Source organism: Streptomyces achromogenes, from assembly GCF_030816715.1.
GTDB lineage: Bacteria > Actinomycetota > Actinomycetes > Streptomycetales > Streptomycetaceae > Streptomyces > Streptomyces achromogenes_A.
In genome coordinates this window covers 2,459,353-2,687,960 of record NZ_JAUSYH010000001.1, presented here as the reverse complement: position 1 = coordinate 2,687,960, position 228,608 = coordinate 2,459,353, and the positions used below count along the sequence as shown (strand labels likewise).

General features: G+C 72.1%; 199 protein-coding genes, 6 pseudogenes and 2 riboswitches (2 of these 207 only partly in view). Of the genes and pseudogenes, 108 read left to right on the top strand and 97 right to left on the bottom strand.

The window, feature by feature from the left end; genetic code table 11:
- The 3 genes from QF032_RS12140 to QF032_RS12130 form a co-directional block, all read right to left on the bottom strand.
- On the bottom strand, positions 1–754 hold the 5' end (the start) of the coding sequence (locus QF032_RS12140) for an ABC transporter substrate-binding protein (protein WP_307055980.1). The gene continues 1,388 nt to the left of window position 1, outside the view; 754 of the gene's 2,142 nt are visible here — the first part of the coding sequence; it begins with the start codon at positions 752–754; the stop codon falls past the left edge of the window.
- 47 nt (positions 755–801) lie between these two features.
- A complete protein-coding gene (locus QF032_RS12135; protein ID WP_307060224.1) occupies positions 802–1,173 on the bottom strand; it encodes a MazG-like family protein in 372 nt (123 codons plus the stop codon).
- A 297-nt stretch (positions 1,174–1,470) separates the two neighbouring features.
- Complete coding sequence (locus QF032_RS12130) at positions 1,471–2,016, bottom strand: DoxX family membrane protein (RefSeq protein ID WP_306952879.1); 546 nt, start codon at positions 2,014–2,016, stop codon at positions 1,471–1,473.
- A 140-nt stretch (positions 2,017–2,156) separates the two neighbouring features.
- On the opposite strand from QF032_RS12130, the gene QF032_RS12125 reads away from it, so the two are divergent.
- Together QF032_RS12125 and QF032_RS12120 are read left to right on the top strand one after the other, a co-directional pair.
- Positions 2,157–2,483: a nuclear transport factor 2 family protein gene (locus QF032_RS12125; protein WP_306952880.1), complete on the top strand. Its 327-nt coding sequence runs from the start codon at positions 2,157–2,159 to the stop codon at positions 2,481–2,483.
- 87 nt (positions 2,484–2,570) lie between these two features.
- Positions 2,571–3,815 carry a D-alanyl-D-alanine carboxypeptidase family protein gene (locus QF032_RS12120; protein ID WP_373430324.1) on the top strand — a complete coding sequence of 415 codons (1,245 nt, stop codon included), beginning with the start codon at positions 2,571–2,573 and terminating at the stop codon, positions 3,813–3,815.
- Positions 3,816–4,096: 281 nt separating this feature from the next.
- Here the strand turns inward: QF032_RS12120 and QF032_RS12115 are convergent, their stop codons facing one another.
- From QF032_RS12115 to QF032_RS12100, 4 genes are all read right to left on the bottom strand, one after another.
- Positions 4,097–4,855, bottom strand: a complete 759-nt coding sequence (locus QF032_RS12115) for an SDR family oxidoreductase (RefSeq protein WP_307042248.1) — start codon at positions 4,853–4,855, stop codon at positions 4,097–4,099.
- Between the two features lie 101 nt (positions 4,856–4,956).
- A complete protein-coding gene (locus QF032_RS12110) occupies positions 4,957–5,946 on the bottom strand; it encodes a small ribosomal subunit Rsm22 family protein (protein ID WP_307055979.1) in 990 nt (329 codons plus the stop codon).
- A gap of 129 nt (positions 5,947–6,075) precedes the next feature.
- On the bottom strand, positions 6,076–7,242 hold the full coding sequence (locus QF032_RS12105) for a serine hydrolase domain-containing protein (protein ID WP_373430468.1): 1,167 nt from the start codon (positions 7,240–7,242) through the stop codon (positions 6,076–6,078).
- Entirely contained in the window at positions 7,197–8,486 is a 1,290-nt protein-coding gene (locus QF032_RS12100; protein WP_307055978.1) for a multidrug effflux MFS transporter, read from the bottom strand. Before QF032_RS12100 ends, QF032_RS12105 begins: the two co-directional genes overlap by 46 nt.
- Positions 8,487–8,573: 87 nt before the next feature.
- Here QF032_RS12100 and QF032_RS12095 point away from each other — a divergent pair, with 87 nt between their 5' ends.
- The 3 genes from QF032_RS12095 (at position 8,574) to QF032_RS12085 (ending at position 11,210) form a co-directional block, all read left to right on the top strand.
- The gene (locus QF032_RS12095; RefSeq protein WP_307042240.1) at positions 8,574–9,575 is read left to right on the top strand and encodes a Gfo/Idh/MocA family protein; all 1,002 of its coding nucleotides are present in this window, start codon (positions 8,574–8,576) and stop codon (positions 9,573–9,575) included.
- Positions 9,576–9,709: 134 nt separating this feature from the next.
- Positions 9,710–10,342 (top strand): TetR/AcrR family transcriptional regulator, encoded by a 633-nt coding sequence (locus QF032_RS12090; protein ID WP_307055977.1) that lies wholly within the window; start codon positions 9,710–9,712, stop codon positions 10,340–10,342.
- A 130-nt stretch (positions 10,343–10,472) separates the two neighbouring features.
- Positions 10,473–11,210 carry a bifunctional DNA primase/polymerase gene (locus QF032_RS12085; RefSeq protein WP_307042237.1) on the top strand — a complete coding sequence of 246 codons (738 nt, stop codon included), beginning with the start codon at positions 10,473–10,475 and terminating at the stop codon, positions 11,208–11,210.
- A 72-nt stretch (positions 11,211–11,282) separates the two neighbouring features.
- Here the strand turns inward: QF032_RS12085 and QF032_RS12080 are convergent, their stop codons facing one another.
- The 4 genes from QF032_RS12080 to efeO are packed head-to-tail and all read right to left on the bottom strand — an operon-like array spanning position 11,283 to position 15,560.
- Entirely contained in the window at positions 11,283–12,305 is a 1,023-nt protein-coding gene (locus QF032_RS12080; protein ID WP_306952888.1) for a hypothetical protein, read from the bottom strand.
- Entirely contained in the window at positions 12,244–13,137 is an 894-nt protein-coding gene (efeU, locus tag QF032_RS12075) for an iron uptake transporter permease EfeU (RefSeq protein WP_307042235.1), read from the bottom strand. The genes QF032_RS12080 and efeU overlap by 62 nt, the downstream gene beginning before the upstream one ends.
- Before the next feature lie 3 nt (positions 13,138–13,140).
- Positions 13,141–14,394 (bottom strand): iron uptake transporter deferrochelatase/peroxidase subunit, encoded by a 1,254-nt coding sequence (efeB, locus tag QF032_RS12070; RefSeq protein ID WP_306952890.1) that lies wholly within the window; start codon positions 14,392–14,394, stop codon positions 13,141–13,143.
- A gap of 26 nt (positions 14,395–14,420) precedes the next feature.
- The gene (efeO, locus tag QF032_RS12065) at positions 14,421–15,560 is read right to left on the bottom strand and encodes an iron uptake system protein EfeO (RefSeq protein WP_307042233.1); all 1,140 of its coding nucleotides are present in this window, start codon (positions 15,558–15,560) and stop codon (positions 14,421–14,423) included.
- A 258-nt stretch (positions 15,561–15,818) separates the two neighbouring features.
- Here efeO and QF032_RS12060 point away from each other — a divergent pair, with 258 nt between their 5' ends.
- Together QF032_RS12060 and QF032_RS12055 are read left to right on the top strand one after the other, a co-directional pair.
- The gene (locus QF032_RS12060; protein ID WP_306952892.1) at positions 15,819–16,463 is read left to right on the top strand and encodes a PhzF family phenazine biosynthesis protein; all 645 of its coding nucleotides are present in this window, start codon (positions 15,819–15,821) and stop codon (positions 16,461–16,463) included.
- 105 nt (positions 16,464–16,568) lie between these two features.
- The gene (locus QF032_RS12055) at positions 16,569–16,775 is read left to right on the top strand and encodes a hypothetical protein (protein ID WP_307042231.1); all 207 of its coding nucleotides are present in this window, start codon (positions 16,569–16,571) and stop codon (positions 16,773–16,775) included.
- 130 nt (positions 16,776–16,905) lie between these two features.
- Here the strand turns inward: QF032_RS12055 and map are convergent, their stop codons facing one another.
- Complete coding sequence (gene map / locus QF032_RS12050) at positions 16,906–17,763, bottom strand: type I methionyl aminopeptidase (RefSeq protein WP_307055976.1); 858 nt, start codon at positions 17,761–17,763, stop codon at positions 16,906–16,908.
- Positions 17,764–17,820: 57 nt separating this feature from the next.
- On the opposite strand from map, the gene QF032_RS12045 reads away from it, so the two are divergent.
- Positions 17,821–18,054 (top strand): hypothetical protein, encoded by a 234-nt coding sequence (locus QF032_RS12045; protein WP_306952897.1) that lies wholly within the window; start codon positions 17,821–17,823, stop codon positions 18,052–18,054.
- Here QF032_RS12045 and QF032_RS12040 read toward each other — a convergent pair whose 3' ends face one another.
- A complete protein-coding gene (locus QF032_RS12040) occupies positions 18,055–19,389 on the bottom strand; it encodes an MFS transporter (RefSeq protein ID WP_307055975.1) in 1,335 nt (444 codons plus the stop codon).
- 60 nt (positions 19,390–19,449) lie between these two features.
- Positions 19,450–20,052: a hypothetical protein gene (locus QF032_RS12035; protein ID WP_307055974.1), complete on the bottom strand. Its 603-nt coding sequence runs from the start codon at positions 20,050–20,052 to the stop codon at positions 19,450–19,452.
- 102 nt (positions 20,053–20,154) lie between these two features.
- Here QF032_RS12035 and npdG point away from each other — a divergent pair, with 102 nt between their 5' ends.
- Positions 20,155–20,883, top strand: a complete 729-nt coding sequence (gene npdG / locus QF032_RS12030; protein WP_306952900.1) for an NADPH-dependent F420 reductase — start codon at positions 20,155–20,157, stop codon at positions 20,881–20,883.
- Positions 20,884–20,946: 63 nt separating this feature from the next.
- Positions 20,947–21,165, top strand: coding sequence for a hypothetical protein (locus QF032_RS12025; protein ID WP_306952901.1), 219 nt, complete (start codon positions 20,947–20,949; stop codon positions 21,163–21,165).
- On the opposite strand, the gene QF032_RS12020 is transcribed toward QF032_RS12025, so the two are convergent.
- Positions 21,155–21,955, bottom strand: coding sequence for a site-2 protease family protein (locus QF032_RS12020; RefSeq protein ID WP_307042222.1), 801 nt, complete (start codon positions 21,953–21,955; stop codon positions 21,155–21,157). The two genes, QF032_RS12025 and QF032_RS12020, sit on opposite strands and share 11 nt — an antisense overlap.
- Positions 21,956–22,142: 187 nt before the next feature.
- Here QF032_RS12020 and QF032_RS12015 point away from each other — a divergent pair, with 187 nt between their 5' ends.
- The gene (locus QF032_RS12015; RefSeq protein ID WP_307055973.1) at positions 22,143–26,042 is read left to right on the top strand and encodes an AfsR/SARP family transcriptional regulator; all 3,900 of its coding nucleotides are present in this window, start codon (positions 22,143–22,145) and stop codon (positions 26,040–26,042) included.
- A gap of 83 nt (positions 26,043–26,125) precedes the next feature.
- Here QF032_RS12015 and QF032_RS12010 read toward each other — a convergent pair whose 3' ends face one another.
- From QF032_RS12010 to panB, 3 genes are all read right to left on the bottom strand, one after another.
- On the bottom strand, positions 26,126–26,944 hold the full coding sequence (locus QF032_RS12010) for an ABC transporter permease (RefSeq protein ID WP_307042216.1): 819 nt from the start codon (positions 26,942–26,944) through the stop codon (positions 26,126–26,128).
- Positions 26,941–27,969, bottom strand: a complete 1,029-nt coding sequence (locus QF032_RS12005; protein ID WP_307042214.1) for an ATP-binding cassette domain-containing protein — start codon at positions 27,967–27,969, stop codon at positions 26,941–26,943. Before QF032_RS12005 ends, QF032_RS12010 begins: the two co-directional genes overlap by 4 nt.
- Before the next feature lie 185 nt (positions 27,970–28,154).
- Positions 28,155–29,030: a 3-methyl-2-oxobutanoate hydroxymethyltransferase gene (panB, locus tag QF032_RS12000; protein WP_307055972.1), complete on the bottom strand. Its 876-nt coding sequence runs from the start codon at positions 29,028–29,030 to the stop codon at positions 28,155–28,157.
- A 181-nt stretch (positions 29,031–29,211) separates the two neighbouring features.
- On the opposite strand from panB, the gene QF032_RS11995 reads away from it, so the two are divergent.
- From QF032_RS11995 to QF032_RS11975, 5 genes are all read left to right on the top strand, one after another.
- Positions 29,212–30,804, top strand: a complete 1,593-nt coding sequence (locus QF032_RS11995) for an MFS transporter (RefSeq protein WP_307055971.1) — start codon at positions 29,212–29,214, stop codon at positions 30,802–30,804.
- Between the two features lie 88 nt (positions 30,805–30,892).
- On the top strand, positions 30,893–31,525 hold the full coding sequence (locus QF032_RS11990) for a TetR/AcrR family transcriptional regulator (protein ID WP_306952913.1): 633 nt from the start codon (positions 30,893–30,895) through the stop codon (positions 31,523–31,525).
- Positions 31,526–31,699: 174 nt separating this feature from the next.
- Positions 31,700–32,761, top strand: coding sequence for an endonuclease/exonuclease/phosphatase family protein (locus QF032_RS11985; protein ID WP_306952915.1), 1,062 nt, complete (start codon positions 31,700–31,702; stop codon positions 32,759–32,761).
- Between the two features lie 107 nt (positions 32,762–32,868).
- A complete protein-coding gene (locus QF032_RS11980; RefSeq protein ID WP_307042208.1) occupies positions 32,869–34,092 on the top strand; it encodes an MFS transporter in 1,224 nt (407 codons plus the stop codon).
- A gap of 187 nt (positions 34,093–34,279) precedes the next feature.
- A complete protein-coding gene (locus tag QF032_RS11975) occupies positions 34,280–34,888 on the top strand; it encodes a DJ-1/PfpI family protein (RefSeq protein ID WP_307055970.1) in 609 nt (202 codons plus the stop codon).
- A gap of 68 nt (positions 34,889–34,956) precedes the next feature.
- Here the strand turns inward: QF032_RS11975 and QF032_RS11970 are convergent, their stop codons facing one another.
- The 4 genes from QF032_RS11970 to QF032_RS11955 form a co-directional block, all read right to left on the bottom strand.
- Complete coding sequence (locus tag QF032_RS11970) at positions 34,957–36,711, bottom strand: NAD+ synthase (protein WP_307055969.1); 1,755 nt, start codon at positions 36,709–36,711, stop codon at positions 34,957–34,959.
- Between the two features lie 105 nt (positions 36,712–36,816).
- On the bottom strand, positions 36,817–38,760 hold the full coding sequence (locus QF032_RS11965) for a S53 family peptidase (protein WP_307042202.1): 1,944 nt from the start codon (positions 38,758–38,760) through the stop codon (positions 36,817–36,819).
- A 322-nt stretch (positions 38,761–39,082) separates the two neighbouring features.
- Positions 39,083–39,682, bottom strand: coding sequence for a DUF305 domain-containing protein (locus QF032_RS11960; protein WP_307055968.1), 600 nt, complete (start codon positions 39,680–39,682; stop codon positions 39,083–39,085).
- 11 nt (positions 39,683–39,693) lie between these two features.
- A complete protein-coding gene (locus tag QF032_RS11955) occupies positions 39,694–40,356 on the bottom strand; it encodes a DUF3105 domain-containing protein (RefSeq protein WP_306952925.1) in 663 nt (220 codons plus the stop codon).
- A gap of 142 nt (positions 40,357–40,498) precedes the next feature.
- On the opposite strand from QF032_RS11955, the gene QF032_RS11950 reads away from it, so the two are divergent.
- Positions 40,499–40,945, top strand: coding sequence for an RrF2 family transcriptional regulator (locus QF032_RS11950; protein ID WP_307055967.1), 447 nt, complete (start codon positions 40,499–40,501; stop codon positions 40,943–40,945).
- Between the two features lie 78 nt (positions 40,946–41,023).
- On the opposite strand, the pseudogene QF032_RS11945 reads toward QF032_RS11950, so the two are convergent.
- Positions 41,024–41,240: pseudogene (locus tag QF032_RS11945) on the bottom strand (hemin transporter); the annotation flags it as partial.
- A 329-nt stretch (positions 41,241–41,569) separates the two neighbouring features.
- On the opposite strand from QF032_RS11945, the gene QF032_RS11940 reads away from it, so the two are divergent.
- Entirely contained in the window at positions 41,570–42,931 is a 1,362-nt protein-coding gene (locus tag QF032_RS11940) for a glutamine synthetase family protein (RefSeq protein WP_057583457.1), read from the top strand.
- Positions 42,932–44,101: 1,170 nt separating this feature from the next.
- Here the strand turns inward: QF032_RS11940 and QF032_RS11935 are convergent.
- Both QF032_RS11935 and QF032_RS11930 read right to left on the bottom strand, forming a co-directional pair.
- Positions 44,102–46,117, bottom strand: coding sequence for a hypothetical protein (locus QF032_RS11935; RefSeq protein ID WP_307055966.1), 2,016 nt, complete (start codon positions 46,115–46,117; stop codon positions 44,102–44,104).
- A gap of 64 nt (positions 46,118–46,181) precedes the next feature.
- Entirely contained in the window at positions 46,182–46,616 is a 435-nt protein-coding gene (locus QF032_RS11930) for a VOC family protein (RefSeq protein ID WP_306952931.1), read from the bottom strand.
- A 148-nt stretch (positions 46,617–46,764) separates the two neighbouring features.
- On the opposite strand from QF032_RS11930, the gene QF032_RS11925 reads away from it, so the two are divergent.
- Positions 46,765–49,761 carry a bifunctional [glutamine synthetase] adenylyltransferase/[glutamine synthetase]-adenylyl-L-tyrosine phosphorylase gene (locus QF032_RS11925; RefSeq protein ID WP_307055965.1) on the top strand — a complete coding sequence of 999 codons (2,997 nt, stop codon included), beginning with the start codon at positions 46,765–46,767 and terminating at the stop codon, positions 49,759–49,761.
- Between the two features lie 615 nt (positions 49,762–50,376).
- On the opposite strand, the pseudogene QF032_RS11920 reads toward QF032_RS11925, so the two are convergent.
- Both QF032_RS11920 and QF032_RS11915 read right to left on the bottom strand, forming a co-directional pair.
- A pseudogene (locus QF032_RS11920) lies at positions 50,377–51,192 on the bottom strand (phosphatase PAP2 family protein); the annotation flags it as partial.
- 358 nt (positions 51,193–51,550) lie between these two features.
- On the bottom strand, positions 51,551–52,585 hold the full coding sequence (locus QF032_RS11915; protein WP_307042189.1) for a LacI family DNA-binding transcriptional regulator: 1,035 nt from the start codon (positions 52,583–52,585) through the stop codon (positions 51,551–51,553).
- Between the two features lie 401 nt (positions 52,586–52,986).
- Between QF032_RS11915 and QF032_RS11910 the strand changes: the two genes are divergently transcribed.
- The 7 genes from QF032_RS11910 to QF032_RS11880 all read left to right on the top strand — a co-directional run bounded on the left by QF032_RS11910 (position 52,987) and on the right by QF032_RS11880 (position 65,876).
- A complete protein-coding gene (locus QF032_RS11910) occupies positions 52,987–54,264 on the top strand; it encodes an extracellular solute-binding protein (protein ID WP_307055963.1) in 1,278 nt (425 codons plus the stop codon).
- Between the two features lie 123 nt (positions 54,265–54,387).
- The gene (locus tag QF032_RS11905; protein ID WP_307042185.1) at positions 54,388–55,392 is read left to right on the top strand and encodes a carbohydrate ABC transporter permease; all 1,005 of its coding nucleotides are present in this window, start codon (positions 54,388–54,390) and stop codon (positions 55,390–55,392) included.
- 13 nt (positions 55,393–55,405) lie between these two features.
- Positions 55,406–56,314 (top strand): sugar ABC transporter permease, encoded by a 909-nt coding sequence (locus tag QF032_RS11900; RefSeq protein WP_307042183.1) that lies wholly within the window; start codon positions 55,406–55,408, stop codon positions 56,312–56,314.
- Between the two features lie 184 nt (positions 56,315–56,498).
- On the top strand, positions 56,499–58,184 hold the full coding sequence (locus QF032_RS11895; RefSeq protein ID WP_307042181.1) for a glycoside hydrolase family 13 protein: 1,686 nt from the start codon (positions 56,499–56,501) through the stop codon (positions 58,182–58,184).
- Between the two features lie 193 nt (positions 58,185–58,377).
- On the top strand, positions 58,378–59,763 hold the full coding sequence (locus QF032_RS11890; RefSeq protein ID WP_307042178.1) for an alpha-amylase: 1,386 nt from the start codon (positions 58,378–58,380) through the stop codon (positions 59,761–59,763).
- A gap of 165 nt (positions 59,764–59,928) precedes the next feature.
- Entirely contained in the window at positions 59,929–65,343 is a 5,415-nt protein-coding gene (gene pulA / locus QF032_RS11885) for a pullulanase-type alpha-1,6-glucosidase (RefSeq protein ID WP_307055962.1), read from the top strand.
- A gap of 170 nt (positions 65,344–65,513) precedes the next feature.
- Positions 65,514–65,876, top strand: a complete 363-nt coding sequence (locus tag QF032_RS11880; protein ID WP_306952943.1) for a 5-carboxymethyl-2-hydroxymuconate Delta-isomerase — start codon at positions 65,514–65,516, stop codon at positions 65,874–65,876.
- A gap of 84 nt (positions 65,877–65,960) precedes the next feature.
- Here QF032_RS11880 and QF032_RS11875 read toward each other — a convergent pair whose 3' ends face one another.
- Together QF032_RS11875 and QF032_RS11870 are read right to left on the bottom strand one after the other, a co-directional pair.
- A complete protein-coding gene (locus QF032_RS11875; protein ID WP_307042175.1) occupies positions 65,961–66,650 on the bottom strand; it encodes a TetR/AcrR family transcriptional regulator in 690 nt (229 codons plus the stop codon).
- Between the two features lie 99 nt (positions 66,651–66,749).
- Positions 66,750–68,681, bottom strand: coding sequence for a hypothetical protein (locus QF032_RS11870; RefSeq protein WP_307055961.1), 1,932 nt, complete (start codon positions 68,679–68,681; stop codon positions 66,750–66,752).
- A gap of 133 nt (positions 68,682–68,814) precedes the next feature.
- Between QF032_RS11870 and QF032_RS11865 the strand changes: the two genes are divergently transcribed.
- Positions 68,815–69,243 (top strand): hypothetical protein, encoded by a 429-nt coding sequence (locus QF032_RS11865; protein WP_307042171.1) that lies wholly within the window; start codon positions 68,815–68,817, stop codon positions 69,241–69,243.
- A gap of 136 nt (positions 69,244–69,379) precedes the next feature.
- Here QF032_RS11865 and QF032_RS11860 read toward each other — a convergent pair whose 3' ends face one another.
- The 7 genes from QF032_RS11860 to glnII form a co-directional block, all read right to left on the bottom strand.
- Positions 69,380–70,966, bottom strand: a complete 1,587-nt coding sequence (locus QF032_RS11860) for a DUF1996 domain-containing protein (RefSeq protein WP_307055960.1) — start codon at positions 70,964–70,966, stop codon at positions 69,380–69,382.
- 176 nt (positions 70,967–71,142) lie between these two features.
- Positions 71,143–71,799 carry a LuxR C-terminal-related transcriptional regulator gene (locus QF032_RS11855; protein WP_306952951.1) on the bottom strand — a complete coding sequence of 219 codons (657 nt, stop codon included), beginning with the start codon at positions 71,797–71,799 and terminating at the stop codon, positions 71,143–71,145.
- Positions 71,784–73,070 (bottom strand): sensor histidine kinase, encoded by a 1,287-nt coding sequence (locus QF032_RS11850; RefSeq protein WP_307055959.1) that lies wholly within the window; start codon positions 73,068–73,070, stop codon positions 71,784–71,786. The genes QF032_RS11855 and QF032_RS11850 overlap by 16 nt, the downstream gene beginning before the upstream one ends.
- Before the next feature lie 51 nt (positions 73,071–73,121).
- Positions 73,122–74,159, bottom strand: coding sequence for an NAD-dependent epimerase/dehydratase family protein (locus tag QF032_RS11845; protein ID WP_306952954.1), 1,038 nt, complete (start codon positions 74,157–74,159; stop codon positions 73,122–73,124).
- 66 nt (positions 74,160–74,225) lie between these two features.
- Positions 74,226–74,816 carry a winged helix-turn-helix domain-containing protein gene (locus tag QF032_RS11840; protein WP_307042166.1) on the bottom strand — a complete coding sequence of 197 codons (591 nt, stop codon included), beginning with the start codon at positions 74,814–74,816 and terminating at the stop codon, positions 74,226–74,228.
- Between the two features lie 82 nt (positions 74,817–74,898).
- On the bottom strand, positions 74,899–75,021 hold the full coding sequence (locus QF032_RS11835; protein WP_266728206.1) for a hypothetical protein: 123 nt from the start codon (positions 75,019–75,021) through the stop codon (positions 74,899–74,901).
- Between the two features lie 198 nt (positions 75,022–75,219).
- Complete coding sequence (gene glnII / locus QF032_RS11830) at positions 75,220–76,251, bottom strand: glutamine synthetase (protein ID WP_107444356.1); 1,032 nt, start codon at positions 76,249–76,251, stop codon at positions 75,220–75,222.
- A 424-nt stretch (positions 76,252–76,675) separates the two neighbouring features.
- Here glnII and QF032_RS11825 point away from each other — a divergent pair, with 424 nt between their 5' ends.
- On the top strand, positions 76,676–77,521 hold the full coding sequence (locus tag QF032_RS11825) for an alpha/beta fold hydrolase (RefSeq protein WP_307055958.1): 846 nt from the start codon (positions 76,676–76,678) through the stop codon (positions 77,519–77,521).
- Between the two features lie 3 nt (positions 77,522–77,524).
- Here the strand turns inward: QF032_RS11825 and QF032_RS11820 are convergent, their stop codons facing one another.
- On the bottom strand, positions 77,525–78,265 hold the full coding sequence (locus QF032_RS11820; RefSeq protein ID WP_307055957.1) for a hypothetical protein: 741 nt from the start codon (positions 78,263–78,265) through the stop codon (positions 77,525–77,527).
- A 113-nt stretch (positions 78,266–78,378) separates the two neighbouring features.
- Entirely contained in the window at positions 78,379–78,738 is a 360-nt protein-coding gene (locus QF032_RS11815) for an arsenate reductase family protein (RefSeq protein ID WP_307042158.1), read from the bottom strand.
- A gap of 283 nt (positions 78,739–79,021) precedes the next feature.
- Between QF032_RS11815 and QF032_RS11810 the strand changes: the two genes are divergently transcribed.
- Entirely contained in the window at positions 79,022–79,336 is a 315-nt protein-coding gene (locus tag QF032_RS11810) for a hypothetical protein (protein WP_107444359.1), read from the top strand.
- A 170-nt stretch (positions 79,337–79,506) separates the two neighbouring features.
- On the opposite strand, the gene QF032_RS11805 is transcribed toward QF032_RS11810, so the two are convergent.
- Positions 79,507–80,691, bottom strand: a complete 1,185-nt coding sequence (locus QF032_RS11805; protein ID WP_307042156.1) for a winged helix DNA-binding domain-containing protein — start codon at positions 80,689–80,691, stop codon at positions 79,507–79,509.
- 309 nt (positions 80,692–81,000) lie between these two features.
- On the opposite strand from QF032_RS11805, the gene QF032_RS11800 reads away from it, so the two are divergent.
- Positions 81,001–81,279, top strand: a complete 279-nt coding sequence (locus QF032_RS11800; protein ID WP_307042154.1) for a hypothetical protein — start codon at positions 81,001–81,003, stop codon at positions 81,277–81,279.
- Positions 81,280–81,312: 33 nt separating this feature from the next.
- Here QF032_RS11800 and pspAB read toward each other — a convergent pair whose 3' ends face one another.
- The 4 genes from pspAB to QF032_RS11780 form a co-directional block, all read right to left on the bottom strand.
- The gene (pspAB, locus tag QF032_RS11795) at positions 81,313–81,927 is read right to left on the bottom strand and encodes a PspA-associated protein PspAB (RefSeq protein WP_307042152.1); all 615 of its coding nucleotides are present in this window, start codon (positions 81,925–81,927) and stop codon (positions 81,313–81,315) included.
- A 5-nt stretch (positions 81,928–81,932) separates the two neighbouring features.
- Positions 81,933–82,853, bottom strand: coding sequence for a zinc metalloprotease HtpX (gene htpX / locus QF032_RS11790; protein ID WP_307055956.1), 921 nt, complete (start codon positions 82,851–82,853; stop codon positions 81,933–81,935).
- A gap of 110 nt (positions 82,854–82,963) precedes the next feature.
- Entirely contained in the window at positions 82,964–83,092 is a 129-nt protein-coding gene (locus QF032_RS11785; protein WP_307042150.1) for a hypothetical protein, read from the bottom strand.
- Positions 83,093–83,243: 151 nt separating this feature from the next.
- Entirely contained in the window at positions 83,244–83,501 is a 258-nt protein-coding gene (locus QF032_RS11780) for an SCO2583/SCO2584 N-terminal domain-containing protein (RefSeq protein ID WP_307055955.1), read from the bottom strand.
- A 333-nt stretch (positions 83,502–83,834) separates the two neighbouring features.
- On the opposite strand from QF032_RS11780, the gene QF032_RS11775 reads away from it, so the two are divergent.
- A complete protein-coding gene (locus tag QF032_RS11775) occupies positions 83,835–84,353 on the top strand; it encodes a lactococcin 972 family bacteriocin (RefSeq protein WP_307042146.1) in 519 nt (172 codons plus the stop codon).
- A 261-nt stretch (positions 84,354–84,614) separates the two neighbouring features.
- Here the strand turns inward: QF032_RS11775 and glnA are convergent, their stop codons facing one another.
- Positions 84,615–86,024, bottom strand: coding sequence for a type I glutamate--ammonia ligase (glnA, locus tag QF032_RS11770; RefSeq protein WP_057583343.1), 1,410 nt, complete (start codon positions 86,022–86,024; stop codon positions 84,615–84,617).
- A gap of 197 nt (positions 86,025–86,221) precedes the next feature.
- Here glnA and QF032_RS11765 point away from each other — a divergent pair, with 197 nt between their 5' ends.
- Positions 86,222–86,689, top strand: coding sequence for an RDD family protein (locus QF032_RS11765; RefSeq protein WP_306952970.1), 468 nt, complete (start codon positions 86,222–86,224; stop codon positions 86,687–86,689).
- Between the two features lie 263 nt (positions 86,690–86,952).
- Here the strand turns inward: QF032_RS11765 and QF032_RS11760 are convergent, their stop codons facing one another.
- From QF032_RS11760 to lipB, 4 genes are all read right to left on the bottom strand, one after another.
- Positions 86,953–87,657: a DUF4191 domain-containing protein gene (locus tag QF032_RS11760; protein WP_306952972.1), complete on the bottom strand. Its 705-nt coding sequence runs from the start codon at positions 87,655–87,657 to the stop codon at positions 86,953–86,955.
- A gap of 78 nt (positions 87,658–87,735) precedes the next feature.
- Positions 87,736–87,936, bottom strand: a complete 201-nt coding sequence (locus QF032_RS11755) for an SCO2195 family GlnR-regulated protein (RefSeq protein WP_307042142.1) — start codon at positions 87,934–87,936, stop codon at positions 87,736–87,738.
- A gap of 285 nt (positions 87,937–88,221) precedes the next feature.
- The gene (gene lipA / locus QF032_RS11750) at positions 88,222–89,187 is read right to left on the bottom strand and encodes a lipoyl synthase (RefSeq protein WP_306952975.1); all 966 of its coding nucleotides are present in this window, start codon (positions 89,185–89,187) and stop codon (positions 88,222–88,224) included.
- A gap of 92 nt (positions 89,188–89,279) precedes the next feature.
- Positions 89,280–90,077, bottom strand: a complete 798-nt coding sequence (lipB, locus tag QF032_RS11745) for a lipoyl(octanoyl) transferase LipB (RefSeq protein ID WP_307042140.1) — start codon at positions 90,075–90,077, stop codon at positions 89,280–89,282.
- 245 nt (positions 90,078–90,322) lie between these two features.
- Between lipB and QF032_RS11740 the strand changes: the two genes are divergently transcribed.
- Entirely contained in the window at positions 90,323–91,894 is a 1,572-nt protein-coding gene (locus QF032_RS11740) for a regulator (protein ID WP_307042139.1), read from the top strand.
- 177 nt (positions 91,895–92,071) lie between these two features.
- On the opposite strand, the gene QF032_RS11735 is transcribed toward QF032_RS11740, so the two are convergent.
- On the bottom strand, positions 92,072–93,490 hold the full coding sequence (locus QF032_RS11735; protein WP_307055954.1) for an NAD(P)/FAD-dependent oxidoreductase: 1,419 nt from the start codon (positions 93,488–93,490) through the stop codon (positions 92,072–92,074).
- Positions 93,491–93,651: 161 nt separating this feature from the next.
- On the bottom strand, positions 93,652–94,545 hold the full coding sequence (locus QF032_RS11730; RefSeq protein ID WP_307042135.1) for a TIGR01777 family oxidoreductase: 894 nt from the start codon (positions 94,543–94,545) through the stop codon (positions 93,652–93,654).
- A 71-nt stretch (positions 94,546–94,616) separates the two neighbouring features.
- On the opposite strand from QF032_RS11730, the gene QF032_RS11725 reads away from it, so the two are divergent.
- Entirely contained in the window at positions 94,617–95,114 is a 498-nt protein-coding gene (locus QF032_RS11725; protein WP_307055953.1) for a GNAT family N-acetyltransferase, read from the top strand.
- A 68-nt stretch (positions 95,115–95,182) separates the two neighbouring features.
- Here the strand turns inward: QF032_RS11725 and QF032_RS11720 are convergent, their stop codons facing one another.
- On the bottom strand, positions 95,183–96,367 hold the full coding sequence (locus QF032_RS11720; RefSeq protein ID WP_307042131.1) for a MarP family serine protease: 1,185 nt from the start codon (positions 96,365–96,367) through the stop codon (positions 95,183–95,185).
- Between the two features lie 207 nt (positions 96,368–96,574).
- On the opposite strand from QF032_RS11720, the gene QF032_RS11715 reads away from it, so the two are divergent.
- Positions 96,575–97,426, top strand: a complete 852-nt coding sequence (locus QF032_RS11715) for a peptidoglycan recognition protein family protein (protein ID WP_373430323.1) — start codon at positions 96,575–96,577, stop codon at positions 97,424–97,426.
- A gap of 75 nt (positions 97,427–97,501) precedes the next feature.
- Positions 97,502–97,738, top strand: coding sequence for a hypothetical protein (locus QF032_RS11710; protein WP_307055952.1), 237 nt, complete (start codon positions 97,502–97,504; stop codon positions 97,736–97,738).
- A 67-nt stretch (positions 97,739–97,805) separates the two neighbouring features.
- Here the strand turns inward: QF032_RS11710 and QF032_RS11705 are convergent, their stop codons facing one another.
- From QF032_RS11705 to QF032_RS11665, 9 genes are all read right to left on the bottom strand, one after another.
- Positions 97,806–98,327 (bottom strand): DUF4240 domain-containing protein, encoded by a 522-nt coding sequence (locus tag QF032_RS11705; RefSeq protein ID WP_306956138.1) that lies wholly within the window; start codon positions 98,325–98,327, stop codon positions 97,806–97,808.
- 77 nt (positions 98,328–98,404) lie between these two features.
- The gene (locus tag QF032_RS11700; RefSeq protein WP_307055951.1) at positions 98,405–99,388 is read right to left on the bottom strand and encodes a helix-turn-helix transcriptional regulator; all 984 of its coding nucleotides are present in this window, start codon (positions 99,386–99,388) and stop codon (positions 98,405–98,407) included.
- Between the two features lie 107 nt (positions 99,389–99,495).
- Positions 99,496–102,201: a pyruvate dehydrogenase (acetyl-transferring), homodimeric type gene (aceE, locus tag QF032_RS11695; protein ID WP_307042127.1), complete on the bottom strand. Its 2,706-nt coding sequence runs from the start codon at positions 102,199–102,201 to the stop codon at positions 99,496–99,498.
- 382 nt (positions 102,202–102,583) lie between these two features.
- Positions 102,584–103,207, bottom strand: coding sequence for a GntR family transcriptional regulator (locus QF032_RS11690; protein ID WP_107444379.1), 624 nt, complete (start codon positions 103,205–103,207; stop codon positions 102,584–102,586).
- A gap of 168 nt (positions 103,208–103,375) precedes the next feature.
- Positions 103,376–103,549: a hypothetical protein gene (locus QF032_RS11685; RefSeq protein ID WP_307055950.1), complete on the bottom strand. Its 174-nt coding sequence runs from the start codon at positions 103,547–103,549 to the stop codon at positions 103,376–103,378.
- Between the two features lie 92 nt (positions 103,550–103,641).
- Positions 103,642–105,423: a 2-oxoglutarate dehydrogenase, E2 component, dihydrolipoamide succinyltransferase gene (gene sucB, locus QF032_RS11680; RefSeq protein WP_307055949.1), complete on the bottom strand. Its 1,782-nt coding sequence runs from the start codon at positions 105,421–105,423 to the stop codon at positions 103,642–103,644.
- A gap of 66 nt (positions 105,424–105,489) precedes the next feature.
- Complete coding sequence (lpdA, locus tag QF032_RS11675) at positions 105,490–106,878, bottom strand: dihydrolipoyl dehydrogenase (RefSeq protein WP_306952995.1); 1,389 nt, start codon at positions 106,876–106,878, stop codon at positions 105,490–105,492.
- Positions 106,879–107,191: 313 nt separating this feature from the next.
- Positions 107,192–108,727, bottom strand: a complete 1,536-nt coding sequence (locus QF032_RS11670) for a leucyl aminopeptidase (protein ID WP_307042122.1) — start codon at positions 108,725–108,727, stop codon at positions 107,192–107,194.
- 308 nt (positions 108,728–109,035) lie between these two features.
- Complete coding sequence (locus QF032_RS11665) at positions 109,036–109,833, bottom strand: adenosylcobinamide-GDP ribazoletransferase (RefSeq protein WP_307042119.1); 798 nt, start codon at positions 109,831–109,833, stop codon at positions 109,036–109,038.
- Positions 109,834–109,993: 160 nt separating this feature from the next.
- Here QF032_RS11665 and QF032_RS11660 point away from each other — a divergent pair, with 160 nt between their 5' ends.
- Complete coding sequence (locus QF032_RS11660) at positions 109,994–110,758, top strand: hypothetical protein (RefSeq protein ID WP_306953003.1); 765 nt, start codon at positions 109,994–109,996, stop codon at positions 110,756–110,758.
- A 197-nt stretch (positions 110,759–110,955) separates the two neighbouring features.
- On the opposite strand, the pseudogene QF032_RS11655 reads toward QF032_RS11660, so the two are convergent.
- From QF032_RS11655 to cobT, 3 genes and pseudogenes are all read right to left on the bottom strand, one after another.
- Positions 110,956–111,630 (bottom strand): annotated as a pseudogene (locus tag QF032_RS11655) (hypothetical protein); the annotation flags it as partial.
- Positions 111,627–113,354: a phosphatidylglycerol lysyltransferase domain-containing protein gene (locus QF032_RS11650; protein ID WP_307042117.1), complete on the bottom strand. Its 1,728-nt coding sequence runs from the start codon at positions 113,352–113,354 to the stop codon at positions 111,627–111,629. The pseudogene QF032_RS11655 and the gene QF032_RS11650, both read right to left, overlap by 4 nt.
- A gap of 67 nt (positions 113,355–113,421) precedes the next feature.
- Positions 113,422–114,615, bottom strand: coding sequence for a nicotinate-nucleotide--dimethylbenzimidazole phosphoribosyltransferase (cobT, locus tag QF032_RS11645; protein WP_307042115.1), 1,194 nt, complete (start codon positions 114,613–114,615; stop codon positions 113,422–113,424).
- 148 nt (positions 114,616–114,763) lie between these two features.
- Between cobT and QF032_RS11640 the strand changes: the two genes are divergently transcribed.
- The gene (locus tag QF032_RS11640) at positions 114,764–115,666 is read left to right on the top strand and encodes a class I SAM-dependent methyltransferase (protein WP_306953009.1); all 903 of its coding nucleotides are present in this window, start codon (positions 114,764–114,766) and stop codon (positions 115,664–115,666) included.
- A 195-nt stretch (positions 115,667–115,861) separates the two neighbouring features.
- Here QF032_RS11640 and QF032_RS11635 read toward each other — a convergent pair whose 3' ends face one another.
- A complete protein-coding gene (locus QF032_RS11635) occupies positions 115,862–117,070 on the bottom strand; it encodes a bifunctional adenosylcobinamide kinase/adenosylcobinamide-phosphate guanylyltransferase (RefSeq protein WP_307042113.1) in 1,209 nt (402 codons plus the stop codon).
- Positions 117,071–117,243: 173 nt separating this feature from the next.
- On the opposite strand from QF032_RS11635, the gene QF032_RS11630 reads away from it, so the two are divergent.
- A complete protein-coding gene (locus tag QF032_RS11630) occupies positions 117,244–117,456 on the top strand; it encodes a hypothetical protein (protein WP_306953011.1) in 213 nt (70 codons plus the stop codon).
- A 163-nt stretch (positions 117,457–117,619) separates the two neighbouring features.
- Here QF032_RS11630 and QF032_RS11625 read toward each other — a convergent pair whose 3' ends face one another.
- Positions 117,620–118,321, bottom strand: coding sequence for a class I SAM-dependent methyltransferase (locus QF032_RS11625; protein ID WP_307055948.1), 702 nt, complete (start codon positions 118,319–118,321; stop codon positions 117,620–117,622).
- 83 nt (positions 118,322–118,404) lie between these two features.
- Positions 118,405–118,998, bottom strand: coding sequence for a DUF3043 domain-containing protein (locus QF032_RS11620; RefSeq protein ID WP_306953013.1), 594 nt, complete (start codon positions 118,996–118,998; stop codon positions 118,405–118,407).
- Between the two features lie 299 nt (positions 118,999–119,297).
- On the opposite strand from QF032_RS11620, the gene QF032_RS11615 reads away from it, so the two are divergent.
- The 5 genes from QF032_RS11615 to QF032_RS11595 all read left to right on the top strand — a co-directional run bounded on the left by QF032_RS11615 (position 119,298) and on the right by QF032_RS11595 (position 124,916).
- The gene (locus QF032_RS11615) at positions 119,298–120,095 is read left to right on the top strand and encodes a PspA/IM30 family protein (RefSeq protein ID WP_306953014.1); all 798 of its coding nucleotides are present in this window, start codon (positions 119,298–119,300) and stop codon (positions 120,093–120,095) included.
- Between the two features lie 34 nt (positions 120,096–120,129).
- A complete protein-coding gene (gene pspAA / locus QF032_RS11610) occupies positions 120,130–120,408 on the top strand; it encodes a PspA-associated protein PspAA (RefSeq protein WP_307055947.1) in 279 nt (92 codons plus the stop codon).
- Between the two features lie 135 nt (positions 120,409–120,543).
- A complete protein-coding gene (locus tag QF032_RS11605) occupies positions 120,544–121,896 on the top strand; it encodes a sensor histidine kinase (protein ID WP_307055946.1) in 1,353 nt (450 codons plus the stop codon).
- Entirely contained in the window at positions 121,893–122,573 is a 681-nt protein-coding gene (locus QF032_RS11600) for a response regulator (protein ID WP_307042107.1), read from the top strand. Before QF032_RS11605 ends, QF032_RS11600 begins: the two co-directional genes overlap by 4 nt.
- Before the next feature lie 111 nt (positions 122,574–122,684).
- Entirely contained in the window at positions 122,685–124,916 is a 2,232-nt protein-coding gene (locus QF032_RS11595; protein ID WP_307055945.1) for a protein kinase domain-containing protein, read from the top strand.
- A 53-nt stretch (positions 124,917–124,969) separates the two neighbouring features.
- Here QF032_RS11595 and nadA read toward each other — a convergent pair whose 3' ends face one another.
- Positions 124,970–126,154 carry a quinolinate synthase NadA gene (gene nadA / locus QF032_RS11590; RefSeq protein ID WP_307042103.1) on the bottom strand — a complete coding sequence of 395 codons (1,185 nt, stop codon included), beginning with the start codon at positions 126,152–126,154 and terminating at the stop codon, positions 124,970–124,972.
- A 323-nt stretch (positions 126,155–126,477) separates the two neighbouring features.
- Here nadA and QF032_RS11585 point away from each other — a divergent pair, with 323 nt between their 5' ends.
- Positions 126,478–126,834 carry a HesB/IscA family protein gene (locus QF032_RS11585; protein ID WP_018848827.1) on the top strand — a complete coding sequence of 119 codons (357 nt, stop codon included), beginning with the start codon at positions 126,478–126,480 and terminating at the stop codon, positions 126,832–126,834.
- 218 nt (positions 126,835–127,052) lie between these two features.
- On the opposite strand, the gene QF032_RS11580 is transcribed toward QF032_RS11585, so the two are convergent.
- Positions 127,053–129,239 (bottom strand): hypothetical protein, encoded by a 2,187-nt coding sequence (locus QF032_RS11580; protein ID WP_373430322.1) that lies wholly within the window; start codon positions 129,237–129,239, stop codon positions 127,053–127,055.
- 165 nt (positions 129,240–129,404) lie between these two features.
- The gene (locus QF032_RS11575) at positions 129,405–129,614 is read right to left on the bottom strand and encodes a hypothetical protein (RefSeq protein WP_306953026.1); all 210 of its coding nucleotides are present in this window, start codon (positions 129,612–129,614) and stop codon (positions 129,405–129,407) included.
- 130 nt (positions 129,615–129,744) lie between these two features.
- Here QF032_RS11575 and QF032_RS11570 point away from each other — a divergent pair, with 130 nt between their 5' ends.
- Positions 129,745–130,719 carry a carbohydrate kinase family protein gene (locus tag QF032_RS11570; RefSeq protein ID WP_307055944.1) on the top strand — a complete coding sequence of 325 codons (975 nt, stop codon included), beginning with the start codon at positions 129,745–129,747 and terminating at the stop codon, positions 130,717–130,719.
- A gap of 130 nt (positions 130,720–130,849) precedes the next feature.
- Here QF032_RS11570 and QF032_RS11565 read toward each other — a convergent pair whose 3' ends face one another.
- Positions 130,850–132,259: a cysteine desulfurase/sulfurtransferase TusA family protein gene (locus QF032_RS11565; protein ID WP_307042098.1), complete on the bottom strand. Its 1,410-nt coding sequence runs from the start codon at positions 132,257–132,259 to the stop codon at positions 130,850–130,852.
- A gap of 337 nt (positions 132,260–132,596) precedes the next feature.
- Between QF032_RS11565 and ctaC the strand changes: the two genes are divergently transcribed.
- The 4 genes from ctaC to QF032_RS11545 all read left to right on the top strand — a co-directional run bounded on the left by ctaC (position 132,597) and on the right by QF032_RS11545 (position 137,066).
- Positions 132,597–133,556: an aa3-type cytochrome oxidase subunit II gene (ctaC, locus tag QF032_RS11560; RefSeq protein WP_306953030.1), complete on the top strand. Its 960-nt coding sequence runs from the start codon at positions 132,597–132,599 to the stop codon at positions 133,554–133,556.
- Entirely contained in the window at positions 133,553–135,289 is a 1,737-nt protein-coding gene (gene ctaD / locus QF032_RS11555) for an aa3-type cytochrome oxidase subunit I (protein ID WP_306953031.1), read from the top strand. The genes ctaC and ctaD overlap by 4 nt, the downstream gene beginning before the upstream one ends.
- The gene (locus QF032_RS11550; RefSeq protein WP_306953033.1) at positions 135,286–135,684 is read left to right on the top strand and encodes a cytochrome c oxidase subunit 4; all 399 of its coding nucleotides are present in this window, start codon (positions 135,286–135,288) and stop codon (positions 135,682–135,684) included. Before ctaD ends, QF032_RS11550 begins: the two co-directional genes overlap by 4 nt.
- A gap of 131 nt (positions 135,685–135,815) precedes the next feature.
- Entirely contained in the window at positions 135,816–137,066 is a 1,251-nt protein-coding gene (locus QF032_RS11545) for a L,D-transpeptidase (protein WP_307055943.1), read from the top strand.
- Positions 137,067–137,118: 52 nt separating this feature from the next.
- On the opposite strand, the gene QF032_RS11540 is transcribed toward QF032_RS11545, so the two are convergent.
- Positions 137,119–137,523, bottom strand: a complete 405-nt coding sequence (locus tag QF032_RS11540) for a hypothetical protein (protein WP_307042094.1) — start codon at positions 137,521–137,523, stop codon at positions 137,119–137,121.
- Positions 137,524–137,701: 178 nt separating this feature from the next.
- On the opposite strand from QF032_RS11540, the gene ctaE reads away from it, so the two are divergent.
- The 6 genes from ctaE to QF032_RS11510 all read left to right on the top strand — a co-directional run bounded on the left by ctaE (position 137,702) and on the right by QF032_RS11510 (position 144,844).
- Positions 137,702–138,322 carry an aa3-type cytochrome oxidase subunit III gene (gene ctaE / locus QF032_RS11535; protein ID WP_057579930.1) on the top strand — a complete coding sequence of 207 codons (621 nt, stop codon included), beginning with the start codon at positions 137,702–137,704 and terminating at the stop codon, positions 138,320–138,322.
- A 62-nt stretch (positions 138,323–138,384) separates the two neighbouring features.
- Positions 138,385–139,197 carry a cytochrome bc1 complex diheme cytochrome c subunit gene (gene qcrC / locus QF032_RS11530; RefSeq protein ID WP_306953037.1) on the top strand — a complete coding sequence of 271 codons (813 nt, stop codon included), beginning with the start codon at positions 138,385–138,387 and terminating at the stop codon, positions 139,195–139,197.
- Positions 139,194–140,252 carry a cytochrome bc1 complex Rieske iron-sulfur subunit gene (gene qcrA / locus QF032_RS11525; protein ID WP_307042089.1) on the top strand — a complete coding sequence of 353 codons (1,059 nt, stop codon included), beginning with the start codon at positions 139,194–139,196 and terminating at the stop codon, positions 140,250–140,252. The genes qcrC and qcrA overlap by 4 nt, the downstream gene beginning before the upstream one ends.
- Positions 140,249–141,895 carry a cytochrome bc1 complex cytochrome b subunit gene (gene qcrB, locus QF032_RS11520; protein WP_306953040.1) on the top strand — a complete coding sequence of 549 codons (1,647 nt, stop codon included), beginning with the start codon at positions 140,249–140,251 and terminating at the stop codon, positions 141,893–141,895. The genes qcrA and qcrB overlap by 4 nt, the downstream gene beginning before the upstream one ends.
- A 146-nt stretch (positions 141,896–142,041) precedes the next feature.
- A complete protein-coding gene (trpD, locus tag QF032_RS11515) occupies positions 142,042–143,106 on the top strand; it encodes an anthranilate phosphoribosyltransferase (protein WP_307042087.1) in 1,065 nt (354 codons plus the stop codon).
- A gap of 75 nt (positions 143,107–143,181) precedes the next feature.
- Positions 143,182–143,298, top strand: a riboswitch (SAM riboswitch).
- Positions 143,299–143,479: 181 nt separating this feature from the next.
- The gene (locus QF032_RS11510) at positions 143,480–144,844 is read left to right on the top strand and encodes an aminotransferase class V-fold PLP-dependent enzyme (RefSeq protein ID WP_307042085.1); all 1,365 of its coding nucleotides are present in this window, start codon (positions 143,480–143,482) and stop codon (positions 144,842–144,844) included.
- 116 nt (positions 144,845–144,960) lie between these two features.
- Here QF032_RS11510 and QF032_RS11505 read toward each other — a convergent pair whose 3' ends face one another.
- Both QF032_RS11505 and QF032_RS11500 read right to left on the bottom strand, forming a co-directional pair.
- On the bottom strand, positions 144,961–145,242 hold the full coding sequence (locus QF032_RS11505) for an Lrp/AsnC family transcriptional regulator (protein ID WP_057579946.1): 282 nt from the start codon (positions 145,240–145,242) through the stop codon (positions 144,961–144,963).
- Positions 145,239–146,066, bottom strand: a complete 828-nt coding sequence (locus QF032_RS11500) for a rhomboid family intramembrane serine protease (RefSeq protein ID WP_307055942.1) — start codon at positions 146,064–146,066, stop codon at positions 145,239–145,241. The genes QF032_RS11505 and QF032_RS11500 overlap by 4 nt, the downstream gene beginning before the upstream one ends.
- A 182-nt stretch (positions 146,067–146,248) precedes the next feature.
- Between QF032_RS11500 and QF032_RS11495 the strand changes: the two genes are divergently transcribed.
- From QF032_RS11495 to QF032_RS11475, 5 genes are all read left to right on the top strand, one after another.
- Positions 146,249–146,488 (top strand): hypothetical protein, encoded by a 240-nt coding sequence (locus QF032_RS11495; RefSeq protein WP_020129990.1) that lies wholly within the window; start codon positions 146,249–146,251, stop codon positions 146,486–146,488.
- A 67-nt stretch (positions 146,489–146,555) separates the two neighbouring features.
- Entirely contained in the window at positions 146,556–147,899 is a 1,344-nt protein-coding gene (locus QF032_RS11490) for an NYN domain-containing protein (protein WP_307042081.1), read from the top strand.
- A 213-nt stretch (positions 147,900–148,112) separates the two neighbouring features.
- Entirely contained in the window at positions 148,113–149,147 is a 1,035-nt protein-coding gene (locus QF032_RS11485) for a C40 family peptidase (RefSeq protein WP_306953051.1), read from the top strand.
- A gap of 222 nt (positions 149,148–149,369) precedes the next feature.
- Complete coding sequence (locus tag QF032_RS11480; RefSeq protein ID WP_307055941.1) at positions 149,370–150,392, top strand: C40 family peptidase; 1,023 nt, start codon at positions 149,370–149,372, stop codon at positions 150,390–150,392.
- A gap of 39 nt (positions 150,393–150,431) precedes the next feature.
- Positions 150,432–151,634, top strand: coding sequence for a hypothetical protein (locus QF032_RS11475; protein WP_307055940.1), 1,203 nt, complete (start codon positions 150,432–150,434; stop codon positions 151,632–151,634).
- A gap of 186 nt (positions 151,635–151,820) precedes the next feature.
- Here the strand turns inward: QF032_RS11475 and QF032_RS11470 are convergent, their stop codons facing one another.
- Positions 151,821–153,059: a glycosyltransferase family 87 protein gene (locus QF032_RS11470; protein WP_307055939.1), complete on the bottom strand. Its 1,239-nt coding sequence runs from the start codon at positions 153,057–153,059 to the stop codon at positions 151,821–151,823.
- A gap of 116 nt (positions 153,060–153,175) precedes the next feature.
- Between QF032_RS11470 and QF032_RS11465 the strand changes: the two genes are divergently transcribed.
- Together QF032_RS11465 and QF032_RS11460 are read left to right on the top strand one after the other, a co-directional pair.
- Entirely contained in the window at positions 153,176–154,330 is a 1,155-nt protein-coding gene (locus QF032_RS11465; RefSeq protein ID WP_307055938.1) for a glycosyltransferase family 4 protein, read from the top strand.
- Positions 154,331–154,562: 232 nt separating this feature from the next.
- Positions 154,563–156,149 carry a GMC oxidoreductase gene (locus QF032_RS11460; RefSeq protein ID WP_307060220.1) on the top strand — a complete coding sequence of 529 codons (1,587 nt, stop codon included), beginning with the start codon at positions 154,563–154,565 and terminating at the stop codon, positions 156,147–156,149.
- A 28-nt stretch (positions 156,150–156,177) separates the two neighbouring features.
- Here the strand turns inward: QF032_RS11460 and QF032_RS11455 are convergent, their stop codons facing one another.
- The gene (locus QF032_RS11455; RefSeq protein ID WP_307042071.1) at positions 156,178–157,974 is read right to left on the bottom strand and encodes an AMP-dependent synthetase/ligase; all 1,797 of its coding nucleotides are present in this window, start codon (positions 157,972–157,974) and stop codon (positions 156,178–156,180) included.
- A 364-nt stretch (positions 157,975–158,338) separates the two neighbouring features.
- On the opposite strand from QF032_RS11455, the gene QF032_RS11450 reads away from it, so the two are divergent.
- The 6 genes from QF032_RS11450 to QF032_RS11425 all read left to right on the top strand — a co-directional run bounded on the left by QF032_RS11450 (position 158,339) and on the right by QF032_RS11425 (position 163,373).
- A complete protein-coding gene (locus QF032_RS11450) occupies positions 158,339–159,094 on the top strand; it encodes a metallophosphoesterase family protein (protein ID WP_307060218.1) in 756 nt (251 codons plus the stop codon).
- 80 nt (positions 159,095–159,174) lie between these two features.
- Entirely contained in the window at positions 159,175–159,618 is a 444-nt protein-coding gene (locus QF032_RS11445; RefSeq protein ID WP_306953061.1) for an SRPBCC family protein, read from the top strand.
- 125 nt (positions 159,619–159,743) lie between these two features.
- Positions 159,744–160,907, top strand: coding sequence for an ArsA family ATPase (locus QF032_RS11440; RefSeq protein WP_307055937.1), 1,164 nt, complete (start codon positions 159,744–159,746; stop codon positions 160,905–160,907).
- Positions 160,908–160,988: 81 nt separating this feature from the next.
- On the top strand, positions 160,989–161,504 hold the full coding sequence (locus QF032_RS11435; protein WP_307042067.1) for a DUF5304 domain-containing protein: 516 nt from the start codon (positions 160,989–160,991) through the stop codon (positions 161,502–161,504).
- 67 nt (positions 161,505–161,571) lie between these two features.
- Positions 161,572–162,525 carry an ROK family glucokinase gene (locus QF032_RS11430; RefSeq protein WP_266727344.1) on the top strand — a complete coding sequence of 318 codons (954 nt, stop codon included), beginning with the start codon at positions 161,572–161,574 and terminating at the stop codon, positions 162,523–162,525.
- A 92-nt stretch (positions 162,526–162,617) separates the two neighbouring features.
- Positions 162,618–163,373, top strand: a complete 756-nt coding sequence (locus QF032_RS11425) for an endonuclease/exonuclease/phosphatase family protein (protein ID WP_307042065.1) — start codon at positions 162,618–162,620, stop codon at positions 163,371–163,373.
- Positions 163,374–163,587: 214 nt separating this feature from the next.
- On the opposite strand, the gene QF032_RS11420 is transcribed toward QF032_RS11425, so the two are convergent.
- Positions 163,588–164,226 (bottom strand): hypothetical protein, encoded by a 639-nt coding sequence (locus QF032_RS11420; RefSeq protein ID WP_307055936.1) that lies wholly within the window; start codon positions 164,224–164,226, stop codon positions 163,588–163,590.
- On the bottom strand, positions 164,219–164,998 hold the full coding sequence (locus QF032_RS11415; protein WP_306953072.1) for an alpha/beta hydrolase: 780 nt from the start codon (positions 164,996–164,998) through the stop codon (positions 164,219–164,221). Before QF032_RS11415 ends, QF032_RS11420 begins: the two co-directional genes overlap by 8 nt.
- 159 nt (positions 164,999–165,157) lie before the next feature.
- Between QF032_RS11415 and QF032_RS11410 the strand changes: the two genes are divergently transcribed.
- From QF032_RS11410 to QF032_RS11395, 4 genes and pseudogenes are all read left to right on the top strand, one after another.
- Complete coding sequence (locus tag QF032_RS11410) at positions 165,158–166,036, top strand: lysophospholipid acyltransferase family protein (RefSeq protein ID WP_307055935.1); 879 nt, start codon at positions 165,158–165,160, stop codon at positions 166,034–166,036.
- A 40-nt stretch (positions 166,037–166,076) separates the two neighbouring features.
- A complete protein-coding gene (gene macS, locus QF032_RS11405) occupies positions 166,077–167,303 on the top strand; it encodes a MacS family sensor histidine kinase (RefSeq protein WP_307055934.1) in 1,227 nt (408 codons plus the stop codon).
- Positions 167,300–167,995 carry a response regulator gene (locus tag QF032_RS11400; RefSeq protein WP_306953078.1) on the top strand — a complete coding sequence of 232 codons (696 nt, stop codon included), beginning with the start codon at positions 167,300–167,302 and terminating at the stop codon, positions 167,993–167,995. Before macS ends, QF032_RS11400 begins: the two co-directional genes overlap by 4 nt.
- 32 nt (positions 167,996–168,027) lie before the next feature.
- A pseudogene (locus QF032_RS11395) lies at positions 168,028–168,268 on the top strand (6-phosphofructokinase); the annotation flags it as partial.
- Between the two features lie 177 nt (positions 168,269–168,445).
- Here QF032_RS11395 and QF032_RS11390 read toward each other — a convergent pair.
- Together QF032_RS11390 and QF032_RS40585 are read right to left on the bottom strand one after the other, a co-directional pair.
- Positions 168,446–170,308 (bottom strand): anthranilate synthase family protein, encoded by a 1,863-nt coding sequence (locus tag QF032_RS11390; protein WP_307055933.1) that lies wholly within the window; start codon positions 170,306–170,308, stop codon positions 168,446–168,448.
- Positions 170,309–170,417: 109 nt separating this feature from the next.
- A complete protein-coding gene (locus QF032_RS40585) occupies positions 170,418–170,474 on the bottom strand; it encodes a trp operon leader peptide (RefSeq protein ID WP_115913573.1) in 57 nt (18 codons plus the stop codon).
- 119 nt (positions 170,475–170,593) lie between these two features.
- Between QF032_RS40585 and QF032_RS11385 the strand changes: the two genes are divergently transcribed.
- Both QF032_RS11385 and QF032_RS11380 read left to right on the top strand, forming a co-directional pair.
- A complete protein-coding gene (locus tag QF032_RS11385; protein ID WP_307042056.1) occupies positions 170,594–171,946 on the top strand; it encodes a class II 3-deoxy-7-phosphoheptulonate synthase in 1,353 nt (450 codons plus the stop codon).
- Between the two features lie 160 nt (positions 171,947–172,106).
- Positions 172,107–172,340, top strand: coding sequence for a (2Fe-2S)-binding protein (locus QF032_RS11380; protein ID WP_373430321.1), 234 nt, complete (start codon positions 172,107–172,109; stop codon positions 172,338–172,340).
- Between the two features lie 59 nt (positions 172,341–172,399).
- Here QF032_RS11380 and bfr read toward each other — a convergent pair whose 3' ends face one another.
- Positions 172,400–172,879, bottom strand: a complete 480-nt coding sequence (gene bfr, locus QF032_RS11375) for a bacterioferritin (RefSeq protein ID WP_107444433.1) — start codon at positions 172,877–172,879, stop codon at positions 172,400–172,402.
- 185 nt (positions 172,880–173,064) lie between these two features.
- On the opposite strand from bfr, the gene QF032_RS11370 reads away from it, so the two are divergent.
- Positions 173,065–173,697 (top strand): sulfite oxidase-like oxidoreductase, encoded by a 633-nt coding sequence (locus QF032_RS11370; RefSeq protein WP_306953083.1) that lies wholly within the window; start codon positions 173,065–173,067, stop codon positions 173,695–173,697.
- Positions 173,698–173,740: 43 nt separating this feature from the next.
- On the opposite strand, the gene QF032_RS11365 is transcribed toward QF032_RS11370, so the two are convergent.
- The 5 genes from QF032_RS11365 to thiO form a co-directional block, all read right to left on the bottom strand.
- Positions 173,741–174,619 carry a deoxyribonuclease IV gene (locus QF032_RS11365; RefSeq protein ID WP_306953085.1) on the bottom strand — a complete coding sequence of 293 codons (879 nt, stop codon included), beginning with the start codon at positions 174,617–174,619 and terminating at the stop codon, positions 173,741–173,743.
- A gap of 34 nt (positions 174,620–174,653) precedes the next feature.
- Entirely contained in the window at positions 174,654–176,591 is a 1,938-nt protein-coding gene (gene pknB / locus QF032_RS11360; RefSeq protein WP_307055932.1) for a Stk1 family PASTA domain-containing Ser/Thr kinase, read from the bottom strand.
- A 172-nt stretch (positions 176,592–176,763) separates the two neighbouring features.
- Positions 176,764–177,573: a thiazole synthase gene (locus QF032_RS11355; RefSeq protein WP_306953087.1), complete on the bottom strand. Its 810-nt coding sequence runs from the start codon at positions 177,571–177,573 to the stop codon at positions 176,764–176,766.
- 3 nt (positions 177,574–177,576) lie between these two features.
- On the bottom strand, positions 177,577–177,777 hold the full coding sequence (gene thiS / locus QF032_RS11350) for a sulfur carrier protein ThiS (protein WP_306956140.1): 201 nt from the start codon (positions 177,775–177,777) through the stop codon (positions 177,577–177,579).
- A 14-nt stretch (positions 177,778–177,791) separates the two neighbouring features.
- Positions 177,792–178,958: a glycine oxidase ThiO gene (gene thiO, locus QF032_RS11345; RefSeq protein ID WP_307042046.1), complete on the bottom strand. Its 1,167-nt coding sequence runs from the start codon at positions 178,956–178,958 to the stop codon at positions 177,792–177,794.
- A riboswitch (TPP riboswitch) is annotated at positions 178,956–179,067 on the bottom strand. It overlaps the preceding gene by 3 nt.
- 53 nt (positions 179,068–179,120) lie before the next feature.
- Here thiO and QF032_RS11340 point away from each other — a divergent pair.
- The 6 genes and pseudogenes from QF032_RS11340 to QF032_RS11315 form a co-directional block, all read left to right on the top strand.
- A pseudogene (locus QF032_RS11340) lies at positions 179,121–179,468 on the top strand (hypothetical protein); the annotation flags it as partial.
- 179 nt (positions 179,469–179,647) lie between these two features.
- The gene (locus tag QF032_RS11335) at positions 179,648–180,889 is read left to right on the top strand and encodes an NAD(P)/FAD-dependent oxidoreductase (protein WP_307055931.1); all 1,242 of its coding nucleotides are present in this window, start codon (positions 179,648–179,650) and stop codon (positions 180,887–180,889) included.
- A 66-nt stretch (positions 180,890–180,955) separates the two neighbouring features.
- Entirely contained in the window at positions 180,956–181,321 is a 366-nt protein-coding gene (locus tag QF032_RS11330) for an Rv2175c family DNA-binding protein (protein ID WP_057580009.1), read from the top strand.
- 76 nt (positions 181,322–181,397) lie between these two features.
- Complete coding sequence (gene thiE / locus QF032_RS11325) at positions 181,398–182,045, top strand: thiamine phosphate synthase (protein WP_307042041.1); 648 nt, start codon at positions 181,398–181,400, stop codon at positions 182,043–182,045.
- 158 nt (positions 182,046–182,203) lie between these two features.
- Positions 182,204–183,127 carry a methylenetetrahydrofolate reductase [NAD(P)H] gene (gene metF, locus QF032_RS11320; RefSeq protein WP_307055930.1) on the top strand — a complete coding sequence of 308 codons (924 nt, stop codon included), beginning with the start codon at positions 182,204–182,206 and terminating at the stop codon, positions 183,125–183,127.
- Between the two features lie 56 nt (positions 183,128–183,183).
- A complete protein-coding gene (locus QF032_RS11315) occupies positions 183,184–184,200 on the top strand; it encodes an SCO2102 family sporulation regulator (protein WP_307055929.1) in 1,017 nt (338 codons plus the stop codon).
- A gap of 33 nt (positions 184,201–184,233) precedes the next feature.
- Here the strand turns inward: QF032_RS11315 and QF032_RS11310 are convergent, their stop codons facing one another.
- The 5 genes from QF032_RS11310 to QF032_RS11290 form a co-directional block, all read right to left on the bottom strand.
- The gene (locus tag QF032_RS11310) at positions 184,234–185,718 is read right to left on the bottom strand and encodes a phytoene desaturase family protein (protein WP_307042034.1); all 1,485 of its coding nucleotides are present in this window, start codon (positions 185,716–185,718) and stop codon (positions 184,234–184,236) included.
- Between the two features lie 37 nt (positions 185,719–185,755).
- The gene (locus QF032_RS11305; protein WP_307055928.1) at positions 185,756–186,370 is read right to left on the bottom strand and encodes a DUF4126 domain-containing protein; all 615 of its coding nucleotides are present in this window, start codon (positions 186,368–186,370) and stop codon (positions 185,756–185,758) included.
- Between the two features lie 449 nt (positions 186,371–186,819).
- Complete coding sequence (locus QF032_RS11300) at positions 186,820–187,446, bottom strand: TetR/AcrR family transcriptional regulator (protein WP_307042030.1); 627 nt, start codon at positions 187,444–187,446, stop codon at positions 186,820–186,822.
- Positions 187,447–187,490: 44 nt separating this feature from the next.
- On the bottom strand, positions 187,491–189,575 hold the full coding sequence (locus QF032_RS11295; protein ID WP_307042027.1) for a YhgE/Pip family protein: 2,085 nt from the start codon (positions 189,573–189,575) through the stop codon (positions 187,491–187,493).
- A complete protein-coding gene (locus QF032_RS11290; protein ID WP_307055927.1) occupies positions 189,547–190,461 on the bottom strand; it encodes an ATP-binding cassette domain-containing protein in 915 nt (304 codons plus the stop codon). The genes QF032_RS11295 and QF032_RS11290 overlap by 29 nt, the downstream gene beginning before the upstream one ends.
- 170 nt (positions 190,462–190,631) lie before the next feature.
- On the opposite strand from QF032_RS11290, the gene QF032_RS11285 reads away from it, so the two are divergent.
- The 3 genes from QF032_RS11285 to QF032_RS11275 all read left to right on the top strand — a co-directional run bounded on the left by QF032_RS11285 (position 190,632) and on the right by QF032_RS11275 (position 192,958).
- Positions 190,632–191,198 carry an SAV_6107 family HEPN domain-containing protein gene (locus tag QF032_RS11285; protein ID WP_306953101.1) on the top strand — a complete coding sequence of 189 codons (567 nt, stop codon included), beginning with the start codon at positions 190,632–190,634 and terminating at the stop codon, positions 191,196–191,198.
- 287 nt (positions 191,199–191,485) lie between these two features.
- Positions 191,486–192,277: a methyltransferase gene (locus tag QF032_RS11280; protein ID WP_307042023.1), complete on the top strand. Its 792-nt coding sequence runs from the start codon at positions 191,486–191,488 to the stop codon at positions 192,275–192,277.
- Positions 192,278–192,553: 276 nt separating this feature from the next.
- The gene (locus QF032_RS11275) at positions 192,554–192,958 is read left to right on the top strand and encodes a DUF3040 domain-containing protein (RefSeq protein WP_306953104.1); all 405 of its coding nucleotides are present in this window, start codon (positions 192,554–192,556) and stop codon (positions 192,956–192,958) included.
- Positions 192,959–193,042: 84 nt separating this feature from the next.
- On the opposite strand, the gene QF032_RS11270 is transcribed toward QF032_RS11275, so the two are convergent.
- The 4 genes from QF032_RS11270 to QF032_RS11255 form a co-directional block, all read right to left on the bottom strand.
- Positions 193,043–195,544: a transglutaminase TgpA family protein gene (locus QF032_RS11270; protein ID WP_307055926.1), complete on the bottom strand. Its 2,502-nt coding sequence runs from the start codon at positions 195,542–195,544 to the stop codon at positions 193,043–193,045.
- The gene (locus tag QF032_RS11265; protein WP_307042020.1) at positions 195,541–196,914 is read right to left on the bottom strand and encodes a DUF58 domain-containing protein; all 1,374 of its coding nucleotides are present in this window, start codon (positions 196,912–196,914) and stop codon (positions 195,541–195,543) included. Before QF032_RS11265 ends, QF032_RS11270 begins: the two co-directional genes overlap by 4 nt.
- Positions 196,914–197,951 carry an AAA family ATPase gene (locus tag QF032_RS11260; RefSeq protein WP_306953108.1) on the bottom strand — a complete coding sequence of 346 codons (1,038 nt, stop codon included), beginning with the start codon at positions 197,949–197,951 and terminating at the stop codon, positions 196,914–196,916. Before QF032_RS11260 ends, QF032_RS11265 begins: the two co-directional genes overlap by 1 nt.
- Before the next feature lie 251 nt (positions 197,952–198,202).
- Positions 198,203–198,811 (bottom strand): beta-class carbonic anhydrase, encoded by a 609-nt coding sequence (locus tag QF032_RS11255; RefSeq protein WP_373430320.1) that lies wholly within the window; start codon positions 198,809–198,811, stop codon positions 198,203–198,205.
- A 260-nt stretch (positions 198,812–199,071) separates the two neighbouring features.
- Here QF032_RS11255 and rsmH point away from each other — a divergent pair, with 260 nt between their 5' ends.
- The 16 genes from rsmH (at position 199,072) to QF032_RS11175 (ending at position 216,983) form a co-directional block, all read left to right on the top strand.
- The gene (gene rsmH, locus QF032_RS11250) at positions 199,072–200,028 is read left to right on the top strand and encodes a 16S rRNA (cytosine(1402)-N(4))-methyltransferase RsmH (protein WP_306953109.1); all 957 of its coding nucleotides are present in this window, start codon (positions 199,072–199,074) and stop codon (positions 200,026–200,028) included.
- A gap of 45 nt (positions 200,029–200,073) precedes the next feature.
- A complete protein-coding gene (locus QF032_RS11245) occupies positions 200,074–200,574 on the top strand; it encodes a septum formation initiator family protein (RefSeq protein ID WP_307055925.1) in 501 nt (166 codons plus the stop codon).
- A 5-nt stretch (positions 200,575–200,579) separates the two neighbouring features.
- Entirely contained in the window at positions 200,580–202,547 is a 1,968-nt protein-coding gene (locus QF032_RS11240) for a peptidoglycan D,D-transpeptidase FtsI family protein (RefSeq protein WP_307042016.1), read from the top strand.
- 93 nt (positions 202,548–202,640) lie between these two features.
- Positions 202,641–204,341, top strand: a complete 1,701-nt coding sequence (locus tag QF032_RS11235; protein WP_373430319.1) for a UDP-N-acetylmuramoyl-L-alanyl-D-glutamate--2,6-diaminopimelate ligase — start codon at positions 202,641–202,643, stop codon at positions 204,339–204,341.
- A 4-nt stretch (positions 204,342–204,345) separates the two neighbouring features.
- Positions 204,346–205,776, top strand: a complete 1,431-nt coding sequence (locus QF032_RS11230; RefSeq protein WP_306953113.1) for a UDP-N-acetylmuramoyl-tripeptide--D-alanyl-D-alanine ligase — start codon at positions 204,346–204,348, stop codon at positions 205,774–205,776.
- On the top strand, positions 205,773–206,846 hold the full coding sequence (mraY, locus tag QF032_RS11225) for a phospho-N-acetylmuramoyl-pentapeptide-transferase (RefSeq protein WP_306953115.1): 1,074 nt from the start codon (positions 205,773–205,775) through the stop codon (positions 206,844–206,846). Before QF032_RS11230 ends, mraY begins: the two co-directional genes overlap by 4 nt.
- A complete protein-coding gene (murD, locus tag QF032_RS11220) occupies positions 206,828–208,246 on the top strand; it encodes a UDP-N-acetylmuramoyl-L-alanine--D-glutamate ligase (protein WP_307042012.1) in 1,419 nt (472 codons plus the stop codon). Before mraY ends, murD begins: the two co-directional genes overlap by 19 nt.
- 108 nt (positions 208,247–208,354) lie before the next feature.
- Positions 208,355–209,719: a putative lipid II flippase FtsW gene (ftsW, locus tag QF032_RS11215; protein WP_306953117.1), complete on the top strand. Its 1,365-nt coding sequence runs from the start codon at positions 208,355–208,357 to the stop codon at positions 209,717–209,719.
- 6 nt (positions 209,720–209,725) lie between these two features.
- Positions 209,726–210,823, top strand: a complete 1,098-nt coding sequence (gene murG / locus QF032_RS11210; protein WP_306953119.1) for an undecaprenyldiphospho-muramoylpentapeptide beta-N-acetylglucosaminyltransferase — start codon at positions 209,726–209,728, stop codon at positions 210,821–210,823.
- A gap of 27 nt (positions 210,824–210,850) precedes the next feature.
- A complete protein-coding gene (locus QF032_RS11205; protein WP_307042010.1) occupies positions 210,851–211,645 on the top strand; it encodes a cell division protein FtsQ/DivIB in 795 nt (264 codons plus the stop codon).
- A 277-nt stretch (positions 211,646–211,922) separates the two neighbouring features.
- Positions 211,923–213,113 carry a cell division protein FtsZ gene (gene ftsZ, locus QF032_RS11200; RefSeq protein WP_266727418.1) on the top strand — a complete coding sequence of 397 codons (1,191 nt, stop codon included), beginning with the start codon at positions 211,923–211,925 and terminating at the stop codon, positions 213,111–213,113.
- Positions 213,110–213,838: a peptidoglycan editing factor PgeF gene (gene pgeF, locus QF032_RS11195; RefSeq protein WP_306953122.1), complete on the top strand. Its 729-nt coding sequence runs from the start codon at positions 213,110–213,112 to the stop codon at positions 213,836–213,838. Before ftsZ ends, pgeF begins: the two co-directional genes overlap by 4 nt.
- Positions 213,839–213,844: 6 nt before the next feature.
- Complete coding sequence (locus QF032_RS11190; RefSeq protein ID WP_307055924.1) at positions 213,845–214,564, top strand: YggS family pyridoxal phosphate-dependent enzyme; 720 nt, start codon at positions 213,845–213,847, stop codon at positions 214,562–214,564.
- Positions 214,565–214,692: 128 nt separating this feature from the next.
- Positions 214,693–215,334: a cell division protein SepF gene (locus QF032_RS11185; RefSeq protein WP_307042005.1), complete on the top strand. Its 642-nt coding sequence runs from the start codon at positions 214,693–214,695 to the stop codon at positions 215,332–215,334.
- 73 nt (positions 215,335–215,407) lie between these two features.
- Positions 215,408–215,692, top strand: a complete 285-nt coding sequence (locus QF032_RS11180; protein ID WP_306953126.1) for a YggT family protein — start codon at positions 215,408–215,410, stop codon at positions 215,690–215,692.
- Between the two features lie 52 nt (positions 215,693–215,744).
- Entirely contained in the window at positions 215,745–216,983 is a 1,239-nt protein-coding gene (locus tag QF032_RS11175) for a DivIVA domain-containing protein (protein WP_306953128.1), read from the top strand.
- A gap of 352 nt (positions 216,984–217,335) precedes the next feature.
- On the opposite strand, the gene ileS is transcribed toward QF032_RS11175, so the two are convergent.
- Entirely contained in the window at positions 217,336–220,473 is a 3,138-nt protein-coding gene (gene ileS, locus QF032_RS11170; RefSeq protein WP_307042000.1) for an isoleucine--tRNA ligase, read from the bottom strand.
- A gap of 606 nt (positions 220,474–221,079) precedes the next feature.
- On the opposite strand from ileS, the gene QF032_RS11165 reads away from it, so the two are divergent.
- The 6 genes and pseudogenes from QF032_RS11165 (at position 221,080) to QF032_RS11140 (ending at position 226,673) form a co-directional block, all read left to right on the top strand.
- Positions 221,080–222,036 (top strand): TraR/DksA family transcriptional regulator, encoded by a 957-nt coding sequence (locus QF032_RS11165; RefSeq protein WP_307055923.1) that lies wholly within the window; start codon positions 221,080–221,082, stop codon positions 222,034–222,036.
- Between the two features lie 67 nt (positions 222,037–222,103).
- Positions 222,104–222,700 carry a signal peptidase II gene (gene lspA, locus QF032_RS11160; RefSeq protein WP_306953133.1) on the top strand — a complete coding sequence of 199 codons (597 nt, stop codon included), beginning with the start codon at positions 222,104–222,106 and terminating at the stop codon, positions 222,698–222,700.
- Positions 222,701–222,775: 75 nt separating this feature from the next.
- A complete protein-coding gene (locus tag QF032_RS11155) occupies positions 222,776–223,720 on the top strand; it encodes an RluA family pseudouridine synthase (protein WP_107444471.1) in 945 nt (314 codons plus the stop codon).
- Positions 223,717–224,190: a GNAT family N-acetyltransferase gene (locus tag QF032_RS11150; protein ID WP_306953136.1), complete on the top strand. Its 474-nt coding sequence runs from the start codon at positions 223,717–223,719 to the stop codon at positions 224,188–224,190. Before QF032_RS11155 ends, QF032_RS11150 begins: the two co-directional genes overlap by 4 nt.
- A gap of 65 nt (positions 224,191–224,255) precedes the next feature.
- A pseudogene (locus tag QF032_RS11145) lies at positions 224,256–225,843 on the top strand (Na+/H+ antiporter).
- 89 nt (positions 225,844–225,932) lie between these two features.
- Positions 225,933–226,673: an SDR family NAD(P)-dependent oxidoreductase gene (locus QF032_RS11140; RefSeq protein WP_307055922.1), complete on the top strand. Its 741-nt coding sequence runs from the start codon at positions 225,933–225,935 to the stop codon at positions 226,671–226,673.
- 3 nt (positions 226,674–226,676) lie between these two features.
- Here QF032_RS11140 and QF032_RS11135 read toward each other — a convergent pair whose 3' ends face one another.
- Positions 226,677–227,789, bottom strand: coding sequence for a mechanosensitive ion channel family protein (locus tag QF032_RS11135; RefSeq protein WP_307041986.1), 1,113 nt, complete (start codon positions 227,787–227,789; stop codon positions 226,677–226,679).
- A 98-nt stretch (positions 227,790–227,887) separates the two neighbouring features.
- Here QF032_RS11135 and QF032_RS11130 point away from each other — a divergent pair, with 98 nt between their 5' ends.
- Complete coding sequence (locus tag QF032_RS11130; RefSeq protein WP_307041984.1) at positions 227,888–228,457, top strand: dienelactone hydrolase family protein; 570 nt, start codon at positions 227,888–227,890, stop codon at positions 228,455–228,457.
- A gap of 108 nt (positions 228,458–228,565) precedes the next feature.
- Here QF032_RS11130 and QF032_RS11125 read toward each other — a convergent pair whose 3' ends face one another.
- On the bottom strand, positions 228,566–228,608 hold the 3' portion of the coding sequence (locus QF032_RS11125; RefSeq protein WP_307041982.1) for an alkaline phosphatase D family protein. Its footprint extends 1,640 nt past the window's final position; the window shows 43 of its 1,683 coding nt (coding positions 1,641–1,683); its start codon lies off the right edge, out of view; it ends in the stop codon at positions 228,566–228,568.

The following is a 228,608-nucleotide window of genomic DNA, read 5'->3' as shown; positions in this document are numbered from 1 at the left end:
GCAGGGCGAGCGCGGCGGCCGACCGCTCGGCGATCAGCCGGGTGACCGGCTCGGGCAGCCATCCGGACGCCCGCTCGTCCTGCGGCTCGTCTTGCGGCTCGACCTTCTGCTCTTCCTGGGGTGCCCTCTGCAGTGCGATCCGCGGGTCACCCTGGGGTCCGTCCTGTGGGTCGCTGTCGGATTCGTCCCGCGGCCCGCTCTGCGGCCCGCCCTCGGCCGTCAACCGCCGCACCAGCTCCGCGGCGTCCGGACGCCTGGCCGGGTCCTTCTCCAGGCAGGCTTCCACCACTTCGCGCAGCGCCGCCGGGATCCCGTCCAGGTCCGCCGGATCGTGCGCCGCCCGGTACAGCAGGGCGTCCACCGCTCCGCTGCCGAACGGCGCACGGCCGGTCGCCGCGAACGCCAGGACGCAGCCGAGGGAGAACACGTCGCTCGCCGGCCCGATGGCATCGCCACCGGGTCCCGTGGCCTGCTCGGGCGAGAGATAGCCGGGGGTGCCGACCACCAGGCCGGTCGCGGTGAGCGCCGTGTCCTCCGGGGCGCGGGCGATGCCGAAGTCGATGAGACGGGGCCCGTCGTGGGCGATCAGCACATTGCCCGGCTTCAGGTCCCGGTGCACCAGTCCCGCCCGGTGCACCTCGCCCAGCGCCTCGGCCAGCCGCGCGCCGAGCAGCCGTACCCCGGCCTCCGACAGCGGACCGTACCCGGACACCGCCTCACCCCCGCGGCCGCCGACGCCGTGGCTCTCAGCCAAGTCGACCTGCGTCTGCCTGTGTTGTCGTCCATGCCCGCCCCTCCGCCTCAGCGCCCCCGCTTCGCGTGCGGTGATCGTACAGAGGTACGCGATACGAGGGCGGACGGTTCCGTGAACGGAGTTCGGCCTTCGTCCCGGGGCTCGCCCGCGCCGCCGAGGGACCGTTCCGCCACCCGCGCCAGATGTGCCGCGAACACCTCCTGCGCGTCCGGCGTCAGGGTGCGCAGGGCGACCAGCGCCGTGATGATCACGTCGCACAGCTCACTCCGGACGTCGTCCCAGGTGTGGGTGACGCCCTTGCGCGGGTTCTGCCCGGTCGCGCCGATGACCGCCTGGGCGACCTCACCGACCTCCTCCGACAGCTTCAGTACGCGCAGCAGCAGTCCGTCGAGGCCGTCGTGCACGCGCCCGGCGTCCAGCCAGGCACGGAGGGCGTCGACGGTGGCCCAGAGTTCGGCCGGGTCGCCGGTCCGCGGGGTCGAGGACCCGGGGTCGGGCGGGGAGGCGGGGTCGGGCGGAGGCGAGGACCCGGGGTCGGGCGGGGAGGCGGGGTCGGGCGTAGGCGAAGAGCCGGGGTCGGGCGGGGAGGCGGGGTGGGGCGGAGGCGAAGAGCCGGGGTCGGGCGGGGTCGAGGACCCGGGCTGGGGCCGGGGCAGCGGGTCGGTGTTCATGGGCGCAGCCTCTCAAGCCGCGGCCGGCGCCCGTGCCGAGGCGTCCTAGTCCTCGAACAGGGCCTCCTGCTCGCCCTCCTCCCGCTTGCGCAGCCGCTGGTTGCGCAGGCCCACGACCACCGCCGTGACCGCCGCCGTCACGCCGAGCGCGGTCGGGACCATCCAGCTGCGGTCGACGGTGTGCCCGAGGGCGTGGTCGAGGGAGAGCCGGCCGGGGCCGGTGACGGCGAGGCCCGCGGCGGCCAGGCCCAGGGAGGCGGCGTGCTCGTAGCCGCCGCTCGCCGCGAAGAAGCCGTTGGGCGTGTGGACGGCGGACGCGCCCGCCATAGCGCCCGCGGCCGCGGCGCCGGCCGCCGGGGTGGCGAGGCCCAGCGCCAGCAGCGTGCCGCCGCCGGCCTCCGCCAGGCCCGCCGCGGTGGCGCTCGCCTTGCCCGGGGCGTAGCCGACGGACTCCATGAACTGGCCGGTCCCCTCCAGGCCGTGTCCGCCGAACCAGCCGAACAGCTTCTGCGCGCCGTGGGCCGCCAGCACTCCGCCGGTGCCCAGCCGGAGCAGCAGCAGGCCGAGATCACGTCGGTCGTAACAGGTCACGGTGACTCCCTGAAAGGCAGCGGGAACAACGACAGGAACACCCCCACGCGTTTCCACCGTCGCACCTCTCACACCCGTCCGGCCCGTCCTGCACGCCGTTCGGGTGGCGGGGCGCGGACCGCGGTGTGAGGGTGGCCCACATGGCGATTCAGATCGACAGACTCAGCGACCCGGCGGTCCGGGCCTTCGTCGCCGCGGTCAACGCCCACGACGAGGAGGCCTTCCGCCGCCTCCTCACGCCCGACGCGACCATGTCGGACGACGGCTCCGACCGCGACCTCGGTGAGTGGGCCGACCGGGAGATCTTCTCCTCCCACGGGCACCTGGACGTCACCAGGGAGTCGGACGGCGGCCGGGCCCTCGTGGCCGACTACCGCAACGACACCTGGGGCGAGATGCGGACCCGGTGGAGCTTCGTCGTCGCGGACGACGGCCGCATCTCCCGGTTCGAGACGGGTCAGGCGTAGGACGCGGGAGTTCTCGCGTCACCCTGGGCGAAGGATCCGAAGGATCCGAAGGACGAATACGACTGAGAATGCGTGTACGGTCCCGCAGTGCACGCATTCTCGGGCCCCTCCCCGCACCAGCCTCCGCAGCACCAGCCCGCGCAGCAGTCCCCGCACCAGCCGTCAGCCTCGCCGTCGGCCGCGACCCTCTCCCGGCGTTCCCTGCTGGCGGCAGCGGCCGCCGCGCCCCTCGCCGCCGCGCCGCTCCTTGCCGCGCCGGCCGCCGCGGCGGCGCACGGTGTGGTCGGCGGGGCCCGGCTGGCCGCCGGCGGCATCCAGGCCGGCGCGGGCGCCGCCGCACTGCCGAGGAAGCTGACCGCCCGCGCCTGGCTGGTCGCCGACCACGACAGCGGCGAGGTGCTCGCCGCGTACCGCGCGCACCTGCGCCTCGCGCCCGCGTCCACGCTGAAGATGCTGTTCGCGGACACCCTGCTGGACAGGTTCGCGCGCACCGAGCGGCGCACCGTGACCGACGCGGACCTGGCCGGCGTGCCGTCCGGCTCCAGCCTCGTCGGTGTCCGGGCCGGCGTCACGTACACCGTCGAACAGCTGTGGCTGGGCGTCTTCCTGCGCTCGGGCAACGACGCCGTGCAGGTGCTCGCCCGCATGAACGGCGGGGTCGCGAAGACGGTCGCCGAGATGCAGGCGAGGGCGGCCGACCTCCAGGCGCTGGACACCCGCGTCGTCAGCCCCGACGGGTACGACCAGCCGGGTCAGTTGTCCTCCGCCTACGACCTCGCCCTGTTCGCCCGGCACGGCCTGCGCGACGCCGGCTTCCGCGCCTACTGCGCCACCAGGACCGCCCGCTTCCCGGACGAAGGCGGGCGGACCCGCGTGATCGAGAACACCGACCGGCTGCTGTCGGGCTCCTCCGGGGTGACGCCGTACCCGGGTCTGATCGGCGTGAAGAACGGCTTCACCAGCAACGCGGGCAACACCTTCGCCGGCGCCGCGACCCGGGCCGGCCGCACGCTGATCGTCACCGTGCTGCATCCCGAGAGCGGCCACAACGCCGTCTACGAGGAGACGGCCGCACTGCTCGACTGGGGCTTCGCGCAGGGGAGTTCGGCACGGCCCGTGGGGACGCTGGTCGAGGCGTTGAGCGAGGGCGGGAAGAAGGCGACGGCCGCGGCGGCACCGCCGTATCCAGGGGTGCGGCAGGCTTCGTCGGCGGACGGCGGGCCGAACGGCTGGGGGATGCTCGGCGGGGCCGGGGGGGCGGTGGCGATCGCGGCGGGCGGGGCGTACGCGCTGCGCAGACGGCGCACCCGGCAGGCCCCGCCGGACAGTTGACGGTGTGGCAGCCGTCCCACGGCGCCGGTGCGTACCTCGCGGTCCCGGCGAGGTCCACCCCCACCCGGTGCCATGGGACGGCTGCCCTCCCCCCTCGGGATGGCTCTTCGGTCCTTCGATCGTTCGGTCCTTCGGCGCGGAACTCTCGTGCGCCAAGTGTGAAGTTTCCGTGCAGAAGATTTGAGCATAGGTCTGCCACCGGCCGCAATGGTGCGGACCGAGGAATTCCGATTGTGCAGGTTGAGGAGTTGACGATCCGTGGGACGGCGTCAGGGCGCCGTTCAGCCCCGCCCCACGTAGGGCATCGCCGTCGCGAGCACCGTCGCGAACTGCACGTTGGCCTCCAGCGGCAGCTCCGCCATGTGCCGCACCGTGCGGGCCACGTCGGCGACGTCCATCACCGGCTCGGGCGCGATCTCGCCGTTCGCCTGCAACGCGCCCGTCTGCATCCGCGCCGTCATCTCCGTCGCCGCGTTGCCGATGTCGATCTGCCCGACGGCGATGCCGTAGGCCCGGCCGTCCAGCGAGAGGGACTTGGTCAGGCCGGTGAGGGCGTGCTTGGTCGCCGTGTACGGCGCGGACAGCGGACGCGGCGTGTGCGCCGAGACCGAGCCGTTGTTGATGATCCGGCCGCCCTGCGGACGCTGCTCCTTCATCTGCCGGTACGCCGCCTGCGCGCACAGGAACGCCCCGTTGAGGTTGGTGTCCACGACGTGCCGCCAGGCCTCGTACGGCAGGTCCTCGAACGGCACACCGCCCGGACCGAACGTGCCCGCGTTGTTGAACAGCAGGTCCAGCCGCCCGAACCGCTCGCGCACGGCGGCGAAGAGGGCCGTCACGTCCTGCGGGCGCGAGACGTCCGTCCGTACGGTGAGACCCGTGCCCCGCGGCGTCAGCGCGGCCGTCTCCTCCAGGGCTTCGGCGCGCCGTCCCGCCAACGCCACCGACCAGCCCGCACGCAGCAGTTCGCCGGCCACCGCCCGCCCGACGCCGGAGCCCGCGCCGGTCACCACCGCGATCCTCGTGTTCTTCGCGTCCATGGCCCCGCAGCGTACGGGAGACGCCCGCGGCGGCACCGCGACACCTGGAGCCGGCGCGGACACCCGACGCCGGGGCGCTCCGGACGCCGGCCGCCCCGCACTCACTCGCCGGCCGGCGGCCAGACGTCCCCCCAGTCCGCGTCCCGGGCGGCCCGGTAGAGGTCCCCATGCCTCTTCGTCACCGTCGTGCGGCTCAGCCGCTCCTCGGTCTCGCACAGGTCGAGGAGTACCTGGCCCTTGCGGATCTGAGGGCGGCGGACGACGCGGGAAGGGGCCGGGGAGACGGGGAAGCGGGCGGCCGCCACATAGCTGAACTTCTCGTCCTCGTACGGCAGTGAGCCGCCCTTGACCTGTCGGTGCAGGGAGGAGCGGCTGACCCGCGCCGAGAAGTGGCACCAGTCCGTGCCGGGGACGATCGGGCAGGCCGCGCTGTGCGGGCAGGGCGCGGCCACCCGGAAACCGGCGCCGATCAGCCGGTCACGGGCCTCGATCACGCGGGCGTAGCCGTCGGGGGTGCCCGGTTCGACGATCACCACGGCCTGCGCGGCCGACGCGGCGGCGTCGACGAGGGCGGCGCGGTCCGCGGCGGGCAGTTCGTTGAGGACGTAGGAGACGGTGACCAGGTCCGCCGGGTCCAGGGCGAGCGTCGAGCCGATCCGGCCGCGCTGCCAACGGGCGTCCGCCAGCGCCGGGTTGGCGGCGGCGATCTCACGGCCGAGGGCCAGCGCGGGCTCTGCCCAGTCGAGGACGGTCACCGGGCGCGTGCCCTCCCAGACCGCGCTCACCGCCCAGGTCGCGGCGCCGGTGCCGCCGCCGACGTCCACATGGCTGCCCGGCCTCCACCGCGGGACCGCGTCCGCGAACGCCTCCAGCGCCGAGCACACCGCCTCGAAGGTCGCCGGCATCCGGTACGCCGCGTAGGCCGCCACGTCCGCGCGGTCGCGCAGGATGGGCGCGTCGGTGGGGGTGGCGCCCCGGTAGCTGGCGATGAGCCGCTCGACGGCCTGCGCGGCCTGTCGGGGAGGCAGCCCGTCGAGGAGTTCTCCGAGGGCGGTGCGGAGGGTTTCGGCGGCGGGTACGGAGACGTTCACCCGGCGATTATGGGGCACCGGTGCTGGTGCCGCCCTCTTCGGGGGCTGCCCCCCGGACCCCCGCTTCGGCCCTGAAGGGGCCTCGTCCTCAAACGCCGGACGGGCTGAAAACGCACGCCTGAGGCACCCCTACCGCACCGCCGTCGCCATCCGCGTCCCCGCCAGCGCCCGCGGTGAGCTGTCCGGTGTCCGGCGTACCGGGTGCACCGTGTTGGCCAGCAGCACCACGAACGTGTCCGTCGCCGGGTCCAGCACCAGGGACGTTCCCGTGAACCCGGTGTGGCCGGCCGCGCCCTCGCCCGCCAGCTCGCCCATGAACCACGGCTGGTCCACCGCGAACCCCAGCCCCGGCGCCGTCAGCAGCAACTCCACGAAGTCGGGGCCGAGGATGCGGGCGGTCCCGTACGAGCCGCCGGCCAGCAGCGTCCGGCAGAACACCGCCAGATCGTCACCGGTCGAGAACAGCCCCGCGTGACCGGCCACCCCGCCCAGCGCCCACGCGTTCTCGTCGTGCACGACACCCCGCAGCATCCCGCGGTCCGCCCGGGCCCACGGCCGCCGCTGGTCCTCGGTGGCCGCCGCGCCGGGGCACGGGCCGAACCCGGTCGCGGTCATCCCCAGCGGACGGGTGATCCCCTCGTGCACGAGGACGTCGAGCGTGCGGCCGGTCAGCCGCTCGAGGAGCTGCTGGAGCAGCAGCATGTTCAGGTCGGAGTACAGGTACTCGCCCGGCTCCCCGGACGGCGCCTCCGCGCGCAGCAGCGCCATCCGTTCCGCGTCGCCGGCGCAGTCGTACAGGGGCAGCTCGGGGCGGAGCCCCGAGGTGTGGGTGAGCAGTCGGCGGACGGTGACGCCGTGCTCGGCGGCCCCGCGGAAGTCCGGCAGATAGGCGCCGACGAGCGCGTCGATGCCGAGGGTGCCGCGCTCGATCTGCTGCACCGCCGCGACCGACGTGAACAGCTTGGTGAGGGACGCCAGGTCGAAGGGTGTGCCGACGGTCATCGGCACCCGCTCCCCGGCGGGCAGTTCCACGCCCGCGTCGGCCGCCGGATCGTAGCCCGAGTACCGCACCGCCCAGCCCGCGGCCTCGCGCACCGCGATCACCGGGCCGCGCCCGGCGACCACCACGGCGCCCGCCGCCCACGGGGGGTCACCGACGGTGAGGTCCACGACGTCGCGGACGAGCAGCCGGGTCTCCTCGGGGTCGAGCCCGGCCCGTTCCGGTGTGTCGACGCGCAGTCTCGGGGTGCTCAGCTCTCTTCTCCCGCTCTCGAATCTTCCGCTCTCGAACGCCAGGGGCGGCACATCACCAGGAAACAGGCCGCCGCCGCCAGTACGGCCGTCAGCTGGACGACGGCCATCGGGACGGCGGTGTGCTCGCCGGCGACGCCGACGAGCGGGGACGCGATCGCGCCGACGAGGAAGGACGACGTGCCCAGCAGCGCCGAGGCGGAACCGGCGGAGTGCCGCACGCGCAGCAGCGCGAGCGTCTGGGCGTTGGGCAGGGTGACGCCCATCGCGGACATCAGCACGAACAGCGCGACGGCCACCGGGGCCAGCCCGGCCTCGCCGAACACACCGGTCGTCAGGAGCAGCAGGGCGGCCGCGGCCACCGTCACCGTCGCCAGCCCGACGGCCAGCACCCGGTCCAGCCGCACCCGCCCCACCAGCACCTTGCCGTTGACCTGGCCGACCAGCACCAGCCCGACCGAGTTCGCGCCGAACAGCAGACCGAACGTCTGCGGGGAGGCGCCGTAGATCTCCTGGACCACGAACGGCGAGGCGGAGATGTACGCGAACAGGGCGGCGAAGGCGAAGGCGCCCGTGAGCAGGTAGCCCGTGAAGGGCGGGTCGGACAGGAGCCGGCGCATGGAGCGCAGCGCGTCGCCGACCCCGCCCCCGTGCCGCTCGGCGGCGGGCAGCGTCTCCGGCAGCCTGGTCCACACGACCACGGCCAGCAGCAGCCCCACCGCCGCGAGCAGCACGAACACCCCCCGCCAGTCCGTGCCCCGCAGGATCTGCGCGCCGATCAGCGGCGCCACCACCGGGGCGACCCCGGAAATCAGCATCAGGGTGGAGAAGAAGCGGGCCATCGTCACGCCGTCGTACAGATCACGCACCACGGCCCGCGCGATCACGATTCCGGCCGCGCCCGCGAGCCCCTGCACCAGCCGGAACCCGACCAGCGCCTCCACGGTCGGCGCCAGCGCGCACAGCACGGTCGCCACGACGTACACCGCGAGTCCGGCGAGCAGCGGACGCCGGCGCCCCCACCGGTCGCTCATCGGCCCCACCACCAGCTGCCCCAGAGCCATGCCGGCCAGGCACGCCGTCAGCGTGAGCTGCACGGTCGCGGCGGACGCGTGCAACTGGCGGGTGACCCCCGGCAGTGCCGGGAGGTACATGTCCATGGACAGCGGGGGAGTGGCCGTCAGACCGCCCAGGACGAGAGTGACGAGCAGTCCGGTCCGGCGTCGCTCCCGCACCGACGGCGCCACGGCTGTGTCCGGCACCCGGTGCACGGCCCCACCCTCCGGCATACGGTCGCCCCTCCCTCTCCGACGTCTCGGCCACCTATGCTCTCAGCTCGAACACACTGCTGGGACGGCACGAGGGCGGGGCGCGGTATGACGACGGACACGGTGCGGTGGGGAATCCTGGCGACCGGCGGGATCGCCGCCGCGTTCACCGCGGACCTGATCGACCTGCCCGACGCCGAGGTCGTGGCCGTCGCCTCACGCACCGAGGCGTCCGCGAAGGCGTTCGCCGACCGGTTCGGCATACCCCGCGCGTACGGCGACTGGGCCGCTCTCGCCGCCGACGAGGACATCGACGTCGTCTACGTGGCCACCCCGCACGCCGCCCACCGCGTCGCCGCCGGACTCTGCCTGGAGGCCGGGCGGAACGTGCTGTGCGAGAAGGCGTTCACGCTGAACGTGCGCGAGGCCGAGGAACTCGTGGGGCTGGCCAGGTCGGGCGGCCGCTTCCTCATGGAGGCCATGTGGATGTACTGCAACCCGGTCATCCGCCGTCTCAAGGCCCTCGTGGACGACGGTGCGATCGGCGACGTCCGCACCGTGCAGGCCGACTTCGGCCTCGAGGGGCCCTTCCCGCCCTCGCACCGGCTGCGCGACCCCGCCCAGGGCGGCGGCGCGCTCCTCGACCTCGGCGTCTACCCGGTCTCCTTCGCCCACCTGCTGCTCGGCGAGCCGTCGGGCATCGCCGCCCGGGCGGTCCTGTCCGCCGAGGGCGTCGACCTCCAGACGGCGCTGGCCCTGTCCTGGGACTCCGGTGCGCTCGCCGCACTGCACTGCTCCGTCTCCGGCGGCACCGGCACCACCGCCTCGGTGACCGGCTCGCGCGGCCGCATCGACGTCCCGGCCGGCTTCTTCCACCCCGACCGGATCGTCCTGCACCGCGCCGGGCACGACCCCGAGGAGTTCGCCGCCGACCCGGCCGACGGACCGCGCACCACGTTCCGGCACGAGGCCCGCGAGGTCATGCGCGCCCTGCGGGCCGGCGAGACCGAGTCCCCGCTCGTCCCCCTCGACGGCAGCCTCGCCGTCATGCGGACCCTGGACGCCGTCCGGGAGCAGATCGGGGTGCGCTACCCCGGCGAGGACGCCTGACCACGCGACGGGCAGCCGGACCACCCGCCGAGCAACCGCGACCACGCGCCGAGCCGCCTGAACACCCACGGGGGCGCCTTCGCCCGACACGGTTACCGAGACGGGCCGTCTCACCCGCTTGGTACCGTCGGAGCATGGTCACCCAGCCCGCAAAGCCGGCCCCCGACACCGCCCGCCGCAGCGAACGGTCACGGCTCGCGATCTACGACGCCGCCCTCGCCCTCGTCGTGGAGGTCGGCTATCCGAAGACCACCATCGAGGGCATCGCCGCCCGGGCCGGCGTCGGCAAGCAGACCATCTACCGCTGGTGGGGTTCGAAGGCCGACGTCCTGCTGGAGGCCTTCCTCGACCTCGGCGAACAGGCGGCGCGGGACGCGGGGGCGGCGGAGCACGAGCCGTACGCCATCCCCGACACCGGCGATCTCGCCGCCGACCTCAAGGCCGTGCTGCGGGCCACCGTCGACCAGCTCTTGGACCCCAGGTTCGAGGCGCCCTCCCGCGCCCTGGCCGCCGAGGGCGTGGTCGACGAACAGGTCGGCCGCGCGTTCACGGCGAAGCTCCTGGAGCCGTCCCTCCAGCTCTACGCGGACCGGCTGCGCGCCGCTCAGGAGGCCGGTCAGGTCCGTGCCGACGTCGACCCGCGCATCGCTCTCGAGTTCTTCGTCTCGCCGCTCGCCCAGCGCTGGCTGCAGTACACCGGCCCGATCTCCTACGAGTACACCGACACCCTCGTCGACTACGCCCTGCACGGCCTCGCCCCACGGTGAGCCGACACCACATGGGTCACTCTGGCCCCACCCGTCCCACCTGCCCCGATTCATGGCTCCGGCCCCCCGATGCGCAGGATGGTGGGACCATGAGGCATGCTGTCCGCACCACAGCGAGGCGAGGGGACAGATGAGCGCGGAGTTCGGCGGCCGGACCGGCCTGTGGGGCAAACTCTCGGAGTGGCTGCGCACGAGCGGCCCGACGGAAGCCGCGGGCGAAGGCGGCCGTGAAGCCCTGCTGCTGGCCGCCGCCGGAGCGGGTCTCCCGCTCGCGCCCGCCGCGCATCCGGCCCCCGGCTACGGCTGCTCCTGCGACCGCGTCGGCTGTCCGACCCCGGCCAGGCACCCGGTGTCGTTCGCCTGGCAGACGCAGTCCACCACCGACCGCGCCCAGATCGAGCGCTGGGCCCGCCATCAGCCGCAGGCCAACTTCATCACCGCCACCGGCATGACGCACGACGTCCTCGACGTGCCCGTGGAAGCCGGCCGGGCGGCCCTCGAGCGGCTGCTGGTCGCCGGCGTCGAGGTCGGCCCGGTCGCCGTCAGCGACGACGGACGGCTGCTCTTCTTCACCCTCACCCGCGGCACCCCCGAGGACGAGGACGAGTGGTGGCCCTGTGAGCTGGACTGCCACCCCGAGACCATGGACGAGCACCCCGGCCTGCGCTGGCACTGCCGGGGCTCCTACGTCCTCGTGCCGCCCGCCCGGCTCCCCGGCGACGACGACCAGAGCGTGCACTGGCTGCGCGGTCCCGAGCACCCGCTGCCCGACCCGCTCACGCTCCTGGAGATCCTCACCGACGCGTGCGCCCGCCACGCCGGCGAGAGCCCGGACCACAGCGCCGGCGCCTGGCCCCTGCACCGCTGAGCGCCCGGGCCCCGGACCCGTCGCCGGGCCCGTCCCTGTCCCGCCTCCTCGTCCGCGCCGTGCGGCGGGGCGTCACTCGCCCTTCGCCGTGGTCAGCCCCTCGAGTCGGCTGAGCAGCGACACCTTCCCCCCGGCGGAACCCTTCGCGGGGGCCAGCGCGACCTCGTTGGCGACGAACTCCATCGTCAGCGACTGCTTGATCTCACCCGTCGTCAGCGCCCGCACGTTCTGGTTCGGGGTGGGCACGGCGGCGCCCGTCGCGGCCGTCTGCTTCACGTAGTGGTGCGTGGTGAAGAACACCAGCGCCCCGCCGTCCGCGGTGCGCAGCGCCAGCGGCGCGTAGTCGCCCTCGGTGAGCTGCTCGTCGATGTACTGCGTCGCGAGCCCCGGCCGGCTGGCGTTCTTCGCGCGCGTGGCGCGCAGCGCGCTGGTGTACGCGCCGTCCGCGAACGCGCCCCCGCCGGTCCGCAGGTACTCGGTGTAGTCCTGGCTCAGGTCCTCGGGCGCGAGCGCCAGCCGGGAGGTGTCGGCCGGCACCGCCTGCGCCCAACCGTCCTCGTCCTTCTCGAACTTCGGCAGCGAGCCCGGCGCCACCAGCGTCAGGTACGTCGCCCGCCACGGCTGCGACAGCGCGTCGCGGGTGAACACCAGCAGCCAGCGCGCGTCACCGCCCTTGTTGCCCTTGGCGTCGGCGACGAACCAGCGCGGCCAGCCCGCCTTCTCGGGGATCGTGTACGACACGTCCGACAGCACCAGCGGCTTGTGCTCGGGGTTGCCGTCCGGATGGTTGGCGCGTCCCGCCTTCAGGCGCGCCGCGTCGATGGCCCGGAGGGCGCCGGTGGTGTACTCCGCGTCCAGGGAGGCGTCGTACGCCGCGTCCGCCTCGTTGTACGCGGACGTGAACCGGTCGACCGCCCGCGCGGCCTCCTTCGCCGTGGCGCCCGGGAGCACCTCGCGCTCCCCGTGGACCACCACGCAGCCGCTCGCCAGGAGCGAGACGGCGGTGAGCGAGGCCGCGGTCAGCGCGTACCGGTCACGCCTTCGGGGCCTGCGCCTGCTCGGAGCTTCGGTCCTCAGGCTGCGTTCCCTGCTCATCAGGTGACTTCACCCTCCCCTTCCCGGAGGCGAACCCTACCGGGGCGAGGAACAGCGCGAGCGTCGGGATCAGGTAGAGCAGCCACACCGTGACCTGGACGACCGTCGGATCGGGCTGGAAGTTGAACACGCCCTTCAGCAGCGTCCCGTACCAGCTGTCGGGCGGGATCGTGTCGCTGACGTCGAAGGCTTTCTCCGTCAGGCCCGGAACCCAGTCGGCCTCCTGGAGGTCGTGGACGCCGTACGCGAGGACGCCGGCGGCCACCACGACGAGCATGCCGCCCGTCCAGGTGAAGAACTTCGCCAGGTTGATCCGCAGCGCCCCGCGGTAGAACAGCCAGCCGAGCAGGACGGCCGTCGCGAGGCCCAGCGCCGCGCCGATCAGCGGGCGCGGGGTGCCGTCGCCGGCCGCGTGCACGGACGTCCACACGAACAGGGCCGTCTCCAGGCCCTCCCGGCCGACCGCGAGGAACGCGGTGGCGACCAGCGCGCCGGTGCCCATGGCGAGGGCCGCGTCCAGCTTGCCGTGCAGCTCCGCCTTCAGGTGCCGGGCGGTGCGCCGCATCCAGAACACCATCCACGTCACCAGCGCGACCGCGACGATCGACAGGGAGCCGCCGAGCGCCTCCTGCGCCTTGAACGTCAGCTCCTGCGAGCCGAATTCGAGGACGAAGCCGAAGCCCATCGCGATGAGCACCGCGACGGCGACGCCGGCCCACACCGGCTTCAGCGCGTCGCGCCGCCCGGTCTTCACCAGGTAGGCGATGAGGATGCAGACGACGAGGCTGGCCTCCAGGCCCTCGCGCAGTCCGATCAGGTAGTTGGAGAACACGCGCTACGCCTCCTTGGAGAACAGCGTCCGGCCCCACCAGTCGTCCTTGTCGCGGACGCCCGGCGGGACGGCGAAGACGGCCGAACCCACATGCTGGATGTACTCGTTGAGCGCGTCGGTCGCCAGGTGGCGCTGGATGCGGACGAATCCGTTGCTCACGTCGCGCATGTAGGCGAGGAAGAACAGCCCCGCCTCCAGCCGGCCCAGACCGTCGGTGCCGTCGGTGAAGGAGTAGCCGCGGCGCAGGATCGTCGACCCCTGGTTGGAGTCGGGGTGCGCGAGCCGGACGTGCGCGTCGGGCTTCATCGCCTTCAGGAACGGCTCGTCGTGTTCCTTCGCCTTGCCCACCGGAGCGCCTTCGCCCTTGTCGCGGCCGAAGATGTCCTCCTGCTCCTGCAGCGAGGTGCGGTCCCAGGTCTCGATGTGCATGCGGATGCGCCGGGCGACGAGGTAGGAGCCGCCCGTCATCCAGTCGGGACCGTCCTTCTCGCCGACCCACACGAACTTCTTCAGCCGGTCGGTCTCGGTGCCCGCGATGTTGCGGGTGCCGTCCTTGAAGCCCATCAGGTTGCGCGGGGTCTGCGCGTCCGGTGTGGTGGAGGAGGTCTTGCCGAAGCCGAGCTGCGACCAGCGGATGACGACCTTGCCCATGCCGATGCGGGCCAGGTTGCGGATCGCGTGCACGGCGACCTGCGGATCGTCCGCGCAGGCCTGGACGCACAGGTCGCCGTTGCTGCGGGCCGCGTCGAGCGCGTCCCCGGCGAAGGCGGGCAGGTCGACGAGGGCGTCCGGCCGCCGGGCGGCGAGGTCGAACTTCGTGAACAGGGAGGGGCCGAAGCCGACCGTCAGCGTCAGCCGGGACGGCTTGAGGCCCAGCGCCTCGCCGGTGTCGTCCGGCGGCGCCTCGGGAAGGCCGCCGAACGCGCCCTCGCCGACCGCCTTCCCGGCCGTCATCCGGCGGGCGGCCTCGGTCCAGTCCTTCAGCAGCCGCACGAACTCGGCGCGGTCCGTGGTCGTCACGTCGAACGCGGCGAAGTGCAGCCGGTCCTGTACGGGCGTGGCGATGCCCGCCTGGTACGCGCCGTGGAAGTCGACCGCGGCGCCCGCGTCGGCGGCCACCGGGTCGACGTCGTTGCCGGTGCGGGTCATCGCGACCGCGCCGCCCGCCGCGGCGGCGCCGAGCGCGAGCCCGGCCCCGCCCCAGCCGATCAGCGACCGTCGCGACGGGCTGGCGCCCTGGTTGTCCGACTCCGTCATGTCCTGGCCCCTCGGATGCTGTTCGGTTACTTGGCGACGGCGGCGGCGAGCTTGGACAGGGGCTCCGCGAGTGCGTTGACCCCGTCCGACAGCTTCTTGCGGTCGGCGGCGCCGACCTTGTCGTACGCGGTGAACTCGTAGGACGTGGCGTTCGGCCGGTAGGCGTCCAGCAGCGCGTTCAGCGCGGCGAACTGCTTGTCCAGCTCGGTGACCAGGGCCGGGTCGTTCTCCTTGGCGACCGGCTTCAGCAGCTCGTACGACTGCTGCGCGCCCTCGACGTTGGCCTTGAAGTCGACGAGGTCGGTGTGCGAGTAGCGCTCCTCCTCGCCGGTGACCTTGCCGGTGGCGACCTCGTCGAGGAGTTCCTTGGCGCCGTTGGCCATGGAGGTCGGGGTGATCTCGGCCTTGCCGACCCGCTTCTGCCAGTCGGTCAGGTCGGTGACCAGCTGGTCGGCGAGGGTCTTCTCCTCGGCGCCGATCTTCTTGTCCTGCCAGAGGGCCTTCTCCAGCCGGTGCCAGCCGGTCCACTTCTGGCCGGCCTCCAGGCCGTCGGCGCGGACGTCGACCTTCGGGTCGATGTCGCCGAAGGACTCCGCGACCGGCTCGGTGCGCTCCCAGCCGATGCGGGAGGGCGCGTAGGCCTTCTTCGCGGCCTCGAGGTCGCCGGCCTTGACCGCCGCGACGAAGGTCGCGACCTTGGGCAGCGTCTCGTCGGCCTGGGCCTGCGCGTAGGAGCGGTAGGCGGCCACCGCCTTGTCCAGCCGGGGATCGCGCTTGGCCGCGGAGCCGCCGGTGACCTTGAGGTCCTGGCGGATGCCGTCGCCCTTCATGCCCGGCTTGCACGCGATCTCGTAGGTACCGGCCTTCACCTCGGCGGTGACCCGCTGCTTGGTGCCGGGGCCGATGTTCTCGCGCTCGCTGACGACCCGGTCGTCCGGGAAGAGGATGTAGACCTCGGTGACCTTGGAGCCCTTGTTCTCGATGGCGAGCTCGACGTGGCCGGCGGAGATCTCCTTCTTGGAGGTCTCGCACTTGGAGTCGGTGGCGGTGACCGCGATGACCCGCTCGCCGTCCTCGTCCCCGCTTTTCGAGGTGCAGGCCGTGACGGCGGTCAGGGCCGTCGCCATGGCGACGGCGGTGACGACGGAGTGTCGGGCGGCTCGCATTCGGGCTCCCAGCGGTGGCTGAAAAATCACGTGACAGGGCTCACACGGATTGGTGAGGCTCGCCTAACTTATCCAAGGCTTACCTGCGTAATACCCGTCCGGGCCGTGATTCAGCTCTCATAGACGCTGTAAGAGCACGAGCGGATCACGAACTCCCAAAACAGACGTCAAGGGAAAGTCAAAGGAGATTCAAAGATTCCGTTTTCCCGGCCGCCGGGACCGCACGTTCGCCGCTGCCGGCAGTGCTTCAATTCCCCGGTGACTGATTACGACGTGCTCCGCGTCTTCTGCGCGCCGAACGGCGGCTACGGCAACGAACTGGGCGTGGTGCGTGAAGGCTCGGTGCTGCCCGAACGCGAGGACCGTCAGGAGCTCGCGGCCAAACTCGGCTTCAGCGAGACCGTGTTCGTCGACGACCCCGAGCGCGGCGTCATCGACATCTACACCCCCACCATGCGGCTGCCGTTCGCGGGCCACCCGTGCGTGGGCGCCGGCTGGCTGCTCGACGTCCCCGAGCTCGTCACCCCCGCCGGGGTCGTCGGCGCCCGCCAGGACGGGGAGTTCACCTGGATCGAGGCCCGCGCCGAGTGGGCCCCGCCGCGCACCCTGCGCCAGTACGCCACCGCCGCCGAGGTCGACGACCTGCCGGTGCCGCCGAAGGGCGAGTGGATCTACGCGTGGGCCTGGGAGGACGAGCCCGCGGGCCGGATCCGCGCCCGCGGCTTCCCCGGCCGGGACGACGGCATCGAGGAGGACGAGGCGACGGGCGCCGCGGCGCTGCTGCTCACCGAGCGCCTCGGCCGAGCCCTGAACATCACCCAGGGCGCGGGCTCCCAGATCCTCACGGCCCCCCAGCCGTACGGCTGGGTGGAGATCGGCGGGCGGGTGTTCCTCGAGCGTTGAGCCCTCGGGCGGTGCGTCGGCGTCCGTACGGGTGGTGTGGCGTGTGCGCGCGGAGGCGAACGGGGACCACTGGGCGAGACCGCTCAGCCCCGTGAGAGGAACACCATGCGCATCCGTTCAGCCCTCGCCGCCACCGTCCTGGGCATCGCCCTCGCCGCCGCCGGCGCGACGACCGCCACCGCCGACGAGGGTCCCCGCGAGCACCACCACCACTTCGGCGGGGACAAGGGCGTCTGCAGCCCCTACATCGGCGCGGTGGACACGGTCTCGGCCGACATCTTCTGGGCCGGCAAGCACTGCGACCGCTTCTGACCCGACCCGACCTGACACGCCCCGAGCCGACGGACACGCCGAACGGGCCCCCTCGCGGAACAGCGAGGGGGCCCGTTCGGCGTACCGGCTTCCGGCGCCCGGCATCCCGCGCCCCGCGCCCGGCGTCCGACTACGGCAGCGTCAGGATCTCCGCGCCGGTGTCCGTCACGACGAGCGTGTGCTCGAACTGGGCCGTCCGCCTGCGGTCCTTGGTCACCACGGTCCAGCCGTCGTCCCACATGTCGTACTCGTGGGTGCCGAGCGTCAGCATCGGCTCGATCGTGAACGTCATCCCGGGCTGGATGACCGTCGTCGCGTGCGGACTGTCGTAGTGCGGGACGATCAGCCCGGAGTGGAACGACGAGTTGATCCCGTGGCCGGTGAAGTCCCGCACCACCCCGTACCCGAACCGCTTCGCGTACGACTCGATGACCCGCCCGATGATGTTGATCTGCCGGCCGGGCCTGACCGCCTTGATCGCCCGCTCCAGGGACTCCCGGGTCCGGTCCACCAGCAGCCGCGACTCCTCGTCCACGTCCCCGACCAGGTACGTGGCGTTGTTGTCGCCGTGCACCCCGCCGATGTACGCCGTCACGTCCAGGTTGACGATGTCGCCGTCCCGCAGCACCGTCGAGTCCGGGATGCCGTGGCAGATCACCTCGTTCACGCTCGTGCACAGGGACTTCGGGAAGCCGCGGTAACCGAGGGTCGACGGGTAGGCGCCGTGATCGCACATGTACTCGTGCGCGACCCTGTCCAGCTCGTCGGTGGTGACGCCCGGTGAGATCAGCTTCGCCGCCTCCGCCATCGCCTGCGCGGCGATCCGGCCGGCCCGGCGCATCGCCTCGATCGTCTCCGGCGTCTGCACCTCCGGCCCGGTGTACGGCGTCGGCGCGGGCTTGCCGACGTACTCGGGCCGGCGGATGTTTCCGGGCACCGAACGGATGGGGGACAGCTCGCCTGGGACGAGCAGTGACTGGCCAGACATGCCAGTGAGTCTAACGAGCGGGCATGGGGGAACATGACGATGGCGAGAGGAGCCGTCATGCCCCTGTTCAAGAAGCGGACCGCCGGCAAGCCGGGCGAGTGGTACTACTGCCTGGAGCACAAGAAGGTCGAAGAGGGTCCCGACTGCCCGGGCAAGGACCGCTTCGGTCCCTACGCCACCCGTGGGGAGGCCGAGCACGCGATGGAGACCGCCCGCGAGCGCAACCTCGAGTGGGAGAACGACCCCAAGTGGCACGACGCCCCCAAGGGCGGCGCGCCGGACGGCGGCTGATCAGCCGCCGTCCGGCGCCGACGAGGGCGCGGTGGCGGCGCGCCGCGCGCGCAGCCGCACCGCGTGCTCGTTCGTCCGGGCGTCGTACGTCATCAGCCCCGGCAGGCACACCGCCAGCAGCCCCACCGCGCCCACACACAGCAGACCGCCCGACCAGACCGAGGTCCGCACCCCCAGCCAGGCCGCGACGCCGCCGCCGCGCAGCTGGCCGACCGTCGGCCCCACCGAGTAGGACAGCAGCTCGATCCCGGCGAGCCGCCCGCGCAGCTCGTCCGGGATCGTCTGGTTCCACATGGCCCCCCGGAAGATGCCGCTGACCATGTCGAAGCCGCCCGCGAACGTCAGGCACAGCAGCACCAGCCACACGTTGCCGACGAGCCCCGCGAGGGCGATCGCCCCGCCCCACAACGCGGCCGACAGCGCCACCACCCGGCCGTGCCGGTGCACCCGTGACGTCCAGCCGCTGGTCAGGCTCACCAGCAGCGCCCCCGCCGGGACGGACGCGTACATCAGGCCCAGCGACCACTCGGCGTGCAGCTCGTCCGCGAGGAACGGCAGCACGGCGAGCGGCATCGCGAGGGTCATCGCGGCGAGATCGACCGCGTACGTGCCGAGCAGCTCCTTGCGGCCCCAGGCGTACCGGGCGCCCTCCGCGATGGCCCTCAGCGAGGGACGGGCCGCCTCGTGGGAGGCCGGGGACGCGGCGATGCCCACCATGAGGGCGACCGACACCACGAAGGTCAGCAGGTCGACGGCGTAGGCCCAGCCGAGCCCGGCGTACGCGACGACGACGCCGGCGAGGGCCGGTCCGGCCACCCCGCCCACGGTCCACCGCAGCGCGTTCAGCGAGGCGGCCGCCGTCAGATGCTCATGGGCGACGATCCGCGGCCACAACGAGTCCAGCGCGGGCCGCTGGACGGAGACGAGAGCCGAGGAGAGAGCCGCGACGACATACAGCGGCCAGAGCGCCGGGCCCGGCAGTACCGCGTTGACCAGCAGCACCGCGCTGAGCAGCCCCTGCCCCGCCTCGGTCCACACGATGAGCCGCCGCTTGTCCCAGGCGTCCGCGAGCGCGCCCCCGTACAGCCCGAACACCACGAGCGGCACCAGCTCCACGGCCCCGATCGCGCCGACCGCGGCGGCCGACCCGGTCAGCTCCTTCACCTGCACCGGCAGAGCCACGAAGGTGAGGAAGGTCCCGAACCCGGAGATCGTCCCCGACACCCACAGCCGCCGGAAGTCCGTGGACGCCCGCCAGGGGGCGAGGTCGGGAAGCAGCGCACGCAGACCGGAGGGCGGGGGAGGGGCAGCGGTCAGGGCTTCGTCGTCGGTCACGAGGGGCCATGCTCGGCCGTCGCCGGAGAGAGCGGCAACCGCATTTCTCCGGCGGGGCGGTCACCAGGCGGGAGGGGGCGGCGCCGTCAGGCGGTCGGCGAGGTGGGAGAGCCGGTCGCGCAGCCGTCGGCGCCCGCGGGCCGGCGGCAGCGTCTCGCCGGCCGCCGCGCTCACCAGGTGCTGCACCGTGTCCAGGTCCAGCGCGGAGCCGTCCGGGACGGCCAGCGTCTCGTGCGCCAGGGCCGTCAGCTCCGCCTCGCCGACGCCGACGCCGAGCGCCAGGATCGTCACCCCGGCCCGCCGGGCGTCCGACACCCGCTCCAGCAACGGCGCGTCCCCCGCCGGCGTCGCCACCAGCAGCGTCTCACCGCGCCGCGCCGCCTCGATCCGGCCCAGGCCGACCGCCAGATGCGCCGGGTCCGACGGGCGGGGGTGGTGGCGCACCAGCGTCGGCGCCAGCTCCGGAGTGCCCGACCACGCCGCCTCGTCCACCAGATGCGCCGTCAGATGCCAGGGCTCGTAGCGGGCCGAGCCGACCAGCAGCAGCCCGCCCCCGTGCGACACCACCGACCCCCGCAGCACCGCGGCGAACCGCCGGGTGGCCCCCAGCCACTCGGTCCCGGCGAGCACCTCACGCAGCAGTGCGACCCGTACGGCGTCCATGCCGCCGCATGCTGTCGTAGTACGGCCACCGCCGGCCGGCGATCGCCCCGCGTTCACCCGACCTGGGGAAGACCGCCGCGCACCCCCACGTAAAGTCGGCCCATGACCTCTACCGACAGTGCACGAAACGCCTCCGCGGGCGCGCCGGCGAAGGCGCCCGCGAAGGACCCGTGGGACCTCCCCGACGTCTCCGGACTGGTCGTCGGCGTGCTCGGCGGCACCGGGCCGCAGGGCAAGGGCCTCGCCTACCGGCTCGCCAAGGCCGGCCAGAAGGTGATCATCGGCTCGCGCGCCGCCGACCGCGCCCTGGCCGCGGCCGAGGAGCTCGGCCACGGCGTCGAGGGCGCCGACAACGCCGAGACCGCGCGGCGCAGCGACATCGTCATCGTCGCCGTCCCGTGGGACGGCCACGGCAAGACGCTGGAGTCCCTGCGCGAGGAACTCGCCGGCAAGCTCGTCGTCGACTGCGTCAACCCGCTCGGCTTCGACAAGAAGGGCGCCTACGCGCTCAAGCCGGAGGAGGGCAGCGCCGCCGAGCAGGCCGCCGCCCTGCTGCCGGACTCCCGGGTCGCCGCCGCGTTCCACCACCTGTCGGCGGTCCTTCTCCAGGACCCGGAGATCGACGAGATCGACACCGACGTGATGGTGCTGGGCGAGGAGCGGGCGGACGTCGAGATCGTGCAGGCGCTGGCCGGCCGCATCCCCGGCATGCGCGGCGTCTTCGCGGGCCGGCTGCGAGGCGCCCACCAGGTGGAGTCCCTGGTCGCCAACCTGATCTCGGTCAACCGCCGCTACAAGGCCCACGCCGGGCTGCGCGTCACGGACGTATGAGCGCATGGGGGACACTGGTCGGAGCCACCCCGGCAGTGTCCCCCCGACAGGAGAACCGCCCCCATGTCCCCCCTTCCCCCGCCCCGCCCGGCCCGGCGGCTCGCCCTCTACAGCCTCGTCGTCTGCGTGCTCGCCGTGGCCGCGGCGGTCGTCTCCTTCGTCCAGGGCAGCTTCCTGGGCATCGTCTGGGTGCTGCTCGCGGGCCTGTCGTCCAACATGACCTGGTACTACCTGAAGCGCGGCAAGGTCCGCCGGCCGGCCGACGCCGACGTCACGGGCTGACCGCGCAGTATTCGTTCGTGCCCTCCCAGAAGCGGTACAGCGACTGACCGCAGTACGTGTCGAAGTCGCTGATCCCGAGAGCGCGCAGTACCGCGTCGACCATGTCGAAGAACACGCCGTTCACCGCCGGCACCCACAGCAGTGCGAACACGAACAGCAGCCCGAACGGCGCGAACGGCTCCACCTGCCGCTTCACGTTGTACGACAGCCAGGGCTCGATCACCCCGTAGCCGTCCAGCCCGGGCACCGGCAGGAAGTTCAGGATCGCCGCCGTGACCTGGAGCAGGGCGAGGAAACCGAGCGCGTACCGGAAGTCGGCCGGCACCCCGTCCAGCGCGTCCAGCCAGAACGGCGCCGTGCACACCACCGCGAACAGCACGTTGGTCAGCGGCCCCGCCGCCGAGATCAGGCTGTGCCGCCACCGCCCGCGGATCCGCCCGCGCTCGATGAAGACGGCGCCGCCCGGCAGTCCGATCCCGCCCATGATCACGAAGATGACCGGCAGCACGATGCTGAGCAGGGCGTGCGTGTACTTCAGCGGGTTGAGCGTCAGGTACCCCTTCGCGCCGACCGAGATGTCCCCGCTGTGCAGAGCGGTGCGGGCGTGCGCGTACTCGTGCAGACACAGCGACACGATCCACGCCGCCGTCACGAACAGGAACACCGCCACACCCGGCCGCTCGGCGAACCCGGACCAGGTGGCCCAGCCGGTGACCGCGGTGACGGCCAGGATCCCCAGGAAGACGGGACTGACCCGCCGTTCGCTGCGGCGGGAGGTGGCGGTGGTCATGGAGCCCCCTGGATCGGTTCGCGCGTCCGGCACGCGCAGGTGGAACTGCCCGACCGTACCCGGACGTGGCATACAGGAGAAACGTCCCGTCCACGCCCTCGGTTCCGGCGCGGCCGGCCTCCCGCGCGGCGGCCGCCCGCGCCACCCCGGCAGAACCCCGTGACCGACCACGATCCCACCGGAGAGAATGAACCCCGTGCGCTATCGCATCCTCGGCACCACCCAGGCACTCCGTCCGGACGGAAGCTCCGTCGCCGTCGGCGGAGCGCGGCTGCGCGCGCTGCTCACCGTGCTGGCCCTGCGGGCCGGCCGGAGCGTTCCGGCGGGGCTGCTGGTGGAGGAGGTCTGGACGGGTGACCCGCCCGCCGACGCACAGGGCGCGCTGCAGGCGCTGGTCGGGCGGCTGCGCCGGGCCCTCGGGGCGGACGCGATCGACTCCGCCGAGGGCGGCTACCGGCTGGCCGCCGCCCCCGACGACGTCGACCTGCACCGTTTCGAGCGGCTGACCGGCGACGGCGTCCGCGCCCTCGCCGACGGCGACCCGGCGAAGGCGGCCGTCCTCCTGGACGACGCGCTCGCCCTCTGGCACGGACCGGCCCTCGCCGACCTGCCCGACCGGACCGCCGAGGCCGGCCGCTGGGATGCCCGCCGGCTCGACGCGCTGCGTGCCCGCCACACCGCCGCGATCGCCCAGGGCCAGGCCGGGCAGGCGCTGCCCGAGCTCACCGCCCTGTGTGACGCCCACCCCCTGGACGAGCCCCTCCAGGCCCTGCGCCTGCGCGCCCTGCGCGACGCGGGCCGCACCGCGCAGGCGCTGGTCGCCTACGACGAGGTACGCAGACTGCTGGCCGACCGCCTCGGCGCCGACCCGGGCCCCGAACTGCGCACCCTCCACACGGAGTTGCTCAACCCCGGGGACATGGACGCCACCGACGTCCCGAACGCCTCCGGCGGCCCATGGCTCACGCGCGACGCCGGAGCCGGAAAGGGGGCGGCAGGCGTCCCGGGCGGTCCGGGGAGCTCTCGTGACGCCGAGGTTCCCCATGGCTCGGGTGCCGCGGGTGGTCGCGGGCGTTCCGGTGTCCCGGGCGACCCGGGATCTTCCCGCGTCCCGGGGGACGCTGAGGGCTCCCTCGACTGCGGTGTGCCGGGCGGTCCGGGGGGCTCTCGCGACCCCGGGCTCTCCCGCGGCTCTGGCGTCTCCCCCGACGTCCGCGGGGTCGACCGTCCCGACGGGTCGGACCGTTCCGACGGCTTCGGCGGCACGGGCGGCCTTGACGGCACCGGTGGCACGGGCGGCACCGGTGGTTTCCGCGGGCCCGGCGGGCCGGAGCGGCACGCCTTCTCCGGTGTTCCTGGGCGCCGTACGGCGGCCGAGAGCGCCGAGCGAGCGGGGAGGCCGGAGAGTGTGGCCCCCGGCGACGTGGCCTCCGCCCTCCCGCGGCCGGCCGCCTCGGGTCCCGTCGGCCCGGGTCCCGTCGGCCCGGGTGCCGGGACCTCGGGACCGCAGGCCGCCGGCAACCTCCGCGCCCGGCTCACCTCCTTCGTCGGCCGGGAGGACGACATCGCGGCCATCCGGGAGGACCTGGCCGGCGCGCGGCTCGTCACCCTGCTCGGGCCCGGCGGGGCCGGCAAGACACGGCTGTCGCAGGAGGCCGCCGAGACCGTACGGCACATCGCGAGCGACGGCGTGTGGCTGGCCGAGCTCGCGCCCGTCGCCGCCCCGGATGCCGTGCCGCAGGCCGTCCTCACCGCCGTGGGAGCCCGCGAGACCGTGCTGTACGGCGCCGGCGCGGAGGAGCTGCGGGCCGCCGCCGAACGCCACGGCGACCCCGTGGAGCGCCTGGTCGAGCACTGCGCCCGGCGCCGCATGCTGATCATTCTCGACAACTGCGAGCACGTGGTGGAGGCGGCCGCCCGGCTCGTCGAGGAACTGCTGGCGCGCTGCCCGCGGGTGACGGTGCTGGCCACCAGCCGCGAGCCGCTCGGCGTGCCCGGTGAGCGGCTGCGCCCGCTCGATCCGCTGCCCGAGCCCACCGCCCTGCGGCTGCTCGCCGACCGCGGTGCGGCCGCCCGGCCGGGCTTTCGCACCGAGGACGACCCCGAGGCCTGCGCCGAGATCTGCCGGCGTCTGGACGGTCTGCCCCTCGCCCTCGAACTGGCCGCCGCGCGCCTGCGCATGCTGACGCCACGCCAGATCGCCGACCGCCTCGACGACCGCTTCAGGCTCCTCACCTCCGGCAGCCGCACGGTGCTGCCGCGCCAGCAGACCCTGCGGGCCGTCGTCGACTGGTCCTGGGACCTGCTCGACGCGGACGAACGCGATGTCCTCGCCCGGTTGTCGGTCTTCGCGCGCGGCTGCGACCTCGCCGCCGTGGAAGCCGTGTGCGGCGCAGCCCCGAACCGAGGCGGGGACGGCGGCGGGGACGGCCGCGGTGACGTGCGGGACGCCCGCGCGGGCCGGCCGCCCCGCGAACTCCTCGACACCCTCGCCTCGTTGGTCGACAAGTCCCTCGTCGTCGCTGCCCCGGCGCCCGGCGGGGACATGCGCTACCGGCTGCTGGAGACGGTCGCCGAGTACGCGGCCGAGCGGCTGGACGAGTCGGGCGGACGGGCCGCCGCCGAGCGCGCACACCTGACGTACTACCGCGAGTTCGCCCGCACCACCGAGCCGTTGCTGCGCGGTCCCGGTCAGCGCGAGGCCGCCGAAAGCATCCAGCTGGAGTACGAGAACCTGCGCACCGCGCTGCGCCGCGCGGTCGCCGCCCGCGACGAGCAGGAGGCGCTCAGCCTGACGCTGTCCCTCATCTGGTACTGGCAGATGCGGGACCTGCGCCTCGAGGCGGGAGCCTGGTGCGCCGAGGTCATGGCCCTCGGCCCCGACCCCTTCGCCGAGCCGCTGCGCCGGGCGGCCCCGGTGTGGAAGCCCTGCACCGACTCCCCGCCGCCGCTCACCGGCGAGACCCTGCTGGAGGCCCGCCGTGGCGTCCATCTGGCCCATCTGGCCTGCCTGGAGAACCAGTTGGACGACTGGCAGACCCCGGCGGCGCAGCGCAAACTGACCCTGATCGCGAAGGCCTACGAGCCCGGTCTCCCGCAGACCTGCCGGGCGCCCGGCCTGCTCTGGTTCTTCGCCGTGATGCTGACCGGCGACACGGACCGCATGCGCGTCATCGTCGACGCCAACGTGGACACCTGCCGCCGCACGCCCGGTTTCGAGTGGGAGCTCGCCTCCTGCCTGCAGATGCGCGCGAACATCCTCGCCAACCGGGCCGACTGGGCCGGCAACGCCTTCCGCGACGCGGACGAGGCCCTGGAGATCTACCGCCGTCTCGGCGACGTGTGGGGCATCGTGGAAGCCCTGTCCGCGCGCGCCGAAGCGCATGAGCGGCTGGGCGACTACCGCCGCGCCGCCGCCGACTACGTGGTCGCGAGGACGCACGCCGAGCAGATCGGCGCCCGCGCCCAGTCGGCGGTCCTCGGAGCCCGGCTGGGCAGCGTGCTGCTGGAGGCGGGCGACGCGGAGCAGGGCGAGCGCCTGCTGCGCGAGGTGATCGACGGGCCGGCGCACGGCGGCAACGAGGCCGTCCCCGCGGCCCGTCTCTTCCTGGCCGGCTGGCTCGGCTCGACCGGGCGCATCGCCGAGGCGCGCGAACAGCTCCGGCTGCTGCGCGAGTGCTTCAGCTTCGGCAACTTCGCGGTCTTCGACGCGTTCATCCTGGGCGCGGAGGCCTGGCTGGAGGTGGTAGACGGCCGGTACGAGCAGGCCCTGCCCGGGATCCGCGCCGCCCTCGGCCGGGCGACCGACCCGGTGTCCCGGGCCGTCGCCCCGCACCTGTGCTCCTTCTACCTCGCCATCGCCGCCACCGCCCTCATCGGCCTGAACGACGGCGCGGACGCGGCCGCCCGCTGTCTCGGAGCCGCCGCCGCCCTGCTGCCGCCGCGCCACGTCTTCCCCCGTCTGGAGCGCGAGGCCCGTGAACTCGCCCTGAGCCGCACGCGCGCGGCGCTCGGCGACGAACGCTTCGAGCGGGCGTACGCCGAGGGCGGCGGCCTCTCCTACGAGGAGGCCACCGCCCTGGTGTGACGTGTCCGGAGGGGCCCGCCCGCGTCGTCCCGGCCCGCATCGTGCAGGCCCGCATCGTGCCGGCCCGGCGCACTGTCCGCGGCTCAGGTCTTCGTGCGGAACGTGTGGATCGCGATCGGCGCCATCACCGCGGTGAGCCCCGCCGACCAGGCGAGGGTCACCCACAGGCCGTGCGCGACCGGACCGCCCACCATGAGTCCGCGCGCCGCGTCGGCGAGCGCGGACAGCGGGTTGTACGCGGTGAAGTTCTGCAGCCAGCCGGGCATCGACCGGGTCGGCGCGAAGATCGACGAGCCGAACTGCAGCGGCATCAGCACCAGGAAGCCCATCGCCTGCACGGACTGCGCGCTCTTCATCACCACGCCGAGGGTGAGGAACACCCACATCAGGGCCGAGCCGAACACCGTGGCCAGTCCCACGGCGGCGAAGAGACCGGGCCAGTGGGTGATGTCGAAGCCCACCAGGACGGCCACCACCATGAGGATCGCGCACGCGACCAGCATGCGCATCAGCTCCACGGCGATCTTGGCGAAGAGCACCGAGCCCCGTCCGATGGGCAGCGACCGGAAGCGGTCCATGACCCCGGAGTTGAAGTCCGTGTTGAAGCCGGTGCCCACGCCCTGCGCCATGTTCATCCCCATCATGGCCAGCAGGCCGGGAATGACGTACTGCACGTACGCCTCCTGACCGCCGCCCAGCGACTGCCCGATGGAGCCGCCGAAGACGTACACGAAGAGCAGGGTGAAGATCACCGGGAAGAGGACCGCGTCGAACATCGACTCCGGGTCCTGTCTGATCCACAGCAGGTTGCGGCGGATCAGCGCGCCGGTGTGCCGCAGGTGGCTGCGCAGCGGGATGCGCGCGTCGGCTGCCGTGCTGATGTCGATCGTGGCCGCGCTCATACGGCGACCTCCTCGCGGGTCTCGGTGGGCCTGGCGTCGTTCGGGGTGGAGCCTGCGAGGTGGCCGGTGAGGGAGAGGAACACCTCGTCCAGGCTGGGCAGTTCGGTGGTGAGGGAGGTCAGGGTGACGCCGCGGGCGCTGACCGCGCCGATGACGGCCGTCAGTTGCTCGTCGCTGAGTACGGGCACCAGGACCGAGCCGCGTTCGGCGTCCACGGCGGTGGCGGCGAGCCCGGTGATGCCGAGCTCGTCGAGCCAGCCGGCCAGCGGTCGCAGTTGCAGCGGGTCGGCTGGCCGGATCCGCAGGGTGCGGCCGCCGACCCGGGCCTTCAGCTCCTCGATGCCGCCGCCCGCGATGACCTTGCCCCGGTCGACGACGGTCAGCTCGGAGGCGAGCTGCTCGGCCTCCTCCATGTACTGGGTGGTCAGCAGCACGGTGACGCCGTCCCCGACCATGGACTTGACCTCCGTCCACACCTCGTTGCGGGTGCGGGGGTCGAGCCCGGTGGTGGGTTCGTCGAGGAACAGCACGTTCGGCCGTCCGATCATCGACGCGGCGAGGTCCAGCCGTCGCCGCATGCCACCGGAGTAGGTGGCCACGGGCCGCCTGGCGGCCTCGGTGAGCGAGAACCGCTCCAGCAGCTCGTCGGCACGCGTCCGCGCTTCCTTGCGCGGCAGGTCGAGCAGCCGCCCGATGAGGTACAGGTTCTCCCATCCGGGGAGCTTCTCGTCGACGGAGGCGTACTGACCGGTGAGGCCGATCACCCGGCGCAGCTGCCGGGGCTGCGCCGCGACGTCGTAGCCGGCGACGGTCGCCCGGCCGCCGTCGGCGGCCAGCAGGGTGGACAGGATCCGCACGAGGGTGGTCTTCCCGGCGCCGTTCGGCCCGAGGACCCCCATCACGGTGCCTTCGCGGACATCGAGGTCGACCCCGTCCAGTGCCTTGGTCTCGCCGTAGTGCTTGACCAGCCCCCGGACGGTCACGGCGCTGCCCGCGCCGCTGGGGTTGTGGTGGATTCGCGTCATGCCGCAACAGTGGCGACCCCCGCCGACAGACCTCCGACAGCCCGCCGACACCTGGCCGCCGGCGCCTGCGGGAGCCGACAGACCGCCTACAGACCGCCTACAGCGCGCCGACCGGGTGGACGCGGCCGGGGGAGACTCCGGTCCCGGAGCAGAGGCCCGGCGTCCACCCGGTCGGCGCGGGAGGCTCAGTGCACGCTGTGCTCGTCCAGCGGGAACGTGCCGCCGACGACGTCCTCTGCGAACGCCTTCGCCGCGTCGCCCATGACCTGCCGCAGGTTCGCGTACTGCTTGACGAACTTCGGCACCCGGCCCCCGGTCAGCCCGAGCATGTCGGTCCACACCAGTACCTGGGCGTCCGTCTCCGGACCGGCGCCGATGCCGACGGTCGGGATGTGCAGCACCCGCGTGACCTCGGCCGCCAGCTCCGCCGGGACCAGCTCCAGCACCACCGCGAACGCGCCCGCGTCCTGTACGGCCTTGGCGTCCCGCAGGAGCTGCTGGGCCGCCTCCTCGCCGCGCCCCTGCACGCGGTAACCCATCGCGTTCACGGACTGCGGGGTCAGGCCGATGTGCGCCATCACCGGAATGCCGGACTCGACGAGGAGCTCGATCTGCCGGTGCGAGCGCTCGCCGCCCTCCAGCTTCACGGCCCCGACCCCGGCCTCCTTCACCAGGCGCGTCGCCGAGCGCAGCGCCTGCACCGGACCCTCCTGGTAGGAGCCGAACGGCAGGTCGCCGACGATCAGCGCACGGGAGGTGCCCCGTACGACCGCCGCGGACAGCATGGTCATCTCGTCGAGGGTGACGGGCACAGTCGTCTCGTAGCCGAGGTGGCAGTTGCCCGCCGAGTCGCCCACGAGCATCACGGGGATCCCGGCCTCGTCGAAGACGGAGGCGGTCATCGCGTCGTAGGCGGTGAGCATGGGCCACTTCTCGCCGCGTTCCTTGGCGAGGGCGATGTCGCGGACGGTGATACGGCGGGTGCCCTTGCCCCCGTACAGCGCGTTGCTGCCGTCGGTGGGTTTCTGCGGGACATTCCGGGCAGCCGAGAGCTGCGTCATGGCAACGGCTCCTAACGTCATCTCGAGGCGCCCTCACGGCGTCCCCGGACCACTGCCCATGGTGGCACTTCGCCCGGGCGAGAGCCAGAGCGCCCCCTGTGGGTAAAACCTCAGTAAGAAACGCGCTCCCGCTTTCCGATACGAGACGGGTCCGTATCGGAAACGTCCTAAGCTCGGCGCCATGACTACTCCTGCCGTCCCCACCGCTCCGCGGATACCGGAAGCGGTGCACCGGCGTCGTTGGGCGATCCTCGGCGTCCTGATGCTGAGCCTGCTGATCGTGGTGCTCGACAACTCGATCCTGAACGTCGCGATCAAGACGATCTCGACGCCCGCCCCGACCGGCCTCGGCGCCACCCAGAGCGAGCTGGAGTGGGCGATCAACGCCTACACGCTCGTCTTCGCGGGACTGCTGTTCTCCGCAGGGCTCCTCGGCGACCGGATCGGCCGCAAGAAGGTCCTGCTCGGCGGGCTCGCCGTGTTCGGCATCGGCTCCGCGCTCGCGGCCGAGTCCGGCTCGCCCGCCCAGCTCATCGCCTTCCGCGCGCTGATGGCCCTCGGCGCCGCCTTCGTGATGCCCGCGACCCTCGCCGTCCTGATGAACGTCTTCGAGCGCGAGGAGCAGCCCAAGGCGATCGGCATCTGGGCGGGCGGCGTCGGGCTCGCCATCGCGATCGGGCCCATCACCGGAGGTCTGCTCCTCGCGCACTTCTGGTGGGGCTCGGTGTTCCTCATCAACGTGCCCATCGTGCTGCTCGCGTTCGGGCTGATGATGTGGCTGGTGCCCGAGTCCCGCGACCCGAACCCCGGCCGCCTCGACCCCGTCGGCGTCGCCCTGTCGGTCGTCGGCCTCGTGCTGCTCGTCTACGGCATCATCAAGGGCGGCGAGCTGGCCGACTTCACCGACCCGACCGTGCTCGTGACCATCGGGGCCGGACTGGCGGTCCTCGCCGCGTTCGTGGTGTTCGAGAAGCGCAGCGACCATCCGTCGGTCGACGTCGGGTACTTCCGGAACAAGGTGTTCTCGGCCGCGATCTCCGTCATAGCGCTCGTCTTCTTCGCGCTCATGGGCGTGACCTTCTTCTCGGTCTTCTACACCCAGAGCGTGCGCGGCTACTCGCCGCTGCAGACCGGCCTGTTGCTGCTGCCGCTGGCCGCCGCCCAGCTGATCTTCGCGCCGCGCGCCCGGCTCGTCGTGGACCGCATAGGGGTCAGGGCCACGACCACGGCGGCGATGCTCCTCCTCACCGCGACGCTGGCGGCGTTCGCCCTGCTGGAGGCGGACACCCCGATCTGGCTGCTGGAGGTCGTCTTCTTCTGCATGGGCGCCGGCATGGCCCACATCATGACCCCGACCAGCGTGGTCATCATGCAGGCCCTGCCCCGGGAGAAGGCCGGCTCGGCCTCCGCGCTGAGCAACACCTTCCGCCAGGTCGGCGGCGCGCTCGGCATCGCCGTCCTCGGCTCGGTGCTGTCCACGTCGTACCGCGACGGCATCGAGGGCAGCCTCGGCACGCTGCCGGAGGGCCTGCGCCACACGGCCGGCGAGTCGATCGAGGCGACGCTGGGGGTCGCCGCGAGCCTCGGCGACCGGGGCAGGGCGCTGGTCGGCCCCGCCAACGACGCCTTCCTGCACGCCATGCACGTCACCGCCCTGTGCGGGGCCGGGGTGGCGCTCGTGGGCGCGGCCGTGGTCGCCGCGTTCCTGCCGGGCCGCCCGAAGCCCGTGCCCGCCGACGCGGAGGAGGAGCAGCCGGCCCGGACCACGTCGTAGTGGCCGGTGGGCGGGTGCGGCAGGGAGTCGCCGCATCCGCCCGCCCCGTGGGCGACAATTCCCCAGTGCGACGAAAGGATCAGTGGACGTGAGCCCCGCCGACAGCGCAGCCGTCGAGCAGCCCGTCCGGGGGCGGCCCCGGAACGAGGCCCTGGAACGGGCCATCATCGAGGTCACGATGAAGCTGCTGGAGGACGGCGTCTCGCTCGCCGAGATGTCCATCGAGCGCATCGCCCGCACCGCCGGCGTCGGCAAGGCCACCATCTACCGGCGCTGGAGCGGCAAGGAGGCGCTGTTCGTGGACGTGCTGCGGGCCGCCGAGCCCGACGACCCCGAACTCCCCGGCACGTCCATGCGCGACGACCTGGTCGTGCTGCTGGAGGCGCTGCGCCGGCGCGGACTCGCCAGCCGCTCCTCGGCGATCCTGCACAACGTCCACGCCCAGATGAAGAGCAGCCCGCAGATCTGGACGGCGTACCACAACACGGTGATAGCGCCCCGGCGCAGGCTGGGCGTCGAAGTCCTGCGCCGGGGACAGGAGAACGGCGAACTCCGCGCCGACCTCGACCTCGAACTGATCAACGACATCTTCGTCGGCCCCATGCTCGTGCGTGCCGTCCTGCGCCCTGACGCCGACCTGCCCGAAGACCTCCCGGAGCGCATCGTCGACTCGCTGCTCGCCGGACTACGCCCCGTCAGCCCGCCGGACGCGCACCCCTGATGTGAGCGTTCCGTCACAGACCGGGCCGTGCCCGCCGGCGCCGGAACCCGTGGGACCGCACCCCTCGTCATCGTTGCCGTACGGCCGTCACGAGACGGCGAGATCCAAGCCGATCATCCCCTAGGGTCGTACCCGGGGGGACGGACGGTGCACGGCAGGCAGTGAGGCGACGGTATGGCGCAGCAGGCGTACATGACGGAGACGGACGGCAACGGAGACTCGGGACACGAGCCTCGGGGAGTCCGGCTCCGGCGCCTGATCGGACGTCTCCTCGGCCGGCTGACCACGGGCTGGCGGGGGGACCCGCACATCTGGCGGCGCGGTCTGGTCGTCGCGGGTGTGGCCCTGGCGCTCTCCCTGGTGATGCTGCTGCACTCGCGCATCCCCAACCGGTTCGGCAACCTCGGCAGCCTCACGGAGACGTTCCTGCCGTGGATCGGCGTGTTCCTGCCGGTGCTGCTGGTGCTCGCGGTGGTGCGCAGGTCGGCGACCGCGCTGATCGCCGTCGTCCTGCCGGTCGTGGTGTGGACGAACCTCTTCGGCGGGCTGCTCGTCGACCGCACCGGCGCCGGCGGTGACCTCACCGTGGCCACCCACAACGTCAACGCCGACAACCCCGACCCGGCGGGCACCGCCCGGGACGTCGCCGCCTCCGAGGCGGACGTGCTGGCCCTGGAGGAGCTGACCGCCTCGGCCGTCCCGGTGTACGAGAAGGCGCTGGCGGCGACGTACCCGTACCACTCGGTGCAGGGCACGGTCGGGCTGTGGAGCAAGTACCCGCTGAGCGGTGTGCGGGCCGTCGACATCGAGTTGGGCTGGACGCGCGCCATGCGGGCGGCCGTCGCCACGCCGCAGGGTGAGGTGGCCGTCTACGTGGCCCATCTGCCGTCGGTGCGGGTCAAGCTGCAGGCCGGGTTCACCGCCCGGCAGCGCGACAAGAGCGCGGACGCGCTGGGCGAGGCGATCGCCGACGAACGGCTGACCCGGGTGGTCCTGCTCGGCGACCTCAACGGCACCATGAACGACCGCTCGTTGAACGCCGTGACCTCCCAGATGCGCTCCACGCAGGGCGCGGCGGGCAGCGGGTTCGGGTTCAGCTGGCCCGCGTCGTTCCCGATGGCGCGGATCGACCAGATCATGGTGAAGGGCGTGCAGCCGGTCACCTCGTGGACGCTGCCGCGGACGGGCAGCGACCATCTGCCGGTGGCGGCTCGTGTGAAGGTCACCACACCGTAACCGGGGCGTCGCCCGCCGGAATACCGGCCGGGGAGACTTTGTTCCGTAGTTGAACATACGAACCGTATGATGAACGGAACCCGCTCTCCCTGAAAGGCAAGTTCTTCATGCCTCTGGCCCTGCTCGCCCTGGCCGTGGGTGCCTTCGGCATCGGCACCACCGAGTTCGTGATGATGGGCCTGCTGCCCGACGTCGCGGGCGACCTGCACATCTCCATCCCGGCGGCCGGACACCTGGTCTCCGCGTACGCGCTCGGCGTCGTCATCGGCGCGCCGCTGCTCGCCGCGGCGACCGCGCGGATGTCCCGCCGCACGGTCCTGATCTCCCTGATGGTGCTGTTCGTCGCGGGCAACGCGCTCTCCGCTCTGGCCCCGGACAACGGCTGGCTGCTGGCCGCCCGCTTCCTCAGCGGTCTGCCGCACGGCGCCTTCTTCGGTGTCGGCGCGGTGGTGGCCACCACGCTGGTCGCGCCCGAGCGCAAGGCCCGTTCGGTGTCGCTGATGTTCCTCGGTCTGACCGTCGCCAACATCGCGGGCGTCCCCGCCGCCACCCTCGTGGGCCAGCACCTCGGCTGGCGGGCGGCCTTCCTCGGCGTCAGCGTGATCGGCCTGGCGGCGATCGCCGCCCTGGCCCTGCTGATCCCGCACGACCACACCCAGGCCCCCGCCGTCGGCCTGCGCCGCGAGCTGTCCGCCCTGCGCTCACTTCCGGTGTGGCTGGCGCTCGGCACGACGGTCGCCGGTTTCGGCGCCCTGTTCGCCGCCTACAGCTACATCACGCCCATGCTGACGGACTCCGCCGGGTACGCCGGCTCCAGCGTGACGCTGCTGCTGGCGCTGTTCGGCGTCGGCGCCACCGTCGGCAACCTGCTCGGCGGCCGGCTCGCCGACCACGCGATGCGCCCCACGCTGTTCGCCGGACTCACCTCGCTGGCGCTGGTCCTGGCCCTGTTCCCGCTGCTGATGACGACGGCCTGGGGCGGCGCGCTGGCCGTGGTCCTGCTGGGCGTCGCCGCGTTCGTGACGGGCTCCCCGCTCAACCTGATGGTGATGGAGCGCGCGACCGCGGGACCCTCGCTGGCCTCCTCCGCCAACCAGGCCGCGTTCAACATGGCCAACGCCGGCGGTGCCTGGATCGGCGGCCTGACCCTCGCGGCCGGCTACGGCGTCACCTCCCCGGCGATCGCGGGAGCGGCACTGGCGGTGCTGGGCCTGGGGGTGGCCGGCGTCGCGTACGTCGTCGACGCCCGCCGCGCCCCGCGACGCCCCGTCCGCGACCGCGTCGTCGCGACCCACGTACCGCGCCCGGCGAAGGCGACGGCCCGGCACTGACGCGGCCTCCGGCCCGCCCGGCCCGCCCCCCGCGGCGGGCCGGGTCTGCGGCGTTCCTCGGGGCCGGTGAGCGCCGGGTGGCACGTCCCCGAGGCGTGTCACCCGCCGACGAACGCCCTCGACCCGGACTCCGGCGCCCCGGAGACTGGTGGTCCGTCGCCTTGCCCGCCGTACCCGAGGAGTTGCGATGCAGGTAGCCGTGATCACCTTCGACGGATTCAACGAGCTGGACAGCTTCATCGCCTCCGCGCTGATCAACCGGTGCCGCAAGGACGGCTTGGAGGCGTTCATCACGACGCCGGCGCCGGCGGTCACGTCGATGAACGGCGTCGAGGTGGGCGGGCAGCGCCCGATGGAGTTCGTGGCCGAAGCCGACGTCGTGTTGATCGGCAGCGGGGTGCGCACACGCGATGTCGTCGCCGACGAACGGCTGATCTCCAGGCTGCGACTCGAACCCTCGCGGCAGCTCATCGGCGCGCAGTGCTCCGGGGCGCTGGTGCTCGCCCGGCTCGGCCTGCTGGGCTCCATGCCGGCCTGCACGGACGTCAAGAGCCGGCCCTTCGTCGAGGCCTGCGGCGTCACCGTGCTGGACGAGCCGTTCCACGCCGAGGGGAACATCGCCACGGCGGGCGGCTGTCTGGCGTCGCAGTACCTCGCCACCTGGGTGATCACCCGGGTGCTCGGGGAGGACGCCGCGCGCGACGTCCTCGACCACGTGGCTCCCGTCGGCGAGAACCGGGAGACCGCGCAGCGCGCCCTGCGGGCCGTCGGCGCGGGCCGGGCCGCCCTGCGCTGACCCGCCCCGCCCCGCCACCCCGGCCGGGTTCCGCGCGGAGCCCGGCCGGGGTGGACCCCCGATCCCGGCTAAAGAGACTCGCGCCAGCCGTTCGTGATGGGCAGGCGGCGGTCCTTGCCGAAGCCCTTCGCGGAGATCTTCGCGCCCGGAGGGTACTGGCGGCGCTTGTACTCGGCCGTGTCGACCATGCGCAGGGTCTTGGCGACCAGCGCGGGGTCGTACCCGGCGGCGACGATCGCGTCCGCGCCCTGGTCCCGGTCCACGTACATCTCCAGGATCGCGTCCAGGACGGGGTAGTCCGGGAGCGAGTCCGTGTCCACCTGGCCGGGGCGCAGCTCGGCGCTCGGCGGCTTGGTGATCGAGTTCTCCGGGATCGGCGGGGTCTGGCCCCGCTCGGCCGCGGCGCGGTTGCGCCACTCGGCGAGCCGGAAGACCCATGTTTTGTAGACGTCCTTGATGGGGCCGTACGCGCCGACCGAGTCGCCGTACAGGGTGGAGTAGCCGACCGCCAGCTCCGACTTGTTGCCGGGGGCGAGGACGATGTGGCCCTCCTGGTTGGAGACGGCCATCAGCAGGGTTCCGCGCAGCCGCGACTGGAGGTTCTCCTCGGCCAGGCCCGTCAGTCCCAGCGAGCCCATGTACGCGTCGAACATCGGCTCGATCGGCACCGTGCGGAAGTTCAGCCCGGTGCGCCGGGCCAGCTCCGCCGCGTCGCCCTTGGAGTGGTCGGAGGAGTACTTGGACGGCATCGACACGCCGTACACGTTCTGCGCGCCCACCGCGTCACAGGCGAGGGCCGCGACGAGCGCCGAGTCGATCCCGCCCGACAGCCCGATGAGCACCGACCGGAAGCCGTTCTTCGCGACGTACGCCCGCAGGCCCACGACGAGCGCCGAGTAGACCTCCTCGGCGTCGTCCAGCCGCTCCGCGTACCCGCCGCTCAGCTCGGGCGCGTAACGCGGCAGCGGCTCCTCGGACAGCACCACGCGGTCGATGCGCAGACCGTCGTCCACGACGCCGGTCGGCGCGTCGGGGGAGGCCGCGGGCAGGTCGAGGTCCAGGACCACGCAGCCCTCGGAGAACTGCGGGGCCCGCGCGACGACCTCGCCGTCCTTGTCGACGACGATCGAGTCGCCGTCGAAGACGAGCTCGTCCTGACCGCCGATCATCGCGAGGTAGGCGGTGGTGCACCCGGCCTCCTGCGCCCGCTTGCGGACCAGCTCCAGGCGGGTGTCGTCCTTGTCCCGCTCGTAGGGGGAGGCGTTGACGGAGAGCAGCAGACCGGCCCCGGCGGAGCGCGCCGCGGGGACGCGGCCGCCGTCCTGCCAGAGGTCCTCGCAGATCGCGAGGGCCACGTCGACGCCGTGCACGCGCAGCACCGGCATGGTGTCGCCCGGCACGAAGTAGCGGAACTCGTCGAAGACGCCGTAGTTGGGCAGGTGGTGCTTGGCGAAGGACAGCACCACCTCGCCGCCGTGCAGTACCGCCGCGGCGTTGCGCGGAGAGCCGGCCGGCCGGCCGAACCGCGGCTGGTCGTTCTCCGACCGGTCGAGGTAGCCGACGACGACCGGCAGCCCGCCGAAGCCCTCGTCGGCGAGGCGCGCGGCGAGCTGCCGCAGCGCGGTGCGGGAGGCTTCGACGAAGGAGGAGCGCAGCGCGAGGTCCTCGACGGGATACCCGGTCAGCGCCATCTCGGGGAACGCCACGAGGTGGGCTCCCTGCTCGGCGGAGTGCCGGGTCCAGCGGAGGATCGTTTCGGTGTTGCCGGCGAGGTCGCCGACACGCGAGTCGATCTGGTTCAGGGCGAGACGAAGTTGAGGCACGGGAACAGTGTAATCGTCAGAGCGACGCGATGGGGGGCGCGGGGTGTCGATCGCCCCACGCCCCCCTTCACGTCACCAAGGACTCAGCCCGACGTCACGCACTGCTCAGCGACGGCGGTACGAGTCGACGTAACCGTTCGCGGGCGTGCCCACGCCGGTGACGTCGTCGTAGCCCTTCACCGCGGACAGCGAGCTGTCCTTGCCGAGGCTGCGGACCGAGGTCAGCAGGCCGCCGGTGGCGTCGACGCTGTTGGCGAAGTCGACGCGCGCCACGGCGAGTCCGGACCCCGTGGGGTTGTCGGTCACGTCGTGGTAGACCTTCGTGCCGTACTTGGAGTAGATCGACGGGTTGGCGAAACCGATCGCCTTGCCGCCGCGCGCCTCCTGGGCCAGTGCCTGCACGGCCGCGATGACCGGCGCGGCCAGCGAGGTGCCGCCGATGCGGTACTCGCTGTACTGCTCGGACCCGTCCGGGAAGGTCTGGGTCTGGCCGACCCTGAAGCCGGTGTTCGGGTCGGCGATCGCCGCGATGTCCGGGACGACGCGGTTGCCGGCGGCGTTGTTGGCCGTGGCGAGCGCGTTCGGGACGACGCCCTTCTGGTAGTACGGCTCGGCGACCGTCTTGCTGGTGCCGCCGCCCGCGCCCGAGGTGTACGCGCCGGGGAAGCCCGTCCAGCTCTTGCCGTCCGCGGACAGCGAGGCCTTCTCGGTGCCCCAGCCGGTCTCCCACAGGTACTTGTCGCCCTTGCCGACCGCCAGCGAGGTGCCGCCGACCGCCGTCACCCACGCCGAGTTGGCCGGGGTGTCGACCTGCTTGGTGCCGGTGTTGGCGACCTCGTCGCCGTTGTCGCCGGAGGAGAAGTAGAAGCCGATCCCCTCGACCGCGCCGAACTGGAAGACCTGGTCGTAGGCGGCCGCCAGGTCCGGCGTCTGGTTGGCCTCGATGTCGCCCCAGGAGTTGGAGACGATGTCGGCCAGGTGGTTGTCGACGATCTTGCTGAGCGAGTCGAGCAGATCGTCGTCCATGCAGGACGCGGCGCCCACGTACGTGACGTTCGCGGCCGGCGCGACCGCGTGCACGGCCTCGACGTCGAGGGTCTCCTCGCCGTACCAGCCCGAGGCGTCGCACTCGTCGGCGCCGGTGTGGGTGTAGTTCTTCGGCAGCACCTGGCTCAGCTGGCCGGTCTTCCAGGCGGCGTCGCCGTGCTTCTTCGCGTACGTGGCCGCGTCGTAGGCGATCGTCGGCGAGGCGAAGGCGTCGGTGATCGCGACGCGCACGCCCTTGCCGGTGTACGAGCCCGCTCCGTAGGCGGCACGCAGCTGCTTGCCGGTATAACCCTGGACGGCGTAGGGGATCGGCTTGCCGTACGCCTTCGGCAGCGTGGTCGCGATGTTCGAACCGTAGTACGAGGAGAACGGTCCGGCGTTCTTGAACACGGCGCCGGGACCCGGCAGCTGGTCGCTGTGGGTCGCCTTGTGCGGGGCGTTGTCCAGGCCGGTGACGGTCAGGACGGCGCCGTCGAGGCTGTCCGGGACGGTGGCCGCCTTGGCCGGCGCCCGGTAGGTCTTCGAGCCCTTGGCGTAGTTGTGCAGCTGGGTGCCGAACGCCTTCTCGGCGGCGGCCACGTCACCGCTGACGGAGACGTAGTGCTCGGTCGTGCCGGTCACCTTCAGACCGGCCGCCGCCAGCCACGACTTGACGGCGGCCACCTGGGCCGCGGTCGCGCCGTAGCGGGCCTTCGCCTGCGCGGCGGAGAGGTACTTGCCGTAGGCGGCGGAGCTCGGGTCGGAGACCGCCTGCGCGTACCGGCCGAGGCCGGCCGCGTCACGTCCCGCGAGGTAGACCCGGGCGGAGACCTGCGCGCTGTCCGGGGTCGAGCCCTTGTCCGCCTTGGCCGTGGCCCACGCGGGCTTGGTCCCGGTCAGCGTGTCGCGGGCCGGGGCGTCCGCGGCGTGCGCCGCGGGTATGCCGAGCGCCAGCGCGCCGACGATCATGGGCAGAGTCGCTGCCATGCTCGCGGCGCGCAGCGTGGCGCGATTGGATCTCATAGGACCCCCTGTATGTGGTTCGACGCGAGTGGATCACTCGACGTGCGGGCCACTCTTGCGACGAACTCCTCATGCCAGGGGAATGCGAACACCAAGAAGCGCCCAAGTGGCTGCTTTCTGGCATGGTTTGACGGGTTCGTCCGCGAAGTCGAGGGAAAACCCTATGAGTTGGTCCGACGGTCGGTCCGAGAGGGCGTAGAGGGTCGGGACGGCCACGCAAAGTCCGGCCCGGCCGACGGCCGCGCGAGGCCGGGCCGGCGGCCCGGCGGCGGCCGGCACGCGGCGCCCGCCGCGGCCGGGCCGCCGGGCGGTCACCGATCTGTCACGGCTTGGCCCCGCGCGCCTTCAGCATGCCCGCCATGAGACCGATCTCCGACTGCTGCGCCTCGACCATGCCCTGCGCCAGCCGCTTCTCCACGCCGACCGCGCACTTGGCGACGCAGCTCTCGGCCATGTGGACGCCGCCCTTGTGATGGGCGGTCATGAGCTGGAGGTAGAGGATCTCGGCCTGCTTGCCGTTGAGCGTGCCGAGCCGCTTCATCTCGGCGTCGGTGGCCATGCCGACCATGAGCGCGCCGTCCTCGCCGCCGCTCATCCCCCGCATGCCCGTCCAGGTCATGGGCGGGTCGGACGACACCTTCGGCAGCCCCCACAGGTCCAGCCAGCCGAGCAGCATGCCGCGCTGGTTGGCCTGGGTCTGCGCGATGTCGTAGGCGAGCCGCCGCACCTCCTCGCCGGTCGTCCGGTCGCGCACGATGTACGACATCTCCACGGCCTGCTGGTGGTGCACCGCCATGTCCCGGGCGAACCCGGCGTCGGCGGAGTCGGCGACCGGGGCGTCGGCCGCCGTCCCGCCGTTCTCGGCCACCGAGTAGGTGACGGCTCCCGCGGCGACGAGCACCCCGGCCACGGCGACGGCCACTCCCGCGTACCTCACTGCGGCAGACCGCCCGTGCACGCTGCGCCCGGTTCGGGCGTCTGCTGACCCTGCACGAACTTCGCGAAGAACGTGTCCACGTTCGGGTCGCCCGCACCCGTCACCGTGCGCTGGTTGCCCCACGCGGTGAGCATGATCGGGTCGGGCTGGGCGTCGTCCGGGCTCATCAGGGTGTAGGGCGTCTTCTTGACCTTCGCGGCGAGGGCGTCGACGTCGGCCTTGCTCGCCTTGCTGTTGTACGTCACCCAGACCGCGCCGTGCTCCAGCGAGTGCACGGCGTTCATGTTGTTCAGCGCCTTCGTGTACACGTCGCCGTTACAGTTCATCCAGACCTGGTTGTGGTCACCGCCGACGGGGGGCTCGGTCGGGTACTTCACGGTCCTGGTGACGTGCGTGCGCCCCAGCTTCCCCTTCCACGTCCTGACCCCGTCCTTGCCGGTGACGAAGTTGCCCGAGGCCTTGGAGTCGGCGGCGGGGGCGTCGTCGCCGGACTGCGACCTCACGACGAACACGCCGCCGGCGACGAGCGCGACGACGGCGACGACGCTGCCCCCGATCACGAGGACACGTCCTCGCCGCTCACGAGCCTGTTCGGCCCGCCGCATCTCCTCTATGCGCGCCTTGCGCGCCGCACTGCCGGTGGTGTTGGCGGAACCCATGAGGCCTGTCCTTCTGGGAAAAGGGGGAACTGACGAACGGGTCCGCTGATCGTAGTGCGGCGCAGGGGATTGTCGTAGACGGGTTACGGCCGGGGTCCTCGATAATTGGAACCCGAGATGCGCATTATCTACGCTTCGTCTCATGCGGCTGTTGCGATCCACCGACCTGGCCCTGCGCGTCCTGATGCGACTCGCGGTGACGGGCGAGAACCCGCAGGTCACTCCCACGACGCGGGCGGTGGCCGCGGCGATGGAGGTCCCCTACACCCACGCGGCGAAGGTCGTCGCCGAGCTCCAGCGCATGGGGCTGCTGGAGACCCGGCGCGGCCGGGGCGGCGGCCTCGCCCTCACCGGAGCGGGCCGCGCGGCGTCGGTGGGCGCCGTCGTCCGCGCCTTCGAGGGGGAGGGCGACGTCGCCGACTGCGAGGGCGGAGCCGCCCCCTGCCCCCTGAGCTCGGCCTGCCGTCTGCGTGGCGCTCTGCGCCGGGCCCAGGAGGCGTTCTGCCGTTCCCTGGACCCGCTCACGCTCGCGGACCTCGTGACGGAACCGACGGGCCCGCTGCTCCTGGGGATCCCGGGACGGGCCTGACGCGCGCGGCACCCCGGGCCGCGACCGACGGCCTGCCGCCTTGCCGGTCGAGTCTGCGGTCGCGGTCGCGGCGAGGCGTCAGCTCGCCGTCGCCGGCCACAGGTCGGGGCCGAACACCTCGTAGTGGACGCCTGCGGGGGCGACCCCCTTCGCGATCAGCTGCGCCCACATCCGCCCGCATGAAGGGGAGCGGGCCGCACAGGTATGCGCGCGTTCCGGGCGCGACGGGCACGTCGGTGAGGTCGGTCAGCCCGGTCCGGGCGCCCGCCGGGGCCTCCCGCTCGTACCAGAGGTGTGATGGGGGCAGGGGGCAGGTCATGGCGTGGTCGCGGGGTTCGCCCCGTACGGCCGTTCACACCCAAGTCAAAGTGTCATTTGCGATGCAAATCAAGCGGGAGGGGCAGACGGAGGGGGTCGGGCATTACGGATACCGGTCCGAGCAGGCAAGATGGGCGGCAGAGCAGGACATCCGCCGGACACGAGGCGTTCAGGTCCGGGTCGCCGAGGCGATCATGGTCGGCAACGCGCCCGAAACGGGGATGTGGTCTGATGCTCAGGTGCCCGACCGCCGCTCCACGGGACCGGAGGCAGGCGGCCTGACCAGCAAGGATGGGGAAGCGGAAGATGGACAAGCAGCAGGAGTTCGTGCTCCGGACGTTGGAGGAGCGCGACATCCGTTTCGTACGGCTGTGGTTCACGGACGTGCTGGGCTTCCTCAAGTCCGTCGCCGTGGCCCCCGCCGAGCTCGAGCAGGCCTTCGACGAGGGCATCGGCTTCGACGGCTCCGCGATCGAGGGCTTCGCCCGGGTCTACGAGTCCGACATGATCGCCAAGCCGGACCCCTCCACCTTCCAGGTCCTGCCCTGGCGCGCGGAGGCCCCCGGCACCGCCCGCATGTTCTGCGACATCCTCATGCCGGACGGCTCCCCGTCCTTCGCCGACCCGCGCTATGTCCTCAAGCGGGCCCTCGCCCGCGCCTCCGACCTGGGCTTCACGTTCTACACCCACCCGGAGATCGAGTTCTTCCTGCTGAAGGACAAGCCGACCGACGGCTCCCGCCCGACCCCGGCCGACAACTCCGGCTACTTCGACCACACCCCGCACAACATCGGCATGGACTTCCGCCGCCAGGCGATCACCATGCTCGAGTCGATGGGCATCTCGGTCGAGTTCTCCCACCACGAGGGCGCCCCCGGCCAGCAGGAGATCGACCTGCGCTACGCCGACGCGCTCTCCACGGCCGACAACATCATGACGTTCCGCCTGGTCATGAAGCAGGTCGCGCTGGAGCAGGGCGTCCAGGCGACCTTCATGCCGAAGCCGTTCAGCGAGCACCCCGGCTCCGGCATGCACACCCACCTCTCCCTCTTCGAGGGCGACCGCAACGCGTTCTACGAGTCCGGCGCGGAGTACCAGCTCTCCAAGGTCGGCCGGTCCTTCATCGCGGGCCTGCTGAAGCACGCCGCCGAGATCGCCGCCGTCACCAACCAGTGGGTCAACTCCTACAAGCGCATCTGGGGCGGCTCCGAGCGCACGGCCGGCGCGGGCGGCGAGGCTCCGTCCTACATCTGCTGGGGGCACAACAACCGCTCCGCCCTGGTGCGCGTGCCGATGTACAAGCCCGGCAAGACGGGCTCCGCTCGCATCGAGGTCCGCTCCCTCGACACCGGCGCCAACCCGTACCTGGCCTACGCCATGCTGCTCGCCGCCGGCCTCAAGGGCGTCGAGGAGGGCTACGAGCTCCCGCCGGGCGCCGAGGACGACGTCTGGGCGCTGTCGGACGCCGAGCGTCGCGCCATGGGCATCGAGCCGCTCCCGCAGAATCTCGGCGAGGCCCTGACCCTGATGGACCGCAGCGACCTCGTCGCCGAAACCCTGGGCGAGCACGTCTTCGACTTCTTCCTGCGCAACAAGCGCCAGGAGTGGGAGGAGTACCGCTCCGAGGTCACCGCCTTCGAGCTGCGGAAGAACCTGCCGGTGCTGTAAGCGCATGTCCGAGCGGTGGTGCAGCGGCTTCTGCACCGTGGAGGGCACGGCTGACCGCCGTGCCCTCCACGCTGTGCTGACCCTGGGCCGCCTGTGAGCCGTCGCCAGCGCATCGTGCCCGCCCCCACCGTGATGCCACCCCTCGCACCCCGGAGTCGGCATGATAGACTTGCCATGCGCATGTCATTATTTTGCCCCGTTTTCGGATACTTCAGGGCGTTATTTCTTGTAGGGTTTGCTGAGATTGCGGCGCTGGACTTGTGGCGGCTCAACAGGACCAAGTGGCAAGATCCGCGCCTACTGTTGGTTGGGTGGTGGGCTGCTCCAACAGCCCACCACCCGGGGTGTGCGCTCTGGTTACCTGCTGGCCAGCAGGTAGGCGATCAGGGCCATGGCCCCTATCGTGAGGAGAATCACGATCAAGCGGACGGTCCGGTTGTCTTCTTCGATGGCCTTCCGGACCGTTCGCCAAAATTCGTCACCCATGAGCTACACCTCCCTCCTGTGAGAGGTGCCTCAATCCTCCAGTTGCGCCTAGGGCGACTGCGCCTGTGGACTACGACCAAGTACCGCGGAGAAGTTTGTTGTCAGTCTCCAGTGACGGAGCCTCAGAAACGTCGGATCGTCGCGTCCGCGACCTCACGGACCTGCTGACGGGCGCTGAGGACAGGCGCGTTGGCGTACAACGTACGGCTGGGCCTTAGTCGAAGTGACTGACCGTCAGGGCGAGGCGGTTACCGTGCTGCACACACGTGCCGGGCTGGCTCCGGACGGAGATCGCTCGACTGCCTCGCCCTCACGACTGACTGTCATCCACGGTGCTCAGTACCGTGGAGAGCGCAGGCCTGCCCGAGGAACTGTTCGTCCCGCTCATGGCCGCAGCTGCCTACGACCCGGACCCCAGCTTCTGACTACCTCCGACGGGCACGGAAGCGGAGCGGGCGGTGCCGAGCACGTGCCGCTACGCGCAGATCGATCCCCTGCCTGTGCACCCGGCGGGAGGCGCGATCCAGTCCTGGACGACACCTGCGACGTTGCGGACGGGTGGCGTGAGGCTTCGGGTGCACAGGTGAGTGAAGTGTCCGCCGCCAGGGACCGCGATGAACCCTGACGCCGTGCATGGCGGACTGCGGGACAGCCTGCAGTGTCACGGCCGGTGGTTTCACTCCCTCACCGGATGGCCCGCCAGGTGTCCGGGCCGGTGACGGACTTGACCAGCCAGATCGTCAACTGGCGCACGCTCCTGAAGAGATCTGCCGCGAAATACTTGAGATCCCGGTAGGACTGGTTGCGGAACATCAGGTAGGTGCCCGCCGTGGTCATCCAGGGGGCGAGCAGAAGCACGTAGTCCAGGACTTCTGTCCCGCTGGTTCTCCCGAGCCCGTCGGCCAGCACGATGCCGACGGCGGTCAGCAGCTGCACGGCGGCGCGGGCGGGGGGTCCGCCGGCAGCCGCCATGGCGAACGCCCCCGCCATGCCGGCGGCCGACACCCACCACACGGTCGCGGCGGCGGTCGGGGTTCCTGTCAGGTGCACGGCGAGTGGGCCTCCGGCGGCCGCGGACACCCACAGAGCCAGATTCCACGGCGCGAACAGCGCGCCCCGGCCCGCGAGGATCTTCACCTCACCGCAATTCAGGGCGGAAGGGGCCGCAGGGTGAGGATCGGGATGCGTACTGATCACCGGACCTCGGACGTACCGCAGCAGGATGCCCAGATTGGCCTTTCCCCTCAGTTCCCTCCCCTGGTACCAGACCCCGCCGGCTGACGCGCGACAGTAACTTGTGGCTTCCAGCACCCAGGTCAGAAGGAAGAACATGATGCCGAACGCGTACGCGAAGACCGCGCCCGTGTAGACGAGCGGATCACCCAGGGGAATTCCCGCCGCGTAGACTCCGACCAGGAAACGCAGCGCATAACCGGTTCCTACCGTCAGCCAGATCGCCTTTGCGAGGCGTGATCGCCCCCGGGGAGTCGTCGACGGGGCCTGCGACGACGTGCGAAGCAGTTCGTAGAGCGCCGCCACGGCGAAGACCGCCGCCAGGAAGGCGAGCGTGAACGTGATTTCTCCCGTCGCATATCCCAGAAGGACCGCGGTGACCACCCGGGCGAATGCGACCCCGAGGCTCCATCCCACGATGAAACGCAGCCTCCCCCGGTCGCCCGAGTACGGCAGACGCAGCCGCGCCCGCGCTTGAGGATGTGCTGCGTCGGCGGCCACCCCCCGGATGTCGTTCCACTGGTAGCGCGCGGAGTACACGAGATACTCCGCGATCACCATGCACGTCAGCAGCGTGGTCCAGTCGAACGGCGTCCCGCGAGAAGCTGAGGCGGCGAGGAAGACGAGCGGGATGAACAGGAGCTTGCTCCAGTCCTCCGGCCTCGGGAAGACGAGGTAGGAGACGATGCCGCGCCCGGTGTTCGTACCGCCGGTGGCGTTGGTCAGCAGTGGCAGGGCGGATCTCGCCTGAAACTGCTGCGCGACCCTGACGAAGGTCGTCCGGGCCCCGAGTGTGGCGCCCGCCACCTCCGAAGCGAGAAAAGCGAAGGCCACTCCGTACAGGAGAAGCATGGACAGCGTGTAGTAGCCGTCGAGCTTGACGGCTATGTACACGGTGAATCCGGCGAACACCAGGAAAGTGACCGACAGGACCAGGAACGACAAAACGCGGTAGCCGGAACGCCCCCGGCGCATGGTGGTGACTTCGGTGATCAGTTCGAAATAGGAGGCCGGTTGGATGGGGGAGATGGAATGTAATTCCGTCAGCGGTCTCCGGGCGTATCCGCGGAGTTCTCGCTCGAGTGCCCGGATGTAGTAGCTTCGAATGGAAGAAACCGCGCCGAGCAGTTGCAGGAAAGCCAGTGCCGCAAACGGCACCGACGGTGCGGCAGCCAGAAAGAAGTCCGGAACCCGCTTGCAGTCCTTGGCGTCGCTCAGCTGGCAGGTGTCGCTTACGATGGTGGCTATCACCGCAAGCAGTGCCACGGCGATACTCGCCACCGCTGCCTGGATGTTGGAGAAGGTGCGCTCGTCGTCGCGCGCCATCTCGTAGTCCATCTTGAGGATGTCGAATCTGTTCGCGTCGTCGGTCGGGTCGGACAATCTGTGAGCTCCCACTTCGGTGAGCCGAGCTGGGTCGGTTTCGCGGTGCTTCACCGCCGAGGCCGGACAGAGGGCCACGGTCACGCACCGTCGGCCCCTGTCGCACCGCCGGGCGGCCCCCGCGGCCACCGGCGTTCCCGGCGCTGCCCTACTGCGTGGCCAGTTTCGCCAGGACCTGGTGGAGTGGTTCCGTCTCGCGGCGGCGGTACTCCTGGATCGCCCAGCCGTTGCCGTCGGGATCCTTGAAGTACATGAAGGTCGCGCCGTCCTGCGGGGCGAACCGCTGCGGCTCGGTGACGTCCAGGCCCCGCGCGGTCAGCTCCTCGTATGCCGCCTTCGCGTCCGTCACGCAGAGCTGCATGCCGTGGTACGTGCCCGGCTGCGGGGTGCCCGTCGGGACCTGGAGGCCGTCCACCAGGGCGATCGAACAGCCCGAGCCGGGTGGGGTGAGCTGCACGATGCGCACGCCCTCCATCACCTCGCCGTCGAGATCGACGTGGAAGCCCACCTTGTCGCGGTAGAACTCCTTGGCCCGGTCCACGTCCGACACCGGCAGCAGGATCACTTCGAGGGTCATGTCCATGGGTGACTCCCTTGTCGTCCCTGTGTGCGGCGCGCGGGCGGTTGCGGCACGCCTTTCCACACAGAACCCGAAACCGGGCCGGAGCGCCACCGTGGGGCGAGGGTTAGGCTCGACTGCGGACGACCTTGATCGCACGAGGAGGCCTTCGATGATGGCGCCGGGGCGCAGGAGCAGCACCTTCACCAGGCTGTTGCGGCACGGCTTCACCGATCCCTCCGCCGCCGAGCGGCTGCTGGACGGTCCCGAGCTGTCCCCGGTGCGCAACGACCCCTTTCTGCTCGAGGCGCTGGCCGCCACCGCCGACCCCGACCTCGCGCTGCGCGGCCTCGTCGGGCTGGTGGAGGCCCAGCCCGGGACCGCCGCGCGACGCGAACTGCTCGACACCCTGATCGCCGCCAAACCCCTGCGGGACCGGCTGCTGGGGGTGCTGGGGGCGTCCGCCGCCCTCGCCGACCACCTCGCCCGGCATCCGCGGGACTGGGAGGCGCTGGTCACCTACGAGCCCCGCGACCTGCACCCCGGCGTGGAGGAGTTCGAGCGCGGACTCGCCGACGCCGCCGACCCGGTGTCGCTGCGCGTCTCCTACCGGCGCTGCCTGCTGTCCATCGCGGCCCGCGACGTGTGCGGGACGACCGACGTCGCCGAGACCGCCGCAGAGCTCGCCGACCTCGCCACCGCCACCCTGCGGGCCGCCCTCGGCCTGGCCCGCGCCGCCGCTCCCGACGAGGCCGCGCTGTGCCGGCTCGCCGTGATCGCGATGGGCAAGTGCGGCGGCCACGAGCTGAACTACGTGTCCGACGTGGACGTCATCTTCGTGGGCGAGGCCGTCGACGGGGCCGACGAGGCCAAGGCGCTGCGGGCCGCCACGAAACTCGCCTCCCACATGATGCGGATCTGCTCCGAGACCACCGTGGAAGGGTCGATCTGGCCCGTCGACGCCAACCTGCGGCCCGAGGGGCGCAACGGCCCGCTGGTGCGCAGCCTCAGCAGCCATCTCGCCTACTACCAGCGGTGGGCCAAGACCTGGGAGTTCCAGGCCCTGCTGAAGGCGCGGCCGGTGGCCGGGGACCTCGAGCTGGGCGCCGACTACGTGGCCGCCGTCGAGCCGATGGTGTGGAAGGCGGCCGAGCGGGAGAACTTCGTCGTCGACGTGCAGAACATGCGGCGCAGGGTCGTCGAGAACATCCCGGTCTCCGAGGTCGAGCGCGAACTCAAACTCGGGCCCGGCGGACTGCGGGACGTCGAGTTCGCCGTCCAGCTGCTGCAACTGGTGCACGGGCGCGCCGACGGCTCGCTGCGCAGCGGGACCACGCTCGACGCCCTGCAGGCGCTCGCCACGGGCGGCTACGTCGGACGCGCCGACGCGGTGCAGCTCGACGCCGCGTACCGCTTCCTGCGCTCCATGGAGCACCGCATCCAGCTCTACCGGCTGCGGCGGACGCATCTGGTCCCCGAGGACGAGACCGACCTGCGGCGGCTCGGCCGCTCCCTCGGTCTGCGCACCGACCCGGTCGCCGAGCTCGGCCGGGAATGGAAGCGGCACGCGTCCGTCGTACGGCGACTGCACGAGAAGCTGTTCTACCGGCCGCTGCTCGACGCGGTGGCCCAACTCGCCCCGGGCGAGACCCGGTTGAGCCCGGAGGCGGCACGCGAACGACTCGTCGCCCTCGGCTACGCCGATCCCGCCGCCGCACTGCGCCACCTGGAGGCGCTGGCCTCCGGCGTCACCCGCAAGGCCGCCATCCAACGCACCCTCCTGCCCGTCCTGTTGGGGTGGTTCGCCGACTCCGCCGACCCGGACGCGGGCCTGCTCAACTTCCGCAAGGTCTCCGACGCCCTGGGCAAGACGCCTTGGTATCTGCGGTTGTTGAGGGACGAGGGGGCCGCTGCGGAGAACCTCGCCCGCGTGCTGTCCGCCGGGCGGCTCGCCCCCGACCTGCTGATGCGCGCACCGGAGGCGGTGGCGCTGCTCGGCGACGGCGACGGCGGCGGTCTCGAGCCGCGTGGGCGCGCCCTGCTGGAGCAGGAGATCCTCGCGGCGGTGCGGCGGGCCGACGGGGCCGTGCAGGCGGTCGCCGCCGCACGCGGGGTCCGCCGGCGCGAGCTGTTCCGCATCGCCGCCGCGGACATCGTCGGCTCCTACGGCACCGAGGCGCAGCCCGTCGAGGCCGACCAGGGCGCTCTCGTGGACCTGGTCGGCGGCGCCGTGTCCGACCTCACCGCCGCCACGCTGTCCGGCACCCTGCGCGCCGTCGTCCGCGAGGGCTGGGGCGACACCCTCCCCACCCGTTTCGCCGTCATCGGCATGGGGCGCTTCGGCGGCCACGAACTCGGCTACGGCTCCGACGCGGACGTCCTGTTCGTCCACGAGCCACGGGAGGGCGTCGACGAGCGGGAGGCCGGGGAGGCCGCCAACAAGGTCGTCTCCGAGATGCGCAGACTTTTGCAGATCCCCAGCGCCGACCCACCGCTGCTCGTCGACGCCGACCTGCGTCCGGAGGGCAAGTCCGGGCCGCTCGTGCGCACGGTGAAGTCCTACGAGGCCTACTACCGCCGGTGGTCGCTTGTGTGGGAGTCGCAGGCGCTGCTGCGCGCCGAAGTCGTCGCGGGGGACGAGGAGTTGGGGAGCAGGTTCCTCGAACTCGCCGACCCCCTGCGGTATCCGGCGGGCGGGCTCGCGGAGGAGGCCGTGCGGGAGATCCGGCGGCTGAAGGCACGGATGGAGTCGGAGCGGCTGCCCCGGGGCGCCGACCCCAAGCTGCACACCAAGCTCGGCCCGGGCGGCCTGTCCGACGTCGAGTGGACCGTGCAGCTGATCCAGATGCGGCACGGCGCCACGCATCCGGGGCTGCGGACCACCCGCACCCGGCAGGCGCTCACCGCGGCCCGCGACGCCGGCCTCATCCCGGAGGAGGAGGCGGCGACGCTGGACGAGGCGTGGGTGCTGGCCACGCGGGTGCGCAACGCGGTGATGCTGGTGCGCGGCCGCGCCGGCGACACCTTCCCCTCCGACCCACGCGAGCTGGTCGCGGTGGGCCGGTACCTCGGCTACGGCCCAGGGCGCGTCGGCGACATGCTGGACGACTACCGGCGCACCGCCCGCCGGGCCCGGACCGTGGTGGACGAACTGTTCTACGCGGGCTGACCCGGCTCCGTCCGGCCCCATGAGCGGCTTACGGGCCGAGATCGGGGGTCGGGGTCAGGGCCGAGATCAGGGTCGGGGTCGAGGTCGCTATCGGGGGGTCACCTGGGCCGCTCGCGGCGGTGGCGCGACCCGCTCGCGGGCATCTCCGGCGGGGCGCCGCGCAGCCCTGCCGACGCGGGCCGCGCGGATGCCCGGCGATCGCGAGGGACGCGTCCGGCGGCCGGATGGGCTCGTGGACGACGGGCGGGAAGGGCGGGGACGACCGTCGGGGCGGGCGCGGACGGCGGGCCGGGCTCAGCTGTCCGCGCTGCGAGTGACTGGCCGCGCGCCCGGAGAGCCGCCCACCGTGCGCACGTCAGGAGAATCGCCCAGCGTGCGGACGTCACCAGGCTCGCCCGTCGTGCGCACGTCAGCAGGGTCGCCCGGCGTGTGCGTGTCCGGGGAGTCGTCCCGCTGTCGCGAGCCGGGAGCCCGGCCCGGGGGGCGGGTCGCGGGGGAGCCGCCGGGCGTTCGGGCGTCGGGGAAGCCGGCGGCGTCGCGGGGTGTCGTGGCCCCGTGGCGGTGCCAGGGGCGCCGCCACCGTCCTGCGGCCTGGTCGTCCCGCCGCGGGTCCTGGACGGTCCTCGGCAGGGCGTAGGGCAGGGCGCCGTACCAGAGGCCGGCCACGGTGAAGCCGAAGGCGAGGCAGAGGAGGCCGCCGACCGCGTCCAGCCAGAAGTGGTTGGCGGTGGCCACGATGACCACCAGGGTCGCCGTCGGGTAGAGCAGGCCGAGGAGGCGCACCCAGGGAAGCCGGGCCAGGGTGAACACGGTCAGGCCGCACCACAGGGACCAGCCGATGTGCATGGACGGCATGGCCGCGTACTGGTTCGACATGTGTTTGAGGTCGCCGGACGCCATCGATCCCCACGTCTGGTGGACCATCACCGTGTCGACGAAGCCGCCGCGCGGCATCAGGCGCGGGGGCGCCAACGGGTACAGGTAGTAGCCGACCAGGGCCACCGCCGTGGTGGCGAACAGGACGAGGCGGGTCGCCGCGTAGCGGCCCGGGTGGCTGCGGTAGAGCCACACCAGGACGACCAGCGTGACGACGAAGTGCAGCGTCGCGTAGTAGTAGTTCATGCTCACGATGAGCCAGGTCACCGAGTTCACCGCGTGGTTGACCGACTCCTCGACGGCGATGCCGAGACTGTGCTCGGCCCGCCAGATCCAGTCGGTGTTGCGCAACGCTTCGGAACGCTGTTCCGGGACGGCGTTGCGCACGAGGGAGTACACCCAGTAACTCACCGCGACGAGAAGGATCTCGAACCAGAGGCGGGGCCGGCGGGGGCTGCGGACGCGATCGAGACGACGACGCCGGGTCCGGGCCGTGACGGCCTGCGGAAGGGCCTGGTCGCGGCCTTCCAGCGGCGTCACAGTCGATTCACCCATGGACCCAAAGTCTGCCAGAAAAGACCTCTTCGTCCGATCATCCCGCGGTCGGGTTGGTTTTGCACGCCCTTACGACGACGGGACCCCTTCGTCTCCTCCCGACGTACAGGAGCCGCCCGGGTTCCTCCGCCCTGGGGACGATCGCCGCCACGGACGGTGCTCGCCCGAGCGCGATCGGCTGCCCCGGCTACGGCCCGCGACCCCGGGTATCCCTGCCGCGGCCCGGGTATCCCCGCCGCTACGGCCGACTACCCCCGCGGCCACCACCAGTGCGAGCCGGCAACCGCTTGCAGCCGGTTGCGGCCAGGTCGTGGCAGGGGTCGTCGGGGTGCGGCCCGGCGGGACTCCCGGAACGGCCCTAGGCGCGGGCGCGGTCGCCCCGCGCCGAGGCGGTGGAACCGCGCACCACCAGCTCCGGCATGAACACGAACTCGCTGTGCGGGGCGGGCGTCCCGCCGATCTCCTCCAGGAGCGTGCGGACGGCGGCCTGGCCCATCGCCGGCACCGGCTTGCGCACGGTCGTCAGGGGCGGGTCGGTGAAGGCGATCAGCGGGGAGTCGTCGAAGCCGACCACCGAGACGTCCCGGGGGACCGCGAGGCCGCGCTGCCTGGCCGCCCGTATCGCACCCAGCGCCATCATGTCGCTGGCGCAGACGATCGCCGTGCAGTCCCGGTCGATCAGGGCGTTGGTCGCCGCCTGGCCGCCCTCCAGGGTGTACAGGGAGTGCTGGACCAGTTCGGTCTCGATGGTCTCCGGGTTCAGCCGCAGCTGCTCCTGCATGGCGCGCACGAAGCCCTCGATCTTGCGCTGGACCGGCACGAAGCGCTTGGGGCCGAGAGCCAGCCCCACCCGGGTGTGCCCGAGGGAGACGAGGTGGGTCACCGCCAGGGTCATCGCGGCACGGTCGTCGGGCGAGATGAACGGGGCCTGGACCTTCGGGGAGAAGCCGTCGACCAGGACGAAGGGAACGCCCTGCGCGCGCAGCTGCTCGTAGCGCTGCATGTCGGCCGTGGTGTCCGCGTGCAGTCCGGAGACGTAGATGATGCCGGCGACGCCGCGGTCGACCAGCATCTCGGTCAGCTCGTCCTCCGTGGAGCCGCCCGGGGTCTGGGTGGCGAGGACGGGGGTGTAGCCCTGGCGGGTCAGCGCCTGCCCGATGACCTGGGCCAGGGCCGGGAATATCGGGTTCTCCAGCTCCGGCGTGATCAGCCCGACGAGCCCCGCGCTGCGCTGGCGCAACCGGACCGGGCGTTCGTAGCCCAGGACGTCCAGAGCGGCGAGCACGGACTGGCGGGTGGTGGCGGCGACACCGGGCTTGCCGTTGAGAACGCGGCTGACGGTCGCTTCGCTCACTCCCGCCTGCGCGGCGATGTCGGCAAGCCGTGTGGTCACAGGGGTGGACTGTACCGGTCGGGTGCCGACTTGCACACCGATCGGACGCGGCGGGCGACCTGTCGGACGGCCCGCTCCGGCCTGCTGCGTCATCGCGCTCCCTCGTGAAAGTGGCGGCAAGAGCTTGCAGAGTCTTGCACAGCGGTGACGTGCCCCGTCGTAGGGCCGTTCAACCGCGACAACAACGGTCTCACAGCGGTCGAGCGGAGGTCACGTCAGGGTCACGCGCGGATAACTTCGGAGGGTTCTTGCACTTTTTTGCTGCAAGACCTTTCGTGCCGCTTGCAGGGCTGTTACGTTCACGTCGCTCGACGGCGGCAACGGCGCGTCGGAGCCGGCGGGAACAGCGGACGGGACCGCTTCCCGCAGCTTTACGGGCTCTCACCCTCAAGGAGAAACTCATGCGGCGTGGCATAGCGGCCACCGCGCTGGTGGCGTCCCTCGCCCTCGCGGCGACGGCCTGTGGCGGAGACGACAGCGGCAGCGACGACTCGTCCGGGCCGGTCACCATCACCTGGTGGGACACCTCCAACGCCACCAATGAGGCGCCCACGTACCAGGCCCTGGTCAAGCAGTTCGAGGCGGCCAACAAGGACGTCAAGGTCAAGTACGTCAACGTGCCCTTCGACCAGGCGCAGAACAAGTTCGACACGGCCGCCGGCGCGTCCGGGGCCCCGGACATCCTGCGCTCCGAGGTCGGCTGGACCCCCGCCTTCGCCAAGAAGGGCTACTTCCTGCCGCTGGACGGCACGGACGCCCTCAAGGACCAGTCGAAGTTCAAGTCCAACCTGCTCGAGCAGGCCAAGTACGAGGGCAAGACGTACGGCGTCCCGCTGGTCACGGACACGCTCGCGCTGGTCTACAACAAGGCCCTCTTCGCGAAGGCCGGCATCACCACGGCCCCCAAGAGCTGGGACGAGCTGAAGACCGCCGCCGCCACCGTCAAGGCCAAGACCGACGTCGACGGCTACTGGGGCTCCGCCACCGCGGGCTACTACGCCCAGCCCTTCCTCTACGGCGAGGGCACGAACACCGTCGACGCCGACGCCAAGAAGATCACCGTGAACTCGGCGGCCGCGAAGAAGGCGTACGGCACCTGGCTCGGCCTCTTCGACGGCAAGGGCCTGCACAAGGCCGACACCACCGCCGACGCCTACGCCCACATCCAGGACGCGTTCGTCAACGGCAAGGTCGCCGCGATCATCCAGGGCCCCTGGGAGATCACGAACTTCTACAAGGGCAGCGCCTTCAAGGACAAGGCCAACCTCGGCATCGCCACCGTCCCGGCCGGTTCCACCGGCAAGGCGGGCGCCCCGACCGGCGGCCACAACCTCTCGGTCTACGCCGGCTCCGACAAGGCCCACCAGGCCGCGGCGCTGCAGTTCGTCAACTTCATGACCTCCGCCGCCTCCCAGGCGGCCATCGCCCAGAAGAACTCCACGCTGCCCACCCGCGACGACGCCTACACCGCCGCCGTCAAGGCCGACCCGGGCATCGCCGGCTACCAGACGGTGCTGGCCGCCGCCCAGCCGCGCCCGGCGCTGCCGGAGTACAGCTCGCTGTGGGGTCCGCTGGACACCGAACTGCCCAAGATCGCGGGTGGCAAGGAGACCCTCGACAAGGGACTGGGCAACGCTGAGCTCGCCATCGCCAAGCTGGTGCCCGACTTCAGCAAGTGAGCCCGAGCGGCCGCCGGATCTTCCACATCAGGAGGGGAAAGATCCGGCGGCCACCGGCCTGTGAGCTCCCGGCCGCAGCCCCCCGTCGACGATCCAGCGTGAAGATCCAGAAGGTGTCGAACCATGACAGTCGCCATCGACCGCGCGACCGGCAAACGCCGCGGTGACCGTGAGCCGGGGCCCGGGCGGGCCGGCCGCCTGAGGCGCGGCTACCAGAAGCACTGGTACGCCTACGCGATGATCGCCCCCGTGGCGGTCGTCCTCGGCGTCCTCGTGCTGTACCCCCTGGTGTACGGCCTCTACCTGACGCTGACCGACGCCAACAGCCTCAACACGGCCCGCACCATCGGCGTCAACCACATCGACGCCACCTACAAGTTCATCGGCCTCGACAACTACGCCGACATCCTGTGGGGCCCGACGGCCTACGACCGCTTCTGGTCGCACTTCCTCTGGACGATCGTGTGGACGGCGGCCTGCGTCGCCCTGCACTACGGCATCGGACTCGGCCTCGCCCTGCTCCTCAACCAGAAGCTGCGCGGGCGCACCTTCTACCGGCTGATCCTGGTGCTGCCGTGGGCGGTGCCCACCTTCGTCACCGTGTTCGGCTGGCGGTTCATGCTCGCCGACGGCGGCGTCATCAACTCCGCGCTGGACTTCCTGCACGTGCCGTCGCCGCTGTGGCTCGAGGACACCTTCTGGCAGCGGTTCGCCGCGATCATGGTCAACACCTGGTGCGGTGTGCCGTTCATGATGATCTCGCTGCTCGGCGGTCTGCAGGCCATCGACGCCTCGCTCTACGAGGCCGCCGAGATGGACGGCGCGAGCGCCTGGCAGCGCTTCCGGTTCGTCACGTTGCCGGGACTGAGGTCGGTCAGCTCCACCGTCGTCCTGCTGGGCGTCATCTGGACGTTCAACCAGTTCGCCGTGATCTTCCTGCTGTTCGGCAACACCGCCCCGGACGCGCAGATCCTCGTCACCTGGGCCTACTACCTCGGCTTCGGACAGCAGCCGCGTGACTTCGCCCAGTCGGCCGCGTACGGCATCCTGCTGCTGGCCATCCTGATCGTCTTCACCTCGTTCTACCGCCGCTGGCTGAACCGCAACGAGCAGCAGCTCGCGATCTGAGGCAGGAGTTCCCATGAGCAGCACCACAGTCGAGACCTCCGCCGCGGCGGGCGGCGGGCGGCCCCCGAAGGCCTCCCGCCGGGTGAGGCGGCGCGGCGAGAACAGCCTCGCCGGCTCCCTCGCCTCGCACGGCGTCCTGATCGTCGCGAGCCTGATCGCGCTCTTCCCGATCGCCTGGCTGGTCTACCTGTCCCTCGGCCCGGACAAGGACGACTACCTGCACCCGGGCGGCATCTGGGGCAAGATGACGTTCGCGAACTACGCGTTCGTCGTCGAACACACCGAGTTCTTCAACTGGTTGAAGAGCTCGCTCGTCGTCACGCTCGGCACGACCGCCATCGGCGTGCTCATCGCCGCCACCACCGGCTACGCCGTGTCCCGCATGCGCTTCCCCGGCTACAAGAAGTTCATGTGGGTGCTGCTGGTCACCCAGATGTTCCCGGTCGCCGTGCTGATGGTGCCGATGTACCAGATCCTCTCGGACCTGCAACTCATCGACAACTACCTCGGCCTGATCCTCGTCTACTGCACGACGGTCATCCCGTACAGCGCCTGGCTGCTCAAGGGGTACTTCGACACCATCCCCTTCGAGATCGACGAGGCGGGACGCGTGGACGGGCTCACCCCGTTCGGCACCTTCTTCCGCCTGATCCTGCCGCTCGCCAAGCCCGGCCTCGCGGTGGCCGCCTTCTACAACTTCCTCACCGCGTTCAGCGAGGTCGCGTTCGCCTCGACGTTCATGCTCAGCGACGACAAGTACACGCTCGCCGTCGGTCTGCAGTCCTTCGTCAGCGAACACGACGCCCAGCGCAACCTGATGGCCGCCACCGCCGTGCTGATCGCGATACCGGCCGCCGTGTTCTTCTACCTCGTGCAGAAGAACCTGGTGACCGGCCTCACCGCGGGCGGCACCAAGGGGTGAGGGGCACCGCCGTCGCCCCGCCGGACCTGCCCGGCCCTCCGTGGACCCGGGGCGGCCGCGGTCACCATCCGACCCCGCTGTGACCGCGGCCGCCTCGTCACCCGCCGCCGTACCCCTGACCGAACGACTCCTCTCCCCGCTCGATTGCGCTCGGGCGGGGGACCCCCATCGCCCCAAGGACGCCATGAGCCAGCAGCCCGCAGCCCCGGCCCCCGCCCCCACCTCGGCCGTCGCCACCGTCGCCCAGCGCCGCGACTGGTGGCGGGACGCGGTGATCTACCAGGTGTACCCGCGCAGCTTCGCCGACAGCGACGGCGACGGCATGGGCGACCTGGAAGGCGTACGCTCCCGTCTCCCGTACCTGCGCGACCTCGGTGTGGACGCCGTGTGGCTCAGCCCCTTCTACGCCTCGCCGCAGGCCGACGCCGGCTACGACGTCGCCGACTACCGTGCCGTCGACCCGATGTTCGGCAACCTGCTCGACGCCGACGCGCTCATCCGCGACGCCCGGGAACTGGGCCTGAGGATCATCGTCGACCTGGTCCCCAACCACTCCTCCGACCAGCACGAGTGGTTCAAGCGCGCGCTGGCGGACGGCCCCGGCTCACCCCTGCGGGACCGCTACCACTTCCGCCCCGGCAAGGGCGCCAGCGGCGAACTCCCGCCCAACGACTGGGAGTCCATCTTCGGCGGCCCGGCCTGGACGCGGGTGACCGAGCCGGACGGTTCGGCCGGCGAGTGGTACCTGCACCTCTTCGCCCCCCAGCAGCCCGACTTCAACTGGGAACACCCGGCGGTCGGCGACGAGTTCCGCTCGATCCTGCGCTTCTGGCTGGACATGGGCGTCGACGGCTTCCGCATCGACGTCGCCCACGGCCTGGTCAAGGCGGCCGGCCTGCCGGACCTCGGCTCCCACGAACAGCTCAAACTGCTGGGCAACGATGTCATGCCGTTCTTCGACCAGGACGGCGTCCACGAGATCTACCGCCAGTGGCGGCTCATCCTCGACGAGTACTCAGGTGAGCGCATCTTCGTCGCCGAGGCCTGGACCCCGACCGTCGAGCGCACCGCGAACTACGTCCGCCCCGACGAGCTGCACCAGGCGTTCAACTTCCAGTACCTGAGCACCGCGTGGGACGCGAAGGAGCTGCGTGAGGTCGTCGACCGCACGCTGGACGCGATGCGCCCGGTCGGCGCGCCCGCCACCTGGGTGCTGTCCAACCACGACGTCACCCGGCACGCCACCCGCTTCGCCAACCCGCCCGGCCTCGGCACCCAGATCCGCACGGCCGGCGACCGCGCGCTCGGTCTGCGCCGGGCCCGCGCGGCGACGCTGCTGATGCTGGCGCTCCCCGGCTCGGCGTACGTCTACCAGGGCGAGGAGCTCGGCCTGCCGGACGTCGTCGACCTGCCCGACGAGGTGCGCCAGGACCCGGCGTACTTCCGCGGCGCCGGCCAGGACGGCTTCCGCGACGGCTGCCGTGTTCCGATCCCGTGGACCCGCGAGGGCTCCTCCTACGGCTTCGGCGCCGGCGGCAGCTGGCTGCCCCAGCCGCCGCACTGGGGCGAGTTGAGCGTCGAGGCTCAGGACGGAGTGCCGGACTCCACGCTGGAGCTGTACCGCACGGCCCTCGCCGTCCGCCGCGCCCAGCCCGACCTGGGCGCCGGCGACTCGGTGGAGTGGCTGAAGGCCCCGGAGGGCGTACTGGCCTTCCGCCGCGGGGAGTTCGTGTGCGTGACGAACACCTCCGGCGAGTCGGTGCGCACCCCGGTCCACGGCCGCGTCCTGCTCGCCAGCGGCGAGGTCGCGGAGGCGGACGGCGAGGCCAAGCTCCCCGCGGACACCACCGTGTGGTGGACGACCGCCTGACCCACGGCGTCCTCACGCCCCCCGCCGGTCCGCCGGGCCCGCCGCTCCCCACGGAGCGGCGGGCCCGGCGTCATTCTTTCCGTTCCTTCACGTCGCCCCTCTGCCCTTTCCGGCCGGCGCTCCCTTAACATCACGCCACCGCAAGGTTTCTGAAAGATTGCAGCAAGAGCCTTCAACGACGAAGGAACCCCACATGACACCCAGCAGATCCCTTACGGGCGTCCTCGCCCTGGCCGCCGCCGCGGCCGTCGTCGTCCTCCCCGGCGCCCCCACCGCCTCCGCCGCCCCGCCCGGAGTCAAGGACGTCACCGCCGTCCTCTTCGAGTGGAACTTCGCCTCCGTCGCCAAGGAGTGCACCACCGCCCTCGGCCCCGCCGGCTACGGGTACGTGCAGGTCTCCCCGCCCGCCGAGCACATACAGGGCGCGCAGTGGTGGACGTCCTACCAGCCCGTCAGCTACAAGATCGCGGGCCGGCTGGGCGACCGCACGGCGTTCCAGAACATGGTGAACACCTGTCACGCGGCCGGTGTGAAGGTCGTGGTCGACGCCGTCGTCAACCACATGGCGGCCGGCGGCGGCACCGGGACCGGCGGGTCGTCGTACACGAAGTACGACTACCCCGGCCTGTACTCGTCCTACGACTTCGACGACTGCACCGCCCGGATCTCCGACTACACGAACCGCTGGAACGTCCAGCACTGCGAACTCGTCGGGCTCGCCGACCTGGACACGGGCGAGGAGTACGTCCGCAAGACCGTTGCCGGGTACCTCAACGACCTGCTCACCCTGGGCGTCGACGGCTTCCGCATCGACGCGGCCAAGCACATCGACACGTCCGACCTCGCCGCCGTCAAGTCGCGGCTGACCAAGCCGGGCGTGTACTGGAAGCAGGAGGTCATCCACGGCAGCGGCGAGGCCGTCCAGCCCACCGAGTACACCGGCAACGGGGACGTCCAGGAGTTCCGCTACGCCTACGACCTCAAGAGGGTCTTCACCAACGAGAACCTCGCCTACCTGAAGAACTACGGGGAGGGCTGGGGCTACATGAGCGGCTCGGTCGCCGGCGTCTTCGTCGACAACCACGACACCGAGCGCAACGGATCGACCCTGAACTACAAGGACGGCGCGAACTACACCCTCGCCAACGTCTTCATGCTCGCGTACCCGTACGGGGCCCCGGACGTGAACTCCGGCTACGAGTGGTCGGACGCGGACGCCGGCCCGCCCAACGGCGGCGCTGTCAACGCCTGTTGGCAGGACGGCTGGAAGTGCCAGCACGCCTGGCCGGAGATCTCCCGCATGGTGGCCTTCCGCAACGCCACGCGTGGCGAGCCGGTCGGCAACTGGTGGGACAACGGCGGCGACGCGATCGCCTTCGGTCGGGGCTCGAAGGGGTACGTGGCCGTCAACCACGAGAGCGGCTCGCTGAGCCGGACCTTCCGGACCGGGCTGCCCGCGGGCGCCTACTGCGACATCCAGAACAACACGACCGTCACCGTGAACTCCTCCGGGCAGTTCACCGCGACGCTGGGCGGCAACACGGCGCTGGCGCTCTACACGGGCAAATCCACCTGCTGAGGGAGCCGTTGGGAGCAAGGGTCGTGAAAGTTCTTTCTCGGTCTTTCATGACCCTTGCTGTAAAGCTTGCGTCGGCGATACGGTCGCGCGGACGCCCGGTGACGCAGCCGTCCCGGGCGCAGGGGTCGGACCCGACAGAGCCGCAGCCGCAAGGAGTTCCCGCCTGTGATACCGAGATGGCCCGCGCCCCGCACGCGCCGCACCGCCCACGCCGGACGGGTGGCCGCCGTCACCGTGGCAGCCCTGGCCGCCGCACTGGTCCAGCCGCTCGCCGCGCGAGCCGACGGTCCGCCCGCGCCGCCCTCCGACGCCAGGCTCGCCGCCGAGCCCGCCCGGCACGACGACACCCGTGAGCAGTTCTACTTCGTCATGCCGGACCGGTTCGCCGACGGCAGCACCGCCAACGACCGGGGCGGACTGACCGGCTCACGCCTGACCACCGGCTACGACCCCACCGACAAGGGCTTCTACCAGGGCGGCGACCTCCAGGGCCTGACCCGGCGCCTCGACTACATCAAGGGCCTCGGCACCACCGCGATCTGGATGGCCCCGATCTTCAAGAACCAGCCGGTGCAGGGGACGGGCAAGGACACCTCGGCCGGCTACCACGGGTACTGGATCACCGACTTCACCCAGGTCGACCCGCACTTCGGCAGCAACAAGGACCTCGAGACCCTCATCGACAAGGCCCACGCCAAGGGCATGAAGGTCTTCTTCGACGTCATCACCAACCACACCGCCGACGTCGTCGACCACCGGGAGAAGTCCTACGACTACCTCTCCAAGGGCGCGTTCCCGTACCTGACGAAGGACGGCCAACCGTTCGACGACGCCGACCACGCGGCCGGCGACGCGAAGTTCCCGGCGGTGGACGCCGCCTCCTTCCCGCGGACCCCGACGGTCCCCGCCGCGAAGAAGAACGCCAAGGTCCCGTCCTGGCTCAACGACCCGACGATGTACCACAACCGCGGCGACTCCACCTACGCCGGCGAGTCGACGACGTACGGTGACTTCTCCGGACTGGACGATCTGTGGACCGAACGGCCCGAGGTCGTCAGCGGGATGGAGAAGATCTACCAGCGGTGGGTGCGCGACTTCGACATCGACGGCTTCCGGATCGACACCGTCAAGCACGTGAACATGGAGTTCTGGACCCGGTGGGCGACGGCCCTGGACGCCTACGCGAAGAAGCAGGGCCGTGACGACTTCTTCATGTTCGGCGAGGTCTACTCCGCCGACACGTCGGTCACCTCGCCGTACGTCACCCGGGGCCGCCTCGACGCGACGCTCGACTTCCCCTTCCAGGAGGCGGCCCGCCAGTACGTCTCCCAGGGCGGCAGCGCGAAGAAGCTCGCGGCCGTGTTCGGCGACGACTACAAGTACACGACCGACAAGGCCAACGCGTACGAGCAGGTCACCTTCCTCGGCAACCACGACATGGGCCGCATCGGGTACTTCCTGCACCAGGACGACCCGAAGGCGACCGACGCCGAACTGCTGGCCAAGGACGGGCTCGCCAACGAGCTGATGTTCCTCAGCCGCGGCAACCCGGTCGTCTACTACGGCGACGAACAGGGCTTCACCGGCGCCGGCGGCGACAAGGACGCCCGCCAGACGATGTTCGCCTCCCGCACCGCCGACTACCTCGACGACGACGAGATCGGCACCGACCGCACCCACGCGAGCGACGCCTACGACACCCGCGCGCCGCTGTACCGCCGGATCGCCGCCCTGTCGAAGCTCCGCAAGGCTCACCCGGCCCTCGCGGACGGCGTCCAGACCGAGCGTTACGCGGCCGACGGCCCCGGCGTCTACGCCTTCTCCCGCAACGGCCTCGGCAAGGACACGACCGAGTACGTGGTCGCCTTCAACAACGCCGGCACCGCCGAGGAAGCCACGTTCGCCACCGGTTCCGCGAACACCGCGTTCCGCGGGATCTACGGCACCGGCAACGCGCTCACCGCCGGCGCCGACGGGAAGATCACGGTAACCGTTCCCGCAGGTTCGGCCGTCGTGTTCCAGGCCGCGCGCAAGCCGCACACCCCCGCGGCCAGGCCGACGCTCTCCCTGCACGTCCCCGCCGCGGGCGCCACCGGCACCGTCGAGCTGAGCGCCGACGTCGCGGGCGGACGGCTCGACCGGGTCGTCTTCGCCGCCCAGACCGGCAACGGCGGCTGGCGGACCCTCGGCTCCGCCGACCACGCCCCCTACAAGGTCACGCAGACCATCGGCGAGGACGTGCCGGCCGGCACCGCCCTGCGCTACAAGGCCGTCGTGATCGACTCCGCGGGCCGCACCGCGAGCGCGACGGCGACGAGCGTCACCGGCGCCCCGCCCGCCGAGAAGCCGCCCACCGCCTCTTCCCGTGACTACGCGATCGTCCACTACAAGCGCACCGACGGCGACTACGCCGACTGGGGTCTGTACGCCTGGGGCGACCTGGCCGACGGCGAGGCGACCACCTGGCCCGGCAGCCACCCCTTCACCGGACGGGACGCCTACGGCGCCTTCGCCTACGTCAAGCTCAAGCCGGGCGCCTCGAGCGTCGGCTTCCTCGTCATCGACAAGGACGGCGACAAGGACGTCTCCGCCGACCGCACGATCGACGTCACCGCGACCGGCGAGGTCTGGATCGAGCAGGGCTCGGCGGACGTCCGCACGGAGCGGCCCGCCTCTCCGGCACCGGACACCACCAAGGCCGTCCTGCACTACCACCGCGCCGACGGGAACTACGACGGCTGGGGTCTGCACACCTGGACGGGGGCCGCGAACCCCACCGAGTGGTCGAGCCCGCTGAAGCCCGCGCGGACCGACGCCTACGGCGCGGTCTTCGAGGTGCCGCTCGCCGCGAACGCCACCGGCCTCAGCTACATCCTGCACAAGGGCGACGAGAAGGACCTGCCCTCCGACCAGTCGCTGAACCTGACGAGCACCGGCCACGAGGTGTGGCTGCTGAACGGCCAGGAGACGTACCTGCTCCCGCAGCCCGCGGGATCGGCCGCCGCGCTCGACCTCACCACATCCAAGGCGGTCTGGGTCGACCGGAACACGGTCGCCTGGAACGGCTCGCCGGCCGCCGCCTCCACCCAGCTGCTGTACAGCGACAAGGGCGCGATCGCCGTCGCGGACGGCACACTGACCGGCGCGGCCAAGTGGCTCCGGCTGACGAAGACCGCTCTCACCGACGCCCAGAAGGCGAAGTTCCCGCATCTCGCGGCCTACACCGCATGGTCCGTCGACCCACGGGACCGCGGCCGGGTGCGCGAGGCGCTGACCGGCCAGGTCGTGGCCTCACAAAGGGCCGTGACCGGCGCGGTGCTGTCGGCCACGGGCGTGCAGATCGCCGGCGCGCTGGACGACCTGTACGCCGGGGCCACCGCCGCCCGGCTCGGGCCGACCTTCCACCACGGCCGTCCCACGCTGGCCGTCTGGGCCCCGACGGCCCGGCAGGTGTCCCTGGAGCTCGACGGCTCCGCGGTCAGGATGAAGCGGGACGACGCGACCGGCGTCTGGTCCGTGACCGGCCCCGCGTCGTGGAAGAACAAGTCCTACCGTTACGCCGTGACCGTGTGGGCGCCCGGCGCCGGCAAGGTCGTCGTCAACAAGGTCACCGACCCCTACTCGGTCGCCCTCACCACCGACTCCGAGCGCAGTCTCGTCGTCGACCTCGACGACCGGTCGCTGGCCCCGGGCGGCTGGTCGACGCTCGCCAAGCCGAAGGCCGTCCCGTTGAAGGACGCCCAGATCCAGGAGCTGCACGTCCGGGACTTCTCCGTCGCGGACACCACCGTCCCCGTGCGGGACCGGGGCGGCTACCTGGCCTTCACCGACCGCGGCAGCGACGGCTCGGAGCACCTGCGGGAGCTGGCGGCGGCGGGCACGTCGTACGTCCATCTGCTGCCCGTCTTCGACATCGCCACCATCGCCGAGAAGAAGGCCGACCAGTCCGCCCCCGCCTGCGATCCGGCCTCCTACCCGGCGGCCTCCGAGAAACAGCAGGAATGTGTTTCCGCCGTGGCCGCCAAGGACGCCTACAACTGGGGCTACGACCCGTACCACTACACCGTCCCCGAGGGCTCCTACGCCACCGACCCGGACGGGACGGCCCGGACCGTCGAGTTCCGCAGGATGGTGAAAGCGCTCAACGAGGACGGCCTCCGGGTCGTCATGGACGTCGTCTACAACCACACGGCGGCGAGCGGACAGGCCCGCACCAGCGTCCTCGACCGGATCGTGCCCGGCTACTACCAGCGACTGCTCGCCGACGGGTCGGTCGCCACGAGCACCTGCTGCGCGGGCACGGCGGCCGAGAACGCCATGATGGGCAAGCTGGTCGTCGACTCCGTCGTCACCTGGGCCAAGGAGTACAAGGTCGACGGCTTCCGCTTCGACCTCATGGGTCACCATCCGAAGGCCAACATCCTCGCCGTGCGCACGGCGCTGGACGCGCTGACCCCGGCCAAGGACGGCGTGGACGGGAAGAAGATCATCCTCTACGGCGAGGGCTGGAACTTCGGCGAGGTCGCCGACGACGCCCGCTTCGTGCAGGCCACGCAGCGGAACATGGCGGGAACCGGTGTCGCGACGTTCTCCGATCGCGCGCGGGACGCCGTCCGCGGCGGCGGGCCGTTCGACGAGGACCCCGGCGTGCAGGGCTTCGCCTCGGGTCTCTACACCGACCCCAACTCCTCCCAGTCCAACGGCACCTCCGCCGAGCAGCGGACGCGACTGCTGCACTACCAGGACCTCATCAAGGTCGGGCTGTCCGGCAACCTGGCCGCGTACCGCTTCCACGACGCCGACGGCAAGGAGGTCACCGGCGCCGAGGTCGACTACAACGGGGCCCCGGCCGGCTACGCCGACGCACCCGGCGACGCCCTCGCCTACGCCGACGCGCACGACAACGAGTCGCTGTTCGACGCCCTCGCCTACAAGCTGCCGGCCGGCACCTCCGCCGCCGACCGCTCCCGTATGCAGGTCCTCGCCATGGCGACCGCAGCCCTCTCCCAGGGCCCGGCACTGTCCCAGGCCGGCACCGACCTGCTGCGCTCGAAGTCCCTGGACCGCAACTCCTTCGACAGCGGCGACTGGTTCAACGCGATCCACTGGGACTGCGCGGCCGGCAACGGCTTCGGCCGCGGACTGCCGCCGGCCGCCGACAACGCGTCCAAGTGGCCCTACGCCAAGCCCCTGCTGACCTCGGTCGACGTGGGCTGCCCGCAGATCACGGCGGCCTCCGCCGCCTACCGGGACCTGCTGCGGATCCGCACCACGGAGAAGGCGTTCTCCCTCGGGACGGCCGCCCAGGTACAGGCGCACCTGTCCTTCCCGCTGTCCGGCGAGAAGCAGACGCCCGGAGTGATCACCATGGAGCTCGGCGACCTGGTCGTCGTCTTCAACGCGACGCCCACCGCGCAGCAGCAGACGGTCGGCGCGCTCGCCGGCGCGGGATACCGGCTGCACCCGGTGCAGGCGGCGGGCGCGGACGCCACCGTGCGGGCCTCGTCGTACGACAGGGCGTCCGGCACCTTCGCCGTACCGGCCCGGACGGTGGCGGTGTTCGCCAGGACGACGCGCTGACGGACCCCGAGAGGCATGACCCCGGTGGAGCAGACCGAAGCCCCGGCCCGGTCTGCTCCACCGGCGCGTCCAACGCGTCCGATGCCTCTGGCGCGTCCGCGGGCGACGTGAGCCGGTGAACCTTCCCGGCCGGCACTAGGGTGATCCCGAGACTTAGAACAGGAGTGCCCATGCCGCAGATCACCGTCGACTACTCGAGCACCATGGACCCGGCCTTCGACCGCGCCGGCTTCGCGCGGGCCCTGCACGCCTCGGTGGTCGAGATCGCCGCCGCCAAGCCGGAGGCCTGCAAGACCCTGTTCCGGCCGGCCGAGTTCACGGCGTTCGGCTACGACGACCCCGAGGAGCGGGGGCACGCGGTCGTGCACGTCACGCTGGGGCTGCTCGCCGGCCGTACCGACGAGACGAAGACGAAGCTGACCGAGACCGTGCTGGAACTGCTGCGCGCGCATGTGGCGGACGGCGGCTTCGTGCTGCACGCCTCCGCCGAGGTGCGCGACCTCGACCCGTCGTACCGCAAGTACGAGAGCTGACGCGCAGGCCGGATGGCCGGATGGTCGGAGGGTCAGGGCCCGGGGAGTGCGGAGGGCCTGGGGGCCCCGGGGGTCAGGGACGCCTCAGGAGGCGAGGGCGATGAGCCGGGCGGTCAGGTCGCCGAACGGGCCGTCGGCCGGCTCGCCGCCCAGCACGGGCCGCAGCAGCGTGCGCAGCTCGTCGTCGAAGGCGGCACTGACGGCGGTGAGTGCCGCGAAGTCGTGCACGAGCTGGACCTCCAGCTCCTCGCGCGGGATGCGCCGCCCGTCCAGCCAGATCAGCGCGGTCGACTCGGCGAGCGAGATCCAGGAGCGGACGACCAGTTCCAGCCGCGGCGGCGGATCGGTCACGTCCAGATGCGACAGGATCTGCTCGTAGGCGATCTGGCGGACGGAGTCGACGAGAGCGTTCGTGGTCGACGAGCCGACCGCCGGACCGCCGCGCATCAGGGCCGAGAAGCCGGGACCGTGCGCGTCGACGAAGTCGAAGAACCGGTGCATCACGCGCAGCAGCCGGGCGCCGAGCGGCCCTTCGTGCGGCTCGGTGAACCGTGCCGCCAGATCTTCCGAGGCCCGCTTCAACGCGGCCTCGTACAGGCTGAGTTTGCCGGGGAAGTAGTGGTAGACGAGAGGCCGGGAGATGCCCGCGGCCGCGGCTATCTCGTCGATGGAGACATCGTCGGGCGAGCGCTGGGCGAACAGGTCGAGGGCGACGCCGATCAGCTGCTGCCGACGCTCCTCGACGCCCATTCTGCGACGGACCCCGGTAGTCATGCGGACACCTTACCGATCGAATTCGGACTCCAACCGACCGGATCCGTGCACGCGTTCCCCTTGGTCCCTCAATCCCTCACACGCGCGGTGCGGCGTGGCTCAGCGCAGTCCGCTGATCGTGCGCCCGTTCTCGAGCCTGCCCTCCAGGCCGGCCTGAGCGCCCTGCTTCGCGGGGGCCGTCAGCAGATGCCCGCGCCCGGACCCCCTCACCCCGCCCGTCGCCCGGATGGACGCCGTCTGCCGGTCGCCGGCCGCGAGCAGGTACCAGTGGTCGCCCTTCGACTTCCACAGCACCCCGGCCAGCACGTGCGGATCGCGCGGCCCGCACGCCGGCACGTCCCCGGCCTTCGCCACCGCCGCCCCGAAGATGCCGCCCGGGGTGTGGAACTGCGCCAGCACCCTGCTCCCGTCACCGCGCCAGGTCTCGGCCCGGGTGCACACCCAGGACGCCGATCCGCTCGCGTCCGGCAGCGGCTGCCGGGTGTACGCCCACGCGTTGACCGTCCGCACGCCCTGACCGCGCGCGTCGGCCAGCGAGCAGGCGAAGGGGGCCCAGGTCCGCAGAGCCTGTGCGCCGGTCGCCTCCCGGGGCGCGGCCGGGCGGCCGGCGGTCAGCCGGGCGGGGACGAGTTCGGCGAGGTCGCTGTAGAGGTGGGTGCCCTGGGCGTCGGTCAACAGGAGGACGTTCCACGTCGTGCAGACCCCGGCCCGGGCGGCCGGGCTGGCCAGCGGCGAGGTGATCCCGTCGGTCAGGGTCAGATCCATCACCCCGGCGCCCGGCTTCGTCAGATCCCGCTCGCCGGCCTTCGTGACCCAGGGGGCCGTCAGATAGCGGACATTGCCGTCGGCCCGGCCCAGCACCAGCGCGCCCGCGTCGGCGCCGGACGCGCCGTCGGCCCGGGCGAAGTCGAGGGCCGCCCCGGCGGCGCCGTCCTTCGGCTCGGCGTAGCGGGCGATGCGCAGCCCGTCGTAGAAGATGACCACGCGCGCGTTGTCGACCTCGCCCGCGTAGAGGAGCTGCGGCGGTCCTGCCGGGCCGCCGGAGGGGGTGTCCGGGGTGGACGAGACCTGGACGGTCCCGCCGGGCCGGGCCCAGACGGCGAGCGCGCGGCGCAGCAGGGCGTCGTCGCCGGTGAGGGGACCGCGCGCGGGCCACACCGAGAAGTCGGTGCGGGGAGAGGTCTTCCAGGCGGCGGGGGAGATCTTCACCAGCCGCCCGGGGTCGAGGGCGGCCTCGGCGGCCGGATTCCGCGCGTAGGCCGGGGCGGCCGCGCCGTCGGGTCCCCAGCCGTCGCCGGGCAGTGCGACCAGGGCGCCGCACACGGCGAGCGCGGCCACGGCGGCGAGGACCGCCCTGCCGTGCTGGCGGCGGCGCATCAGGTCGGTGGGCCGGGCCTGCAGCGCGCAGGGGTCGAACTCGGGGGAGCCGAGCAGCGGGTACTGGGCGGCCGGGACCTCGGCGGCCTCGCGCAGGGCCGCCGTCACATCGGCTCCGTGGACGCCGGACCCGGTCAGCACCTCGCGGACGTCGCCGTCGGGCAGCCTCTCCAGCCCGCGCAGGGCGCAGGCGGCGCGGGCCGGCCCGGACAGGTCGGCGAGCCGCTGGTCGAGGGCGAGCTCGTCGGCGCCTCCGGAGCGGGGGAAGAGGCGCAGGCCCCACACCTGGGGGAGCAGCGGCGGCAGTTGCGCGCGCTTGGGCCACGCCAGCAGCCTCGTCGGCGCCCCCGCCTCCAGCGCGGCACGGACCACCTGGAGCCGGACGTAGGCGTACCCCGGGTCGCCGTCGCGGCCGGCGGACTGGGCGGGGATGACGGGAGCCGAGGCGCGGCGTCGCGGCAGGGCGCGCTGGACGAGGGCGTGGGCGGTCAGGACGCGCCGGCCGCGGCGGAGCGTGGGCGGCAGCACCAGGTAGGCGAGCCGGACGAGACGCGGATAGTGCTCGACGAGGGCGGCCTCGGCCTGCTCGACGTCGACGGTCCGGCCGACGGAGGACCGGGGTGCGGGGCGGGGGGCGACATCTCGTGACTGCACGTCCACCAGAACGAGCGGGCCGGGGGATGGTCACTCCTGTGGAGCAACGGCCGAGGACGGGACGCACCGGGTATTTTGAGCGCGCCGGGCACGGGAGCCGTATCCAGGGCGAGGCTCTTGCAGGGAGGAACAGATGAAGGTGACCCGACCGATGCTCGCCGCGGCGGCCGCGGCGGCGGCGCTGCTGCTGGCGGGATGCGCGTCCGGCGACAAGGAGGCCGCCGTTCCGACGACGGCGACCGGCAGCCTGGAGCACATCGCCGCTGAGGTGAAGTGCACCCCGGACATGCAGACCGACGCGGACGAGATCCGCCAGGCCGTCTGCAAGAACGCCGACGGCAAGTTCATCCTGGCGACCTTCGCCACCGACCGCGGCCAGCGCGAGTGGATCAACTCGGCGAAGGACTACGGCGGTCACTACCTCGTCGGCCGCAAGTGGGTGGCCGTCGGGGAGACCAGCACGGTGACGGCGCTGCGCACCACGCTCGGCGGCGACATCGAGGAGGGCACCGACCACGGCGCGCACAAGGAGTCCGGCGGCGCCACCCACTCCAGCCACTGAGGCACCCCGCGCAGCGGCGCGAGGCGGGGCGGGGGGGAACGCGGAGCACGAGGCGTAGGGACCGCGGACGAACGGCATGTGAAAACCGGCGGTGGGAGATCCCACCGCCGGTTCTCGTATGCCTGCTAGGCCGGTGTCACTGGCACTGCTGGCCCTTGTTGATGCAGTTCGCGACCTTGTTGTTCAGCTGCGCGTTCATCACGTTGATGAAGTCGTCGTGGTCGGTGGACGGCTTGTGGAGCTGCTCCGGGAAGCCGTCGACCGCGTAGGCGTTCTTGACCTGGCCGTTCTGGATGACCGGGCGGGGAACGGCGTACACGAGACGCATGGTCAGCTGCGGGATCGCCTTGAAGCCGTTCTGGCAGTTGCCGTTGCCGTCCGCGAACGCGACGTGCGTGCGGTGGTTGGCCGAGTCGATGTTCTTGCCGTCCCAGCAGCTCTGGAAGGCGAACGTGCGCACCACGTTGCTGCCCTGGGGGCAGATCGGGTACTGCTCGGTCAGCTGGACCTTGTTCTCGAAGCCGGTGCAGCTCCAGTGCGCGTTGGCGTTGGCCAGACCGTTGGTCGTGGTCTTGGCGTCACCGGTGATGATGCGCAGGAACTGCGGCATCGCGACGACCTTGGCCTTCGGGCTGCCGACGAACTTGATCTCCGCCTGCTTGGCCTTCAGGACCTTGCCGACGTTGCCTTCCTTGCCACCGCCGTCACGGTTCTGGTCGAACTCCTTCGTGCCGTCCTGGACACGCAGCACCGGCCAGTAGTAGGACGACTTGTCCTGCTGGTTCTGGCAGGAGGTCTGGGCGGCCGCGAACGTGTTGTTGTTGGCGAAGGCGTCGTTCGACTGGTTGCCGACGTAGTCGTGCAGGTGGTGCGCGCCGTTGGTCACGCCGGGCGCCACGATGACGTTGTCGGTGTTGAACTTGTTGTTGGCGTTGACGCCGCACCGGGTGGTGAACGTACCGGTCGAGGCCTGGCCGTTCTTGCGGGGCTTGGCCTTGACGTTCGCCTGGACCTTCGTGATGTCGACGAAGTCCGCCGCGACGGGACCGTTGCCGGCCTGGCCGCCGTTGCCGCCCTGCTGACCGCCGTTGTTCTGGCCGCCGTTGTTGTTCTGGCCACCGTTGTTCTGCTGGCCGCCGTTGTTGTTGTTCTGACCGCCGTTGTTCTGGCCGCCGTTGTTCTGGCCGCCGTTGTTCTGCTGGCCGCCGTTGTTGTTCTGCCCGCCCTGGCCGGCGTTGGTGTTGTTCGCCGCCTGCGTGGTGCACGCCGCGAGCTGGCTCAGCGAGTTGTCGAACTGACCGCCGGCGCGCTGGATGTTGATGCGGATCCGGTCGATCGTGGCGGCCCGCTTCTCCTTCAGGGGACCGACGATCGCGTTCTGGACGAAGCCGGCGTCGCCTGCCTGGGCCTGACGCGTCGACGCGAGCCGGCTGTAGGCCTCGGTGATCTGCTTGTCGAGGTTGGCCAGCTCGGTCGCGACGCCCTGCTTGGCCCCGTTGGGCACGCTCGTCAGCTTCTGCCCCACATCCGGGCAGGAGATCGTGGCGACCTGTGCGGCCGCGTTGGCAGCCTTGGTCTGGTTCTGACCCGAGTTGTTCGATTCGTGCGCCGAAGCGTAGAAGTTCGCCCAGATCAGCCCGCCCCCGCCGAGCGCTAGGGCCGCCGATGCTGCCACGGCCTTCGTGGCCATCGACGAACGGCGTTTACGTGTGTTGCGTCCCATGGAACTCCTCTGACTTCCTTGCGGGGCAGCATCGAGGCGCCCGACAGGAGTGAAGCTGAAGCTGCCCCCTCCTTTACGCGCAACGCCTCACAGGTGTTCAGCCCGCTCAGAAATTGATGAGAACCCCGTACGGCGAAACAACCCCAAAACCACCGCGCGCCCCCGCGGTTGGCGCCTCAGCGGCCCTGGTCCAGATAGGCCAGCACCGCCAGTACCCTGCGGTTGTCGTCGTCGGAGACCTCCAGGCCCAGCTTCACGAAGATGTTCGCGGTGTGTTTGGCGACGGCCCGCTCGGTCACGACCATTTTTCCGGCGATCGCCGCGTTCGACCGTCCCTGCGCCATCAGTTCCAGAACCTCACGTTCGCGCGGAGTGAGCCGGTCCACCGGCCCCTGCCCGTCGTTCGCGCGCCGGGCCAGCAGCTGCTGGATCACCTGGGGGTCCATCGCCGTGCCGCCGCCCGCCACCCGCCGCACGGCGTCCACGAACTGCTCCGCGTCGAACACCCGGTCCTTCAGCAGATATCCGACGCCGCCGCTGCCGTCCGCGAGCAGTTCACGCGCGTACAGCTGCTCGACGTGCTGGGAGAGGACGAGCACCGGCAGCCCGGGCTTGTCCCGGCGGGCCCGGAGCGCACACTGCAGGCCCTCGTCGGTGTGCGTGGGCGGGAGCCGGACGTCGACCACGGCGACGTCCGGCTCCAGTTCGGCGAGGGCCCGCTCCAGCTCGGGCCCGGTCTCGACGGCGGCGGCGATCTCGAAGTCGTAGGCCTCCAGCAGCCGGACGAGACCGTCCCGCAGCAGGAAGAGGTCCTCGGCTAGGACAACACGCAAGGGATCTCCATGGTCACCATGGTGGGACCGCCGGCAGGAGAGCTGACGGCCAGGACGCCGTCGAATGTACCCAGTCGTCGCTCGAGTCCGGCCAGCCCCGTGCCCGCCCCGGTCGCCGCGCCGCCTTTGCCGTTGTCGGTGACGGAGATCCGCAGACTGCCGTCCGAGTGACGCAGGTCGACCCAGATCCGGTCGGCTCCGGAGTGCTTGACCGCGTTGGTGAGCGCCTCGCTCACCGCGAAGTAGGCCGCCGACTCCACCGGCGCCTCGGCCCGGCCCGCGAGTTCCACGCCGACCTCCGTCGTGACCGGCAGCCGCAGTGCCAACGCCCGCACGGCGTCGCCCAGTCCGCGTTCGGCGAGCACCGGCGGATGGATGCCGCGCACCAGGTCGCGGAGCTCGGAGAGCGCCTCGGCGGACGACCGGCGGGCCTGTGCGAGCAGCTCCTTTGCCTTCTCGGGGTTCTTGTCGACGAGCATCTCGACGGTGCCGAGGTCCATGCCGACCGCCACCAGCCGGGCCTGGGCGCCGTCGTGCAGATCCCGCTCGATGCGTCGCAGCTCGGCGGCGGAGGTGTCCACGGCGTCCCGCCGGGTCTCGGTCAACACCCGTACGCGTTCGGTCAGTTCGGCCTGGCTGGGGGCGAGCATCGCCTTGGTGAGGCGGAAGTGGGCCTGGAAGGCGCTTACCGCGTACCGGTGCGCGAGGACGAGGACGACGGCGGCCAGGGCGGCGGCGCCGAACGCCGTCGTCTGGTCGCTGACCGGCACGAAGCCGTACCAGTACGGTCCGTACTCGCCGTAGGGTCCGCCCGTCATCGTCCGCCACAGACCCAGCGGCAGCGCGAACCCCTCCAGTGGATAGAGGACCAGGACGGCGGGCGCCAGCGCGGTGACGAACCCGGCCGTCATGTCGACCGGCAGCCATCGCAGGTCCCGCCAGGTCGCGGGATCCCGCAGCAGGGCGAAGGTGCGCGTCCACGGGTTCGCGGTCGCGGGCGCCGGCCGGTACGCCGACGGGATGCTCACCCCGCCCCACCGTCCCGAGAGCGTCCGCCGCCGGTCGGCGAAGGCGCGCACGCCCCTCACCACGTACGGCGTGGTGACGAGGCCGACCCCGATCGGTATGAGCGCCATGGACACGAGGGAGAGACAGAAGCCCAGGATGCTCAGCGGCAGCGACACCACGGCCAGCAGGAGCCCCCGCCCGGCGGCGAGCACCATCCCCCGTGCCCTCGACCCGACGCCGTCGCTCTTCGTGTGGGTGTTCATGCCGTCAGTCTGGCCGAGCCGGGAGCGCGGGTCACTGGCCGAAGCCCCCGGTCAGGGGGTGGTGTCAGGTACACCTCCCGCGTCCGCCGGGCCCGTCGCCGCCGCGAGCACCTTCGCCTCCAGCTCGGGGTCGAGGCCCTTGCGGGTCCGGTCCGGACGCTGGGGCGCGACGCCGCCGATCGACGTGAGCCAGCTCCAGGTGTCGGCGACGGTCTCCTCCACGGGACGGCAGGACAGTCCCGCCGCCACCGCCCGTGAGACGTCGGCCGCGTGCAGGGCGTCGTGCATGTCGGTGCCCGGCGGCACCCACACGGGCAGTTCGGTCCACGGCTCGATGCCGGCGGCGAGGACGATCTCCGGTGCCGTCCACCGCAGTTCGGCGTCCGAGCCGGTGGCCCGTACGCACGCCTGCAGCAGCTCACCCATCGTGGCGTGGCCCTGCGGGCTCATCAGGTTGTACGGCCCGCTCAGCTCCTGCCCGACCGCGCCGAGGATCCATTCGGCGAGATCGCGGACGTCGACGTACTGCAGCGGCAGGTCGCGCGGCCCGGGGGCGAGAACCGGGCCGCCGCGGGCGATCCGGGTCAGCCACCAGGGCAGCCGTCCGACGTTCTCGTACGGGCCGAGGATCAGTCCGGCCCGTACGAGAACCGAGGCGTCCGCGCCGAAGGCGTCGACGACCGCCAGCTCGCCGCCGCGCTTGTCCTTCACGTACTCGCTCTGTTCGGCGTCGGGCGCGGCCCCCTGCACGAGGGGAGCGTCCTCGGCGTACCCGGCGGGCGGGGCCCAGGCGTACACCGAGCAGCTCGACACGTACACGTACCGTCGGGCGCGGCCCCGCAGCAGCCGCGCCGTCTCGTGCACCGCGCGGGGCGCCGCCGACCACGTGTCGACGACGGCGTCCCAGTCGCCTTCGGCCAGGGCGGCGAGGCCCCCGGGCGCGGTCCGGTCACCGGTCAGCGACCGGGTGCCGGGAACGGGCGCCTGCCGTCCCCGGTTGAGGACCGTCACCTCCCAGCCGCGTCCGAGGGCCGCCTCGACGACGGCCCGACCCGCGAACTCCGTTCCACCCAGCACCAGAAGTCTCATGCCGGTGACTGTGCCCGGTGCCCGTCCGGAACGGAACCGCGCTCTGCCGTCGGCAGAGGAAAAGGATCAACGGGCGGTCGGCGGGGTGTACTTGTAGCCGACGCGGCGCACCGTCTGGATCGACTGGCGGTACCGCGCGCCCAGCTTGCGGCGCAGCCGGGCGATGTGGACGTCGACCGTGCGGCCGTCGCCCACGTGGCCGTAGCCCCACACCGTGGTGACGAGCTGGTCGCGCGTGTGCACCCGGTTCGGGTGGGCGACGAGGTGGGCGAGCAGCTCGAACTCCAGGTAGGTGAGGTCGAGTCGCTGCCCGTCGACCGCGGCGGTGCGCTGCACGGGGTCGACGCGCACGAGCGGTTCGCCGGCCGTGCCGCCGTCGGTGTGGGCCCGGTCCGGCACGGCCACCGGCAGGAACGGCGGCTGCTGGTCGGCCGGGACGAGCACCAGGTAGCCGATCATGGGCGGACGGCCGGGCAGGCTGGGCAGCGTGTGCTGCGGGGCGGGCAGCCAGGTGGCGCCCGGCGGCAGGAAGTCCGCGACGTCCACCACCTCGTCCCGGTCGACGGCGCGCAGCCGGTGCCGGGCGGTGCCGTTGGCGGGCGCGGCGGCGGGGGAGGCGAGGGAGGGAGCGGCGGAGAGGGAACGAGTGGTCGCCATGAGAGGTCAGCTCTTTCGCGCGAGGAGTTCGTCGGAAGGGACGTACGTCGTGCGCGCTGGCCGAAGGCCGGGGTGTACGGCTTTAGAGGGCCGGCGCGTTCGTCGCGCGGCAACACACCCGGTCGAAGTCGTGGTGCTGACGGGAGGGCCAGAAGGGCTCGAGGTCATGGCGACCCGTCGCGGTGTGCTTCTGGAAGGTGGCCATGGGCCCATTGAAGCAGACACCCGCCCGAAACAGGAGGGTCCTCTCACAGCGTGGACGCGTACCCGGTGTGAACTCCGACTCGGCCGGCTCCCCGGGCGGTGCGGGACACGCGAAGGGGCGCCCGCCGAGTCGGCGGGCGCCCCTTACGGGAGTTGCGTCGTACGCGAGTCGCGTCCTACGGGAGTCGCGTCGCGGGGATCAGACCTGGCCGGCCTTCTCCAGCGCCGAGCAGCAGGTGTCCACGATCAGGCGGGTCACCAGGTACGGGTCGACGTTGGCGTTCGGACGGCGGTCCTCGATGTAGCCCTTGCCGTCCTTCTCGACCTGCCACGGGATGCGGACCGACGCGCCGCGGTTGGAGACGCCGTAGGAGTACTCGTTCCACGGGGCGGTCTCGTGCAGGCCCGTCAGACGGTCGTCGATGCCGGCGCCGTAGTTCTTGACGTGGTCCAGCGGCTTGGAGCCCTCACCGAGCGACTCGCACGCGGTGATGATCGCGTCGTAGCCCTCGCGCATCGCCTTGGTGGAGAAGTTGGTGTGCGCGCCGGCGCCGTTCCAGTCGCCCTTGACCGGCTTGGGGTCGAGGGTGGCGGAGATGCCGAAGTCCTCGGCGGTGCGGTAGAGCAGCCAGCGGGCCACCCACAGGTGGTCGGAGACCTCCAGCGGGGACACCGGGCCGACCTGGAACTCCCACTGGCCGGGCATGACCTCGGCGTTGATGCCGGAGATCGCGAGACCGGCGGCGAGGCAGTTGTCCAGGTGAGCCTCGACGACCTCACGGCCGAAGATCTCGTCCGCGCCGACGCCGCAGTAGTAACCGCCCTGCGGGGCCGGGAAGCCGCCCTTGGGGAAGCCGAGCGGGTAGCCGTCCTGGAAGAACGTGTACTCCTGCTCGATGCCGAAGATCGGCTCCTGCGCGCCGAACTTCTCGGCGACCTCGACGAGCGCGGCACGGGTGTTGGACTCGTGCGGCGTCATGTCGATGTTCAGGACCTCGCACAGGACGAGGACGTCGTCGCCGCCGCGGATCGGGTCGGGGCAGGTGAAGACCGGCTTGAGGACACGGTCCGAGGAGTGGCCCTCGGCCTGGTTCGTGGAGGACCCGTCGAAGCCCCAGATTCCCAGCGCGTCGAGACCGGCGGGCTCGCCCGCGATGATCTTCGTCTTGGAACGGAGCTTCGCCGTCGGCTGGGTGCCGTCGATCCAGATGTACTCAGCCTTGAAGGTCACGGGCCACTTCCTTCGGGGGTGTGTCTGACGCACTTCGCGGGTGCTGCGGCGCTGCGGCACTGGGGCGCCGCCTGTTTGCCCGGAAGCTTGTCAACAGGCGATTTCCCGGTCATTGCTCGAATGTGAACCCCGTGTTACCTGGTGGTTCTGTGGCGCGACTCACGCGGTGAGGCGCCGTCCCGGCCCGCCGTCGCCGCCGGTGGGAGCAGCCGTCCCGGCCGGGCGGCGTCTCGTATGCGACGGGAGTGGACGGTCCCGGGGAGGGCATCCACGGAGACTCGTGAACGGCGCTGAGAACGGCGGTACTTCACGGCGGACGGACTTCACGAGCGGGAGACTTCGCGATCGGGCAACCTTCATGGACGGCGTACCTCCTGATCGGGGGGCTTCATGAGTGGCCGTACTTCGTGATCAGGGAGGCTTCATGAGCGGGTACGACGACGGTGCTTTCCAGGCCGCCTACGACCAGGTGACGGCCAAGTGGCCGGCCGGCCGCGAGGCCGTCCGGGTCCCCACCCCGTTCGGCACGGCGTACGTCAACGTCTGCGGCCCGCGCGACGCGCCCCCGCTGCTGCTTCTGCCCGGCGGCGGGGGCGCGACCTCCGCGTCCTGGTACGCCCAGGCCGCCGAACTCGCGCGGGTGCGACGGGTGTACGCCGTCGACCTGGCGGGTGCGGCGGGTCGGACCGAGGCGAGCGGGATGCGGACCGCCGCCGACCTCGACGACTGGCTGGACGCGGTGCTGGCGGGCCTGGGAATCGAGCGGGCCGACGTCGGCGGGCACTCCTACGGCGGGTGGGTCGCCCTGCGCCTGGCACTGCGCGCCCCCGCACGGGTACGCCGCCTGTTCCTCCTCGACCCGACCCAGTGCTTCGCCGGGTACGAGGCGGCGTACCTGCTGCGCGCCCTGCCGATGCTCGTGCGGCCCACCCCGCGCCGGGTGCGCGCCTTCCTGCGGTGGGAGACCGGGGGAGCGGCGCTGGACCCGGACTGGCTGCGGCTCCAGGAGGCGGCCGCCGGTTTCCCGGCGGGGCGGCCGGTGACCGGCCCCCGCCCGTCGCCCGAGGCGCTGCGGGAACTGCGTGCGCCGGTCCTGCTGCTCGTGGCCGCGAACAGCAGGACCCATGACGCGCACACCCTGGCGGCCCGGGCGGGCGAGACGGTGCGCGAACTGGGGACGATCGTCCTGCCGGACGTCTCCCACCACGCGCTGCCGCCTGCCGCGCCTTTTGGGACGGGCCGCCGTCTCACCGGGTTCCTCGGCGGCTGAGCCTCACCCCACCTTCTCGATCACGGCCCGGCGGATCAGGAACTTGCCCGGTTCACGGACGAGTTCGAAGGCCGCGTTGTTGAGCAGTGCGCAACTGCCGGAGACCGAGGTCACCTCGACCGTGGTGGACTTGTTGTTGTCCAGGTTGGTGACCTTCAGCTTGGTCCCCGCCGGGAACTGGTTGCTCGACGCGGCCGGGGCGCCGCCCTCACCGGAGAGGGTGACCGTGGAGCCGTTGCAGACCTGCTGACCGGAGGCGGCGCCGTTTCCCGCGCTGCCGTTGTTCTGGGCGTTGCCCGCCGGCGCGGAGGCCGCCTGCGAGGGCTGGGCCGCCTGGGCGCCGCCGGTGTCGGCTCCGCCGGTCTGGGCTCCTCCGGGCTGAGCTCCTCCGGTCTGGGTGCCGCCCGTCTGGGAGTCCTGAGCCGACTCCCCGACGGCGCACCCGGACGCCTTCTGCTGCACCTTGATCTGCGTGATGACGGCCTCGCGGTTGGCGATGCGGGCCTGGGACTGGGCGTCCGGGGCGGCCCGCTGGCCGTCGATGAACTTCTGGTTGTTGCCGAGCGCGGTGGCGAGGCCCTGGCACACCGTCGAGTTCGCGGCGGACAGCGGTGTCGCGTTCTGCGGGGTCTGGGCGGCGTTCGAGGTGTTCGCCATGGCGAAGGCACCGCCGCCCGCGACCGCCGCCGCGCTGACGAGCAGCGCGATCTTCTTCTTCGTGCCGACAGTTCTCCTGCGCGACATGCGCGCCTCCTGAGAGGTAGGGGAGCGTACGCCGCTATGTACGAGATACCGAACGAGGTTGCTCAGATGTCACAGGAGTCAGTCCGAGTGGCGTGCGTCACACGTTGCCGCCGCTACCGGGACAGCGCGTCCCGGACGGCCTCGTCGGTGCGGGCCACCAGGGCGGTGCCGTCGTCAGCGGTGATGATCGGACGCTGGATGAGCCCCGGGTGCTCGGCGAGGGCCGTGATCCAGCGTCCTCGGGTGTCGGCGTCCCGTGCCCAGTCCTTCAGCCCGAGCTCCTTGGCCGCGGCCTCCTGGGTGCGGGTGATGTCCCACGGCTCCAGGCCGAGACGGTCGAGCACCGCCCTGATCTCGTCCTCGGTCGGGACGTCCTCCAGGTAGCGGCGGACGGTGTAGTCGGCGCCCTCGGCGTCGAGCAGGGTGAGGGCGCTGCGGCACTTGGAGCAGGCGGGGTTGATCCAGATTTCCATGCCGGTCACGGTAGCCCGGAATCCGCCGGTGGACGCGAGCGGCCGGCGTCGTCGCGCCGCCGTTCGTCCGGTCCGCCCGGCACCGGATCTGTTCGATTTTATCGCCGCCTCGCCCGCCCCACCCGAATCTGCTGTGACACGGCCCTTAAACCCTTACTCACCTGGACTTTTGACGACCCGTTCGGGACTGCGCGATGTCAGTACCAGGCGGTAAACTGTAAGCAGTGTTCGAGGGTTCGCCGGAAATTCCGGATGGAGCCCTGACCGCGACAGGAGGATGCCTGTGCCCGCTGCCGCACTGAAGCCGAAGCCGTTGCCGACCCAGTCCACCGCGAAGCGCGCCGTCCAGCTCGACCTGCCCTACGGGCCGGTGCTGAAGCGGGCGTTGCCGCCCGGGCGGCCGCGCGAGTGGTACGTCATGCACAACCGTCGCCTCAAGGCCATGCGCCTCGCCATCGCCCTGCTCGACCTGGGCGTGTATATGCCGAACCAGGCCCGCAACGAGCGGATCCGCAGCACGGCGGAGCTGATCGGACTGCATCCGCCGTCGGACACGACCTGCCACATGGTGCGGGCGCTGTTGCGGTACAGCCGGTGAGGCGGGCGCCGGGCGCCGTCACACGAGACGACGCCCGGCGCTGCCGCACCCGGTACGCCGGCCGGTGCCGCCGCGTCGGTACGCCGGCCGGTGCGCGTCGGCCGGTGTGCAGGCCGTCGCACCGGCCGGCGGGTGAGACCCCTGCCCGGCCGGCGAGGCCGGCGCGCGGGTCAGCTCACCAACTCCTTCTCCAGCGGCGTCCGGAACCTCGGCGTCACCCGGGTCGGACCCAGCCATGACCCCAGCGCCGCCGCCCGCGAGGCGATCGCCGCCTCGGCCTCGCTCCCCACACCCCGCGGGTCCAGGATCCGCCACACGATCTCCCCGTCGGCCCGCTGCGCCCACGCGCCCACCACCCGGCCGTCCCACCACACCGTCGGCCCCACGTTCCCGCTGTAGTCGAACAGGGCGGGGCGCAGCTCCGGGGCGAGATACCAGTCCCTGCCCTGCCAGCCCATCGCCGTCGGATCGAGGCCGGGCAGCAGGGCCGCCCACGGTTCCGCCGGCCCGGGCACCGGCTCCACGTCGTCGCCGAGGACGTACCCCGTCCCCTCGTCCAGCGTCACCGCCTGCGCGCCGATCGCCGTCAGGGCACGGCGCACCTCCGTCACCCGCCAGCCCGTCCACCACTTCAGGTCGGCCTCCGTGGCAGGGCCGCACGCGGCGAGCCAGTGCCGCAGCAGGTCCGACTGGGCCCCGGCCACGGGCAGTTCGGGATGCCGGGGAGCGAGGGCCCAGCGGAACTGGTTCGACGTCCACGACCCCAGCGGGCGCCCCCTGACCACCTTCCCCTCCACCCCCAGCACCTTCAACAACCGTGTCCCCACGCTGTGCAGGCCCTCGTAGGGCTTGCCCGCCGCGTACACGAACCGCTCCCGCAGGCGCGGCTCCTCGGCGGCCAGCTCGCCCGACGTGGCCTGTCCGAGACGGGCCAGGGCGGCCAGCGCCGACTCCTCGACCTCCTTCAGCCAGGCCGCGTCGGGGGCGCCGGCCTTCGCCATGTCCTTCAGCAGTGCGGCCCGCTCCCGCGCGGCGACCACGACGCCGGTCGAGGCGTGCACGACGGCCGTCGACGCCGTGGGGAAGACGAAGACCGTGTGCCGCATGCCGTGCATGCGCACGAGGGTGCGGTCGGCGTACAGCGCGCGGTCGGTCTGCGTCACCGTCTCCGCCGGGTCGGCCAGACGGGCGCCCACCGCCAGATACACCGTCGCCGGGTCCGTGCCGTGCAGGGCGACCAGGGCGTCGGCCACCGCCTCCGGCGTCGTGACCCGAGCCCCGGGGGCCAGCCGGTGCCGCAGGGCCAGCCTGGCCCGCCGCTCCGCCACGTCGATGTGCCGCAGCCCGTCGCCCATCCCGGCCTCCATCCCCCCGTGAACCGCCGTCCCGGGGACTCGTCGCGTGCGCCAGTCCCGTGCGCCACCCGTCCCTGCCCGCATCCTCCCCGACACCACTGACAACGGGCCGACACGACCGAGAACCGGCCGCTGCCACCCCCGCCGCCCGGCCGGCGTGAACACACCCGGGAACGGAACCGCTCATGTCCGTCTCCCCCGCCGCAGAAAATGAGATGCACGCGGAGTGACGGATTTCGTACTCTGGGGACGCCACCCCACCCCCATCGCCACACTGAGTCACATTCCTGCCCAGGAAGGAGGCACGCCATGGGCACCGTCGTTCTCTCCGGGACCGTCGTCCTGGTGGTCCTGGGATTCGGCCACCCGCTCTACTGGCTCGTCGCCGTCGCCGTGCTCTTCCTGTACGTGCGGTACGGGCTGGGAGCGGCCGAGCCGAGCTCGCCGCCCGCGCCCGGTCCGGCCCCGGCGGCCGCGCCCACCTCGTACAAGGCGTACCGCGAGCGCCGCGACCTGCAGGCCAAGTGGGAGCGCCGCTACCGCCGCGAGCGTCCCCTGCGGCACCGCCGTGACGAGAGCGGCAAGTAGAGCGCTGTAGGGCCGGGCCCGCCGGGCCGGGCCCTACAGGCCGGGGGCTCCCCACACCGGGAACCAGCGGCTCAGGTCCTGCTCGATCCGCAGGTCGTTCGCGAGGGCGGCCTTCACCTGCAACTCCAGTGCGTTGTCGCGCCGCTGCCCCGTGCCGGGCAGCGGCGCGAACGGGTAGTAGGCGCCCCTCTTGTACAGGTACACCAGCGCCAGCCGCTGCCCGTCCGCCGTCCGAGGCCCCGTCGCCGCTTCCGCCGCCTTCTCGAACCCGGCGAGGGAGCAGAGCAGTTGGGGCCCGAAGCCGTTGACCTCCATCGCGCTGTTCACCGCGTGCAGATCGTTGACCAGCTGCGCAAGCTGGTCGGGGGCGCGCTCGGAGACCAGCCAGGAGTAGCCGTAGTCGTCCCGCAGAAGCCGCACCGGAGGACCGGTGCGCTCGGTGTCGGCGTCGAGGAGCGCCTGCACCTCCCGGTGCGTCTGCTCGAAGGCCGGACCCTCGACGGTCGCGAAACACACGGCGCCCTGCCCGGTCGGGGTGAACCCGGCCGCCGCCTCCAGCGTCACCGCCGCCGACGGCAGCGCGAACAGCTGGTCGAGGTCGGGCGCGACCGGCTTCGTCCGGCCGAGCAGGATGTCCAGCAACCCCATGCCCCTCAGCCCGCCCTTCCGGGGGTGGCCGCCTCGCCCAGCTCCGCGGAGATCCGCCCCAGCTGGTCGAGCCGCTGCTCCAGGCTCGGGTGGGTGGAGAACAGCCGTGCCGCACCGGGCTCGGCGCCCAGCGCCGGGGTGAAGTAGAAGGCGTTGAACGCCTGGGCCGTGCGCAGGTCCTTCGTGGGGATCCGGGCGATGTCGCCGGAGACCTTCGTCAGGGCGGAGGCGAGCGCCGAGGGACGTCCGGTCAGCTGCGCAGCGGCCCGGTCCGCCGCCAGCTCCCGGTACCGCGACAGGGCCCGGATCATGAGGAAGCTGAGCGCGTACACGGCCGCCGAGACGCCCATCACCGCGGCGAAGACGGCGGCGGTGTTCTGGTCCCTGCGCCCTCCGCCGAACACCTGCGAGTAGAACGCGAACCGCACGATCAGCCCGGCGATCACACCGAGGAACGACGCGACGGTGATCACGGCCACGTCCTTGTGCGCCACATGGGACAGCTCGTGCGCGAGGACGCCCTCCAGCTCGGCCGGCTCCAGCCGCCGCAGCAGGCCCGTCGTCACGCACACCACCGCGTGGTCGGGACTGCGTCCCGTCGCGAACGCGTTCGGCATGCCCAGTTCGGAGACGGCCACCACCGGTTTGGGCAGATCGGCGATCGCGCACAGCCGGTCGACCACGGCGTGCAGCTCGGGATACTCCTCGCGCTCCATGACCCGCCCGCGCATCGCGAACAGGGCGACCCGGTCGGAGAACCAGTACTGCGCGCCGAGCATCCCCGCCGCCACGACCACGACCAGCACCCAGGACTTCAGCAACACGATCAACGCGGCGACGAACGCCACGTACAACAGTCCGAGCAGGAACAACGTGACCGTCATCCGCACGGTCAGCCGCCGATCGCTCCGGAAACGGCTCCGCATCTGCATCACCCCGCAGTCAGGCACTCGTCCCACTGCCAGTGTGCACCGCCCCACCCCCATGAACGGCCCCGTAACGGCCCCAGGCGGAGCAAAGCCTCCCTGTGTACGTCTCAGAGGTCCGCAACCTGCGCGGCCCGCCTGCGCAGCGCGATGTCCGGATCGTCGCGCAGGGCGAGCAGAGCGCCGCGGCCCAGGTCCCCGCCGCGCCGGACGAGCAGGCGGAACGCGGCGGACCGCACATGCGCGGGCCACCCGGCGCCGACCCGCCCAGCGCGAGCCAGGCCCGGGGATCGGCCACCGCCACCGCGTCCCGCACCGGCGTGCCCGCCGCGAGCAGCGCCGCCGCGGCTGTCCCGCCCCGGATGCCCTCCGACATTCCCCGCCGCCCCTTTAGTACGGGGCCTGGAAGCGGACGTACCCCAGCAGCAGGATCACGCCGATCACGCATCCCAGCACGAGCGCCGTCGACAGCCAGGACGAGCGGCTCCGCGCCGCCGGGCCGGGGTCGGCGCGGAACGGCACCGGCTCCGGGGGGTTCTCCCTCCACCGGGCGGCCAGCATCCGGGCCCGCGCCGAGGGCTCCTTGTGCGTCGCGGCGTCCGCCCATCTGAGGTCGAACTCGCGCTCGCCGTCGTCCTGTTCGGGCATGCCGGCAACTCCCCCCGTCGAACAGCAGTGTCAGAAAATATACGACGAAGCCCCCGCGCGGAAAAACCGGAAAACGGGGGCGTCGCAGTCGGCCCGTCCGACGGGGCAGGGCCGTCCGACGGGCCGGGGCCGGTCGCACGTCCGTTGCATGGAGATCGTGTGATGCCGGTGGAGGATGAGTACTCGGTGTGATGGCCCGCCCGTGAATACCAGTGCCCGGCAAACGATTTCAGGCCGTTCCGGGGCTGTAAATCGGCCAGTCCTTGACCTTCGCAGCGTCCTCGTTGAAGATCTTTTCTGGCCCTCGATGGCGGGGGTGGAAATGGGGGAAAAATGAAGAGCTTTGGGAAGTCGATATTTTTCGGCATTTCGGGCGCCGTGCTTGCGGTCTCCGCTCTTGCCACCCCGGCAGCGGCTAATGCCCCGCAGGGCGGAACCGGTACCGCTACCGTGGCAGAGGCCAGCGATGGCCTCGTGATTGGGCAGCCCGTCGTCCACAAGAGGGGTGACGGCGTCAGCCCGCCGGCGGAACTGGGTAACCCCTCCGAGTGGGGCGTCGTAAAGCTGGAAATCAACGATTCGGCCGTGCAGCTGAAAGGTCCGGCCGCGCTGAATGAGAATACCTGCAAGGACGTGACTCATGGCAGGTGGTGCTATGGGCAGGAGGTCACGTCGGCTGGAACCGGGAGGAAGTGCTACTCCAACTACATCGCGGACGTGAAGCACAAGTCGACGGTCAGGGTCATCAACATCGACCATTCAAGTGGCTGGGTGGCGAAGGGCAAGACTTCCTACGCCCATCACACCCAAGGTGCGGCATACACCTGCTATGCATATTACGACAATGCATAAATTTGCCCGCAGCGCTGAGGGTTGACCTCCCTCGGCTGAGTCAAGGCTCCTGTGCCGTTGAGTGAGGCGTTCGACGTCTCGACTCGCAGGCACAGGAGCCCTGTTGGTTTCCCACCGTGTCTATGAGCGCCAGGGCGTCCCGTTCCTCGCCGGCCGGGCAGCAAACAGGCCGTCGGCCGTGCCCTTCCGGCGAGGAAGAACACGGCCGACGGCCCACGCCCGGCCCAGGGGAGCGGAAACCCGCTCTGACCTGGGGCGATATCACACGTCGAAGTACAGCTCGAACTCGTGCGGGTGCGGGCGCAGCTGAAGCGGGGCGATCTCGTTCGTGCGCTTGTAGTCGATCCACGTCTCGATCAGGTCGGACGTGAAGACGTCGCCGGCGAGCAGGAACTCGTGGTCCGACTCGAGGCGGTCGAGGACGGCCGGGAGCGAGGTCGGGACCTGGGCGACGCCCGCGTGCTCCTCGGGCGCGAGCTCGTAGAGGTCCTTGTCGATCGGCTCGGCCGGCTCGATCTTGTTCTTGATGCCGTCCAGGCCCGCGAGCAGCAGCGCGGAGAACGCCAGGTACGGGTTGCCGGAGGAGTCCGGGGCGCGGAACTCGACGCGCTTGGCCTTCGGGTTGGAGCCCGTGATCGGGATACGCATGGCCGCGGAGCGGTTGCGCTGCGAGTACACCAGGTTGACCGGGGCCTCGAAGCCCGGCACCAGACGGTGGTAGGAGTTCACCGTCGGGTTGGTGAAGGCCAGCAGCGACGGCGCGTGCTTGAGGATGCCGCCGATGTAGTAGCGGGCCATGTCCGACAGACCCGCGTAGCCGGTCTCGTCGTAGAACAGCGGGGAGCCGCCGCTCCACAGCGACTGGTGGACGTGCATGCCCGAGCCGTTGTCGCCGAAGATCGGCTTCGGCATGAAGGTCGCGGTCTTGCCGTTGCGCCAGGCGACGTTCTTCACGATGTACTTGAAGAGCTGGAGGTCGTCGGCCGCGGCGAGCAGCGTGTTGAACTTGTAGTTGATCTCCGCCTGCCCGGCGGTGCCCACCTCGTGGTGCTGGCGCTCGACCTGGAGGCCGGACGCGGCCAGCTCCAGGGAGATCTCCGCACGCAGGTCGGCGAAGTGGTCGACCGGCGGGGTCGGGAAGTAGCCGCCCTTGTAGCGGACCTTGTAACCGCGGTTGTCCTCGAGCGCACCGGTGTTCCAGGCGCCGGCCTCGGAGTCGATGTGGTAGAAGGACTCGTTCTCCGAGGTCTTGAAGCGCACGCTGTCGAAGACGTAGAACTCGGCCTCGGGACCGAAGTACGCGGTGTCGGCGATACCGGTCGACGCCAGGTACGCCTCGGCCTTCTTCGCCACGTTGCGCGGGTCACGGGAGTACTGCTCGCCCGTGATCGGGTCGTGGATGAAGAAGTTGATGTTCAGCGTCTTGTCGCGGCGGAAGGGGTCCACGCGCGACGTCGACAGGTCGGCGCGCAGCGCCATGTCGGACTCGTGGATGGCCTGGAACCCGCGGATCGACGAGCCGTCGAAGGCGAGCTCCTCGTCCGGGTCGAACGCCTCGACGGGCAGCGTGAAGTGCTGCATGACGCCCGGCAGGTCGCAGAAGCGGACGTCGACGAACTTGACGTCCTCGTCCGCGATGAACTTCTTGGCCTCGTCGGCGTTCTGGAACATCCAGCTCCTCCTACTCCCGGCCGTCGAGCCGGGGTGGTAGTTCGTTCGTGCTGCCAGTGCGGTGGCACACGCTGTCGTCGACCCTAGGGACGGGTGATTTCTCGGGCGTGACCCATTTGTTTCGCACAAGTTAACCGGACGGCGCCCGGTCCACCCCACCTGTCCGCATCACGAAACGCGGGCAGTACCGTGGACGCGTGGACAACAGGCAAGCACTCGGATCGTGGCTCTCCGGACCCCGCTCGGCCATGGAGGACGCCGGTGCCGACTTCGGATACCGGGGCGAGCAGCTCGGTCTGCCGGAGGAGGGCCCGGGCTCGATCGCCCGTCCGGGCCGGCGTCTCGGCGCGCTGGCCCTGGACTGGGGGCTCAGCGTCCTGATCGCATACAGCTTGATCACGGACGGCTATCGGCCCGCCACGGGCAACTGGGCGCTGCTGGTCTTCTTCGTCATGAGTGCCCTGACCGTCGGCACGGTCGGTTTCACCCCGGGCAAGCGCCTCTTCGGTCTGCGTGTGGTCTCCGCCGACACCGGCGCCGTCAGCCCGCTGCGCTCGGTGGCGCGCACGGTTCTGCTCTGCCTGGCCGTTCCGGCGCTGATCTGGGACCGCGACGGCCGCGGTCTGCACGACCGGCTGGCCCGCACGGTCGAAGTGCGCGTCTGAACGTCGCGTCCTTCCCCGGCCGTCCCGTGCGCCCGGCCGCCCCGTGCGCCTGGCCGTCCCGCCACCCCGGCCGTCCCGCCACCCCCGGCCGTCCCGTGCGCCCGGCCGTCCCGTGCGCATGGTCCTCCCGGGGTGGCGGGCCGTCCGATGCGCCTGGCCGTGGAGGGACGACGAAGGGGGCGTCCGGCCCACGCTACGGTGACAGCGGGGGCCGGACGCCCCCTTCGTGACGTTCGGCATGACGGGGGACGGAGGCCGGCGGCTCAGCGGGCCTTGCCGCCGCCGCCCTTCGGCAGCCGCATGCCCTTGGGCATCGGGCCCTTCGGCAGCGGCATGTTGCTCATCAGGTCGCCCATCGCGCGCAGCCGGTCGTTGGTGGCGGTGACCTGGGGGCCGGCCAGCACCCGGGGGTACTTCAGCAGGGTGGTGCGCAGCTTCTTCAGCTCCACCTGGCCCTCGCCGGCGCCGACGATCACGTCGTGCACGGGGACGTCCGCGACGATGCGGTTCATCTTCTTCTTCTCGGCGGCCAGGAGGCTCTTCACCCGGTTCGGGTTGCCCTCGGCGACCAGGACGATGCCGGCCTTGCCGACGGCCCGGTGCACCACGTCCTGGCTGCGGTTCATCGCGACGGCGGGAGTGGTCGTCCAGCCCCGGCCGATGTTGTCGAGGACGGCCGCGGCGGCGCCCGGCTGGCCCTCCATCTGACCGAAGGCGGCCCGCTCGGCCCGGCGTCCGAACACGATCGCCGTCGCCAGGAAGGCGAGCAGGAAGCCCAGGATGCCCAGGTAGACCGGGTGACCGAGCAGGAAGCCGATCGCGAGAAAGACGCCGAAGGTGAGGAGGAAGACGCCCGCGAGCACCAGGCCGATCGTCTTGTCGGCCTTGCGGGTCATCTTGTACGTCAGGGCGATCTGCTTCAGTCGCCCGGGGTTAGCGGCGTCCGCCGCGCTGTCACTTCTCGCCATGTCACGAAGTCTACGTGCCCCCACGAGCGCCTACGACGGCAGGAGGCGGGTGTGGGCGGAGGAGCTGCGGGCAGGAGCTCAGGGGCGGACGGAGGTGACGGTGTCGAGGATGCGCTGCGCCTCGACGCGGTCCTTGGCGCGACGGCGGTCCTCGAGCACGGAGGTCCAGGCGTTGCGGCGGGCGGTGCGCTGTCCGCTGCTCATGAGCAGCGACTCGACGGCGCGCAGGGCGGTGGTGAAGGACGGGATGGCGGTGGCGCTAACGGGCGCGGCCTGCATGGTGGGAGTTCCCCCTCGGACGGTTCGGGCTCGGGTTTACGTCTCGGGTCTACGTGGTGTGATACCAGCGTCACTGATTGGTGTTACCAGGGCGTGACCGGCCGGTCAAACGCGAATGAAGCCTCGGTGCGGGGGGCCGAAACGCTGACGCGGCCCCGGCGTACGCCCTCATCTGCGAGGACGGCCGGGGCCGCGTCGAATCGGTCACTACTGGCGAGTAGGTGCTTGTGCGCGAATTCACACACTCGGCTTGCGCCCGTACGGCGCAAGAGAGGTGACGTCGCGTCAGACCGCCTGGCCGGCGACGAAGGAACCGCGCTTCTCGACGGCCATCTGATAGAGGCGCCCGGCACGGTAGGAGGACCGTACCAGCGGACCCGACATCACGCCGGAGAAGCCGATCTGGTCGGCCTCCTCCTTCAGCTCCACGAACTCGTGCGGCTTGACCCAGCGCTCGACGGGGTGGTGGCGCACCGAGGGCCGCAGGTACTGGGTGATGGTGACCAGCTCGCAGCCCGCGTCGTGCAGCTGCCGCAGCGCCTCGCTCACCTCCTCGCGGGTCTCGCCCATGCCGAGGATCAGGTTCGACTTGGTGACCAGCCCGTTGTCGCGGGCCGCCGTGATGACGCCCAGCGACCGCTCGTAACGGAAGCCCGGCCGGATCCGCTTGAAGATCCGCGGGACGGTCTCGACGTTGTGCGCGAAGACCTCGGGCCGCGCGGAGAAGACCTCCGCGAGCTGCTCCGGGACGGCGTTGAAGTCGGGGGCCAGCAGCTCGACCTTGGTGCGGCCCGCCTCCCGGCCGGCCGTCTGCAGGTGGATCTGCCGGACGGTCTCGGCGTAGAGCCACGCCCCGCCGTCCGCCAGGTCGTCGCGCGCGACGCCGGTGATGGTGGCGTAGTTCAGGTCCATGGTGACGACGGACTCGCCCACGCGCCGCGGCTCGTCGCGGTCCAGCGCCTCGGGCTTGCCGGTGTCGATCTGGCAGAAGTCGCAGCGCCGGGTGCACTGGTCGCCGCCGATGAGGAAGGTGGCCTCGCGGTCCTCCCAGCACTCGTAGATGTTGGGACAACCGGCTTCCTGGCACACGGTGTGCAGGCCCTCGCTCTTCACGAGGTTCTGCATCTTCGTGTATTCGGGACCCATTTTCGCCCGGGTCTTGATCCACTCGGGCTTGCGCTCGATGGGGGTCTGGCTGTTACGGACCTCCAGGCGCAGCATCTTGCGTCCGTCGGGTGCGACTGCGGACACGTCGGCTCCCTGCCTGTCTGGGTAGACTTTCGATTCTTCGGCGCACACCAGGGTACGCCCGTGCTTTTCGAGCCCTGTCGGGCCCTGCGGGGTCAGGCGGTCGCCTTCTCGATCTCGCGCGGTTTCAGCTCGGCGTTCTCCAGGACGTCCCTCAGATGCCGCTCCACGACGGGCAGCACCTCCTCGATCGTCACGTCCCGGCCCAGTTCGCCGGCGAGCGAGGCGACGCCCGCGTCCCGGATGCCGCACGGGATGATCCGGTCGAACCACTTGTTGTCCGGGTTCACGTTGAGCGCGAAGCCGTGCATGGTGACGCCCTTGGCGACCCGGATGCCGATGGCCGCGATCTTCCGGTCCTCGCGCCGCTGGCCGGCGTTGGACGGGGCGTACTCCGGGCCGTTCAGCCGGGGGTCGAACTCCTCGTCGGTGAGCCGGGGGTCGAAGTCCAGCGAAAGCCCGCCGAGCGGCGGGCGCCGCTCCACCGGGTCGCCCAGCACCCACACCCCGCTGCGACCCTCGACCCGGGTGGTCTCCAGGCCGAACTCGGCGCAGACGCGGATCAGCGCGTCCTCCAGGCGGCGTACGTGCGCGACGACGTCCACCGGACGCGGCAGCTTCAGGATGGGGTAGCCCACCAGCTGGCCCGGGCCGTGCCAGGTGATCTTGCCGCCGCGGTCCACGTCGACGACCGGGGTGCCGTCCAGGGGGCGCTCGGCGTCGGCCGTGCGCCGGCCGGCCGTGTAGACGGCGGGGTGCTCCAGGAGCAGGACGGTGTCCGGGACCTCGTCGGTGAAGCGCGCCGCGTGCACGCGGCGCTGCTCGTCCCACGCCTCCTGGTACTCGACGGCGTCCCCGCCGAACCCCATCCGGACGAACCGCAACTCGCTCACGGCAAGCGCCTCCCTGAAAGTCGTCAGGCGCGTGACGCGCCCGAGCCACTGTACGACCGCGCGCCACGCGTCAGCCGCACGGCCAATCCTCACACGATCGGATGAATGAACGTCGAGACGTGCGATCGCCTGCTTACGCTCCGCTACATTCGCGCCGTTCGCGAGGCCAAAAGGGCTGATCACACCCATCAGCGCACTTCATCCGGGCACGTCGGAGGCCCGGAAGGCAGGAGACCGCACCGCAGATGACGGAACGACCCGCGCAGCGCACGCCCAACCGACAGCTCGCCGCGCTCATCGCAGAAGCGGGATTCTCCAACGCGGGACTGGCCCGCCGCGTCGATCAGCTCGGCCTCGAACACGGGCTGGACCTGAGATACGACAAGACGTCCGTCACCCGGTGGCTGCGCGGGCAGCAGCCCCGCGGCACCACCCCCGCCCTGATCGCCGAGGTCTTCACCCGGCGTCTGGGCCGCCGCCTGAGCGCCCAGGATCTCGGCCTGGACGCCTGCGCCCCCGTCTACGCGGGCCTGGAGTTCGCCGGCACGCCCGAGGAGGCCGTCGACATCGTCGGGGGGCTGTGGCGCAAGGACTCCGGCAGCCATGCCGAGCTGCGCAAGATCGCCTTCACGCCGGCGGGGCTCGTCGTGCCGAGCCGTGACTGGCTCATCGGCCGGGCCGACGAGAAGGTCGCCCGCGGCGAGCCGCCCGCCCGGGTGCCCGTCCAGGGCCGCCCGGCCGCGCGGCCCGCCGTGCCGCAGCAGCTCTCCCCGCAGCTCTCCTCGAACCTCTCGCCGCCGCTCCCGGCGTCGCTCGCGTCACCGCTGTCGTCGCCGCAGACCCCGTCGCCCGGACCGTTTGGACCGTCCGGCATGCCGCGCCGGCGCGGGCAGGGCGCCGAGCGCGGCCCCGGCCAGCGGGTCACCGGCGGCGACATCTCCGCGCTGCGCTCGGTCGGCGAGCTGTTCCGCTCCCTCGACGACCGGTACGGCGGCGGCCACGCCCGGCAGGCCCTCGTGCGCTACCTGGAGCACGAGTGCGAGCCCATGCTGCGCGGCACGTACGGCGAGCAGACCGGCCGGCGCCTCTTCGGCGCGGCCGCCGACCTGACCCGCCTCGCCGGCTGGACCTCCTTCGACATCGCCGCGCACGGCCTGGCCCAGCGCTACTTCGTGCAGGCCCTGCGGCTCTCCCAGGTGGCCGGGGACCGCGCCTACGGCTCCTTCGTCCTCGTCACCATGAGCCGCCAGGCCGTCTACCTCGGCCACGGCCGGGAGGCGGTGCAGCTCGCGCGGGTGGCCCAGCAGGGCGTCGGCACGGGCGCCCCGCCCGTCGTGCAGGCGCTGCTGCACGCGGCGGAGGCGCGCGGGCACGCCGTGCTCGGCGAGGTGCGCGCCTCCACCGCGGCCCTCGTCCGCGCCGAGCGCGCGCTGGAGGCGGCCAAGTCCGGTGACGAGACGCCGTACTGGGCGCGCTTCTTCGACGAGGCGCAGCTGGCCGACGAGTTCGGGCACTGCCACCGTGACCTGCAGCAGTTCCGGGCGGCCGCGCAGCACGCCGAACGCTCCCTGCAGTTGCGTCCGGCCGCCCACGCCCGCAGCCGCCTGTTCTGCCGTCTCGTCCTCGCCTCCGCCCGCCTCGGCCTCGGCGAACTCGACCAGGCCTGCCAGCTGGCCGCGGAGGCAGCGGGGCAGGCGGCGGAGATGCGGTCGGTCCGGGCCCTGGAGTACGTCAGGGATTTCGAACGCCGGCTGGAGCCGTACAAGGACGCGACCCCGGCCCGCACCTACCGCGACAAGGTGGCGACGCTGGGCTGACCTCCCCCGGGGGCTCCGTCCCCGGACCCCCGTGTCGGCCCTGGACGGGCCTCGTCCTCAAGCGCCGGACGGGCTGGAATGCCCGGCCTCGCCGGGGTATCGGGGGCAGAGAAAGGCGGAGGTCGGGAGGCCGGGGGTACCGGGGGTGGAGGCCCCGGAGGGGCCCCCGGCCGGCGGTCATGCTGCTGCCTGCTCCTCGGGGGGTGTCGGGTGGCGGGCGGTCAGGGGCAGGGAAGCGGCGGCGTGCAGGTCGGAGACGATCGCGGACGCCGCCCGGTGCGCCGAGTGCAGTGCTCCCTGCACGGTGCTGGTGTCCCGGTGGTCGCCGCACACGTACAGGCCCGCCAGCAGCCGCACCGGGCGCCGCAGATCGTGCGGCGCGCGCATCGCGGGCACCGCCTCGGCGGTGTGATGCACGGCCAGCGTCTCCCAGCGCGCGGTGGAGACGCCGTACAGCCGGGACAGGTGCGTGCGGACGGCGGTGTCGACGTCCGGCGGGGGCGTGCCGAGGACGGTGGACGAGATCAGCGTGCGGCCCGCGGGCGCGCGGCTCGGGTCGACCCGGCTGACCACCGCCGTGTGCGCGACCGGCCCGCCGCGGTCGGCGTCCAGGAGCAGCGAGGCGCCGGTTTCGGGCGGCTCGTCCGTCGTGTGGTGGACGACCGTCACCGGGTGGAAGTCGGGGACCCGCAGCCCGGGCAGGAGCTGTGCCGCGCTGCGCGCGTCGGTGGCGACGAGGACCGCGCGGCAGCGGAACTCGCCGTGCCCCGCGGTGGTCACCGAGGTCGTGGAGACGGAGGTGACCCGCACCCCGGTGCGCACGGAGCCCGGTGGCAGGGTCCGCGCGAGCAGCTCCGGCAGCGCCTCGGCCCCGCCCTCCGGCAGGGCCAGCCGGCCGGCCGCGAAGGCGCGCAGCGCGAGGTCCGCGCACCGGCTGGAGGTGGTGAGGTCCGGGTCGCACAGCAGCGCGGCGAGCAGCGGGCGCACGAAGCCGTCCACCGTGCGGGCGGGCAGCCCGCGGGCGGCGAGGGCCTGGGCGGCCGGCAGCTCCGGGCGGCGCAGCAGCCGCTCGGCGGGGGTCGCCGCGAGCCGGGTGAGCGCGGCGCCGAGCCGCGCCTGGTCCACGGCGGTGCCGAGCGGCGCGCCGGCCCGGACCCTGGGCGGGGCGGACGACCGCCCGGTCGCCGGCGGGGCGCCGCCGGCGCGCGGCCGGGGCAGCGCACCCGGCCGGGGAGTGCCGGCCAGGGCGCGCACCACATGGAGTGCGCCCCTTGCGCTCCCCGCGCCCGCCTGTGCGCCCGCGCGGTGATGGCGTCCGTCGCTGTGCAGCAGGACCCCGGGTGCGAAGGGACGCAATGTGAGCGCGTCGAGCCCCGGGGTCAGGGCCAGTTCGGGGTACGCCGTGGACAGCAGTTGCCCGATGCGGTCGAGCCGGAACCCGTCGACCTTCTCCGTCGCCATGCGGCCGCCCACGCAAGGGGCGGCCTCCAGGACGACGGTTCTTACTCCTGCGCTGGTCAGCCGGTGCGCGGCGGAGAGTCCGGAGACTCCGGCTCCCACCACGACGACGTCTGCCTGGTACGCGGGCTCAAGCACGTGCCCCTCCTCGAGGTTGCGCGGCCGGTGGAGACGTCATGCCCCCAACAGCCGTCCGGGATACCCGAGTTCGGGTCGAGGGTAGGGCTGAGATCGGTCAGGAACAGTCGCGCATGAACAGGGCACAGTCGCACGCCGGTCGCATACGGTCACGTGGTGGATCAGGCTGCTCGGACGGCGTCCTCGATCCCGGGGAACGCGAAGGTGAACCCGGACTCCAGCAGCCGCTTCGGCACCACCCGCGCGCTGCCCAGCACGTCCCCGGCCATTTCGCCGAGCACCGTCCGCAGCACCGGCGCCGGTACCGCGAACAGCGTCGGCCGGTGCAGCACGCGCCCCATCGCCGCGGTGATCTCACGGTTCGTCAGCGGCTCGGGCGCGGTGAGGTTGAACGGGCCCGACAGGTCGTCGCGGTCGAGGAGGTGCCGGATCGCCGCCACCTCGTCGTGCAGCGCGATGTACGACCAGTACTGGCGTCCGTCGCCCATCCGCCCGCCGAGCCCGGCCGTGAAGAGCGGGAACAGCTTGCCCCAGGCCCCGCCGCCGCGCGCCACGACCAGCCCGGTCCGGGTGAACGCCGTGCGCACGCCCGCCTCCTGGGCGGCACCCGCGGCCGCCTCCCACTCCACGCACAGTTCCGGCAGGAAGCCGGTGCCGGGCGGCGCGCTCTCGTCCACGACCCGGTCGCCCGTCTCGCCGTAGAAGCCCATCGCGCTGCCGTTGACGAACACCCGCGGCGGTTCGTCGAGCGAGGCGACCGCCTTGGCCAGCGCCGCCGTGCCGTGCACCCGGCTGTCGTGGATGCGCTTCTTGTAGGCCTCGCTCCAGCGCCGGTCGCCGACCCCCGCGCCCGCCACGTTGACCACCGCGTCGCACCCGGCGAGCCCGGCCGCGTCCACCTGCCCCTTCTCGGGGTCCCAGCGCAGCTCCAGCGGCCCCCGGGGCGCACGGCGCACCAGCCGGACGACCTCGTGCCCGTCCGCGGTCAGGGACCGCGCCAGTGCGCTGCCGATCAGTCCGGACGCCCCGGCCACCGCGATTCGCCTACGTTCCATACCGCCATCCTGCCCTCCGGCCCCGGAAAACCCCGGCCGGGTCGCCGTCCGCCCGGATTAGGGTGGCGGCCATGCCCGAGCCGTCCGTACCCCGCATACGCGCCGCGTCGCCCGCCGACGACGCGGCGCTCGGTCTCGTCGACCGGCTGACCTGGTCCCCGCTGCACGCCGTCGTGCCCGAGCCGCAGCCGCCGTACGACTCCTTCTTCGACGAGCGGCATCCGCCCGGGGACTTCCTGGTCGCCGAACTGGACGGCCGTGTCGTCGGATACGTGCGTCTCGTCCCGCCCACCCCGCTCGCCGCCAACGCGCACGTCCGGCAGATCCAGGGCCTCGCCGTGCTCGACGAGGCGCGCGGCCACGGCGTCGGACGGGCGCTGGTCCGCGCCGCCGTCGAGGAGACCCGCCGGCAGGGCGCCCGCCGCATCACCCTGCGCGTCCTCGGCCACAACACCCCGGCGCGGGGGCTCTACGAGGCCGAGGGGTTCACGGTGGAGGGGGTCCTCCGCGAGGAGTTCCTGCTGGACGGCGCGTACGTGGACGACGTCTTCATGGGCCGGCCGGTGTAGGGCTTCTCCGTGCCCCTCCGGCGGATCTTCGGGTCCCCGCCGCGGCAGGGACCGGACCGCACCGGCGCTCAGGAAGAGGTCAGGCGCCCCGTGTCCACCGGCCGGGTGGCGGTGGCCGCGCGCTTGGCGTCGCCGGCGACCTCCGCCGCCGTCAGCACGTATCCCGTCTCGTCGTCGGAGGTGGAGCGGGCGAAGACCACGCCGTAGACCCGGCCGGTCGTGGTCAGCAGCGGGCCGCCGGAGTTGCCGGGGCGCACGGTGGAACGGATCGAGTAGATCTCCCGCGTGACGATCTCGTCGTTGTAGATGTTGCGGCCGGTCGCCTTCACCCGGCCCGCGACCGTGGCCGCCTGCAGGTTCAGGTCGCCGTCCTGCGGATAGCCGGCCACCACCGCCGGGTTCCCGCGCGCGGCCTCGTCGTCGAAGACCAGCACCGGCGCCTTCAGGTACGGCACGTACAGCACCGCCACGTCCTTGTCCGGGTCGAAGAGCACCACGCGCGCGTCGTACGACGGCCCGACGCCGCCGACCCGCACGGTCGGGCTGTCGATGCCCGCCACCACGTGCGCGTTGGTCATCACGTGCTCGTTCGCGTACACGAAGCCGCTGCCCTCGCGGCCCTGGTCGCCCGCGGTGCCCTCGATCTTCACCGTGCTGCGCCTGGCCGCCTCGGTGGCGCTCGCCGTGACGCTGTCGCCGGTGGGCTTGGCGACCTCGGCCGTCGACTCGTTCTCGAAGGGGTTGAAGACCTGCGGGAAGCCCGCCTGGGTCAGCGCCGACGTGGCCCGGGCGAACCAGGTGGGCGTGGTGTCCGGCATGACGTCCTGCACGGCCCCCAGCAGCCGGGAGTCCCGTATCGACGAGGTGACCACCGGCGACGAGGACGCGCCCAGCACACTCGCCGCCACCCAGGCCACGATCAGCACCGCGACGACGTTGGCGGCCGCGCCGCCGATCCCGTCCGCCACCCGGAGCGGCCCGCGGTCCAGCTCCCGGCGCAGCCGCAACGCCAGCCGCCCCGCCAGCTCGTGCCCCACCGCCGCCGGCACGAGGACCGTCAGCACGGCCGTCACGGTGGCCGCGGTGGTTCCCGGAGCCACCGGGTCCATCAGCCACGGCAGGACCCACACGCCGATCACCGCACCGCCCACGAAACCGGCCAGCGACACACAGCCGGCCACCAGGCCACGCCGGTAGCCGGAGCCGGCGTAGGCCAGGATCACCAGCACCAGCAGGATGTCCAGCAGGTCCACCGGCCCCCCTCTTTTCTCTTGGATCCCCTAGTACGCGCGGGAGGGGCCCAGTGATCAGCTGTCCGTCCGTCACGGCCGTCACACGCGCGTGCGGCCCCGGCCGGTCACGCGCCGGTACCCCGGAAAACGTCACGGACCGGGATGATGGTTCCACCGGGTGGCACACCCCACATCGCGGACGGAGCGGATTCGTCGGACAGTGGGGTCATGTGTGCCCTCCGACCGGCGCCGCACGGTCCGCGGGGAACGCGCCGTCCGCGCCGCACGCGGATACCGGGCCCGCTCCTCGTGCTCCTGGGCTGTCTGCCCGGGCTCGCCGCCGTCGCCGCCCTGGGGGCGTGCGCGGGCGGCGTCGACGACGCCTCCTCCGCCGGCCGGACGCCCCGTCCCGCCGCGGCCCGCCCCGCGGCCGGGCACCGGGCGGCCCGGCCGCCCGTCGTGCCGCGGGCCGCCTGGCTGGACGCCCTCGCCCGGCACGCGCAGCCGCCGCCGCGCTACGACGACAAGGCCGTCGCCGTCTTCGTCCACCACACCGACTCGCCCAACGGCTACGACTGCGCCGACGCGCCCCGCATCATCCGTTCCCTGTACACCGGCCAGACCGCCGCCCGGGGCTGGGACGACATCGGCTACAACTTCCTCGTCGACCGCTGCGGCACCGTCTACGAGGGGCGGGCGGGCGGCGTCGACCGTGCCGTCACCGGCGCGCACACCCAGGGCTTCAACCACCGCACGGTGGGCATCGCCGCGCTGGGCACGTTCACCGCCGGCGTGCCGGTGCCGCAGGCCATGGTCGACGCGATCGCCGCCCTGGCCGCCTGGAAACTCGGCCTGTCCGGCGTCGACCCGCGGGCGCACGTGCGGCTCACCTCCAGCAACAGCCACAGCCGGTACGCGGCCGGGACCACCGCCACCCTGCCCGCCCTGGCCGGCCACCGGGACGGCTTCATGACGAGCTGTCCCGGCGCCGCCCTCGCCGCCCGCCTCCCGGAGATCCGCGAGACGGCCGCCCGCCTCCAGGGCAGGACGGCCGCGCACGCTCTCACAGGAACGCCTTAGGCGGCGTTCAGGGTCCTCCCATGCCCGCGCTCTACGGTCGTGCACGACACGAAGAACCGACCGGAGGTGGGGATCATGAACAGCAGCCGTACCGGGGCCGCGCAGACCACGGAGCAGGGCGTCCTGGCCAGGGCCGCCCGCAGCCCCTGGACCGTGCTGTGCGCCGTCACAGCGGTCGTTCTGGGCCCGGCGGCGGCCACCGCGTCCGCCCTGGAACAGGCCAACCGGGCGCCGATGCACCACGCGGTGCGGGTCGACCAGTCGCAGGCGTACCTCCCCACCGACACCACCCGCCGCAGGCCTGCGGCGTGAGGACGGCCGTCGGGCCGCAGTCCTGCGGCGTGCGGGCGGCTGTCGGGCCGGAGCCGCCCGCCGGCGCTCATTCCTTGAAGCGCTGCCACAGCCGGGGGTACCGCTCGGCCAGCGCCCCCTCGTTCTCGAAGTCGACGGGCGTGCCCTCGGGCTCGGCGGCGGCCGGTGGAATGCCCAGGTCCGGGGCGACCGTCCCGGTGAGCTGCTCGTAGGCCTCGTCGGCCGCGTAGCCGAGTTCCTCGCCGTCGCCGTCGAGTTCCTCGTCGAAGTCGTCCAGCAGGTCGGCGAGCGAGTCCGGGTCGCCGTGCAGGGCGCCCTCGAAGACCTCGCGGCCCTGACCGATCAGCCAGCACCGGAAGAAGTCGAAGGCGTCGTCGCTCGCCCCGTCCAGCAGCAGCCAGGCGGCGCCCCACAGGTCCCAGCTGTAGGCGCGGTTGTAGCGTGACTCGAAGTGCCGGGCGAAGTCGAGCACGGACTCCGGGTCCAACCGGAGCAGCCGCTCCACGAGCTGGTCGGCCTGCTCCTCGGGATCGCCCTCGGCCGCCTCGCGGGAGGCGTCCACCAGCTCCCAGAACTCCGTCTCGTCCATCACGCGTCCAGCATCGTGCCTGGAGATGCGGGACGCACCCGGAGTGCGCGGGATTCCCGCCGGGTTCCCGCGCCGCGTCAGCCCTCCTGGGACGCGTATCGCGCCGCCAGCCGCAGCGCGTCCGCGGCGAACCACTCCCGCAGCGCCGCCGGGGCGAGCACCTCCGCCTCCGGTCCCAGCGCCGTCAGCTGGGTGTGCGCCACCTCCAGCGACTCGACCCGCAGGGAGACCGTCCTCCAGCCCCGCCCGTCCGGTTCCCCGGCGCCGGCCAGCGCGTCCCGCGCCGCCACCGGGTCGACGGCGTACGACAGCCGGCCCACCCCGGCCTCCGACAGCCGGACGACGACCTCGGCCCGCAGGAGCGACCGCGCGAACCACTCGGCCTGCGCGGCCCAGAAACCCGGCAGATCGAACTCCTCGTCCCGGAGGAAACGATCCTGCAAGGGCTCCGCCGCCAGGAACCGGTCGAGGCGGTACGTCCGGAACGAGCCGCCCTCCCGCACCCGGGCGCACAGATACCAGACCCCCGCCTTCAGCACGAGCCCGTACGGCTCCAGCTCCCGCTCCACCTCGCCCTCCCCGCGCCGGTAGCGGGCCCGCACGCACCGGTCGTCCCACACCGCCTCCGCGACCACCGGCAGCACCGCGGGCGCCTCCGGCTCCCGGAACCAGGCCGGGGCGTCCAGATGGAACCGCTGCGCCGCCGCGCGCGGGGCGTCCCGCAGAGAAGGCAGCAGAGCCGCCGACACCTTCAGCCGGGCGGCCGACGCCACGTCTTCCAGCCCCATGTCCCGCAGCGCCCCCGGCACCCCGCTCAGGAACAGCGCCTCGGCCTCGCCGCGCCCCAGCCCCGTCAGCCGCGTCCGGTACCCGCCGACCAGCCGGTAGCCCCCGGCGCGCCCCCGCTCCGCGTACACCGGCACGCCCGCCTCGGAGAGCGCCTGCGCGTCCCGGGTGACGGTCCGCTCCGACACCTCCAGCTCCCGCGCCAGCTCGGACGCGGTCATGGTCGGCCGGGACTGCAGCAGGAGCACCATTTTGATGAGGCGGGCAGCACGCATGGGGACATGATGCCGGGATGCGCCGACGGCGAAGGGGGGCACGGCCGGAGCCGCACCCCCCTTCGTCGAACCGTGACCTACCGGCCGTAGTCCTACAGGCCGTGGACCTACAGGCCGTAGCGCTCGCGCGCCTCCTTCACCGAGGCCGCCTTGACCTCACCGCGCCGGGCGAGCTGCGCGAGCGCCGCGACGACGATCGACTCGGCGTCCACGCCGAAGTGGCGGCGGGCCGCCTCACGGGTGTCGGAGAGACCGAAGCCGTCCGCGCCCAGCGAGGACCAGTCCTGCTCGACCCACTGCGCGATCTGGTCCGGGACCTGGCGCATGTAGTCGGAGACCGCGAGGACCGGGCCCTCGGCGCCCTGGAGCGCCCGACGGACGTACGGCTGGCGCTCCTCGCCGCGCAGCAGGGCCGCGTCGGCCTCCAGCGCGTCGCGGCGCAGCTCGGTCCAGGAGGTCGCCGACCACACGTCGGCGGCCACGCCCCACTCCTCGGCGAGCAGCTTCTGCGCCTTCAGGGCCCAGTGGATCGCGGTGCCCGAGGCCAGCAGCTGGATGCGCGGCGCGTTGGCCGCCGAGACCTGCACGCCGGCCGACTCCGCCGTGTTGAAGCGGTACAGGCCCTTGAGGATGCCCTCGTCGACACCGGGCGCCGACGGTTTGGCCGGCTGCGGCATCGGCTCGTTGTAGACCGTCAGGTAGTAGAAGACGTTCTGGTCCTCGCCCGGGGCCGCCTCGCCGTACATCCGGCGCAGACCGTCCTTGACGATCGCCGCGATCTCGTACGCGAAGGCCGGGTCGTAGCTGAGGGCGGCCGGGTTGGTCGCGGCGATGACCGGGGAGTGGCCGTCGGCGTGCTGGAGGCCCTCGCCGGTCAGCGTCGTGCGGCCCGCCGTCGCGCCGACGAGGAAGCCGCGGCCGAGCTGGTCGCCGAGCTGCCACATCTGGTCGGCCGTGCGCTGCCAGCCGAACATCGAGTAGAAGATGTAGAACGGGATCATCGCCTCACCGTGCGTGGAGTACGCGGTGGACGCGGCGATGAAGTCGGCCATCGAACCGGCCTCGGTGATCCCCTCGTTGAGGATCTGGCCGTTCTCGGCCTCCTTGTAGTACATCAGCTGGTCGCGGTCGACCGGCTCGTACGTCTGGCCCTTGGGGGAGTAGATCCCGAGCGACGGGAAGAGGCTCTCCATGCCGAAGGTGCGCGCCTCGTCGGGGACGATCGGCACCCAGCGCTTCCCGGTCTCCTTGTCGCGGACCAGGTCCTTGATCAGCCGGACGAAGGCCATGGTGGTCGCCACGTTCTGCGAGCCGGAGCCCTTGTCGAAGGAGGCGAACGCCTTGTCGGCGGGGGCCGGCAGCGGGGCGAGGGCGTGCGTGCGGCGGGCCGGGGCCGGGCCGCCGAGGGCCGCGCGGCGCTCCTGGAGGTAGCGGACCTCGGGGGAGTCGGCGCCCGGGTGCCCGTAGGGGACGACCCCGTCGACGAACCGAGCGTCCGCGATGGGCAGCTCCAGCAGGTCGCGCATCGTCTTGAACTCGTCCACCGAGAGCTTCTTCATCTGGTGGTTGGCGTTCTTCGACGCGAAGCCCTCGCCGAGCGTGTGGCCCTTGACCGTCTGGGCGAGGATGACCGTCGGCGCGCCCTTGAACTCGACGGCTGCCTTGTAGGCGGCGTACACCTTGCGCGCCTCGTGACCGCCGCGGGAGAGGTGGAAGCACTCGAGGATCTTGTCGTCGCTCAGCAGCCTGGCCATCTCGGCGAGCGCCGGGTCCTTGCCGAAGAAGTCCTCGCGGATGTAGGCGGCGCCGCGCGTCTGGTACGTCTGCACCTGCGCGTCCGGTACCTCGCGCAGCCGGCGGACCAGCGCGCCGGTGGTGTCCAGCTGGAACAGCTCGTCCCAGGCGGAGCCCCACAGCGACTTGATCACGTTCCAGCCGGCACCGCGGAACTGGGCCTCCAGCTCCTGCACGATCTTGAAGTTCGCGCGGACCGGACCGTCGAGTCGCTGCAGGTTGCAGTTGATGACGAAGGTCAGGTTGTCGAGGCCCTCGCGGGAGGCGAGTGAGAGTGCCGCCGTCGACTCGGGCTCGTCCATCTCGCCGTCGCCGAGGAACGCCCACACGTGGGACGCGGAGACGTCCTTGATGCCGCGGTTGGTGAGATAGCGGTTGAAGCGCGCCTGGTAGATGGCGGAGAGCGGGCCGAGGCCCATCGACACCGTCGGGAACTCCCACAGCCAGGGCAGCCGGCGGGGGTGCGGGTACGACGGGAGGCCCTCGCCGCCGGACTCCTGCCGGAAGTTGTCGAGGTGCTGCTCGGTAAGCCGGCCGTCGAGGAAGGCGCGGGCGTAGATGCCGGGGGAGGCGTGGCCCTGGATGTAGAGCTGGTCGCCCGAGCCGTCGGCCTCCTTGCCCTGGAAGAAGTGGTTGAAGCCGGTCTCGTAGAGCCAGGCGGCGGAGGCGAAGGTGGCGATGTGGCCGCCGACGCCGTGCTTGCTGCCGCGGGTCACCATGGCCGCCGCGTTCCAGCGGTTCCACGCGGTGATCCGGCGCTCCATCTCCGGGTCACCGGGCGCGGACGGCTCGGCGGCGGTGGGGATGGTGTTGACGTAGTCCGTCTCGAGCAGCTTGGGCAGCGCGAGGCCGTTGCCCTCGGCGCGCTCCAGCGTACGGCGCATCAGGTACGCGGCGCGGTGCGGTCCGGCCGCCTTGGTGACCGCGTCCAGCGAGGCCTGCCATTCGGCGGTCTCCTCCGGGTCCCGGTCGGGGAGCTGGTCGAGCGCGCTGGGCTGGATGGCCTGGGGGTCGGTCATGTCGCCGCCTTCCTCAGTCGAAGGGGGTTCCCTCATCGGCAAGGGTTCAGGAGTGCCCTAGGTCTTTGGCAGGACAGGGCGTGGAGCTCGGGTGCGGTGTCGTTGTGCGGCTCCGCGCGCGGCCCGTCGGCGACAATAACCCGCTGATCGATGATCGATCAAAGGGTTGAGGAAGAAAACCTCTTGATCACGAGAAAGTAGGCACCCGGTGCCTTTCGGTCAGGCACCCCGTGCCGCACATTTCGGGGGTTTTCGCAGGTCGGAGCCCACGTATGAGCGCGTGCACGCTCCACTGGACGCAGCTGACACCCTGCCTCGCGCGGGTCCCGCCCGGCCCTGCCCCGCGCCGTGTGGCCGCCCTGCCCGAGCCGTAGGTCCGGCCCTACGCGCGCGGAGCGCACCCGAGGACGTGCGCCTTCACCAGCTCCGCGATCCGCGGGTCCCGCCGCCGGAACGCCTGCACCAGCTCCTCGTGCTCCTCCGCGTACGACTGCTGCACGGTCCCCAGCCAGCGGATGGACAGCGCCGTGAACACCTCGATGCCGAGCCCCTCCCAGGTGTGCAGCAGCACCGAGTTCCCGGCGGCCCGCACCAGTTCCCGGTGGAAGCCGACGGTGTGCCGCACCTGGCCGGTGCCGTCGGACGCGCGGTCGGCCTCGTAGAGGGCGGCGACGTGCGGTTCGAGCGCCGAGCAGTCCTCGGCCAGCTTCTGGGCCGCCAGCTCCGCGGCGATCGCCTCCAGGCCGGCCCGGACCGGGTAGCTCTCCTCCAGGTCGGCCGCCGTCAGGTTGCGCACCCGTACGCCCTTGTTCGGCGCGGACTCGATCAGCCGCAGCGACTCCAGCTCGCGCAGCGCCTCCCGCACCGGCGTCTGGCTGACCTCCAGCTCGGTGGCGATCCGCCGCTCCACGATCCGCTCGCCCGGCTGCCAGCGCCCGCTGACGATCCCCTCCACGATGTGCTCGCGGATCTGTTCGCGCAGCGAGTGGACGACGGGCGCGGTCATGAGAGCTCCTTTGAGGAGAGGCCGCACGGGCCCCCGGGGGCGTTTGACGTTTAGACAATACGGCCGTGAGCGCTTTCCAGAAGGGCACGCGGTGATGCTTTTACGCAGGTGAGACGAGACTTACACGAGCGTGACCGGGGCCGGTCCGCAGGCCGGCCCCCTCCCTGCTCAGGGGTCGAGTACCGCGCGCAGCGCGCCGTCGGCGAGGGCCGGCTGCTCGGGCCCGACGTCGCCGTGCGGAGCACCCGTGCCGAAGCGGGCCGCACTGAGTCGGAGCAGGTCGACGGCGACCGAGGGACGCCTCGATGGCGAGGTCAGGCGGACGCCCATGTAGTGGTACACATGGCTTCATGGGCGGGTTCGCCGGAACCGGGACAAAGGCGCCCCCGCCCGGAAGACCGGACGGGGGCGACTGTGCTGCTGGACCGACGGGGTCAGAGACCGAGCTCGACCTCGAACTCGCCGGCCTCGAGGATCGCCTTGACCGCGGTCAGGTAACGGGCCGCGTCGGCGCCGTCGACCAGACGGTGGTCGTAGGACAGGGTCAGGTACGTCATGTCGCGGACGCCGATGACCGTGCCCTCCTCCGTCTCGATGACGGCCGGGCGCTTGACCGTCGCGCCGATGCCGAGGATCGCGACCTGGTTCGGCGGCACGATGATCGTGTCGAACAGCGCGCCGCGCGAGCCGGTGTTGCTGATGGTGAAGGTCGCGCCGGACAGCTCGTCCGGAGTGATCTTGTTCGCGCGGACCTTGCCCGCCAGGTCGGCCGTGGCCTTGGCGATGCCGGCGATGTTCAGGTCGCCCGCGTGCTTGATGACCGGGGTCATCAGGCCCTTCTCCGAGTCCACCGCGATACCGATGCTCTCGGTGTCGAAGTAGGTGATCGTGCCCTCGTCCACGTTGATCCGGGCGTTGACGGCCGGGTGGGCCTTCAGCGCCTGGGCCGCCGCCTTGACGAAGAACGGCATCGGGGAGAGCTTGACGCCCTCGCGGGCCGCGAAGGAGTCCTTCGCCTGCGCGCGGAGCTTCATCAGCCGGGTGATGTCGACCTCGACGACCGAGGACAGCTGCGCCTGCTCGTGCAGCGCCTTGACCATGTTGTCGCCGATGACCTTGCGGATGCGGGGCATCTTCACGGTCTGGCCGCGCAGCGGGGAGGCCTCGAGGGCGGGGGCCTTCTTCGCGGCGGGCGCGGCCGGGGCGGCAGCGGCCGGAGCCGGAGCGGCGGCCGCCTTCGCGGCCTCGGCGGCGGCGATGACGTCCTGCTTGCGGATGCGGCCACCCACCCCGGTGCCCTTGACGGCGCCCAGGTCGACGCCGTTCTCGGCGGCGAGCTTGCGCACCAGCGGGGTCACGTACGCGCCCTCGTCGGCGGCCTGCGCGGGAGCCGCGGCCGGAGCCGGGGTGACCGGGGCCGGAGCGGCCGGCGCGGGCGCCGGAGCGGCGGCGACCGGAGCGGGCGCGGGGGCCGGAGCAGCGGCGACCGGAGCAGCGGGGGCCGGCGCCGGGGCCGCGGGAGCGGCCGGGGCCTCGGCGGCGGGCGCCGGAGCCGGGGCGGCCGGAGCCGGAGCGGCGGCCGGAGCCGCACCCGGGGCGCCGATGACGGCGAGCTTGGCGCCGACCTCGGCGGTCTCGTCCTCGGCGACCGTGATCTCGAGCAGCACACCGGAGGTGGGCGCCGGGATCTCGGTGTCGACCTTGTCGGTGGAGACCTCGAGCAGCGGCTCGTCGGCCTCGACCGAGTCGCCGACCGACTTCAGCCAGCGGGTGACGGTGCCCTCGGTGACGGACTCGCCGAGCGCGGGCAGGACGACGTCCGTGCCCTCGGCGGAGCCGGCGCCGGAAGCGGCCTCGGCGGTGGGAGCCGGGGCGGGAGCCGCCTGCTCGGTGGACGGCTGGGCGGCCGGGGCCGGCTCGGGAGCCGGCGGCGCGACCTCCTCGGCGGCCGGAGCCGGGGCAGCGGCGGGGGCGCCGGTGCCGTCGTCGATGACGGCCAGCTCGGCGCCGACCTCGACCGTCTCGTCCTCGGCGACCTTGATGGAGGCCAGGATGCCGGCTGCGGGGGAGGGGATCTCGGTGTCGACCTTGTCGGTCGACACCTCGAGCAGGGGCTCGTCGGCCTCGACGCGCTCACCCTCGGCCTTCAGCCAGCGGGTGACAGTGCCCTCGGTGACGCTCTCGCCGAGCGCCGGCAGGGTTACGGAAACCGCCATGGTTTCGGTTGCTCCTTAACGATTGCGGAAGTCTGGGTCGTCGCTTCGACGTGGTACGACCGAGGGTCAGTCGTGCGAGTGCAGCGGCTTGCCCGCCAGGGCCAGGTGGGCCTCGCCGAGCGCCTCGTTCTGCGTCGGGTGGGCGTGGACGAGCTGCGCGACCTCGGCGGGCAGCGCCTCCCAGTTGTAGATCAGCTGGGCTTCGCCGACCTGCTCGCCCATGCGGTCGCCGACCATGTGGACGCCGACCACGGCACCGTCCTTGACCTGGACGAGCTTGATCTCGCCCGAGGTGTTGAGGATCTTGCTCTTGCCGTTGCCCGCGAGGTTGTACTTCAGAGCGACGACCTTGTCCGCGCCGTAGATCTCCTTGGCCTTGGCCTCGGTGATGCCCACGGAGGCGACCTCGGGGTGGCAGTACGTCACCCGGGGGACGCCGTCGTAGTCGATCGGGACGGTCTTCTGGCCGGCCAGACGCTCCGCGACCAGCATGCCCTCGGCGAAGCCGACGTGCGCGAGCTGGAGCGTCGGGACCAGGTCGCCGACGGCGGAGATGGTCGGGACGTTGGTGCGCATGTACTCGTCGACCAGGACGTAGCCGCGGTCCGTCGCGACGCCCTGCTCCTCGTAGCCGAGACCGGCGGAGACGGGCCCGCGGCCCACCGCGACCAGCAGGACCTCGGCCTCGAACTCCTTGCCGTCGGCCAGGATGACCTTGACGCCGTCGGCGGTGTACTCGGCCTTCGAGAAGAAGGTGCCCAGGTTGAACTTGATGCCGCGCTTGCGGAACGCGCGCTCGAGCAGCTTGGAGGAGTTCTCGTCCTCGACCGGCACCAGGTGCTTGAGGCCCTCGATGACCGTCACGTCGGCGCCGAAGGACTTCCACGCCGAGGCGAACTCGACGCCGATGACGCCGCCGCCCAGGATGATCGCGGACTTCGGCACGCGGTCCAGGACGAGGGCGTGGTCGGAGGAGATGATCCGGTCGCCGTCGATCTCCAGGCCCGGCAGCGACTTCGGCACGGAGCCGGTCGCGAGCAGCACGTGGCGGCCCTGGACGCGCTGTCCGTTCACGTCGACGGAGGTCGGGGAGGACAGGCGGCCCTCACCCTCGATGTACGTCACCTTGCGGGAGGCGATGAGTCCCTGCAGGCCCTTGTAGAGGCCGGAGATGACGCCGTCCTTGTACTTGTGGACGGCGGGGACGTCGATGCCCTCGAAGGTGGCCTTGACGCCGAACTGCTCGCTCTCGCGGGCCTGGTCGGCGATCTCGCCCGCGTGCAGCAGGGCCTTGGTGGGGATGCACCCCCGGTGCAGGCAGGTACCGCCGACCTTGTCCTTCTCGATCAGGGCGACGTCCAGGCCCAGCTGCGCCCCGCGCAGGGCCGCGGCGTAACCGCCACTACCACCGCCGAGGATCACTAGGTCGAAAACGGTGCTGGCGTCGTTCGCCACGTCACGTCCTCCATGCATGTGCGCCACGCCGGTCTCCAGTGACCGGTCGGCGGCTGGTGTCCGGCCGCTGAAGTCTCGGCCCTGTGGTGGGGGCCCTGTCCTGCCGAGCCCCATCCTCGCACTTGTCGGACCCCGACGAGACACGGGGCCGGGGTGTGAGACACCCCACGCTCACTTGTGGCAGACGTGAGGAGCGGTGCTCAGGGGCGCGGGGAACTGCGCGACCGGCCACATGCGACCCGCGCCCGCCGGTACGACGGACGGAACCGAGTGATCAGGCGCACAGTCCCCTCCCGCGGGGGCCGGCCCCGGACTAGCCGAGGTCGCCGGCGGCGGTCAGTTCGGCCAGCCGCACCAGCGTCCGCACGGCGGTGCCGGTGCCGCCCTTCGGCGTGTAGCCGAACGGGCCGCCCTCGTTGAACGCCGGCCCGGCGATGTCCAGGTGCGCCCAGGTGATCCCCTCGCCCACGAACTCGCGCAGGAAGAGACCGGCCACCAGGCCGCCGCCCATCCGCTCGCCCATGTTCGCGAGGTCCGCGACGGTGGAGTCCATGCCCTTGCGCAGGTGTTCCGGCAGCGGCATCGGCCACGCCGGCTCCCCGACCTCCTCGGCGGCCTCGTGCACCGCGGAGCGGAACGCGTCGTCGTTCGCCATGATCCCGAAGGTGCGGCTGCCGAGCGCCAGCATCATCGCGCCGGTCAGGGTCGCCACGTCGACGATCGCGTCCGGCTTCTCCGCGGAGGCCGCCCACAGCGCGTCCGCGAGGACCAGCCGGCCCTCCGCGTCGGTGTTGAGGACCTCGACGGTCTTGCCGCTGTACATGCGCAGCACGTCACCCGGGCGGGTGGCGGAGCCGGACGGCATGTTCTCGGCGAGCGCCAGCCAGCCGGTGACGTTCACCTCGAGGCCGAGCCGCGCGGCGGCGACGACCGCGGCGAAGACCGCCGCCGCCCCGCTCATGTCGCACTTCATCGTCTCGTTGTGCCCGGCCGGCTTGAGTGAGATGCCGCCCGAGTCGTAGGTGATGCCCTTGCCGACGAACGCGAGGTGCTTGGTCGCCTTGGCGGACGTGTACGACAGCTTGACCAGGCGCGGGGCCGCCGCCGAGCCGGCGCCGACGCCGAGGATGCCGCCGTAGCCGCCCTTGACGAGCGCCTTCTCGTCGAGGACCTGCACCTTGATGCCGTGCTCCTTGGCCGCGGCCTGCGCGATGCCGGCGAACGCCTCCGGGTCGAGGTCGTTCGGCGGCATGTTGATCAGGTCGCGGGCCCGGTTGAGCTCCTCGCCGACGGTGGCGGCGCGCAGCAGCGCGGCCTTGTGGGCGGCGTCGCGCGGCTTCCCGCCGAGCAGGGCGGCCTCGGCGAGCGGCGCCTTGGCGTTCCTGGCCTTGGCGTCGTTGGTCGAGCGCGCGGTCTGCCGGTACGCCTCGAAGGAGTAGGCGCCGAGCACCACGCCCTCGCCGATCGCGCCGACGTCGCCGGCGTCGGTCACGGGCAGCGAGAACGCGGCCTTCTTGGAGCCGCCGAGGACGCGGGCGGCGGCGCCGGCCGCCCTGCGCAGCGCCTCGGGGTCGTAGGCGGCGTCCTTCTCGGGCTCGGAGCCGAGCCCCACCGCGAGCACGAGCGGCGTCTTGAAGCCGGCCGGGGCGGGCAGCTTCGTCACCTCGCCCTCGGCGCCGGAAGCCCCGAGGGTCTCCAGAACGCCGGCGAGCCGGCCGTCGAACGCCGTGTCGACGGCTTCGGCGCCTGGGGCAACGATCGGGCCCTTTGCGCCCTTGGCGACACCGATCACGATCGCGTCGGCCCGCAGGCCGGGCGCCGCGGCGGTGCTGAGAGTGAGAGCAGTCACGGTGGTGAAATCTCGCTTCCGATGTGGAGTTGCTGTGGCCGGAGCATGGGTCGACCGGGCCCGACAGCCGACCCTGGACGCGGGTCGTGGGTGCGGTCGTATCCGGGATGCGTCCCACCGGCGCGGCGAACCGGCGTGGCGAATCCCGGAACGAGCCTACGCGTGCCTGTGCGTTCGCTCATGCACGCGAGTCTTCACCCCTGTCGGTGGCGTCGTCTCCGCCGGACGATCCTCGCACTACCGTGACCGGCGCACACCCCTCGGGTTCCCCCACCCGCCACAGCCGGCCTCCGTACGACGAACGCGCCCTACCCGCCCAGGGCCAGCACCGTCAGCGCGGTCGTCGCCGCCGTCTCCGCCAGCCCGCCGAACACGTCCCCGGTGACGCCGCCGAAGCGGCGCGTGCAGTGGCGCAGCAGGAGTTCGGCGGCGGCGAGGGCCGCGGCGACCGCGGCGGCCGTGCGTACCCCGTCGGCCACGCCGGACAGTCCGCCGCCGAGGGCCGCGACGACGACGCAGCCGGCCGCCACGGCCACCGCGCCCGCGACCGGGACCACCCCGGCGACCGCCGCGCCCAGCCCTTCCGGCCGGGCCGCCGGGACCCCGGCGCGGGCGGCGAGGGTGAGCGCCAGGCGGGCGGCGACCGCCGACGTGACGGCGGCGACCGCACCCCGCGCCCAGGAGTCGCCGTACGCCTGGGCCAGCGCGGCAGTCTGGGCGAGCAGCACCAGGACCAGGGTGAGCACCCCGAACGGGCCGATGTCCGACTGCTTCATGATCCGCAGCGCGTCCTCGGCGGGCTTGCCGCTGCCCAGACCGTCCGCGGTGTCGGCCAGCCCGTCGAGGTGCAGCCCCCGGGTGAGGACGGCGGGCACGGCGGCCGAGGCGACGGCGGCGAGCAGCGGGCTCGCGCCGAGCTTCAGCAGCAGCAGCCCGAGCCCCGCCGCGCAGCCGCCGACGACCAGCCCGACCAGGGGCGCGCCCAGCATGCCGCCGCGAGCGGCCGGACGGTCCCAGCGGGTCACCCGCACCGGCAACACGGTGAGGGTGCCGAAGGCGAAGCGCAGGCCGTCGAGGGGCGAGGCGGGGGACGGGACGGTGGGCATCGCCGCAGACTATGGCCTGCCCGTCCGGCGGATCATGCCGGGGACGTCCACCAAGGACGTCTGCCGGTGACGTCCGCCGGGCAGGCCCCGCCCGGACACGGCCTAGCCCGGACGCCCCGCCCGCGAGGCAGGGCGCGCCGCTCCCCGTGAGACTGGGGGCATGGGCGACTGGGTGCAGCGCAACATCGTCGAACCGGGCAAGCTCCCGCTGCTTCTCGCCCTGACCGCGTTCGTCGCCACCTTCCTGATCACCCGGGTCATCACCCGCCTCATCCGGGCCGGCAAGGGCCCGTTCGGGAACGTCAGCTCCGGCGGGGTGCACATCCACCACGTCGTCCCGGGCGTCGTGCTGACCGTCGCGGGCGGGTTCGGCTCCGTGGCGAGCGGCCGGCACGGCTTCGGGGCGGGCGCCTTCGCGGTGGTCTTCGGCATCGGCACGGGCCTGGTCCTCGACGAGTTCGCGCTGATCCTGCATCTGGACGACGTGTACTGGACGGAGGCGGGCCGCAAGAGCGTGGAGGCCGTGGTCCTCACGGCGGCGCTGGGCGGACTGCTGCTCGTGGGCTTCTCGCCGTTCGGCGTCGACGGGATGAGCGAGGAGGAGCTCCAGGACCGGGGGAGCGTCCTCGCGACCGTCGGCGCCAACATCCTCTTCTCGCTGGCCGTGTTGACCAAGGGCAAGGTCAAGACGGCCGTCTTCAGCGTGTTCGTCCCGTTGGTCGGGCTGATCGGCCTGGTCCGGGTGGCCCGGCCGGCCTCCCCCTGGGCCCGGCGGTTCTACCGGCGGCGGCCGCGGGCCCGCGCGAAGGCGATGCTGCGCGCCTACCGGCACGACCGGCGCTGGGCGGGGCCCCGCCGGCTGGTGGGGGACTGGCTGGGCGGCAAGACGGACGCGGAGCTGGCTCAGTCCGGCGAACGGAAGTGAGCGGACCGGTCCGGCGAGCGCGGGTGAGGGTGCCGGTCCGGCGAGCGCGGGTGCCGGCGCCGGTCCGCGCTGCCGCGCCCGCCGTCCGGCTGCTCCGGGCCCGGCGGCTGCGGGCCCGGCGGCGACTGCCGGGCGGGGGCCGGTTCCGGGTCCGTGGCCTTTCCGGACGCCCGGAGCCCCCGGCGGCGCGGCCCGCCGCCCGGGCGCCGCCCCGCCGCCCCGTCCGCCCGGTCCCGCCGACGCAGCCACGCGTACAGGACCGCCGTGGCCGCGATCGCCGCCAGGTGCTCCCGGCCGGCCAGGTTGTTCTTCAGCAGCACCTCCACCGTCATCGCGACGATCACCGCGGCCGCCGTCGCGTACGCGCGAAAGCGCCAGCCCAGGAACACCGCGAGGCCCACCACCGCCGCCGACGGACCGGTGTCCACCACCAGCGCGTCGGACGCGGGCAGGCCGAACGGGCCGTCGGGGCCGAGGGCCGGCCCCACCCGGGCGTACAGGGTGCCGGCGAGCGTGGCGGTGTAGGCGACGAGGAGGGTGCGCGGCCGGCCGAGGCAGAGCTCCGCGAGCCCGAACACCAGCAGGATCTGCACGAGCGCGCCCCAGACCGGCAGGTCGAGAGCGGGCACGAACAGCGACAGCGGGGTGCGCGACAGGGCGAGCCACAGCGGGTCCTCGGCCCGTACCGCGCCGACGTCCTGCACGGGCTCGTAGCCCCAGGACTGGTTCTGCACGATCTGCGCCAGGGACGTCAGGCACACCGCCGCCAGCGTCAGCGGGACCGCCCGCCACCGCCGCCGCGCCAGCGGGCCGCGCACGGCCACGTACAGGGGCCCCCACTCGGCGCGGGCCCAGCCGGCAAGCCGCTTCACCGCCGGGTCTCCAGGCGGCCCCGGCGTGGGCGGCCCGGCAGGCCGGGCAGTCCGGGCGCCTCCAGGAAGCCCTCGGCGCGCGCCGACGCCACGGCGATGCGCGGCAGGTCCGCGCTCTTCTCGAAGAGCAGGAAACGCGGCTCCCACACGGGCCGGTACTTGGCGTTGGCGCGGTAGAGGGACTCGATCTGCCACCAGCGGGAGAAGAAGCACAGCAGCGACCGCCACAGGCGCAGCACCGGCCCCGCGCCCAGACGGGCGCCCCGTTCGAAGACCGAGCGGAACACCGCGAAGTTCAGCGAGACCTGCGCGATCCCGCTCTCCCGGGCGCGCCGCAGCAGCTCGATGACCATGAACTCGGTCAGCCCGTTGTCGCCGTGGCGGTCGCGCCGCATCAGGTCGAGCGACAGGCCGTGCGGCCCCCACGGCACGAACGAGAGCAGGGCGCGCAGTTCACCGTCGGCGTCGGTGCACTCCAGCATCACGCAACGCCCGTCGCGCGGGTCGCCGAGCCGCCCGAGCGCCATGCTGAACCCGCGCTCGGCGGCCCCGTCGCGCCAGTCGTCGGCCCGCCGCAGCAGGTACGCCATCTCGTCGGCCGGGATGTCCTCATGGCGTCGTACGCGCACGGTGTACCCGGCCCGGCGCACCCGGTTGCACGCCTGCCGGACCGTCCGCATGGCGCGTCCCTCGAGGGTGAACTCGGCGACGTCGACGACGGCCTCGTCCCCGAGCTCCAGCGCGTCCAGCCCGTGCCGGGCGTACACCGTCCCGGCCTCCTCGCTCGCGCCCGTCACCGCCGGGATCCATCCGTGCGCCCGCGCCTCGGCGAGCCACGGCTCGATCGCCCCCGGCCAGGCCTCCGGGTCACCGAGCGGGTCCCCGGAGGCCAGCGACACCCCGCCGACGACGCGGTAGGCGACGGCGGCCTTCCCGGTCGGCGACCAGCACACGCTCTTCTCCCGGCGCAGCGCGAAGTAGCCGAGCGAGTCCCGTTCGCCGTGCCGGTCGAGCAGTTCCCGCAGCCGCTTCTCGTCGTCCTCGGTGAGCGGGTCGACGGCCCGCCGGGAGCGGAAGGCGGCGTACAGGACGGCCAGCAGGAGCGCCGTGCTCAGCACGTTGACGGCGACGTCGACCCAGGTGGGCGGCGCGATCCCGGAGAGGCGCCGGCCGTCCGCGGCGACGGAGACCAGCCGCAGGGCGCCGTAGCGCCAGCGTTCGAGGAACGTGGAGGGCTCCGACGCCCGGTTGGTGACCGTCACGAGCAGCGCGGCCAGCAGCGAGGCGCCCAGCAGCCCGCCCGCGCCGACGGCCGCGGCGAGCCGCGGGTTGGACCGGTCGCCCTTGGCGTAGAACGCGCGCCGCCCGGCCAGCAGCGCCACGACGAACGCGGCGGTCAGCGCGAGGGAGACCCAGTTCTGGGAGTGGCTCCGGATCTCCGGGAACGCCATCGCCAGGGCGAACAACCCGAGGAACGCTCCGCTCAGACCGAGGTTCAGGATCCACGCGGCCCGCTTGCGCCGGCTCATGGTGACGGCGAGGAACGCGGTGAAGAGGCCGGGCGCGAACCCGGCCGTCAGCAGGTACGGGGTGAAGAAGTCCGCCTGGTTGTGCCGCCGTACGTCCTGCCCCAGGGTGACCCACACCGCGCTGAGGAAGTTGACGGACGCGACGACGCGCAGGTACCAGACGGCGAAGGCGGCGGCGCCCCGGGTGTTGCCCATGAGCGGTGATCATATGGGTGCACTTGTGGAAAACCGCTCCTTTCGTGACGGCTGTCCCCTTTGGTGTTCAGTGACCTTCTTCCACCGTTGTCGCCGGTGACGCGGCCGGTTCCGTCGCCGGTTCCGTCGCCGGGTGGGCGTCCCCCGTCCCGGCCGCCTCCGCGACCGCTTCGGACTCTCCCCGCGCGTCCTCCTTCGGGTCCTCCGCGAAGACCTCGGGCTTCTCCGGAAGCTCCGCGGCCAGGGCCGCGGCGGCCCGCACCAGCGGCAGGGCGAGCAGCGCGGCGGCGCCCTCGCCGACCTTCACGCCCTGGTCGAGCAGCGGTTCCAGGGCCATCCGGTCGAGCGCCTTGGCCTGCCCCGGCTCGCCGCTGGTGTGCCCGGCCAGCCACCAGTCCGGCGCCCGGAACGCGACCCGCTGCCCGACGAGCGCACATGCCGCCGCCACGACCCCGTCGAGGACGACCGGCAACTTCCGTACCGCGCACTGGAGCAGAAAGCCCGTCATGGCGGCGAGGTCGGCCCCGCCGACCGTCGCCAGCAGCTGCAACTGGTCGCCGAGCACCGGCCGCGCCCGTCGCAGCGCGTCCCGGACGGCGGCGCACTTGCGCATCCACGCCAGGTCGTCGATCGCCTCCCCGCCGCGCCCGGTCACCACGGACGCGTCGGTCCCGCACAGCGCCGCCACCAGCACGCCCGCGGCCGTCGTCCCGCCGACGCTGACGTCGCCCAGCACGACCAGGTCCGTCCCCGAGTCGGCCTCCTCGTCGGCGACGGCCATGCCCGCCGCGAAGGCCGCCTCGGCCTCCTCCGCCGTCAACGCGTCCTCGATGTCGATGCGGCCGCTGCCGCGCCGCACCCGGTGCCGTACGACGTCCGCCGGGAAGGCGTCCGGATCGCAGTCCAGCGCCATGTCCACGACCCGCACGGGGACGTCGAGGCGGCGGGCGAGCACGGAGACCGGCCGGCCGCCCTCCAGGACCGCCCGCACCAACTCCGCGGCGCTGCCCGCCGGCCGGGCGGAGACGCCGAGCTCGGCCACTCCGTGGTCGCCCGCGAACAGCACCACCCGCGGCCGCACGATCGGTCGCACGGGCGACGAGCCCTGCGCCGCCGCCAGCCACTCACCCAGGTCGTCCAGGCGCCCCAGCGATCCGGGCGGCACGATCTGACGTTCCCGGCGGGCCTCCGCGTCGCGGCGCACACCGCCGTCGGGACGCTCGATCAGATCGGTGAAGTCGTCGAGATTAAGCGAGCTCATTCGCCGAACAGTACCGGCACCGGTCGAACGGTTCCGTTCCCCGTCGCCACCACGCCCGCACGACGTCATTGCACCGGTGGCCGCTATCCCATACGTTCCGTTTTGCCGCATATTGTCCTTGGTTCGTCCCGCCCTCCCGGAGCCGCTCATGCCCGCCAGGCCCGTCCACGAGCCGCGCCGCGACGACTGCCCCTGGTGCGGCTCGGAGAACCTGCGCACCCGGCTGCGCGCACCGGACCTGCGCCACCCCAGGCCGGGCACGTTCGTGGTCGACGAGTGCCGGGACTGCCGGCACGCCTTCCAGAACCCGCGCCTGACCGCCGAGGGCCTGGAGCTCTACGCCGCGCGGGAGGACCACCGGCGGGTCACCCGCGGACGCCTGCGCGCGACGGCCCGCACCATGCTGCCCTTCCCCGAGCCGGAGAGCTGGCTGGACGTCGGGACGGGCGACGCGGCCTTCCCGCAGGCGGCGCGGGAACTGTTCGCCTACACGGCGTTCGACGGGGTGGACCCGGCCCCCGCGGTGCGGTGGGCGCACGCGGCCGGACGGCTCGACGAGGCCCACATGGGACGGCTGACGAACCCCGAGACGCTGTCCCCGCTGCGCGGCCGCTACGACGTCGTCAGCATGCTCCACCACCTGGAGCACACCCGGGACCCGAGGCAGGAGCTCGACGCGGCGCTCACCGCCCTGCGCCCCGGCGGCCATCTGCTCCTCGAACTCCCGGACCCGGCCAGCGCCTTCGCCGCGGTCCTCGGCAAATGGTGGGCCGCCCACGACCAGCCCCGCCACCTCCACCTGATCCCGCAGGCCAACCTGCGGGCCGAACTCGAGGCCCGGGGCTGCCAGATCGTCGTGGCGGACCGCACAAGCCCGCACGCGCCGGGGGACCTGGCGGCCGCGGCCTCGCTCTGCCTGCGCCGGACCCGGCTGCGCGGGGCGGCCGGCCCGCTGGTCGCCCTGGCCGCCGCCCTCGACCACCTCCTTGCCCCGGCCCTGCGCCGCACCCGCTTCTCGAACGCCTACCGGCTCGTCGCCCGCAAACCCTGACCGGGCCGCCGGCGAACCGCACACCCCTGGCCCGCCGACACGACCACCGACCAATGGCACCCCACCCGGACGGCGAAACGTGCCGGGCCGGGACGGCGGCTCGGCGGCGGGCCGCCTGCGCCCGGTCCGTCGCTCGGCGGGCGGTGGGTGGCGGGTGTGCGCGGGCGTTGAGCCGGACGGGCCCGGGGCGGCGGTTCAGCCGCGCAGCACCAGCGCCTGGCCCGCCACCACCAGCACGACCTGCTCGCACTCCGCCGCCACCGCCGCGTTCAGCCGCCCCAGCTCGTCGCGGTAACGCCGTCCCGACGCGGTCGCCGGCACGATGCCCGAACCGACCTCGTTGGAGACCAGGACGACGGTCCGCCGGGCCGCGCGCACGGCGTCCGCCAGCTCCCGCACCCGCGCCCGCAACGCCTTCTCGCCGCCGTCCGCCCACACCGCGTCGTCCCACGCGCCGACCGCGTCCATCACGTCCGTCAGCCACAGCGACAGACAGTCGATCAGCAGCGGCGCCCCGTCCTGCGACAGCAGCGGGACGAGGTCGCAGGTCTCCGTCGTCCGCCAGGAGCCCGGCCGCCGCTCCCGGTGCGCGGACACCCGGGACGCCCACTCGGTGTCGCCGCCGCGCGTCCCGCCGGTGGCCACGTACAGCACGTCCGGGAAGGACTCCAGCCGCCGTTCGGCCTCCACCGACTTGCCCGACCGGGCCCCGCCCAGCACCAGCGTCCGCCGCGGCACGTCGGGCACGTCCTCGTACACCCCCACCGTCAGCGTCGCCCCGTCCGGCACCGCCCGCGCTCCGGCCGCCGCGAGCCGCCGGCCGAGCTCCGCGCCGGGCGGCACGTCGTGATCCAGGTGGACGGCGAGCACGTCCGTGGTCGGCCCCACCGCGCCGACCGCCCGCAGCTTCGCCAGCGCGTCGGGCCGCCCCACCACGTCCAGGAGGACCATGTCGTAGCGCCCGGCGTGCTCCGACCCCTCCTCCAGGCCGGCCGGCGCGCCCCGGGGCGGCAGATACAGCAGGCGCTGCCCGTCGGGCCCGGTCACCGCGTACCCGGTGCCCGGCGCGTCCATCGCCACCGCCCGCACCCGATGCCCCGTCAGCGGCGCCAACTCCCGCCCGTCCGGCACCCGGCCGGGCTGCGGCAGGCCGGCCGGCACCTCCACCGGCGGACCGTCGTGCGGATGCGTGAGCAGCACCTGGCCCACCCCGGACAGCGAGTGCCCCGCCCGCGCGGCCGCGAAGGCCGCGCCCGGCGTGAGGTCGAGCAGCAGGGCCCCGTCCACCAGCAACGCGGTCGCCGCCCGCGCGTGCGCGCCGAGCGAGGTCGCGCACACGGCGCAGGAGCAGTCGGGGCGGGGCAGTCCCGCGGGGGCGCCGGTACCGAGCAGAGTGACTTCCACGGAGCTGATTTTCGCGCGTCCGACCTGGTCCCGCGCATCCGGCCCGCGCCGGCCTGGAGCGTACGGGATCCCGCGTATCCGGCACGGGCCGCCGGACAGGCCCTAGGCTCAGAGCGGAAGCCGGACCTGGATCCGGCTTCCGCTCTGCACGTGGTCACAGCTGGGAGGCGTACATGGCGGCATGGACGTGGCGGTTCGAGAAGGCCGACGGGACGGAGGTCCAACCCGCGGTGCAGCCCGACGAGTTCACCACGCAGGGGGACGCCGAGTCCTGGATCGGGGAAGTCTGGAAGGACCTTCTCGAAGGCGGCGCGGACCAGGTGCGGCTCTTCGAGGAGTCCACCGAGATCTACGGCCCGATGAGCCTGCACGCGAACGAGGCGTAGCCCTGCGGCGGGGCGGCCGGACCACGGCCGTCCCGCCGCCCTTCACCCCGTCGTGCGGCGGGCGGCCGTTCACCCGAACGAGCGGAACACGTCCGCTCAGCCGCGCACCTCACCCTGCCGGGCACCCGACTCGGTCGGGCACTCCGTCAGCCGGGCACCCGGCTCAGCCGCGCACACCGCACAGATGCAGCAGCGCCGCGACCCGCCGGTAGGGGTCCGTCCGTCCGGCCCGCTCCTCGGCGGAGAGCAGCCGCTCGAGGTCGCCGGGGATCTCCGCGTCGTCCGCGGCCGTGTCCGTGAAGACCCGCACGCCGTACCAGGCCTGCAGCGGCGCCCCGATCCCGGCGAGCGTGTCGGTCAGCGTCGCCAGCCGGTCCGCCCGGACGTCCAGGCCCAGCCGGTTCCGGTAGGAGACGGTGTCGAAGGACCCCAGCGCGCCCGCCCAGTCCCCGGCCAGCCCCGCCCGCATGGCCAGCGCGTCCGCGTTGCGCACCAGCAGCGACAGCAGCCCGCCGGGAGCCAGCATCCGCGCCAGCCCCGCCAGCAGGGCGTCCGGCTCCTCCACGTACATGAGCACGCCGTGGCAGAGCACCACGTCGAAGCTGCCGGGCAGGAAGTGCACCCCGGTGTCCCGGCCGTCGCCCTCGATGATCCGCATTCGCTCCCGGATGCCCTCGGGCTCGCCCTTGAGGGCCTCGCGGGCCGCGGCGACCATGGCCGCGTCCTGTTCCAGCCCGGTCACCTGGTGACCGAGCCGGGCCAGCCGCAGCGCCTGCGTGCCCTGCCCCATCCCGACGTCGAGGACCCGCAACCGCTGCCCCACGGGATAGCGCCCCGCCATCTGCTCGTCGAGCTGCCGGGCCACCAGCTCCTGACGTACGACGTCACGCAGCCCGCCCAGCCTGCTCAGCCAGGCCTCGGCCGCTCCCCCGGAGAAAGCCGCAGTGCTCAGAGCTGCGCTCCACGCTTGACCTGCGGCTTGGGCAGCCGCAGCCGGCGCATCTGCAGCGAGCGCATCAGCGCGTAGGCGACCGCGCCCCGCCGGTTCTGCTCGGGGAAGCGCTCGGTCAGCCGCTTGCGCAGCCGGAAGCCGGTGGTGAGCGAGTCCAGCACGATCAGGACGATCACGACCAGCCACAGCAGCAGCGCGATGGTCTGCAACGAGCCCACCCGCACCATGCTCAGCACGAGGATGACCACGGCCATCGGCAGGAAGAACTCCGCCACGTTGAACCGCGCGTCGATGAAGTCGCGCGCGAACTTGCGGACGGGGCCCTTGTCGCGGACCGGCAGATAGCGCTCGTCGCCGCCGGCCAGCGCCTGGCGCTGCCGTTCCATCTGGGCGCGGCGCTCGTCGCGCTGCCGCTTGGCGGCGTCCTTGCGCGACGTCGAGGTGTTGGCGACGCTGCGGCGCTGGGTCTGGGCCTCACTGCGCTTGGGCGTGGGCCTGCCCTTCTTCGCCTGAGGGTCACGGGGCTGCTTGGAGTCGGTCACCACCGCGTCAGCGGGGGCCTTCTCTTCCTTGGCACGGCTACGGAACACAAAACCCAAGGGTAAGCGCTCCCGGGCATGGACCCCAGCCCGGAGGGGAACGATCCGGCAACACCAGTCGTCTGTAGAAGGGACAGACCGGGCGAGAACGAGGAAGAGGGGCGAAGGGCGGCGCGTCGCGCACCCTGACGGTCACCTACTCCTCACGCCGGAGCCCGGACCCCGTCAGTCGTCCTTGGGGAGGAGCGCATCCGCCCCCGAACAGTGCGTCAATGGAGGCAGGGCCCGTACTGTGGGTTCTGTCGCAGACCTGAGAGCCGGAGTCCGTCAGAAGGGGGCGCGCGAAGCCCATGAGCGGTGTCATGAAGCGTATGGGGATGATCTTCCGCGCGAAGGCGAACAAGGCCCTTGACCGGGCCGAGGACCCGCGCGAAACCCTCGACTACTCGTACCAGAAGCAGCTGGAGCTCCTGCAGAAGGTCCGCCGCGGCGTCGCCGACGTCGCCACCTCGCGCAAGCGGCTGGAACTCCAGCTGAACCAGCTCCAGTCGCAGTCCTCCAAGCTGGAGGACCAGGGCCGCAAGGCGCTCGCGCTCGGCCGTGAGGACCTCGCCCGCGAGGCACTCTCCCGCCGCGCGGCGCTCCAGCAGCAGGTCACCGACCTGGAGACGCAGCACTCCACGCTCCAGGGCGAGGAGGAGAAGCTCACTCTCGCGGCCCAGCGCCTGCAGGCCAAGGTGGACGCCTTCCGTACGAAGAAGGAGACCATCAAGGCCACCTACACCGCCGCGCAGGCCCAGACCCGCATCGGCGAGGCCTTCTCCGGCATCTCCGAGGAGATGGGCGACGTCGGCCTGGCCATCCAGCGCGCCGAGGACAAGACCGCCCAGCTCCAGGCCCGGGCCGGCGCCCTCGACGAGCTCCTCGCCTCCGGCGCCCTGGACGACCCGACGGGCATCGCGAGGGACGACATCCAGACCGAGCTGGACCGGCTCTCCGGTGGTACGGATGTAGAGCTGGAACTGCAGCGCATGAAGGCCGAACTCGCCGGAGGCCCGTCCGCCGGCCAGCAGGCCATCGAGGGCGGCACGGGCCGGCCGCAGTCCCAGCAGCAGCCGCAGGACACCCCGCGCTTCGACAAGCAGTAGCCCGGCGCCGGGGCCCGGAGCCGAGGAGGGCGACGTGATCGTACGGATCATGGGGGAGGGCCAGTGGAAACTGGCCGACTCCCACTTCGTCGAACTGAACAAGCTGGACGACGACCTCCTCGCGGAGATGGAGAGCGGCGACGAGGACGGCTTCCACCGCACCCTCGGCGCCCTCCTGGACGCCGTACGCCGCCTGGGCGCCCCCCTGCCGGACGAGGCACTGGAACCCTCCGAGCTCATCCTCCCGGCGCCGGACGCGAGCCTGGAGGAGGTCCGGGACATGCTGAGCGACGACGGCCTGATCCCGGGATGACACCGACGGCCTCCCGGCGCCGGTCACGGCAGCTCAGCCCGTCCGGCGGCTGAGCACGAGGCCCGTTCGGGGCCGACAGCGGGGTCTGGGGGCGGCAGCCCCCAGCCAGGCGAGGAAAGCGACGGCAACCAGAAAGTGACCCTCCTTTCCCGGGCCGAGTGCCGACTCAGGGCCCATCCCCTGGCTCTCGACGCCTCCCTCGCCGCGGGCGTCCTCCTCTGCATGCTCGCCGGCTCCCTCGTCGACCCGCACGGCGAGCACAGCGTCAGCTGGAGCATCCGCACACCGGACCTGCTCAGCCTCCTGCTCATGGCCCTCGGCGCGGCCGCGCTCGTCCTGCGCCGCCGCGCCCCCATGACGGTCCTCGTCCTCACCGGCGCGGCGTCCGTGGCCGAGTCCGTCACCGGGGACCCGCGCGCCCCCGTGGCGATGTCCGCCGTCGTCGCCCTCTTCACCGTCGCCGCCACCACCGACCGCCCCACCACCCTGCGGGCCGGCCTGCTCACCATGACGGTCCTCACCGGCGCGGCCATGCTCGCCGGTCCGCTGCCCTGGTACGCCCAGGACAACCTCGGGATCCTCGCCTGGACGGGCATCGGCGCCACCGCCGGCGACGCGGTCCGCAGCCGCCGGGCGGCCGTCCAGGCCATCCGGGACCGCGCCGAGCGGGCGGAGCTCACCCGGGAGGAGGAGGCCCGCCGCAGGGTCGCCGAGGAGCGGCTGCGCATCGCCCGCGACCTGCACGACGTCGTCGCCCACCACATCGCCCTGGTCAACGTCCAGGCCGGGGTCGCCGCGCACGTCATGGACAAGCGGCCGGACCAGGCCAAGGAGGCCCTCGCGCACGTCCGCGAGGCCAGCCGCTCCGCGCTCAACGAGCTGCGGGCCACGGTGGGACTGCTGCGCCAGTCCGGGGACCCGGAGGCCCCCACCGAGCCCGCTCCCGGCCTGGACCGCCTCGACGAGCTCGCCGGCACCTTCCGCAGCGCCGGCCTCCCGGTCGAGGTGGCCCGCGCCGACCACGAGACCAAGCTCCCGGCCGCCGTCGGCCTGGCCGCCTACCGGGTCATCCAGGAAGCCCTCACCAACGTCCAAAAGCACGCCGGAGCGGGGGCGAAGGCCGAGGTCAGCGTCGTACGGGTGGGTCCCAACATCGAGGTCACGGTCCTCGACGACGGGCAGCCCGCGGACGACGCCTCCCCGGCGGCGGGCAGCGGCCACGGTCTGCTGGGCATGCGTGAACGCGTAACGGCCCTGCGCGGCACCCTCACCACCGGCCCCCGCTACGGCGGCGGCTACCGCGTCCACGTGATCCTGCCGGTCAAGCCCCGTACCGGCGCCGCCGAGCCGGAGACCCGCCCCGCCGCGAGCAGCGCCGAGGAGCCCGCGGCCGGGCAGACCCCGCCCGGCCGGGCGGCGGCTGCGGCGCGGTGCCGCACCCCGCAGCCCCGTCCTGCCGAGCCCCGCACCGCAGAGGATCCCGTATGACCATCCGCGTCCTGCTCGCCGACGATCAGGCGCTGCTGCGCAGTGCCTTCCGCGTGCTCGTCGACTCGGAGCCCGACATGGAGGTCGTCGGTGAGGCGTCCGACGGCGCGGAGGCGGTCCGGCTGGCCAAGGAGGGGCCCGTCGACGTCGTCCTGATGGACATCCGCATGCCCGGCACGGACGGCCTCGCCGCGACCCGGCTGATCAGCGCCGACCCCGCCCTCGGCCATGTCCGGGTGGTCATCCTGACGACCTTCGAGGTGGACGACTACGTCGTGCGGTCGCTGCGGGCCGGGGCCTCCGGCTTCCTCGGCAAGGGCAGCGAGCCCGAGGAGCTCCTGAGCGCCATCCGGATCGCCGCGGGCGGCGAGGCGCTGCTCTCGCCCACCGCCACCAAGGGCCTGATCGCCCGCTTCCTCGCCCAGGGCGGCGCGGACGACGACCACGACCCCGCCCGTGCCGCCCGGCTCGGCGCGCTCACCGTGCGCGAGCGCGAGGTCCTCGTGCTGGTCGCCGGCGGCCACTCCAACGACGAGATCGCCGAACGGCTGGAGGTCAGCCCGCTCACGGTCAAGACGCACGTGAACCGGGCCATGGCGAAACTGGGCGCGCGCGACCGGGCGCAGCTCGTGGTGATCGCCTACGAGTCGGGCCTGGTGCGCCCGAGGGCGGAGTGAGGGCGGCGTCCTCGGCCCGTGACGGATGACGCCCTTTCCCCGGGTCTGCGTCCCCTGAGGCTTTCCTTATGCTGGCACCTCAACGATCTGCGCGAGAGGGGGACAGGAGCGGTGCCGCTGAACAAGGACGACCCGAAGGCGCTCGGCGGATACCGGATCGTCGACCGGCTCGGGGCCGGAGGCATGGGCGTCGTCTACCGCGGCCGGTCCCGCTCGGGTCGCGAGGTCGCCGTCAAGGTGGTCCACGCCCAGTACGCCGAGGACCCGGTCTTCCGCGCCCGCTTCCGGCAGGAGATCGAGGCCGTCCGCAAGGTGAGCGGCGCCTTCACCGCCCCGGTCGTGGACGCCGACCCGGAGGCCGTCCGGCCGTGGATGGCCACGCAGTACGTGTCGGGCCCCACGCTCGCCGCCCGCATTCGCGACCACGGCCCGCTGCGCGGCGCGGAACTGCGCCGGCTCGCCCTCGGCCTGGTGGAGGCGCTGCGGGAGATCCACCGGGCCGGTGTCGTCCACCGCGACCTCAAGCCCGGGAACGTCCTGATGGCCCACGACGGGCCCCGCGTCATCGACTTCGGGATCTCCCGGGCGGCGGAGAACCAGACGCTCACCGAGACCGGCAAGATGATCGGCACCCCGCCGTTCATGTCGCCCGAGCAGTTCACGGACGCCCGCTCGGTCGGCCCCGCCTCGGACGTGTTCTCCCTCGGCGCGCTGCTGGTGTTCGCCGCGACCGGGCGCGGCCCCTTCGACGCGGACAGCCCGTATCTGACCGCCTGGCGGGTGCTGCAGGAGGAGCCGAAGGTGGAGGCGGTGGCCGAGCCGCTGCGCTCGGTCCTGACCCGATGTCTGGCCAAGGACGCCGAGAGCCGGCCGGGTCTCGAGGAGCTGGCCGAGGAGTTCGCGCGGGTGCTGCCCGGGCCCTCGGCGGGAGACATGGAGACGGTGACCCTGCGGCTGCCGCCGGCCGCGACGGGCGACGAACCGGGCCGCCCCGCCGCGGGGCCCCGCCCCGGCCGCCGCTCCCGGCTGCGCCGGTGGCCGGTCCTGGCCGGGACGGCGGGCGTCCTCGCCCTGGCGGTCGCCGGCTACCTGCTGCTCGACGTCGACCCCTTCGGCAGGACCGAGGAGTCGGGCAGCACGACCGGCGGCCCGGCCGTCAGCTGGGCCCCCCTGCCCAAAGGCTGGAAGCCCTGGCAGACCTCGGTGTACGGCGCCGCCGCGACCGGGGTGAAGAAGCCGCTGGGCGGCGGAGCACCCGACGGCGCCTCCCTGTCCTGCGCCATGGGCAAGAGCGCCCTGTACTGCGGCGGCGACGGCACCCTCCCGGTCCGGGTGGACGGGGCGACCGGCCGGCTCGCCTGGCGCGCCGAGTCCCTGCCGCCGGGCCTGCCACAGGCGAGGGTCAACAGCAGGGTCCTCGGGGTGCACGACGGTGTGCTGCTCGTGTCGGAGTTCGTGATGAACAAGGCGGGCGACGACCAGAGCGCCACCGCACTCGCCCTCGACACCGCCACCGGCAAGCTGCTCTGGTCGCGCCCGCTGCGCGGGACGGGTGCCATCACTTCCGCGATCGTCGGCGATCTCGCGCTGACCTCCGACGGCGGCTATCGCGTGACCGCCCGGGAACTGCGCGGCGGCGCCGCGCGCTGGACGGCCACCGTGCCTGTCGGGCCCGGCTACTCCTGTGAGTTCCAGGACGCCGGCGGCGTCCCGTATGCGGACTGCACCGACGCGGGCCTGCCGTCGCGCAACGTGTTCTACGCCGTGGATCCCGCCGACGGCTCGACCCGGAAGGTGAGCGTGCCGGACGGCGAGGTCGACTACGTCGGTGCCGCCGACGGCGACCTGGTCTTCGTGGCGCAGGTCCCGCGGGACCAGCGCAGCTTCGACGAGACGGCGTACGGCGAGGTCCTGCTGGTCGACCCGGACACCGGCGCGGTACGCAGGACGAAGCTGCCCGGCAGCCCGCGCGGGCAGGCGGCGCTGGTGGGCGGGGTGCTCTGCTTCGCCAACTCCCGAGGGCAGCTGGTCGCCCACTCGCCCGAGACGGGCAAGCAGCTGTGGCAGACCTCGACGACCCTTCAGCAGCCCGGCACGCCCGTCGCCGACGGACAGGGTCGGGCGGTGTTCGCGGCCAGCGCCTCCGGACGGGTCGCCGCCGTCGACATCGGGACGGGCGAGCTGCTGTGGGAGTCCACCGCGAGGGCCGGGCAGGTCGTCGACTTCGGCTATGCCGCGGCGCGTGTGTTCTTCGACGAGGGCGCCCTGGTCGTGCTCAGCCCCGACGGGACCGTTTTCACGCTGGATCCCGGTCACCCCGACCAGGAACCGCAGTCGGGGTGATCCGGCGATCCCTCGACCGGGTGATCGGGTGATCGGGGTCGGCCGCGGTCCGGCTACGGCAGGGCCAGCATCCGCTCCAGTGCCAGCTTTGCGAACTCCTCGGTCTCCCGGTCGACCTCGATGCGGTTGACCAGCTTGCCGTCGGCCAGCGACTCGAGGGTCCACACCAGGTGGGGGAGGTCGATGCGGTTCATGGTCGAGCAGAAGCAGACCGTCTTGTCCAGGAAGACGATCTCCTTGCCCTCGGGTGCGAAGCGGTTCGCCAGGCGGCGGACCAGGTTCAGCTCGGTGCCGATGGCCCACTTGGACCCGGCCGGGGCGGCCTCCAGCGCCTTGATGATGTACTCCGTCGAGCCGACGTAGTCCGCCGCGGCCACGACCTCGTGCCGGCACTCGGGGTGCACGAGCACGTTGACGCCGGGTATCCGGGCGCGGACGTCGTCGACCGACTCCAGGCTGAAGCGGCCGTGCACCGAGCAGTGGCCGCGCCACAGGATCATCTTCGCGTCGCGCAGCTGCTCGGCGGTCAGCCCGCCGTTCGGCCTGTGCGGGTTGTAGACGACGCAGTCCTCGAGGGACATGCCCATGTCGCGGACGGCGGTGTTGCGGCCGAGGTGCTGGTCCGGCAGGAAGAGCACCTTCTCGCCCTGCTCGAAGGCCCACTCCAGGGCCCGCTCGGCGTTCGAGGACGTGCAGATGGTGCCGCCGTGCCTCCCCGTGAACGCCTTGATGTCCGCGGACGAGTTCATGTACGACACGGGCACGACCTGCTCGGCTATGCCGGCCTCGGTCAGCACGTCCCAGCACTCGGCGACCTGCTCGGCGGTGGCCATGTCGGCCATCGAGCAGCCGGCGGCGAGGTCGGGCAGGACCACCTTCTGGTCGTCCGACGTCAGGATGTCGGCGGACTCGGCCATGAAGTGCACACCGCAGAAGACGATGTACTCGGCCTCCGGACGGGCTGCCGCGTCCCGGGCCAGCTTGAAGGAGTCGCCCGTGACGTCGGCGAACTGGATGACCTCGTCGCGCTGGTAGTGGTGGCCGAGCACGAAGACCTTGTCACCGAGCTTCTCCTTGGCGGCGCGGGCGCGCTCGACCAGGTCCGGGTCGGAGGGGGAGGGCAGGTCGCCGGGGCACTCGACGCCCCGCTCGCTCTTCGGGTCGGCCTCACGGCCGAGCAGCAACAGGGCGAGCGGAGTCGGCTGTACGTCGAGCTCCGTGGGCTGGGCGGTGGTCACGACACGCACCCTTTCTACTTTTCGTCGAATTGACGTTATCTATCATAACCCGCCTCCCCTTACTTTCACGACGGTCATTGCGTCGATGTGACGTGAATCCCGAAACGCGGACCGCCGTGGAGCCGACCGGACGCCGACGTCCTGCCCGCGTCACCCCGGTGCCGGTCCGAAGGGCGCTGTCCGCTCCACCGCGGGTGTGCGAGCATGAAAGGCAAGAAGAGGAAAGAAACGGAAACGCGAGTCCTCGGCCCCGGAATGAATCCGAGGCCCCGACGGTTGGAAACGTCGGCAAGCAGTCTCCGTACAACCCGGGAGAGATGTAGATGTCCGTATCGGACGAGAAGACCACTGTCAGCGACGGCATCCTCCTGTCCGACGCCGCTGCGGCGAAGGTCAAGGCCCTGCTCGACCAGGAAGGCCGCGACGACCTGGCGCTGCGCGTCGCCGTTCAGCCCGGCGGCTGCTCCGGCCTGCGCTACCAGCTCTTCTTCGACGAGCGCTCGCTCGACGGCGACGTGGTCAAGGACTTCGACGGCGTCAAGGTGGTCACCGACCGCATGAGCGCCCCGTACCTGGGCGGCGCCTCCATCGACTTCGTCGACACCATCGAGAAGCAGGGCTTCACGATCGACAACCCGAACGCGACGGGTTCCTGCGCCTGCGGCGACTCCTTCAGCTAGGACGTCGTCGGTTCCGCGGCGAACCGCAGCCGAGCCACGCGAAGGCGGCGGCCCCCTCCGGGGGGACCGCCGCCTTCGTGCTGCGCTCTGCCCGGGACGTCCGGGACGTCCGGTCTTCGGAGTCCGGTCCGGGACGTCCGCGACGTCAGGTCCGGGGCCGCTCCGTCTGCGGCCTGCCGTTGGGGCGCCGGTTCCGTCCCGAGACCCCTCCCGAGGGGCTACCGGGTCTGCGGAAGCCGGGCCCCCGGCTTCTCCAGCGGGACGCCCGCGCCGTCGGAGCCGACCACCTTCCGGGCGCCCAGCGGTTCGTCCAGCCGCACGACCTGGTGGTACTCCTTGGCGATCATGATGCAGACCTTGTCCGGCCAGGGCGTCTGCGTGACGGTGACCTTCACCTCGTCCTCGGTCTCCGTCGCCGTCGCCTTGTAGTCGGCGCACACCCCGCCGGTGAAGCCGACGGTCAGCTCCCGGCCCTCGGCGGAGTAGCCGTCCACCCGTACGTCACGGGTTCCCGAGGAGCCGGTCGGCCGCGGAGTGGGGGTCGGCGTCGTGGCGGACTTGAGATACGCCGGCTCGACGGCCGGCTGCGCCACGGTGTACCCGTCCGCTCCCCCCGCTGCCTTCACGGCGAACAGCCAGGACGGCACGAGGACCTGCCGGCCGCCGGAGGTGTGCGGCGCCAGCCCGAGCACCGCGTCCTCCACGGTCGCCGTCCGCTGCTTCGGAGCGGACGGCGAAGTGCCGCACGGGCTCTCCAGCCGGTCCTTCAGCGGCACCGGGCTGGCACAGCCGCCTATGCCCATCCGGTGGCCGGTCCCCGGCGCGGCGTTCAGGGCGTCCAGCGCCTCCTGCGCGCTCACCAGGGGATACGTGTCGCCCTTCGCGGGCGCTTCCAGCTGCCCGTTCCCGGCGACGACCTCGCCCTGCGCGTTGACGCTGATCCCGGTCGTCCAGCTGTAGGTGGGCAGCCCGCCGACCACCGGGTCGGCGTTCACCATGCGCTGCGCGCCCATGGTCAGGCTCGCGTCCACCTTGGCGTCGTCCTGCCCGAGCGCCTTCAGGATCGGCGCGGCCGCCTTCTTCGCGGCGGCCTCGCTCACCGGCTCGTCGGTGGCCGGGGCCGGGGACTGGACGCACGTGTCGCTGAGCGCGGTGCAGTTGTCGGTGCCCGGGGCGTACCGGGTGAAGGTCCACATGCCGGGTGCCTGCCGGTTGACCCGCAGCGCCGGGCCGGAGCTGTCGCCGGCGCCGATCCGCCAGGCCTCGCCGTCGGCCACCGGCGTGCCGTCGACCCCCAGCGCCTTCGCCAGCCGGGCTGCCTCGTCCGCGGCGACCTCGCCCTTCGCCCAGTACACGGGCGCGGAGCCGGGACCGTCGGGCAGGGTGCCCGCCGCGTGGTAGGTCACCCCGTAGGGGTTGGGCTCGCCGGGCGCGATGCCGTTCGCAGAGCCCTGGGAGGCTCCCGTGCCCGCGGTGTGGTCGTCCAGGGCGAGGGCGGTGGGGGAGCCGTCACCGGAGGGCGATCCCGCACCGGAGCCGCCCGAGCCGCCCGACGCGCCGGCGGTCAGATAGGCGCCGCCGCCGCCCACCAGCAGCACGGCAGCCGCGACGGAGGCGATGAGCAGGGGGGAGCGGCGCCGAGGTCCGGGAACGCGCCCCCCGCCGCCCACAGCGCCGACGACGGGCTCGACGCGACCGTCGCCGCCGGCATCGCCGCGACCGGCGTCCGCAGCCACCGGCCCGTCCGAAACGGCGTCCTCGCCGCCGACCCCGGCCCGTTCCGAGCCACCGGCCTCCAGCGAGCCACCGGCGTCCAGCGAGCCACCGGCGTCCGGTGAGTCACCCGGGCCGCCCGAGTCGGCGGCCTCCTGCGGGGCATCGGCCTCGCCCAGGTCGGAGTCCTTCGGTGAGGCATCGGCCTTCTGCTGGGCATCGGCTGCCTGGGAGGCGCCGAGTTCGCGCGCAGCGTCGGTTTCCCGCGAGGCCGGGGTCCGCCGCAGGGCACCGGGTTCGTCGAAGGCACCCGGCTCACCCGGCGCAGCAGCCTCCTTCGCAGCGCCGACCCCGTCCGGCCGGTCGGCCACGGCCGAATCGCCGGCCTCGTCCGTCTCGTAGGTCACGTCCGCGCCGTCGGCCTCCCGCCGGACGCCGGATGCCGCCGCCACCTCGTCCGAAGTCGCGACCTCGTCCGAAGCGGCGGGCTCGGCCTTCTCCGACCCCGTCTTGTCGACCTCGGCTGTCGCGGGCTCCGCCTCCGGCCGCCCGGCCTCGCGGGGGCGCGCCTGTTCGGCGTCCTGCGCCCGCGCGGCGTCCTCGGCCTGTGCCTCCGCCTCGGCGGAAGACGTCTTCTCCGGCTTCTCCGGCTTGCGCGCGGCGTCGTCGTTCTCGGGTCGCTCGGTGTTCACCGCATCGCTCCTTCGGCTGCCCTGCTGTCGTACCCCGCATCCCCTTCACGGGGGACGCCGGTGGGACGCGACGGGGGAGCGCACGGTTCCCTTCCGCGCGCCGTACCGAAGGAAATATCGGGGATCACTCCGGAGGGCACCCCGGAGTGGCCCGAGTGGCAGGTCCTAGTTGCCGTAGTCCGGCATCGCCTCCAGCAGCCGCGCCGACGTCGCGGGAACGTCCACGCCGTGGATGAGTGACGGGGAGACGGGGCGAGAAGTGATCTTCTCCGGGGCGGCCCAGTGCGGAGCCATCCGCGCGCAGTCACCGCGCAGCGACGCGAGGTCGCCGTCGAGTTCGGCCGGAGCGGGGGCAAGGACCTTGAGGTTCGTCATACTCGAACGGTATGCACGCCGTGGCCCGCGAAGAAAGATCTACTATCGGGTAGTTTCCGCTGCTTCAGTGGCGCGAGCCGACCGGGTAGCGTGAACTGTCAATCCCCCTCCCCTCAGGAGAGTCCACGCCGTGCGCATCGCAGTCACCGGCTCCATCGCGACAGACCACCTCATGACGTTCCCCGGCCGCTTCGCCGATCAGCTCGTGGCGGACCGTCTCCACACGGTCTCGCTCTCCTTCCTGGTCGACAACCTGGACGTGCGCCGGGGCGGCGTGGGCGCGAACGTCGCCTTCGGCATGGGACAGCTCGGCACCCGCCCGATCCTGGTCGGCGCGGCGGGCGCGGACTTCGACGAGTACCGGGCCTGGCTCGACCGGCACGGCGTCGACACCGCCTCGGTCCGCATCTCGGAGACCCTGCACACCGCCCGCTTCGTGTGCACCACCGACGCCGACCACAACCAGATCGGCTCGTTCTACACGGGCGCGATGAGCGAGGCCCGGCTGATCGAGCTGAAGACCGTCGCCGACCGCGTGGGCAGCCTCGACCTGGTCCTGATCGGCGCCGACGACCCGGAGGCCATGCTCCGGCACACCGAGGAGTGCCGGTCCCGCGCGATCCCCTTCGCCGCCGACTTCTCCCAGCAGATCGCCCGTATGAACGGCGACGAGATCCGGATACTGCTGGAGGACGCCTCGTACCTCTTCTCCAACGAGTACGAGAAGGGCCTCATCGAGTCGAAGACGGGCTGGTCGGACGCCGAGATCCTGGCCAAGGTCGGCCACCGCGTGACCACCCTCGGCGCGCGCGGCGTCCGCATCGAGCGGGCCGGCGAGGACCCGATCGAGGTCGGCTGCCCGGAGGAGGAGGCCAAGGTCGACCCCACCGGCGTCGGCGACGCGTTCCGCGCCGGTTTCCTCTCCGGCCTCGCCTGGGGCGTCTCCCATGAGCGCGCCGCCCAGATCGGCTGCATGCTCGCCACCCTGGTGATCGAGACGGTCGGCACCCAGGAGTACCAGTTGCGCCGCGCCCACTTCATGGAGCGCTTCACCAAGGCCTACGGCGACGAGGCGGGCGCCGAGGTCCGCAAGCACCTGGCCTGACACAGGCACCGGACCCCGGCTCGACTCAGGCCCAGGCACCGGACCCCGGCTCGACTCAGGCCCAGGCACCGGACCTGGCCCGACTCAGGCCCAGGCACCGGACCCCGGCCCGACTCGGACCTGGCCCGGCTCAGGACAGCCGGCGGACCACGTAGGCAGAGCCTCGGTCCGCCGGCTCCTCACCGGCGTACTCCTGCCCCCGCATCTCGCACCACGCGGGGATGTCGAGCCGGGCCGCCTCGTCGTCGGACAGCACCCGCACCGTGCCGCCCACCGGCACTTCCCCGATGACCTTCGCCAGCTCGATGACCGGGATCGGGCACCGCCTGCCCAGCGCGTCCACCACGAGCGCGTCCACCGCCGGCGCGTCCCCGGCGGGCGGGATCTCCCGCGGATCCGCCGGCCCGGGCAGGGGCGCGCCGAGCTTCTCCCGTACCGCGGCCACGGCCCCCGGCAGCACGTCGAGGAACCGCTCCACCTCGTCCGGGGCCGTTCCCGCCGGCAACGAGACCCGCACATTTCCCTCACTCAGCACCCCCATGGCCCGCAGCACATGGCTGGGCGTCAGCGTGCTGCTGGTGCAGGACGACCCGGACGAGACCGAGAAGCCCTCCCGGTCCAGCTCGTGCAGCAGCGCCTCCCCGTCCACGTACAGACAGGAGAAGGTGACGATCCCGGGCAGCCGCCGCTCCGCGTCCCCGACGACCTCCACCTCCGGGACGACGGCCGGCACCCGCGCGCGGATCCGCGCCGTCAGCTCTCGCAGCCGGTCCGCCTCGGCCGCCGCCTGAGCCCGCACCGCGCGCAGCGAGGCCGCCGCGGCCACGATCGCCGGAAGGTTCTCGAACCCTGCCGCCCGCCCCGACTCCCGCTCGTCCAGGGGCCCTTGCGGAGCGAACCGGACGCCCTTGCGCACGACGAGCAGCCCGACGCCCGAGGGCCCGCCCCATTTGTGCGCGCTCGCCGCCAGCAGCGACCAGGGGCCCGCCACGGCCGCCCACCCCAGCGACTGGGCGGCGTCCACCAGCAACGGCACCCCCGCCTCCCGGCACAGCTCGGCCACCGCCGCCACCGGCTGCTCGGTGCCCACCTCGTGGTTGGCCGACTGCAGACAGGCCAGCGCGGTGTCGGAGCGCAGGGCGTCGGCGTACGACTCGACGGCGACGGCACCGGTCCGCGTCACCGGCGTCCGGGTCACCACCCCGCCCTCCGCCTCGAACACCTCTGCCGAATGGAGTACCGAGGAGTGTTCGACGGCTGACACGATCAGGTGACGTCCGACCCGCCGACGACCCGCCAGAGCGCCCGCGATCCCGGAGTGCACGGCCCGCGTCCCGGAGGACGTGAACACCAGCTCGTCCGGCCGGCAGCCGACGGACTCGGCCGCCGCCTCCCGTGCCGCGTCCAGCAGCATCCGGGCCCGGCGGCCCTCCCGGTACAGCCGGGCGGGATCCGCCCAGCCCTCGTCGAGCGAGGCCGACAGGGCCTGACGGGCGACGGGATGGAGCGGGGCGGCGGAAGCAGCATCGAAGTAGGCCACGCCCCAACGGTAAAGCGCCGGTGAGAGTGCCATGCCGGAGGAGCGGGACCGTTCCGGTACGCCGGCTCCGACGCGCGGGCGCGAGCGGGGCACAGCCGGGCCGCAGCCGTCGTACAAGCCGCATTGACGAGCTATGGGGCGCTATCAGGCGCCCCTCCCACCCCTTCGGGGTGACCGGCGGCGCGTATGCCACCCTCCCCGCGACCCCCTGGAGGGCGTCGGCTAGGGTTTGGTCCGCATAAACATCCAAACCCCTGCCCGACGCAGGGCGGCGACCGACCAGCGAGAAGGCAGGCCGCAGCCAACCGCGCGGGCGAGACTCTCGGGAAGGCGCTACGTGAGTCCCAACGGCTCCGACCGCTCGCCGCGGCGCCCGATGCGGCGGAAGCTGCTGCAGGCAATGACCGCGGGCCTGGTCCTGGCGACCGCCACCGGTTGCACATACAAGGACTTCCCCCGCCTTGGTATGCCCACCCCGGTCACAGAAGAGGCTCCGCGGATCCTCTCCCTGTGGCAGGGCTCCTGGGCTGCCGCGCTGGCCACCGGCGTGCTGGTGTGGGGCCTGATCCTGTGGAGTGCTTTCTTCCACCGGCGCAGCCGCACAAAGGTCGAAGTTCCTCCACAGACCAGGTACAACATGCCCATCGAGGCGCTGTACACGGTCGTCCCCATCATCATCGTCTCGGTGCTGTTCTACTTCACGGCCCGTGACGAGTCGAAGCTGCTGAGCCTCGACAAGAAGCCCGACGTCACGGTCAACGTGGTCGGCTTCCAGTGGAGCTGGTGCTTCAACTACATCGAGAACGTCGACGGTTCCAACGGGGACGCGAAGACCGACAAGAAGCTGGCCGCGATCCCGGACCGGTACAAGAAGGACTTCCCGGCCGACGCGGGCGGCGTCTACACCTGCGGCACCCCCGGTGAGCGGAACCCGCAGACCCACAACCCGGGTCCGACCCTCTGGCTCCCCAAGGGCAAGACGGTCCGTTTCGTCCTCACCTCGCGGGACGTCATCCACTCCTTCTGGGTGGTGCCGTTCCTGATGAAGCAGGACGTCATCCCGGGCCACACCAACTCCTTCCAGGTGACCCCCAACCGCGAGGGCACCTTCATGGGCAAGTGTGCCGAGCTGTGCGGCGTCGACCACTCCCGGATGCTCTTCAACGTGAAGGTCGTCTCTCCGGAGCGCTACGAGCAGCACCTGAAGGACATCGCCAAGAACGGGCAGACCGGTTACGTTCCGGCCGGCATCGAGCAAACGAGCCCCGAGAAGAACCGGGAGTCGAACGTCCTGTGAGCATCCTCAACGAACCCCAGGGTGCCTCCGCAGCTGAGGACTCGTACGAGAACGAGCTGCCGGTCAGGCGCCGGCAGCCCGGCAACGTCGTGGTGAAGTGGCTGACGACCACCGACCACAAGACCATCGGTACCTTGTACCTGGTCACGTCGTTCGCGTTCTTCTGCATCGGCGGCGTCATGGCGCTTCTCATGCGCGCCGAGCTCGCCCGACCGGGCCTGCAGATCATGTCGAACGAACAGTTCAACCAGGCGTTCACGATGCACGGCACGATCATGCTGCTGATGTTCGCGACGCCGCTGTTCGCCGGCTTCACGAACTGGATCATGCCGCTGCAGATCGGCGCGCCCGACGTGGCGTTCCCGCGGCTGAACATGTTCGCCTACTGGCTCTACCTGTTCGGCTCGACCATCGCCGTGGGCGGCTTCCTCACCCCGCAGGGTGCGGCCGACTTCGGCTGGTTCGCCTACTCCCCGCTGTCGGACGCGGTCCGCTCGCCGGGCATCGGCGCCGACCTGTGGATCATGGGTCTGGCCTTCTCCGGCTTCGGCACCATCCTCGGCGCGGTCAACTTCATCACCACGATCATCTGCATGCGCGCACCCGGCATGACGATGTTCCGCATGCCGATCTTCACCTGGAACGTGCTGCTGACCGCGGTCCTGGTCCTGCTGGCCTTCCCCGTCCTCGCCGCCGCGCTGTTTGCGCTGGAGGCGGATCGGAAATTCGGGGCACATGTCTTCGACGCGGCCAACGGCGGCGCGTTGCTGTGGCAGCACCTCTTCTGGTTCTTCGGCCATCCAGAGGTGTACATCATCGCCCTGCCGTTCTTCGGCATCATCTCCGAGGTCATCCCGGTCTTCTCCCGCAAGCCGATGTTCGGCTACATGGGCCTGATCGCCGCGACGATCTCGATCGCGGGCCTCTCCGTGACGGTGTGGGCGCACCACATGTACGTCACCGGCGGCGTGCTGCTTCCGTTCTTCTCCTTCATGACGTTCCTCATCGCCGTCCCGACCGGCGTGAAGTTCTTCAACTGGATCGGAACGATGTGGAAGGGCTCGCTGTCCTTCGAGACGCCGATGCTGTGGGCGACGGGCTTCCTCATCACCTTCACCTTCGGTGGTCTGACCGGCGTCATCCTGGCCTCGCCGCCGATGGACTTCCACGTCTCCGACTCGTACTTCGTGGTGGCGCACTTCCACTACGTCGTCTTCGGCACGGTCGTCTTCGCGATGTTCTCCGGCTTCCACTTCTGGTGGCCGAAGATGACGGGCAAGATGCTCGACGAGCGGCTCGGCAAGATCACGTTCTGGACGCTGTTCATCGGCTTCCACGGCACCTTCCTGGTCCAGCACTGGCTGGGCGCCGAGGGCATGCCGCGTCGTTACGCGGACTACCTCGCGGCCGACGGGTTCACCGCCCTGAACACGATCTCGACGATCAGCTCGTTCGTCCTCGGTCTGTCCGTGCTGCCGTTCTTCTACAACGTGTGGAAGACCGCCAAGTACGGCAAGCCGGTCGGCGTCGACGACCCGTGGGGCTACGGCCGCTCCCTGGAGTGGGCCACCTCCTGCCCGCCGCCGCGCCACAACTTCCTCACCCTGCCGCGGATCCGCAGCGAATCCCCGGCGTTCGACCTGCACCACCCGGAGATCGCCGCGCTCGAGCAGCTCGAGCACGCCGGTCACGGTGCCGGCGCCATCGCGGGCAGCAAGGAGGCCGGCAAGTGAAGATCCAGGGCAAGATGTTCGTCTGGCTGAGCGTCTTCGTCCTCGCCATGGCGGTCGTCTATGGCGTGTGGTCGAAGGAGCCGGCCGGTACCACGGCGCTCTTCCTGGCCTTCGGCCTGTGCATCATGATCGGCTTCTACCTGGGCTTCACCGCCCGACGGGTCGACGCGGGCGCGCAGGACAACAAGGAGGCGGACGTCGCGGACGACGCCGGCGAGCTGGGCTTCTTCAGCCCGCACAGCTGGCAGCCGCTGTCGCTCGCCGTCGGCGGCGCCCTGGCCTTCCTCGGTGTCGCGGTCGGCTGGTGGCTGCTCTACTTCTCCGTCCCGATGATCATGATCGGTCTGTGGGGCTGGGTCTTCGAGTACTACCGCGGTGAGAACCGCACCCAGTAACACGCGCTGAACGCGGCGTGAGCCCGGACACTCCGTCAGGAGGGTCCGGGCTCACGCTTTTGCCGTAGCGGGCGTGCTCCGTCCGGGTCACTCGGCGCGCCGCCGCCGGGGCGGCTCCCTAGCGTGAAGTCATGAGCCACCAACCCCGCCCCCGCACCGTCGTCGGCTGCACCCTGCTGGTGATCGCCCTGGGCGCGGTCGCAAGCGCCTGCGGCTCCGACGGCAACCCGCTCTCCGCGCGCCCCTACGACGCGACGGACCAGATCTCCTTCAACGCCCCCGACGGCGACGGGAAGAAGGCCGACCCGGACAAGCCCATCGAGGTGACCGCCGACGACGACCGCATCACGGACGTCACCGCCGTCGACTCCACGGGCCGCTACGTCGCGGGCCGGCTCTCCGCCGACGGCGACCGCTGGCGCAGCACCGAACCCCTGGCCGCCGGCGCCCACTACACGGTCCGGGTGAGCACCGAGGACGACGACGGGGCGCCCGGCCGCCGGGTCCTCTCCTTCGACACCGGCAAGCCCACCGTCAAGAAGCGCCTGGCGGTGGAGTTCGGCCCCGAGGCGGGCGAGTACGGCGTCGGCCAGCCCGTCGTCGCCAAACTCGGCCAGCCGGTCAAGGACCCCGCCCAGCGGGCCGTCGTGGAACGGGGGCTGAAGGTCGACTCCACACCCTTCGCGCAGGGCGCCTGGCACTGGGTGGACGACAAGGAGCTCCACTACCGCCCCAAGGAGTACTGGCCCGCCCACGCCACCGTCCGCGCCCACAGCAATCTGGACGGCATCAAGATCAGCGACCGGCTGTGGGGCGGCCCCGTGAAGGAGCTCAAACTCACCACCGGCGACCGGGTCATCGCCGTGACGGACGCGGCGACGCACTCCATGAAAGTCTCCAGGAACAACCAGGAGATCAAACAGATCCCCGTCACCACCGGCAAGCCCGGCTTCGACACCCGCAACGGCGTCAAGGTCGTCCTGGGCAAGGAGTACTACGTACGTATGCGCGGGACCACCGTCGGCATCGCCGAGGGCTCCGCGGACTCGTACGACCTGCCCGTCTACTACGCCACCCGGGTCACCTGGAGCGGCGAGTACGTCCACGCCGCCCCCTGGTCCGTGGGCTCCCAGGGCTACGCCAACGTCAGTCACGGCTGCACCGGCATGAGCACCGCCAACGCCGAGTGGTTCTTCGACAACATCCGCCAGGGCGACGTCGTCCAGGTCGTCAACAGCAACGGCGACACCATGGAGACGTTCGGCAACGGCTTCGGCGACTGGAACCTGGACTGGGCCAAGTGGACCAAGGGCAGCGCGCTGACGGGCGGCAAGCAGAAGACGCGAGCGGAGACCGCGCGACTGAGTCCCGCGGCGGTGTGACCCGGGCGGGGCGCGGGGCCGGCGACGAACCGCGCCCCCGCCCCCCGCGTCGCTACGCGCTCTGCTGAAGCCCCTTCGTCCGCAACAGGGCCGCCAGCGACCCCGCGAACTCCACGGGCTCCACAGGCAGCGTCACAGCCGCGTCCGCCCGGCTCCAGGTCGCGAGCCACGCGTCCTGGGGCCGCCCGATGAGCAGCAGCACCGGCGGACACCGGAAGATCTCGTCCTTGAGCTGGCGGCACAGACCCATGCCGCCCATGGGGGCGGTCTCCCCGTCGAGGACGACGACGTCGATCCCGCCCTTGTCGAGCTCCCGCAGCACCGCAGGCGCCGTCGCGCACTCCACGAACTCCACCACAGGGGCGTCCGGCGCGGGCCTGCGCCCGGTCGCGAGCCGCACCTGCTCCCGCGTGTTGGCGTCGTCGCTGTAGACCAGCACCGTGGCGGTCGCCTGCATGCTTCCTCCGTGACATCAGCGTCGTACGGACAGAACCGATGCCGCGGATGCTACTCCCTCACCCACCTCGTCCACACCGCCTGGAACACCACTTCGATGGGCCATCCGGGCAGTACACACGGGGCGATCACGTCGAACGGCACCCCCCGGAGTGAGGGCGGGATAAGGGACCGACATAATGTCGGTCGTGGCGACAGCAACGACAGTAGAAACCGGGCACGCGCACCCGTCGGTCAATCGGCCGAACCTCACCAGCGTCGGAACCATCATCTGGCTGAGCTCCGAGCTGATGTTCTTCGCGGCCCTCTTCGCGATGTACTTCACCCTGCGATCGGTGACGGGTCCCGATCACTGGAAGGAGATGGCCGAGGCCCTGAACCTCCCGTTCTCGGCCACCAACACCACCATCCTGGTGCTCTCCTCCCTCACCTGCCAGCTCGGCGTCTTCGCCGCCGAGCGCGGTGACGTGAAGAAGCTCAGAATGTGGTTCATCGTCACCTTCATCATGGGTGCGATCTTCATCGGCGGTCAGATCTACGAGTACACGGAGTTGGTGAAGAAGGACGGGCTCTCGCTCTCCTCCGACCCGTACGGCTCGGTGTTCTACCTGACCACCGGCTTCCACGGCATGCACGTGACGGGCGGCCTCATCGCCTTCCTGTTCGTCCTCGGGCGCACCTACGCGGCCAAGAGGTTCACCCACGAGCAGGCGACCGCGGCCATCGTCGTGTCCTACTACTGGCACTTCGTCGATGTCGTCTGGATCGGCCTCTTCGCCACGATCTACCTGATCAAGTAGCCGGGCCCGCTCCCGCACCTCCACAAGCATCGACGCAGAAGATCCTGACACCGGGGTAATCCGTGAAAAAGCTCTCCGCACGACGACGCCATCCGCTGGCGGCGCTCGTCGTCCTAGTCCTATCGCTGGCGTGCACAGGGTGGCTGTTCTCCGCGCTCGCGCCCGCGAGCAAGGCGCAGGCAGACGACACCGCCCAGTCCCTCGCCATCGACGAGGGCAAGAAGCTCTATGCCGTCGGCTGCGCCAGCTGCCACGGCACCGGCGGTCAGGGCAGCTCCGACGGTCCGAGCCTGGTCGGCGTGGGCGCCGCGGCCGTCGACTTCCAGGTCGGCACCGGCCGCATGCCGGCGGCGACCTCTGAGGGCCCGCAGGTGGTGAAGAAGAAGAACATCTACTCGCAGGCGGAGATCGACCAGCTCGCCGCGTACATCGCCTCGCTGGGCGCCGGCCCGACCGTCCCGACCGAGGCCGAGTACGGCCCGGAGGGCGCGGACATCGCCAAGGGCGGCGACCTGTTCCGCACCAACTGCGCGCAGTGCCACAACTTCACCGGAAAGGGCGGCGCCCTGACGAAGGGCAAGTTCGCTCCGACCCTGGAGGACGTGGACCCGAAGCACGTCTACGAGGCCATGCAGACCGGCCCGCAGAACATGCCCTCCTTCCCCGACACCACCCTGTCGGAGCAGAACAAGAAGGACATCATCGCGTACCTGCACGCGGTCAACAGCAGCGACACCGACAACCCCGGTGGTCTGGAGCTGGGCGGCCTCGGGCCGGTCAGTGAGGGTCTGTTCGCCTGGATCTTCGGACTCGGCGCCCTGATCGCGGTCGCCGTCTGGGTCGCCGCTCGGACCGCAAAGGCCAAGAAGTCATGAGTAGCCAAGACATTCCAGAAGAGAACCTGCCCGTAGAGCAGGGCCACGCGCACGGCGCGGTGGACGTCGCGGACGAGCAGAACCCGTTCGCCGACCCCGGTCTGCCGCCCCATGAGCACCGCGTCCAGGACATCGACGAGCGGGCCGCCAAGCGGTCCGAGCGCGCGGTCGCCTTCCTGTTCACGCTGTCGATGCTCGCCACGGTCGGCTTCATCGCCTCGTACGTGGCGATCCCCGCCGACAAGTCGATCTTCGTGTTCCCGATCGGCCACCTCAGCGCGCTGAACTTCGCGCTGGGGCTGACGCTGGGCACGGCGCTGTTCACCATCGGCGCCGGCGCGGTCCACTGGGCCCGCACCCTGATGTCGGACGTGGAGGTCGCCGACGAGCGCCACCCGATCGCCGCGAGCCCCGAGGTCCGCGCCAAGGTCCACGCGGACTTCCGGCAGGGCGCCAAGGAGTCCGCGTTCGGCCGCCGCAAGCTGATCCGCAACACGCTGTTCGGCGCGGTCGCCCTGGTGCCGCTCTCCGGCGTCGTGCTGCTGCGCGACCTCGGCCCGCTGCCCGAGGACAAGCTGCGGCACACGCTGTGGGCCAAGGGCAAGCTGCTCGTCAACATGAACACGAACGAGCCGCTGCGTCCTTCGGACGTGGCCGTCGGTTCTCTCACCTTCGCCAAGCCCGAGGGCCTGGAGGAGCACGACGAGGACTTCCAGAACGAGATCGCCAAGGCGGCCCTGATGATCGTCCGGCTCCAGCCGGAGAACATCAAGGACAAGCGCGAGCTCGAGTGGTCGCACGACGGCATCGTGGCGTACTCGAAGATCTGCACCCACGTCGGTTGCCCGATCTCCCTGTACGAGCAGCAGACGCACCACGTGCTGTGCCCCTGCCACCAGTCCACCTTCGACCTCTCCGACGGCGCCCGAGTGATCTTCGGTCCCGCCGGTCACGCCCTGCCGCAGCTGCGCATCGGTGTGAACGACGAGGGCTACCTCGAGGCGCACGGCGACTTCGAGGAGCCCGTCGGTCCTGCTTTCTGGGAGCGCGGATGAGCACCACAGAGAACCACGAGAGCAACGAGTCCCGTGCACGCGGGAAGGCTCCGGCCGGCGAGCGGATCGCGGACTGGGCCGACGGCCGGCTGGGGATCTACTCCCTCGCCAAGGCCAACATGCGCAAGATCTTCCCCGACCACTGGTCGTTCATGTTGGGTGAGGTCTGCCTCTACAGCTTCATCATCATCATCCTCACGGGTGTGTACCTGACGCTGTTCTTCCACCCGTCGATGAACGAGGTGGAGTACCACGGCAGCTACGTCCCGCTCCAGGGACAGCTGATGTCCGAGGCGTTCAGCTCGACCCTGCACATCTCCTTCGACGTGCGCGGCGGTCTGCTCATCCGGCAGATCCACCACTGGGCGGCGCTGATCTTCCTCGCCGGCATGTTCGTGCACATGATGCGCGTGTTCTTCACGGGTGCGTTCCGCAAGCCGCGTGAGGTCAACTGGCTGTTCGGCTTCCTTCTGTTCGTCCTCGGCATGTTCACCGGGTTCACCGGTTACTCGCTCCCGGACGACCTGCTCTCCGGCACCGGTGTGCGCTTCACCCAGGGCGCGATCCTGTCGATGCCGGTGGTCGGCACGTACATCTCGTTCTTCCTCTTCGGCGGCGAGTTCCCCGGCCACGACTTCGTGGCGCGGTTCTACTCCATCCACATCCTGCTGCTGCCCGGCATCATGCTGGGTCTGGTGGTGGGCCACCTGATCCTGGTCTTCTACCACAAGCACACGCAGTTCGCGGGCCCCGGAAAGAGCAACAAGAACGTCGTCGGCATGCCGCTGCTGCCGGTGTACATGGCCAAGGCCGGAGGCTTCTTCTTCCTGGTCTTCGGCGTCATCGCGGTCATCGCGGCGATCGCGCAGATCAACCCGATCTGGGCGATGGGCCCCTACCGTCCGGACCAGGTGTCGACCGGCGCCCAGCCCGACTGGTACATGGGCTTCGCCGAGGGCCTGATCCGCTTCATGCCGGGCTGGGAGATCAACCTCTGGGGTCACACGCTCGTCCTGGGCGTGTTCATCCCGCTGGTCCTGTTCGGCGTGGTCCTCGCGGCGCTGGCGCTCTACCCGTTCATCGAGTCCTGGATCACCGGCGACAAGCGCGAGCACCACATCCTGGACCGCCCGCGCAACGCGCCGACCCGTACGGCGCTCGGCGTCGCCTGGGTCACGATGTACATGATCACGCTGGTCGGCGGTGGCAACGACCTGTGGGCCACCCACTTCCACCTGTCGATCAACGCGATCACCTGGTTCGTCCGGATCTTCTTCTTCGTCGGACCGGTCATCGCGTACATCCTCACCAAGCGGATCTGCCTCGGTCTGCAGCGCCGCGACAAGGACAAGGTGCTGCACGGCCGGGAGACCGGCACCATCAAGCGCCTGCCGCACGGTGAGTTCATCGAGATCCACGAGCCGCTCAGCCAGGAGCAGCTGCACACGCTCACGGCGCACGAGCAGTACGAGCCGGCCGCGATCGGCGCCACGGTCGACGACAACGGCGTCGAGCGCAAGGTGACGGGCAAGGAGAAGCTCCGCGCCAAGATCAGCGGAGCGTACTTCGGCGAGGACCAGCAGATCCCGAAGCCCACCGTCGAGGAGTACAAGGAGATCACGAGCGGCCACGGCCACCACTGATCGCTGAGGCGTCGCCACGCCGCGGTGAAAGGGCCCCGTCCGGTTGTCGGACGGGGCCCTTTGCCGTGCCCGTCGGCTGGATAGGGTGGGCACACACGTCTTCCACGGCACCCACGGAAGATCCGTACGACACCCAGGAGCGGCTGATGAGCGCTGTGACCCCCGCTGGAGGCGACATCGCGGCGGGCCGTTCCTGGCCCGACGTGCTGAACGGCCTGCTCTACGGCCGCGACCAGGGCGCGGACGCCACGTTCTGGGCGCTGGACCGGATCATGCGCGGCGAGGCGACCGACGCGCAGATCGCCGGGTTCGTGGTGGCGCTGCGGGCCAAGGGCGAGACCGTCGAGGAGATCAACGGGCTGGTCCGGGCGATGTACGAGCACGCCAACCTGATCGAGGTGCCGGGGCCGACCGTCGACATCGTCGGCACCGGCGGCGACGGCGCGAAGACGGTCAACATCTCCACGATGTCGGCGATCGTCGTGGCCGGTGCGGGAGCCACGGTCGTCAAGCACGGCAACCGGGCCGCGTCCTCCGCGTCCGGCGCCTCGGACGTCCTGGAGAAGCTCGGCGTCAACCTGGAGCTGACCCCGCGCCGGGTGGCCGAGGTGGCCCAGGAGGCCGGGATCACCTTCTGCTTCGCGATCAAGTTCCATCCGGCGCTGCGTCATGTCGGCGCGGCGCGCGGCCAGTTGGGCATCCGCACGGTGTTCAACATCCTCGGCCCGCTGACCAACCCCGCCAGGGTGCGGGCGCAGGCCGTCGGTGTCGCCGACCCGCTCATGGCGCCGGTCGTCGCGGGCGTCTTCGCCGAACGAGGCAACTCGTCCCTGGTCTTCCGGGGCGACGACGGCCTCGACGAGCTGACCACGACGGCCACCTCCCACGTGTGGGTGGTGCGCGACGGCAAGGTCACCGAGGAGACCTTCGACCCGCGCGACGTCGGCCTCGACCTGGTTCCGGTGGAGGCGCTGCGCGGCGGGGACCCCTCGTACAACGCGGAGGTGGCCCGCCGTCTGCTGGAGGGCGAGCGCGGCCCGGTGCGGGACGCGGTGGTACTGAACTCGGCGGCGGCGCTCGTGGCGCTCGAGCCGGGCGGCGGGACGCTGGCCGAGGAGATCCGGGCCGGCATGGCACGGGCGGCCCAGTCGCTCGACTCCGGGGCGGCCAAGCGGGCGCTGGAGCGCTGGGTGGCCGCCAGCAACGCCTGACGTCCGTGAGACGCGGTCCCGCCATCCGGACACGGGTTGCGGGACCGTGATCGGCTCGCGTAGGTTCCTGTACCAGGTCATGAGTGACAGTCATGAGGCCCCGGCCGACTGTCCGGCAACCCTCCGTCCGTGGCGGGGTGCCCCGGGTGAAGACCAGGCCGTGGGCAACGAGGTCCACGGCAAGCGCGGATCCCTCGCACTCTTTCGAGTGAGAACGCCAGGGGTCCTGGGTCGTCCGAGGGAGTCTCCTGTGAGCAAGCGAATGCGCTAGGGCGTCGAGCCCCGCCTCCGCACACCCCTTTTCGCCTTCCTCCGTGCTCGAGCCATGTCCGCTCGCGCGGCGGTTCCCCCTTTCCTCTCACGGGAGTTCGCCATGTCCGTCTCCACCGCTGCCGTCACCCGCCCTGTCTGTGCCCCGTTGGACGTTCTGGGCCGTGATGTCACCGTCCCGCTCGTCACCGGCGGCGAGGTCGCCTACGCGGCCCTCGACTACGCCGCCAGCGCCCCCGCCCTCCAGCGCGTCTGGGACGACGTCGCCGCCTACGCCCCGTACTACGGCAGCGTGCACCGCGGCGCCGGCTACCTCTCCCAGCTCTCCACGGACCTTTTCGAGAACGCCCGCGCAACCGTCGCCGAGTTCCTCGACTGCCGCCCGGACGACCAGCTGGTCTTCACCCGCTCGACGACGGACTCCCTCAACCTGCTGGCCCGCGCCCTGCCCGCCGACTGCCAGGTCTTCGTCTTCGAGACCGAGCACCACGCGTCCCTGCTGCCCTGGCAGGACGCCCGGGTCACCTACCTCGACGCCCCGCGCACCCCGGGCCGGGCCGTGGAGACCCTGGAGCGGGCCCTCGCCGCCCGCGACCCGCACGGCCCGGCGCTGGTCTGCGTCACCGGCGCCTCGAACGTCACCGGCGAGCTGTGGCCGGTGCGCGAGCTGGCGGCGGCGGCGCACGCCCACGGTGCCCGGATCGTCCTGGACGCCGCCCAGCTGGCCCCCCACCACCCCGTGTCGGTCCAGGACCTCGACGTCGACTGGATCGCCTTCTCCGGCCACAAGCTGTATGCACCCTTCGGCTCCGGAGTGCTGGCCGGCCGCGCGGACTGGCTGGTCGCGGCGGACCCGTACCTCGCCGGCGGCGGCGCGAGCCGCAAGGTCGCCCGCCGCGAGGACGGGGGAGTGGACGTGGAGTGGCACGAGAGCGCGGCCCGCCACGAGGCCGGCTCCCCGAACGTGATCGGCGCCTACTCCATCGCGTCCGCCTGCAGGGCCCTCACCGAGGCCGGCTTCGACGCCCTGGTCGCACGCGAGCGGCACCTGATCGAGAAGGTGCGCACGGGCCTCGCGGCGGTCCCGGAGGTCCGCGTCCTGTCCCTCTTCGGCGACGACGCCCCGCGCGTCGGCGTGATCTCCTTCGTCGTCGAGGGCTGGAACAGCTCCCACTTCGCCGCGGCCCTGTCCGCCGAGTACGGCATCGGCGTCCGCGACGGCCTCTTCTGCGCCCACCCCCTGGTCCGCACCCTCCTGGGCGGCGCTCCCGAGACGCAGGGCGAGTGCGGCGCCCCCGAGGCGGCCCCGGGCGAGAAGTCCCTCAACGCCATCCGGGTGAGCTTCGGCGCGGGCACCCCCGACGAGCACGTCGATCGCTTCGTGACCGCGGTCCGTGAGCTGGTGACCGAGGGAGCGAAGTGGCGGTACCGCACGGAGGACGGCCGCTGCGTCCCGGCAGTGGACTGACTGACCCCACCGGAAGCCATCACCCCTCCCGTGAGGGGTGATGGCGACCCCCTCAGGGGCGCGGGGAACTGCGCACCCGATCCGCCCCACCCGCGGAGCGAACCGCGGAGCGAACCCTACGAGTCCAGGCCGATCGCGAACGCCGCCTCGAGGTCGTGCTGCGAGTACGTGCGGAACGCGACGTGCGTGTCCGTCCCCTCGACCCCGGGGATCTTGCTGATGCTGCCCGGGATGACCTCGGCGAGGTCCTCGTGCTGCTTCACGCGGACCATCGCGATGAGGTCGTAGGTGCCCGTCACGGAGAAGACCTCGCTCACGGACTCCAGCGAGGCGATCCGCTCGGCGATCTCGGGGATCCGGTCCACGCTGGTCTTGATGAGGACGATCGCGGTGATCACGGCTGGTTCTCTCCCTCGGAGGCCGGAGCTGGGGCGGCCTTCACTCTAGTCGCCCGCCCGTCGCCCGCCGCCGCCCTTCCCGGGCGTCCCGAGCGTCCCGGGCGTCCCGGCGGACCCTTCCCGCTCCCGAAACGGGACCTGCTCCCGAAACGGGCCCACGCGTAGACGAGCCCGAGCCCGAAGCCCATCAGGTGCGCCAGGTACGCCACCCCCGGGCCCTGGGACGCCCGTCCGGCCGCCGCCCACTGCAGGGCCACCCAGAAGGGCAGCACGATCCACGCCGGGAAACGCAGCGGCAGGAAGAACAGGAAGGGGAGAAGACTGGTGACCCGCGCCCGCGGGAACAGGTACAGAAACGCGCCGAGCACCGCGGAGATCGCCCCGGAGGCCCCGACCAGGGACTGCGAGGACCCGGCGTTGGCGGCGGCGTAGCCCAGCAGGGCCAGGTAGCCGCAGCCGACGGTGAAGAGGGTGAACTCGACGCGGCCCATCCGCTCCTCGGTCATCGCCCCGAAGACGTAGAGGAAGAGCATGTTGCCCAGCAGGTGCACCCAGCTGCCGTGGACGAAGAGGGCGGTCGCGGGAGTGAGGACGGCCCGGGGCGCGCCCTCGAAGAGCTCGGCGGGCACCACCCCCCAGCGCCGGAAATAGGCCCGCTGCGCGGCCAGCAGCTCGTCGCCGGCCCCGTACGCCGGATCGAGGCCCGAGGCGGGGCTGATCAGGAAGATCAGGCAGCACAGGGCGATCAGTCCGTAGGTCACCGGCGCCGCGGGGGCCCGGATCGCTCTGCCGGGCGTCCCGTTCCCGTTCCAGTTGCTGATCATGGGTACAGAGCATGACGTAACGGGACGCACGCACCCGGAGCGCCTCGCCGCCGCACGGCCGCCGTGGACGGACGGGCGGCGGGTACCCGCCAGGCCGTAGGGTTACGAGCCACACGCACGGGGGAGCCTCCGGCCCGACCCGGCACAGCGAGCACGACACCAGAAGGAAGTGGAAAGTCACGATGACGGTTCCCCTGCCGACCGCCGCCACGCGGTGGCGTTGCACTCTCTGCGGCAACCTCACGCGGTTCGACGTGACGCGCTCGTCGAAGGTCGTCGAGTACGTGCACCTCGACCTCGCGGGCGAGCCGAAGGTCGAGGAGCGCGAGGTGGTCAGTGAGACCATCGAGTCGGTGCGGTGTCGCTGGTGCAACGCCGTGGACCAGGTGGAACTCGTGGATCGGCCGGGCGCCGGTTCCTGACGACGGCGTCCCCCGCTCGAGCGAGTCGAGAGTGGGGGAGGGCCCGCACAGTATTGGGGTGTGACGGATGGTGGAGAGCGCAGGCGGGGGGCCGGGCGACGGCGCCGCCGAGATGCTCGACCGTCCGCTGCCGGACGGCGTGCGGCGCAGGGTCGTCACGATCGTCTCCGACGGCTTCGGCGGACTGACCGTCGGCGAACTGCCCGCCCAGTTGCGTCAGTACGCCCGTTTCGCGCCCAACCGGCGCGCCAAGTTCGCGGGCAACGCGATGGCGGCCGCGCTGGAGACCGATCCGCTCTTCAGGCAGCGCATCGCCGAGAAGTTCAGAGAGGCCCAGCCGGAGCTGTCCGGCGCTCTCGACTCCGGCTCGCCCACCCCGGCCGCGGACCCGCTCGACGTGGCGGCCGCGGCCTACGTTCTGCGGCCCGTCGGCTGGGTGAAGCTGGTGACGTCGGCCGGCGAGGAGGCCCAGCGGGCCGACGCCGAGCGGGCCGACGAGGAGAGTCGCGCCGAGCTGGAGCGGCTGCGCGAGGAGCTCGAGCGGGCGCGGGAGCAGACCCGGTCGGACACCGAGCGGCTGCGCGCCGAGCTGGACGCGGCGAAGAAGGAGACGGAGTCGCTGCACCGCAAGCTGCGGTCGGCCCTCAGCGACGTCAAGCGCGGCGAGGCCGCCCTGCGCAAGGTGCAGAGCGAGATGGAGACCGTGCGCACCGAGGGGCACACCCAGGTGTCCGCCGCGGAGAGCGAGTCACGGCGGCTGAAGGCGCGTCTGGGTGAGGCCGAGGCCGCTCTGGAGGCCGCCCGGCGCGCGGCCCGCGAGGGGCGCAGCGTCGAGGACATGCGGGTGCGGCTGCTGCTGGACACGGTGCTCGACGCGGCCCAGGGGCTGCGCCGCGAACTGGCGCTGCCGCCGGTGTCGGTGCGGCCGGCGGAGACCGTCGACGCGGTCGAACCGGGACGAATGACCCCGAAGGACATCGCCGCACGTGCCTTGTCGGAGCACGATCCGGCCATTCTCGACCAGTTGCTCGCGTTGCCGCAGGCGCATCTCGTGGTCGACGGCTACAACGTCACCAAGACGGGCTATCCGCAGATGCCGTTGGAGAAGCAGCGGCTGCGGCTCCTGGGGCAGCTCTCGCAACTCGCCGCGCAGACCGGCGCCGAGGTCACCTGTGTCTTCGACGGCGCCGAACTCGTCGCTCCGGTGCTGCTCGCGCCGCCGCGCGGGGTGCGGGTGCTGTTCTCCAAGCCGGGCGTCACGGCCGACGAGCTGATCCGGCAGCTGGTGCGGGCCGAGCCGCCGGGCCGGCCGGTCATCGTCGCCTCGACCGACCGCGAGGTGGCCGACGGGATCGCGAAGGCGGGTGCCCGACCGGTGGCTTCCGCGGTGCTTCTGAAGCGACTGTCCTGAAGGTCGAAGTTGCGGGCTAAATGACCGAATTAGCGGAATCGTCACGCAACATAGCGTCAATCAGTCCATCACTGCACGTGAGTTGTGTGAAAAAACTGCGTTGCGTGATGGGTTTTTTCCGCCGGGGGATTTGAACTGATCACGGAGAGGTCACTAAGGTCTGGTGATCGAACCTCCAAACGGGTGATCACTCAAAAGAAGGAGCCCGTCTCCGTGGCGTCCCATCGTCGACCGAAGCAGCCCAGTCGCGCGCGCGTGACCGTGCTGACCACCGCAGCCGCCGCTGCCGTCGTGCTGAGCTCGCAGGCCGCCAACGCGGCGCCGAGCGAGAAGCTCAGCAAGGACGAGGTCAAGAGCAAGGTCGACAAGCTCTACGAAGAGGCGGAGCAGGCCACCGAGACGTTCAACGGGGCCAAGGAGAAGCAGGAGAAGCTCCAGAAGGAGATCTCCACCATCCAGGACAACGTCGCCCGCGGTCAGGCCGACCTCAACGAGCTGCGCGACTCCATGGGCCTGGCGGCCGCGGCCCAGTACCGCACCGGCTCCATCGACCCGTCCCTGCAGCTGCTCCTCTCCTCGAACCCGGACGACTATCTGGACAAGGCGTCCGCCGCCGACCAGCTCAGCGGCCAGCAGGTCGAGGCGCTGAAGAAGATCCAGGAGAAGCAGCGCGAGCTCGCGCAGGAGCGCAGCGAGGCGTCCGCCAAGCTCAAGGACCTCGCCACCACCCGCACCGAGCTGGGCAAGAAGAAGAAGGAAGTCCAGGCGAAGCTGGCCGAGGCGCAGAAGCTCCTCAACACGCTGACGGCCAAGGAGAAGGCCGCCCTCTCCGCCGCCGACGCCCGCGCCAGCCGCGACGCCGGCGAGCGGGTCGACCTCGGCGACGCCCCGGCCGGCTCCGGCCGTGCCATGGCCGCCTTCCAGGCCGCCCAGACCCAGCTCGGCAAGCCGTACCAGTACGGTGCCACCGGCACCGCCACGTACGACTGCTCGGGCCTGACCTCCTGGGCCTACGCCCAGGCCGGCGTCCACATCTCGCGCACCTCGCAGGACCAGGCCAACGACGGCACGCGCATCTACAGCAAGGCCGACCTCAAGGTCGGCGACCTGGTCATCTTCTACGGCGACCAGCACCACGTCGGCCTGTACGCGGGCAACGGCCAGGTCCTGCACGCCCCGCGCACCGGCACCGTGGTGCGCTACGAGTCGATCAACAACATGCCGTTCCAGTTCGGCGTCCGGATCTGATCCACGCCTAGGCCGGGACCTGATCGTCCTCAAGATCAGGACACCACGCCGCCCGAACGGGCGAATCGTGGCGACGAGAAGTGACCCCACGCCCCGCCGGTGACCTGCGTCAGCGGCGGGGCGTCACTGTGCGTGCCCGCCGAGGTCTTTGGCCGACCCCCTGTCGCGGGGCTACTGTCTGCCGCGTTTCCCTGTCCGCCGGTGGAAGGAGCGCGGCTTCCTGTGGGGTCCCATCGTCGCCTTGCACAGTCCGGGTTCGACCGGGGCGCGTGCAGCGCCCTGAGCGTGCTGTCCGTCGCGGCCGCCGCACTCGGCGCCGTCTCAGCCGTACCGGCCACGGCCGCGCCGCACGACGGCACCCGTGCCGACGTGGACCGTCTCTACGCGGAGGCCGAGAAGGCCACCGAGGCCTACAACAAGGCCGACGAGCGCGCCGACACCCTGCGCGAGCAGGTCGGCCTGGCCCAGGACCACATCGCGCGGCAGCAGGAGCGCGTCAACGGCATGCGCGAGCGGCTCGGTTCGCTGGCCGGCGCCCAGTACCGCTCCGGCGGCCTCGACCCCTCGCTGGCGCTGCTGCTCTCCGACGACCCCGAGGAGTACCTCGCCAACGCCTCCGTCCTCGACCGCATCACCGCCCACCAGGCCACCGAACTGCGCACCCTGCAGAACGCGCTGCGGGAGCTCACCCAGGAGCGCTCCGAGGCCGCCCGCAAGCTCGCCGAGCTGGAGAAGAGCCGGGGGGCCGTCAGGCGCCACAAGCAGACCGTGGAGCAGAAGCTCGCCCGGGCCCGGCAGCTGCTCAACTCGCTGCCGTCCGACGAACGCGACGCCTACGACCGGGCGTCCCGGTCCGGTCGCGACGGCCTGGCCGGCCTCACCGGCGACCTCCCGGCGTCGGGCCGGACGGCCGCCGCCGTGGCCGCCGTGCGCTCCGCGCTCGGCAAGCCGTACATCTGGGGCGCCAACGGCCCCTCGGGCTTCGACTGCTCGGGCCTCATGCAGTGGTCGTACGCGCAGGCCGGGGTCTCCCTCCCGCGCACCTCGCAGGCCCAGGCGCACGCCGGACGGCGGGTGCCGCTCTCCCAGGCGCAGCCCGGCGACATCGTCACCTACCGCTCCGACGCCAGCCATGTCGGCATGTACGTCGGCAACGGGCAGGTCATCCACGCCCCCTACCCGGGCGCGCCGGTGCGCTACGACCCGGTCGGGATGATGCCGGTCTCGTCCGTCACCAGGCCCTGACCGGGTCCCGTACGCCGCCTGCGCCGTACGATCGGGAGAATGGCCGGTCGAAGGCGGGCGCGCGGCGCCCGGGTGCGCGGGCTCTGTCTGCTGCTGGCCCCGCTGCTCGCCGGGTTGGTCGCCTGCGGCGGGCGCGCCGGACCGGACCGTGCGCAGGCCGACGTCCAGCGGGTCCTCGACCGGCGGGCCGCCGCGGTCCTCGACCATGACGTGCGTGCCTACGCGGCCACCGGCACCGCGACCGGGTACGCCGCGCTGCGGGCCGTGCCGCTGGCCGCCTGGTCGTACCGGGTGACGGCGCTGCACCGCGCCGGGGACGCCGCCACCGCCGACGCCGAGTTGAGCTACCGGGTGGCGGGCTACGACCGGGCGCCGGTGACCGTCGGCCGCACCCTGCGCCTTGCCCGCGACGGCTCCGGGCGGTGGTCGGTCGCCTCGGAGGAGCCCGCCGGGAAGGCCGCCCAGCAGCTCTGGGACCAGGGCGAGGTGCACGCCGTGCGGGGCGCCCACAGCCTGGTGCTGGGGGTCGGCCAGACCGACGAGCGGCTGCGGGCCTTCGCCGGCCTGGCCGACGACGCCGTCCCGGCGGTCTCGGCCGCGTGGGGCACCGACTGGGCCGGACACGTCGTCGTCCTCGTGCCGAAGTCGCTGGCCGGCATGGCGGCGCTGCTGGGCTCGCCGCCCTCCTCCTACCGCGGGATAGCCGCGGTCACGACCGGAGAGACGGGCGGCGGGGCCAAGGCGCCCGCGGACCGGGTCATCGTCAACCCCGACGCGTACGCCATGCTCGGCAGGGTCGGCCGTCAGGTGGTCCTCACCCACGAGACGACGCACGTCGCGACCCGCGCCCACACCAACGCGGCCACCCCGCTGTGGCTGTCCGAGGGGTACGCCGACTGGGTCGGCTACCGCGACACCGGCCGCACGCCCGCCGAGACCGCGCCGGAACTCCAGCGCGCCGTCACCGAGGGGACCGTGCCGGCGGCGCTGCCCGCCGACGGCGACTTCGGCTTCTCCGGCGACACCGACCGGCTGGCCACCGCCTACGAGGGCGGCTGGCTGGCCTGCCGCATGGTCGCCGAGCGGTGGGGCGAGGTGAGACTGGACGCCTTCTACCGGGCGGTCGGGGAGCACGGGAAGCGGCCGGGAGCGGTGGAGGGCGCGCTGCGCAGCACCCTCGGCGTCACCCTGGCGGAGTTCACGGCGGACTGGCAGAGCTACCTGAAGTCCCAACTCGGCTGAGCCCGCGCCGGAACGGCGGGGCCGTGACCGGGCCCGGCTCCGCCTCGACCACGGCGGACCGGTGGCGTCACCAGGGAACCTGGCGGCTCAGTGCCCCGACTGTCTCGTGCAGCCCGACCCTGACGTCGCGACGGCGGTGCAGTGCGCGGCGGTGGGGGCGGTGCTGCGACGGGCGTGGCGGCGGAGTCAGGGGGAGACGGCGGGTTCGCCGTCGTGGGCTGCCTGAGCGGCCGGGGGAGCGGGGGCGGGAGTGGGCGCCGTCGAGCGCCACAGCCGTACGGCGGCGGTGAGGGCGGCGGTCACCAGCAGCCCGTTGCGCAGGACCATCAGTCCGACGCCGAGAGGGGTGCTCGAGACGACGTCCTGGAACCGGACCGGGAACTCGAGCACCGTCACCGCCGAGGCGGCCAGGACCAGGAGGGCCGGGAGGGGCATCCGGCTGTCGCGGAAGCACAGGCAGACCGCCGCGAGGCCGATCAGCCACACCAGGTACTGCGGACTGATCACCCGGCTGGTGACGGTGAACAGCAGCACCGCCGTGAAGGCCGCCTCGGCGAGCGTGTGCGGCCGAAGGCGCCCCGCGGCCCGCCACCGCCACAGCAGCAGCCAGCCGCACGCGAGCACGGTGAACCCCAGTGCCACGTCGTTCACCACGTCCACGTACGGGCCGGTGAACTCCAGCGAGCCGTAGCGGAACTGCACCTCGCCCGGCCAGCCGAACTGCCGCGCGACATGGAGGACGAGAGCGCCCACCGACTCCACCTCGGTGCCCCGGTCGCGCTGGAAGGTGAGGAAGGCGAAGGCGCCGGGCATGGCCAGCGCGAACAGCGCGGACAGCGCGACGGCCGTCCCCGCCGCCGCGCCCCAGGCCCGGCGGCGCACGGCGCCCGCCAGCAGCAGCACCGGCCAGACCTTGAGCAGCGCCGCGAAGCCCGTCAGCGCACCCATCACCGCGGGGCGCCGCACGCCCGCCACCAGCGCCCCGACCGCGACCGCCGTCACCATCACGTCGTAGCGGGCGTACAGGGTGGGGCCGAGCAGCGCGGCGCCCGCCGTCCACAGCCAGGCGCCGCGCAGCGACCGGCCGGGGCGCAGGCCGGTGTGCAGCAGAAGCACGAGGACGGCGAGGTCGGCGAGGAAGGCCAGCGCGAAGAACGCCGACGCGTAGTCGAGGAAGGGCAGCAGGGCCGGGGAGAGGATCGTGAGGGCGGCGGCGGGCGGGTACTGCCAGGTGACGTCGTCCGCCGGGAACGCGCCGCCGCACAGCACCTCGTACCAGCCGTGGTAGGTCGCCCAGACGTCGCTGGTGACGTCCGGGCCGGGCAGGTGGAGCACTCTGAAGACGAGGAGCAGCAGGACGAACCGCGTGATGCCCCAGACCGTCAGCAGGCCCGCCAGGCGCCGTCTCGCGTCCGTCTTCTCCACCGGGAGCCGTCCGTTCCTGTTCGCCCGTCCGTGTGGGCACCCGTGAGTTCCATGATCCCCGCAGGCCGTGAAGTGCCGCCGGACGCCGCCGTGAACAGCGTATAGGGTCGGCTGCAATGGACAGGACGCTGATCGTGACGAACGACTTCCCGCCCCGCCCCGGCGGCATTCAGGCGTTCCTGCACAACATGGCGCTCCGCCTCGACCCCGACCGCCTCGTCGTCTACGCGTCCACCTGGAAGCGCTCACGCGAGGGCGTCGAGGCGACGGCAGCGTTCGACGCCGAGCAGCCCTTCACCGTCGTCCGGGACTCCACGACGATGCTGCTGCCGACGCCAGGAGCGACCCGGCGCGCGGCCGGGCTGCTGCGGGAGCACGGCTGCACCTCGGTGTGGTTCGGGGCGGCCGCGCCGCTCGGGCTGATGGCGCCGGCGCTGCGCAGGGCGGGCGCCCGGCGGCTGGTGGCCACCACCCACGGGCACGAGGCCGGGTGGGCGCAGCTGCCCGCCGCCCGGCAGCTGCTCGGCCGCATCGGCGAGGCCACGGACACGATCACGTACCTGGGCGAGTACACCCGCTCGCGGATCGCGACGGCGCTGAGCGCCGAGGCGGCCGGGCGGATGGCGCAGCTGCCGCCGGGCGTCGACGAGAAGACCTTCCACCCGGGCTCGGGCGGCGACGAGGTCCGCGCGCGGCTCGGGCTGACCGGCCGGCCGGTGGTGGTGTGCGTCTCGCGGCTGGTGCCCCGCAAGGGCCAGGACACCCTGATCCTGGCCATGCCGCGGATCCTGGCCGCCCACCCGGACGCGGTGCTGCTGGTCGTCGGGGGCGGCCCGTACGAGAAGGACCTGCGCCGGCTCGCGCGCGAGACGGGAGTGGCGGGCTCGGTCCGCTTCACGGGCTCGGTGCCCTGGTCCCAGCTGCCCGCCCACTACGGCGCCGGGGACGTCTTCGCGATGCCGTGCCGGACACGGCGGGGCGGCCTCGACGTCGAGGGCCTCGGGATCGTCTACCTGGAGGCCTCGGCGACCGGACTGCCCGTCGTCGCCGGCGACTCCGGGGGCGCGCCCGACGCCGTGCTCGACGGGGAGACGGGCTGGGTCGTGCGCGGCGGCTCGCCGGCCGAGGCCGCCGAACGGATCGTCGTCCTGCTCGGGGACGCCGAACTGCGCCGCCGGATGGGCGAGCGCGGACGGCAGTGGGTCGAGGAGCGGTGGCGCTGGGACCTGCTGGCGGAGAAGCTGCGCACCCTCCTCGTCGACGCGTCCTGAGGCGGGTCGACCGTCCCAGGCGGGTCGTCCCGGGTCCGTGAAGTCCCGCCCGGCGACGCCGCTTCGCGGACCCGTCCCGGAGTGTTCCTTCGGCCCGTGTCTGCTCGGTTTTTGCCGGCCTGTCCCATCTTTGCCCTCCGCCCCCCTAGCCGGACGGCGAGAATCCGCTGATGCTGCGCACATGACAGCCAAACTGATGCAGCGTCAGCTGACGAGACGTCAAATCCTTGGTATGGCCGCCCTGCAGACGGCGGCCACCCTCGGCTTCACCCGCGTGGGCCTGCAGTCGGCCCGCGCCGACGAGCCCGCAGCGGTCGAATCCGCCCCCGCGATCATCGTCGGCTCCGGCTACGGCGCCGCCGTCGCCGCCCTCCGTCTGGGCCAGGCCGGCATCCGCACCCTCGTCCTCGAGATGGGCCGGCTGTGGAACACGGCCGGCGCCGACGGCAAGGTGTTCTGCAACACCGCCTCCCCCGACCAGCGGTCCATGTGGTTCCGCACCCGCACCGAGGCGCCGCTCGCCACCTTCCTGTGGCTGGACCTCGTCAACAAGGACATCACCCGCTACCCCGGCGTCCTGGACCGCGTGCACTTCGACGACATGTCCGTCTTCGTGGGCCGGGGGGTCGGCGGCGGCTCCCTGGTCAACGGCTCGATGGCGGTCACCCCGCCGCAGTCCTACTTCGCCGAGCAGTTCCCCACCGTGGACGCGGCGCAGATGTACGCGACCTACTTCCCGCGCGCCCGCGCCATGCTCGGCGTCAACACGGTGGACCCCGCGTGGTTCGAGTCGACGGAGTGGTACCGGTTCAGCCGGGTCTCCCGCAAGCACGCGGCCAGAGCCGGACTGAAGACCACGTTCGTCCCCAGCGTCTACGACTTCGACTACATGCAGCGCGAGGCCGCGGGCACCGCCGTGAAGTCCGCGCTCGGCCAGGAGGTCATCTACGGCAACAACCACGGCAAGCGCAGCCTCGACAAGACGTACCTGGCGTCCGCGCTCGGCACCGGCAACGTCACGATCCACACCATGGAGAAGGTGCGCGCGGTCAGCCGGGCGAACGACGGGACGTACGTCCTGACCGCCGACCGCATCGACGACACGGGCCGGGTCGTCGAGACCAGGCAGTACGGCTGCACCTACCTCTTCCTCGGCGCCGGCAGCCTCGGCACCAGCGAACTCCTCGTCCGCGCCCGGGAGACGGGCACGCTGCCCGCGCTGAACGCGAGCGTCGGGGCAGGCTGGGGAACCAACGGCAACGTGATGCTCGGCCGGGCCAACCACCTGTGGGACACCGTCGGGGCCGACCAGTCGACCATGCCGGTCATGGGCATCGACGACTGGGCGAACGCCGACAACCCCGTCTTCGCCGAGATCGCCCCGCTGCCCACGGGGCTGGAGCACTGGGTCAGCCTCTATCTGGCGATCACCAAGAACCCGCAGCGGGCCTCCTTCACGTACGACGCCGCGTCCGGCGGGGTGAAGCTCGGCTGGAGCGCGGCGCAGAGCGCGGTGTCGGTGGCCATGGCGAAGAAACTGTTCGACCGGATCAACGCGGCGAACGCCACGATCTACCGCTACGACCTGTTCGGCACGTCCAACAAGGTCTTCGCCGACGACTTCACCTACCACCCGCTCGGCGGCTGCGTGCTGGGGAAGGCGACCGACGACTACGGCCGGGTGAAGGGCTACTCGAAGCTGTACGTCACCGACGGGTCGCTGGTGCCCGGCAACATCGGGGTGAACCCGTTCGTCACCATCACCGCGCTCGCCGAACGCACGATGGCGCGGGTCCTCGTCGAGGACACCACGCCATGACACCCCGTCAGGAGGTGCGCCGAACACGTCACTTGGCGTAGATCGCCTCGATCTCGCCCGCGTAGTCCTTCGCCACCACGTTGCGCTTGAGCTTCAGTGACGGCGTGAGGTGGCCCGAGTCCTCCGTGAACTGGGAGGAGAGAATGCGGAACTTCCGCACCGATTCCGCCTTCGAGACCGCGGCGTTGCCGTCGTCGATCGCCGACTGGACGGCGGCCTGGAGATCGGCGTCATCGCGCAGCGACGCCGCGGTCGAACCCGCCGGCTTGCCGTGATCGGAGGCCCAGCGGCCCAGGAACTCCTCGTCGATGGTGACCAGCGCGCCCACGAACGGCCGCCCGTCGCCCACCACCATGCACTCCGCGACCAGCGCGTGCGCGCGGATGCGGTCCTCGATCACGGCCGGGGCGACGTTCTTGCCGCCCGCGGTGACGATGATCTCCTTCTTGCGGCCGGTGATCGCGAGGTAGCCGTCCTCGTCCAGGGTGCCGATGTCACCCGTGTGGAACCAGCCGTCGGCCAGCGCCTCCGCGGTGGCGCCCGGGTTGTTCCAGTACTCCTTGAACAGGTGCTCGCCGTGCAGCAGCACCTCGCCGTCGTCCGCGATCCGCACGACCGAGCCGGGCAGCGGCTGGCCGACCGTGCCGATCTTCTGCCGGTCCCACGGGTTGAAGGCGGTCGCGGCGCAGGACTCCGTCAGGCCGTACCCCTCCAGGACGGTGAAGCCGATGCCGCGGAAGAAGTGACCGAGGCGCTCGCCGAGCGGGGCGCCGCCGGAGATCGCGTACTCGCCCCTGCCGCCGAGCACCGCACGCAGCTTGCCGTAGACCAGCCTGTCGAAGACCTTGTGCTTGATCCTCAGTTTCAGCGGCGGCCCGGCCGGCAGCTCCAGCGCCCTGCTGTACGCGATCGCGGTGTCCGCCGCCTTGTCGAAGATCGCGCCCTTGCCGTCCGCCTGCGCCTTGGCGCGCGCCGAGTTGTAGACCTTCTCGAAGACCCGCGGCACGCCGAGGATCAGCGTCGGCCGGAACGACGCCAGCTCGTCGGTGAGGTTCTTGATGTCCGGGACGGTGCCCAGCTTGATCGGCGCCATCATCGGGGCGATCTGCACCAGCCGGCCGAAGACGTGCGCGAGCGGCAGGAAGAGCAGGACGCTGCACTCGCCGGTGCGGAACAGCGGCCGCAGTCGCTCCACGACGTTCCCGCACTCGGCGAAGAAGCTGCGGTGGGTGAGCACACAGCCCTTGGGCCGGCCGGTCGTGCCGGAGGTATAGACGATGGTCGCCGGGTCGTCGGCCTTGGCCAGCGAACCGCGCTCCTCGGCGGCCGCGTCGGAGACGTCCCTGCCGAGCCGCCCGAGCTCCTCGACACCGCCGGCCTCGATCTGCCAGACGTGCTTCAGCGCCGGCAGCGACTCGCGCACCGACTCCACGGCCGCCGCGTGGGCGTCCAGCTCGACGACCACGGCGGTGGCGCCCGAGTCGGAGAGGATCCACTGCACCTGCTCCGGGGAGCTGGTCTCGTACACCGGGACGGTGACCCCGCCCGCGCACCAGATCGCGAAGTCGAGCAGCGTCCACTCGTAACGGGTGCGCGACATCAGGCCGACCCGGTCGCCGGGCTGGACGCCGGAGGCGATGAGGCCCTTGGCGGCGGCCTGCACCTCGGCCAGGAAGGCCGTGGCCGTCACGTCCTGCCAGGCGCCTCCCACCTTGCGGGCGATGACGGCGACGTCGGGATGCTGCGCGGCGTTTCTGCGGACGATGTCGGTCAGATTGCCGTCCGCAGGGACCTCGTACAAAGCCGGAAGGCTGAACTCGCGCAAGACTGCTGCTCCTCATAGGGCGCCGGCGCCACGACGTTGTGCGATGCGACGATGCGGTCCATGGCTCGGGCGTGCGCTCAGGTGTCTCGGCGGAATCTCCGTGGCCGGAATCTCCGTGGTTGAAAACCTGAGCACGACTGGACTGCCCGGACGTTACCCGCCGGTATGGCCTCTTCGACAGGGGGGCCGCTGAGATGTTCGCTGCGTCACACGGATTGGTGTCTCCCGGGCGACAGTAGTCCACCACTTTACTGACTGGCCAGTAACCGGTATCCGGGCCGCCACTGTTCACATATGCCGCACACGCCTACCCTTGATCGACATGGCATCCACACCGCCCGGGAACCGCCGGACACGCATCCACGTGGTCAGCGACGTGCACGGCAACGCGCGCGACCTGGCCAGGGCCGGAGAGGGCGCGGACGCGCTGATCTGCCTCGGCGACCTCGTCCTGTTCCTGGACTACGCCGACCACTCCCGCGGGATCTTCCCCGACCTGTTCGGCGTGGAGAACGCCGACCGCCTCGTCGAGCTGCGCACCGCGCGCCGCTTCGAGGAGGCCCGCGAACTCGGCGGCCGGCTGTGGGCCGGAGTCGGCGGCGACCGGGCCGCGCTGATCGAGAAGGCCGTCCGCAAGCAGTACGCAGAGCTGTTCCCCGCGTTCCCGACCCCCACCTACGCCACCTACGGCAACGTCGACATGCCGCAGCTGTGGCCCGAGTTCGCCGGCCCCGGCACGACCGTCCTCGACGGGCAGCGGGCGGAGATCGGCGGCCGCGTCTTCGGCTTCGTGGGCGGCGGCCTGAGGACGCCGATGCGCACCCCCTACGAGATCAGCGACGAGGAGTACGCCGCCAAGATCGAGGCCGTCGGCGAGGTGGACGTGCTGTGCACCCACATCCCGCCGGAGGTGCCGGAACTCGTCTACGACACCGTGGCCCGCCGCTTCGAGCGGGGCAGCCGCGCCCTGCTCGAAGCGATCCGCCGCACCCGCCCCCGCTACTCCCTGTTCGGCCACGTCCACCAGCCGCTCGCCCGCCGCATGCGGATCGGGGCCACCGAGTGCGTGAACGTCGGCCACTTCGCGGGCAGCGGCAAGCCGTGGGCGCTGGAGTGGTGAACTCGCCCGGCGGACCGCGCGGTAGCCTTCACGCTGCACCCACGTACCTTTACGGGCCCGGATCCCAAGGAGCCACGGCGATGGCGGAACACACCAGCTCGAGCATCACGATCGAGGCGGCACCGGCCGACGTCATGGCGGTGATCGCCGACTTCGCCCGCTACCCCGACTGGACCGGAGAGGTGAAGCAGGCCGAGGTCCTCAAGAAGGACGAGCAGGGCCGCGCCGAACAGGTCCGCCTGGTCATGGACGCCGGCGCGATCAAGGACGACCAGGTCCTCGGCTACACCTGGACCGGCGAGCACGAGGTGTCCTGGACGCTGGTGAAGTCCCAGATGCTGCGCCAGCTCGACGGTTCCTACCTCCTCAAGCCGGCCGGCGCCGGCGGCACCCAGGTCACCTACCGGCTGACCGTGGACGTCAAGATCCCCATGCTGGGCATGATCAAGCGCAAGGCGGAGAAGGTCATCATCGACCGCGCGCTGGCGGGCCTGAAGAAGCGAGTGGAGTCGGGCGAGAAGTAGGCGGTTCCTTCCTCGGGCACGTTCCCGTCAGCCTGTCCGGCGATCGAGGGCGGGGCCCCTGAAGGGCCGAGGACGGGTCCGGGGGCGCAGCCCCCAGGGCGCCACGACAGGTACCGTTCCCCACCATGCGCACCCTCCTGATCACCGGCCCCGGCGGCAGCGGCCGTACGACGATCGCGGCCGCCACCGCTCACCAGGCAGCCGCCGGAGGCATCCGCACCCTCGTCCTCAGCGCCGACCGCTCCGACACCCTCGGCGCGGCGCTCGGGACGCGGACCGGGACGAGCCCCGTACGGGTCGCCCCCCGCCTCACCGCATGGCGTCCCGACGCGGCCGCCGGCTTCCGCGACGACCTCACCGGCTTCCAGGACCGCGCCGCCACCCTCCTCGACCTGGTCGGCGCCTCCCGGCTCGACCCGGAGGAGGTCACCCCGCTGCCCGGCGCCGAGGAACTGACCCTGCTGCGCGCGCTGCGGGACGCCGCCCTCGCCGAGGCCCACGACCTCCTCGTCGTCGATCTGCCGCCCGCCCCGCGGGCCCTCGCCCTGCTGGCCCTCCCGGAGGAGCTGCGCCGCTATCTGCGCCGCCTGCTCCCGCCGGAACGCCAGGCCGCCCGCGCCCTGCGCCCCATGCTCGGCCGGCTCGCCGGAGTACCGATGCCCGCCGAGCAGCTGTACGAGACGACCGCCCGCTGGGACCTGGAGCTGGCCGCCGTCGAGGCCGTCCTCGCCGACCGCCGCACCGCCGTCCGCCTGGTCGCCGAGCCCGGACCGGCCGGCGCCGACGCCGTCCGCGACGCCCGCCTGGGCCTCGCCCTGCGTGCCCTGCCCGTCGAGGCGCTCGTCGCCAACCGCGTGCTGCCCGAGGAGGCGGCGCACGCCGGACCGCTCACCGGGATCGCCGCCCAGCAGCACAAGGTCCTCGGCGAATGGTCCGGCGCCGCGACCGTCGCCCACCTCGGCCACGACCCCCGGGGGGCCGAGGACCTCGGCGCGCTCGCCGTGCCCGCCGTCAACCCGGCGGCCTCCCCGGTCGAGTGGCCCGTCGTCGACCGGCTCGCCCAGGACGGCGTGCTCGTCTGGCACATCCCGCTGCCCGGCGCCATACGCGAGGAACTCGACCTCGTCCGGCGCGGTGACGAACTCGTCGTCAGCGCCGGACCCTTCCGTCGCATCGTCGCGCTGCCCTCGGTGCTGCGCCGCTGCGGGGTCGACGGCGCCGCCCTGCGCGACGGCGAGCTGTGCGTGCGGTTCGCCCCGGATCCCGGGCTGTGGCCGCGCGGACAGTGAACGGCATACCGCCGTTCGGGTAACGTCGGAGTGACGAGCCGCAGACCGGCGCCGTCCACCAGGAGTCGTCAGGAGTCCGCCATGAGCGAAGAGCGCCCCACGCCCGACGCCGCAGGGCAGCCCGCCGGGACCGAGTCCGCCGACGTACCGCCGCGCGCGAGCGACGCAGACGCCTGGGCGACCGCCGCCGCCGAGGATCTGGCGGCGGAGCAGGCCCGCCGCCGCGCCGAGTACGGCCCGCCCACGGGCTCGGCGGCCGAGGAGCTGCGCAAGCTCCTCGACGCCGTCGGCGACAAGCTGTCCTCCCTCCAGTCCCCGCTGCTCACGGCGGTCGCCGGACCCGCCGCCCAGCAGGTCGTCCGCCAGGTCGTCCAGCAGGCCAAGGCCGCCGTGGAGCCCGTGATCGAGCGCAACCCGGACGTCTTCGACCACCTCGCGGCGGCCGGCACCGAACTCCTCGCCGCCTACCGTTCCGCCGTCCAGACCCAGGAGGGCCGCTGGACGGCCGGGGCCAACGACCCGCGGGACGAGCGGCCCGGCCCGGGGCGCGACGACGGCGACGGCACCGGTCCCGGCCAGCGCATCGACTTGGACTGAAGCCCTTCGACGGCAGGGCCTCGGGTACGGTTGACCGTAGCGGGGCTCGACCGGAACTGAGGGATTCATGGGACTCACCATCGGCGTCGACATCGGCGGCACGAAGATCGCGGCCGGCGTGGTCGACGAGGAAGGCAACATCCTCTCGACCCACCAGGTGCCGACCCCGGGCACGCCCGAGGGCATCGTGGACGCCATCGCCGCCGCCGTCGACGGCGCGCGCGTGGGGCACGCCATCGTCGGTGTGGGCATCGGCGCGGCCGGCTATGTCAACCGCCAGCGCTCGACGGTCTACTTCGCGCCCAACATCGACTGGCGCCAGGAGCCGCTGAAGGAAAAGGTCGAGGCCCGCGTGGGTCTCCCCGTCGTCGTGGAGAACGACGCCAACGCCGCCGCGTGGGGCGAGTACAAGTTCGGCGCGGGCAAGGGTCACCGCAACGTCATCTGCATCACCCTCGGCACCGGCCTCGGCGGCGGCATCATCATCGGCAACAAGCTGCGCCGGGGCCACTTCGGCGTGGCCGCCGAGTTCGGCCACATCCGGATGGTCCCGGACGGCCTGCTGTGCGGCTGCGGCTCGCAGGGTTGCTGGGAGCAGTACGCCTCCGGCCGTGCCCTCGTGCGCTACGCGAAGCAGCGCGCCAACGCCACTCCCGAGCGCGCCGAGGTGCTGCTCGGGCTCGGCGACGGCAGCCCCGACGGCATCGAGGGCAAGCACATCTCCATGGCCGCCCGGCAGGGCGACCCGGTCGCCGTGGACTCCTACCGCGAGCTCGCCCGCTGGGCCGGCGCCGGCCTCGCCGACCTGGCCTCGCTCTTCGACCCGTCCGCGTTCATCGTCGGCGGCGGCCTCTCGGACGAGGGCGACCTGGTCCTCGACCCGATCCGCAAGTCCTACAAGCGGTGGCTGGTAGGCGGCAACTGGCGTCCGGTGGCGGACGTCATCGCGGCGCAGCTCGGCAACAAGGCGGGGCTGGTCGGAGCGGCGGACCTGGCGAGGGAGCCCGACCCGATCATGTAGTCGTATCGCGCGTCTACACCCACACGGGGGCTGCTCGCGGCCCCCGTTCGCTTTTGCGGACGTACGGGACGAGGCGGCGTATCTTGATCACCATGCCGACGACGTCGCCGCTTCCCAACTCCCGTACCGAGCCGGACGGTTCGGCCGTCATCCGGGTCCTCAGCTACAACGTCCGCTCCCTGCGGGACGACACCGACGCCCTCGCCCGCGTCATCACGGCCTGCGGCCCCGACCTGGTGCTCGTCCAGGAGTCCCCGCTCTTCTTCCGCTGGCGCAAGAAGCTCGCCCGTCTCGCGGCCGCCTCCGGTCAGGTGATCCTCACCGGCGGCGGCACGGCGGCCGGCCCCGCCGTCCTGTGCTCACTGCGGGCGACCGTCGAACGCACCGAGGACGTGCTGCTGCCGCTCACCCCGGGCCAGTTCCGCCGGGGCCTGGCGACGGCCGTGGTCCGCTTCGCGGGCGCCCGGCTGGGTGTCGTCAGCTGTCACCTCGGGCTGACGGCGGCAGAGCGCCGTGAACACGGCGGCCTGCTCCTCGACCGGCTGGCCGGTCTGGGCGTGGAGCACGCGGTCGTGGGCGGTGACATCAACGAACGGCCCGACGGCGCCACCTTCGGCCGACTGGCGGCAGCGCTCCAGGACTGCCGTACCGCGGCCCCCTGGGGCGCCGAGCACACCTTCCCGGCCACCGGCCCGGACCGCCGCATCGACGGGATCTTCGCGACGAAGGCCGTGGAGGTGCTGGGCTGTGGGGTGCCGGTCGACGTGCCGGGCGTCACCGAGGCCGACCTGCGCGCGGCCACCGATCACCTGCCGGTGCTGGCCGCGCTCCGCGTGCCCGCGGCCTGACCTTCGGGAATGCGGGAAGGCGCCGTCCCGAGGGCGGCCGCGGACCACCTGCCGGCCTCGCCGCCCATCCCCGCGGGCCGCCCCGCGGCCGGTGACCGTCGGCGGCCGGACTGCCGTCCACAGGCCGAACGGCCGCAGATCCGAAGCCCGCAGCCCGGACGACCGTAAGCCGGACGACCGTAAGCCGGACGACCACAGGCCGGGCGGCCGCAGGTCAGACGACCGCCCCCCGCCCCGGATCGCCCTCGTCCTCGTCGTCCGTGCGCATCCGCGCCACCAGCGTGGCGAAACCGCCGAGGAAGCCGCCGATGGCGATGGTCGTCAGCCACCACGTCATCTCCCAGCCCAGCAGCACCGCGACCAGCAACAGCACCGGACCCCCGAGCACCCCGAGCCAGGCGAACCTGGCCGTGGTGTCGGCGGTGGGCAGCGGCGGCGGCTCCGGCGGGACGAAATGACCCTCGTCGTCCTCGTCGAAGTCCTCCTCGGCCGGTTCGGGCGTCGCGAAGTCGCGCGGGCCGACGCCGGGCGCGAAGGCGACCGAACTGCCCAGCGGTTTGGCCGGTTTCTTCTCCTCGCCGGACTCCTTCGCGGGCTCCGCGCCGGTGTCCGCCCCGGCCTCCTCGTCGTTCGCCTCGACCTCGAGGAGCGCCAGGTCCTCGACCGACTTGAACGGCTTGGCGCCCGGCGGGTCCGGCGGCTCGTCGCCGTACCCCGCGACGATCGCCGCCCACGCGGCCGCTTCGTCGAAGGGCACGCTCTGCTCCTCCGGCTCGCGGCCCTCCCGGGCGTCCGGGCCGTCCCGCTCGTCCCGGTTCTCCCGGTCCTCGCGGTCGGAGTCGTGCTCAGCCACCTACGGCCGTCCCTTCCTTGCCGACACTGGGCGCGATCCGGCCGATGAACGCGTAGCTCTCCTCGAAGATCCGGTCCGCATCGTGGTCCAACGTTGCCACGTGGTAGCTCTGTTCCAGCAGGATCTCGGTCACGTCCGTCGACGACACCCGGCTGAGGACCCGCGCCGAGTCGGCCGGCGGCACCACATGGTCCTGCGCGCTGTGCAGCAGCAGCAGCGGCTGGGTGACCTGCGGCAGCTCGCCGTCGACCAGCCGCAGGAAGGTGCGCAGGGAGTGCGCCGAATGCAGCGGCACCCGGTCGTACCCGCTCTCCGCGACGCCCCCCTTCGCGATGTCGCTCGTGATCCCCTTGGTCGTGCGCACGAAATGACGGGCCACCGGGAGGGCGTACGCGGACAGGCCGTGCACCTTGTTCGCCGGGTTGACGACGACGACGCCGGCCACCCCCTCCCCGTGCTTCGCGGCGAGCCGCAGGGCCAGCGCGCCGCCCATGGACAGACCGACCGTGAACACCGCGGCGCAGCGCCGGCGCAGGGCGTGCAGCTCGCGGTCCACCTCCGCGTACCAGTCCTGCCAGCCGGTCAGCGCCATGTCCTCCCAGCGCGTGCCGTGGCCCGGCAGGAGCGGCAGTGAGACCGTCAGGCCCTGCTCGGCCAGGTACCGCGCCCACGGGCGCAGCGACTGCGGGGATCCGGTGAAGCCGTGACAGAGGAGCACTCCGACCTCCCCGCCCTCATGGCGGTACGGCTCGGCTCCAGGAAGGACCGGCACCTTCGGTCTCCTGTCTTCGTCTGTTCTTCATGGGAGGGACGTGTGCTTCACCGTACGCGACCCCACTGACACCGACCAGGGCCGTCGGAGCCATCGCCGCCGCCCCGGGTTAAGGTCTGTGCGACACAAACAGGAGGCAGTCGGTTGTTGTACGGCGCGATGAAGGTCGCTATCGGGGGACCCCTGCGGGTCGCCTTCCGGCCCTGGGTGGAGGGCCTGGAGAACATCCCCGCCGAGGGCGCCGCGATCCTGGCGAGCAACCACCTGTCGTTCTCCGACTCGTTCTTCCTGCCCGCGGTGCTCGACCGCAAGGTCACCTTCATCGCGAAGGCCGAGTACTTCACCACGCCCGGCGTGAAGGGCCGGCTGACGGCGGCCTTCTTCAAGGGCGTCGGCCAGCTCCCGGTGGACCGCTCCGGCGGGCGCGGCGCCGGCGAGGCCGCGGTCCGCAGCGGCATCGAGGTGCTGGAGCGCGGAGAGCTCTTCGGGATCTACCCCGAGGGCACCCGCTCGCCCGACGGCCGCCTCTACCGCGGCAAGCCGGGCGGCCTCGCGCGCGTGGCGCTCGCCAGCGGCGCGCCCGTGATCCCGGTCGCCATGATCGACACCGAGAAGATCCAGCCGCCCGGGAAGGTCCTCCCGAAGATCATGCGGCCCGGCATCCGCATCGGCGAGCCGCTGGACTTCAGCCGCTACCAGGGCATGGAGCACGACCGGTTCGTGCTGCGCGCCGTGACCGACGAGGTCATGTACGAGATCATGAAGCTCTCCGGCCAGGAGTACGTCGACATGTACGCGACCGCCGCCAAGCGGCAGATCGCGGAGGCGGCGAAGGCCGAGAAGGAAGCCGAGAAGGCCGCGAAGGCGGCGCTCGCGCAGGCCGAGAAGGACCAGGCCGAGAAGGACCAGGCCGAGAAGGACCGGGCGAAGAACGACGCAGAGCAGCGGGCCGAAGAGCAGCGGGCCGAAAAGCGGCGGGACGCGGAGCCAAGGGACATGGGGCAAAGGGACCCGGAGCAGCGGGACACGGAGCAGTAGGGCGGGGAGCCGTAGCCGGCGGCCCGGGGGCGGGGGACGGATGGCCAGACGCGAGAGAGTCGTGAAGATGTCGGTCGAGCTGCCGCTGTGGCGTGCGCTCGCCGGCTACCGGGTGCTCACCATGCTCTACGCGGTGGGCTTCTTCGCCACCGCCTACGACGGGTTCGCGCGCCCCTGGGTCGCGGTCGCCTACTACTGCGTCCTGTTCGTCTGGACCGTCGCCACCCTGCCCAAGGTCGCGAGCGCGGCGAGCTGCACCAAGCGCTTCCTCGCCGCCGACCTCACCGTCGCGCTCACCGGCATCATGCTCACGACCGTCGCGGACAGCCACGAACGCATCCAGTCGGGCGGCCCGACGCTGCCGTCGATATGGACCGCGGGCTCGGTGCTGGCGTTCGCCATCAAGGGCGGCTGGCGCTGGGCGGCGTTCGCCTCCACGGCCGTCGCGGTGACCAACCTGGTCGAGCGCGGCGCCCCGGCCCGCGACACCGTCCACAACGTCGTCCTCGTCTGGGTCGCCTCCATCGCCATCGGCTACGTCGTCGAGGTCGCCCGCGCCTCCGAGCGCACCCTCGCCCGGGCCCTGGAGATCGAGGCGACGACCCGGGAACGGGAGCGGCTCGCCCGCGACATCCACGACAGCGTGCTGCAGGTGCTCGCCATGGTGCAGCGCCGCGGTGCGGTCATCGGCGGGGAGGCGGCCGAGTTGGGCCGGCTGGCCGGTGAGCAGGAGGTGGCGCTGCGCATGCTGGTCTCCGGCGGCCTCGTGCCGGTCTCCCGGGTCTCGCGGGACGCGGCGGACGGCGCCGTCGTCCACGTGGTGGACGAGCCGGCGGAGCAGCCCGGGGTCGTCGACCTGCGCGCGCTGCTCGCTCCCTTCGCGGGCGCCCGCGTGAACCTCGCCGACCCCGGCGCCGCGGTGCCGCTGCCCACGCCCGCCGCACGGGAGCTGGCCGCCGCGGTCGGGGCCGCCCTGGACAACGTGCGCGGACACGCGGGGGAGGACGCCCGGGCCTGGATCCTGGTCGAGGACGAGCCGGACAGGGTCGTCGTCACCGTGCGGGACGACGGGCCGGGCATCCCGGAGGGCCGGCTCGCGCAGGCCGAGGGCGAAGGAAGGCTCGGGGTCGCCCAGTCGATCCGGGGAAGGCTGCGGGACCTCGGCGGCAGCGCCGAGCTGATCTCGACGCCGGGACAGGGCACGGAGGTCGAACTGACGGTGCCGAAGGAGAAGAACGTGCAGCGGGGGAAGGCGGGACGGCGATGAGCCAGGAACACGGCGGGGCGGGAACCGGCGGCGCGATCAGGGTCATGGTGGTCGACGACCACCCCATGTGGCGCGACGCGGTCGCCCGGGACCTGGCCGAGTCGGGACTGGACGTGGTCGCCACCGCCGGCGACGGCGAGCAGGCCGTGCGCCGCGCCAAGGCCGTCACGCCGGACGTGCTCGTGCTGGACCTGAACCTGCCGGCCAAGCCGGGCGTCCAGGTATGCAAGGAGGTCGTCGCCGCGAACCCAGCCCTACGGGTCCTGGTGCTGTCGGCGAGCGGCGAGCACGCCGACGTGCTGGAGGCGGTGAAGTCCGGCGCGACCGGCTATCTGCTGAAGTCGGCGTCCACCGAGGAACTGCTGGACGCCGTGCGGCGCACGGCCGCCGGCGACCCGGTGTTCACCCCGGGGCTGGCCGGCCTGGTCCTCGGCGAGTACCGCCGGCTCGCCTCCGACCCCGGCTCCGCCGCCGACAGCGACGAGCCGAACGCGCCGCGGCTCACCGACCGCGAGACCGAGGTGCTCCGGCTCGTCGCCAAGGGCCTGAGCTACAAGCAGATCGCCGAACGCCTGGTGATCTCGCACCGCACGGTCCAGAACCACGTCCAGAACACCCTGGGCAAGCTCCAGCTGCACAACCGGGTGGAACTGGTCCGGTACGCGATCGAACGCGGCCTCGACGACGAGTGACCCGCGCGCGACACTGACTCTTCGTCAGGCAACTGCGGCGAAGGGACACTTTCCATGCGGTCGGAGTGCTGACCGCAGGCGGCGACTGCCCCGGCCTCAACGCCGTCATCCGGGCCGTCGTCCGCAAGGGCGTCCAGAGTTGCGGTCATGACTTCGTCGGCTTCCGAAACGGCTGGCGGGGGTCCGCTCGAGAGGCGCTCGGTCCGCCTCGACCTCCCCGCCGTCCGCGGCATCCTGCCCAGCGGCGGCACGATCCCCGACTCCTCGCGGACCGGCCGTCCCTGAAGACCGAGCAGAAGTGAGCCCGACTCAGCCGCACGCCCCGAACGGACTTGAGCGCACTGGTCCCCGGCGTACTCGACCCCCGAGGCAGCGACACGCATCCTGTGCGCGGTCGACCCGCGGCTGCACACGGAGGTGGGAGTGTTCTTCGGCTGAGCCGTTCACCGGCTACGAGGGCAGGCCCGTCGTGCGGAGCCGGGCGACCGCCTCCCGCACCAGGGACGTCCCGTTCAGCGTCAGCACCGACTCCGGATGGAACTGCACCCCGCCGAAGCCGGGCCCCCGCAGGGCGTGCACCTCGCCGTTCGGGGCCCGGCTCACCTCCACCCCGCGCACGGCGAGCTCCTGCGCGGCCTCGTCGCCGCACCGCGCCACGAAACTGTTGTAGAAGCCGACCGTCTCGGTCCGCCCGAAGAGGTCGATCGCCGTCTGCGCCCCCTGGTAGGGCACCTCCTTGCGGACGATGTCCAGCCCCAGCTCGGCCGCGATCAGCTCGTGGCCGAGGCACACGCCGAGCACCCCGTGGCGGTGCTCCCGCAGCACCCGGGCGGTCAGCTCCCGCAGGCGCCGCATCTTCGGATCGTCCAGGTCGCACGGGTCGCCGGGACCGGGCCCCAGCACCACCGGCCCCTCGTGCGCGAGCACCGCCTCGCGCAGCCCGTCCTCGTCGTACCGCCGCACGTCCACCTCCAGACCGCTGGAGCGCAGCACGTGCGCCAGCATCGCCGTGAACGTGTCCTCGGCGTCGACGACGAGCGCGTGCCCGGTCAGCTCCCCCGTCCGCTCCTGCATCCGCAGCCAGAACGGCGCCAGCGAGGCACGCCGGCCGTCGAGCGCGGCCCGCACCCGGGGGTCGTCGGCGAGCCTCGGCGGCACGGCCCGCGTGTCCGGCCGGCCCGCGCGCACCCCCAGCGCCGCCAGCACCCCGGCCGCCTTGGCGTGCGTCTCCGCCACCTCGCCCGCCGGGTCCGACCCCCGCACCAGCGTGGCCCCGACCGGCACCCGCAGCCGCCCGGCAGCGTCGATGTCGGCGGTGCGGATGAGGATGGGGGAGTCGAGGGTCTGCGCCCCGCCCGAGTCCCTGCCCAGCAGCGCGAGCGCGCCGGCGTAGTAGCCCCGCCCGCCGGCCTCGTGCCGCTCGATGACCCGGCAGGCGTTCTGCACGGGCGAGCCGGTGACGGTCGCCGCGAACATCGTCTCCTTCAGCACCTCCCGCGCGTCCAACGAGGACTTACCGCGCAGCTCGTACTCGGTGTGCGCGAGGTGCGCCATCTCCTTCAGCCGGGGTCCGACCACCACCCCGCCCATGTCGCCGACCGTGCACATCATCTTGAGCTCCTCGTCGACGACCATCGACAGCTCCTCGATCTCCTTGCCGTCGGCGAGGAATTCCAGCAGGCGCTCGGGGGTCGGTCCTTCGGCGGGATACCGGTACGTGCCGCTGATCGGGTTCATGACGACCGTGCCGCCGGACATCCGCACATGCACCTCGGGGCTGGCCCCGACCAGCGTCCTGTCCCCGGTGTGCACGACGAACGTCCAGTACGCGCCCCGCTCGCCCTCCAGCAGGCGCCGGAACAGGGCGAGGGCGTCGGCCCGGGAGAACCCGGGGATCTCGCCCTCGTAGGTCCGCCGGATCACGAAGTTCGCGCCCTCGCCGCCGCCGATCTCGTCCCGCAGCACCCGTCCGACGATCCGCGCGTACTCCTCGTCGCCGACGTCGAAGGCGCCGTCGCGGACCCGGACGTCGTGGGCGGGCAGCTGGGAGAGGACGTCCTCGAGCGGGAAGGAGTGGGTCTCCTCGGGGTGGAGCACCGCGAGCGGTGTGCCGTCGTCGCGCACGTCGAAGCCGCGCTCGCGGATCTGGCGGAAGGGGACCAGGGCGAGGCCCTCGTCGGGGAGGTCGGCCAGGCGGTCGTAGGTGCGGACCGGGCCGAGGAGCAGCTCGACGACGTTCTCGTCGTGGCCCGGCGTGCGGCGGCGCAGCAGGGCGAACGGGCGGGGGTCGGCCGGCAGGTCGAGCAGATGCATGGGGCGTGTCCTTCTCGCTGGGAGGAGCTTGTCGCCAGAGGGACGGCCGGGCCCGGAAACACCGAAGGCCGCCCTCGGGCGGCCTTCGCGACGTCGTGCGTACGCGCAGTCAGTGGGCCGCCGGATGAGCGGTCCACCACCAGTTCTGGATCGAAAGCGCGAACATGCGCCGCACCCTACCCCATGGGTCCCCGGCCGCGGGGAGGTCCTCAGGTGAGCGGGACGGCGTCTCACCTGTCGAGCCGGTGCGAAAACGACGTGACACGACCCCGTAGTGTTGAGGGCGTGACCGTGAACGCTAAGACCAGCGCGAGCGCTGGCAACACCTGGCGAGACCTGCCCGCGGCGCAGCAGCCCGAGTACCCCGACACCGAGGCTCTGCGCGCAGTCGTTGCGGAGCTCGAGTCGTATCCGCCGCTCGTCTTCGCGGGCGAGTGCGACCAGCTGCGCGCCCGGATGGCGTCCGTCGCCAAGGGAGAGGCGTTCCTCCTCCAGGGCGGCGACTGCGCCGAGGCCTTCGACGCGGTGTCGGCCGACCACATCCGCAACAAGCTCAAGACGTTGCTGCAGATGGGCGCGGTGCTGACGTACGCGGCCTCCGTGCCGGTCGTCAAGGTCGGCCGGATCGCCGGCCAGTACTCCAAGCCGCGTTCCAAGAACACCGAGACCCGCGACGGCGTGACGCTGCCGACGTACCGCGGCGACTCGGTCAACGGCTTCGACTTCAACGAGGCGGCCCGCGTCCCGGACCCCGAGCGGCTGAAGCGGATGTACAACGCGTCCGCCTCGACGCTCAACCTGGTGCGCGCCTTCACCACCGGCGGCTACGCCGACCTGCGCCAGGTGCACGCCTGGAACCAGGACTTCGTGAAGTCGTCCCCGTCCGGCCAGCGCTACGAGCAGCTCGCCCGTGAGATCGACAACGCGCTGCACTTCATGCACGCCTGCGGGGCCGACCCGGAGGAGTTCAAGACGGTCGAGTTCTACTCCTCGCACGAGGCGCTGCTGCTCGACTACGAGTCTGCCCTGACCAGGGTCGACTCCCGCACCGGGCACCTGTACGACGTCTCGGCGCACATGGTGTGGATCGGCGAGCGCACCCGGCAGCTGGACCACGCGCACATCGAGTTCGCCTCGAAGATCCGCAACCCGGTCGGCATCAAGCTCGGGCCGACGACGACGGCCGAGGAGGCGCTACAGTACATCGAGCGCCTCGACCCGGACCGCGAGCCCGGCCGGCTGACCTTCATCGTCCGCATGGGCGCCGACAAGGTCCGCGACAAGCTGCCCGAGCTGGTGGAGAAGGTCACGGCCTCGGGCGCGACGGTGGCCTGGATCACCGACCCGATGCACGGCAACACCTACGAGGCGGCCTCGGGTCACAAGACCCGCCGCTTCGACGACGTGCTGGACGAGGTCAAGGGCTTCTTCGAGGTCCACAAGGCTCTCGGCACCCACCCGGGCGGCATCCACGTGGAGCTCACCGGCGACGACGTCACCGAGTGCGTGGGCGGCGGTGACGAGATCTTCGTCGACGACCTCCACCAGCGCTACGAGACGGCCTGCGACCCCCGGCTGAACCGCAGCCAGTCCCTCGACCTGGCATTCCTCGTGGCGGAGATGTACCGCGACCAGTAGGCGTGATCGTCATGGCAGTGGGGCGCGGATCACATGCGATCCGCGCCCCACTCCACTTTTCCCGCCACGCGGCGCCGGGTAAGGTTAGGTTAGCCTCACCGACCAGGGAGCCCTGAGATCCGGTAGGCGTGACTCAGGGACCGGCGAGGAGGTGAACCGCGTGTACGTCTGCAGCTGCTTCGGGGTGACCGAGGCCCAGGTCAAACAGCACGCGAACGACGGCGCCTGCACCCCGCGCCAGATCGCCTCCGCCTGCAAGGCGGGCACGGACTGCGGCTCCTGCGTACGCCGGATCCAGGCCATCCTCGGCCGGGGCGCCTCCCCGCGCCCGGGTGTGACCGACCTCGCCGGCCACAAGGCGCCGGCCCTCACCGCACTCGACGAAGCGGCCTAGGAGTCTCCTCCACCGCGTCGACCGCAGGCCGGGCCGCGGTGCGGGGCGGGCCTGCCGGTTCAGCTCTCCGGTTGCTCGATCAGCTGGGCGATGTAGAGCGCCTCGCCGAGCTTCTCCACCAGCTCCAGCTGGGTGTCCAGATAGTCGATGTGGTGTTCCTCGTCCTCGAGGATCGACTCGAAGATGTTCGCGGACGTGATGTCGCCCTTCTCACGCATCACCTTGATGCCGCGCTTCAGCCGGTCGATCGCCTCCACCTCGATCAGCCGGTCGGCCTCGAACATCTCCTTGACCGTCTGTCCGACGCGCACGTGGAACAGCCGCTGGTAATTCGGCAGCCCGTCCAGGAAGAGAATCCGGTCGGTGAGCACCTCGGCGTGCTTCATCTCGTCGAAGGACTCGTGCCGCGTGTATTTCGCGAGCTTCGTCCAGCCGAAGTTCTCCTGCATCTTGGCGTGGAGGAAGTATTGGTTGATGGCGGTGAGTTCGCCGGTGAGCTGCTCGTTGAGGAACTCGATGACCTCGGGGTCGCCCTGCATCGCAGAGGCTCCTTCCACGTCGGAGAATTCGGGAGGTTCCGCCGCATGATTTCACCGGCATCGAAGATCGTCCAGTAAGTGCGTACTTAGTAAGTTAGTGCATGCTTAGTATCAGTTGCCCGATTCGGGATATGCCCGGTCATGGCTGGTCATGTGCATCGTCCGGGGTCTGTCAGGATGGAGTCATGGGTCATCCGGTGGAGCGAGAATCTGGAGAAGAGGCGGTGTCCGAGCTTCCGCCGGGGCAGCGACTGCAGCGCGGCTGGCCCGTCACCCACTACGGTCCGGTCCCCAAGTTCCGTCCCGAGCGCTGGGAGTTCCGGGTCTTCGGCGCCACCGCCGACGGTGAGAAGCGCTGCTGGAACCACGACGAGATCACCGCACTTCCCTACGCCTCCGTGCTGGCCGATCTGCACTGTGTGACGAAGTTCAGCATGCTCGGCGCCGAGTGGGGCGGCATCCCGGCCCGCACGATCCTGGAGATCGCGCCGCCCGCCGCGAGCGTCACCCATGTGATGGTGTGGGCCGAGTACGGCTTCAGCTCCAACCTGCGGCTGTCCGACTTCGCCGCCGAGCGCACGATCTTCGCCACCCACAAGGACGGCGAGCTGCTCACCGCCGAGCACGGTTTCCCGCTGCGACTGGTCGTCCCGCACCTGTACGCCTGGAAGGGCCCCAAGTGGGTCCGTGGCATCGAGTACATGACCGCCGACCGCCGCGGCTTCTGGGAGGAGCGCGGCTACCACAACATCGGCGACCCCTGGAGCGAGCAGCGCTACTCCTACCAGGAGGAGCCCGGGGACGGCCCCGAACTCTGACGGCCCCGAAGCCGCGACGGCCCCGGGGCCGGGAAGCGTCGCCTCAGCCGTCCCGCAGTCTCTTCAGCCGCCGCACGTCCGTCGCGTGGCCCTCCCTGCCGCCCGGCGTCTCGATGACCAGCGGCACGCCCGCCGTCGCCGGGTGGGTCATCAGGTCCCGGAAGGGATCCTCGCCGATGTGACCCTCGCCGATGTTCTCGTGCCGGTCCTTGTGGGCGCCGGCCACGTCCTTGGAGTCGTTGGCGTGGATCAGCTTCAGCCGGCCCTCGCCGACCGTGTCCACCAGCAGGTCGAGGGTCCGGTGCATGCCGGACGGGCCGGCCAGGTCGTGCCCGGCCGCGAAGACGTGGCAGGTGTCGAGGCAGACGCCCAGTCTGGGATGGGAGTCCAGCGCCTCGAAGTACGGCCCGAAGTCCCAGGTCCGGGAGCAGAGCGAGGAGCCCTGGCCGGCGGTGGACTCCAGCAGCAGGAACGGGTCGTCGTCGTGGGTCAGCTCGTCCAGCAGCGGCAGCAGGTACTCGCGCACCTGCTTCAGCGCCACCGACCGGTCCCGCCCGCCCGTCGCGCTCCCGGTGTGCACGACCACGCCCAGCGCGCCGATCTCCCGCCCCCGGCGCAGCGAGTGCCGCATCGACTCCACCGACCGCTCGGCCGTCGCCTCGGTGTGCGAGCCGAAGTTGATCAGGTACGGGGCGTGCACGTACGCCGGGACCGACCGCTGCGCGCACGCCTCCCGGAAGGCCTCGTCCTGCCGGGGGTCGCCCGCCGGCGTGGCCCAGCCACGCGGGTTGGCCACGAACACCTGGACCGTCTCGGCCTCGAGGTCGTGCGCGTACGACATGCCCACGCGGTGCAGACCGCCGGCCACGGGCACATGGCCGCCGACGGGATTGCGGGAGGGGAAGGGGGGACGAGCACTCACCCGGTCAGGGTGTCATGCCCGCCCGCCCGGTCCGTCACCGGATGGTGATCGTGATCGTCGACCCCTTGGGCGCCGACTTCCCTGCCTGGACGGACTGCTTCTTCACGGTGTCGCCGAACAGACCGAGCAGGCCGCGGTCCTCGTCGACCTTGAACCCGGACTGCTCCAGGAGCGACTTGGCGTCGTCCACGCTCGAGCCGACCACGTCCGGGACCTCGACCATCTCCGGACCCTTGGACAGCGTCAGCGTCACGGTGTCGCCCACGGCGAGCCGGCTGTCCGCCTTGGGGGTCTGCGCGGCGACCTTGCCCTTGTCCACCTCGGAGTTGACCTGCTCGGCGGCGACCTTCACCGTCAGGCCGGCCTCCTCCAGCTCGGCCTTGGCGTCGTCCGGGTCGTCGCCGGTGACGTCGGGGACGTCGACCGGGCTGCCCTTGCTGACGACGAGCGAGATCGCGGTGCCCGCGCGGCGCTGCGCGCCGGCCTGCGGATCGGTGCTGATCACCGCGCCCCGGGCGATCTCGTCGCTGAACTCCTCGGTGACCAGCCCCGGTTCGAGCCCGTCCTTCTTCAGCAGCGCCTCGGCCTTCTTCAGCGCCGCGCCCTGCACGTCCGGCACCTTCACGATCTCGGGGCCGTCGGAGACGGTCAGCGCCACCGAGTCGTTCTTGCGGATCCGGGCGCCGGGCCCGGGGTCCGTCTCCGTGACCGTGCCGCGCCCGGCCGTGTCGCTGTACGTGTGCCGGACCTTGCCGACCTCGAGCCCCGCCGCCTCCAGGCGCTTGCGGGCCTCGGCCTCCTTCTGCGTCAGCACCGAGGGGACCTTGGTGAACTGCCCGGAGTTGATGTACCAGACGCCCGCGCCCACGCCGAGCACCAGCAGGACGACGGTGACGAGCGCGATCACCCCGCGCCCCGGCCGCACGGAACGGCGCCGGGGCGGCAGCGGCGGAGGGCTCTGGAACCGGGAGGTCCGGTGGAGCGCGGCGTCGTCGGCGGGCTCGTCCTCGTTGACCGGCAACGGGCGGGGTACGGTGAGCGAGCGCGGGATCACGCTCGTGCGGTCCTCGGCGTTGTCGTGCTCACCGGAGAGGGCCTGCGGCGGCAGCGCGTCCAGCTGCTCCTCGGTGAGCGGGGCGCGCGCCTCCCGGACCTGTCCGAGCAGCGCGACGGCGTCGTGCGGCCGGACCCCGGGCGTGCGGGCGGTGGCCGACGCCACGAGTTCGTCCAGCTCGAAGGGCAGCCCGGGGACGAGCGCCGAGGGCGCCGGGACGTCCTCGTGGAGGTGCTTGTAGAGCACGATCGCGGGGGAGTCCCCCTCGTGCGGCTTGTCGCCGGTGAGCATCTCGTAGAGCACGACGCCGCACGCGTACACGTCGACCCGGGGATCGGCGGCGCCCGGCTGGTCGATCTGCTCGGGGGCGAGGTAGGACACGGTGCCGAGCACCGCCCCGGTGGTGCTGGTGACGGTGTCCACCGAGCGCACCAGGCCGAAGTCGGCGACCTTGACCCGGCCGTCGTCCCCGATCAGCACGTTCTCGGGCTTCATGTCCCGGTGCACGAACCCGGCCCGGTGCGCGGCGCCCAGCGCGGCGAGGACCGGCTCCAGGATGTCGAGTGCGGCCCTCGGCTGCAGGGCCCCGCGGTCGCGCAGCACGTCCCGAAGGGTGCAGCCGGCGATGTACTCCATGGCGAGGTAGACGTACGACCCGTCGGCGCCCTGGTCGAAGACCTGCACGACGTTGGGATGGGCCAGGCGGGCGACGGACTTCGCCTCCCGGATGAACCGCTCGACGAACGCCGCGTCGGCGGCGAGCGCCGGATGCATCACCTTGAGCGCGAGCACGCGGTCGAGGCGGGTGTCCACGGCCCGGTAGACCGTGGCCATCCCGCCGACCGCGATCCGCGCCTCCACGCGATACCGGCCGTCGAGCACCTGCCCGACCAGAGGGTCCTGAAGGGTCGTGTCCACGCAGGTGAGTGTACGAGCCGTCACCGACAGCCCGCCGATCACACCGGGATCGCAGCGCGACTGCAGCCGAGCTGTGACGCGAACCCGCGGGTAACGCCCGGGCCCGGGGCGCGCTCGCGGCCCGGGCGGGTCCCGCGTCGGCAATGTCCCTCTCCCGTCCGGCGACCGGCCGTCAGAAAGCGGGGCGTTCCGGGTCCGGGGCGGGCGGCTCCAGGGCGGCCATGCCCTCCGCCGGAGACGACGCCTCGGCAAAGTAGCGGCGGGGGATCCGGCCCGCCAGCCGGGCCGACCTTCCCGCCTCGACGCCGGCCCGCATGGCGGAGGCCATCCGCTCGGGATCCCGCGCGCGCGTCACCGCCGACGCCAGCATCACCCCCGCACACCCCAGCTCCATCGCCAGCGCCGCGTCCGACGCCGTGCCGGCCCCCGCGTCCAGGATCACCGGCACGCGCGCGTGCTCGACGATCAGCTGGAAGTTGTGCGGGTTGCGGATCCCGAGGCCGGACCCGATCGGCGACCCCAGCGGCATCACCGCGGCGCAGCCCACGTCCTCCAGCTTCCGGGCCAGCACCGGATCGTCGTTCGTGTAGGGCAGCACGGTGAACCCCTCGTCCACCAGCGTCTCCGCGGCGTCCAGGAGCTCGACCGGGTCCGGCAGCAGCGTCCGTTCGTCGGCGATGACCTCCAGCTTGATCAGGTCGGTCCCCAGCGCCTCCCTGGCCAGCCGTGCCGTCAGCACCGCCTCGCCGGCCGTGAAGCACCCCGCCGTGTTCGGCAGCACCCGGATGCCGAGCCGCTCCAGCACCGACAGCACGGACCCGTGCACCGACGGGTCCACCCGGCGCATCGCGACGGTCGTCAGCTCGGTGCCGGAGGCGACCAGGGCCCGCTCCAGCACCTCCAGGCTGGGCGCACCCCCGGTACCCATGATCAACCGGGAGGAGTAGGACGTCCCCCCGAGAACGAGGTCGTCGTCGGCCATGGCTCAGCCTCCCTGGACGGCGGTGAGGACTTCCACGCGGTCCCCGTCGGACAGCGCCGTGGACGGCCACTGCGCGCGCGGGACGACGGTCTCGTTGAGCGCGGCGGCCACCCCGGAGGCGGCGGGCGTCAGGGACCGTACGACGCCGTCGAGGGCGGTGCCGGCGGCGAACTCCCGCCGCTCGCCGTTGACCGAGACGTGCAGAGGGGCAGGGGCGTTCACGCGGGCTGCTCCAGGAGTGCGGCGGCGCCGAAACGCCGGGGAGTGAAGGGTCGGGCCTCGTCCGGCAGCTCCCCGGTGGCCAGGACCTGCGCCATCGCGTCTCCGGTCACCGGCGTCAGCAGCACGCCGTTGCGATAGTGCCCGGTGGCCAGCAGCAGCCCGGGCAGCTCCGTCGGCCCGAGCAGCGGCGCGTTGTCCGGGGACCCCGGCCGCAGGCCCGCGCGCGTCTCGGTGAGCGGCAGCTCGGTGATGCCCGGGACCAGCTCGTGGGCGTCGCGCAGCAGCTCGTACACGCCCCCCGCCGTCACGGTCGTGTCCCAGCCCAGCTCCTCGCTGGTCGCGCCCACCACCAGTTCGCCGTTCTCCCGGGGGACCAGGTAGACCTGGCTGCCGCGGACCACGGCCCGCACGGTCCGGTTCAGGAACGGCGCGCACCGCGCCGGCACGGCCAGCCGCAGCACCTGCCCCTTGACGGGCCGTACGGCGGGCAGTACGTCCTGCGGGACACCCGCGAGCCGCCCGCTCAGACTGCCGCCGGCGAGCACCACCTGCCCCGCCGACGGCGTAGCGCCGTCCCGCAGGACGGCCCCCGTCGCCCGGTCGCCCACGACGGTCAGCCGCTCCGCCCATGTGCGGTGGAAGGCGACGCCCGCGCGCTCGCAGGCGGCCGTCAGGGCCGCGGCCAGCCGCCGCGGATCGACCTGGTGGTCGCCGTCCGCCCGCAGTCCGCCGCGCACCCCCGGTGCGAGCATCGGCTCCAGACGCCGGCACTCGCGCCCGGACAGCCACTCCGACTCCAGTCCCGACTGCCGTTGCAGGGCGTGCAGTTCGCGCAGATGGGTGCGGTCGTCGGCGTCCAGCGCGACCGCGAGCGTGCCGCAGCGCCGGTAGCCGACGCCGAGCCCGGTCAGCTCCGTCAGCTCCGCCGCGAAGTCGGGATAGCGGCGCGCCGAGGCGAGGTTGAGACCGAGCAGGGTCTGCTCGCCGTAGTGCAGTTCCGTGACGGCGGCCAGCATCCCGGCGGCCACCTGGGCGGCCCCGCCGCCCGGCTCGGGGTCCACCACCGCCGTCGCGAGGCCGCGCTGCGCGGCCCGCCAGGCGGTGACCAGCCCGATGATCCCGCCCCCGATGACGAGGACGTCTGATGTGCGTGGAGACGACATGGGCGTCCAGCCCCTCCCTTCGCCGGCATGACCCGGATCAGGTTCGTACGGTCGGAGGCCGCCAGCCTCCCTCTCAGCCCGGTGCGTCCGGGCTCCCGCGAGTGCTCTACGTTGGCCACCCTAGCCCGACGTGACACGCCTCAGTAAGGGAGCCCCCCGCCCATGGCACGCTCGCTCGACGGCCTCGTCCTCGCCCCCGTGGCCGACCAGGCCCCCGGGCAGGTCGGCCTGCGCACCCGCTTCGCCTACCACGAGCGGGACGGGGCGGTCTGGGCCGAGTACGCGGGCGGCGACGTCGTGCGGGGGCACCTGGTGGGCACCCGCGAGGGGGACCGGCTCGACTTCCGTTACGTCCAGCTGGGGCACGACGGGACGACCTCCTCGGGGCACTGCGTGTCGACGGTCCTGGAGCTGCCCGACGGCCGGCTGCGCCTCGACGAGACCTGGGAGTGGGAGTCGCAGCCGGGCCACGGCACCAGCGTCGTGGAGCAGATTCCGGACACCCCGCACGAATCCCTGGACGAGACCCCGGACGAATCCCTGCACGAGATCCCGGACGGGACCCCGGATGACATCCCGGGCGAAGGGGAGGAATCCGCGCGCGAAGCCCAGCGCGCCCCGCACGGTGTGGAGCAGGTCACCGAGCAGCGCGGCTGACTGACAAAACGTCAGGTGTCTATGGTGATCGGGTGAGCGAGCAGAGGCAGGAAGAGGGCCGGTCCGGGGCGCGGAGCGTGGTCGTCGCCGGCGCGGGCATGGCCGGGGTCCAGACGGCGGTCGCCCTGCGCGAGCAGGGCTTCGACGGAGCCGTCACCCTGATCGGCGCGGAACCCCATCAGCCCTACGACCGGCCCCCGCTGTCCAAGGCGGTGCTGCTCGGCACGGCCGAGAACTCCGCCTTCGACGTCGACTTCGAGGGCCTCGGCATCCGGCTGGAACTCGGTCGCGAGGTCCTCGGCCTGCGCGCCGCCGACCATGAGCTGGACACCGAACGCGGGCCCGTCCCGTACGACGTCCTCGTCCTCGCCACCGGGGCGGAGCCCGTCCGGCTGCCGGGCTCCGAGGGCGTGCCCGGAGTGCACCTGCTGCGCACCCTGGACGACGCCGAGCGCCTGCGGCCCGTCCTCGCCCGGCAGCACGACGTCGTGGTCGTCGGCGCCGGCTGGATCGGCGCGGAGTTCGCCACCGCCGCGCGCGAGGCCGGCTGCGCGGTCACCGTCGTCGAGGCCGCCGACCGTCCGCTGGCGGGGGCGCTGCCGCCCGAGGTCGCCGCCCCGATGACCGGCTGGTACGCCGACAGCGGCGCCGACCTGCGCACCCACACGCGCGTGGCGCGCCTGGAGCCCGGCGCCGTCGTGCTGGACGACGGCTCGCGGCTGCCCGTCGGCGCCGTCGTGGTCGGCATCGGCGCCCGCCCCGCCACCGCCTGGCTCACCGGCTCCGGCGTCGAACTGGGCGCGCACCACGAGGTCGTGGCGGACGACCTGCTGCGCACGAACCTGCCGGACGTGTACGCGGTCGGCGACTGCGCCTCCTTCCCGTCGCGCAGGTACGGCGAGCGGCTCCTCGTCCACCACTGGGACAACGCCCTCCAGGGACCGCGCACGGTCGCGGCGAACATCCTCGGGGCGGCCACCGGGGAGCCCCCGGTCCGCTACGACCCGGTCCCGTACTTCTGGTCGGAGCAGTTCGGCCGCTTCGTCCAGTACGCAGGTCACCACGCCGCCGCCGACGCCCTGCTGTGGCGCGGCGAACCGTCCGGGCCGGCCTGGACCGTCTGCTGGCTGCGCGAGGACCGCCTGGTCGCCCTGCTGGCCGTGGGGCGCCCGCGCGACCTCGCCCAGGGCAGGCGGCTGATCGAGGCGGGCACGCCGATGAATCCGCGGCTCCTCGTGGACCCGGCCCGGCCGCTGAAGGCGGCCAGCGCCTGAACCGGCACCCCCTGGTCGGACCGGCCCGGCTTCCGGCTGTCAGCGGCAGATGGCAGGCTTGTTCCCGTGACCGAGATTGACGCAAAGACCGATGCTCTCGTCCCCGCCTGGCTCACCGTGCCCGACATCGCGGAGATGCTCGATGTCGACGTGATCCGCGTCCGACAGCTGATCAAGGACGGCCAGCTCATCGCCGTACGCCGGGGGGAGAACCGTGCGCTGCACGTCCCCGCCGCCTTCATCGACGGGGACAAGGTGGTGAAGGGCCTGGTCGGGACCCTGACCCTGCTGCGGGACGACGGCTTCAAGGACGAAGAGATGCTCGAGTGGCTCTTCACTCCCGACCCGAGCCTGCCCGGTACGCCCGCGCAGGCCCTGAGTGAGAATCGCGGCACGGAGGTGAAGCGCCGCGCCCAGGCGCTCGCCGTCTGACCCGCTCGTTCGCACCGACACCCGGTGTACGGGGGCGCACCAGGCCCCCGTACACCACCACCCTGGGGGACCTCGTATGTCCGACACCGCCCGCACCCGCCTGGCCGCGGCCCGGCTGTACCTGTGCACGGACGCCCGCACCCGGCAGGGTGACCTCCCGGAGTTCCTGGACGCCGTCCTCTCGGCCGGTGTGGACATCGTTCAGCTGCGCGACAAGGGTATGGAGGCGGCCGAGGAACTGGAGCACCTGAAGGTGTTCGCCGAGGCCTGCGCCCGCCACGGCAGGCTGCTCGCGGTCAACGACCGCGCGGACGTCGCGCACGCCGCCGGGGCCGCCGTCCTCCACCTCGGCCAGGGCGACCTCCCGGTTCCCGCGGCCCGCGCGATCCTCGGCGGCGACGTCCTCGTCGGCCGCTCCACGCACGCGGCGGCCGAGGCCGAGGCGGCCGCGGTCCAGGAGGGCGTCGACTACTTCTGCACCGGCCCGTGCTGGCCCACCCCCACCAAGCCCGGCCGGCACGCCCCCGGACTCGACCTGGTCCGGCACGCCGCCGCCCTCGGCACCGACCGGCCGTGGTTCGCCATCGGCGGCATCGACCTCGACAACCTCGACGAGGTGCTGGCGGCGGGCGCGCGCCGGGTCGTGGTCGTCCGGGCGATCACCGAGGCGGCGGACCCGGGCGCCGCGGCGGCCGAGTTCGCGAAGCGGCTGAGCGAGGCGTAGAGCCCGGCCGGCGGGCCGCCCGCGGGTGGGCCTGCCGGGCTCCGGCTCATACGGTCGTTTCCCGTACGACTGTCCAAGGGATGGACAACAAGGCGGCAATTCGGGCAAATATCCCGCATCCGGTTGGGGGACCGCCCACCCCTGACTAACCTGCGGGTATGGCCCTAGGAACCGCATCCACCAGGACGGACCGCGCGCGCACCGTGCGCGACATCCTGGCGACCGGCAAGAAGACGTACTCGTTCGAGTTCTACGCGCCGAAGACGCCCCAGGGTGAGCGGAGCCTGTGGAACGCGCTGCGCAGGGTCGAGGCGGTCGCGCCCGACTTCGTCTCGGTCACGTACGGCGCCGGCGGCTCCACCCGGGCGACCACGGTCCGTGAGACCCAGCAGATCGTCGTCGACACCACCCTGACGCCGGTCGCGCACCTCACCGCCGTGGACCACTCCGTCGCCGAGCTGCGCAACATCATCGGCCAGTACGCCGACGCCGGGATCCGCAACATGCTCGCCGTGCGCGGCGACCCGCCCGGCGACCCCATGGGCGCCTGGGTGCCGCATCCGCAGGGCCTGACGTTCGCCGCCGAACTCGTCCGGCTCATCAAGGAGTCGGGCGACTTCTGCGTGGGCGTCGCCGCGTTCCCCGAGATGCACCCGCGCTCCGACGCCTGGGAGACGGACGTCACGCACTTCGTCGACAAGTGCCGGGCCGGCGCCGACTACGCCATCACGCAGATGTTCTTCGAGCCCGACTCCTATCTGCGGCTGCGCGACCGGGTCGAGGCGGCCGGTTGTGTGACTCCGGTCATCCCCGAGGTGCTTCCGGTGACGAGTGTGAAGATGCTGGAACGCCTGCCCCAGCTCAGCAACGCCCACTTCCCGGCCGCCCTGAAAGAGCGGATCCTCACAGCCAAAGACGATCCGTCCGCTGTACGCTCCATTGGCATCGACTTCGCCACGGAGTTCTGCGCACGGCTGCTGGCCGAGGGAGTGCCCGGACTGCACTTCATCACGCTCAACAGCTCCACGGCGACGCTGGAAATCTACGAGAACCTGGGCCTGCACCATCCGCCGCAGGCCTAGACCGGTCGCACCGATTTACGACACACTGCGTAGCGGCCACTGGGAGAGGGGCGTACATGGGCTGGACGGTCCTCTACATCGCGTTCGGCATCGTCGCGCTGTGGCTGCTCGGTGAGGTGCTGCTGCAGTACAAGGCGCGGCTGCGCTGGCGGCTGCTGGCCTTCGTCGGCTTCCTCGGCGTCGTCCTCGGTGTCCTGATCCCCTCGGTCGTCGTCATCGCGCTGGGCGCGGCCGCCTTCGCGGTCGGCCAGACCTACGTCACGCTGTCCTTCCGGCGCGGCTTCGCCGAGGGCTGGGCCTTCCGGCGCGCCGACGCGGACGGGGAGGGCGGCACGGTCGCCAAACGCCGCCGCGGCAAGGCCGAGCGCCAGGACCCGAGCCTCGAGGTCTCCGGTCCGGAGGCGGCCGAGGCGGGCTTCGGCTCCGGTGCGCCCTACGACGCCGACGCCGCGGACTCCGTCCGGGACGGCGGCGCGCGCGGTGACCGGGACGCCTACGACGACGACTTCGACCGCGACGACGTCTTCACCCCCGCCGCCCGCACCGCCGACCCCGCGACCGCCTCCGTCTACGAGCCGCAGCCCATGCCCGACGACACCGGCTCCTACGGCATATACAGCGACGCCGCGTACGCGGCGTCGACCGGCCAGGGGCAGCAACAGGGCCAGCAGCAGGACCAGTACGCGACGGCCGCCCAGGGCGCCGACCAGAACTACGGCTACGACGGCTACTCCGGCTACCAGCAGCAGTACGGTTACGACGCCACCGGCGAGCAGCAGTACGCCGCCTACTCCGACCCGTACATCGGCACCCAGACCTACGGCGGAGGCTCCTACGACCCCGCCTACGGGCAGCAGCAGTACGGGCAGCAGGGCTACGGCCAGGACCAGTACGGCACGGGCGGCTACGGGGAGACCCCGGCCGGCGGCGTCTGGGTCCCGCAGCAGCGCAACACCGACGATCAGCTGGGCGGCGACTTCCCGTCCGAGCAGCAGCAGTACCCCTACCAGGGCGAGGGCCAGCAGCAGGGGCCCGGCCAGGGAACCGGCTACGACGAGCAGTATCGGTTCTGACGGCCGCGTTCGCCCACCGCGTGCCCCGGGTGCTCACTGAGAGCCGCGGAACTGCGGGCCCTCCACGATCAGGCCGGACACCAGCGCGCCCGACATCCCCGCGTGCGGCAGCCCGCCGCCCGGATGTGACCAGCCGCCGACGGTGAACAGGCCCTGCAGCGCGGTGGAGTTGGCGGGATGCAGCAGCCGCCCCCCGGCCGCGGCCAACGCGGGGGCCGGAACCGCTCCGCCCGCCGCACCGGTCTCCCGCGCGATGTCGGCCGCGGTACGCACCTCACGCCACAGGACGCGGTCGCGCAGGCCTGGGACGGCCCGCTCGGCGGCGGCGACCAGGGCGTCCGCCACGAGCTCCGTCCGCCCGGCCGGCAGTTCCGGTCCGGCGGGGACCACGGCGCCGATCGTGACCGCCTCGTGGTCGCCGTCCGGGACCAGCCGGGCGTCGTCCGGCCGCAGGACCGTCACCGTCGGCAGCGCGGGCGCGGACGGCACGGCGCCGAAGAGGCTCGCCAGCTCGCTCTCACGGTCCTGGGTGTGCACCACCGTGCGGTGCGCGGCGTCCTTCGGACGGGGGCCGCGCAACGCCAGCAGCACGGTCAGCCGGCTCGGCAGGGACCGCTGGGGGACGACCTCGCCCTCGCCCCTGGCGGGCAGGCCCGCGAAGCTGCCCGGGGCGACCACGAAGTCCGCGTCCGCCACGCGTCCGTCGGCCAGTTCCACGCCCGCCGCCCGGCCGTCCTTGTCGAGGACTCGCGTCACCTCGGCGTCGAAGACGAACACGACCCGGCGGGCCAGGCACCGCTCGTACACCGCGCGGGCCAGCTCCCGCATCCCCCCGCGCACGTACCACGTGCCGAAGGCGTGCTCCATGTACGGCAGGACGGCCGCGCTCGCCGGAGCGACCCGAGGGTCGAGACCGTACGCGAGCGCGTGGGACTCGAGGAGCGCGGCGAGCCGGGGGTCGCGCAGCTCCCAGGCGCCCACCTCGGCGAGGGTGCCGGCGCGTCGGGTGCGCAGCAGACGCCGGTGCGGCACCGCCGGGTAGGGCTCGCGGTCGGCCAGCACCGACCAGTTCGGCCACAGGGGCTCCTCCAGGAGCGGGCGGCGCGTGCGGTCCCAGGCTTCGCGGGACCGCACCAGGAAGTCGCCCCAGCGCTGTCCGGCCTGCGCGCCCAGTGCCTCGTCCAGCGCGGAGACGACCCCCGCGCGCGAGGCGTTCGGCAGCGCCGCCTCGGTGCCGTCAGCGAAGACGTGGCGGGCGGACGGGTCGACCTGGACCAGCTCGACGCACTCCTCCAAGGGCTCCTTGCCGGTCTTGACGAACAGGTCGCGCCAGACGGCCGGGAGCGTGAGCAGCCCGGGACCGGTGTCGAAGCCGAACCCGTCCCGCTCGAAGCGGCGCAGCGCTCCGCCGTACGTCCCCGTCCGCTCGTACACCGTCACCCGGTGGCCCGCGACGGCCAGCCGGGCGGCCGCCGCCAGCGCGCCCATGCCGGCGCCGATCACCGCAATCCCTGCCATGCCGCGACCTTATCGGCCGCCACCGACACCCACGCCGTCAGCCCGGCGGCGGCCACGGGAGCCGGGTGAGCCGGCGTTCCTCCCGCCGCTGCGCCCTGCGCCGCAGGAAGCGCCGGATCCGTGAGACGAGGAAGCACAGGACCGTCAGACCGGCCACCAGCAGCGTCGCCGCGACGACCGAGGCGGCCACCGGATGGAAGATCGCGAACGTCACGATCCCGGCGACCCCGAGATCCTCGGCCAGGCTCACGATCACGTTGCTGAACGGCTCCGGCGAGGAGTTCACCGCCATCCGGGTGCCGGCCTTGACGGCGTGGCTGGCCAGCGCCGTCGAACCGCCGAGCAGGGCGGCAGCCGCGTCGGAGAGCGAGCCGCTCTGCCCGGCGAGCACCGCGCCCACCCAGGCTCCCGCCGCGGGCCGGACGACCGTGTGCACGGCATCCCACGCCGAGTCCACGTACGGGATCTTGTCGGCGACCGCCTCGCAGAGGAACAGGACGCCCGCGGCGATGAGCACCTCGGGGCGCTGGAGCGTCCCGGGGACGTCGTCGCTCAGGCCGGTGGCGCCGAACACGCCGAGCAGCAGCACCACCGCGTAGGCGTTGATGCCGCTGGCCCAGCCGCTGGTGAAGACGAGGGGGAGTACGGACACGGAGGCGATCGTAACCAGTCGGCCGCACGGCGTCCTGGGGATGAGCGCGCACGCCTGAGTACGCGTACCTAGGGAGAGAGTTGAGTACGCGCGCGGATGGGGGCCGACCTGCGTGAAAGGGAGAGTGGAGACACGGAGAGAGGGGCGGCTCCGGCACCGGCGACACGGGGCGCCGGAACGGAGCGGCCCCCGATCCGCTCCTTCCGCCGACGGGTTCGGCGGGAGCGAGGCACGGGGGACCCCGGGGGAACGACCGGACGGGGGACAACGGGGGACACGGGGGAGGAGAAGGGGGAGAACGGGGGAGCACGAGGAAGCGCCGGTCCGCGGCGGCCCACGGGGGACGTGGCCGCGGCGGACCGGCGCTTCCTCGTATCCGCGCGCGGTGGACCGCACCGCCGCTCGCGCGCGTGGGGCCGTTCGCTTCGGCACGCGCGTGTGCCGTTCGGCTAGCGGCGCCCGCTGACCCGCCCCTGCAACAGCCGCGAGAGCGCGGAATGGACGTCGTCCAGGGACCGTTCCGGCTGGAAGGCCTGCCAGTCGAGGGCGGCCACCAGCACCATGCCGACCAGCGCGGCCGCAGTCAGAGGCACGTCGATCTCGTCGCTGAACTCGCCGTTGTCCACGCCCTCGCGCAGCACACCCTCGACGACGGCCACCGCCTCCTGCCGGACCACCATCAGCGTGGACTGCCAGGCCCGGTTGGTGCGCCACAGCTCGGCCACGTACAGCTGGGTGAAGGACGGATAGCGGTCGATGAAGACGAGGCCCGCGCGGATCATCGCGTCCAGCGCGTCGACCTTGCCGCCGCCCGCCGCGGCCGTGCGCTCGGCGGCTTCGCGCAGCGAGGCGGTGAGCAGGCCCACGCCGTGCCGCAGCAACTCCTCGAACAGGACCGACTTGCTCGCGAAGTTGTAGTAGACCGTGCCCTTGGCGACGCCGGCCCGTTCGGCGATCTCGTCGACGGTGGTCGCGGAGAAGCCCTGCTCGGCGATGAGGGTGACGGCCGCCTCGTAGAGCTTCTGCCGGGTGGCCTCGCGGCGGGTGCGGCCGCCCGGGGTGGTGCTGCTTTCCATGGTCCCGATTGTCACAGGAACTCGGCCGCCCGGACGACGGATCCTCACAGGGTCAGCTCCGGGTGCAGCCTGTCCAGGGTCCACACCTGGCGGCGGCGCGCCGACAGGGCGGTCAGCGCGAGAGCTCCCGCGGTGAAGGCGACGAGCACCACGCACGCGTGCCACACCGGTTCCAGTCCGCCGCCCGTGATGAGCCGGCGCAGCGCGTCGACCACGTGACTCATCGGCAGGTAGGGATGGACCGCGTTGAAGAAGCCGGGGCTGGTCTGCACGGGATAGGTGCCGCCCGCGGACGTCAGCTGCAGCATCAGCAGGGCGAGGACGAGGATCCGGCCCGCCGCTCCGAAGCGCGCGTTGAGCCACTGCACGAGCGCCGCGAAGCACGCCGACACCAGGAACAGGAAGCCCACCGTGCCCGCCGCCCGCACCATCTCGAGACCGACCCACCAGTGCAGCACGGCCATCAGCGCCGTGGTCTGCAGCACCCCGATCGCCACCACCGGGAGCCAGCCCGCCAGGGCGATCCGCCACGCCGGGGCGCCGGCGGCGAGCGCGCGCCGGTTCATCGGGGCGATCAGCATGTAGGCGACCATCGCGCCCACCCACAGCGACAGCGGGATGAAGTACGGGGCGAATCCGGTGCCGTAGTTGGGCGCCTTGTGCAGGTCCTGGGAGACGAGCCGCACGGGGTCGGCCATGACGGCGGTGCGCGCGTCGCGCTGCCGCTCGTCGTAGTCGGGGATCCGCCGGACGCCGTCGTGCAGGCCGTCGGCGAGCTTGCCGGAGCCGTCGGAGAGCTTGAACATGCCGCCGTCGAGGTTCTCGGCGCCCGTCTCCAGCTTGCCGACGCCCGTGTCCAGGTCGACGGAGCCCGTCTTCGCGGTGCCGAGCCCGCCGTTCAGCTTCTTGACGCCCTTGGCCACCTTCGAGGCCCCCGTGTTCAGCGCGTTGACCTTGGTCACGGCGTCGGAGAGGTCCTCGGAGAGATGCGGGGCGTCGTCGGCGAGCGACTGCGCCTGCTTCCGCAGGGCGCCCAGGTTCGTGCGGAGCGTCTTCAGGTCGCCGTCCTGGTCCGCGATCAGCGTGTTGACGTCGTCGGCGACCGTCGCCACGTCGGCGGCCGAGTCCTTGGCCTTCGCCAGGTCGGCGCAGGCGGGGTCGGGCAGCACGGGCGTCTCGCAGCGCGCCCTGTGGAGGGTGGCGAGGGTGTCGGAGGCCGTGTGGGCGGCCTTGGCGGCGGGCGGCGCCGCCTTCACCAGGGCCGCCAGATCGCCGTCGATCAGCTCGGCGGAGTCGGCGACCAGTTGGGCGGTGTCGCCGATGGCCTTCTCGTTGTCCTGGAGGAAGGGCCCCACCGCGCCGGAGAAGCCGTTGACCCTGTCGGCGAGCGCCTGGGTGCCGTCGGCGACCTTCTGCGAGCCGTCCTCGAGGGCGTCGGCGCGCTCGTCGAGCCTGGTCAGCCCCTTGGCCAGCTTGCCGCTGCCGTCCTTGGCGTCGCCCAGCCCGTCGGCGAGGGCCTTGGAGCCCTTCTTGGCCTTCCCGATGCCGCCGGTCAGGTCGTCGGCCCCGTCGGCGGCCTGCTGGGTCTTGCCGTGGATGTCGGAGAAGGACACGAAGATCTTGTCGAGGAAGGAGCGGGAGGTCTTCGTGGACGCGGCCGTGCGCACCTCGCTGAAGACGGTCCGGGAGATCTGCCCGACGATGTAGTTGTTCGCGTCGTTCGTGTGTACCTGGAGGGCGCCGGTCGCGGGGGAGTCGCCGGAACTGGAGGCGATCCGCCGGCTGAGGTCGGCGGGCATGGTCAGCGACAGGTAGTACCTGCCGTCCTCCACGCCCGCGCGTGCCTCCTGGGCGCTCACCTCGTGCCAGTCGAAGACCGCGCTGTCGCGCAGCTTCGCGGTGATGTCGTCCCCGGCGGTGATCCGCTTCCCGTCGGCCCTCGCGCCCCGGTCGTCGTTCACCAGCGCCACGGGGATGCGGTCGAGCCTGCCGTACGGGTCCCAGAAGGAGTACAGGTACAGCGCCCCGTACAGCAGCGGCAGCAGCAGAAGCGCGACCAGGGCCGCCCGTGGGAGCCGGCCCCGGCCGAACCGCCGTAGCTCAAGCGCGGCCAGTCTCGGCGTGCGCATGCGCCCTCTCCTCATCGTCGTCGGTCCTGGCGTCGGTGCCGCCCTGTCCGGACTCCGGGACGTGCCCGTCGTCCTTGCCCGACCCGGTGGGCACGGTTTCCTCCTTGCTTCGCGCGCGGACGCCGTCCTGCGCGGCCGGCGACCCGGCGTCCGGGTCCGAGTCCGGGTCCGAGTTTGGGTCCGGGTCCGAGTCCGGGGCCGTGTCCGTGCGGACCCGGACGGCGTCCTCGGGAGCCTCCCCGCCGCACACGGCGAGGACCGTCGTCCCCGCCTCGGTGAGCGACCTGAGCAGCGTCCAGACCTCGGTCCGCTCGGCGTCCGTCAGCTTCAGGTCGATGTCGTCGACGCCGAGCAGTCGGGGGCGCCCGATGAGCGCCAGGGCCACGGAGAGCCGGAGGGCCTCGATGCGCTCCAGGTCGCGGACGGCGGTACGCGTGCCCTTGGGCAGGGCCTCGCGGTCGAGCCCGGCGGCGGCGAGCGCGGCGTCGATCTGCGACGTCGTCCGCGCCTCCCGCTGCGCGCGCGGCCGCAGCAGATCCTGTACGGAGCCGTCGAACCGCCTTTGCAGCAGCGCCCGTTCGCGCAGGTGCTCGCCGACCGTCAGGGCCGGCTCGAGGTCCGTCACACCGGCGACGTGCGCGAGCGCGCTGGCGCGGCGTACGGCGGCCATCTGCCGGGGCAGGCGGGCCGTCCCGACGGCCGCCGTCCCCTCGGTGGTCCTCATCCGCCCGGTGAGGGCGAGCAGCAGGCTCGTCCGGCCGGAGCCGGAGGGCCCCTCGATCGCGATCAGCGATGCCGGCTCCGCGTCGACGTCCACGCCCCGGAACGCCCATCCGCGGGGGCCTCGCAGCCCCAGGCCGTCGGCGGTGACACCGACTCCGTCCACTGGTTCTCCCGGTGGTTTTTTGAACTGACTGGTCAGTGCAAAAACTAGCCCGAACTTTCGATCGAAGCAAAGCCCCAGGTCAGAACGGATTGTCAGTGGCATACCGCACGATGGGCACATACGGCAGCCCGTATCGGACGCGCCGTCACACTGACGACAGGAGGTTCGTCATGGCCAACTACCACGCAGCCGCCGCACACCGGCGCCGCGCCACCGGCCCTGCCCCCTCACTGACCGGCCCGGCGAGCGATGTGCACCCCGTGCTCCGCCGCACCACAGCCCCGCCCGCCGCCCTCGACCTGCTCGCCCAGGCCCGCGCGGGCCTGGAGGAGGCGGCCGCCCTCGAAACCCCCAACGACCGCTATGCCACGGCCCATCTCGCGGCCCTGCGCACCGCGGCGGCCGTGCTCGCCGCCCGAGGCCGCCCCGAACCCTCCTCCCGCCGCCGCGCCCGCATCCGCAGCGCCTGGGAGGTGCTTCCCGAGATAGCACCCGAACTCGCCGAGTGGAGCGCGCTGTTCGCCTCCGGAGCCCGGCGGCGGGCCCGGGCCGAGGCGGGCATCCAGGGCGCGGCCGGCCGGCGGGACGCCGACGACCTGATCCGTGACGTGGCGATGTTCCTCCGTCTCGTCGAGCGCATGCTGGTGCTCCAGCCGGTCCTGCCCCAACCACGCCACGAGGAGGACGGCCCCGACGGCCCCGACGCACACCGGCGCGACCTGCCGGACGCCGGCTGACATGCCCGCCCTCCACCGGGCGCCGCCGCCGGGTACGGCCTACCCATGACCGCGTACCGCCCCGGAAGCGGCCCCGGGCCGGCCGGTGAGGTCGCGGTCGGCGTCACCGCCCCGGCCGGCCGGGCCGTGGACCGACGGCACCGGTCGGGGCGGCGGAGGCAATAGGGTGGAAGGCGCCTGAAGCCTTCCCGCCACCCGCCCGCACCCCGGCGCGGGCCGGGCCCGGGGAGGCAGCCCGTTCGCTCCGCCGCGCAAGAGGGCGGTGCCGCGCCGAGGAGTCAACTGCCGTGTCGGATCCGATGCGCCCGCCCGCCTCCCACCCCCGCTCCCGCGCCTCTCTGCGTACCGCAGTGGTATGGGAGGTCCTCCAGGACGCCCTCGAGCGCCGGGTCAAGGCGACCGGTCGTGAGTCGCTGGACGTTCTCGACACCGGGGGCGGCAGCGGCAACTTCGCGGTGCCCGTCGCCCTCCTCGGGCACCGGGTCACGGTCGTCGACCCCAGCCCCAACGCGCTGTTCGCCCTCGAGCGCCGCACCGCCGAGGCAGGCGTCGCCGACCGCGTGAAGGGCGTCCAGGGCGACGCCCACGGGCTGTTCGACGTGGTCGAGCGCGGCGGTTACGACGCCGTCCTGTGCCACGGCGTCCTGGAGTACCTCGACGACCCGGCCGAGGGAGTCCGCAACGCGGTGGCCGCGCTGCGCCCCGACGGCCTCGTCAGCCTCCTCGCCGCAGGCCTCGGCGGAGCCGTGCTCGCGCGCGCCCTCGCCGGCCACTTCACGGAGGCCCACCGGGCGCTCACCGGCGCGGACGGCCGCTGGGGCGAGGGCGACCCCGTGCCGCGCCGCTTCACCGCCGAGCAGCTCACCGCGCTGGTCGAGGGCGCGGGCCTCCAGGTCGGCGCGGTGCACGGCGTCCGGGTCTTCGCCGACCTCGTGCCCGGGGTCCTCGTGGACACCGAGCCCGGCGCCCTCGAGGCGCTGCTCAAGCTCGAGGAGGCCGCCGCCGAACTCCCCGCGTTCCACTCCGTGGCCACCCAGCTCCATGTGCTCGGTGAGACGCGGGGGACCGACGGGAGCTGAGCGCCTCCCGGGCCGTACCGCTGATCAGGCGCTTGACTGTGCATGGAGTACGCCACAGGCCCCCCGTTCGGGCCCGGTGCGCCGTATGATCGAGGGAGACCGCCCGGCATGACGGGTCGGCTGCCGGGGAATGGACACCTCAGCGAGCCGGGACGCCCATGGCGGGCTCCGGTTGGCCAATTGGCGTAGAGGGGCGGGTTTCACGGGGGCGATTCCCTGCCTATCCTGAAGGGACCCCCAGGGTCGCCCCGGCGACTGCACGATGAGGAGGACTCCGTGCCGCTCTCGGAGCACGAGCAGCGCATGCTCGAGCAGATGGAGCGAGCGCTGTACGCCGAAGATCCCAAGTTCGCGTCGGCGCTCGAGGGAAGCGGGCTGCGTACGTACACCCGGCGGCGGGTCTACCAGGCGGTCGCTGGCTTCCTCGTGGGTATCGCGCTCCTCATGGCCGGAATGGTCGCCAAGCAGGTCTGGCTGAGCGTGATGGGCTTCCTCGTCATGCTGGGATGCGCGGTGCTCGCCGTGACCGGCTGGCGCAAGGCACCCAAGCCGGGCGAGCAGGCCGCCGCAGGAGCTCCGGGCGCCCCGCGCACCCGCGGTCAGGGTCGGCAGAAGCGCTCCATGATGGACCGTATCGAGCAGCGCTGGCAGCGCCGGCGTGACGAGCAGGGCGGTCACTGACACCGCCCACCGACGAGCAACGACGAGGGGGCGACCACCCGGCCGGGTGGTCGCCCCCTCGCAATGTCTCCCGCTCGCCCTTCCTCAGCCGCTCTGCTGGCGGGACGGCCGGCGGACCAGCGCCGCCAGACGGGCCGCCCAGGACGCCTTGAGGGCCGTCCAGCGGTCGGCGAGGTCCCACACCGCGCGGACGGCCGAACGCGGCGCCACCACGGCACGCAACCGCGTACGGCGGCTCGCGTTCTCCCGCAGGGCCGCCCGCACCCTGCGGACCTCGTCCGCCAGGCCGGCCTCGGCCCTCGGCTCCGGGGCGTACAGCACCCGCTCCACGGCGTCGGCGACCCGGTGCACCGATCGGCCCGCCGTCTCGTCCAGCTCCCCGATCCGCACGATCCGCGCCGCGGCCCGCCGCGGCGTGAGCGCCTCGTCCGGCTCGATGCCGTAGTCCCAGGCCGTGTCGGTGAGCTCCCGCCACACCGCCAGGACATGCCCGGCGGCCGCCTCGGCCGCCTCCTGCGGCGGCATGTCCAGCAGCACCGCGGGCTCGCCGCCGTCGGCGCGTCGGCCGTCGGCGTCGTCCTTGCGGCGGCCGGGCGGCGCGCCGGCGGCCGTGGCAGCGGCATGCTGGGCGGATGCCAGCCGCACCGAGCGCCGTCTCAGCCGCCACAGCATCGGCAGTAGCGGCAGGGCGAGCCCCGCCAGTCCCACCAGGGCCCAGCCGGCGATCCGGTACCACGGGGTGCCGCCCGCGCCCTGGTCCGTCTGGTCCAGCGGCAGCGGGTCGGCGCAGTTGCCGAGCTTCTTGTCCGTGGCGGAGCAGCTGGCGCTGGCCGACGGAGCGGCCGACGGAGCGGCGTCCGCCGAGCGGGAGGCCTGCGGCAGAGGGGGCACCGCCTGGCCCGGGGCCTCCGGCAGTGTGTACGTCGGCGTCGAGCCACGCGTGGGCGTCGGCTCGAAGCGCGTCCAGCCGATGCCCTCGAAGTACAGCTCCGGCCAGGCGTGGGCGTCCTTCAGGCTCACCGTCACCGTGCCGTCCGCCTGGGGGGAGCCCGGGGCGAAGCCCACCGCGACCCGTGCCGGTATGCCCAGCGTGCGGGCCATCGCCGCCATCGCGAACGAGAAGTGGACGCAGAAGCCCTGCTTGTCCCGCAGGAAGCGGGCGATCGCACCCCGGCCGCTGCCGACCTCCACCTGGGTGTCGTACTCGAAGCCGCCGGTCACCGCGAAGTAGTCCTGGAGCGCGACCGCCTTCTCGTAACCGCTCGTGGCGTTCTTGGTGATCTCCCGGGCCTGCTGCGCCACCACCGTCGGCAGGGAGTCCGGGACCTTGGTGTAGTCCCGCCGGATCGAGTCGGGCGCCTTGGGGGCGGAGGCCAGCTGCTGCGCCGTCGGCTGCACGTCCAGGCTCGTCACCAGGTAGGTCTTGCCGCTGGTGTTCTGGCCGTGATCGCCGACCAGCGTCATGCCGACCGGCTCATAACGCCAGTTGCCCTTGATCTGCACGCCGCTCGGGGGATAGGGCATCGGCAGCCAGTCCTGCGCGTAGCTGCCGGCCGCCGCGACGCGGGTCGTGACCTCCGCCCGTTTCACGTCGGGCCCCAGACCGGTGGGCGCCGGGAAGTCGTCCGGCACGGCCGTGATGTGCCGCTTGGCCGGTTTCCACGTGGTGCCGTCGAAGTCGTCCAGGGACACGATCCGCAGGTACAGGTCCGAGAGGTTGCCGCTGTTGGTGCGCAGGGTCAGGACCGTGCGGTCCTCGTCCACGTTCAGGCTGTCGCGCAGTGACACCAGCGGGTTCACCGCGGAGATCGTGCCCCCGCTGCCGTTGCCGGCGCCCACGCCGGCCCTCGTCCCGCCCAGCAGGCCGTCCTGGACGGCGGGCAGCGGCAGCAGCGGCACCACGAGGGCGACGCCCAGCGCCGCCATGCCGATGCGCCGGCCGGTGCGCACCGGGGCCACCGGTCCGGATTGCTCGCCCGGGGCGTGCGAGGCTCCGCCGAAGACCCTGCCCCACTGCGAGAGCCGCTCCCGGCCCTCGGCGAGCAGCAGCATCAGATAGCCGGCGGCGGCCACCAGGAACCACAGCCAGTCGGCGGATCCGTCGAACAGCCCGGCGGCGACCGAGTACAGCGCCAGCAGCGGCAGACCCGCCGGGGCCGCGTTGCGGAACGTCACCGCGAGGGTGTCCACCGCCAGGCCGATGACCAGGACCCCGCCGATCACCATGAGCCGGATGCCGTCGGACAGCGGGGCCGGTATCGCGTACCGCCCGATGTCGTCGGAGCCCGCCTGGAGCAGGTCGCCGAAGTGCCGGAAGGCGTCCGGGCCGGGGACCAGCCCGAGCACCGCGTGCCCCCGGGCGAAGACCAGTGTCAGAGCCATCAGCGTGACCAGGGCCTGGACGGCCACGGTCAGCGGCCGGGCCAGCGGCACACGCCGGGCCGCCGCGCCCGCCCCGGACTGGACCGCCAGCAGGAACGCCGCCTGCAGCAGCCATGTCGCCGGCTCCACCAGGGGCAGCAGGGCGCACGAGGCCAGCAGCGTCGCCGCCGCGGAGCACAGTGTCAGTCGAGCCCGTCCGCTCATGCCCTCCCCTCCCCGCCGCCCGACGCCGTCACGCCCGCCCGGTCGCGCTCCGCCAGCCGCCACAGCTCCTTCAGCGATGCGCCCCGCGGCACGCTCAGGGCCGTCCAGCCCGCCTCGCGCAGCATCCGCAGCCGCTCCTCCTGCCTGTTCATCGGATCGGGTGCGCCGTTCGGTTCACGCATCCAGCTGTCGCCGTCCAGGAGGAAGGCGACAGCGCCCGCGCTGCGCTGGCGCATCTTCGCCGCGATCGCCGCCTGCTCCTCGTCGAGATCACCGAGGAAGGCCACCAGCAGCCCCTCGTGGCCGCCGCGCAGCACGTCGTACGACCGGGACAGGCCCGCGCCGTCGGAGTGGTCGACGATCGCGAGGGTGTCCATCATCAGCCCGGCCGCGTCGGTCGACTCCTGGCCGCCCCCGGCGTAGCCGTCGGCGCCCTCCCCGGGCACCGAGGTGCCGGTGTCCGTGAGCAGCCGCACGGAGAAGCCCCGCTCCAGCATGTGCACCAGCACCGACGCGGCGCCGGAGACCGCCCACTCGAAGGCGGAGTCCGGGCCCGCGCCCCGGTAGGCCAGGCCCCGGGTGTCCAGCAGCACCGTGCAGCGGGAGCGCCGCGGCTGCTCCTCGCGCCGCACCATCAGCTCGCCGTAGCGGGCGGTGGAGCGCCAGTGCACCCGGCGCAGGTCGTCGCCGTAGCGGTAGCCGCGAGGGATGACGTCGTCCTCGCCGGCCAGGGCCAGCGAGCGCTGCCGCCCGTCGCCGTACCCCTTGGCCTCGCCGCTCAGCCGCACCGGGGGGAGCGGTTCCACGCGCGGTATCACCGTCAGGGTGTCGTGCGTGGAGAACGACCGGGTGAGCTCGCACATGCCGAAGGGGTCGCTCAGGCGCAGCTGGAGCGGGCCCAGCGGGTAGCGGCCGCGCAGGTCGGAGCGGACCCGGTAGGACACCTCGCGGCGGCCGCCCGCCTCCACCCGGTCCAGGACGAAGCGGGGGCGCGGGCCGAGCACGTACGGCACCCGGTCCTGGAGCATCAGCAGGCCGGTGGGCAGCCGCGAGACGTTGTCCATCCGCAGGTGGACGCGGGCCTCGCTGCCCGCCGGCACCCGCGCGGGGGCGAGCCGGCGGCTGCCGGCGACCCGGTAGCGGGTGCGGTAGACGACGGCCGCGCAGATCAGCGGCAGGGCGGCCAGCAGCAGCCCGACCCGCAGCAGGTCGGGCTGTCCGAGCACATAGGCGCAGACGGCGGCCGCGATGCCGGCCGCCAGGAAGGATCGGCCCCGGGTGGTCAGGCCGCCCAGAGCCGTGCGCACGCCGCCCCGGTCCGCCCTCCCCGACTGGCCGGCGGACGGCTGCCCGGTCCCGCCGGCGGTCATCACAGCCTCCGCGGCTGCTGCCGGCCGTACGCCTGGGTGCCGTTGCCCAGCCCGTACCCGTGGTGCTGCTGGGGCGTCGCGGGCACCGAGGTGCGCTGGATGATGTCCTCGACGACCTGCTCCGCGGTGCGGCGGTTGAGCTGGGCCTGCGCGGTGGGCAGCAGCCGGTGGGCGAGCACGGCCACGGCGAGGTTCTGGACGTCGTCCGGCAGTGCGTAGTCCCGGCCGTGGAGCGCGGCGGTCGCCCTCGCGGCACGCACCAGATGCAGCGTCGCGCGCGGCGAGGCACCGAGTCTGAGGTCGGGGTGGGTGCGGGTGGCGGCGACCAGGTCGACCGCGTAGCGCCGCACCGAGTCGGCCACGTGGACGCTCCGGACCGCGTCGATCAACTTGACGATCTCGTGCGCGTGGGCGACCGGCTGAAGGTCGTCCAGCGGGCTGACCCCGCCGTGCACGTCGAGCATCTGCAGCTCGGCCTCGGCGCTCGGGTAACCGATGGAGACCCGGGCCATGAACCGGTCGCGCTGCGCCTCGGGCAGCGGATAGGTGCCCTCCATCTCGACCGGGTTCTGCGTGGCCACCACCATGAACGGGCTGGGCAGCTCGTAGGTCTGCCCGTCGATGGTGACCTGGCGTTCCTCCAGGGACTCCAGCAGCGCCGACTGCGTCTTGGGGGAGGCCCGGTTGATCTCGTCGCCGATCACGATCTGCGAGAAGATCGCGCCGGGCTTGAACTCGAAGTCCCGGCGCTGCTGGTCCCAGATGGACACACCGGTGATGTCCGAGGGCAGCAGGTCGGGCGTGAACTGGATACGGCGCACCGAGCAGTCGATGGACTTCGCCAGCGCCTTGGCCAGCATCGTCTTCCCGACGCCCGGCACATCCTCGATCAGCAGGTGCCCCTCGGCGAGCAGCACGGTCAGCGAAAGCTGTACGACCTCGGGCTTGCCCTCGATCACTCCCTCCACCGAACTGCGGACACGCTCCACAGTGGCGGTCAGATCTGTGAGGCTCGCTCGATCGTCATAGGTCGTCACCCGGCCCTCCTCGGCCCGTACTTTCCACGGGCCGACGCTCTGTCGCGCAAACCGGCCCACCCCGAATCACGGACACCACCCGCGAACTGCTCAGCGCGGCGTCACATCCGCATTCTTGCTGCCGTTACCGATTCGTGTCACTCGCGTGTGGACAACTGTCCGTGATATGTCGGGGTTATGGCTGTCTGGGCGTCCGAGAGGTGCACATCAACAGCGAAACGACAGGAAAGAACGACGTCGGCGCGGTGCGGTCACGCAGGGTCGATCTCGCGGAGCAGCCCGGTCCGCACGTCGAACACGAAGCCGCGCACGTCGTCGGTGTGCACCAGGAACGGCGAGGTGCGCACCCGCTGCATCGACTGCCGGACGTCCTGGTCGACGTCCCGGAAGGACTCCACCGCCCACGCCGGACGCTGGCCGATCTCCATTTCCAGCTCGGTGCGGAAATCCTCGGTGATCGCCTCCAGACCGCACCCCGTGTGATGGATCAGGACGATGCTGCGGGTACCCAGTTTGCGCTGGCTGATGGTGAGCGAGCGGATGACGTCGTCGGTGACCACGCCGCCCGCGTTGCGGATCGTGTGGCAGTCGCCGAGCTCGAGGCCGAGCGCGGCGTGCAGGTCGATACGGGCGTCCATGCAGGCCACGACCGCGACGTGCAGTACGGGGCGGGCGTCCATGCCGGGGTCGGTGAAGGCGTCGGCGTACCGCTCGTTGGCCTCCACGAGGCGGTCGGTCACGGTCCCGCCGCGTATGGCGCCCGCGGTCTCACTGGGTACGGATGCGGAAGTCGTCATATCCATGACGGTACTGGTCACACGCGTCGCGGTCCTGCTGTGAGAGGGGAAAAAGAGCGTCATCACGCCCACTTTGTGAGGTAAGCCACAAGCATGCGGGTGGCCGGAACGCCCCGGGCCGCGCCGCACAGGCCGGTTGATTGACCGCGAGACCCCGTGGACTAAAGTGACGCGAAGCGGGAGGCGACGATCTCCCTGCTGGACTGAACCCGTGAGACCCCGGCCCGGCCGCCGAGATCTCCCCGCGGCGCCGGCAGGCCTTCCCTTCACGAGGGGCGGGGACCCGGCGGTGCGTCATCACCCGCCGGATCTGAGAGGCCCCCTTGAGTCACAGTCGACACGTCCCGGTGATGCTCCAGCGGTGCCTGGACCTGTTGGCCCCCGCCCTCCAGGAGCCGGGAGCGGTCGTCGTCGACTGCACGCTCGGCCTCGGCGGGCACAGCGAGGCCCTGCTGACGCGGTTTCCCGAGGCCCGGCTGATCGCCCTGGACCGCGACAAGGAGGCCCTGCGCCTGTCCGGCGAGCGCCTCGCCCCCTTCGGTGAGCGCGCCACCCTCGTGCACGCGGTCTACGACGAGCTCCCCGACGTACTGGACCGGCTCGGCGTCGCGCGCGTGCAGGGCGTCCTGTTCGACCTCGGAGTCTCCTCCATGCAGCTCGACGAGGCCGACCGCGGCTTCGCCTACGCCCAGGACGCCCCCCTCGACATGCGCATGGACCAGACGACCGGCGTCAGCGCCGCCGAGGTCCTCAACACCTACCCGCCCGGCGAACTCGTGCGGATCCTGCGGGCGTACGGCGAGGAGAAGCAGGCCAAGCGGATCGTCTCCGCGGTGGTGCGCGAGCGCGACAACGAGCCGTTCACCAACAGCGCGCGGCTCGTCGAACTGATCCGGGGCGCCCTTCCGCAGGCCGCCAAGCGCACCGGCGGCAATCCCGCCAAGCGCACCTTCCAGGCTCTGCGCATCGAGGTGAACGGCGAACTCTCCGTCCTGGAACGGGCGATCCCGGCCGCGGTGCGGGCGATCGACGTGGGCGGGCGGATCGCCGTCCTGTCGTACCACTCGCTCGAAGACCGGCTCGTCAAGCAGGTGTTCGCGGCCGGCGCCGCCAACACCGCGCCGCCCGGGCTGCCGGTCGTCCCCGAGCGCTACCAGCCGAGACTCAAGCTGCTCACCCGCGGTGCCGAACTTCCCACCGAGGAAGAGATCGCCGAGAACCGGCGCGCCGCCCCGGCGCGGCTGCGCGGGGCCGAGCGAATCAGGGAGTCCATCGAATGACGGGCGTGAGCCGAGGGTCCGCACACCGGTTCCGGGGGAGGGCGAGTGAGCAGTAAACCCGCGCTGAAGGGGAGGGCCGCCCGCCTCGCGCGGCTCTTCCCGGCCGGCCCGCGGCAGGCCGCCCGCACGCCGTTCGTCCTCCTCGTCGTCCTGCTCCTCGGCGGCGGCCTGATCGGACTGCTCGTGCTGAACTCCGCCCTCAGCGAGGGCTCGTTCAAGATGGACGACCTGCGGAAGGACACCAAGGGCCTCACCGACGAGGAGCAGGCGCTCCAGCGGGACATCGACTCCTACTCCGCCCCGGACGCCCTCCAGCGCCGCGCGCGCGAACTGGGCATGGTCCCGGGCGGGGACCCGGCCTTCCTGAACCCCGACGGCACCGTGAAGGGCGTCCCGTCCGCGGCCGCCCGGCAGTCCGTGGACCCCGTCGTACGGCCGCCGGAGACCGTCACGCTCCCGCAGGCGCCCGGACCGGCCGGCTCCGCCGCCCCCGCGCGGAGCGCGGAGCGCCCGACCGCAGCCACCCCCGAGACCCCCGGCAGGTGACGGAAGTGTCCGACAGGGAACCGCCGCGCCGGCGTGTGCCCGGCCCCGCCCGGCCCTCCCGTCCCGCGTCCGCCCAGCGGCGCCCGGGACCCGGCGCCCGCCCGGCCCGCCGCCCGACCGGGCCGCCGCCCCGCGGCGCCGCCCCGCGTGTCATCCGGCTCGGCAGCCCCCGCCCCCGGCTGCGCATGGTGGGCCTCGCGCTGGCCCTGGTGCTCATCGCCTTCGTCGTCCGCCTCCTGCAGGTGCAGGCCGTCGACGCGAGTGCCTACACCGCCAAGGCCGAGCAGAACCGGTACGTCGGCCAGGTGCTGCCCGCCGAGCGCGGCGAGATCACCGACCGCACCGGTGTGGCCTTCGCGACCAGCGAGGACGCCTACGACATCACGGCCGATCCCACCATGTTCGCCCGCGCCCAGCTGAAGATCGACGACGGTCCCGAGCGGGCGGCCGCCCTTCTCGCGCCGATCCTCGGCCGGCAGCAGTCCGTCCTGGTCAAGACGCTGCGGCCGAAGGACAAGAACCTGCGCTACGTGAAGCTCGCCGGGCGGCAGACCCCGCAGGTGTGGAAGCAGATCCGCGACTTGAGATCCGCGCTCTCCGCCAAGGCGGAGACGGACCGCTCCACGGTCAACGTCCTCGCCGGGCTGTTCTCCGTGCCCAGCAGCAAGCGCGTGTACCCCAACAAGGATCTCGCCGCCGGGATACTGGGCTGGGTCAACGCCGACGGTCAGGGCGGCGGCGGTGTCGAGCAGCAGCTGAACGCCACCCTGGCGGGCAAGGACGGCAAGATCCGCTACGCCCAGTCCGGCGGCCGTCAGGTGCCCACCGTGGGCTCCACCGAGACGCCCGCGGTGCCCGGCTCCGCCGTGGAGCTGACGATCGACCGCGACATCCAGTGGGCGGCGCAGAACGCCATCACCGAGCAGGTGCGCAAGTCCGCGGCGGACCGCGGCTACGTCATCGTGCAGGACACCCGCACCGGCGAGATCCTCGCCCTGGCCAACTCGCCCGGCTTCGACCCCAACGACCTGTCGAAGGCCGACCCCGGCGCCCTGGGCAACGCGGCCGTCCAGGACGCCTACGAGCCCGGCTCCACCGCGAAGATCATGTCCATGGCCGCCGTGCTGGAGGAGAACGCCGCCACCCCGCTGACGCACGTCACCGTGCCCAACCGGCTGCACCGCGGCGACCGGCTCTTCCAGGACGACATCGACCACCCGACCTGGTACCTCACGCTCAACGGGGTGCTCGCCAAGTCCAGCAACATCGGCACCATCCTGGCCACCGGACAGCTCGGCAAGACCCAGGCAGAGGCCAACCGGGTCCTGTACTCCTACCTGCGCAAGTTCGGCCTCGGCAGCCACACCGGGCTCGGCTTCCCGGGCGAGACGAAGGGCATCCTCGCCCCGCCCGACAAGTGGTCGACCTCGCAGCAGTACACGATCCCCTTCGGCCAGGGCATGTCCCTGAACGCGGTCCAGGCGGCCTCGGTGTACTCGACGATCGCCAACGGCGGCGTGCGCGTCGAGCCCACCCTGGTGCGCGGCACCAAGGGGCCGGACGGCCGCTTCACGCCCGCCGCGTCGCCCGCGAAGAGCCGGGTCGTCAGCCAGAAGACGGCGAAGACCCTCGCCCACATGCTGGAGTCGGTCGTGGACGACCGGGAGGGCACGGGCGCCAAGGCGCGCATCCCCGGCTACCGCGTCGCGGGCAAGACGGGCACCGCCAACCGCGTGGATCCGGCCACCGGCACCTACAAGGGCTACACCTCGTCGTTCGCCGGCTTCGCGCCCGCCGACAGCCCCCGCATCACCGTCTACTGCGCCATCCAGAACGCCACCGAGGGCAGCTACTTCGGCGGCCAGATCTGCGGCCCCGTCTTCAAACAGGTCATGGAGTTCGCCCTGAAGACCCTGCAGGTCCCACCGACCGGGGCGAAGGCCGCGAACCTCCCGGTCTCCTTCACGCCCTGACCGCCGGGCCCCGGCCCGAGCGGCGCCCCCGCCCCCTTCCGTCCCCGACCCCGAACGCCACTGTTCAGCGCCGAGCAAGCCAGGAACCAGCCCGTGACCATGATCACTCCCGACCCCGGGACTCCCGCACCGCCCACGGCAGCCCCCGCCGGGCCGCCCGCGAGTCCGCCGACGGCAGCGCCCTCGCTTCGCCCGCAGGCGGGTACGCCCGGTACGCTCACCGCCGTGCCACACGCTGATCAGTCCCAAACCACCCAGAAGGGCGCTTCCGTGACATATCCGGGACCGCCGCGACCGGCGCAGGTCTCCGCCACACCCCTCGCGGAACTCGCCGATCAGCTGGGCGCCGCACAGCCGGGCGGCACCGCCACCGAGGTCACGGGCATCACCCATGACTCGCGCGCGGTCCGCCCCGGCGACCTGTACGCCGCGCTGCCCGGCGCCCGCCTGCACGGCGCCGACTTCGTCACCCAGGCCGCGGGCCTGGGCGCGGTCGCCGTCCTGACCGACCCCGCCGGCGCCGACCGCGCCGCCGTGACCGGTCTGCCGGTCCTGGTGGTCGACGACCCGCGCGGGGCCATGGGCGAACTGGCGGCCACCATCTACGGCCGCCCCGGCCGCGGCCTGCTCCAGATCGGCATCACCGGCACCTCCGGCAAGACCACCACCGCGTACCTCGTCGAGGGCGGCCTGAAGCCGGTCAGGTCCACCGGCCTGATCGGCACCGTCGAGATGCGCATCGGCGACGAGCGCATCAAGTCCGAGCGCACCACCCCGGAAGCCACCGACCTCCAGGCCCTGTTCGCCGTCATGCGCGAGCGCGGCGTCGAGGCGGTCGCGATGGAGGTCTCCAGCCACGCCCTGGTCCTCGGCCGGGTCGACGGCTGCGTCTTCGACATCGCCGTCTTCAACAACCTCAGCCCGGAGCACATGGAGTTCCACTCGGGCATGGAGGACTACTTCCGCGCCAAGGCGCAGCTGTTCACACGGAAACGCAGCAAACTCGGCGTGGTCAACCTCGACGACGAGTACGGCCGCCGGCTGGTCCAGGAGGCGGAGGTGCCGGTCGTCACCTTCTCCGCCGAGGGCGACCCGGACGCCGACTGGCGCGCGGTGGACGTCGAGACCGGCCCGATGGACTCGACGTTCACCGTCCTGGGGCCGGACGGGGTGCGGGTCGCCGCCAGGTCGCCGCTGCCGGGCAGCTTCAACGTGGCGAACACCCTCGCCGCGATCGTCTCCCTCTCCGTCGCCGGCATCGACCCGCGGACCGCCGCCGACGGCGTCGCGGCCGTGCCGGGCGTGCCGGGCCGCCTCGAGCGGGTGGACGCCGGGCAGCCCTACCTCGCGGTCGTCGACTACGCCCACAAGACCGACGCCGTCGAGTCGGTGCTCAGGGCGCTGCGCAAGGTCACCAAGGGCCGGCTGCACGTGGTTCTCGGCTGCGGCGGCGACCGGGACCGCACCAAGCGCGCCCCGATGGGCGCAGCCGTCGCCCGGCTTGCCGACACCGCCGTACTGACCTCCGACAACCCGCGCTCCGAAGACCCGCTCGCGATCCTCGCGACGATGCTCCAGGGCGCGGCGTCGGTGCCGGCCCATGAGCGCGGCGACGTGCAGCTGTTCGAGGACCGGGCCGCCGCGATCGCCGCGGTCGTGGCCCGCGCGCACGCCGGGGACACCGTGCTGGTCGCGGGCAAGGGCCACGAGCAGGGCCAGGACATCGCCGGGGTGGTCCGTCCGTTCGACGACCGCCAGGTGCTTCGCGAAGCTATCCAGCAGACCCAGGGATGAACTTGTGATCGCCCTCTCCCTCGCCGAGATCGCAGCAGTCGTCGGCGGGCAGACGCACGACATACCGGATCCGTCCGTGGAAGTCACCGGACCGGTCGTCCGGGACTCCCGCGAGGTGGCGCCCGGCAGCCTCTTCGTCGCCTTCGTCGGCGAACGGGTGGACGGCCACGACTACGCGGCCGCGGTCGTCGAGGCGGGCGCGGCGGCCGTGCTGGCCTCCCGGCCGGTCGGCGTGCCCGCCATCGTCGTCGACGACGTCCAGACGGCGCTGGGCGCCCTCGCCCGGCACGTCGTGCACCGGCTCGGCGCCACTCTCGTCGCCCTCACCGGCTCGGCCGGCAAGACCAGCACCAAGGACCTGATCGCGCAGGTGCTCCGGCGCAAGGCGCCGACCGTGTTCACGCCCGGTTCGCTCAACAACGAGATCGGACTGCCGCTGACCGCCCTGTCGGCCACCGCGGAAACCCGTTTCCTCGTGCTGGAGATGGGGGCCCGCGGAATCGGCCACATCCGCTACCTCGCCGATCTGACGCCCCCGAAGATCGGCCTCGTCCTCAACGTCGGCACCGCCCACATCGGCGAGTTCGGCGGCCGCGAACAGATCGCACAGGCAAAGGGCGAGCTGGTCGAGTCGCTGCCCCCGGCGGCCGACGGCGGCGTCGCGATCCTCAACGCCGACGACCCGTTGGTCCGGGCCATGGCCTCCCGTACGACGGCGAAGACGGTCTTTTTCGGAGAGTCCGGCGAAGCGGACGTTCGGGCCGAGAACGTGCGACTCACGGACACCGGGCAGCCCGCCTTCCGCCTTCACACACCCTCCGGGTGCAGCGATGTGACCATGCGCCTGTACGGTGAGCATCACGTGTCGAACGCGCTCGCCGCGGCCGCCGTCGCCCATGAGCTGGGCATGTCCGCGGAAGAGATCGCCACCGCGCTCTCCGAGGCGGGCTCCCTCTCCCGCTGGCGTATGGAGGTCACCGAGCGCCCGGACGGCGTGACGATCGTCAACGACGCCTACAACGCGAACCCTGAGTCCATGCGAGCTGCCCTGCGTGCACTGGCAGCCATGGGCGAAGCCTCACGGGCGAAGGGGGGCCGGACCTGGGCGGTGCTCGGCAAGATGGCCGAGCTCGGGGACGAGGCGCTCGCCGAGCACGACGCGGTCGGACGGCTCGCCGTCCGGCTCAATGTCGGCAAGCTCGTCGCGGTCGGGGGCAGGGAAGCCGCCTGGCTGCAACTGGGCGCATACAACGAGGGTTCGTGGGGTGAGGAGTCGGTGCACGTGTCCGACGCACAGGCGGCTGTCGACCTGTTGCGCAGCGAGTTGCGCCCGGGGGACGTCGTACTCGTGAAGGCGTCCCGTTCGGTCGGTCTCGAGACCGTCGCGCAGGCGCTGCTCGCGACCGGCGCCGAGGGTGAGGTCGTCACCCGATGATGAATCAGATCCTCTTCGCGGGCGTCATCGGTCTCTTTCTGACGCTGATCGGCACGCCGCTGCTGATCAAACTGCTGGCGCGCAAGGGCTACGGCCAGTACATCCGCGACGACGGCCCGCGCGAGCACGCCAGCAAGCGCGGCACGCCGACCATGGGCGGCATCGCGTTCATCTTCGCGACGGTCGCCGCGTACTTCCTGTCCAAGCTGATCACGGGCAACCCGCCGAGTTACACCGGTCTGCTGGTGCTGGGCCTGATGTGCGGCATGGGCCTGGTCGGCTTCCTCGACGACTACATCAAGATCGTCAAGCGGCGTTCGCTGGGTCTGCGGGCCAAGGCGAAGATGGCCGGCCAGCTCATCGTCGGCATCGCCTTCGCGGTGCTGTCGCTGCAGTTCTCCGACGCCCGCGGCAACACCCCGGCCTCCACGAAGCTGTCCTTCATCACGGACTTCGGCTGGACGATCGGCCCCGTGCTGTTCGTCGTCTGGGCGCTGTTCATGATCCTCGCGATGTCCAACGGCGTGAACCTGACGGACGGTCTGGACGGCCTGGCCACCGGCGCCTCCGTGCTCGTCTTCGGCGCCTACACCTTCATCGGCGTCTGGCAGTTCCAGGAGTCCTGCGCCAACGGCGAGACCCTGACCAACCCCAACGCCTGCTACGAGGTGCGCGATCCGCTGGATCTCGCGGTCATCTCCGCGGCGCTGATGGGCGCCTGCCTGGGCTTCCTGTGGTGGAACACCTCGCCGGCCAAGATCTTCATGGGCGACACCGGTTCGCTGGCGCTCGGCGGCGTCCTCACGGGCCTCGCCATCTGCTCCCGCACGGAGCTGCTGGTGGCCATCATGGGTGGTCTGTTCGTCCTCATCACCATGTCGGTGGTCATCCAGGTCGGCTCGTTCAAGCTCACCGGCAAGCGCGTCTTCCGGATGGCGCCGCTGCAGCACCACTTCGAACTCAAGGGCTGGTCCGAAGTCCTCGTGGTGGTCCGTTTCTGGATCATCCAGGGCATCTGTGTGATCGTCGGACTGGGCATCTTCTACGCGGGATGGGCAGCAGAGAAGTGACCGACTGGCAGGGGAAGAACGTCACCGTCGCCGGGCTCGGCGTCTCCGGCCTCCCGGCGGCCAAGGTGCTGCACGGGCTCGGCGCGAAGGTCACCGTCGTCAACGACGGCGACGACGCACGCGCGCGTGAACAGGCCGCCGAGCTGGAGGCGCTGGGCGTCACCGTGCGCCTCGGTGACGGGGCGACCCTGCCCGAGGGCGCCGAACTCGTCGTCACCGCACCCGGCTGGAAGCCCGACAAGCCGCTGTTCACGGCGGCCCGCCGGGCCGGCGTACCGGTCTGGGGCGACGTCGAACTCGCCTGGCGGCTCAGGGGCCCGGACGCGGCGCCCTGGCTGTGCGTGACGGGCACCAACGGCAAGACGACCACCACCCGGATGCTCGCGTCCATCCTGGAGGCGGCCGGCCTGCGTACGGCGGCCGTCGGCAACATCGGTGTCTCCCTGCTGGACGCGGTCCTCGGCGACGAGCGCTACGACGTCCTCGCCGTCGAGCTGTCCAGCTACCAGCTGCACTGGGCGCCGTCCCTGCGCGCGCACTCCGCCGCCGTCCTCAACCTCGCCCCCGACCACCTCGACTGGCACGGCTCCATGGAGGCGTACGCCAGGGACAAGGGGCGCGTCTACGAGGGCAACCAGGTCGCCTGCGTCTACAACGTCGCCGACAAGGCCACCGAGGACCTGGTGCGCGAGGCCGACGTCGAGGAGGGCTGCCGGGCGATCGGCTTCACCCTCGGCGCCCCCGCCCCCTCCCAACTCGGCGTGGTGGACGGCATCCTGGTCGACCGGGCCTTCGTAGAGGACCGGCAGAAGAACGCCCAGGAGCTCGCCGAGGTCTCCGACGTCGATCCGCCGGCCCCGCACAACATCGCCAACGCCCTTGCCGCGGCGGCCCTCGCCCGGGCCTTCGGGGTGCCCCCCAAGGCCGTACGGGACGGCCTGCGGGCCTTCACGCCCGACGCCCACCGCATCGCCCACGTGGCCGACGTGGACGGCGTCGCGTACGTCGACGACTCCAAGGCGACCAACACCCACGCGGCGCAGGCCTCGTTGGCGGCCTACGAGAAGATCGTGTGGATCGCCGGCGGACTGGCCAAGGGCGCGACCTTCGACGAGCTGGTGGCCGGGTCGGCCGAGCGGCTTCGCGGCGTGGTGCTCATCGGCGCCGACCGCGCCCTGATCCGGGAAGCCCTGGCGCGACACGCCCCGGAAGTACCCGTCGTCGACCTCGGCCGGACCGACACTGGGGCGATGTCCGCAGCCGTCCAGGAGGCCCGGCGGCTCGCCGCCGGGGGCGACACGGTGCTCCTCGCCCCCGCCTGCGCCTCCATGGACATGTTCGTCAACTACAACCAGCGCGGTGACGCGTTCGCTCAGGCCGTCCGCGAACTCGGAACCTGACCCGGCCGCCTGCCGGGCGACCTTGGGAGGGACGCGTGGGACCGTCACGGCCGACGTACGGCGCAGCAGCCGAGCGCAGCGGCTGCGCCGCGTACAGCGGAGCGGCAGATGGCCGGTAGCCGTACCGGGCGGCCGCCCGTCCAGCGAACCGTCCGCAGACCGGCCGGCGCCTCCCGGCCGCGCCGCGACAACCCCGTACGGCGGCTCCACGCGCGCGTGCAGAAGGCCTGGGACCGGCCGCTCACGGCCTACTACCTGATCTTCGGCGGCAGCCTGCTGATCACCGTGCTGGGCCTCGTGATGGTCTACTCGGCCTCCCAGATCACCGCGCTGCAGATGTCGCTGCCCGGTTCGTTCTTCTTCCGCAAGCAGTTCCTGGCCGCCTCCATCGGGGCCGTGCTGCTGCTGGTCGCGTCCCGCATGCCGGTGAAGCTGCACCGCGCCCTCGCCTACCCGATCCTCGCGGGTGCCGTCTTCATGATGGCGCTGGTGCAGGTCCCCGGGATAGGGATGTCGGTCAACGGCAACCAGAACTGGATCTCGCTGGGCGGCTCCTTCCAGATCCAGCCCAGCGAGTTCGGCAAACTCGCGCTCGTGCTGTGGGGCGCCGACCTGCTCGCGCGCAAACAGGACAAGAGGCTGCTCAGCCAGTGGAAGCACATGCTGGTGCCGCTCGTGCCGGTCGCCTTCATGCTGCTCGGGCTGATCATGCTGGGCGGCGACATGGGCACGGCGATCATCCTCACGGCGATCCTCTTCGGCCTGTTGTGGCTGGCGGGTGCGCCCACACGGCTGTTCGTCGGCGTGCTGTCGATCGCCGCCACGCTCGGCGTGATCCTCATCAGGACCAGCCCCAACCGCATGGCCCGGCTGCAGTGCATCGGCGCGACCGATCCCGGCCCCGGCGACGCCTGCTGGCAGGCCGTGCACGGCATCTACGCCCTGGCCTCCGGCGGGATCTTCGGCTCGGGGCTCGGGGCGAGTGTGGAGAAATGGGGACAACTCCCCGAAGCGCACACCGACTTCATCTTCGCTGTCACCGGAGAGGAACTCGGTCTCGCGGGGACGCTGTCGGTGCTCGCCCTGTTCGCGGCTCTAGGCTATGCGGGTATCCGCGTGGCCGGACGCACGGAGGACCCCTTCGTGAGGTATGCCGCGGGAGGCGTGACCACCTGGATCACCGCTCAGGCAGTGATCAACATCGGTGCGGTGCTCGGTCTGCTGCCGATCGCCGGCGTGCCCCTCCCGCTGTTCTCCTACGGGGGCTCCGCCCTGCTGCCGACCATGTTCGCCATCGGGCTGCTGATCGCCTTCGCACGCGACGAGCCCGCTGCGCGGGCGGCGCTTGCGATGCGGCCCCGCCGCTTTGGTAGAAAGCGGGGGGCGGGGGGCTCCGCGTTCGCACGGAGTCCCCGGAGATGGAACACGATGCGACGGCGTGCCTCGGCGGCGCGCCCGTCCGGAGAGCGGTGAATTTCGGTGCATGTCGTACTCGCTGGTGGGGGGACCGCCGGCCACATCGAGCCCGCGCTCGCCCTCGCGGACGCCCTCCGCAGGCAGGACCCCGGTGTGGGGATCACGGCCCTGGGCACGGAGCGCGGCCTGGAGACCACGCTCGTTCCGCAGCGGGGCTACGAGCTCGCGCTGATCCCCGCCGTGCCGCTGCCGCGCAAGCCCACCCCCGAACTGATCACCGTCCCGGGCCGGCTGCGCGGCACGATCAAGGCGGCCGAGCAGATCCTGGAGCGCACCCGGGCGGACGCCGTCGTCGGCTTCGGCGGTTACGTGGCCCTGCCCGGCTACCTCGCGGCCAAGCGCCTCGGTGTGCCGATCATCGTCCACGAGGCCAACGCCCGCCCCGGCCTGGCCAACAAGATCGGCTCGCGCTACGCGGCCCGGGTGGCCGTCTCCACGCCCGACAGCAAGCTGCGCGACGCCCGCTACATCGGCATCCCGCTGCGCCGCTCCATCGCCACGCTGGACCGCGCCGCCGCCCGTCCCGAGGCCCGGCACATGTTCGGCCTCGACCCCAACCTGCCGACCCTGCTGGTCTCCGGCGGCTCGCAGGGCGCCCGCCGCCTGAACGAGGTGGTCCAGCAGGTCGCGCCCTGGCTGCAGCAGGCCGGCATCCAGATCCTGCACGCGGTCGGCCCGAAGAACGAACTGCCGCAGGTGCAGCAGATGCCGGGGATGCCCCCGTACATCCCGGTACCGTACGTGGACCGGATGGATCTCGCGTACGCCGCCGCCGACATGATGCTCTGCCGGGCGGGCGCGATGACCGTCGCCGAGCTCTCCGCCGTCGGGCTCCCGGCCGCCTACGTCCCGCTGCCCATCGGCAACGGCGAACAGCGGCTGAACGCCCAGCCGCTGGTGAAGGCGGGCGGCGGTCTGCTGGTCGACGACGCGGAACTGACCCCCGAGTGGGTGCGGGAGACGGTCCTGCCCGTGCTCGCCGATCCGCACCGGCTGTACGAGATGTCCCGGGCCGCCAGCGAGTTCGGCCGCCGGGACGCCGACGAACTGCTCGTCGGCATGGTGTACGAGGCGATCGCCGCCTCCCGTGCACACCGATAGGCACGATGGACGAAAGGGCAGGGGAGCGTGGCCGGATCCGCCACCGCCGAGCGCGGTGCACGCCAGCAGGAGTCGTCCGGTCCGCCCCTTGTCCGGCGGTTGGGGCCACGCCGGCTTCGTATGATCATCACTCTCGTGCTGGCCGTCTCCCTCCTCGGTGCGGGCGCCGTCTGGGTGTTGTACGGCTCGCAGTGGCTGCGGGTGAGGGAGGTCACCGTCACCGGCACCGCCGTACTGACCCCGCAACAGGTGAGCGAGGTCGCCGCCGTGACCGTCGGAACGCCGCTCGTCTCGGTCGACACCGACGCGGTCGAGGCGAGACTCCGCAAGGAATTGCCCCGGATCGACTCGGTTGAGACGGTCCGTTCCTGGCCGCACGGAATCAGTGTGAAAGTGGTCGAGCGAACGCCGGTTCTCCTGGTCCGAAAAGGGGCGAGCTTCGTGGAAGTGGACGACGAGGGCGTCCGTTTCGCCACGGTTTCCGAGGCCCCGAAAGGCATCCCGTTGCTGGAGATGTCGGCCTCCTCCTCGCGATCGGCGGCGGCGAGTCTGCGCCGATTCGGAGAGACCCGGCTGACGCGGGAGGCGGTCCGGGCGGCCGGCTCGCTGCCGCCCGCCGTCGCCCGCGAGACACGGCTGGTCAAGGTCCGCTCCTACGACGACATCGCACTGCGGCTGACCGACGGCCGCACGGTGGCCTGGGGCAGCGCCGAGAACGGCGCCGCCAAGGGCCGCGCACTCACCGCTCTCATGAAAGCCGCCCCGGCCGCGCGGCACTTCGACGTCAGCGCTCCCACCGCCCCTGCGTCATCGGGGAGTTGACGCACATCCGCGCAGGCCAGCACCCTGGTTGGGCAGCGACATGGCTGATCACATAGGGTGAAAAGAAAAACGGGAGGTTCGGCGTGTTCGTTGAACGGGCGCCACTTGTCGACTTAGTGTCCTGTTCAGAAGACTTCAAGGAACGGACACACTGGTAACCCTAAACTTCAGCGTTAGGGTTCGGGTCGGCGAAACGGACCGTCCCATTCGGCATCAGTCGTCGGATCGCATCACCTGTGACGCGACGACACGTAACTCGAGGCGAGAGGCCTTCGACGTGGCAGCACCGCAGAACTACCTCGCAGTCATCAAAGTCATCGGTGTCGGCGGCGGTGGTGTCAATGCCATCAACCGGATGATCGAGGTCGGTCTCAAGGGCGTCGAGTTCATCGCCATCAACACGGACGCGCAGGCGCTGTTGATGAGCGACGCCGACGTCAAACTCGACGTCGGCCGCGAACTGACCCGCGGACTCGGCGCCGGCGCCAACCCGGCCGTGGGCCGCAAGGCCGCCGAGGACCACCGCGAGGAGATCGAGGAGGTCCTCAAGGGGGCCGACATGGTCTTCGTGACGGCCGGAGAGGGCGGCGGCACCGGTACCGGCGGCGCGCCGGTCGTGGCCAACATCGCCCGTTCCCTGGGCGCCCTCACCATCGGCGTGGTCACCCGCCCGTTCACCTTCGAGGGCCGGCGCCGCGCCAACCAGGCCGAGGACGGCATCGCCGAACTCCGCGAAGAGGTCGACACCCTCATCGTCATCCCCAACGACCGGCTGCTGTCCATCTCGGACCGCCAGGTCTCGGTCCTCGACGCCTTCAAGTCGGCCGACCAGGTCCTGCTCTCCGGCGTTCAGGGCATCACCGACCTGATCACCACCCCCGGTCTGATCAACCTCGACTTCGCCGACGTGAAGTCGGTCATGTCCGAGGCCGGTTCGGCCCTCATGGGCATCGGCTCGGCCCGCGGCGACGACCGCGCGGTGGCCGCCGCCGAGATGGCGATCTCCTCGCCGCTTCTGGAGGCCTCCATCGACGGCGCCCGGGGCGTCCTGCTCTCCATCTCCGGCGGCTCCGACCTCGGTCTGTTCGAGATCAACGAGGCCGCCCAGCTGGTCAGCGAGGCCGCCCACCCCGAGGCCAACATCATCTTCGGCGCGGTCATCGACGACGCCCTCGGCGACGAGGTCAGGGTCACCGTGATCGCGGCCGGCTTCGACGGCGGACAGCCGCCGGCCCGCCGGGAGACCGTCATGGGGTCGTCCTCGGCCCGGCGCGACGAGCCCACTCCGGTACGGCAGCCCGAGAGCCGCCCGTCCTTCGGCTCGCTCGGCAGCGTGACCCCGAAGGAGGAGCCGGAGCCGGCGCCCGAGCCGGTGGCCGACCTCCCGTCGTCCCCGCCGGTGCCGCCGTCGCGGACCTACTCGGACAGCGCGGCCGAGGAGCTGGACGTGCCGGACTTCCTGAAGTGATAGGACAGCGCGAGAGCGTGAGCGGCGCGCACTTCGCCTTCACCGACCGGTGGGGCGGGGTGAGCGCCGTTCCGTATGAGCAGCTCAACCTCGGCGGAGCGGTCGGCGACGAATCCGGCGCCGTGCTCGCCAACCGTGAGCTCGCCGCAACCTCGCTCGGTCTCGACCCGGGCCGGGTCGTCTGGATGAACCAGGTGCACGGCGCCGACGTCGCCGAGGTCGACGGGCCGTGGACCACCCGGCCCGTCCCCGAGGTGGACGGCCTGGTCACCGCCACCCGCGGGCTGGCCCTCGCCGTGCTGACCGCGGACTGCGTGCCGGTCCTGCTGGCCGACCCGGTCGCGGGCGTCGTCGCCGCCGCTCACGCCGGAAGACCAGGGATGGTCAAGGGGATCGTGCCCGCCGCGGTCGACGCGATGACGTCGCTCGGCGCCGACCCCGCCCGGATCGTCGCCCGCACCGGACCCGCCGTGTGCGGGCGGTGCTACGAGGTGCCGGAGGCGATGCGCGCCGAGGTCGCCGCCGTCGAACCGGCGGCGCACGCCGAGACCGGCTGGGGCACTCCCGCCGTCGACGTGACCGCCGGGGTGCACGCACAGCTCGACCGGCTCGGCGTGCGTGACCGGGTGGGGTCGCCCGTGTGCACACGGGAGTCGAAAGACCATTTCTCATACCGCCGCGATCGCACCACGGGGCGACTCGCGGGATATGTCTGGCTGGACTGATGGGACATGACGGGCCGTAGGGACGAACTCGCCGCGAATCTGGCGAAAGTGGAGGAGCGCATCGCCGCCGCGTGCGCGACCGCCGGGCGGGGGCGGGACGAGGTGACCCTGATCGTGGTCACCAAGACCTACCCGGCGAGCGACGTGCGCATCCTGTCCGGGCTCGGCGTGCGCCACGTCGCCGAGAACAAGGACCAGGACGCGGCGCCGAAGGCGGCCGAGTGCTCCGACCTGCCGCTCAGCTGGCACTTCGTCGGGCAGTTGCAGACCAACAAAACGCGCTCGGTGGTCGGTTACGCGGATGTGGTGCAGTCCGTCGACCGCGCCAGGCTGGTGACGTCGCTGTCGAAGGAGGCGGTGCGGGCGGGGCGCGAGGTGGGCTGCCTCATCCAGGTCGCCCTCGACGCCGGGGTGAGCGAGCGGGGCGAACGGGGCGGCGTGGCCCCGGGCGGCGTCGCGGAGTTGGCCGACCGGGTGGCCGGCTCGCCGGGGCTGCGCCTCGACGGACTGATGACGGTCGCCCCCCTGACCGGGGAGTTCGCGGGACGCCAACGAGCGGCCTTCGGGCGGTTGATGGATTTGTCGACTGACCTGCGCCGAGCTCATCCGACTGCGAACATGGTGTCCGCGGGGATGAGCGCGGATCTCGAGGAGGCCGTGGCGGCCGGAGCGACACATGTACGCGTCGGCACTGCGGTACTCGGAGTCCGCCCCAGGCTCGGGTAACGTCGCCAGGAAGTCGGACCACAGCAGAAAATATGGTCATTACCGCCGAAAGGCGGCCATAAGGGCCACGTGGATCGAGGGACTTGGCAGTAGGAAGTCGATCCACCACAGAGCGGAGGACTCAGAGCATGGCCGGCGCGATGCGCAAGATGGCGGTCTACCTCGGCCTCGTGGAGGACGATGGGTACGACGGCCGGGGATTCGACCCCGACGACGACTTCGAACCCGAGCTCGACCCGGAGCCCGAGCGGGACCACCGGCGACATGAGTCGGCGCACCAGCCCCACGGGGCACATCAGTCCCAAAGGGACGAAGAGGTGCGAATCGTACAGCCGCCCGCCCCGCGTGAGCCGGTGGCGCGATCCTCTTCGCTCCCCGCGGAATCCGGACGTCCGGCGCGCATCGCGCCCGTGGCGTCCATCACACAAGAACGTCAGTCCCTGGAGAAGAACGCACCGGTGATCATGCCCAAGGTCGTGTCGGAACGAGAGCCGTACCGGATCACCACGCTTCACCCTCGGACCTACAACGAGGCCCGTACCATCGGGGAACACTTCCGTGAGGGCACCCCGGTGATCATGAATCTGACTGAGATGGATGACACAGACGCGAAGCGACTTGTCGACTTTGCGGCCGGTTTGGTGTTTGGTCTTCACGGCAGCATCGAGCGGGTGACGCAGAAGGTGTTCCTGTTGTCGCCTGCTAACGTCGATGTCACGGCGGAGGACAAGGCCCGCATCGCAGAAGGCGGGTTCTTCAACCAGAGCTGAGACGTAAGACCGGTAGAAGCAGTACAAAGCAGTACAGAGCAGCACGGAAACAGGGGAGAGGGAAGCACCGAACATGAGCGTGGTCCTGGATGTCGTCTACATCGCGCTGATGGTGTTCCTCATCGTGCTCATCTTCCGGCTGGTCATGGACTACGTCTTCCAGTTCGCCCGCTCATGGCAGCCCGGCAAGGCGATGGTGGTCGTTCTGGAGGCCACCTACACTGTCACCGATCCACCGCTCAAGCTTCTGCGGCGGGTAATCCCGCCGTTGCGTCTCGGGGGCGTGGCGCTCGACCTGTCCTTCTTCGTACTGATGATCATCGTTTACATCCTGATCTCGATCGTGAGCAAGCTGTGAGCGATGTGAACTACCGTCTTGCCGATGCCGACGACTACGTTGAGGTGAAGAGATGCCGTTGACCCCCGAGGACGTGCGGAACAAGCAGTTCACGACCGTCCGCCTCCGAGAAGGCTATGACGAGGACGAGGTCGATGCCTTCCTCGATGAGGTCGAAGCCGAACTGACCCGCCTGCTCCGTGAGAACGAGGACCTGCGGGCCAAGCTGGCCGCGGCCACGCGCGCTGCTGCCCAGAACCAGCAGAACATGCGCAAACCTCCGGAACAGGATCAGCAGCAGGGCGGCATGCCCCAGCAGGGCGGCATGCAGCAGGGCGGTATGCAGCAGCAAGGCATGCCGCAGCAGGGGATGCCCCCGCAGGGAATGCCGCAGCAGGGCATGCGAGGTCCGGGCGGACCGGTGCCCGCCGGCATATCGGGCCCGCCGCAGCAGCAGATGGGTGGCCCCATGGGTGGCCCGCCCCAGCTGCCGAGCGGTGCCCCGCAGCTGCCCGCCGGTCCCGGCGGTCAGGGCGGCCCCCAGGGTCCCGGCCAGATGGGCCAGGGCATGGGTCCCGGCCCCATGGGTCAGGGTCCGATGGGCCAGGGCCCCATGGGTCAGGGCCCGATGGGTGGCCAGCCCATGCAGCAGCAGATGGGTGGTCCGATGGGCGGCCCCATGGGCGGTCCGATGGGCGGCCCCGGTCAGGGCCCCGGTGGCGACAGTGCCGCCCGTGTCCTCTCGCTGGCCCAGCAGACCGCCGACCAGGCGATCGCCGAGGCCCGTTCCGAGGCCAACAAGATCGTCGGCGAGGCCCGCAGCCGCGCCGAGGGTCTCGAGCGGGACGCCCGTGCCAAGGCGGACGCCCTGGAGCGGGACGCGCAGGAGAAGCACCGCGTCGCGATGGGCTCCCTGGAGTCCGCCCGCGCCACGCTGGAGCGCAAGGTCGAGGACCTGCGTGGCTTCGAGCGCGAGTACCGCACGCGTCTGAAGTCGTACCTCGAGTCCCAGCTGCGCCAGCTGGAGACCCAGGCGGACGACTCCCTCGCGCCGCCGCGTACTCCGGCCACGGCCTCCCTGCCGCCGTCCCCGGCGCCCTCCATGGCTCCGGCCGGCGCGAGCGCCCCGTCCTACGGCGGCAACCCGGGCATGGGCGCGCCGAGCCCGGCTGCCCCGTCCTACGGCGGTCAGCAGCAGATGTCTCCGGCGATGACTCAGCCGATGGCTCCGGTACGTCCGCAGGGTCCCTCCCCGATGGGCCAGGCTCCCTCGCCGATGCGTGGCTTCCTCATCGACGAGGACGACAACTGACGGCCAGTAGTACGCCTTAGGCGTCGGCAGCGTTCAAAGGGCGGGCCCCGGATTCGATCCGGGGCCCGCCCTTTTTACGCGTGTTGACAGCGATCACTGTGCTGTCGGGGGGAGGGGCGGCACGGACGCGACCGACGCGGGGACGGCGGAGACCGGGCGGGGGGCGTTCACGAGGACCGGCGCGGGCCGCCGCAGGGTGCCGTGCGGGCGCGTGCGGGCGCGTGCGGGCGTGCGGGCGCGCGGGTGCCGGTGGGGCGGTGACAGGGCAGGGCAAGGGCAAGGGCCCGGTTCCCTGGGGGATGCCGTTGGGAGCCGGGCCCTTGTGGTGGTCGGCCCTCGTGGAGCCGGGCCGTTACGCCTTGCGCAGGCGGAACGTCAGCGTCAGGGCCTCGTCCGTGAACGGGGCGCCGTAGGTGTCGTCCGCCTCACCCCGGGCGAAGTCCGTGGCGAGGACCTCGTCGGCGATCAGGCCGGCGTGGCCGTCCAGGGCGTCGACGGTTCCCGGGTCGGTCGCCGTCCAGCGGAGCGCGATGCGGTCGGCGACGTCCAGGCCGCTGTTCTTGCGGGCCTCCTGGATCAGACGGATGGCGTCACGGGCCAGGCCCGCGCGGCGCAGCTCCTCGGTGATCTCCAGGTCGAGCGCGACGGTGGCGCCGGAGTCGGAGGCCACCGACCAGCCCTCGCGCGGGGTCTCCGTGATGATCACCTCGTCGGGGGCCAGGGTGACGGTCTCGCCGTCGATCTCGACCGATGCCGTGCCCTCGCGCAGGGCGAGGGAGAGCGCGGCCGCGTCGGCGTTCGCGACGGCCTTGGCCACGTCCTGGACACGCTTGCCGAACCGCTTGCCCAGGGCGCGGAAGTTCGCCTTGGCGGTGGTGTCGACCAGAGAGCCGCCGACCTCGGAGAGGGACGCCAGGGACTCGACGTTCAGCTCCTCGGTGATCTGCGCGTGCAGCGCGGGGGAGAGCGCGTCGAACCCGGCGGCCGCGATCAGCGCGCGGCGGAGCGGCTGGCGGGTCTTGACGCCCGACTCGGCGCGCGTGGCGCGGCCCAGCTCCACCAGGCGGCGGACGAGGACCATCTGCTTCGACAGCTCCGGGTCGATCGCCGAGAGGTCCGGCTCCGGCCAGGCCGACAGGTGCACGGACTCCGGGGCGCCCGGGGTGACGGGGGCGACCAGGTCCTGCCAGACCCGCTCGGTGATGAACGGGGTCAGCGGGGCCATCAGCTTGGTGACCGTCTCGACGACCTCGTGCAGGGTGCGCAGCGCCGCCTTGTCGCCCTGCCAGAAGCGTCGGCGGGACCGGCGGACGTACCAGTTGGACAGGTCGTCGACGAACGCCGAGAGGAGCTTGCCGGCGCGCTGGGTGTCGTAGGCCTCCAGCGACTGCGTCACCTGGTCGGTGAGGGCGTGGAGTTCGGACAGCAGCCACCTGTCCAGGACCGGGCGGTCGGCCGGGGCCGGATCGGCCTCGCTCGGCGCCCAGCCGGACGTACGGGCGTACAGCGCCTGGAAGGCGACCGTGTTCCAGTACGTCAGGAGGGTCTTGCGGACGACCTCCTGGATGGTGCCGTGGCCCACCCGGCGGGCCGCCCAGGGGGAGCCGCCGGCCGCCATGAACCAGCGGACCGCGTCGGCGCCGTGCTGGTCCATCAGCGGGATCGGCTGCAGGATGTTGCCCAGGTGCTTGGACATCTTGCGGCCGTCCTCGGCGAGGATGTGCCCGAGGCAGACGACGTTCTCGTACGACGACTTGTCGAAGACCAGGGTGCCGATCGCCATCAGTGTGTAGAACCAGCCGCGGGTCTGGTCGATGGCCTCGGAGATGAACTGCGCCGGGTAGCGTGCCTCGAACAGGTCCTTGTTCTTGTACGGGTAGCCCCACTGCGCGAACGGCATCGAACCGGAGTCGTACCAGGCGTCGATGACCTCGGGCACGCGCGTGGCCGTCTTCGCGCACTGGGGGCACGCGAAGGTGACGTCGTCGATGAACGGGCGGTGCGGGTCCAGCCCGGACTGGTCGGAACCGGTCAGCCCGGTGAGTTCCGCGCGGGAGCCGACGACGGTGAGGTGGTCGTCCTCGCAGCGCCAGATCGGCAGCGGGGTGCCCCAGTAGCGGTTGCGGGACAGCGCCCAGTCGATGTTGTTGTTCAGCCAGTCCCCGTACCGGCCGTGCTTGACCGTGTCCGGGAACCAGTTGGTGTTCTCGTTCTCCTGGAGGAGGCGGTCCTTGACGGCCGTGGTGCGGATGTACCAGGACGGCTGTGCGTAGTAGAGCAGCGCGGTGTGGCAGCGCCAGCAGTGCGGGTAGCTGTGCTCGTACGGGATGTGCCGGAAGAGGAGGCCGCGCTGCCGGAGGTCCTCGGTGAGCCGTTCGTCCGCCTTCTTGAAGAAGACGCCGCCGACCATCGGGACGGACTCCTCGAAGGTGCCGTCCGGGCGGACGGGGTTCACCACCGGAAGGCCGTAGGAGCGGCAGACCTTGAGGTCGTCCTCACCGAAGGCGGGCGACTGGTGGACCAGTCCCGTGCCGTCCTCGGTGGTGACGTACTCGGCGTTCACCACGTAGTGGGCGGGCTCCGGGAACTCCACCAGCTCGAACGGACGTTGATAGGTCCAGCGCTCCATTTCGGCGCCGGTGAAGGTCTCGCCGGTGGTCTCCCAGCCCTCGCCGAGCGCCTTGGCGAGCAGCGGCTCGGCCACCACGACCTTCTCCTCGCCGTCGGTCGCCACGACGTAGGCGACCTCGGGGTGCGCGGCCACGGCCGTGTTGGAGACCAGCGTCCAGGGGGTCGTCGTCCACACCAGGAGGGCGGCCTCGCCGGCGAGCGGACCGGAGGTGAGCGGGAAACGGACGTACACGGAAGGGTCGACGACCGTCTCGTAGCCCTGGGCCAGCTCGTGGTCGGAGAGGCCGGTGCCGCAGCGGGGGCACCAGGGGGCGACGCGGTGGTCCTGGACCAGCAGACCCTTGTTGAAGATCTCCTTCAGCGACCACCAGACCGACTCGATGTACTCGGGGTCCATCGTGACGTAGGCGTCGTCGAGGTCGACCCAGTAGCCCATGCGGGTCGTCAGGTCGGAGAAGGCGTCGGTGTGGCGGAGCACGGACTCCCGGCACCTGGCGTTGAACTCGGCGATGCCGTAGGCCTCGATGTCCTGCTTGCCGCTGAAGCCGAGCTCCTTCTCGACCGCCAGCTCCACCGGCAGGCCGTGGCAGTCCCAGCCGGCCTTGCGGGCCACGTGGTAGCCGCGCATGGTGCGGAAGCGGGGGAAGACGTCCTTGAAGACGCGCGCCTCGATGTGGTGGGCGCCCGGCATGCCGTTGGCGGTGGGCGGGCCCTCGTAGAACACCCACTCGGGGCGGCCCTCGGACTGCTCCAGGCTCTTGGCGAAGATCTTCCGCTCGCGCCAGAACTCGAGCACCGCGTGCTCGAGGGCGGGCAGGTCGACCTGGGCGGGCACCTGACGGTACTGCGGCGTTGTCATCTGCGAGCTTCCTCCGGCGGACGTACTGCCTTCCGTCGGAGGGACGAGAGCCTTCTAGCCTGTGGACGCCGTGTGCGGCGCGCTCCCGCGGTACCACCCTCCTTGGCCCTCCGGTGCGCCCTGCGCGCCGGCGAGCCCCCTCATTGGGGTCGCGATGCCGGTTCTACCGACCCTGCGGGGGCCTTCTTCCGGCGGCTCCGGGGTGATCTTCACGTCGCGCTCGCCCCCGGGCTCCCACCGTCCCCGGGTCGCTCTGGGCTGCGTACGCCGCTACTCGTCCCCATCCACGCTTTTCGCTCCGCCCAGTGTACGGCTCCCCGGCGACGGCGGCCGACCGCTTTTCGGGGCCTCCGGGCGCGGCACGCGGACCGGTCCGGGTTGCCCCGAATGGTCGCCGGGCGCGACACCGCGCGTGTTCGCGTGCCGGGACGCCCGGTGCGGCGGATTACCCGGCGGGGAGCTGGGCACAACCGATGCAGGCCCCCCGCGTGGCGTGCGCGAGGCGGGCGAATCGGGCGGTGTGCCCCGTTGCCGCGGGCTCCAAGTCGATTTATCGTCCCAGCACGATTTGCGTGCAAGATCACAAAATGTGAAGGGGCCGCGGCCATGGTGGCGAAGAAGACCGCCGTACAGCAGCCGGCGTCCGGAACGTCCACGGACGCCCCCGGCGGCGCGGCCGAGGACGGGAAGGCCGTGACGGCGGTGAAGTCCGTGCGGCCGTCGGCTGCCGCGGGGACGAAGAAGCGGAACGCGAAGGCGGCGGCCGGGAAGACGGCGGCGACGAAGCCGGGCGCCGTCCCGAAGAACACCGCCACCGGGGACGCCGCGGCCCGGGAGACCGCCGGGAAGCAGGTGGCCGTGGAGGAGACGGCCGGGAAGGCGGCCGCGAAGCGGACGACCGCCGGGAAGACCGCCTCGAAGAGAGCCGCCGCGCCGAAGACGGCAGCGGGGAAGGCCACCGCCAAGAAGGCGACGGCCAGGAAGGCGACCGGCGCGAAGAGCGTGGCCGCGACGAGCGCGGGCAGGAAGAACACGGCCAAGAAGGTGGGCGCGGCCTCGGCCGCGGAGCAGACGGGAGCCACGACTGTGGTTGCGAAGAAGACTCCGGGTACGGCCACGGCGGCGAAGACCGCCGTCCCCAAGGCACGCCTCGCCGCGGCGGAGCCGGGCGAACTGGCGGTACGCCCCGGCGAGGAGCCGTGGACGCCGCAGGAGGTCGAGGAGGCCCGCACGGAGCTCGACTCCGAGCAGGCGCGGCTGCGAGCGGAGCTGGCCGCGTCCGAGGCGGCCCTGACGGGGCTGATGCGGGACTCGGGGGACGGCGCCGGCGACGACCAGGCCGACACCGGCACCAAGAACATCACGCGCGAGCACGAACTGGCTCTGGCCGCCAACGCGCGCGAGATGCTGATCCAGACCGAGCACGCTCTGGAGCGGCTGGACGCCGGCACCTACGGGCTGTGCGAGAACTGCGGCAACGCCATCGGGAAGGCCCGGATGCAGGCCTTTCCGAGGGCCACGCTGTGCGTCGAGTGCAAGCAGAAGCAGGAGCGGCGGTACTGATCACCTGGCAGGCGGGGGGCGTGCCGTACCCTCGTCCTCAGTCAGGTACCTAGGTTGAGGGACTCACGTGGCAGAGGCGGAGCGCGTCATCGGTACGCCGGACACCCCAGAGGCGGGGTCCGAGCCGGAGCAGTCGTCCGGCCCGGGCGGGCAGGAGAGCGCCGGGGCGCGGCCCAGGGGCAAGCGCCGCATCGCCGTGCTCTTCGCCGTCGCCGCTTTCGCGTACGCACTCGACCTGGTCAGCAAGATGATCGTGGTCGCCAAGCTGGAGCACCACGCGCCGATCGACATCGTCGGGGACTGGCTGCGGTTCGAGGCCATCCGCAACGCGGGCGCGGCCTTCGGCTTCGGCGAGGCCTTCACCATCATCTTCACGGTGATCGCCACGGCGGTGATCGTGGTGATCGCCCGGCTCGCGCGCAAGCTGTACAGCCTGCCCTGGGCGATCGCGCTCGGACTGCTGCTGGGCGGCGCGCTGGGCAACCTCACCGACCGGATCTTCCGGGCGCCCGGCGTCTTCGAGGGCGCGGTCGTGGACTTCATCGCGCCGAAGCACTTCGCGGTCTTCAACCTCGCCGACTCGGCGATCGTGTGCGGCGGCATCCTGATCGTCCTGCTGTCCTTCAAGGGACTCGACCCGGACGGGACCGTCCACAAGGACTGAATCGGGGACCGGGTCGGCCGCCGGTCGTCCACAGGCCCGTACGGCGGTGTCGTGGCCGTCCTGCATACTCGACGGGTGAGCACGATTCCCGAGATCCGTACCCTGCCCGTGCCGGACGGCCTGGAGGGCGAGCGCGTCGACGCCGCCATCTCCCGCATGTTCGGCTTCTCCCGTACGAAGGCCGCCGAGCTGGCCGCGGCGGGGAAGGTCACGGTCGACGGCTCGGTGGTCGGCAAGTCCGAGCGGGTCAGCGGCGGGGCCTGGCTCGAGGTCGAGATGCCGCAGGCCCCGGCGCCCGTGCAGATCGTCGCCGAGCCCGTCGAAGGCATGGAGATCGTGCACGACGACGACGACGTGGTCGTGATCGTCAAGCCCGTCGGCGTGGCCGCGCACCCCTCGCCCGGCTGGAGCGGCCCCACCGTCATCGGCGGGCTGGCCGCGGCCGGCTACCGCATCTCCACCTCGGGCGCGGCCGAGCGCCAGGGCATCGTGCACCGGCTCGACGTCGGCACCTCCGGTCTGATGGTGGTCGCCAAGTCGGAGCGCGCCTACACCTCGCTCAAGCGCCAGTTCAAGGAGCGCACGGTCGACAAGCGCTACCACACGCTCGTCCAGGGCCACCCCGACCCGACCAGCGGCACGATCGACGCGCCCATCGGCCGCCATCCCCAGCACGACTACAAGTGGGCGGTCACCGCCGAGGGCAAGCCCTCCGTCACGCACTACGACCTGATCGAGGCCTTCCGCGCGGCCTCCCTGCTCGACGTGAAGCTGGAGACGGGCCGCACGCACCAGATCCGCGTGCACATGGCCGCCCACCGCCACCCCTGCGTCGGCGACCTGACGTACGGGGCCGACCCGACGCTCTCCAAGCGGCTGCACCTGACCCGGCAGTGGCTGCACGCCGTGCGGCTGGGCTTCGAGCACCCCGGCGACGGGCAGTGGGCCGAGTTCGCCAGCGACTACCCCGAGGACCTGCAGAAGGCCCTGGACCAGGTCCGCGAGGAGACCTACGGATGACCGGCACGCCCGCGTACACGGTGCGCGTCGCCGAGGACCTCGCCGACCGGGAGGCGTGCTTCGCGGTGCGCAAGGAGGTCTTCGTCGGCGAACAGGGCGTCCCCGAGGACCTGGAGTACGACGAGCACGACGCAGGCGCCGTGCACCTGCTCGCGGTCCGCGAGGACGGGGCCGCGCTCGGGACCGGGCGGCTGCTGTACGGCGAGGCGGCCGCGGCCAGGACCGGCGGGGACCTCTCGGTGGGCTCGCTCGGACGGCTCGCCGTGACGCGCGAGGCGCGCGGGCTGGGCGTCGGGGTCGCGCTGGTGCGGGCCGTCGAGGAGGCGGCACGCGCGCGGGGGCTCACGGCCGTGGACCTGCACGCACAGACGCAGGCGCTGGGTTTCTACGAGCGGCTGGGGTACACGGCCTACGGGCCGGAGGACCTGGAGGCGGGCATAGCCCACCGGTCCATGCGGCGTCCGCTGTAGCGGACGGCGGGCGTGCGACGCTGAAGGCCTGGATGCATTGATCGTCTAGACCCGGAGCGCTGACCGTGGACCAGTTGGCCCTGTTGTTCGTCCTGTTGCTCGGGGCTGTGGTGAGCGTCCCGGTCGGGGACCGGTTCGGACTGCCCGCGCCGGTGCTGATGACCCTGCTGGGGATCATCCTCGCGGTGCTCGACTTCGTGCCGAACGTGGAGATCCCGCCGGATCTGATCCTCCCCCTCCTGTTGCCGCCGCTGCTGTACGCGGCGGTTGCGCCGGACCTCGTGGCGGCAGTTCGCGGCGAACGTGCGGCCGATCTTCCTGCTCGCCGTGGCCCTGGTGTTCGTCACCACGGTCTGCGTGGCCGCCGTGGCCCACTCGATCGTGCCGGGCCTCCCGGTCGCCGCCGCGGTGGCGCTGGGGGCGCTGGTCGCGCCGCCCGACCCGGTGGCCGCGACCGCCGTGGCCGGACAGCTCGGGCTGCCCCGCCGGCTGGTCTCCATCCTGGAGGGCGAGGGGCTGTTCAACGACGTCACGGCCATCGTGCTGTACCACGTCGCGATCGCCGCGGCCGTGAGCGGGACGTTCTCCCCGTGGCGGGCCGGACTCGACCTCGTGCTGTCCGCGGTGGTCGCGGTGGCGGTGGGCGTCGCGCTCGGCTGGGGCGCGAACCGGCTGCTGGACGTCCTCGGCGACACGACGCTGCAGATCGGGCTGACGCTCCTGGTGCCGTACGCCTCCTACGTCCTGGCGGAGGAGTTCCACGGGTCCGGGGTGCTGGCGGTGCTGACCACCGCGCTGTTCCTCGCGGAGTACGCCACCGACCCCGACGACGTGCTGACCCGGCTGGCCGGCCACACCTTCTGGGACATCATCGACACGCTGGTCACGGGCGTCGCGTTCGGGCTGATCGGTCTGGAACTGCACAACGCGATCCGCACGGCGTCCGGACGGTGGGGGGAGATGCTGGGGTGGGCGGCGGTGATTGTGGCGGTGGTCGTCGTCGTACGGCTGCTGTGGCTGCTGCCGGCGACGTGGCTGACCCAACGGCTGCACGCCAGGAAGGACCACCTCGAGGACATCCCGACGAACTGGCGGGAGACCGTCGTCATGTGGTGGTCGGGGATGCGCGGGGTGGCCTCGGTGGCGCTGGCGCTGGCCGTCCCGCTGAAGACCGACGACGGCGGGCCCTTTCCCGACCGGGACGAGATCGTCTTCATCGCGTTCGGCGTGATCATGGCGACGCTGGTCCTCCAGGGGCTGACCCTGCCCTGGCTGGTGAAGCGGCTCGACGTCCAGGCGGACACCGACCGGGAGAAGGCGTTCGAGAAGGAACTGGCGGTACGCGCGGCCAAGGCGGCCAAGCAGCGGCTGCGGGAGATCGAGGCCGAGGAGGACCTGTCGGAGGAACTGTCCGAGCAGATGCTGCGACGGGCCTTCGACATCGGACTGCGGATCAGCCCGGACGTGGGCGAGGACGAGCGGCGGGAAGGCCACGATCAGCGGGTGCGCCGGCTGAAGCGGGTGCGCCGCATCCAGGGGGAGATGCTGAGCGCGGCACGGCACGAGGTGGTCGCGGCGCGCAGCGAACCGGGCGCCGACCCGGAGATCGTGGACCGCGTGCTGCGCCACCTGGACGTGCGCAGCCTCAAGTGAGGGCGGGGCCGGTCCTCGTCGGCCGGTCGTCGCACGGCGTACACGAGAGCTCCACGGCCTCTGTCGGCACGCCTCGTACGCTCGAATCCATGGCACGCAACGTAGTGATCAGTGGAGGCGGAACAGGAATCGGACTCGCGGCGGCGCAGCTCTTCGCGGCGGACGGGGACCGGGTGCTGCTGCTCGGACGACGGCCGCAGGTGCTGGACCGGGCCGGGGTGCCCGGAGCGCTCACCCACGCCGCAGATCTGAGTGATCCGGACCATGTGCGCGCAGTCGCCCGGTTCGTCGGGGCGGAGTTCGGCACAGTGGACGTGCTGGTCCACAGTGCCGGGGGCGCCGGGCATCTGGAGCCGCCGGGCGACAGCGACGATCCGCTCGACCGGGTCGCGTACCACTGGACGGTCAACTTCCGGAACAACACCCTCAGCGCGGCCCTGCTCACCGAGGCCCTGAAGGACCGGCTCGCCGCGCCGGGCGGGCGGGTGCTGTTCGTCAGCTCGATCGCCGCCTTCCGGGGATCGGGCAGCGGGGCGTACGGCGGCGCCAAGGCCGCGCTGCACCCCTATGCCCGCGATCTCGCGCGGGAGCTGGGGCCGCGGGGCGTCACCGCGAACGTCGTGGCCCCCGGGTACGTCGAGGACACCGAGTTCTTCGGCGAAGCCATCGAACCGGCGCGGCGCGAGCGGCTCGTCGGGGAGACCTTCACCGGGCGGGCCGGGACGCCCGGGGACATCGCCGCCACACTGCACTGGCTGGCGTCCCCGGGCGCCGGACACGTCACCTCGCAGGTCGTTCAGGTGAACGGGGGCGCCGAGCGGGGGAACTGAGGGTCAGTGGCCCGTTCGCGGCGTTTCGTGGACGCGGCGGGGCGCTCCGTCGGGTGAGGTGGACTGGCTCGGGAGACGCCCCGGCAGCAGCGCCGCGTCCGCCGTGTTGACCCGGGGGAGCGCGTACGGGTGCTCCTTCGACAGCCAGCGGATCATCTGCTCGCGGACCGCGACGCGCACCGTCCAGATGTCGTCGGCGTCCTTGGCCGTCACCAGGGCCCTCACCTGAATGGTGTTGGGCGTGGTGTCGGTGACGTCGAGACCGCAGGCACGGCCGTCCCAGGCGGGGCACTCGCGCAGGATGTCGCGCAGCTTCTCGCGCATCGCCTCCACCGGCGCCGCGTGGTCGACGTGCCAGTAGACGATGCCCGTCATCTGCGGGGTGCCGCGCGACCAGTTCTCGAAGGGCTTCGAGGTGAAGTAGGACACGGGCATCGTGATCCGGCGCTCGTCCCAGGTCCGCACGGTCAGGAAGGTCAGGGTGATCTCCTCGACCGTGCCCCATTCGCCGTCCACCACGACGGTGTCGCCGATGCGCACCATGTCGCCGAAGGCGATCTGCAGGCCGGCGAACATGTTGCTCAGCGTCGACTGGGCGGCGACACCGGCGACGATGCCGAGGATCCCGGCCGAGGCCAGCAGTGAGGCGCCCGCCGCGCGCATGGCGGGGAACGTCAGCAGCATCGAGGCCGCGGCGACCACGCCGACGACCGCCGAGACCACGCGCATGATGAGCGACACCTGGGTCCGCACCCGCCGGACCCGGGCCGCGTCGCGGTGCATGCGCGCATAACGCGAGTACGACGTCTCGACGACCGCCCCCGCGATGCGGATCACCAGCCAGGCCGCCGAACCGATCAGCACCAGGGTGAGGGACCGGCCGATGGCCACCTTGTGGTCGTCGAGCAGTTGCGCCTCGTCGTACGACCCTCTGAGCATCGCCGCGCACAGCACCAGCTGATAGGGGATGCGGCCGCGGCGCAGCAGACCCCACATCGGGGTCTCCGGGTGCCGTCGGTCGGCTTTGGACAGCAGGCGGTCGGTGGCCCAGCCGATGAGGACGGTCAGCATCACCGAGCCGCCCACCACGATCACGGGGCGGAGCAGGTTCTCCATGCCTTCGAACGTAACCGAGTCGGCGGGGTCCTGAACCTGTGACTTGTGTGAAGAGGCGCACGCAGGTGGCTGTCGGTGCGGGCTGGCACCATGGGCGCATGAACATCATGCTCTTTCACTCGACCTACGGTCCGCGGCCGGCGGTGCGCGCCGCGGCGGACCGGCTGCGTGCCGCCGGGCACGAGGTCCGGACGCCCGACCTCTTCGGGGGGCGCACGTTCGACACGGTCGAGGAGGGCATGGCGTACAACGAGGAGATCGGCAAGGACGAGCTGCTGAAGAGAGCCGTGCTGGCCGCCGCGCCCTACTCGGAGCGCGGGCTGGTGTACGCCGGGTTCTCGCTGGGCGCGTCGATCGCCCAGACCCTCGCCCTAGGCGACGACAAGGCGCGCGGCCTGCTCCTCCTGCACGGCACCTCGGACCTGGCGCCGAACGTCTCGGTGGACGACCTGCCGGTGCAGCTGCACGTCGCGGAGCCGGACCCGTTCGAGACCGACGACTGGCTGAGCGCCTGGTACCTCCAGATGGGCCGGGCCGGCGCCGACGTGGAGGTCTACCGGTACGCGGGCGCCGGGCACCTGTACACCGACCCCGGACTGCCCGACTACGACGAGGAGGCGGCCGAGGCCACCTGGCGGGTGGCGCTCGGGTTCCTCGAGACGCTGTAGAGGTCAACCGCGGCGGGACCGGCGCAGGGACGGGCCCGGGCCGCCCGTCGGACGGTCCGGGCCCCGCTGTCGGGATTCTCTCGGCCTGTGCCGGGGATTCGGCGTTCCTCAGACGGGGTCGTAGGTGCGCTCGACCTTCTGCGTGCCGGAG

Excerpts from the sequence above, each read along its gene's own strand:
- QF032_RS12125 (WP_306952880.1), top strand. The coding sequence starts at position 2,157 with ATGGCGATTCAGATCGACAGACTCAGCGACCCGGCGGTCCGGGCCTTC.
- QF032_RS12115 (WP_307042248.1), bottom strand. The coding sequence starts at position 4,855 with ATGGACGCGAAGAACACGAGGATCGCGGTGGTGACCGGCGCGGGCTCC.
- QF032_RS12100 (WP_307055978.1), bottom strand. The coding sequence starts at position 8,486 with ATGCCGGAGGGTGGGGCCGTGCACCGGGTGCCGGACACAGCCGTGGCG.
- QF032_RS12095 (WP_307042240.1), top strand. The coding sequence starts at position 8,574 with ATGACGACGGACACGGTGCGGTGGGGAATCCTGGCGACCGGCGGGATC.
- QF032_RS12090 (WP_307055977.1), top strand. The coding sequence starts at position 9,710 with ATGGTCACCCAGCCCGCAAAGCCGGCCCCCGACACCGCCCGCCGCAGC.
- QF032_RS12085 (WP_307042237.1), top strand. The coding sequence starts at position 10,473 with ATGAGCGCGGAGTTCGGCGGCCGGACCGGCCTGTGGGGCAAACTCTCG.
- QF032_RS12080 (WP_306952888.1), bottom strand. The coding sequence starts at position 12,305 with ATGAGCAGGGAACGCAGCCTGAGGACCGAAGCTCCGAGCAGGCGCAGG.
- efeB (WP_306952890.1), bottom strand. The coding sequence starts at position 14,394 with ATGACGGAGTCGGACAACCAGGGCGCCAGCCCGTCGCGACGGTCGCTG.
- efeO (WP_307042233.1), bottom strand. The coding sequence starts at position 15,560 with ATGCGAGCCGCCCGACACTCCGTCGTCACCGCCGTCGCCATGGCGACG.
- QF032_RS12055 (WP_307042231.1), top strand. The coding sequence starts at position 16,569 with ATGCGCATCCGTTCAGCCCTCGCCGCCACCGTCCTGGGCATCGCCCTC.
- map (WP_307055976.1), bottom strand. The coding sequence starts at position 17,763 with ATGTCTGGCCAGTCACTGCTCGTCCCAGGCGAGCTGTCCCCCATCCGT.
- QF032_RS12045 (WP_306952897.1), top strand. The coding sequence starts at position 17,821 with ATGCCCCTGTTCAAGAAGCGGACCGCCGGCAAGCCGGGCGAGTGGTAC.
- QF032_RS12035 (WP_307055974.1), bottom strand. The coding sequence starts at position 20,052 with ATGGACGCCGTACGGGTCGCACTGCTGCGTGAGGTGCTCGCCGGGACC.
- npdG (WP_306952900.1), top strand. The coding sequence starts at position 20,155 with ATGACCTCTACCGACAGTGCACGAAACGCCTCCGCGGGCGCGCCGGCG.
- QF032_RS12025 (WP_306952901.1), top strand. The coding sequence starts at position 20,947 with ATGTCCCCCCTTCCCCCGCCCCGCCCGGCCCGGCGGCTCGCCCTCTAC.
- QF032_RS12020 (WP_307042222.1), bottom strand. The coding sequence starts at position 21,955 with ATGACCACCGCCACCTCCCGCCGCAGCGAACGGCGGGTCAGTCCCGTC.
- QF032_RS12015 (WP_307055973.1), top strand. The coding sequence starts at position 22,143 with ATGAACCCCGTGCGCTATCGCATCCTCGGCACCACCCAGGCACTCCGT.
- QF032_RS12010 (WP_307042216.1), bottom strand. The coding sequence starts at position 26,944 with ATGAGCGCGGCCACGATCGACATCAGCACGGCAGCCGACGCGCGCATC.
- QF032_RS12005 (WP_307042214.1), bottom strand. The coding sequence starts at position 27,969 with ATGACGCGAATCCACCACAACCCCAGCGGCGCGGGCAGCGCCGTGACC.
- panB (WP_307055972.1), bottom strand. The coding sequence starts at position 29,030 with ATGACGCAGCTCTCGGCTGCCCGGAATGTCCCGCAGAAACCCACCGAC.
- QF032_RS11995 (WP_307055971.1), top strand. The coding sequence starts at position 29,212 with ATGACTACTCCTGCCGTCCCCACCGCTCCGCGGATACCGGAAGCGGTG.
- QF032_RS11985 (WP_306952915.1), top strand. The coding sequence starts at position 31,700 with ATGGCGCAGCAGGCGTACATGACGGAGACGGACGGCAACGGAGACTCG.
- QF032_RS11980 (WP_307042208.1), top strand. The coding sequence starts at position 32,869 with ATGCCTCTGGCCCTGCTCGCCCTGGCCGTGGGTGCCTTCGGCATCGGC.
- QF032_RS11975 (WP_307055970.1), top strand. The coding sequence starts at position 34,280 with ATGCAGGTAGCCGTGATCACCTTCGACGGATTCAACGAGCTGGACAGC.
- QF032_RS11965 (WP_307042202.1), bottom strand. The coding sequence starts at position 38,760 with ATGAGATCCAATCGCGCCACGCTGCGCGCCGCGAGCATGGCAGCGACT.
- QF032_RS11955 (WP_306952925.1), bottom strand. The coding sequence starts at position 40,356 with ATGGGTTCCGCCAACACCACCGGCAGTGCGGCGCGCAAGGCGCGCATA.
- QF032_RS11950 (WP_307055967.1), top strand. The coding sequence starts at position 40,499 with ATGCGGCTGTTGCGATCCACCGACCTGGCCCTGCGCGTCCTGATGCGA.
- QF032_RS11940 (WP_057583457.1), top strand. The coding sequence starts at position 41,570 with ATGGACAAGCAGCAGGAGTTCGTGCTCCGGACGTTGGAGGAGCGCGAC.
- QF032_RS11930 (WP_306952931.1), bottom strand. The coding sequence starts at position 46,616 with ATGGACATGACCCTCGAAGTGATCCTGCTGCCGGTGTCGGACGTGGAC.
- QF032_RS11925 (WP_307055965.1), top strand. The coding sequence starts at position 46,765 with ATGATGGCGCCGGGGCGCAGGAGCAGCACCTTCACCAGGCTGTTGCGG.
- QF032_RS11910 (WP_307055963.1), top strand. The coding sequence starts at position 52,987 with ATGCGGCGTGGCATAGCGGCCACCGCGCTGGTGGCGTCCCTCGCCCTC.
- QF032_RS11905 (WP_307042185.1), top strand. The coding sequence starts at position 54,388 with ATGACAGTCGCCATCGACCGCGCGACCGGCAAACGCCGCGGTGACCGT.
- QF032_RS11900 (WP_307042183.1), top strand. The coding sequence starts at position 55,406 with ATGAGCAGCACCACAGTCGAGACCTCCGCCGCGGCGGGCGGCGGGCGG.
- QF032_RS11895 (WP_307042181.1), top strand. The coding sequence starts at position 56,499 with ATGAGCCAGCAGCCCGCAGCCCCGGCCCCCGCCCCCACCTCGGCCGTC.
- QF032_RS11890 (WP_307042178.1), top strand. The coding sequence starts at position 58,378 with ATGACACCCAGCAGATCCCTTACGGGCGTCCTCGCCCTGGCCGCCGCC.
- QF032_RS11880 (WP_306952943.1), top strand. The coding sequence starts at position 65,514 with ATGCCGCAGATCACCGTCGACTACTCGAGCACCATGGACCCGGCCTTC.
- QF032_RS11875 (WP_307042175.1), bottom strand. The coding sequence starts at position 66,650 with ATGACTACCGGGGTCCGTCGCAGAATGGGCGTCGAGGAGCGTCGGCAG.
- QF032_RS11865 (WP_307042171.1), top strand. The coding sequence starts at position 68,815 with ATGAAGGTGACCCGACCGATGCTCGCCGCGGCGGCCGCGGCGGCGGCG.
- QF032_RS11860 (WP_307055960.1), bottom strand. The coding sequence starts at position 70,966 with ATGGGACGCAACACACGTAAACGCCGTTCGTCGATGGCCACGAAGGCC.
- QF032_RS11850 (WP_307055959.1), bottom strand. The coding sequence starts at position 73,070 with ATGAACACCCACACGAAGAGCGACGGCGTCGGGTCGAGGGCACGGGGG.
- QF032_RS11845 (WP_306952954.1), bottom strand. The coding sequence starts at position 74,159 with ATGAGACTTCTGGTGCTGGGTGGAACGGAGTTCGCGGGTCGGGCCGTC.
- QF032_RS11840 (WP_307042166.1), bottom strand. The coding sequence starts at position 74,816 with ATGGCGACCACTCGTTCCCTCTCCGCCGCTCCCTCCCTCGCCTCCCCC.
- QF032_RS11835 (WP_266728206.1), bottom strand. The coding sequence starts at position 75,021 with ATGGCCACCTTCCAGAAGCACACCGCGACGGGTCGCCATGACCTCGAG.
- QF032_RS11825 (WP_307055958.1), top strand. The coding sequence starts at position 76,676 with ATGAGCGGGTACGACGACGGTGCTTTCCAGGCCGCCTACGACCAGGTG.
- QF032_RS11820 (WP_307055957.1), bottom strand. The coding sequence starts at position 78,265 with ATGTCGCGCAGGAGAACTGTCGGCACGAAGAAGAAGATCGCGCTGCTC.
- QF032_RS11815 (WP_307042158.1), bottom strand. The coding sequence starts at position 78,738 with ATGGAAATCTGGATCAACCCCGCCTGCTCCAAGTGCCGCAGCGCCCTC.
- QF032_RS11805 (WP_307042156.1), bottom strand. The coding sequence starts at position 80,691 with ATGGGCGACGGGCTGCGGCACATCGACGTGGCGGAGCGGCGGGCCAGG.
- QF032_RS11800 (WP_307042154.1), top strand. The coding sequence starts at position 81,001 with ATGGGCACCGTCGTTCTCTCCGGGACCGTCGTCCTGGTGGTCCTGGGA.
- pspAB (WP_307042152.1), bottom strand. The coding sequence starts at position 81,927 with ATGGGGTTGCTGGACATCCTGCTCGGCCGGACGAAGCCGGTCGCGCCC.
- htpX (WP_307055956.1), bottom strand. The coding sequence starts at position 82,853 with ATGCGGAGCCGTTTCCGGAGCGATCGGCGGCTGACCGTGCGGATGACG.
- QF032_RS11780 (WP_307055955.1), bottom strand. The coding sequence starts at position 83,501 with ATGCCCGAACAGGACGACGGCGAGCGCGAGTTCGACCTCAGATGGGCG.
- QF032_RS11775 (WP_307042146.1), top strand. The coding sequence starts at position 83,835 with ATGAAGAGCTTTGGGAAGTCGATATTTTTCGGCATTTCGGGCGCCGTG.
- glnA (WP_057583343.1), bottom strand. The coding sequence starts at position 86,024 with ATGTTCCAGAACGCCGACGAGGCCAAGAAGTTCATCGCGGACGAGGAC.
- QF032_RS11760 (WP_306952972.1), bottom strand. The coding sequence starts at position 87,657 with ATGGCGAGAAGTGACAGCGCGGCGGACGCCGCTAACCCCGGGCGACTG.
- QF032_RS11755 (WP_307042142.1), bottom strand. The coding sequence starts at position 87,936 with ATGCAGGCCGCGCCCGTTAGCGCCACCGCCATCCCGTCCTTCACCACC.
- QF032_RS11740 (WP_307042139.1), top strand. The coding sequence starts at position 90,323 with ATGACGGAACGACCCGCGCAGCGCACGCCCAACCGACAGCTCGCCGCG.
- QF032_RS11730 (WP_307042135.1), bottom strand. The coding sequence starts at position 94,545 with ATGGAACGTAGGCGAATCGCGGTGGCCGGGGCGTCCGGACTGATCGGC.
- QF032_RS11725 (WP_307055953.1), top strand. The coding sequence starts at position 94,617 with ATGCCCGAGCCGTCCGTACCCCGCATACGCGCCGCGTCGCCCGCCGAC.
- QF032_RS11715 (WP_373430323.1), top strand. The coding sequence starts at position 96,575 with ATGTGTGCCCTCCGACCGGCGCCGCACGGTCCGCGGGGAACGCGCCGT.
- QF032_RS11710 (WP_307055952.1), top strand. The coding sequence starts at position 97,502 with ATGAACAGCAGCCGTACCGGGGCCGCGCAGACCACGGAGCAGGGCGTC.
- QF032_RS11705 (WP_306956138.1), bottom strand. The coding sequence starts at position 98,327 with ATGGACGAGACGGAGTTCTGGGAGCTGGTGGACGCCTCCCGCGAGGCG.
- QF032_RS11700 (WP_307055951.1), bottom strand. The coding sequence starts at position 99,388 with ATGCGTGCTGCCCGCCTCATCAAAATGGTGCTCCTGCTGCAGTCCCGG.
- aceE (WP_307042127.1), bottom strand. The coding sequence starts at position 102,201 with ATGACCGACCCCCAGGCCATCCAGCCCAGCGCGCTCGACCAGCTCCCC.
- QF032_RS11690 (WP_107444379.1), bottom strand. The coding sequence starts at position 103,207 with ATGACCGCGCCCGTCGTCCACTCGCTGCGCGAACAGATCCGCGAGCAC.
- sucB (WP_307055949.1), bottom strand. The coding sequence starts at position 105,423 with ATGGCGGTTTCCGTAACCCTGCCGGCGCTCGGCGAGAGCGTCACCGAG.
- QF032_RS11665 (WP_307042119.1), bottom strand. The coding sequence starts at position 109,833 with ATGCCCACCGTCCCGTCCCCCGCCTCGCCCCTCGACGGCCTGCGCTTC.
- QF032_RS11660 (WP_306953003.1), top strand. The coding sequence starts at position 109,994 with ATGGGCGACTGGGTGCAGCGCAACATCGTCGAACCGGGCAAGCTCCCG.
- QF032_RS11650 (WP_307042117.1), bottom strand. The coding sequence starts at position 113,354 with ATGGGCAACACCCGGGGCGCCGCCGCCTTCGCCGTCTGGTACCTGCGC.
- cobT (WP_307042115.1), bottom strand. The coding sequence starts at position 114,615 with ATGAGCTCGCTTAATCTCGACGACTTCACCGATCTGATCGAGCGTCCC.
- QF032_RS11640 (WP_306953009.1), top strand. The coding sequence starts at position 114,764 with ATGCCCGCCAGGCCCGTCCACGAGCCGCGCCGCGACGACTGCCCCTGG.
- QF032_RS11630 (WP_306953011.1), top strand. The coding sequence starts at position 117,244 with ATGGCGGCATGGACGTGGCGGTTCGAGAAGGCCGACGGGACGGAGGTC.
- QF032_RS11615 (WP_306953014.1), top strand. The coding sequence starts at position 119,298 with ATGAGCGGTGTCATGAAGCGTATGGGGATGATCTTCCGCGCGAAGGCG.
- QF032_RS11600 (WP_307042107.1), top strand. The coding sequence starts at position 121,893 with ATGACCATCCGCGTCCTGCTCGCCGACGATCAGGCGCTGCTGCGCAGT.
- QF032_RS11585 (WP_018848827.1), top strand. The coding sequence starts at position 126,478 with ATGTCCGTATCGGACGAGAAGACCACTGTCAGCGACGGCATCCTCCTG.
- QF032_RS11575 (WP_306953026.1), bottom strand. The coding sequence starts at position 129,614 with ATGACGAACCTCAAGGTCCTTGCCCCCGCTCCGGCCGAACTCGACGGC.
- QF032_RS11545 (WP_307055943.1), top strand. The coding sequence starts at position 135,816 with ATGAGCCACCAACCCCGCCCCCGCACCGTCGTCGGCTGCACCCTGCTG.
- QF032_RS11540 (WP_307042094.1), bottom strand. The coding sequence starts at position 137,523 with ATGCAGGCGACCGCCACGGTGCTGGTCTACAGCGACGACGCCAACACG.
- ctaE (WP_057579930.1), top strand. The coding sequence starts at position 137,702 with ATGTCGGTCGTGGCGACAGCAACGACAGTAGAAACCGGGCACGCGCAC.
- qcrA (WP_307042089.1), top strand. The coding sequence starts at position 139,194 with ATGAGTAGCCAAGACATTCCAGAAGAGAACCTGCCCGTAGAGCAGGGC.
- qcrB (WP_306953040.1), top strand. The coding sequence starts at position 140,249 with ATGAGCACCACAGAGAACCACGAGAGCAACGAGTCCCGTGCACGCGGG.
- trpD (WP_307042087.1), top strand. The coding sequence starts at position 142,042 with ATGAGCGCTGTGACCCCCGCTGGAGGCGACATCGCGGCGGGCCGTTCC.
- QF032_RS11510 (WP_307042085.1), top strand. The coding sequence starts at position 143,480 with ATGTCCGTCTCCACCGCTGCCGTCACCCGCCCTGTCTGTGCCCCGTTG.
- QF032_RS11500 (WP_307055942.1), bottom strand. The coding sequence starts at position 146,066 with ATGATCAGCAACTGGAACGGGAACGGGACGCCCGGCAGAGCGATCCGG.
- QF032_RS11495 (WP_020129990.1), top strand. The coding sequence starts at position 146,249 with ATGACGGTTCCCCTGCCGACCGCCGCCACGCGGTGGCGTTGCACTCTC.
- QF032_RS11490 (WP_307042081.1), top strand. The coding sequence starts at position 146,556 with ATGGTGGAGAGCGCAGGCGGGGGGCCGGGCGACGGCGCCGCCGAGATG.
- QF032_RS11475 (WP_307055940.1), top strand. The coding sequence starts at position 150,432 with ATGGCCGGTCGAAGGCGGGCGCGCGGCGCCCGGGTGCGCGGGCTCTGT.
- QF032_RS11465 (WP_307055938.1), top strand. The coding sequence starts at position 153,176 with ATGGACAGGACGCTGATCGTGACGAACGACTTCCCGCCCCGCCCCGGC.
- QF032_RS11460 (WP_307060220.1), top strand. The coding sequence starts at position 154,563 with ATGGCCGCCCTGCAGACGGCGGCCACCCTCGGCTTCACCCGCGTGGGC.
- QF032_RS11445 (WP_306953061.1), top strand. The coding sequence starts at position 159,175 with ATGGCGGAACACACCAGCTCGAGCATCACGATCGAGGCGGCACCGGCC.
- QF032_RS11440 (WP_307055937.1), top strand. The coding sequence starts at position 159,744 with ATGCGCACCCTCCTGATCACCGGCCCCGGCGGCAGCGGCCGTACGACG.
- QF032_RS11435 (WP_307042067.1), top strand. The coding sequence starts at position 160,989 with ATGAGCGAAGAGCGCCCCACGCCCGACGCCGCAGGGCAGCCCGCCGGG.
- QF032_RS11430 (WP_266727344.1), top strand. The coding sequence starts at position 161,572 with ATGGGACTCACCATCGGCGTCGACATCGGCGGCACGAAGATCGCGGCC.
- QF032_RS11425 (WP_307042065.1), top strand. The coding sequence starts at position 162,618 with ATGCCGACGACGTCGCCGCTTCCCAACTCCCGTACCGAGCCGGACGGT.
- QF032_RS11410 (WP_307055935.1), top strand. The coding sequence starts at position 165,158 with ATGAAGGTCGCTATCGGGGGACCCCTGCGGGTCGCCTTCCGGCCCTGG.
- macS (WP_307055934.1), top strand. The coding sequence starts at position 166,077 with ATGGCCAGACGCGAGAGAGTCGTGAAGATGTCGGTCGAGCTGCCGCTG.
- QF032_RS11400 (WP_306953078.1), top strand. The coding sequence starts at position 167,300 with ATGAGCCAGGAACACGGCGGGGCGGGAACCGGCGGCGCGATCAGGGTC.
- QF032_RS11390 (WP_307055933.1), bottom strand. The coding sequence starts at position 170,308 with ATGCATCTGCTCGACCTGCCGGCCGACCCCCGCCCGTTCGCCCTGCTG.
- bfr (WP_107444433.1), bottom strand. The coding sequence starts at position 172,879 with ATGCAGGGCGACCCCGAGGTCATCGAGTTCCTCAACGAGCAGCTCACC.
- QF032_RS11370 (WP_306953083.1), top strand. The coding sequence starts at position 173,065 with ATGGGTCATCCGGTGGAGCGAGAATCTGGAGAAGAGGCGGTGTCCGAG.
- QF032_RS11355 (WP_306953087.1), bottom strand. The coding sequence starts at position 177,573 with ATGGCCGACGACGACCTCGTTCTCGGGGGGACGTCCTACTCCTCCCGG.
- thiO (WP_307042046.1), bottom strand. The coding sequence starts at position 178,958 with ATGTCGTCTCCACGCACATCAGACGTCCTCGTCATCGGGGGCGGGATC.
- thiE (WP_307042041.1), top strand. The coding sequence starts at position 181,398 with ATGTCCGACACCGCCCGCACCCGCCTGGCCGCGGCCCGGCTGTACCTG.
- metF (WP_307055930.1), top strand. The coding sequence starts at position 182,204 with ATGGCCCTAGGAACCGCATCCACCAGGACGGACCGCGCGCGCACCGTG.
- QF032_RS11315 (WP_307055929.1), top strand. The coding sequence starts at position 183,184 with ATGGGCTGGACGGTCCTCTACATCGCGTTCGGCATCGTCGCGCTGTGG.
- QF032_RS11310 (WP_307042034.1), bottom strand. The coding sequence starts at position 185,718 with ATGGCAGGGATTGCGGTGATCGGCGCCGGCATGGGCGCGCTGGCGGCG.
- QF032_RS11300 (WP_307042030.1), bottom strand. The coding sequence starts at position 187,446 with ATGGAAAGCAGCACCACCCCGGGCGGCCGCACCCGCCGCGAGGCCACC.
- QF032_RS11295 (WP_307042027.1), bottom strand. The coding sequence starts at position 189,575 with ATGCGCACGCCGAGACTGGCCGCGCTTGAGCTACGGCGGTTCGGCCGG.
- QF032_RS11285 (WP_306953101.1), top strand. The coding sequence starts at position 190,632 with ATGGCCAACTACCACGCAGCCGCCGCACACCGGCGCCGCGCCACCGGC.
- QF032_RS11270 (WP_307055926.1), bottom strand. The coding sequence starts at position 195,544 with ATGAGCGGACGGGCTCGACTGACACTGTGCTCCGCGGCGGCGACGCTG.
- QF032_RS11265 (WP_307042020.1), bottom strand. The coding sequence starts at position 196,914 with ATGACCGCCGGCGGGACCGGGCAGCCGTCCGCCGGCCAGTCGGGGAGG.
- QF032_RS11255 (WP_373430320.1), bottom strand. The coding sequence starts at position 198,811 with ATGACGCTCTTTTTCCCCTCTCACAGCAGGACCGCGACGCGTGTGACC.
- mraY (WP_306953115.1), top strand. The coding sequence starts at position 205,773 with ATGATGAATCAGATCCTCTTCGCGGGCGTCATCGGTCTCTTTCTGACG.
- murD (WP_307042012.1), top strand. The coding sequence starts at position 206,828 with ATGGGCAGCAGAGAAGTGACCGACTGGCAGGGGAAGAACGTCACCGTC.
- ftsW (WP_306953117.1), top strand. The coding sequence starts at position 208,355 with ATGGCCGGTAGCCGTACCGGGCGGCCGCCCGTCCAGCGAACCGTCCGC.
- QF032_RS11190 (WP_307055924.1), top strand. The coding sequence starts at position 213,845 with ATGACGGGCCGTAGGGACGAACTCGCCGCGAATCTGGCGAAAGTGGAG.
- QF032_RS11185 (WP_307042005.1), top strand. The coding sequence starts at position 214,693 with ATGGCCGGCGCGATGCGCAAGATGGCGGTCTACCTCGGCCTCGTGGAG.
- QF032_RS11180 (WP_306953126.1), top strand. The coding sequence starts at position 215,408 with ATGAGCGTGGTCCTGGATGTCGTCTACATCGCGCTGATGGTGTTCCTC.
- QF032_RS11175 (WP_306953128.1), top strand. The coding sequence starts at position 215,745 with ATGCCGTTGACCCCCGAGGACGTGCGGAACAAGCAGTTCACGACCGTC.
- ileS (WP_307042000.1), bottom strand. The coding sequence starts at position 220,473 with ATGACAACGCCGCAGTACCGTCAGGTGCCCGCCCAGGTCGACCTGCCC.
- QF032_RS11165 (WP_307055923.1), top strand. The coding sequence starts at position 221,080 with ATGGTGGCGAAGAAGACCGCCGTACAGCAGCCGGCGTCCGGAACGTCC.
- QF032_RS11150 (WP_306953136.1), top strand. The coding sequence starts at position 223,717 with ATGACCGGCACGCCCGCGTACACGGTGCGCGTCGCCGAGGACCTCGCC.
- QF032_RS11140 (WP_307055922.1), top strand. The coding sequence starts at position 225,933 with ATGGCACGCAACGTAGTGATCAGTGGAGGCGGAACAGGAATCGGACTC.
- QF032_RS11135 (WP_307041986.1), bottom strand. The coding sequence starts at position 227,789 with ATGGAGAACCTGCTCCGCCCCGTGATCGTGGTGGGCGGCTCGGTGATG.
- QF032_RS11130 (WP_307041984.1), top strand. The coding sequence starts at position 227,888 with ATGAACATCATGCTCTTTCACTCGACCTACGGTCCGCGGCCGGCGGTG.